The organism is Gymnodinialimonas mytili, assembly GCF_037544085.1.
Classification (GTDB): domain Bacteria; phylum Pseudomonadota; class Alphaproteobacteria; order Rhodobacterales; family Rhodobacteraceae; genus Gymnodinialimonas; species Gymnodinialimonas mytili.
In genome coordinates this window covers 395765-626450 of sequence record NZ_JBBIFW010000001.1, presented here as the reverse complement: position 1 = coordinate 626450, position 230686 = coordinate 395765, and the positions used below count along the sequence as shown (strand labels likewise).

The 230686-nt window shown below is 60.6% G+C and carries 210 protein-coding genes and 2 tRNA genes (2 of these 212 cut by a window edge); 118 read left to right on the top strand and 94 right to left on the bottom strand.

What is annotated here, in order from left to right; all coding sequences use genetic code 11:
- Nucleotides 1-479: the 3' portion of a LysR family transcriptional regulator gene (locus V8J82_RS03030; RefSeq protein ID WP_339972021.1), read on the top strand. 376 nt of this gene lie to the left of the window's left edge; the window shows 479 of its 855 coding nt (coding positions 377-855); the start codon falls outside the window, past its left edge; the stop codon is at nucleotides 477-479.
- Between the two features lie 13 nt (nucleotides 480-492).
- Here V8J82_RS03030 and V8J82_RS03025 read toward each other — a convergent pair whose 3' ends face one another.
- Nucleotides 493-1455: an NADPH:quinone oxidoreductase family protein gene (locus tag V8J82_RS03025; RefSeq protein ID WP_339972019.1), complete on the bottom strand. Its 963-nt coding sequence runs from the start codon at nucleotides 1453-1455 to the stop codon at nucleotides 493-495.
- A 207-nt stretch (nucleotides 1456-1662) separates the two neighbouring features.
- On the opposite strand from V8J82_RS03025, the gene V8J82_RS03020 reads away from it, so the two are divergent.
- The 4 genes from V8J82_RS03020 (at nucleotide 1663) to V8J82_RS03005 (ending at nucleotide 4910) form a co-directional block, all read left to right on the top strand.
- Complete coding sequence (locus tag V8J82_RS03020; RefSeq protein WP_339972016.1) at nucleotides 1663-2040, top strand: helix-turn-helix domain-containing protein; 378 nt, start codon at nucleotides 1663-1665, stop codon at nucleotides 2038-2040.
- A gap of 69 nt (nucleotides 2041-2109) precedes the next feature.
- A complete protein-coding gene (gene hisN, locus V8J82_RS03015; RefSeq protein ID WP_339974498.1) occupies nucleotides 2110-2916 on the top strand; it encodes a histidinol-phosphatase in 807 nt (268 codons plus the stop codon).
- A complete protein-coding gene (locus V8J82_RS03010) occupies nucleotides 2909-4243 on the top strand; it encodes an 8-oxoguanine deaminase (RefSeq protein ID WP_339972014.1) in 1335 nt (444 codons plus the stop codon). The genes hisN and V8J82_RS03010 overlap by 8 nt, the downstream gene beginning before the upstream one ends.
- 196 nt (nucleotides 4244-4439) lie before the next feature.
- Complete coding sequence (locus tag V8J82_RS03005) at nucleotides 4440-4910, top strand: CAP domain-containing protein (protein WP_339972012.1); 471 nt, start codon at nucleotides 4440-4442, stop codon at nucleotides 4908-4910.
- Here the strand turns inward: V8J82_RS03005 and V8J82_RS03000 are convergent.
- Together V8J82_RS03000 and V8J82_RS02995 are read right to left on the bottom strand one after the other, a co-directional pair.
- On the bottom strand, nucleotides 4877-5857 hold the full coding sequence (locus tag V8J82_RS03000; protein WP_339972010.1) for a DMT family transporter: 981 nt from the start codon (nucleotides 5855-5857) through the stop codon (nucleotides 4877-4879). The two genes, V8J82_RS03005 and V8J82_RS03000, sit on opposite strands and share 34 nt — an antisense overlap.
- The gene (locus V8J82_RS02995; RefSeq protein WP_339972008.1) at nucleotides 5812-6417 is read right to left on the bottom strand and encodes a GNAT family N-acetyltransferase; all 606 of its coding nucleotides are present in this window, start codon (nucleotides 6415-6417) and stop codon (nucleotides 5812-5814) included. Before V8J82_RS02995 ends, V8J82_RS03000 begins: the two co-directional genes overlap by 46 nt.
- 128 nt (nucleotides 6418-6545) lie before the next feature.
- Between V8J82_RS02995 and V8J82_RS02990 the strand changes: the two genes are divergently transcribed.
- A complete protein-coding gene (locus V8J82_RS02990) occupies nucleotides 6546-6746 on the top strand; it encodes a hypothetical protein (RefSeq protein WP_339972006.1) in 201 nt (66 codons plus the stop codon).
- 56 nt (nucleotides 6747-6802) lie between these two features.
- Here V8J82_RS02990 and ilvC read toward each other — a convergent pair whose 3' ends face one another.
- Nucleotides 6803-7825 carry a ketol-acid reductoisomerase gene (ilvC, locus tag V8J82_RS02985; RefSeq protein ID WP_339972004.1) on the bottom strand — a complete coding sequence of 341 codons (1023 nt, stop codon included), beginning with the start codon at nucleotides 7823-7825 and terminating at the stop codon, nucleotides 6803-6805.
- Nucleotides 7792-7962: a hypothetical protein gene (locus tag V8J82_RS02980; RefSeq protein ID WP_339972002.1), complete on the bottom strand. Its 171-nt coding sequence runs from the start codon at nucleotides 7960-7962 to the stop codon at nucleotides 7792-7794. The genes ilvC and V8J82_RS02980 overlap by 34 nt, the downstream gene beginning before the upstream one ends.
- On the opposite strand from V8J82_RS02980, the gene V8J82_RS02975 reads away from it, so the two are divergent.
- The 3 genes from V8J82_RS02975 to V8J82_RS02965 all read left to right on the top strand — a co-directional run bounded on the left by V8J82_RS02975 (nucleotide 7961) and on the right by V8J82_RS02965 (nucleotide 10126).
- Nucleotides 7961-8416, top strand: a complete 456-nt coding sequence (locus V8J82_RS02975; protein ID WP_339972000.1) for an Lrp/AsnC family transcriptional regulator — start codon at nucleotides 7961-7963, stop codon at nucleotides 8414-8416. The genes V8J82_RS02980 and V8J82_RS02975 overlap by 2 nt on opposite strands.
- Nucleotides 8413-8871, top strand: coding sequence for an Lrp/AsnC family transcriptional regulator (locus V8J82_RS02970; protein ID WP_339971998.1), 459 nt, complete (start codon nucleotides 8413-8415; stop codon nucleotides 8869-8871). The genes V8J82_RS02975 and V8J82_RS02970 overlap by 4 nt, the downstream gene beginning before the upstream one ends.
- Before the next feature lie 121 nt (nucleotides 8872-8992).
- Complete coding sequence (locus V8J82_RS02965) at nucleotides 8993-10126, top strand: aminotransferase class V-fold PLP-dependent enzyme (RefSeq protein ID WP_339971995.1); 1134 nt, start codon at nucleotides 8993-8995, stop codon at nucleotides 10124-10126.
- Nucleotides 10127-10214: 88 nt separating this feature from the next.
- On the opposite strand, the gene V8J82_RS02960 is transcribed toward V8J82_RS02965, so the two are convergent.
- Both V8J82_RS02960 and V8J82_RS02955 read right to left on the bottom strand, forming a co-directional pair.
- Nucleotides 10215-11420 carry a UbiH/UbiF family hydroxylase gene (locus tag V8J82_RS02960; RefSeq protein ID WP_339971993.1) on the bottom strand — a complete coding sequence of 402 codons (1206 nt, stop codon included), beginning with the start codon at nucleotides 11418-11420 and terminating at the stop codon, nucleotides 10215-10217.
- A 116-nt stretch (nucleotides 11421-11536) separates the two neighbouring features.
- Entirely contained in the window at nucleotides 11537-12178 is a 642-nt protein-coding gene (locus V8J82_RS02955; protein WP_339971991.1) for a pyrimidine 5'-nucleotidase, read from the bottom strand.
- A 98-nt stretch (nucleotides 12179-12276) separates the two neighbouring features.
- On the opposite strand from V8J82_RS02955, the gene V8J82_RS02950 reads away from it, so the two are divergent.
- A complete protein-coding gene (locus tag V8J82_RS02950; protein WP_339971989.1) occupies nucleotides 12277-12915 on the top strand; it encodes a GntR family transcriptional regulator in 639 nt (212 codons plus the stop codon).
- Here the strand turns inward: V8J82_RS02950 and V8J82_RS02945 are convergent.
- Both V8J82_RS02945 and carA read right to left on the bottom strand, forming a co-directional pair.
- Nucleotides 12876-14867: a glycosyltransferase family 2 protein gene (locus tag V8J82_RS02945; protein WP_339971986.1), complete on the bottom strand. Its 1992-nt coding sequence runs from the start codon at nucleotides 14865-14867 to the stop codon at nucleotides 12876-12878. The genes V8J82_RS02950 and V8J82_RS02945 overlap by 40 nt on opposite strands.
- 126 nt (nucleotides 14868-14993) lie before the next feature.
- Nucleotides 14994-16148, bottom strand: a complete 1155-nt coding sequence (gene carA / locus V8J82_RS02940; protein ID WP_339971984.1) for a glutamine-hydrolyzing carbamoyl-phosphate synthase small subunit — start codon at nucleotides 16146-16148, stop codon at nucleotides 14994-14996.
- A gap of 154 nt (nucleotides 16149-16302) precedes the next feature.
- Between carA and V8J82_RS02935 the strand changes: the two genes are divergently transcribed.
- On the top strand, nucleotides 16303-16761 hold the full coding sequence (locus V8J82_RS02935; RefSeq protein WP_339971982.1) for a GatB/YqeY domain-containing protein: 459 nt from the start codon (nucleotides 16303-16305) through the stop codon (nucleotides 16759-16761).
- An 89-nt stretch (nucleotides 16762-16850) separates the two neighbouring features.
- Here the strand turns inward: V8J82_RS02935 and V8J82_RS02930 are convergent, their stop codons facing one another.
- From V8J82_RS02930 to V8J82_RS02895, 8 genes are all read right to left on the bottom strand, one after another.
- Nucleotides 16851-17012, bottom strand: a complete 162-nt coding sequence (locus V8J82_RS02930) for a hypothetical protein (protein WP_339971980.1) — start codon at nucleotides 17010-17012, stop codon at nucleotides 16851-16853.
- Nucleotides 17013-17092: 80 nt separating this feature from the next.
- Nucleotides 17093-18163, bottom strand: coding sequence for a helix-turn-helix domain-containing protein (locus V8J82_RS02925; RefSeq protein WP_339971978.1), 1071 nt, complete (start codon nucleotides 18161-18163; stop codon nucleotides 17093-17095).
- Nucleotides 18164-18276: 113 nt separating this feature from the next.
- On the bottom strand, nucleotides 18277-18780 hold the full coding sequence (locus V8J82_RS02920) for a DUF2244 domain-containing protein (RefSeq protein WP_339971976.1): 504 nt from the start codon (nucleotides 18778-18780) through the stop codon (nucleotides 18277-18279).
- A 6-nt stretch (nucleotides 18781-18786) separates the two neighbouring features.
- Nucleotides 18787-19248, bottom strand: coding sequence for a heme-copper oxidase family protein (locus V8J82_RS02915; RefSeq protein WP_339971974.1), 462 nt, complete (start codon nucleotides 19246-19248; stop codon nucleotides 18787-18789).
- A 455-nt stretch (nucleotides 19249-19703) separates the two neighbouring features.
- Nucleotides 19704-21590, bottom strand: a complete 1887-nt coding sequence (locus V8J82_RS02910; RefSeq protein WP_339971972.1) for a cytochrome c oxidase subunit I — start codon at nucleotides 21588-21590, stop codon at nucleotides 19704-19706.
- A 227-nt stretch (nucleotides 21591-21817) separates the two neighbouring features.
- Nucleotides 21818-22441 (bottom strand): exopolysaccharide biosynthesis protein, encoded by a 624-nt coding sequence (locus V8J82_RS02905; protein WP_339971970.1) that lies wholly within the window; start codon nucleotides 22439-22441, stop codon nucleotides 21818-21820.
- The gene (lipB, locus tag V8J82_RS02900; RefSeq protein WP_339974497.1) at nucleotides 22441-23112 is read right to left on the bottom strand and encodes a lipoyl(octanoyl) transferase LipB; all 672 of its coding nucleotides are present in this window, start codon (nucleotides 23110-23112) and stop codon (nucleotides 22441-22443) included. The genes V8J82_RS02905 and lipB overlap by 1 nt, the downstream gene beginning before the upstream one ends.
- Before the next feature lie 54 nt (nucleotides 23113-23166).
- Nucleotides 23167-23916, bottom strand: coding sequence for a LytTR family DNA-binding domain-containing protein (locus tag V8J82_RS02895; protein WP_339971968.1), 750 nt, complete (start codon nucleotides 23914-23916; stop codon nucleotides 23167-23169).
- Nucleotides 23917-24029: 113 nt separating this feature from the next.
- Between V8J82_RS02895 and V8J82_RS02890 the strand changes: the two genes are divergently transcribed.
- From V8J82_RS02890 to V8J82_RS02850, 9 genes are all read left to right on the top strand, one after another.
- Entirely contained in the window at nucleotides 24030-24530 is a 501-nt protein-coding gene (locus V8J82_RS02890) for a DUF2306 domain-containing protein (RefSeq protein WP_339971966.1), read from the top strand.
- A gap of 87 nt (nucleotides 24531-24617) precedes the next feature.
- Nucleotides 24618-26240, top strand: coding sequence for a peptidoglycan-binding domain-containing protein (locus V8J82_RS02885; protein ID WP_339971964.1), 1623 nt, complete (start codon nucleotides 24618-24620; stop codon nucleotides 26238-26240).
- Nucleotides 26241-26401: 161 nt separating this feature from the next.
- Nucleotides 26402-26488 (top strand) — tRNA-Leu (locus V8J82_RS02880).
- A gap of 339 nt (nucleotides 26489-26827) precedes the next feature.
- On the top strand, nucleotides 26828-29689 hold the full coding sequence (locus V8J82_RS02875) for a monovalent cation/H+ antiporter subunit A (protein ID WP_339971962.1): 2862 nt from the start codon (nucleotides 26828-26830) through the stop codon (nucleotides 29687-29689).
- A gap of 1 nt (nucleotide 29690) precedes the next feature.
- Nucleotides 29691-30050 carry a Na+/H+ antiporter subunit C gene (locus tag V8J82_RS02870; RefSeq protein ID WP_339971960.1) on the top strand — a complete coding sequence of 120 codons (360 nt, stop codon included), beginning with the start codon at nucleotides 29691-29693 and terminating at the stop codon, nucleotides 30048-30050.
- Nucleotides 30047-31594, top strand: a complete 1548-nt coding sequence (locus tag V8J82_RS02865; protein ID WP_339971957.1) for a monovalent cation/H+ antiporter subunit D — start codon at nucleotides 30047-30049, stop codon at nucleotides 31592-31594. The genes V8J82_RS02870 and V8J82_RS02865 overlap by 4 nt, the downstream gene beginning before the upstream one ends.
- A 3-nt stretch (nucleotides 31595-31597) precedes the next feature.
- On the top strand, nucleotides 31598-32089 hold the full coding sequence (locus tag V8J82_RS02860; protein ID WP_339971955.1) for a Na+/H+ antiporter subunit E: 492 nt from the start codon (nucleotides 31598-31600) through the stop codon (nucleotides 32087-32089).
- Nucleotides 32086-32355, top strand: a complete 270-nt coding sequence (locus V8J82_RS02855) for a K+/H+ antiporter subunit F (protein WP_339971953.1) — start codon at nucleotides 32086-32088, stop codon at nucleotides 32353-32355. Before V8J82_RS02860 ends, V8J82_RS02855 begins: the two co-directional genes overlap by 4 nt.
- A gap of 8 nt (nucleotides 32356-32363) precedes the next feature.
- Nucleotides 32364-32741, top strand: a complete 378-nt coding sequence (locus tag V8J82_RS02850) for a Na+/H+ antiporter subunit G (RefSeq protein ID WP_339971951.1) — start codon at nucleotides 32364-32366, stop codon at nucleotides 32739-32741.
- A gap of 28 nt (nucleotides 32742-32769) precedes the next feature.
- Here V8J82_RS02850 and V8J82_RS02845 read toward each other — a convergent pair whose 3' ends face one another.
- Nucleotides 32770-33633 carry a LysR family transcriptional regulator gene (locus tag V8J82_RS02845; RefSeq protein ID WP_339971949.1) on the bottom strand — a complete coding sequence of 288 codons (864 nt, stop codon included), beginning with the start codon at nucleotides 33631-33633 and terminating at the stop codon, nucleotides 32770-32772.
- A gap of 114 nt (nucleotides 33634-33747) precedes the next feature.
- On the opposite strand from V8J82_RS02845, the gene acdA reads away from it, so the two are divergent.
- Complete coding sequence (gene acdA, locus V8J82_RS02840; RefSeq protein WP_339971947.1) at nucleotides 33748-34968, top strand: 3-sulfinopropanoyl-CoA desulfinase; 1221 nt, start codon at nucleotides 33748-33750, stop codon at nucleotides 34966-34968.
- A gap of 91 nt (nucleotides 34969-35059) precedes the next feature.
- Complete coding sequence (locus V8J82_RS02835) at nucleotides 35060-36088, top strand: AI-2E family transporter (protein ID WP_339971944.1); 1029 nt, start codon at nucleotides 35060-35062, stop codon at nucleotides 36086-36088.
- A gap of 53 nt (nucleotides 36089-36141) precedes the next feature.
- On the opposite strand, the gene V8J82_RS02830 is transcribed toward V8J82_RS02835, so the two are convergent.
- From V8J82_RS02830 to V8J82_RS02820, 3 genes are read right to left on the bottom strand one after another with little or no spacing between them, the layout of a single operon-like run.
- Complete coding sequence (locus tag V8J82_RS02830; protein WP_339971942.1) at nucleotides 36142-37074, bottom strand: hypothetical protein; 933 nt, start codon at nucleotides 37072-37074, stop codon at nucleotides 36142-36144.
- The gene (locus V8J82_RS02825; RefSeq protein ID WP_339971940.1) at nucleotides 37067-37459 is read right to left on the bottom strand and encodes a phage holin family protein; all 393 of its coding nucleotides are present in this window, start codon (nucleotides 37457-37459) and stop codon (nucleotides 37067-37069) included. Before V8J82_RS02825 ends, V8J82_RS02830 begins: the two co-directional genes overlap by 8 nt.
- On the bottom strand, nucleotides 37459-37890 hold the full coding sequence (locus V8J82_RS02820) for a hypothetical protein (RefSeq protein ID WP_339971937.1): 432 nt from the start codon (nucleotides 37888-37890) through the stop codon (nucleotides 37459-37461). Before V8J82_RS02820 ends, V8J82_RS02825 begins: the two co-directional genes overlap by 1 nt.
- 378 nt (nucleotides 37891-38268) lie before the next feature.
- Between V8J82_RS02820 and V8J82_RS02815 the strand changes: the two genes are divergently transcribed.
- Together V8J82_RS02815 and V8J82_RS02810 are read left to right on the top strand one after the other, a co-directional pair.
- Nucleotides 38269-39348: an amidoligase family protein gene (locus V8J82_RS02815; RefSeq protein ID WP_339971935.1), complete on the top strand. Its 1080-nt coding sequence runs from the start codon at nucleotides 38269-38271 to the stop codon at nucleotides 39346-39348.
- Nucleotides 39345-40094 (top strand): gamma-glutamyl-gamma-aminobutyrate hydrolase family protein, encoded by a 750-nt coding sequence (locus tag V8J82_RS02810; protein ID WP_339971933.1) that lies wholly within the window; start codon nucleotides 39345-39347, stop codon nucleotides 40092-40094. Before V8J82_RS02815 ends, V8J82_RS02810 begins: the two co-directional genes overlap by 4 nt.
- A 195-nt stretch (nucleotides 40095-40289) precedes the next feature.
- Here V8J82_RS02810 and V8J82_RS02805 read toward each other — a convergent pair whose 3' ends face one another.
- Genes V8J82_RS02805 through V8J82_RS02780 form a run of 6 tightly spaced genes read right to left on the bottom strand, consistent with a single transcriptional unit; the run spans nucleotide 40290 to nucleotide 45145 of the window.
- Entirely contained in the window at nucleotides 40290-41210 is a 921-nt protein-coding gene (locus tag V8J82_RS02805) for a TonB family protein (RefSeq protein ID WP_339971931.1), read from the bottom strand.
- Nucleotides 41207-41581, bottom strand: coding sequence for an ExbD/TolR family protein (locus V8J82_RS02800; RefSeq protein ID WP_339971929.1), 375 nt, complete (start codon nucleotides 41579-41581; stop codon nucleotides 41207-41209). The genes V8J82_RS02805 and V8J82_RS02800 overlap by 4 nt, the downstream gene beginning before the upstream one ends.
- A gap of 4 nt (nucleotides 41582-41585) precedes the next feature.
- On the bottom strand, nucleotides 41586-41930 hold the full coding sequence (locus V8J82_RS02795) for a biopolymer transporter ExbD (RefSeq protein ID WP_339971927.1): 345 nt from the start codon (nucleotides 41928-41930) through the stop codon (nucleotides 41586-41588).
- Nucleotides 41931-41955: 25 nt separating this feature from the next.
- Nucleotides 41956-42639: a MotA/TolQ/ExbB proton channel family protein gene (locus V8J82_RS02790; RefSeq protein WP_339971925.1), complete on the bottom strand. Its 684-nt coding sequence runs from the start codon at nucleotides 42637-42639 to the stop codon at nucleotides 41956-41958.
- Nucleotides 42636-43055 carry a hypothetical protein gene (locus tag V8J82_RS02785; RefSeq protein WP_339971923.1) on the bottom strand — a complete coding sequence of 140 codons (420 nt, stop codon included), beginning with the start codon at nucleotides 43053-43055 and terminating at the stop codon, nucleotides 42636-42638. The genes V8J82_RS02790 and V8J82_RS02785 overlap by 4 nt, the downstream gene beginning before the upstream one ends.
- Before the next feature lie 11 nt (nucleotides 43056-43066).
- Entirely contained in the window at nucleotides 43067-45145 is a 2079-nt protein-coding gene (locus V8J82_RS02780; protein ID WP_339971921.1) for a TonB-dependent receptor domain-containing protein, read from the bottom strand.
- Nucleotides 45146-45392: 247 nt separating this feature from the next.
- Between V8J82_RS02780 and V8J82_RS02775 the strand changes: the two genes are divergently transcribed.
- The 5 genes from V8J82_RS02775 to hmuQ are packed head-to-tail and all read left to right on the top strand — an operon-like array spanning nucleotide 45393 to nucleotide 49556.
- Complete coding sequence (locus tag V8J82_RS02775) at nucleotides 45393-46448, top strand: hemin-degrading factor (protein WP_339971919.1); 1056 nt, start codon at nucleotides 45393-45395, stop codon at nucleotides 46446-46448.
- Nucleotides 46445-47341: a heme/hemin ABC transporter substrate-binding protein gene (locus tag V8J82_RS02770; protein WP_339971917.1), complete on the top strand. Its 897-nt coding sequence runs from the start codon at nucleotides 46445-46447 to the stop codon at nucleotides 47339-47341. Before V8J82_RS02775 ends, V8J82_RS02770 begins: the two co-directional genes overlap by 4 nt.
- 4 nt (nucleotides 47342-47345) lie before the next feature.
- The gene (locus tag V8J82_RS02765) at nucleotides 47346-48425 is read left to right on the top strand and encodes a FecCD family ABC transporter permease (protein WP_339971914.1); all 1080 of its coding nucleotides are present in this window, start codon (nucleotides 47346-47348) and stop codon (nucleotides 48423-48425) included.
- 3 nt (nucleotides 48426-48428) lie between these two features.
- The gene (locus V8J82_RS02760; RefSeq protein WP_339971912.1) at nucleotides 48429-49214 is read left to right on the top strand and encodes a heme ABC transporter ATP-binding protein; all 786 of its coding nucleotides are present in this window, start codon (nucleotides 48429-48431) and stop codon (nucleotides 49212-49214) included.
- Between the two features lie 21 nt (nucleotides 49215-49235).
- Nucleotides 49236-49556: a heme-degrading protein HmuQ gene (gene hmuQ / locus V8J82_RS02755; protein WP_339971910.1), complete on the top strand. Its 321-nt coding sequence runs from the start codon at nucleotides 49236-49238 to the stop codon at nucleotides 49554-49556.
- On the opposite strand, the gene V8J82_RS02750 is transcribed toward hmuQ, so the two are convergent.
- The 3 genes from V8J82_RS02750 to V8J82_RS02740 form a co-directional block, all read right to left on the bottom strand.
- Nucleotides 49553-50008 (bottom strand): hypothetical protein, encoded by a 456-nt coding sequence (locus V8J82_RS02750; RefSeq protein WP_339971908.1) that lies wholly within the window; start codon nucleotides 50006-50008, stop codon nucleotides 49553-49555. The two genes, hmuQ and V8J82_RS02750, sit on opposite strands and share 4 nt — an antisense overlap.
- Nucleotides 50009-50225: 217 nt before the next feature.
- On the bottom strand, nucleotides 50226-50735 hold the full coding sequence (locus tag V8J82_RS02745; protein ID WP_339971906.1) for a hypothetical protein: 510 nt from the start codon (nucleotides 50733-50735) through the stop codon (nucleotides 50226-50228).
- A gap of 215 nt (nucleotides 50736-50950) precedes the next feature.
- Nucleotides 50951-51697 (bottom strand): IclR family transcriptional regulator domain-containing protein, encoded by a 747-nt coding sequence (locus V8J82_RS02740; RefSeq protein ID WP_339971904.1) that lies wholly within the window; start codon nucleotides 51695-51697, stop codon nucleotides 50951-50953.
- Nucleotides 51698-51782: 85 nt separating this feature from the next.
- Here V8J82_RS02740 and V8J82_RS02735 point away from each other — a divergent pair, with 85 nt between their 5' ends.
- The 9 genes from V8J82_RS02735 to V8J82_RS02695 all read left to right on the top strand — a co-directional run bounded on the left by V8J82_RS02735 (nucleotide 51783) and on the right by V8J82_RS02695 (nucleotide 60777).
- On the top strand, nucleotides 51783-52184 hold the full coding sequence (locus V8J82_RS02735) for a Rieske 2Fe-2S domain-containing protein (protein ID WP_339971902.1): 402 nt from the start codon (nucleotides 51783-51785) through the stop codon (nucleotides 52182-52184).
- Complete coding sequence (locus tag V8J82_RS02730) at nucleotides 52181-53401, top strand: Rieske 2Fe-2S domain-containing protein (RefSeq protein WP_339971900.1); 1221 nt, start codon at nucleotides 52181-52183, stop codon at nucleotides 53399-53401. The genes V8J82_RS02735 and V8J82_RS02730 overlap by 4 nt, the downstream gene beginning before the upstream one ends.
- A gap of 6 nt (nucleotides 53402-53407) precedes the next feature.
- Nucleotides 53408-54820 carry a glutamine synthetase family protein gene (locus tag V8J82_RS02725; protein ID WP_339971898.1) on the top strand — a complete coding sequence of 471 codons (1413 nt, stop codon included), beginning with the start codon at nucleotides 53408-53410 and terminating at the stop codon, nucleotides 54818-54820.
- Nucleotides 54821-54822: 2 nt separating this feature from the next.
- Nucleotides 54823-55254 carry a hypothetical protein gene (locus tag V8J82_RS02720; RefSeq protein ID WP_339971895.1) on the top strand — a complete coding sequence of 144 codons (432 nt, stop codon included), beginning with the start codon at nucleotides 54823-54825 and terminating at the stop codon, nucleotides 55252-55254.
- Between the two features lie 114 nt (nucleotides 55255-55368).
- Nucleotides 55369-56442 carry a bifunctional transcriptional activator/DNA repair enzyme AdaA gene (locus V8J82_RS02715; RefSeq protein ID WP_339971893.1) on the top strand — a complete coding sequence of 358 codons (1074 nt, stop codon included), beginning with the start codon at nucleotides 55369-55371 and terminating at the stop codon, nucleotides 56440-56442.
- Nucleotides 56439-57200: an isocitrate lyase/PEP mutase family protein gene (locus V8J82_RS02710; RefSeq protein ID WP_339971891.1), complete on the top strand. Its 762-nt coding sequence runs from the start codon at nucleotides 56439-56441 to the stop codon at nucleotides 57198-57200. Before V8J82_RS02715 ends, V8J82_RS02710 begins: the two co-directional genes overlap by 4 nt.
- A gap of 223 nt (nucleotides 57201-57423) precedes the next feature.
- Nucleotides 57424-58269: a LodA/GoxA family CTQ-dependent oxidase gene (locus V8J82_RS02705; RefSeq protein WP_339971889.1), complete on the top strand. Its 846-nt coding sequence runs from the start codon at nucleotides 57424-57426 to the stop codon at nucleotides 58267-58269.
- Nucleotides 58270-58440: 171 nt separating this feature from the next.
- Nucleotides 58441-59472, top strand: coding sequence for a LodA/GoxA family CTQ-dependent oxidase (locus V8J82_RS02700; protein ID WP_339971887.1), 1032 nt, complete (start codon nucleotides 58441-58443; stop codon nucleotides 59470-59472).
- Between the two features lie 6 nt (nucleotides 59473-59478).
- A complete protein-coding gene (locus V8J82_RS02695; protein ID WP_339971885.1) occupies nucleotides 59479-60777 on the top strand; it encodes a tryptophan 7-halogenase in 1299 nt (432 codons plus the stop codon).
- Here the strand turns inward: V8J82_RS02695 and V8J82_RS02690 are convergent.
- On the bottom strand, nucleotides 60772-61593 hold the full coding sequence (locus V8J82_RS02690; protein ID WP_339971883.1) for a DeoR/GlpR family DNA-binding transcription regulator: 822 nt from the start codon (nucleotides 61591-61593) through the stop codon (nucleotides 60772-60774). The genes V8J82_RS02695 and V8J82_RS02690 overlap by 6 nt on opposite strands.
- A gap of 295 nt (nucleotides 61594-61888) precedes the next feature.
- On the opposite strand from V8J82_RS02690, the gene glpD reads away from it, so the two are divergent.
- The 7 genes from glpD (at nucleotide 61889) to V8J82_RS02655 (ending at nucleotide 69506) form a co-directional block, all read left to right on the top strand.
- On the top strand, nucleotides 61889-63499 hold the full coding sequence (gene glpD, locus V8J82_RS02685; RefSeq protein WP_339971881.1) for a glycerol-3-phosphate dehydrogenase: 1611 nt from the start codon (nucleotides 61889-61891) through the stop codon (nucleotides 63497-63499).
- Nucleotides 63496-64596: an ABC transporter ATP-binding protein gene (locus V8J82_RS02680; protein ID WP_339971879.1), complete on the top strand. Its 1101-nt coding sequence runs from the start codon at nucleotides 63496-63498 to the stop codon at nucleotides 64594-64596. Before glpD ends, V8J82_RS02680 begins: the two co-directional genes overlap by 4 nt.
- A gap of 10 nt (nucleotides 64597-64606) precedes the next feature.
- Nucleotides 64607-65695, top strand: a complete 1089-nt coding sequence (locus V8J82_RS02675; RefSeq protein ID WP_339971877.1) for an ABC transporter ATP-binding protein — start codon at nucleotides 64607-64609, stop codon at nucleotides 65693-65695.
- Entirely contained in the window at nucleotides 65692-66564 is an 873-nt protein-coding gene (locus tag V8J82_RS02670) for a carbohydrate ABC transporter permease (protein WP_339971875.1), read from the top strand. The genes V8J82_RS02675 and V8J82_RS02670 overlap by 4 nt, the downstream gene beginning before the upstream one ends.
- 71 nt (nucleotides 66565-66635) lie before the next feature.
- The gene (locus tag V8J82_RS02665; protein WP_439650044.1) at nucleotides 66636-67412 is read left to right on the top strand and encodes a carbohydrate ABC transporter permease; all 777 of its coding nucleotides are present in this window, start codon (nucleotides 66636-66638) and stop codon (nucleotides 67410-67412) included.
- 26 nt (nucleotides 67413-67438) lie between these two features.
- A complete protein-coding gene (locus tag V8J82_RS02660) occupies nucleotides 67439-67711 on the top strand; it encodes a DUF2160 domain-containing protein (RefSeq protein WP_339974495.1) in 273 nt (90 codons plus the stop codon).
- A gap of 85 nt (nucleotides 67712-67796) precedes the next feature.
- Nucleotides 67797-69506, top strand: coding sequence for an ABC transporter substrate-binding protein (locus tag V8J82_RS02655; RefSeq protein ID WP_339971871.1), 1710 nt, complete (start codon nucleotides 67797-67799; stop codon nucleotides 69504-69506).
- 132 nt (nucleotides 69507-69638) lie between these two features.
- Here the strand turns inward: V8J82_RS02655 and V8J82_RS02650 are convergent, their stop codons facing one another.
- The 4 genes from V8J82_RS02650 to V8J82_RS02635 are packed head-to-tail and all read right to left on the bottom strand — an operon-like array spanning nucleotide 69639 to nucleotide 73638.
- The gene (locus V8J82_RS02650) at nucleotides 69639-71132 is read right to left on the bottom strand and encodes a phospholipase D family protein (protein WP_339971869.1); all 1494 of its coding nucleotides are present in this window, start codon (nucleotides 71130-71132) and stop codon (nucleotides 69639-69641) included.
- Between the two features lie 13 nt (nucleotides 71133-71145).
- On the bottom strand, nucleotides 71146-72927 hold the full coding sequence (locus V8J82_RS02645) for a sensor histidine kinase (RefSeq protein ID WP_339971867.1): 1782 nt from the start codon (nucleotides 72925-72927) through the stop codon (nucleotides 71146-71148).
- Nucleotides 72927-73475 (bottom strand): RNA polymerase sigma factor, encoded by a 549-nt coding sequence (locus V8J82_RS02640; protein ID WP_339971865.1) that lies wholly within the window; start codon nucleotides 73473-73475, stop codon nucleotides 72927-72929. The genes V8J82_RS02645 and V8J82_RS02640 overlap by 1 nt, the downstream gene beginning before the upstream one ends.
- The gene (locus tag V8J82_RS02635; protein WP_339971863.1) at nucleotides 73465-73638 is read right to left on the bottom strand and encodes a NepR family anti-sigma factor; all 174 of its coding nucleotides are present in this window, start codon (nucleotides 73636-73638) and stop codon (nucleotides 73465-73467) included. The genes V8J82_RS02640 and V8J82_RS02635 overlap by 11 nt, the downstream gene beginning before the upstream one ends.
- Before the next feature lie 90 nt (nucleotides 73639-73728).
- On the opposite strand from V8J82_RS02635, the gene V8J82_RS02630 reads away from it, so the two are divergent.
- The 3 genes from V8J82_RS02630 to V8J82_RS02620 all read left to right on the top strand — a co-directional run bounded on the left by V8J82_RS02630 (nucleotide 73729) and on the right by V8J82_RS02620 (nucleotide 75187).
- Nucleotides 73729-74556 carry a response regulator gene (locus V8J82_RS02630; protein ID WP_339971861.1) on the top strand — a complete coding sequence of 276 codons (828 nt, stop codon included), beginning with the start codon at nucleotides 73729-73731 and terminating at the stop codon, nucleotides 74554-74556.
- 242 nt (nucleotides 74557-74798) lie between these two features.
- On the top strand, nucleotides 74799-74975 hold the full coding sequence (locus V8J82_RS02625; protein ID WP_339971859.1) for a hypothetical protein: 177 nt from the start codon (nucleotides 74799-74801) through the stop codon (nucleotides 74973-74975).
- The gene (locus V8J82_RS02620) at nucleotides 74975-75187 is read left to right on the top strand and encodes a hypervirulence associated TUDOR domain-containing protein (protein WP_339971855.1); all 213 of its coding nucleotides are present in this window, start codon (nucleotides 74975-74977) and stop codon (nucleotides 75185-75187) included. The genes V8J82_RS02625 and V8J82_RS02620 overlap by 1 nt, the downstream gene beginning before the upstream one ends.
- A 42-nt stretch (nucleotides 75188-75229) precedes the next feature.
- On the opposite strand, the gene V8J82_RS02615 is transcribed toward V8J82_RS02620, so the two are convergent.
- Nucleotides 75230-75958, bottom strand: a complete 729-nt coding sequence (locus V8J82_RS02615) for a Crp/Fnr family transcriptional regulator (protein ID WP_339971853.1) — start codon at nucleotides 75956-75958, stop codon at nucleotides 75230-75232.
- A gap of 113 nt (nucleotides 75959-76071) precedes the next feature.
- Between V8J82_RS02615 and V8J82_RS02610 the strand changes: the two genes are divergently transcribed.
- On the top strand, nucleotides 76072-76425 hold the full coding sequence (locus V8J82_RS02610; RefSeq protein WP_339971850.1) for a hypothetical protein: 354 nt from the start codon (nucleotides 76072-76074) through the stop codon (nucleotides 76423-76425).
- A gap of 63 nt (nucleotides 76426-76488) precedes the next feature.
- Complete coding sequence (locus tag V8J82_RS02605; RefSeq protein WP_339971848.1) at nucleotides 76489-76662, top strand: DUF1328 domain-containing protein; 174 nt, start codon at nucleotides 76489-76491, stop codon at nucleotides 76660-76662.
- A gap of 488 nt (nucleotides 76663-77150) precedes the next feature.
- Here the strand turns inward: V8J82_RS02605 and V8J82_RS02600 are convergent, their stop codons facing one another.
- From V8J82_RS02600 to V8J82_RS02590, 3 genes are read right to left on the bottom strand one after another with little or no spacing between them, the layout of a single operon-like run.
- The gene (locus tag V8J82_RS02600) at nucleotides 77151-78479 is read right to left on the bottom strand and encodes an HlyD family type I secretion periplasmic adaptor subunit (RefSeq protein WP_339971846.1); all 1329 of its coding nucleotides are present in this window, start codon (nucleotides 78477-78479) and stop codon (nucleotides 77151-77153) included.
- Between the two features lies 1 nt (nucleotide 78480).
- Entirely contained in the window at nucleotides 78481-80571 is a 2091-nt protein-coding gene (locus V8J82_RS02595) for a peptidase domain-containing ABC transporter (protein ID WP_339971844.1), read from the bottom strand.
- Complete coding sequence (locus V8J82_RS02590; RefSeq protein ID WP_339971842.1) at nucleotides 80568-82277, bottom strand: ABC transporter transmembrane domain-containing protein; 1710 nt, start codon at nucleotides 82275-82277, stop codon at nucleotides 80568-80570. The genes V8J82_RS02595 and V8J82_RS02590 overlap by 4 nt, the downstream gene beginning before the upstream one ends.
- A gap of 179 nt (nucleotides 82278-82456) precedes the next feature.
- Here V8J82_RS02590 and V8J82_RS02585 point away from each other — a divergent pair, with 179 nt between their 5' ends.
- Together V8J82_RS02585 and V8J82_RS02580 are read left to right on the top strand one after the other, a co-directional pair.
- A complete protein-coding gene (locus V8J82_RS02585; protein WP_339971840.1) occupies nucleotides 82457-85288 on the top strand; it encodes a PA14 domain-containing protein in 2832 nt (943 codons plus the stop codon).
- 145 nt (nucleotides 85289-85433) lie between these two features.
- Nucleotides 85434-86462: an ABC transporter ATP-binding protein gene (locus tag V8J82_RS02580; protein ID WP_339971838.1), complete on the top strand. Its 1029-nt coding sequence runs from the start codon at nucleotides 85434-85436 to the stop codon at nucleotides 86460-86462.
- Here the strand turns inward: V8J82_RS02580 and V8J82_RS02575 are convergent.
- The 3 genes from V8J82_RS02575 to V8J82_RS02565 all read right to left on the bottom strand — a co-directional run bounded on the left by V8J82_RS02575 (nucleotide 86459) and on the right by V8J82_RS02565 (nucleotide 89926).
- Nucleotides 86459-88219 (bottom strand): ABC transporter permease, encoded by a 1761-nt coding sequence (locus V8J82_RS02575; protein WP_339971836.1) that lies wholly within the window; start codon nucleotides 88217-88219, stop codon nucleotides 86459-86461. The two genes, V8J82_RS02580 and V8J82_RS02575, sit on opposite strands and share 4 nt — an antisense overlap.
- Nucleotides 88173-89159, bottom strand: coding sequence for an ABC transporter substrate-binding protein (locus V8J82_RS02570; protein ID WP_439650027.1), 987 nt, complete (start codon nucleotides 89157-89159; stop codon nucleotides 88173-88175). Before V8J82_RS02570 ends, V8J82_RS02575 begins: the two co-directional genes overlap by 47 nt.
- A gap of 383 nt (nucleotides 89160-89542) precedes the next feature.
- Entirely contained in the window at nucleotides 89543-89926 is a 384-nt protein-coding gene (locus V8J82_RS02565) for a COG4315 family predicted lipoprotein (RefSeq protein WP_339971834.1), read from the bottom strand.
- 289 nt (nucleotides 89927-90215) lie between these two features.
- On the opposite strand from V8J82_RS02565, the gene V8J82_RS02560 reads away from it, so the two are divergent.
- Complete coding sequence (locus V8J82_RS02560) at nucleotides 90216-90725, top strand: RNA polymerase sigma factor (RefSeq protein WP_339971832.1); 510 nt, start codon at nucleotides 90216-90218, stop codon at nucleotides 90723-90725.
- On the top strand, nucleotides 90715-91506 hold the full coding sequence (locus tag V8J82_RS02555; RefSeq protein WP_339971830.1) for an anti-sigma factor family protein: 792 nt from the start codon (nucleotides 90715-90717) through the stop codon (nucleotides 91504-91506). Before V8J82_RS02560 ends, V8J82_RS02555 begins: the two co-directional genes overlap by 11 nt.
- Here V8J82_RS02555 and V8J82_RS02550 read toward each other — a convergent pair.
- The 3 genes from V8J82_RS02550 to V8J82_RS02540 form a co-directional block, all read right to left on the bottom strand.
- Nucleotides 91503-92468, bottom strand: coding sequence for an ABC transporter permease (locus tag V8J82_RS02550; RefSeq protein WP_339971828.1), 966 nt, complete (start codon nucleotides 92466-92468; stop codon nucleotides 91503-91505). The two genes, V8J82_RS02555 and V8J82_RS02550, sit on opposite strands and share 4 nt — an antisense overlap.
- A gap of 6 nt (nucleotides 92469-92474) precedes the next feature.
- The gene (locus V8J82_RS02545; RefSeq protein WP_339971826.1) at nucleotides 92475-93380 is read right to left on the bottom strand and encodes a substrate-binding domain-containing protein; all 906 of its coding nucleotides are present in this window, start codon (nucleotides 93378-93380) and stop codon (nucleotides 92475-92477) included.
- Between the two features lie 75 nt (nucleotides 93381-93455).
- On the bottom strand, nucleotides 93456-94901 hold the full coding sequence (locus V8J82_RS02540; protein WP_339971824.1) for a xylulokinase: 1446 nt from the start codon (nucleotides 94899-94901) through the stop codon (nucleotides 93456-93458).
- 170 nt (nucleotides 94902-95071) lie between these two features.
- Between V8J82_RS02540 and xylB the strand changes: the two genes are divergently transcribed.
- From xylB to V8J82_RS02525, 3 genes are read left to right on the top strand one after another with little or no spacing between them, the layout of a single operon-like run.
- Nucleotides 95072-96523 (top strand): xylulokinase, encoded by a 1452-nt coding sequence (gene xylB / locus V8J82_RS02535; RefSeq protein ID WP_339971822.1) that lies wholly within the window; start codon nucleotides 95072-95074, stop codon nucleotides 96521-96523.
- The gene (xylA, locus tag V8J82_RS02530) at nucleotides 96520-97833 is read left to right on the top strand and encodes a xylose isomerase (RefSeq protein ID WP_339971820.1); all 1314 of its coding nucleotides are present in this window, start codon (nucleotides 96520-96522) and stop codon (nucleotides 97831-97833) included. The genes xylB and xylA overlap by 4 nt, the downstream gene beginning before the upstream one ends.
- A gap of 15 nt (nucleotides 97834-97848) precedes the next feature.
- Nucleotides 97849-99141, top strand: a complete 1293-nt coding sequence (locus tag V8J82_RS02525; RefSeq protein ID WP_339971818.1) for a cytochrome-c peroxidase — start codon at nucleotides 97849-97851, stop codon at nucleotides 99139-99141.
- Here the strand turns inward: V8J82_RS02525 and V8J82_RS02520 are convergent.
- Both V8J82_RS02520 and V8J82_RS02515 read right to left on the bottom strand, forming a co-directional pair.
- The gene (locus tag V8J82_RS02520) at nucleotides 99138-100643 is read right to left on the bottom strand and encodes a CRTAC1 family protein (RefSeq protein WP_339971816.1); all 1506 of its coding nucleotides are present in this window, start codon (nucleotides 100641-100643) and stop codon (nucleotides 99138-99140) included. The two genes, V8J82_RS02525 and V8J82_RS02520, sit on opposite strands and share 4 nt — an antisense overlap.
- Nucleotides 100633-101874: an ROK family protein gene (locus tag V8J82_RS02515; RefSeq protein WP_339971814.1), complete on the bottom strand. Its 1242-nt coding sequence runs from the start codon at nucleotides 101872-101874 to the stop codon at nucleotides 100633-100635. The genes V8J82_RS02520 and V8J82_RS02515 overlap by 11 nt, the downstream gene beginning before the upstream one ends.
- A 160-nt stretch (nucleotides 101875-102034) precedes the next feature.
- Between V8J82_RS02515 and xylF the strand changes: the two genes are divergently transcribed.
- From xylF to V8J82_RS02500, 3 genes are all read left to right on the top strand, one after another.
- The gene (gene xylF / locus V8J82_RS02510; RefSeq protein ID WP_339971812.1) at nucleotides 102035-103063 is read left to right on the top strand and encodes a D-xylose ABC transporter substrate-binding protein; all 1029 of its coding nucleotides are present in this window, start codon (nucleotides 102035-102037) and stop codon (nucleotides 103061-103063) included.
- A gap of 149 nt (nucleotides 103064-103212) precedes the next feature.
- Nucleotides 103213-104508 (top strand): sugar ABC transporter permease, encoded by a 1296-nt coding sequence (locus V8J82_RS02505; RefSeq protein ID WP_339971810.1) that lies wholly within the window; start codon nucleotides 103213-103215, stop codon nucleotides 104506-104508.
- A gap of 1 nt (nucleotide 104509) precedes the next feature.
- Nucleotides 104510-105265 (top strand): ATP-binding cassette domain-containing protein, encoded by a 756-nt coding sequence (locus V8J82_RS02500; RefSeq protein WP_339971807.1) that lies wholly within the window; start codon nucleotides 104510-104512, stop codon nucleotides 105263-105265.
- Here the strand turns inward: V8J82_RS02500 and V8J82_RS02495 are convergent.
- The 5 genes from V8J82_RS02495 to V8J82_RS02475 form a co-directional block, all read right to left on the bottom strand.
- Nucleotides 105262-106221, bottom strand: coding sequence for a hypothetical protein (locus V8J82_RS02495; protein WP_339971805.1), 960 nt, complete (start codon nucleotides 106219-106221; stop codon nucleotides 105262-105264). The two genes, V8J82_RS02500 and V8J82_RS02495, sit on opposite strands and share 4 nt — an antisense overlap.
- Complete coding sequence (locus V8J82_RS02490) at nucleotides 106218-107528, bottom strand: TRAP transporter large permease (RefSeq protein ID WP_339971803.1); 1311 nt, start codon at nucleotides 107526-107528, stop codon at nucleotides 106218-106220. Before V8J82_RS02490 ends, V8J82_RS02495 begins: the two co-directional genes overlap by 4 nt.
- 6 nt (nucleotides 107529-107534) lie before the next feature.
- On the bottom strand, nucleotides 107535-108059 hold the full coding sequence (locus tag V8J82_RS02485; RefSeq protein ID WP_339971800.1) for a TRAP transporter small permease: 525 nt from the start codon (nucleotides 108057-108059) through the stop codon (nucleotides 107535-107537).
- Between the two features lie 67 nt (nucleotides 108060-108126).
- Nucleotides 108127-109110, bottom strand: coding sequence for a TRAP transporter substrate-binding protein (locus tag V8J82_RS02480; RefSeq protein ID WP_339971798.1), 984 nt, complete (start codon nucleotides 109108-109110; stop codon nucleotides 108127-108129).
- A 38-nt stretch (nucleotides 109111-109148) separates the two neighbouring features.
- Nucleotides 109149-110405 carry an NAD(P)/FAD-dependent oxidoreductase gene (locus V8J82_RS02475; protein ID WP_339971796.1) on the bottom strand — a complete coding sequence of 419 codons (1257 nt, stop codon included), beginning with the start codon at nucleotides 110403-110405 and terminating at the stop codon, nucleotides 109149-109151.
- A gap of 121 nt (nucleotides 110406-110526) precedes the next feature.
- On the opposite strand from V8J82_RS02475, the gene V8J82_RS02470 reads away from it, so the two are divergent.
- The 9 genes from V8J82_RS02470 (at nucleotide 110527) to V8J82_RS02430 (ending at nucleotide 119646) form a co-directional block, all read left to right on the top strand.
- Nucleotides 110527-111042 (top strand): winged helix DNA-binding protein, encoded by a 516-nt coding sequence (locus tag V8J82_RS02470; protein WP_339971794.1) that lies wholly within the window; start codon nucleotides 110527-110529, stop codon nucleotides 111040-111042.
- 10 nt (nucleotides 111043-111052) lie between these two features.
- Entirely contained in the window at nucleotides 111053-111769 is a 717-nt protein-coding gene (locus V8J82_RS02465; RefSeq protein WP_339971792.1) for an aspartate/glutamate racemase family protein, read from the top strand.
- 169 nt (nucleotides 111770-111938) lie between these two features.
- Nucleotides 111939-112859, top strand: a complete 921-nt coding sequence (locus V8J82_RS02460) for an ABC transporter substrate-binding protein (RefSeq protein ID WP_339971790.1) — start codon at nucleotides 111939-111941, stop codon at nucleotides 112857-112859.
- 58 nt (nucleotides 112860-112917) lie between these two features.
- Complete coding sequence (locus tag V8J82_RS02455) at nucleotides 112918-113991, top strand: quaternary amine ABC transporter ATP-binding protein (RefSeq protein WP_339971788.1); 1074 nt, start codon at nucleotides 112918-112920, stop codon at nucleotides 113989-113991.
- Entirely contained in the window at nucleotides 113988-116048 is a 2061-nt protein-coding gene (locus V8J82_RS02450; RefSeq protein ID WP_339971786.1) for an ABC transporter permease, read from the top strand. Before V8J82_RS02455 ends, V8J82_RS02450 begins: the two co-directional genes overlap by 4 nt.
- A 69-nt stretch (nucleotides 116049-116117) precedes the next feature.
- On the top strand, nucleotides 116118-117752 hold the full coding sequence (gene betA / locus V8J82_RS02445; protein WP_339971784.1) for a choline dehydrogenase: 1635 nt from the start codon (nucleotides 116118-116120) through the stop codon (nucleotides 117750-117752).
- A 52-nt stretch (nucleotides 117753-117804) separates the two neighbouring features.
- Nucleotides 117805-118707: a DMT family transporter gene (locus V8J82_RS02440; protein ID WP_339971782.1), complete on the top strand. Its 903-nt coding sequence runs from the start codon at nucleotides 117805-117807 to the stop codon at nucleotides 118705-118707.
- Complete coding sequence (locus tag V8J82_RS02435; protein WP_339971780.1) at nucleotides 118707-119405, top strand: alpha/beta fold hydrolase; 699 nt, start codon at nucleotides 118707-118709, stop codon at nucleotides 119403-119405. The genes V8J82_RS02440 and V8J82_RS02435 overlap by 1 nt, the downstream gene beginning before the upstream one ends.
- A gap of 43 nt (nucleotides 119406-119448) precedes the next feature.
- Nucleotides 119449-119646 carry a hypothetical protein gene (locus V8J82_RS02430; protein WP_339971778.1) on the top strand — a complete coding sequence of 66 codons (198 nt, stop codon included), beginning with the start codon at nucleotides 119449-119451 and terminating at the stop codon, nucleotides 119644-119646.
- Here V8J82_RS02430 and iolG read toward each other — a convergent pair.
- Genes iolG through iolD form a run of 5 tightly spaced genes read right to left on the bottom strand, consistent with a single transcriptional unit; the run spans nucleotide 119643 to nucleotide 125164 of the window.
- Nucleotides 119643-120635: an inositol 2-dehydrogenase gene (gene iolG / locus V8J82_RS02425; RefSeq protein WP_339971775.1), complete on the bottom strand. Its 993-nt coding sequence runs from the start codon at nucleotides 120633-120635 to the stop codon at nucleotides 119643-119645. The two genes, V8J82_RS02430 and iolG, sit on opposite strands and share 4 nt — an antisense overlap.
- Nucleotides 120636-120639: 4 nt before the next feature.
- Complete coding sequence (locus tag V8J82_RS02420) at nucleotides 120640-121479, bottom strand: class II fructose-bisphosphate aldolase (RefSeq protein WP_339971773.1); 840 nt, start codon at nucleotides 121477-121479, stop codon at nucleotides 120640-120642.
- Nucleotides 121476-122315: a 5-deoxy-glucuronate isomerase gene (locus V8J82_RS02415; protein WP_339971771.1), complete on the bottom strand. Its 840-nt coding sequence runs from the start codon at nucleotides 122313-122315 to the stop codon at nucleotides 121476-121478. The genes V8J82_RS02420 and V8J82_RS02415 overlap by 4 nt, the downstream gene beginning before the upstream one ends.
- A gap of 9 nt (nucleotides 122316-122324) precedes the next feature.
- Entirely contained in the window at nucleotides 122325-123293 is a 969-nt protein-coding gene (iolC, locus tag V8J82_RS02410) for a 5-dehydro-2-deoxygluconokinase (RefSeq protein WP_339971770.1), read from the bottom strand.
- On the bottom strand, nucleotides 123293-125164 hold the full coding sequence (gene iolD, locus V8J82_RS02405) for a 3D-(3,5/4)-trihydroxycyclohexane-1,2-dione acylhydrolase (decyclizing) (RefSeq protein WP_339971769.1): 1872 nt from the start codon (nucleotides 125162-125164) through the stop codon (nucleotides 123293-123295). Before iolD ends, iolC begins: the two co-directional genes overlap by 1 nt.
- A 120-nt stretch (nucleotides 125165-125284) precedes the next feature.
- Between iolD and V8J82_RS02400 the strand changes: the two genes are divergently transcribed.
- From V8J82_RS02400 to V8J82_RS02390, 3 genes are read left to right on the top strand one after another with little or no spacing between them, the layout of a single operon-like run.
- Entirely contained in the window at nucleotides 125285-126388 is a 1104-nt protein-coding gene (locus V8J82_RS02400) for a Gfo/Idh/MocA family protein (RefSeq protein WP_339971767.1), read from the top strand.
- A gap of 12 nt (nucleotides 126389-126400) precedes the next feature.
- On the top strand, nucleotides 126401-127291 hold the full coding sequence (locus tag V8J82_RS02395) for a sugar phosphate isomerase/epimerase family protein (protein WP_339971765.1): 891 nt from the start codon (nucleotides 126401-126403) through the stop codon (nucleotides 127289-127291).
- Between the two features lie 14 nt (nucleotides 127292-127305).
- Nucleotides 127306-128448 carry a Gfo/Idh/MocA family protein gene (locus V8J82_RS02390; protein ID WP_339971763.1) on the top strand — a complete coding sequence of 381 codons (1143 nt, stop codon included), beginning with the start codon at nucleotides 127306-127308 and terminating at the stop codon, nucleotides 128446-128448.
- Nucleotides 128449-128502: 54 nt separating this feature from the next.
- Here the strand turns inward: V8J82_RS02390 and V8J82_RS02385 are convergent, their stop codons facing one another.
- Nucleotides 128503-129522: a LacI family DNA-binding transcriptional regulator gene (locus V8J82_RS02385; RefSeq protein WP_339971761.1), complete on the bottom strand. Its 1020-nt coding sequence runs from the start codon at nucleotides 129520-129522 to the stop codon at nucleotides 128503-128505.
- A 173-nt stretch (nucleotides 129523-129695) separates the two neighbouring features.
- Between V8J82_RS02385 and V8J82_RS02380 the strand changes: the two genes are divergently transcribed.
- The 5 genes from V8J82_RS02380 (at nucleotide 129696) to iolB (ending at nucleotide 134606) form a co-directional block, all read left to right on the top strand.
- Nucleotides 129696-130643 (top strand): sugar ABC transporter substrate-binding protein, encoded by a 948-nt coding sequence (locus V8J82_RS02380; RefSeq protein WP_339971759.1) that lies wholly within the window; start codon nucleotides 129696-129698, stop codon nucleotides 130641-130643.
- A gap of 90 nt (nucleotides 130644-130733) precedes the next feature.
- Nucleotides 130734-131867 (top strand): ABC transporter permease, encoded by a 1134-nt coding sequence (locus V8J82_RS02375; protein WP_339971757.1) that lies wholly within the window; start codon nucleotides 130734-130736, stop codon nucleotides 131865-131867.
- A gap of 1 nt (nucleotide 131868) precedes the next feature.
- Nucleotides 131869-132672, top strand: a complete 804-nt coding sequence (locus V8J82_RS02370; RefSeq protein WP_339971755.1) for an ATP-binding cassette domain-containing protein — start codon at nucleotides 131869-131871, stop codon at nucleotides 132670-132672.
- 15 nt (nucleotides 132673-132687) lie between these two features.
- A complete protein-coding gene (locus V8J82_RS02365; RefSeq protein WP_339971753.1) occupies nucleotides 132688-133830 on the top strand; it encodes a phytanoyl-CoA dioxygenase family protein in 1143 nt (380 codons plus the stop codon).
- Nucleotides 133830-134606 (top strand): 5-deoxy-glucuronate isomerase, encoded by a 777-nt coding sequence (gene iolB / locus V8J82_RS02360; RefSeq protein ID WP_339971751.1) that lies wholly within the window; start codon nucleotides 133830-133832, stop codon nucleotides 134604-134606. The genes V8J82_RS02365 and iolB overlap by 1 nt, the downstream gene beginning before the upstream one ends.
- Nucleotides 134607-134675: 69 nt before the next feature.
- Here iolB and V8J82_RS02355 read toward each other — a convergent pair whose 3' ends face one another.
- A complete protein-coding gene (locus V8J82_RS02355; protein WP_339974492.1) occupies nucleotides 134676-135428 on the bottom strand; it encodes an SDR family oxidoreductase in 753 nt (250 codons plus the stop codon).
- Nucleotides 135429-135660: 232 nt separating this feature from the next.
- On the opposite strand from V8J82_RS02355, the gene V8J82_RS02350 reads away from it, so the two are divergent.
- A complete protein-coding gene (locus tag V8J82_RS02350; RefSeq protein ID WP_339971748.1) occupies nucleotides 135661-135999 on the top strand; it encodes a VOC family protein in 339 nt (112 codons plus the stop codon).
- Between the two features lie 49 nt (nucleotides 136000-136048).
- Here V8J82_RS02350 and V8J82_RS02345 read toward each other — a convergent pair whose 3' ends face one another.
- From V8J82_RS02345 to V8J82_RS02315, 7 genes are all read right to left on the bottom strand, one after another.
- On the bottom strand, nucleotides 136049-136513 hold the full coding sequence (locus V8J82_RS02345) for a DUF2059 domain-containing protein (protein ID WP_339971746.1): 465 nt from the start codon (nucleotides 136511-136513) through the stop codon (nucleotides 136049-136051).
- Between the two features lie 135 nt (nucleotides 136514-136648).
- Nucleotides 136649-136786, bottom strand: a complete 138-nt coding sequence (locus V8J82_RS02340; protein WP_339971744.1) for a hypothetical protein — start codon at nucleotides 136784-136786, stop codon at nucleotides 136649-136651.
- Nucleotides 136787-136789: 3 nt separating this feature from the next.
- Nucleotides 136790-136915 (bottom strand): hypothetical protein, encoded by a 126-nt coding sequence (locus V8J82_RS02335; RefSeq protein WP_339971742.1) that lies wholly within the window; start codon nucleotides 136913-136915, stop codon nucleotides 136790-136792.
- A 114-nt stretch (nucleotides 136916-137029) separates the two neighbouring features.
- A complete protein-coding gene (locus V8J82_RS02330) occupies nucleotides 137030-137902 on the bottom strand; it encodes a dimethyl sulfoxide reductase anchor subunit family protein (RefSeq protein ID WP_339971740.1) in 873 nt (290 codons plus the stop codon).
- Entirely contained in the window at nucleotides 137902-138666 is a 765-nt protein-coding gene (locus tag V8J82_RS02325; RefSeq protein WP_339971738.1) for a 4Fe-4S dicluster domain-containing protein, read from the bottom strand. Before V8J82_RS02325 ends, V8J82_RS02330 begins: the two co-directional genes overlap by 1 nt.
- A gap of 108 nt (nucleotides 138667-138774) precedes the next feature.
- A complete protein-coding gene (locus V8J82_RS02320; RefSeq protein WP_439650026.1) occupies nucleotides 138775-141579 on the bottom strand; it encodes a molybdopterin oxidoreductase family protein in 2805 nt (934 codons plus the stop codon).
- Between the two features lie 167 nt (nucleotides 141580-141746).
- On the bottom strand, nucleotides 141747-142592 hold the full coding sequence (locus tag V8J82_RS02315; RefSeq protein WP_339971734.1) for an alpha/beta hydrolase family protein: 846 nt from the start codon (nucleotides 142590-142592) through the stop codon (nucleotides 141747-141749).
- A gap of 72 nt (nucleotides 142593-142664) precedes the next feature.
- Between V8J82_RS02315 and uxuA the strand changes: the two genes are divergently transcribed.
- The 8 genes from uxuA to V8J82_RS02275 all read left to right on the top strand — a co-directional run bounded on the left by uxuA (nucleotide 142665) and on the right by V8J82_RS02275 (nucleotide 150686).
- Nucleotides 142665-143858 (top strand): mannonate dehydratase, encoded by a 1194-nt coding sequence (gene uxuA, locus V8J82_RS02310; RefSeq protein ID WP_339971732.1) that lies wholly within the window; start codon nucleotides 142665-142667, stop codon nucleotides 143856-143858.
- Nucleotides 143855-144880 carry a Gfo/Idh/MocA family protein gene (locus V8J82_RS02305; protein ID WP_339971730.1) on the top strand — a complete coding sequence of 342 codons (1026 nt, stop codon included), beginning with the start codon at nucleotides 143855-143857 and terminating at the stop codon, nucleotides 144878-144880. Before uxuA ends, V8J82_RS02305 begins: the two co-directional genes overlap by 4 nt.
- A 4-nt stretch (nucleotides 144881-144884) precedes the next feature.
- On the top strand, nucleotides 144885-145898 hold the full coding sequence (locus V8J82_RS02300; RefSeq protein ID WP_339971728.1) for a Gfo/Idh/MocA family protein: 1014 nt from the start codon (nucleotides 144885-144887) through the stop codon (nucleotides 145896-145898).
- A complete protein-coding gene (locus V8J82_RS02295) occupies nucleotides 145895-146947 on the top strand; it encodes a Gfo/Idh/MocA family protein (protein ID WP_339971726.1) in 1053 nt (350 codons plus the stop codon). Before V8J82_RS02300 ends, V8J82_RS02295 begins: the two co-directional genes overlap by 4 nt.
- Nucleotides 146948-147040: 93 nt before the next feature.
- Nucleotides 147041-147589: a 3-hydroxyanthranilate 3,4-dioxygenase gene (locus tag V8J82_RS02290; protein ID WP_339971724.1), complete on the top strand. Its 549-nt coding sequence runs from the start codon at nucleotides 147041-147043 to the stop codon at nucleotides 147587-147589.
- Nucleotides 147590-147732: 143 nt separating this feature from the next.
- Nucleotides 147733-148716, top strand: coding sequence for a TRAP transporter substrate-binding protein (locus tag V8J82_RS02285; protein WP_339971722.1), 984 nt, complete (start codon nucleotides 147733-147735; stop codon nucleotides 148714-148716).
- Nucleotides 148717-148851: 135 nt separating this feature from the next.
- Nucleotides 148852-149427 (top strand): TRAP transporter small permease, encoded by a 576-nt coding sequence (locus tag V8J82_RS02280; protein WP_339971720.1) that lies wholly within the window; start codon nucleotides 148852-148854, stop codon nucleotides 149425-149427.
- Nucleotides 149424-150686, top strand: coding sequence for a TRAP transporter large permease (locus V8J82_RS02275; RefSeq protein ID WP_339971718.1), 1263 nt, complete (start codon nucleotides 149424-149426; stop codon nucleotides 150684-150686). The genes V8J82_RS02280 and V8J82_RS02275 overlap by 4 nt, the downstream gene beginning before the upstream one ends.
- On the opposite strand, the gene V8J82_RS02270 is transcribed toward V8J82_RS02275, so the two are convergent.
- Both V8J82_RS02270 and V8J82_RS02265 read right to left on the bottom strand, forming a co-directional pair.
- On the bottom strand, nucleotides 150683-151633 hold the full coding sequence (locus V8J82_RS02270; protein ID WP_339971716.1) for a LysR substrate-binding domain-containing protein: 951 nt from the start codon (nucleotides 151631-151633) through the stop codon (nucleotides 150683-150685). The two genes, V8J82_RS02275 and V8J82_RS02270, sit on opposite strands and share 4 nt — an antisense overlap.
- Entirely contained in the window at nucleotides 151634-152395 is a 762-nt protein-coding gene (locus tag V8J82_RS02265) for an aspartate dehydrogenase (RefSeq protein ID WP_339971714.1), read from the bottom strand.
- 125 nt (nucleotides 152396-152520) lie between these two features.
- Between V8J82_RS02265 and V8J82_RS02260 the strand changes: the two genes are divergently transcribed.
- A complete protein-coding gene (locus tag V8J82_RS02260; protein ID WP_339971712.1) occupies nucleotides 152521-154632 on the top strand; it encodes a xanthine dehydrogenase family protein molybdopterin-binding subunit in 2112 nt (703 codons plus the stop codon).
- The gene (locus V8J82_RS02255; protein ID WP_339971710.1) at nucleotides 154629-155582 is read left to right on the top strand and encodes a dihydrodipicolinate synthase family protein; all 954 of its coding nucleotides are present in this window, start codon (nucleotides 154629-154631) and stop codon (nucleotides 155580-155582) included. The genes V8J82_RS02260 and V8J82_RS02255 overlap by 4 nt, the downstream gene beginning before the upstream one ends.
- Before the next feature lie 178 nt (nucleotides 155583-155760).
- Here V8J82_RS02255 and V8J82_RS02250 read toward each other — a convergent pair whose 3' ends face one another.
- Nucleotides 155761-156150, bottom strand: a complete 390-nt coding sequence (locus V8J82_RS02250) for a RidA family protein (protein WP_339971708.1) — start codon at nucleotides 156148-156150, stop codon at nucleotides 155761-155763.
- 215 nt (nucleotides 156151-156365) lie between these two features.
- Between V8J82_RS02250 and V8J82_RS02245 the strand changes: the two genes are divergently transcribed.
- From V8J82_RS02245 to V8J82_RS02210, 8 genes are all read left to right on the top strand, one after another.
- Complete coding sequence (locus tag V8J82_RS02245; protein ID WP_339971706.1) at nucleotides 156366-157373, top strand: ABC transporter substrate-binding protein; 1008 nt, start codon at nucleotides 156366-156368, stop codon at nucleotides 157371-157373.
- Nucleotides 157374-157439: 66 nt separating this feature from the next.
- Nucleotides 157440-158234, top strand: a complete 795-nt coding sequence (locus V8J82_RS02240) for an ABC transporter ATP-binding protein (protein ID WP_339971704.1) — start codon at nucleotides 157440-157442, stop codon at nucleotides 158232-158234.
- 1 nt (nucleotide 158235) lies between these two features.
- The gene (locus tag V8J82_RS02235; protein WP_339971701.1) at nucleotides 158236-159111 is read left to right on the top strand and encodes an ABC transporter permease; all 876 of its coding nucleotides are present in this window, start codon (nucleotides 158236-158238) and stop codon (nucleotides 159109-159111) included.
- 3 nt (nucleotides 159112-159114) lie between these two features.
- The gene (locus tag V8J82_RS02230) at nucleotides 159115-160383 is read left to right on the top strand and encodes a cytosine deaminase (protein ID WP_339971699.1); all 1269 of its coding nucleotides are present in this window, start codon (nucleotides 159115-159117) and stop codon (nucleotides 160381-160383) included.
- On the top strand, nucleotides 160380-161783 hold the full coding sequence (locus V8J82_RS02225) for an FAD-binding oxidoreductase (protein ID WP_339971697.1): 1404 nt from the start codon (nucleotides 160380-160382) through the stop codon (nucleotides 161781-161783). Before V8J82_RS02230 ends, V8J82_RS02225 begins: the two co-directional genes overlap by 4 nt.
- The gene (locus V8J82_RS02220; protein ID WP_339971695.1) at nucleotides 161784-162365 is read left to right on the top strand and encodes an NAD(P)H-dependent oxidoreductase; all 582 of its coding nucleotides are present in this window, start codon (nucleotides 161784-161786) and stop codon (nucleotides 162363-162365) included.
- A 1-nt stretch (nucleotide 162366) separates the two neighbouring features.
- The gene (locus V8J82_RS02215; RefSeq protein ID WP_339971693.1) at nucleotides 162367-163005 is read left to right on the top strand and encodes an NAD(P)H-dependent oxidoreductase; all 639 of its coding nucleotides are present in this window, start codon (nucleotides 162367-162369) and stop codon (nucleotides 163003-163005) included.
- Complete coding sequence (locus tag V8J82_RS02210; RefSeq protein ID WP_339971691.1) at nucleotides 163002-163796, top strand: creatininase family protein; 795 nt, start codon at nucleotides 163002-163004, stop codon at nucleotides 163794-163796. Before V8J82_RS02215 ends, V8J82_RS02210 begins: the two co-directional genes overlap by 4 nt.
- Nucleotides 163797-163829: 33 nt before the next feature.
- On the opposite strand, the gene V8J82_RS02205 is transcribed toward V8J82_RS02210, so the two are convergent.
- The 7 genes from V8J82_RS02205 to V8J82_RS02175 all read right to left on the bottom strand — a co-directional run bounded on the left by V8J82_RS02205 (nucleotide 163830) and on the right by V8J82_RS02175 (nucleotide 173230).
- Complete coding sequence (locus tag V8J82_RS02205; protein ID WP_339971689.1) at nucleotides 163830-164492, bottom strand: TetR/AcrR family transcriptional regulator; 663 nt, start codon at nucleotides 164490-164492, stop codon at nucleotides 163830-163832.
- Between the two features lie 3 nt (nucleotides 164493-164495).
- Nucleotides 164496-166016: a trimethylamine methyltransferase family protein gene (locus V8J82_RS02200; protein ID WP_339971687.1), complete on the bottom strand. Its 1521-nt coding sequence runs from the start codon at nucleotides 166014-166016 to the stop codon at nucleotides 164496-164498.
- Nucleotides 166013-168418 carry a GcvT family protein gene (locus tag V8J82_RS02195; protein ID WP_339971685.1) on the bottom strand — a complete coding sequence of 802 codons (2406 nt, stop codon included), beginning with the start codon at nucleotides 168416-168418 and terminating at the stop codon, nucleotides 166013-166015. Before V8J82_RS02195 ends, V8J82_RS02200 begins: the two co-directional genes overlap by 4 nt.
- 169 nt (nucleotides 168419-168587) lie before the next feature.
- On the bottom strand, nucleotides 168588-170219 hold the full coding sequence (locus tag V8J82_RS02190) for an ArnT family glycosyltransferase (RefSeq protein ID WP_339971683.1): 1632 nt from the start codon (nucleotides 170217-170219) through the stop codon (nucleotides 168588-168590).
- Nucleotides 170216-170560 carry a lipid-A-disaccharide synthase N-terminal domain-containing protein gene (locus tag V8J82_RS02185; RefSeq protein ID WP_339971681.1) on the bottom strand — a complete coding sequence of 115 codons (345 nt, stop codon included), beginning with the start codon at nucleotides 170558-170560 and terminating at the stop codon, nucleotides 170216-170218. The genes V8J82_RS02190 and V8J82_RS02185 overlap by 4 nt, the downstream gene beginning before the upstream one ends.
- Nucleotides 170560-171324 (bottom strand): glycosyltransferase family 2 protein, encoded by a 765-nt coding sequence (locus tag V8J82_RS02180; protein ID WP_339971679.1) that lies wholly within the window; start codon nucleotides 171322-171324, stop codon nucleotides 170560-170562. Before V8J82_RS02180 ends, V8J82_RS02185 begins: the two co-directional genes overlap by 1 nt.
- 526 nt (nucleotides 171325-171850) lie before the next feature.
- Nucleotides 171851-173230, bottom strand: a complete 1380-nt coding sequence (locus tag V8J82_RS02175) for a phosphohexomutase domain-containing protein (RefSeq protein ID WP_339971677.1) — start codon at nucleotides 173228-173230, stop codon at nucleotides 171851-171853.
- Between the two features lie 138 nt (nucleotides 173231-173368).
- On the opposite strand from V8J82_RS02175, the gene V8J82_RS02170 reads away from it, so the two are divergent.
- From V8J82_RS02170 to V8J82_RS02160, 3 genes are read left to right on the top strand one after another with little or no spacing between them, the layout of a single operon-like run.
- Nucleotides 173369-174070: a hypothetical protein gene (locus tag V8J82_RS02170; protein ID WP_339971675.1), complete on the top strand. Its 702-nt coding sequence runs from the start codon at nucleotides 173369-173371 to the stop codon at nucleotides 174068-174070.
- Nucleotides 174060-175154: an AAA family ATPase gene (locus tag V8J82_RS02165; protein ID WP_339971673.1), complete on the top strand. Its 1095-nt coding sequence runs from the start codon at nucleotides 174060-174062 to the stop codon at nucleotides 175152-175154. The genes V8J82_RS02170 and V8J82_RS02165 overlap by 11 nt, the downstream gene beginning before the upstream one ends.
- Nucleotides 175151-176356 carry a vWA domain-containing protein gene (locus V8J82_RS02160; RefSeq protein ID WP_339971671.1) on the top strand — a complete coding sequence of 402 codons (1206 nt, stop codon included), beginning with the start codon at nucleotides 175151-175153 and terminating at the stop codon, nucleotides 176354-176356. The genes V8J82_RS02165 and V8J82_RS02160 overlap by 4 nt, the downstream gene beginning before the upstream one ends.
- Here the strand turns inward: V8J82_RS02160 and betB are convergent.
- The 4 genes from betB to V8J82_RS02140 all read right to left on the bottom strand — a co-directional run bounded on the left by betB (nucleotide 176353) and on the right by V8J82_RS02140 (nucleotide 180540).
- Nucleotides 176353-177798, bottom strand: coding sequence for a betaine-aldehyde dehydrogenase (gene betB / locus V8J82_RS02155; RefSeq protein WP_339971670.1), 1446 nt, complete (start codon nucleotides 177796-177798; stop codon nucleotides 176353-176355). The two genes, V8J82_RS02160 and betB, sit on opposite strands and share 4 nt — an antisense overlap.
- A gap of 94 nt (nucleotides 177799-177892) precedes the next feature.
- Nucleotides 177893-178963 carry an acyl-CoA dehydrogenase family protein gene (locus V8J82_RS02150; protein ID WP_339971669.1) on the bottom strand — a complete coding sequence of 357 codons (1071 nt, stop codon included), beginning with the start codon at nucleotides 178961-178963 and terminating at the stop codon, nucleotides 177893-177895.
- On the bottom strand, nucleotides 178960-180144 hold the full coding sequence (locus tag V8J82_RS02145) for an acyl-CoA dehydrogenase family protein (RefSeq protein ID WP_339971668.1): 1185 nt from the start codon (nucleotides 180142-180144) through the stop codon (nucleotides 178960-178962). Before V8J82_RS02145 ends, V8J82_RS02150 begins: the two co-directional genes overlap by 4 nt.
- Before the next feature lie 66 nt (nucleotides 180145-180210).
- Nucleotides 180211-180540 (bottom strand): HesB/IscA family protein, encoded by a 330-nt coding sequence (locus V8J82_RS02140; RefSeq protein ID WP_339971667.1) that lies wholly within the window; start codon nucleotides 180538-180540, stop codon nucleotides 180211-180213.
- Between the two features lie 105 nt (nucleotides 180541-180645).
- Here V8J82_RS02140 and V8J82_RS02135 point away from each other — a divergent pair, with 105 nt between their 5' ends.
- The 8 genes from V8J82_RS02135 (at nucleotide 180646) to V8J82_RS02100 (ending at nucleotide 188274) form a co-directional block, all read left to right on the top strand.
- A complete protein-coding gene (locus tag V8J82_RS02135; RefSeq protein WP_339971666.1) occupies nucleotides 180646-181818 on the top strand; it encodes a deoxyguanosinetriphosphate triphosphohydrolase in 1173 nt (390 codons plus the stop codon).
- A gap of 428 nt (nucleotides 181819-182246) precedes the next feature.
- Nucleotides 182247-182594 (top strand): hypothetical protein, encoded by a 348-nt coding sequence (locus V8J82_RS02130; protein WP_339971665.1) that lies wholly within the window; start codon nucleotides 182247-182249, stop codon nucleotides 182592-182594.
- A gap of 68 nt (nucleotides 182595-182662) precedes the next feature.
- Nucleotides 182663-184390, top strand: a complete 1728-nt coding sequence (gene argS, locus V8J82_RS02125; protein WP_339971662.1) for an arginine--tRNA ligase — start codon at nucleotides 182663-182665, stop codon at nucleotides 184388-184390.
- Nucleotides 184391-184479: 89 nt separating this feature from the next.
- On the top strand, nucleotides 184480-185430 hold the full coding sequence (locus V8J82_RS02120) for an SPOR domain-containing protein (RefSeq protein WP_339971660.1): 951 nt from the start codon (nucleotides 184480-184482) through the stop codon (nucleotides 185428-185430).
- Nucleotides 185431-186444: a glycoside hydrolase family 3 N-terminal domain-containing protein gene (locus V8J82_RS02115; RefSeq protein ID WP_339971658.1), complete on the top strand. Its 1014-nt coding sequence runs from the start codon at nucleotides 185431-185433 to the stop codon at nucleotides 186442-186444.
- Entirely contained in the window at nucleotides 186437-187243 is an 807-nt protein-coding gene (locus V8J82_RS02110) for a segregation and condensation protein A (protein WP_339971656.1), read from the top strand. Before V8J82_RS02115 ends, V8J82_RS02110 begins: the two co-directional genes overlap by 8 nt.
- The gene (scpB, locus tag V8J82_RS02105) at nucleotides 187240-187938 is read left to right on the top strand and encodes an SMC-Scp complex subunit ScpB (protein WP_339971654.1); all 699 of its coding nucleotides are present in this window, start codon (nucleotides 187240-187242) and stop codon (nucleotides 187936-187938) included. The genes V8J82_RS02110 and scpB overlap by 4 nt, the downstream gene beginning before the upstream one ends.
- 141 nt (nucleotides 187939-188079) lie before the next feature.
- The gene (locus V8J82_RS02100) at nucleotides 188080-188274 is read left to right on the top strand and encodes a hypothetical protein (protein ID WP_339971652.1); all 195 of its coding nucleotides are present in this window, start codon (nucleotides 188080-188082) and stop codon (nucleotides 188272-188274) included.
- A gap of 190 nt (nucleotides 188275-188464) precedes the next feature.
- On the opposite strand, the gene glnA is transcribed toward V8J82_RS02100, so the two are convergent.
- Nucleotides 188465-189871 carry a type I glutamate--ammonia ligase gene (gene glnA, locus V8J82_RS02095; protein ID WP_339971650.1) on the bottom strand — a complete coding sequence of 469 codons (1407 nt, stop codon included), beginning with the start codon at nucleotides 189869-189871 and terminating at the stop codon, nucleotides 188465-188467.
- 61 nt (nucleotides 189872-189932) lie between these two features.
- On the bottom strand, nucleotides 189933-190271 hold the full coding sequence (locus V8J82_RS02090) for a P-II family nitrogen regulator (RefSeq protein ID WP_339971648.1): 339 nt from the start codon (nucleotides 190269-190271) through the stop codon (nucleotides 189933-189935).
- Between the two features lie 160 nt (nucleotides 190272-190431).
- On the opposite strand from V8J82_RS02090, the gene V8J82_RS02085 reads away from it, so the two are divergent.
- Nucleotides 190432-192006: an NAD(P)H-hydrate dehydratase gene (locus tag V8J82_RS02085; protein ID WP_339971645.1), complete on the top strand. Its 1575-nt coding sequence runs from the start codon at nucleotides 190432-190434 to the stop codon at nucleotides 192004-192006.
- A gap of 234 nt (nucleotides 192007-192240) precedes the next feature.
- Here V8J82_RS02085 and V8J82_RS02080 read toward each other — a convergent pair.
- The 8 genes from V8J82_RS02080 to V8J82_RS02045 form a co-directional block, all read right to left on the bottom strand.
- Nucleotides 192241-192325 (bottom strand) — tRNA-Leu (locus tag V8J82_RS02080).
- A gap of 1382 nt (nucleotides 192326-193707) precedes the next feature.
- Nucleotides 193708-194493, bottom strand: a complete 786-nt coding sequence (locus tag V8J82_RS02075) for an inositol monophosphatase family protein (RefSeq protein ID WP_339971643.1) — start codon at nucleotides 194491-194493, stop codon at nucleotides 193708-193710.
- Complete coding sequence (locus V8J82_RS02070; RefSeq protein WP_339971641.1) at nucleotides 194483-195502, bottom strand: LacI family DNA-binding transcriptional regulator; 1020 nt, start codon at nucleotides 195500-195502, stop codon at nucleotides 194483-194485. Before V8J82_RS02070 ends, V8J82_RS02075 begins: the two co-directional genes overlap by 11 nt.
- Nucleotides 195499-196905, bottom strand: coding sequence for a glycerophosphodiester phosphodiesterase (locus V8J82_RS02065; RefSeq protein ID WP_339971639.1), 1407 nt, complete (start codon nucleotides 196903-196905; stop codon nucleotides 195499-195501). The genes V8J82_RS02070 and V8J82_RS02065 overlap by 4 nt, the downstream gene beginning before the upstream one ends.
- Nucleotides 196906-196910: 5 nt before the next feature.
- Complete coding sequence (locus V8J82_RS02060; protein WP_339971637.1) at nucleotides 196911-197921, bottom strand: ABC transporter ATP-binding protein; 1011 nt, start codon at nucleotides 197919-197921, stop codon at nucleotides 196911-196913.
- On the bottom strand, nucleotides 197921-198748 hold the full coding sequence (locus tag V8J82_RS02055) for a carbohydrate ABC transporter permease (protein ID WP_339971634.1): 828 nt from the start codon (nucleotides 198746-198748) through the stop codon (nucleotides 197921-197923). Before V8J82_RS02055 ends, V8J82_RS02060 begins: the two co-directional genes overlap by 1 nt.
- Nucleotides 198745-200043, bottom strand: a complete 1299-nt coding sequence (locus tag V8J82_RS02050; RefSeq protein WP_339971632.1) for a carbohydrate ABC transporter permease — start codon at nucleotides 200041-200043, stop codon at nucleotides 198745-198747. Before V8J82_RS02050 ends, V8J82_RS02055 begins: the two co-directional genes overlap by 4 nt.
- Nucleotides 200044-200107: 64 nt before the next feature.
- Nucleotides 200108-201454: an ABC transporter substrate-binding protein gene (locus V8J82_RS02045; RefSeq protein WP_339971629.1), complete on the bottom strand. Its 1347-nt coding sequence runs from the start codon at nucleotides 201452-201454 to the stop codon at nucleotides 200108-200110.
- A gap of 381 nt (nucleotides 201455-201835) precedes the next feature.
- On the opposite strand from V8J82_RS02045, the gene V8J82_RS02040 reads away from it, so the two are divergent.
- The 10 genes from V8J82_RS02040 to V8J82_RS01995 all read left to right on the top strand — a co-directional run bounded on the left by V8J82_RS02040 (nucleotide 201836) and on the right by V8J82_RS01995 (nucleotide 225086).
- Entirely contained in the window at nucleotides 201836-202408 is a 573-nt protein-coding gene (locus V8J82_RS02040) for a TetR/AcrR family transcriptional regulator (RefSeq protein ID WP_339971627.1), read from the top strand.
- A 3-nt stretch (nucleotides 202409-202411) separates the two neighbouring features.
- The gene (locus V8J82_RS02035; RefSeq protein WP_339971625.1) at nucleotides 202412-202741 is read left to right on the top strand and encodes a DMT family transporter; all 330 of its coding nucleotides are present in this window, start codon (nucleotides 202412-202414) and stop codon (nucleotides 202739-202741) included.
- Nucleotides 202742-202759: 18 nt separating this feature from the next.
- Nucleotides 202760-203101 carry a ClpX C4-type zinc finger protein gene (locus V8J82_RS02030; protein WP_339971623.1) on the top strand — a complete coding sequence of 114 codons (342 nt, stop codon included), beginning with the start codon at nucleotides 202760-202762 and terminating at the stop codon, nucleotides 203099-203101.
- Nucleotides 203098-204342, top strand: a complete 1245-nt coding sequence (locus tag V8J82_RS02025; RefSeq protein WP_339971621.1) for a M28 family peptidase — start codon at nucleotides 203098-203100, stop codon at nucleotides 204340-204342. The genes V8J82_RS02030 and V8J82_RS02025 overlap by 4 nt, the downstream gene beginning before the upstream one ends.
- A gap of 846 nt (nucleotides 204343-205188) precedes the next feature.
- Nucleotides 205189-206337, top strand: a complete 1149-nt coding sequence (locus V8J82_RS02020) for an efflux RND transporter periplasmic adaptor subunit (RefSeq protein WP_339971619.1) — start codon at nucleotides 205189-205191, stop codon at nucleotides 206335-206337.
- A gap of 5 nt (nucleotides 206338-206342) precedes the next feature.
- A complete protein-coding gene (locus tag V8J82_RS02015; protein WP_339971617.1) occupies nucleotides 206343-208478 on the top strand; it encodes an HlyD family efflux transporter periplasmic adaptor subunit in 2136 nt (711 codons plus the stop codon).
- Nucleotides 208479-208675: 197 nt separating this feature from the next.
- Nucleotides 208676-210178, top strand: a complete 1503-nt coding sequence (locus tag V8J82_RS02010; protein ID WP_339971616.1) for a TolC family protein — start codon at nucleotides 208676-208678, stop codon at nucleotides 210176-210178.
- Entirely contained in the window at nucleotides 210142-210921 is a 780-nt protein-coding gene (locus V8J82_RS02005; RefSeq protein WP_339971614.1) for an efflux RND transporter periplasmic adaptor subunit, read from the top strand. The genes V8J82_RS02010 and V8J82_RS02005 overlap by 37 nt, the downstream gene beginning before the upstream one ends.
- A 271-nt stretch (nucleotides 210922-211192) precedes the next feature.
- Nucleotides 211193-224053 carry an Ig-like domain-containing protein gene (locus tag V8J82_RS02000; RefSeq protein ID WP_339971612.1) on the top strand — a complete coding sequence of 4287 codons (12861 nt, stop codon included), beginning with the start codon at nucleotides 211193-211195 and terminating at the stop codon, nucleotides 224051-224053.
- Between the two features lie 259 nt (nucleotides 224054-224312).
- A complete protein-coding gene (locus tag V8J82_RS01995) occupies nucleotides 224313-225086 on the top strand; it encodes an ATP-grasp domain-containing protein (RefSeq protein WP_339971610.1) in 774 nt (257 codons plus the stop codon).
- Here V8J82_RS01995 and V8J82_RS01990 read toward each other — a convergent pair.
- The 4 genes from V8J82_RS01990 to V8J82_RS01975 form a co-directional block, all read right to left on the bottom strand.
- Complete coding sequence (locus V8J82_RS01990) at nucleotides 225056-226969, bottom strand: phosphotransferase (protein ID WP_339971608.1); 1914 nt, start codon at nucleotides 226967-226969, stop codon at nucleotides 225056-225058. The two genes, V8J82_RS01995 and V8J82_RS01990, sit on opposite strands and share 31 nt — an antisense overlap.
- A 181-nt stretch (nucleotides 226970-227150) precedes the next feature.
- A complete protein-coding gene (locus V8J82_RS01985; protein WP_339971606.1) occupies nucleotides 227151-228971 on the bottom strand; it encodes an ABC transporter ATP-binding protein in 1821 nt (606 codons plus the stop codon).
- Nucleotides 228968-230113, bottom strand: coding sequence for a glycosyltransferase family 4 protein (locus V8J82_RS01980; RefSeq protein ID WP_339971604.1), 1146 nt, complete (start codon nucleotides 230111-230113; stop codon nucleotides 228968-228970). The genes V8J82_RS01985 and V8J82_RS01980 overlap by 4 nt, the downstream gene beginning before the upstream one ends.
- Nucleotides 230113-230686, bottom strand: the final stretch of a protein-coding gene (locus V8J82_RS01975; protein WP_339971602.1) for a glycosyltransferase. Its footprint extends 668 nt past the window's final position; the window shows 574 of its 1242 coding nt (coding positions 669-1242); the start codon falls outside the window, past its right edge; it ends in the stop codon at nucleotides 230113-230115. The genes V8J82_RS01980 and V8J82_RS01975 overlap by 1 nt, the downstream gene beginning before the upstream one ends.

Sequence of the window (230686 nt, the reverse complement as noted above, 5' to 3'; positions counted from 1 at the left end):
TACTCTCGATGGGCACGATCAACCTGAAAGCCGCCTTTGCCCGTGGCGAGGTGAATGTGATCCTGACCACCGAAGAGGATGTCGACCGCGGCGGCGAGACGCTGTTGGAGCGACCCATGGTCTGGGTCGGTGCCAAGGATGGCCATATGTGGAAACAGCGCCCACTGCGGCTCGCCTTGGAAGATGCGTGTATTTTCCGGGGACCGGCGCTGGCCGCGTTGGATACGGCGGGCATTTCCTGGGAGATCGCGGTGGAAGCGGATTCGATCCGCACCGTCGAGGCCTCGGTCAGCGCCGATTTGGCCGTCCATGCGGTAATCGAAGGCACGGAATCACCCTATACCGAAGTGGTGGCCCATCAGGGCGCGTTGCCGGCCCTGCCGCGTATCTGTATCAACATGTACCGATCCGACCTGTCGCGGAACGAGCCGCTGGAGGCGTTGACCGACCTGTTGCGCCAAGCCTACCGCGCGATGTAGCGGCCGTCGCAGGTCACATCGTGACCACGACCTTTCCCGACACTTTCCGTTCACGCAGAAGATCCATCGCCTCTGCGGCTTGATCCAAGGGACGCGTGGCGCCGATATGGGGCGAGAGCTTTCCCCCGGCATACATCTGCATCAGATCGGCGAGGCTGGTTGCCAACCGCTCCGGCGCCCATCGCAGATAGCCGCCCCAGTAAAAGCCAATCGCATCGATATTCTTCACCAGCAGATGATTGGCCGGGATCTGCGGGACATCACCGCTGGCGAACCCGATGACCAGAATGCGCCCGCCCGGATTTGTGGCGCGCATCGCCGCCTTGAACCCGTCGCCGCCGACCGCGTCATAGACCACATCTGCACCGCCAAGCGCTTTGACCTCAGCCCGCAGATCGGCGGTGTCACTGTCCAGGCAATGGGCGGCCCCCGCAGCCTTGGCCACGGCGAGCTTTTCGACCCCGCGCGCAACGGCGATCACCTCTGCCCCCATCGCGGCGCCCAATTCTACCGCTGTCAGCCCGACACCACCGGCGGCGCCCAGGACCAACAGGCGTTCGCCCTTGGCCAGCCGCGCGCGGTCCGTCAGCGCCAGATGCGACGTGCCATAGGCCACGATGAACCCGGCGGCGTGATCAAATGGCATCGTGTCGGGGATCGGCACACATCTGTCGGCGCTGAACACGCCTGCCTCGGCCAAGCCACCGGAGCCTTCGAACACCGCCACACGCGTTCCGATCGCGGGGCTATCGACACCGTCGCCCAGGGCATCGACCACACCGGCGATCTCCATACCCAGGGTAAAGGGCGCCTCGGGCGTGTCCTGATAGGTGCCTTTGGCCATCAGAAGGTCCGCGAAATTCAAGCCGCACGCCGCGATCTTGATGCGCACCTGGCCGGGGCCGGGCTTTGGCATCGGCAGGTCGGTCTTCAAAACGGGCGCGGCCCCAAAGTCTTCGACAACAAAAGCGCGCATCGGGTTCTCCGGACAATTGGACTGGAGGCGGGGTAGCGCCATCGCGCAGTCCGCACCAGTCCCTAGCCAAAGAAAAGTGCGGCACGGTCATTGATCCGCCGCTCGCAAGCGCTAGCTCCTAGATATCGCGGGAGTTGAGCGGCACTCGCCGTTAAGGACATGTTGCCTCGGCGTTGCACGCTCCGAGCTGGTTAAGGGGAGACTTGCGTGAAACATCGTGTAGACGTCCATGTGGGCAAGCGCGTCCGGCATCGCCGTTGGATGGTGGGCATGACCCAGCAGCAGCTGGCCGAAAAGGTCGGCATCAAGTTCCAGCAGATCCAGAAGTACGAAACCGGGATGAACCGCGTCTCTGCCTCGCGGCTTTGGGATATCGCCGATGCCCTGACCGTGCCCGTCAGCTACTTCTTCGAGGGGATGGACGGCGACACCCTGCGCGACACCCCCGATGAGGCCGTGGCGCTGCCCGGTGATCTTCTGGCCGACAAGGAAGCGCTGGAGCTTGTTCGGTCCTATTATGCGATCCCTGAGAACCAACGCCGCCGCCTGTTTGAACTGGCGCGGGTTTTGTCGGACGCCGCCTGATCTTATTGACGTGATTGGCCCGCCGTGGCACGCCCTGCCTTTATCGCAGGACAGTGGAAGGCGGCGGCGATGCGCGATTTCGAGCTACAGGTATCCCTGATCGAGACGGCCCATGCCATGGCCGACGCTGCCAGGTCAGTGATCCTGCCGCATTTTCGTGGACGTGCTTTGGGCACGGTATCCAAAGACAGCGATGAATTTGACCCCGTCACCGTTGCTGACCGCGCGGCTGAGGCCGCGATGCGCCAGGTTCTGGCCGAGCGCCGCCCGGAGGACGCGATCTTGGGTGAGGAAGAGGGCGCGCGACCTGGGACATCGGGTCTGACCTGGGTGCTCGATCCCATCGATGGCACGCGCGGTTTCATCTCGGGCACGCCAACCTGGGGGGTATTAATTGCATTGAACAACGCCGATGGGCCGCTTTATGGCGTCATCGACCAGCCCTATATCGGCGAACGGTTTGAGGGCGGCTTTGGCCGTGCGCGCCTTGTTGGCCCGATGGGAGAGACGCAATTGGCCGTTGCGCCGGCCGCCAGTCTGGCTGAAGCCACATTGTTCACCACTTTTCCTGAAGTTGGCACGGCCGAAGACAGGGCGGGGTTCGACGCCGTCCGCGACGCCGTCAGGCTGACGCGCTATGGCTGCGATTGCTATGCCTACGCGCTGCTGGCGGCGGGGCAGATCGATCTGGTGATCGAGGCCGGATTGCAGGCCTACGATATTGCTGCGCCCGTGGCCGTCATTCAGGCGGCGGGGGGCGTGATCACCGATTGGTCCGGTGGCCCGGTCCATGAGGGCGGGCGGGCCATCGCCGCGTCCAGCCCCGAGTTGCATGCCGCCGCTTTGGCGCGGATTCAAGGGGCACTTCTTGTCTGAGATCCTGCTGCGCAACATCGATCTGTGCCTGACGATGGATGATGCGGACACTGAGGTGTCCCATACCGATATCTTGCTACAGCATGGCCAGATCGCACAGATTGGCAGCGGCCTGCACGCCGATGAGACATTGGATTGCAGCGGTTGCCTAGTGACGCCGGGCCTGGTGAACACCCATCACCATCTGTTCCAGACCCTGACCCGCGCGGTGCCGGGGGCGCAGGATGCGGCCTTGTTCGGCTGGTTGCAGAGGCTCTATCCGATCTGGGCGCGATTCACCCCCGATCATATGCATGTGTCGGCGCAGATCGGGTTGGCCGAACTGGCGCTGTCGGGGTGTACCACGTCGTCCGACCATCTCTATCTGTTCCCGAACGGATCACGGTTGGATGACACGATCCACGCTGCCGCCGAGATTGGTCTGCGGTTTCATCCAACCCGCGGGGCGATGTCCATCGGAGTTTCGGATGGCGGCTTGCCACCGGACAATCTGGTGGAAGACGAGGCGGTGATCCTGGCGGAGTGTCAGCGCGTGATCGAAGCGTTCCACGATCCGGCACCCGGATCAATGTGCCGGGTCGGCGTGGCGCCCTGTTCGCCTTTCTCCGTCAGCCGCGAATTGATGCGCGATGCGGCGCTGTTGGCGCGGGATATGGGTGTGATGCTTCACACGCATCTGGCCGAAAACGATGAGGATATCGCTTATTCGCTTGCAACTTTTGGCTGTCGCCCCGGTCAATATGCCGAAGATCTGGGCTGGACCGGCGACGATGTCTGGCACGCCCATTGTGTGAAGCTGGACGGCGCCGAGATTGATTTGTTTGCCCGAACCGGCACCGGTGTGGCGCATTGCCCCTGTTCGAATTGCAGGCTCGCCTCCGGCATCGCGCCGGTCCGGGCGATGCGCGATGCCGGGGTGAAGGTGGGCCTGGGCGTAGACGGTTCAGCCTCGAACGATGCGGGCAGCCTGGTGGAGGAGGCGCGCCAGGCCATGCTACTTCAACGCGTTGCGTCCGGCCCCAGTGCAATGTCCGCCCGTGAAGCATTGCGGATGGCCACACGTGGCGGGGCCGAGGTGCTGGGGCGCGGCGCCGAGATCGGGCAGATCGCCCCCGGCTTTCGCGCCGATCTGGCGATCTGGGATCTCAGCACGATCGAAACGGCAGGATCATGGGACAAGGCAGCGCTGTTGCTGGCAGGGCCCCGTCGCGTGCGGGATCTGTTTGTGGAGGGTCGCCAGGTTGTCGCGGATGGGCAGATCACGACACTTGATTTACCCGTTGTGATTGAGCGCCAAACCGCTCTTGCGCGGCAGCTTGCCGAGTAGACCCTATCCATTATCAGACATACTGGCTCTCTCACGGGCGTTCAGTGTCGATTTTATTTCAAAATCCCGATGCTTCGCTGAGCGACCCACAGAAAGCGAGTGATCTGCCATTGAGTTGCCGTTCTTGTGACTTGTTCCAGCCAAGTCCAGGCGGCAGGCTTTGGTGCACTCGATATACGCCGGAGGGACAGACCCGATGTACCATCATATCCGCGCCATCGCCCTTGCTGCGATCTTGGCGGTCGCTGCGCCTTTCACCGCAAGTGCAGAGACGCTGCGGCTGGACTTTGCGCAAAGCGTGAATGTCGGAAATGCCTCCGCTCAATTGTCGTCGATCCGCGGCCAGAATGGGCTTCAAGGTCTCGCACATTCGGCGCGGCTCCAGGCTGCGGCGCAGGCCCATGCCGATGACATGGCGCGTAGCGGGCAGTTTTCCCATCGTGGCGCGAATGGTTCAACCCTGCGCACACGCGTGCGCGCGGCGGGCTATAATGCCTGCTTCATGGCCGAGAATATCGCCTTTGGACAAAACTCCATCTCACGCGTGATGACGGATTGGATGAACAGTGCAGGTCACCGCCGCAACATGCTGGATCGCCGGGTCACCCAATATGGCCTGGCACGGACGGGCACCTATTGGGTCTTGGTCTTGGGCCGCAATTGCTGAGCGATCGCGGTGGCGATGGCGCGCGATTGACTGATGCCGATGCCCGCCAGGATGAGCAAAAGCGCCACGTAAAGCTGTGATGGCAGGTCTTCCTGCATCAACGTCGCGCCAAAGATCACAGCCCAGACCGGCACCATATAGCTGGTCATCGACATGAACATCGACCCGGCGGTGGTGATCACCCGCACCCGCAGAATGGCCGCCAGCCCGGTTGGAAACAGCGCCGCATAGGCCAGGGCCCAGGCGGCGCTTGCGCTTTCGATCCTCGGCGGGCCTTCAAGAATCCATGCGACCGGGATCAACACCAGCGATCCCATGACCAGCGTGGCGGTGGCGAAGGCGACGGGCGGAACTTTGGGCGCGCGCCGGGTCAGGATCGAGCCAATCGCATAGCCCGCCGCGGCGCCGATACAGCCAAGGCGCCCCCAAAACGTCCCACCATCGAGCGCGCCCTGGCCGACCAGCAGGACCAACCCCCCAAACCCCAGCAGCACGCCGATGATCCGACGCGGCCCAATGCCTTCTTCGGGCGAGAAGATTGCCACCAAGGGCAAAACGATCAACGGCACGGCCCCCATCGCGACGCCTGCAAAGGCTGAGGGCACCTGGGTCAGGCTCCAGCTCAACAAAACAATCGGACCGGCCAGAGTGATCGTTCCCACCAGGCCTGTGAACACCCAGGCGCGTGCCGGGCGGACATGCGTGATGCCCTGGCCCATGAGGGACCCGAGGATCAGCAAGATCACAGCCGCAAGTCCAAGCCGACCCGCCGCCACCCACCACGGCCCGATCCCGTCCAGCGCCAGCGACGTGCTCATGAACGCGGTGCCCCAAATGACCCCAAGACTGATGACAAGGATCCAGTTCAACAGGCCAGGTGCGGTGGGAGAGGCGCCGCCGCTCATCGGCCCGACACCGCGATGGCGGCAAAAGCTGCGGCCAGGCATGCAAGGATCAGCCATTTCCACCGGGCATTCGACATGCCTTCGGCCGCTTGCGTTTCGACGGGGCGGGCCGAGCGGTCGGGCCCATGGCGGTAGGTGGTCGATTGCGCTGTAAAGCCGGCCTCGGCAAACAGTTTCTTCGAGGGCGCGCCCTGCCACACGGTGGCGGTCAGATTGTCCCAATCGGCCTCGTCGGCGCGGGCCTTTGCGAAATCGACCAAGGCGGCGCCAACACCTTTGCCGCGCCAATCGGGATCGACCCAGATATCGATGATCGTGCCGTCCGGATAGTCCGACGCGTCTGCGCGCAAATGCCAGCTCAGCAGAATGTACCCCAGGACATGTCCGCCGCCATCGGCCACGAAGAGATTGCCGCTTTCCTCAACCGGGCGGCCTTTGGGATCGCGGAACGCGATGACGTGTTCCCGCGCCAGAAAGACATCCCAGCCGTTTTCGGCGAAGGCGTGGGGCTGTCTGGCGCGATGCTCGGCCCAAGTCGCTTCGCTGGCCGCGATGATCGCTGCGCGGTCCTGGTCCAGGGCGGGGCGGATGGTCACCTGCATCTGCGAGACATGACCTGCGCGCGCTGAGCCGTCAACGCATCCGATACATTTTGATTGGGGCAGGGATGGGGAACCGAGCCGCGTTTGGATCGTTGCCCTGACAAGACACCGACAATTTGGAGGATATGATGGAAACCTGGATGTTTCTCGCAGGCCTGTTCCTGTTCACCATGATTGCATGGTTGGTATGGGCCACATGGTCTAAGCGCCAGACCGAGGCCAAGCTGGATGATCCCAGCGCGCCGAAATCGTCGCTGGCCAAGGACGGGCCCGGCCCGAACCCCGTGACCGCCCCGCGCTTGGGCGATCCCGAATGGAACCGCAACTGACACAACAAAACGGGGCCCGATGAGGCCCCGTTTTTCGATGTCCAACGCATGGGCGCCTAGTTCTTGGCTTTGTCGACCATCTTCCCGGCCGAAATCCAAGGCATCATGCCACGCAATTGCTCACCGACTTCTTCGATCTGGTGGGCATCGTTCATCCGACGCGTGCCTTTGAAGAAGGGCTGACCCACGGCGTTTTCCTGCATGAAGTCGCGCACGAATTTGCCGGTTTGGATGTCGGTCAGGATCGCTTTCATCCGCGCCTTGGTCTCGTCATAAGGCAGGACGCGTGGGCCCGAGACATATTCGCCATACTCGGCGGTGTTCGAGATCGAGTAGTTCATGTTCGCGATGCCGCCTTCGTAGATCAGGTCCACGATCAGCTTCACCTCGTGCAGGCATTCGAAATAGGCCATTTCGGGCGCGTAGCCCGCTTCGACCAGCGTCTCGAACCCGGCGCGGATCAGCTCGACCAAACCGCCGCAGAGAACCGCCTGCTCGCCGAAGAGGTCGGTCTCGCATTCTTCTTTGAAGTTGGTCTCGATGATGCCCGAGCGCCCGCCGCCGATGGCCGAGCAATAGGACAGGCCGATTTCCAGCGCGCGGCCCGAGGCGTCATTGTCGACCGCCACCAGGCAGGGCACGCCGCCGCCTTTGGTGTATTCGCCGCGCACCGTGTGGCCGGGGCCCTTGGGCGCCATCATGATGACATCCACACCGGGCTTGGGCTCGATCAGGCCGAAATGCACATTCAGGCCGTGGGCGAAGGCAATCGCGGCGCCCTCTTTGAGGTTGTCGTGGACGTATTTTTTATAGGTCTCGGCCTGCAATTCATCGGGCATGGTGAACATGATCAGATCGGCCCAGGCGGCGGCCTCGGCAATCCCCATCACTTGCAGACCCTCGTCCTCGGCCTTGGTGCGGCTGGCGGATCCCTCGCGCAGGGCGACGACAACGTTCTTGGCGCCGCTGTCGCGTAGGTTAAGCGCATGGGCGTGGCCCTGGCTGCCATAGCCCAGGATCGCCACATTCATCTCTTTGATCAGGTTCACATCGCAATCGCGGTCATAATAAACGCGCATGTCTCTCTCTCCCGTCCGGTGGTTGATCTGCGCCATGTATGCCTGCGCGAGAGGCGAAAATCCGCGTTTGCTTTCGCAGAATATTCCAGATAGATGAGAAAAGCATAATCACCAATTTGCAAAATCAGAAAATTCATGCTTGACGACATCGACCGCCGTGTGCTGCGGCAATTGCAAGCCGATCCCAGCCAACCGATCGGCGATTTGGCCGAGGCCGCGCGCCTGCCCTTGGCGACCACCTATAAGCGGCTTGATAAATTGCAGGCCGCCGGGGTACTGCGCGGTCAGCATATGGTGATCGACTGGCGCGCGCTGGGCTATAGTGTCGATGTCAGCCTGCGCATCACGCTCGACAAGACCAATCCACGCGCCTTTGATGAATTTATCGCCGCCGCGCGGGACATCCCCAATGTGCTGGAGATCCAAACCTTCCTGGGGCGCGTCGACATTCGGCTGCACGTGATCGCGAAGGGGATGTCCGATTATCAGCGCATCTACCGCGACTTGATCCTGACGCTGCCTCATATCGCCGATATCGAGGCGCTGATGCAGGTGGCTACGATCAAGAAGGCGCAGGAATTGCCGCTATGACTGATATGGATGCGACCGATCAAGCAATCCTGCGGATCTTGACCGCGGATGCGACGTTGAAAGCGTCTGAGGTGGGGCGCCGCATTGGCCTGAGCCAGCCTGCCGCGTGGCGCCGGATCGACCGGCTGACCCAAGCCGGGATCTTTCAAGGGCGCCGGTTGGATCTGGATGCGGAAAAGCTGGGCTTTGGCGTGACGGTGTTTCTGGGGGTGAAACTCGCCGCCAAGGGGCGCACCAGCCTGGAGGATTTCGAACGCGCCGTGTCCGCCATCCCCGAGGTGCAGACGGTCGAGCATGTGCTGGGCCTCTATGATTATCGCCTGCGGGTCGTTGCGCGCGATCTGGCGGATTTTGAACGTGTGTTGAGGCGCCGGATCATGACGTTGCCCTCGGTCGGAAATGTCGAATCGAATGTGCTTCTGTCCGAGGAACGGCGCCCCGGCCCGCTCGGCTGACGCCTATCGGAAACTTACCGGGGCCGCTGGCGCGGAAAACATCGACCTGTATGCCAAGATAGACCGTGACGCCCCCGGCGCGCGCGGCTACCAACATGGCCAATCGGATGTGGAGGCTCCCATGAATGCATTGCTCGACACCGTCGATCCCGACGGCCTATTGGAATATTCGGTGGTCTTCACCGACCGGTCGCTGAACCACATGTCGACGGCCTTTCAAGGCGTGATGACCGACATCTCGTCGATGCTGAAACAGGTCTACAATGCCGATGCGGTGGCCTTGGTGCCCGGCGGTGGCACGTTTGGGATGGAGGCCGTCGCCCGCCAATTCGCGCAAGACACGGATGTGCTGGTGGTGCGCAACGGCTGGTTCAGTTTCCGCTGGTCGCAGATCCTGGATGCGGGCGGATTTGCCCGCGATGTGACCGTGATGAAGGCCCGGCCAACGGGCAATGCGCCGCAATCGCCCTATGCGCCCGCACCCATCGAAGAGGTCACGGCAAAGATCGCCGAGGTCAAACCGGGCATTGTCTTCGCGCCCCATGTGGAGACCTCTGCCGGTGTGATCTTGCCCGATGTTTACATCCGTAAACTCGCCGAGGCGGCCCATGATGTCGGGGCGCTGATGGTGCTGGATTGCATCGCATCGGGCTGCGCCTGGGTCGATATGAAGGCGACGGGCGTCGATGTTTTGATCTCAGCGCCGCAAAAGGGCTGGTCGGCGCAACCCTGCGCCGGTCTGGTGATGATGTCGGAGCGCGCCGTGGCGCGGATGGAGGAGACCTCGTCAAACAGCTTCGCAGGCGATCTGAAGGGATGGCACAAGATCATGGCCACCTATGAGGCGGGTGGTCACGCCTATCACGCCACGATGCCCACCGACGCCTTGCGCGTGTTCCGAGACACCATGATCGAGACCCGCGATTTCGGCTTCGACAAGCTAAAACAGGCGCAATGGGCGCTCGGCGATGGTGTGCGCGCGATGCTGGCGGAAAAGGGCGTCGTGTCCGTCGCGGCCGATGGCTTCGGGGCGCCCGGTGTCGTGGTCAGCTATACCGATGACCCGGCGATCAAATCCGGCGCCGCCTTTGCCGCCCACGGGATGCAGATCGCCGCCGGGGTGCCGTTGCAGGTGGACGAGCCAGAGGGTTTCATGACCTTCCGCCTGGGGCTCTTTGGCTTGGATAAGCTCTATGATGTCGACGCCGCGCTCGCGCGCTTGAAAACCGTCATCGACAAGGTCTTTCCAAATTGAGCGACGGGACGGCCCGCGCTATTGCCGTCTTCCATTGGCCCTAAATACCCAAATTCCAAGGCCAGATACCGGGCGCGCCGGATAGGTTTTATCCGGTCGCCCCGAGGCCAGCGCGCATCAGGCTCCTGCGTATCGGCGTGATGCCATGCAGCGCACTGAGCGCCCGCATCCGTAGATCCCGCAAGGTCTGGGCATTGGCCATCGAGGCGCGGTTCAACGCGCCGACGCCCGCCACGCGCGCAGTGACCTCCGGGTGACGCGCGCGGTGATAACGGTCCAGTCCCGCCGCAGCGCCGGGATCCTCGCGGTTCGCTTCGGCTATGTCCAAAAGGCAGGCAATATCGCCAAGGCTCATGTTCAACCCCTGGGCGCCAATAGGCGGGACGACATGGGCAGCCTCGGCCACAAGGGCCACCCGTTCCGCGGACATGCGCGCGGCGTTTTGCGAGATGATCGGCCACATGGTCCGACGACTGGCCACACGCAGGGGGCCATAGATGCCGCCAGAGCGCGCGGTCATCTCGATATTAAACTCCGGCTCAGGAAGCGCAGCCAGGCGCGCGGCCTCGGCACCGCGTTCCATCCATACGACGGCCGAGCAGGCCTGCCCCTCATGGTCGGGCAGGGGCACCAGGGTGAAGGGCCCACCGGTGCGGTGGATTTCGGTCGAGACATTGCCATGTGGCGCGTCGTGGGTCACCGCGAAGGCGAGGGCTTTCTGGCCATAGCGCGTGGTGGCAACGTCGATCCCGGCGGCTTCGCGCACGGGCGAGTCACGGCCATCGGCGGCAATCACCAGTTTCGCGCGCAGGCGTGTGCCATCGGTCAAGGTCACGCGCGCCTCCGACATCCGTGTCAGAAGATGGGCGGTGCCTGTGCCTGACCGGAACTCGGCATCCGGCAACGTGTCGAGATGGGCGACCATCTCGCGCCGCAAAAGCCAGTTTGGCAGGTTCCAGCCAAAGGGCTGATCCGAAATGTCGGCCGCGTCGAAATCGTGCGTGGCGCGGGCTGTGGCATCGGGCCCGCCCGCATCGACGATGCGCATCACTTGCAGCGGCGTGGCATGGGGCGCAAAGCGCGGCCAGAGGCCGATCTGGTCGAGGAAGGTCCGCGATGGTTGTAGAAACGCGGTGGTGCGCAGGTCTGCGCCATCGCTGTCGCGGTCGGTGATGGGTGGCGCCGGATCAGCGCAAAGCGTGCGAAACCCGGCCTGCGCAAATGCGATGGTGGCAGCCAGCCCGGCCACCCCGCCGCCCGACACGAAGACGTCGATATCGATCAAATCTGTCATGGGCCTTAGATAGACCTGTGGCCGAGCCGGGACCAGTGACCAATGGTCCTAGGGGGGCATCGTGGCGCCCCCAATCAAATTGCGCGCCTGCGGCGCAAGCGATGTTTCGTTTGGCGCTAGGTTGGAAGGTTTTGCAAAAAGACCGACAGGTCGCCCGTGTGGTGATGAATATGCGGCACGGGGTGTGGATCCGGCGCGACATGGATGGTCGTCAGGCCCATTGCGTGCGGCACGGAGAGGTTGCGCGGCTCATCCTCGAACATCGCGGCGCGGCTGTGCGTGAGCCCATCGGCGGTAAAAATCGTCTCGAAGGCCTGCGCGTCGGGTTTGGGGTGATAGCCCGCATGTTCGACCCCGTAGATCGCATCGAACAGATCGCTGAGCCCGCGGGCATGGGTCACCGCCTCGGCATAGGGGGCGGTGCCGTTTGTGTAGATGATCTTGCGGCCGGGCAGGGCGGCGATGGCCCGGGCCAGATCCGGATCGGGGCGGAGCACCGAGAAATCGATGTCATGGACGGCGATCAGATAGGGCTCCGGGTCGACATCGTGGTGGCGCATCAGGCCCGCCAGCGTTGTGCCGTGATCTTCGTAATAACGATGGCGTAGACCGTCGGCCTCGTCGCGGGCCACGCCAAGCGCGGTCATCACGTACTCGGTCATCCGCGCGTTGACTTGCGGAAACAGCGCCATCTGCGGCGGGTAGAGCGTGTTGTCCAGGTCAAAGACCCAGGTTTCGATATCGGTCAGCTGTGCCATAAGGCGCCCTAACGCGTCGGGCGGGGCGGGCGCAACCCACTGGACAGCCCAAAGCGCCGCGCGTAGCGTCCGGGGGCTTGACCTACGGAGATGCGCCAATGAGCGATGCCGCCCAAAAAGACGCCTATGCGATGATCCTCGACGCGATCGATGGCGGCGTCTATCGGCCCGGGGCAAGGCTGGTCGAAAGCGAGTTGGCGGAGCGGTTTGGGGTCAGCCGGACCCCGATCCGCGAGGCGTTGCAGCGGCTGGAGACGCAATCGCTGCTGACGCGCGACGGGCGGTCGCTGATCGTGGCGTCGCTGGATCACGCCCAGATGGCGGAGCTTTATACCGTGCGCCAAGAGTTGGAGGGGCTGGCGGCGCGTCTGGCGGCGCAACATGCGGCTAGCGAGGAGATCGCGGTACTGCGCGACATGGTGGAGCAGGATCGCGGATTGCTGGACGATCCCCAAGCTTTGGCGCGGGCCAACAAGCGGTTTCACCATCAGATCCACCTGGCATCGCACAACCGCTATCTGGTGCAGCAACTGGATCTGGTCTACCGGTCCATGGCGTTGATGGCGCGGACCTCGCTGGCGGCGGCGGGGCGCGGAGAAGATGCGCTGGCCGAACATGCCACGATTGTGGAGGCGATTGCGGCGCGGGATGGGGACCGGGCCGCCGAGGCCCTGAAGGCGCATTTGTCGAAGGCGTTTCAGGTGCGGTTGCGCGAAGAGGCTGCGGCGGGCGCCTGATCGTCAAGCGCAGGCGCGGTTTCCGCGCCGCCGAATTTCCCATGCTCGGTTTTGGCCCAGAAGAAGGGCCGGACAATCATCTCAAATGCGCCGAGCCAGGCGGCGAATGTGCCGAAGAGGTAATACGGCTCCACAAGGGGTGTCATCGGCCTGAGATGACGCAGATGCGGCGCGCGGGTCGCATAGATGGAGATCGTGATAGAGCCCAGCAGCCCCGCGACCATCAGCGTGGCCAAGATGCCGTAGGCGAAAGGCGACAGGACCGCATCCAGCGGATGCCAAAACCCAAAGGGCTTGACCATGAGGCTCCAGAGCAGCGGTGCCAGTAAGAAACCGGCAACCGCCCCGAGGAATTGCACTTGCACCCATGCAAACCGCCAGGCGCCCAGTTCTGCCAGCAGGGCGCGGGGGCGGCGCATCGCGGCCCCCCAGGTCATCAGATAGCCTTTCAACCAGCGAGAGCGCTGCCGGATCCAGGGCAAGGCGGCGGCGTTGGCCTCTTCATAAGTGGTGGTGTCCACAAGCTGCGTGACATAGCCCGCGCGGGCGAGACGGAGGCCAAGCTCCGCATCTTCGGTCACGTTATGGGCATCCCAGGCGCCGACCTCTTCCAGGATCTTGCGCCGCATGAATAGGGTGGTGCCGCCCAAAGGTACGACCAGGCCCATCTTCTCGACCCCGGGCAGCAAGACGCGGAACCAGGCGGCATATTCCACTGTGAACAGGCCAGCCATCCAATTGTGCCGGGCGTTGTAATAGTCGAGCCGCCCTTGCAAACAGGCGACATCGGCGGGCGCATCGGCAAAGCCTTGAACAATCTTGTGGATCTGATCGGGATCGGGGCGATCCTCGGCGTCATAGATGCCGACGATTTCGCCACGGGCGAAGTTGAGCGCATAATTCAGCGCGCGTGGTTTGGTCTGAGGGTGCCCGTGCGGCACGATGATGGCGCGCATCCAAGGGGGAAGGGTGCCTTTGCGCAACGCGTTTAGCGTGGTGGGATCGCTTTCTTCGACGGCCAGGATCACATCTAGCCTTTCGCGCGGATAGTCGATCTTGCGCAAGCGGTCGACCAGGGCGCCCGCCACCTCGGGCTCTTGGAACAGGGGCACCAGGATGGTCACAGTGGGCAAGCGCAGGGGCGTGGCGACGGGGGGGGGCGCGTCGTTGGTATTGGCGCGCAGAGTTGTCGCGAAGGCACCGAATTTGAGGGCCGCATTGGCGATATAGATCAAGATCGCCGCACCAAATATCACGGCTGCCAGAATGGACGGTGCGAGTGCCAACAGCGTGACCAGGCCCAGAGAAACGGCCAAAACGATATGGCCCATGGTCTCATTCTGCCAGCCGCGGCAGGAATGCATCGACGGGGCGCGGCCCTCCGCCTCGCGGGCCAGCGCTATGCCGTAGAGTGCGTTCTGGGCGGCGAGGATTTGATCGCGCGGGGCGAGGACAAAAATCACGCGCGTCTTTTCGGGTAACGCGGCGCGCAGCACCTCCGCCTGATCCGGCCTGGATGTGGCGACGACCAATGCGCGCCCGGCGCGCCGCCAGATCACAGCCTCGGCGGACAGGGCCCTACCAACAGGGAGCAGGCGTGCAACCTCCGCGTCGGGTGCTGCGGCGGTCAGATCGGCGGTGCCGTAGCCGTAGAATTCGGACAGCGCCGATAACAGATCGCGCTCCGCCAGCATCCCGCGGGCCTGGGCGATTTGCCCAAAAGACAGCGATTGCCCACGCAGCGCCGCCATGATTTCTGTGATCTGAGATTGGGACAGGATGCCTTGATCCAGCAACATTGCGGCAAGCCACTGCGCCTCGGCCTCGATCGGGTTGGAATGGGTTGGTGCAACGGAGGGTGTCGCCCGCGCGGGCCGAGCCACGCGCGCCAGATTTCCGGTTGCGGCCTGGGCGCCGAACTGGATCGGTCGTTGGGGGCGATCCCCGTCCAAATCACTAAATCCCGCTGAAACCAACAAAGAAGCTTGCAAACCCCTTGGTCACGCGAGATCGGTTAAGAAACCGTTAAAAACTGGTTAACGGAGCTGGAAAAGTTTTCTGAGAAATCTGTGTGTCGATCAGGCGGGAGCTTTGGTTCGATTATGGATCGCCTCGGCAAACCGTTCGAACAAGTAAAAGCTGTCCTGTGGGCCTGGGCTCGCTTCGGGGTGATATTGCACAGAGAAGACGGGGCGCCCGTCCAGCTTGATCCCGCAATTCGACCCGTCGAAGAGGCTGACATGGGTCTCGGATACGCCTGCGGGCAGGGTCTGACTATCGACCGTAAAGCCATGGTTCATCGAGGTGATCTCGACCTTGCCGGTCTGAAGATCCTTAACGGGGTGGTTGGCGCCGTGGTGGCCGTGGTTCATCTTGACCGTCTTGGCGCCAAGCGCGAGGGCGAGCATTTGGTGGCCCAGGCAAATCCCGAAGGTCGGCAGCCCCGCATCGAGGACGCCCTTGATCATCGGGACCGCATAGGCGCCGGTCGCGGCGGGGTCGCCTGGGCCGTTGGACAGGAACACGCCATCGGGCGATTGCGCCAGAACCTCTTCTGCCGTTGCGGTGGCGGGCATCACCGTGACGTCGAGCCCGGCAGAGGCCAAGCAGCGTAGGATGTTGCGCTTGGCGCCGTAATCCAGGGCCACAACCTTGGGCGCCGGGCCCTCGCGCCGCGTGTAGCCGTCCGGCCAGGCCCACCGCATCTCGTCCCAGCGGTAGCTTTGGGCGCAGGTGACCTCTTTGGCCAGATCCAGACCCTCCAGCCCGGAAAAGCCGCGCGCCGCAGCGACCAGCGCCTCCAGATCGAACTTGCCGTCGGGATCATGGGCCAAGGCGACATGGGGCGCGCCCTGCTGACGGATCGCGCGGGTCAGCCGCCGTGTATCCACGCCACCGATGCCGATCCGGTCCGTGCGCGCCAGCCACTCGACCAGATGCCCCTGAGCGCGCCAGTTCGACGGCTCGGTCGGGTCCCATTTTACCACCATCGCCTCGGCCACCGGATCGGCGGTTTCGTCATCCTCCGATGTGGTGCCGGTATTGCCGATATGGGGGAAGGTGAAGGTCACGATCTGCCCAGCATAGGAGGGATCGGTCATGATCTCCTGATAGCCGGTCATCGCCGTGTTGAAGCACAGCTCGGCCACGCGGATGCCCGTTGCCCCAAATCCACGACCGTAAAAGATGGTCCCATCGGCGAGAACGAGGCAGGCGGTGGGGTGATCGGCCATTGTGAGATCTCCGGGCTGAGTGGCGGGCGGGCAAATTGCTGGGGGTGTAGGGGGACAGTCCGGGCGCGTCAAGGCGCAGTGCAAGCGCTTGTTGCCCGTTTTGTCATCGCCTATGTAGAGCGCTTGTCGGATTTCAAATCACGGGGCAATGGCCATGGGACTGCGCCAGAAAATCAATACCGGCCTGAAAGAGGCGATGCGCGAGAAAGACACGATCCGCCTGTCGACTTTGCGGCTGATCAACGCGGCTGTGAAAGACCAGGACATCGCGGCGCGGGCCAAGGGAAATGCCGACGGCGTCGATGACGGTGAGGTTCTGGCGATCCTGGCCAAAATGGTCAAACAGCGTCAGGAAAGCGTGCGCGCCTATGAAGAGGGCGGTCGTCTGGAATTGGCGGAGCAGGAGCAGGCCGAGATCGCGGTGATCGAAGATTACCTGCCACGCCAATTGACCGAAGAGGAGGTGGCCGAAGCGGTGGATGCGGCGATCACCTCGACCGGTGCCGCCTCAATCCGCGATATGGGCCGGGTGATGGGGGTGCTGAAAGGCAAATATGCAGGCCGCATGGATTTCGGCAAAGTCGGTCCCATGGTGAAAACCCGTCTGGGATAACCCCATCTGGGATTTCGGTGCGCCGTTGGGCGCAAATTTCCGCGCCAGAATATGGGGCACACCGGAGGGACCGGGGCGCCCCCTGAGCCTCATCCGCCGCGGGTGACGTCGGGGCCGCAGAGTTTGAACGGCCCGCAGAACACACCGGGTTCGGGAAAGTCGCCCGGCGGCATGGCAATACTCTGTGCCAGGGCGGGGCCAGCCAACAGGCAGGTGGCAAGAACAAGGACGATCAGGTTGCGGCGCGGCATCGCGTCATCTCCTTCCGAATGCAAGTTGATGACGTCGAACCTGGTGATTTCGACCGCTCGGATCGCTTCGATCTTCGAAATCAGTGCAGGTTTGCCGGGATCGGCGTGGATTGTCCGGAATCGGCGCGTGGAATTTGCGGCGCTGCCCGGCGAAATTCGGTTGGGCTTTGTCCGGTTTCTGCACGGAAGGCGCGGTTGAACGGCCCCAGCGACGCGAACCCCACCGCGTAGGCGATTTCAAGCACTGTTGTCCCTGTCGCGTCAGGATCGCTGAGCATGGCCTTGGCCTCGGTGATGCGGTGGGCATTGATGAAGCTGGAAAAATTCCGATACCCGAGGCCGCCATTGATGGCGCGCCGCAACCGGTGCTCGGGCACGCCCAGTTGATTGGCAAGGCCGCCGATGGTCAGCCCCTCTTCCCGCCAGGCCCCGGCGGCCATGGCGGTCGAGATGCGCTGGATCATGGCGCGATCCGGTCCTGGATCCGGGGCGGGGCGTGGGGCGGAAGGTGTTTCCGCCTGACCCGGCCAAAGGTCCATATTCGGCGTCAGGATCCAGATCGCGAAGCCGAGCGTTACTGCGAATGTGCCGCCCGATTGCGTCAGTGCCAGGGGCATGGATCCGGGCTGTGCCACACCGAGGACCTGCAGCATGGTCAGCACAAGACCAAGCCCCGCAATCGCCGCCGCAAATCCTGGACGCGCCCGGCAGCGCCGTTCGACCAAATCATCGCGCGAGGTCCAGAGCGCCAAGCCAAACAATGCCCCGTAAAGCAGCATTGCACAGGCCGCGCAGATTGCGCCAAGGGCCAGCTGCGGAAAGCTCAGATCGAGATAGAGAATGGCCGATACGATACTTGAGGCCACAAGCCATGGCCATCGTCGCCCCGGCGCGTCGAGAAAGATGGTCACGATCAACCAGGTGATTGCATTGGGAACGAGGCTGGCAAACAGGATCAGATTCGCGGAAATCGCAGGCGGAAGATCGAATGCTGCCGGTGCGTGGATCACCAGAAACGCGCTTTTGGCCAGTGCCACGGCGACAATCGAAATCCGCCCCTCCCATCCGATCGGGGCACGCCACAGCAATCCGGCCAGCAGGAACAGCATACCGATCGCAGCGCCTCGGATCGCGATATCGACAAACAGCATCGGGGGATCTCCGTCATTGTTTGCCGCCACCTTAGCGTCGAATACGCGATTGAACGCGCCGATTTGTGAATACCGGCCCGTCGATTATTGCAAAGCTCGAGGTTTTGGCGGGATCAGGCCGCGCGCATCTCTCGATCGAGAAGCGATTTCAGCTCCGAGCGCTCGCTGGGCGTCAGAAACGATCCCAGCTCCACCTCACGCGGGCCGCCTTGCAGGGTAAGGTAGTTTGGCACCGGGCCGCCTTTATGGTGCAAGGTCATGCGGACCCAATAAGGGTTCGCTTCCCAATCCTGCGCAGGGCGGCGCCGCTCATGCCGTTCGATGCGGATCAGATCGTCCCAAAGCAGAACGTCCTCATAGAGCTCCATGTCGCGCCAGGAGCGTTGCAGCGCCGCCCAGATCCCCCAGATCGCAGCGATTAGAAACGGCAGCAGGGCCCAGAAGACCGATGTTCCGATAATGCTCAGCAGCGGCATCGAAATCAGGCCCGCGGTGATCCCGATGAACCACACGAACCCTTCGGGCGTCAGAGATTTGTGGGGCGTCAGGATCAAACGCAAGCGCGGGGCGCCGCGGGCGGGGGTGGGATCATCTGGTGTCGCGGGTCGGATCGGCATCTTCGGTCAGGTTGCTTTAAGGCGATGAACGCATTCGAACACCGTCAGGGTGAGACTTGCGGCACTGGCGGTAAGAAGCAGAGCCATGCCCGTGAAGCTAGCAAGGGCCAGGCGATTGGCAAATGCAAGATAATCGATATACCGTCGCGGCATCGCCAGACCGGGGATGACGTGCGGAAATGCCCAAAGCCAAGCGCCAAGCAGACCCGCAAAAAGGCAGATATACCCGGCGGCAGAGACCCAACGCCGCGATGCGCGGCGCAGCATTAGATAGTGCAAGGCGACGGGCAACAAGGCGGCGATTATGACACCGACGGCCATGTGGAGATTGGCGACGACATAGTAGGTGTCTTCAGTCGAGGCCAAGCCGATCACCGTGACGCCGGTGTTGGAGATGACTTGCCAGAACAAAGCGGCATAGCCAGCGACCAGCAATGCGTCGAAGAGGTTGAAGGCCCGCGGTGTCATGGGTCAGCTCGCTTTGGTTCGGTGGTGAAATGCGCGATCATGGTGGCCAGTCGGGCCTTTTATGCTGAAGACCCTCGCAGAGAATACCCATGCGCCAAGATATCACAAAAATCGCGCTGCGCAGAACGGTGGCGCCTTCGGTGCGGGCGCGTATGGGCACCGATTTGGGGGGGAGCCATGGACCAAAGGAAAGGCTCTGCCCAACACCCCGCATAGGCAAGTAGGGCGTCCAAGTCGAAAGACGCGCCTTTGGGATTAGTGCCGCAATCGGGAGTGCAGAACGGCAGCCAGACCTACAACACGCGCAAGATCTGCACCGAGCATTGCCGTGTGCAGCAGAGCGCTCTCATGGCCTTGAGGAGGCGATAAACGCAACACAGGCGCCCTTGTGTCGGGCGCCTGTGGCAAAGATTTGGAAAACGCCGGCGGGTGTCATCCGACGCTTTTGGTCTGTGCTAGTGATGCGGTTGCTTGTCCCACATCTCGCGCGTCGGAAGCTCTTCGAATGTGTGCTCCGGCGGCGGGTTGGGCAGGGTCCATTCCAGTGTATCCGCGTGCTCACCCCAATAGGCGGGCTCGGTCACGCGTTTCCCGGCGAAGAGTGCGTAGAACACGATGCCGATGAACAGAATGAACGATGCAAACGAGATGAAGGCCCCGATCGACGACCACCAATTCCACAGCGCAAATGCCTCGTTATAGTCGATATAGCGACGTGGCATACCCTGGCGGCCCAGGAAGTGCTGCGGGAAGAAGGTCAGGTTGGCGCCGATGAAGAACGTCCAGAAATGCACCTTGCCGAGGAACTCGTTGTACATCCGGCCCGACATCTTGGTGAACCAGTAATAGACCGCGGCGAAGATCCCGAAGACGGCCCCGAGGCTCATCACATAATGGAAGTGCGCCACGACATAGTAGGTGTCGTGATAGGCACGGTCCACGCCAGCCTGTGACAGGATGATCCCGGTCACACCGCCGAAGGTGAAGAGGATGATGAAGCCGATGGCAAACAACATGGGCGTCTTGAACTGGATCGAGCCCATCCACATGGTCGCGATCCACGAGAAGATTTTCACTCCCGTGGGGACCGCGATGACCATGGTCGCCACCATGAAGTAGGCCTGCTGGGTCAGCGTCATGCCGGACGTGTACATGTGGTGCGCCCACACGACGAAGCCCAGACCACCGATCGCCACCAAAGCATAGACCATCGGCAGATAGCCGAAGATCGGCTTCTTCGAGAAAGTCGCGATCACATGGCTGATCACGCCGAAGGCTGGCAGGATCACGATGTATACTTCGGGGTGACCGAAGAACCAGAAGATGTGCTGGAACAGGATCGGATCCCCGCCACCGGCCGGATCGAAGAAGGTCGTGCCGAAATTCCGGTCGGTCAGCAGCATGGTGATCGCACCGGCCAGAACTGGCAGCGACAGCAGCAGCAACCAGGCTGTCACAAACACCGACCAGGCAAAGAGCGGCACTTTGTGCAGCGTCATGCCGGGTGCGCGCATGTTCAGGAAGGTGGTGATGAAGTTGATCGAGCCCAGGATCGAAGACGCACCCGAAACGTGGATCGCGAAGATGGCGAAATCCACGGCGCGGCTTGTTTCAACGCCTTGTGACGAGAGCGGCGGGTAGAAGGTCCAGCCCGGACCAGCACCGCCATCGATGAAGACCGCACAGAAGGCCAGCGCCGTCCCGGCGACATACATCCAGTAAGACAGGTTGTTTAGGCGCGGGAACGCCATATCCGGCGCGCCGATCATCAGCGGCATGAAGTAGTTGCCGAAGCCGCCGAACAGGGCGGGAATGACGACGAAGAACATCATCAAAACGCCGTGGCCGGTGATGTAGACGTTCCAGGTATGACCGTCCGGGTTCCCGTCCAACTGATCCATCGTCCCCAGCAAAGCTTGGGCCTCAGCCGGATTTGCAGTGGCAAGCATTGCCTCGAACGAGGCAACGACGTCGGCCCGCAAGCCGCCCGTGATCGAGATATTCTCACCGCCAGCGGCAAGGATTTGCGATTGTACCGTGCTGAGCTGATCGGCGAAGGCGTTTGTGCCACCTCCGGCGGCGGCCAATGCCTCACCCAGCCGTGTGAAGATCGCTTGGATCCCGTCGGCGGAGGATTCGAACGGGATGTACATGAATTGTACGCCCGGCTCCATCAGCTCCATCCGCATGTAGACGGTGAATGCCACCGAGACCAGACCGACGAGGCCCGCGGTGAAGAGGTACAGAATACCGATATCTTTATGGTTTGTGGACATGAACCAGCGGGTGAAGAACCCCGGGCGGTCGTGGCCGTCTTGCCCTGTGAGGGTGGCGTCTGCCATGTGCATCTCCTGTTCGCGTCTGATGCGCGTTGGTCACCTGCGCGGTTGCAGGCACAGCTATCTATCACGCTTCGGTGTAGTGCGGTGCGCGGCCCTGATCAACGCGACATCCCGCGCATGTTTGCATGGAAGGTGGGTAATTTTGGCGCAGGGCGAGGCGGAGAGGCCGGTTTGAGCGGCGTGGCGCAATATTATGCATCGAAATGCGGCACTTGCGCGGTCGCGTGTCAGGTAAACCAGACCGTATAGACGATCCAGGCCGCCAGGAAGGGCGGCAGCAACGCCACGCTCAGCAACAGTCCGTCGCGCAGCATCAGCCCCAAGCCGATCAGGGTGACGCTTAGCGCCAGAAGCGAGGATGACATCGGGACCAGTTCCAGAAATGGCATGCAGAGGCCACAGGCGGCCGATAACAGCAGATACAGCGTGGAAAAGGGTTGTGCGCTGAGCATGGGGAGCCGCCGCGTGGCGTTGCGCTCCAACCAGCGGGCCAGGCGGCGCACGCGTCGCATCGCACCAGCGATCCGGCGCGGGGAGACCTGACGCCGACGCAGCAAGCCCGGAAGCCACAAATTGCCGCGACCCAACGCACTTTGCAGGGCGCAAAAGGCGATGATGGTGCCGCAGACCGAGGACACGAACGGCACACCCGACAGCGGCGAGACGATCAGGAGCGCGGTGAAGGTCATCACCGGCAGCAATCCCTGCCGCCCCGCCGTGCGGATCAGCGTATCGACATCGCCGTGCCCGTCTTCGGCCTGTTCGGTCACCGCATCCACGATATCGGTCAGAACATGGTCATCCGGATCGCGATCCCCGGATGGGTCGGCGTCTTGATCAGGGCTGGCCATCAATGCCCGCCAAACACATCGAAGAAGCTGCGTTTCAGCGCCACATCCAGGTCGTTCATTGTCACCGGCAAACCCAAATCCACCAAGCTGGTTACGCCGTGCCCCTCGATCCCACAGGGCACGATCCCGTCGAAATGGCTCAGATCCGGTTCGACATTGATCGAGATGCCGTGGAAGCTGACCCAACGGCGCATGCGGACACCGATGGCGGCGATCTTGTCTTCGCGTGGCGAGCCGTCGGGCAGGGCAGGCTTTTCCGGGCGGCTGACCCAGACTCCAACGCGGCCCTGCCGAACTTCACCGGTGACGTTAAATTCGGCCAAAGCGGCAATCACCCAGGCCTCCAGCCGTTCGACATAAGCGCGCACGTCGCGACCGCGTTGGCTGAGGTCCAGCATCACATAGGCCACGCGCTGGCCGGGGCCGTGATAGGTGTATTGTCCACCACGACGGGTCTTGAAGACGGGAAACCGGTCGGGATCTTTCAGATCGGCAATATCGGCAGAGGTGCCCGCCGTATAAAGCGGCGGATGTTCCAAAAGCCAGACCGCCTCGGTCGCGGTGCCCGCGGCGATCGCGTTTGCGCGCGCCTCCATCTCGGCCACTGCGTCGAGATAGGGCACCGGACTGTCCGAGGTGATCCAATCGACCATCTGAGTTCCTTTTGGCAGGCGTGTCTTGCGGGCCTTATCCGATAGCGGTTTGCCCGCGTCCAGACATGCGCCCTAGCGCGGCAGCAGCCCGGCATCGCGGATAGCAGGCATATGGGCGCGGCTGACCGGAATGTCATCGCCATGTGTGACGCTCAGCAAGGCGCCGTCGCCGCGACGACGCGCTTTGGTGACCTGGTCCAGCGCCACCCAATGCGAGCGATGCACCTTCAATCCTTTGGCGCCTTCGGTTTCCCGGATTGCGTCGCCGAGCCGCATCAACACCATCTCTTCGCCTTGGGTGGTGCGCACGCGGACATAGTGATCTTCGACCGACAGCGCCACAAGCGCGCCGCGTTTGTCGATCGGCAAACGGTCCAGGATCGCAGGCGGCGCCTCCTGGGCAGAGGACGCGCTGTCAGGCAGCAGCATCATCAGCAAGGTCACCATGATGGCGATGCCCAAGATCAACGCCACATCGGACCAATCCGGCGACGCCCCAAAGGCCAGTCGATTGATCGTCACGATGACTGGCGCAATGACCATACCGGTGACCAAGCCCGCGATGCCCCGCGCGCCCAGCCGCGGCAGACCAGCCAGAGACGGCAAAACCAATGCGTGGCACAGATAGCCCAGGCCGTAAGTCAGCACCGGGACTGAGATCCAATAGCCCATGCGCACGCCCCAGGTCAGGCTGCGATCTGTCCCAAACGGACCCAACAACCCAAGGATCACCCCGATCCCCAGCAGCGCAAAGATCACGCGCCTGTTGGAAAAATGCGCCCGCATTTCACGAAGCGCGGATGGCAGAGTCGCGTCATTCACGAACGGCCTCGGGTCCTTTGCGTAGGGCGGCTTGCCCCGGATTGGCAGCAACGTGCCAGAGGGAGGACATCGCTTCAACCCGAGCGGTTGGCCCATCTCAAACGGAGACCAGAATGACTCTAGACCCTATCCTGCACACCGATCCGGCGATCCAAATCCATCTTGGCGCAGCCAGCCTTGCGATCGCCATCGGGCCGGTGGCGCTGTACCGAAAGCGGCGCGACGTGTGGCACCGAAGTTTGGGGCGTGTCTGGGTGGGCGCGATGGCTCTTTTGGCCATTTCGGGTTTTTTCATCCCGGCGAGACTTCTGCCGGTCCTTGGGCCATTTGGGCCGATTCACCTGTTTTCCATCTGGGCTCTCTACGCGCTGACAACAGGGATGTTGGCGATCCTGCGACGGGATGTTGCGACCCATCAGGCGATCATGCGCACGCTCTATTGGCAGGCTTTGGGGGTTGCAGGCCTTCTGACGCTTTTACCTGGGCGCCGATTGAACGCAGTGGTGTTTGGCGATGCGCAGGAACTGGGGATTTGGGTGATCGGGACCATCGGTTTGGCTGTGTTGGCCCTACGGATCTGGCGCCGCAAACAGGCCGCGACTCCCGGTATTTGACCCAGTAAGGGATTCCAGTATCGGGATTTTGTCGGTTTCGTGTATGGTGACACCCGGAAACGGAATTTGTCTGCGGAGAGCCTTTTTATGTTTGCTAAATATTTGACGACATCCTCTTTGATTGCCGCCATGGCCCTGACCCCGATGTTTGCCGCCCCCGCGGCAGCGCAGGACGCCCGCGATGTGATCGGCGGTTTGCTGATCGGTGGCGCGATCGGCGCGGCGATTGGTGCCGCCTCGCAACAGACCACGACACGCCGCGTGATCCCGGTACATCCGACGCCGCAGCCCGGCGCACGCCCGGCCCCGCCCCGCACCCAGCCTTACACACCGCCGCCCCAGCGCATCGTTCGCCCATCGATCCCTGCGACAGAGGCCGGGCGTCAGGTGCAAACAGCCCTGAATTATTTCGGTTTTAACGCAGGTTACGTGGATGGCCAGGTTGGCCCGGCCACCCGCGCCGCGGTTGAACGGTATCAGGCGGCGCTGGGCTATCCGGTGAATGGCCGCAGCTTTCCAGAGGAGCAGGCGCAGTACTTGATTGGTGCCTATCTGTGGGCAAGCAATGGCGGTCAGGGTCAAACTGGCCTGAACGGCACGCCCCTATTGGTCGCTTATCGGGGTACGTTGACGCCGACCGCGCCAGCGCCAAGCTATGCCGGTCAACCCGGCGGCGGCACGACGGTGATCGTACAGCCCGGCACGACCACGGTTGTACCTGCGCCAGGGGCTGCGCCCGTGACGACTGCCGCCACCAGCGGGTCCGGTGGGGTTCCGAATCTGTTTGCAGGCGCGACCGGCAATCCTGTCCTGTCGGCCCATTGTGATGGTGTCGCGCTGCAAGGTCAGGCCAATGGCGGAATGATGACCCTCGGCAATCTGTCGAACCCGGCCTTTGCCCTGTCCGAACAATTCTGCACCGCGCGTGCCAGCGCGGTGAACCAGGGCCACGAGTTGACCCAGGCGATCAACGGCCTGACCTACGCGCAGATCACAGCGCAATGCGAGGCGTTTTCGACCTCGGTTGCGGGCCAGACGGCACTGATCGGTGGGGTCGCGCCGACCCAGGCGGCGGGCTCCGCCCAGGGCTTTGCCTATACAAGCGGCATTCCGGCGCCCGAATTGGCTGCAACGGCCCGCGTGTGCCTGGGTGTGGGATATGGCGCCGACAATATGGATATGGCGATGGGCTCGGCTTTGATCTTGGTCGCAACCGGAGAGCCCGCTTATGCCGAATTGCTGGGCCATCATCTGCGCGAAGGCTTCGGCGTTGGTGCCGATGCGCACCGTGCCCATGAATGGTACGATGTGGCGATCAACGCGCTGCAGGGCGGGGCGACGGCCGTCTTCAGCCCAACCGATGCAGGGCGTTTGCCGCTGATCCGTCAGGCCGTGGCCTTGACCGTAGGCGGTGGCATCCCGACGCCGGTTCCAACGGGCGCACCGGCGCCCGGCTTCACACCGCTGCCGGTGCCCACGGCGGCACCCGGCGCCGCACCGATCTTTGCGCCGCAAAATGTGCAACCTCGACCCGTCGCCGTGCAGCCACAGGCCGTGACGCCGCGCCCGCAGCCCAACGTGTCGCCCGCATCGCCCGTGGCGTCTGTCACGCCGCAGCCCGTGCCGGTCGAGCCGCAGATTCTGCTTGAGGCGCCGCGTCCAGTGGAACCGAATATCGGTGTGACCAGCATCGCGCCTGCCACCAACTGAGCCGATACGACACATGGGAAAAGCGGCCCCGGCCTGGGGCCGCTTTTTCGTTTCAGCCTCATCCGAATGCAGGCACAGGCGAAATTTTCATCTCAGCCCGCACCAACCCCCTTCACAAGATCAGACCAAGCCGCTAGAGAGCGCCGACTACCTGATCACGTGCGCTCGTGGCGGAATTGGTAGACGCGCAGCGTTGAGGTCGCTGTGGGGTAACTCCCGTGCGAGTTCGAGTCTCGCCGAGCGCACCATTCTTTTCTTGGACGACGGTACTTTGCGTTCCTTGAGGCCGAGCTGGTGGTTGGGTTCCTCCCCCCCTCTCGACATGTTGCTCTCGCTCCAGAACCTTTGACGCTCCTGAGACCGAAATGCACGGCTTAGGGCAATCTGTCCTAAGCTGTTTACTTGGCGAGGCATCGACCTGTGTCCTGATCGATCTCGGTGAAGTGTGTCGGGTCAGGCACACACTCGGCCCGTTTTTGGCGGGCTATTGCATCGAACGGCCGCACATGGAGGTCAAAGCATTGTTTTACAGTCATCATTGCCGTCGTTATCCAAGGGGCGGACAAAGACTCGTGTAAGGGCAGAGAATGAGCGACGGCGGCACCCTTCTTTTTCTCATCGCATTGCTTCCATTCATCGGAGCGCTCCTTCCGGGGGTGATGATCCGGGCAGGACGCAACGCCTGTGCGTCCTTCACCGCCGTGCCGACCGCCTTGGCGCTTGTTATGTTGCTGACACTCGCGCCTGCAGTGCTGCGCGGCGAGGTGATACAGGCAGAGATCGATTGGTTGCCGCAATTGGGTTTGTCGGCATCGTTCTTTCTGGATGGGCTGGGGCTGCTGTTTGCCTGCATGATCTTGGGCGTTGGCCTGCTGATCACGCTGTATGCGCGGTTTTACCTGTCGGGCGAGGATCCGATGGGGCAGTTCTACACCTATCTGCTGTTGTTCCAAGGTGCGATGCTGGGGATCGTGATCTCCGACAACATTCTGCTTTTGCTGGTGTTTTGGGAGCTGACATCGCTCTCGTCGTTCCTGCTGATCGGCTATTGGAAACACCTGCCAGAAGGCCGTCAGGGCGCGCGGATGGCGCTGGCCGTAACCGGCGCGGGGGGTCTTGCGATGATCGGCGGGATGCTGATCCTGGGCAATATCGTGGGCAGCTACAACCTGACCGATATTTTGCAAGCGGGCGACCTGATCCGCGCCTCGGATTGGTATCTGCCCGCTCTGATCCTGATTCTTCTGGGTGCCTTCACCAAGTCGGCACAGTTCCCGTTCCACTTCTGGCTGCCCCACGCGATGGCGGCGCCCACTCCGGTCTCGGCCTATCTGCACTCGGCCACGATGGTGAAGGCGGGTGTGTTTCTGATGGCGCGTATGTGGCCGGTTCTGTCGGGCACCGATGCGTGGTTCTACATCGTCGCCACCACGGGCCTGGTGACCATGGTGATCGGCGCTTTGATCGCGCTGTTCAAAGATGACCTGAAGGCGCTGCTAGCCTTTTCAACGGTCAGCCATCTGGGCCTTCTGACGATGCTTTTGGGGTTTGGCACCACCGCCGCGGCGGTCGCGGCGGTCTTTCACATCATCAACCACCTGACCTTCAAGGCTGCGCTTTTCATGACCGCCGGGATCGTGGATCACGAGACCCATACCCGTGACATCAAGCGCCTTGGCGGGCTCAGGCATCTGATGCCGATCACTTTCCTGATCGGCACGGTCGCCGCATTGTCGATGGCGGGCATTCCGCTGTTCAACGGCTTCCTGTCGAAAGAAATGATGCTGGAGGAGGCCTCGCATACCGATTGGTTCGGCAGCCACTACGCGGTGCCGATTGCGGCGACCATCGGCGCGCTTCTGTCTGTGGCCTATTCCTTCCGCTTCATCGTTCATGTCTTCTTTGGGCCCAAACGCGAGGACTACCCGGCCAAGCCCCATGACCCACCCTTTGGCATGTGGGCCGCGCCTGCGCTTTTGGTTGTGCTGGTGATCCTGATCGGGGTGGCGCCCTTCTTGGCCGAGGGGATCGTGACCGCCGCTGCCAACGCCGTGACCGGTGCCGATCTGCACCCTCATCTGAAAATCTGGCACGGTGTGACGCCCGCGCTGTGGATGTCGATCATCGCGGTGCTCGGCGGGGCCATCCTGTTGGCGTTGCATCGTCCGCTCGACCGCGCCTGGATCGCGGCCCCGCGCCCCGAAGCGAAGGCGATCTTTGACCGATTGGTCGCCGCGTTGGTGTCGCTTACGCGTGGGATCACCGACATCGCCCATAACGGTGCGATCAGCCGCTACCTTGCGATCTTTACCGTTTCGTCGGTCATCTTGGGCTGGATTGCCTATTCCGGCAGTGGATTATCGGCGCCGACACGGGACCATCTGCCGATCCCCCCCGTCATAGCAGTGGTTTGGCTGATGCTGATCGTGGCGACGGTATCGGTCGTTGTGATGCACCACCACCGGTTCCGGGCGCTGGTGCTGATCGGGATCATCGGCCTGTCAATCTCGGCGGGTTTCGCCTACCTGTCTGCGCCCGATCTGGCGCTGACCCAGATCTCGGTCGAAACCGTCACAATCATGCTGCTGCTGCTGGCTTTGCATTTCATGCCCAAGGTCACCCCGAAGGAAAGCCCGATGGGCCTGAAGCTGCGCGATGGTCTGATCGCGATCACCGCGGGTGGCGGCGTTGGCGCTTTGGCCTATGCGTTCTTGATGCGCGATATCGATACGATCTCGAGCTATCATGTCGAGAACAGTTATGAAGGCGGAGGCGGCACCAATGTGGTCAACGTGATCCTCGTCGACTTCCGCGGCTACGATACCTACGGCGAGATCATCGTGCTGGGGATCGCGGGCCTGGTGATTTACGCGCTGATGCACGCGCTGCTGGACGGGCCGGCGGCGCGGCGGCTGAAGAACATGGACTATTCGCAGGATCGGTCGCGTGACCGCCATCCGTTGATGATGGTGGTGGTGACCCGCGTATTGATGCCCATCGCTGTTGTTGTCGGTATCTACATCTTCTTGCGGGGCCATAACGAGCCGGGTGGCGGTTTTGTTGCAGGGCTGGTGATCGCCATCGCGTTGCTGATGCAATACATGGCGTCGGGCTTTGCCTGGACGCAGGAACGCAAGAAGATCGAATATCACACGATGATCGGTCTGGGCGCAGTGATTGCCGGGCTGACCGGCGCGGGCGCCTGGCTGGCTGGCCAACCCTTCCTGACCAGCGCTTATACCTATGTGCATTTGCCCCCGATCGAAGAGTTTGAACTGGCCACCGCCATGCTCTTTGACCTGGGTGTCTTTCTGACGGTTCTGGGGGCGGTGATGCTGATGCTCTACAGCCTGTCCCGGATCGCGCGCTTTGCCGGTAGCACGGTCAATGTGGAGCCCATGGATTACGACCCCGGCGATAAAGTCGCCGATGGCAAGGCGGAGACCTGAGATGGAAATCATTGTCGCAAGCACAATTGCCGTTTTGACAGCGGGTGGGGTCTACCTGCTGTTGCGGCTCAGAACTTTTCCGGTGATCCTGGGACTTGCCCTGCTGTCCTATGCGGTGAACGTCTTCCTGTTCGCGAGCGGGCGCCTGGCCATCGACCAATCGCCGATCCTGTCGCGCTACGGCGAGGCGACCTATACCGACCCATTGCCGCAAGCCCTGGTTCTGACTGCCATCGTGATCTCGTTCGGCATGACGGCAGTGTTGGTGATGATTGGCCTTGGTGCATATCTTGAAGCCGAAAGCGACAAGATCGATATCGCGCCCGACGCAGAAGATACCGAAAAGGACGCGCAGGCATGATGCACTGGATCATTTTACCGGTGTTCCTGCCGGCTATCCTGGCCCCCTTGATTGCCTTTGTGATGCGCTATGACATCGTCTTGGCACGCTCCGCATCCGTGGCCGGAACCGTGATGCTGCTGGCCATCGCGCTGGGATTGACCGGTGTGGCGGCCGACGGCACCACCCATGTCTACCGGCTGGGCGATTGGCCCGCCCCATTTGGCATCGTCCTGGTTCTGGATCGCTTATCGGCTCTGATGGTCCTGCTGACGGCGGCGCTTGCGCTGATTGTCCTGATCCATGCCATCGCGACCGGATGGGACGCGCGGGGGCGACATTTCCATGCGCTCTTCCAGTTTCAATTGATGGGGATCTGCGGCGCCTTCCTGACGGGTGACATCTTCAATCTGTTTGTCTTCTTCGAAGTGCTGCTGATCGCGTCCTACGGGTTGATGATCCATTCCGGTGGGCGCGAGCGGATGCGTGCAGGCCTGCAATATGTGGTCATGAACCTGGCCGGGTCGACCTTGTTCCTGTTCGCATTGGGGACGCTTTACGCGTCGACCGGCACGCTGAACATCGCGGATCTGGCGGCGCGCATCCCAGAGATCCCAGCGGAAGAAGCCGCGTTGGTGCGGGTCGCGGCAATCCTGTTGATGATCGTCTTTGCGGTGAAGGCGGCGCTCTTCCCGGTACAGTTCTGGTTGCCCGCGACATATGCGAATGCGCCAGCGCCCGTTGCGGCCCTGTTCGCGATCATGACGAAGGTGGGGGCCTATGCGATCCTGCGGGTCCACACGACAGCGTTTGGTCCCGGCAGCCCAGGCACCGAGGATCTGGCCAGCACCTGGCTCTTCCCGGCGGCCATTGTCACCATCGCGGTAGGGGCCTTTGGCGTGTTGGGAGCAAAACGGCTTATGCCCCTGATCGCGTTTTCGGTGGTTGGATCGATGGGCACGCTTTTGGTCGCGGTTGCGGCCTTCTCGCCCAATGCGACATCGGCGGCCCTCTATTACATGGTGCATTCTACATTCGCCGCGGCCTGCCTGTTTCTGATCGCAGATCTGGTGATCACGCGTCGCAGCGCCGACACGCTGATCCCAATGCCGTCAACTGTGCAAAACGGCCTTTTCGCGGCGCTGTTCTTTGCCGCCGCGATTGCCATGGCGGGGATGCCGCCGCTCAGCGGGTTCTTGGGCAAGCTGCTGGTTTTGGATGCGCTGCGGGCGCCAGGTTCGATGGGCTGGGCGTGGTCGGCAATCCTTGTGGGGTCGCTTCTGACGATTGTGGGCTTTGCAAGGGCAGGTAGTGTCGTGTTCTGGAAATCCACATCCGTGCCCGGCCCGCTTCCGGTTCCGGACCGGATCACGGTGGAGGAGGAGGAACAGCCGATGACGGCCAACGCCCTTCAGGTTGCGCCCACGATGATGGTCATCGCGATCCTGGCGGTGCTTGCCGTGTTCGCGGGACCGGTTTCGGCCTATCTGGAACAGACCTCCGCCCAGCTGTTTGACCGTGCGGGGTACATCGCTGCGGTGCTCGATACCGATGAGGAGGGCTGACCCATGCTCACACGCCTTATTCCCCACCCATTGCTCAGCTTGACGCTGGTCTTGGTTTGGATCGGCTTGGTCAATACGTTCACCTTGGGCAATTTGATCCTAGGCTCGGCTTTCGGTTTGATCATCCCGATGGTCACGGCGCCCTATTGGCCGGATCGCCCAAAGCTGGCGCGGCCTTTTAAGATCGTGGAATATGTTCTTGTGGTGCTGTGGGACATCATCGTGGCCAATGCCCAAGTCGCGATGATCATCCTGTTCAAGCGCGAACCCACGATCCGCTCGCACTGGATCCCGATCCCGTTGGAATTGACCTCGGCCGAAGCGATTACCGTTCTGGCGGGCACCATCACAATGACGCCGGGCACGGTCTCGGCCACTCTGGCGGCCGATTGTAGGTCAATCCTGGTTCATTGCCTGCACACCGACGACCCCGATAGCGTGCGTGATGAGATCAAGTCGCGTTACGAACGGCGATTGAAGGAGATCTTCCCATGATCGAATACGCTTTGCTTTTCGCCGCCGGTTGCTATGGCGTGGCGCTTTTGCTGGATCTTTGGCGAATTGTGGTTGGCCCCGATGCCGCGGATCGGATCCTGGCGCTTGATACGATGGTGATTAACGTGATCGCGTTGCTGGTGCTTTACGGTGTCTGGCGCGGGACCGGGATCTATTTCGAAGCGGCGATGCTGATCGCCATGGTCGGCTTCGTGTCCACTGTTGCCTATTGCCGCTTTCTGCTGCGCGGCGACATTATCGAGTGAGGGAAACCATGGGCTTTATTGCGGAACTTCTGATCTCTATCTCGCTCATTGTCAGTGGCATCTTCGGCTTTGTTGGATCTTACGGGCTGATCAAATTGAAAGATTCATTGCAACGTCTTCACGCACCGACCAAGGCCACCACGCTTGGGGTTGGGGGCGTGCTGATCGCGTCCATGATCTTTTTCTATGCCGATACCGGGCATGTCTCGATGCATGAATTGCTGATCTCGCTGTTCTTGTTCCTGACGGCGCCGATTACGGCCAATTTCATCGCGAAGGCCTATATCGCGCGGAATATGCGTCGGGGTCAGTTGCCCAAAAGCGCAGGGGAATATGGATGGTCCGTCTATGACGATCCGCCAGAAGGCATGCCCGATCGCCGCTGACCCGCGCTGCGCTCCGCATTGCGATAGGTCAATCCGCCTCGAACAACGCCGCCAACGCGTATTCACGCTTGGCCAGCGCGCTGTCCCGCAATACGGCCAATACCAGCTTTCGCTGAATGGATATGGGCGCTGGTAGCTTTATGATCTGAGGGGTGAGGTAACGGTCGACATCCGGTATCGGAAGAAGCGTAAATCCAAGACCGGCTGCCACACACTCCATGATCGCCTCAAGGTTATCCAACACGATGGTCTTGGCACCTCGCGGGCGCGCCTGATTGACCATCGCGCTGGCAATCAGTTTGCCGATCCCCGTATCCGGCATGAAATGGAAGAACGTGTGCTGCGCCAGCAACCCGTCGAGCCCGTCGGTCAGCAGCGCATGGTGGGCGGCAAACACGAAGCTTTCCTGTCTGAGAAGCCGCGCCGACAATCGCGGTGGCAGGCCGTCGGCATCGGTGAGGATGGCGGCATCGATCTGACCGGTCAGAACCTTGTCCTGCAGCACCGCCGACAGCCCGGTTTCGACATCGAAACTGGCCCGAGGAGCGGTGCGGCGCGCATTTTCCAGAAATTTTGGAAGCAGCCGAACCGCCGCCGTCGTCACAAAGCCCAGTTTGAACTGTCCGACCAACGCATCGCTTGGGCGAGACAAGCTCAAAAGACTGTCTTCGCGTTCCAACAAAGCGATGGCCTCACCGACTATGCCACGCCCCATCGGGGTCAGTCGCGGGGGTCTGACACTGCGATCAAAGAGCGACAGGCCAAGCTCGGCCTCCAGTGCCTTCATTTGCATCGAGAGTGCCGAAAGGGTCATTCCAAGCTGTTTGGCGGCCTCCACAAAGGATCCAACCTGCGAGATCTTGACCAAGGTTCTGAGGGCGCGCGTTTGCATAACTTCAGGAATACTGGATTTGAGATCAATATTTATTCGATGGAAATGAAGTATAGCCTCTGTAAGGGTGCGTCTATCACCTTTTTGTGAGCGTCCCGTGTAAAGGCCATGCCCATGACCCACCCGCTTGTTGAGACCGCGAAAGACCTAGCTGTGCAGTTCGAACCGCGTGCTGCCCATTGGGATAGATCGCGCAGCTATTGCTGGAGCAACGTTCAGGATCTGGCGGATGCGGGCATCATGGGCATGTCGCTTCCGAAGGAATTGGGCGGGCAGGGTGCAAGCTTTCTGGATGTCGTGATGGTCGTCGAAGAGATCGCGAAGGTCTGCACCTTGACCGCGCGCGTAGTGGTCGAGGCCAATATGGGCGGCATCAGTGCCGTGATGGCCTATGGTACCGATGAGCAAAAGGCCTTTTGCGCCCCATATGTTCTGGCTGGGGATAAACCCGCGATTTGCATCACCGAGCCCGAGGCCGGCAGTGCGGCAACCGAGATGGCCACGACGGCGCGGAAATGCGGTGACAGCTATATCCTGAACGGATGCAAGCATTGGATCACCGGTGGCGGCGTGTCCAAACTGCACCTGGTTTTTGCACGCGTGTTGGATGAGGCGGGGGTCGAGCAGGGCATCGGAGGTTTCATCGTCTTTGCCGATCCGATGAATGGTGAATTGCCCGATGGGTTTCACATCGACGGCCGCGAGCACACGCTGGGTCTGTGCGGTATGCCTGAGGCAAAGCTGCGTTTCGACAGTCTGACGGTGCATGAAAAGTGGTTGCTGACACCCCCCTCTGGCCTGAAGCGGGGCTTTGCGGATTTGATGAATGCTTACAATTCGCAGCGGGTCGGGGCAGGGACCATCGCCATGGGCGTTGCTGCGGGTGCCTCGGATCATGCGAAACGCTATTTGTCTGAGCGCCAGCAATTTGGTCGCCCATTGGCGGAATTCCAAGGTTTGCAATGGATGGTGGCCGATATGGACACGCAGGTGCATGCCGCCCGTCTTCTTCTGCAAGATGCCGCCCGGTCCCGTGGACCGGATGGCAGCGCATTTCCTGACATGACGATGGCGGCACGCGCAAAGCTGTTCGCGTCCGAGATGGGTATCAAGGTGGTGAACGACGCGCTTCAGATGTTCGGCGCGCGTGGTTACAGCGACCGAGAACCGCTGGAACGGATGTATCGCGATGTGCGGATGTTCACCATCGGGGGTGGCACCGCTCAGATCCTGCGGACACAGATTGCGGGCTCTGTTCTGGGGATCAAAACGCCCCAGACACGCGATGGATATGCCCCGTCGGATCTGGGCGGTCATCGGATCGCGGCTGAGTAGACGATTTGGGGGCGGTTCAGCGGATTTGGTTTCAACCTCAAATCGTTAAAATGATGGGGAACCCCCAAAGCCAGTCGTGCGTTCGTGGTCCATGGACCAAACATCGCAACGCCCCGTAAAAGTCGCCCTTGTCATTCTATGCGGGTTGGCGGTGATCACCGCCCTTGAATTCGCGCAATCCATCCTGGCGCCAATCGTCAGCGCCGTTGTGATCGGGGTCGTGCTGTCGCCGCTGACCGATTGGTTGGTCAAGCGTGGTTTCCACCCGGCAGCAGCGGCACTTACAGTTCTATTTCTGTTTCTGAGCGCGGCGGCTGCGCTGGTGCTGGCATTGGAGCCCACCTTGTCATCGGCGATTGCACAAGCACCGATCATTTGGTCAGAGTTTCAGGGCGTGGTCGATCTCGCCCGCGGGGCGATCTCAGGCATCCAAGATATTCAAGACACGATGTCCGATGTCCTTGTCGATGAGGCAAACGCCGCAACCGACGAGGGCGCGCCCGCCGAGGCCAATCTACCGATCCCCAGCGTGTTTGATGCCTTGTCCTACGGTCCAGCATTGTTGGGCGGCATGCTGGTCTTTGTTGGCACGCTCTATTTCTTCCTGGCCAGCCGGTCGAACCTCTATGGTCAAATCGCCAGGGCGTTTTCGTCGGTTCGCGTCAGCACGCTTCACGATGCCGAGCGTCAGGTCTCGCGATACTTTTTGACGATTACGTGTATCAACGCGGGCTTCGGCACACTCGTGACTTTGGCAATGATGCTGCTCGGCGTACCGCAGCCTGTGTTGTGGGGTATTGCGACGTTTCTGCTGAATTATCTTCTGTATCTTGGGCCTGCCATGGTCGCCGTCTCTTTGCTTATTGTCGGTGTGGTGACGTTCGACGGAGCGCTCAGCTTTGCGCCCGTGGCCATCTTCATCGGCTTCAATATGATCGAGGCGCAGTTTGCGACACCAACCTTGGTCGGGCAGCATATGTCGCTTAATCCGCTGCTGGTGTTTCTGTCGCTGGTCGGCTGGTTGTGGCTTTGGGGACCAATTGGCGGCCTGGTTGCGATCCCACTGCTCGTTTGGATTTTGTTCATGCTGGACAAAGATCAGACATTGTCCTCTGCATAGAAAAAGGCGCCCAACGCGGTAGCGCTGGGGGCCAATTCTACATCATACAATTACTAGTTTGGCATCGCGCTGGTCTTTGTGGGGGTCGATTTGGTCGACTTCATCTGTTCGGCGGCTTGGCTAACATTGTCTGCTGTCGCCTCGATTGTTTCTTTGACCTGCTCTTGGCCGCGGGCGACGGCCTCTTTCGCGACGGTTTTCGCTTTTTCCACCTCTTCGCGGAAGATCCGATCCGCCTCGTCAAAGAGACGATCGCGATGTGCACCGATTGCCCGGTTCTCAACCGAGCTGCGTGGCAAGGCGGCGGCCAGGGCTGCGCCCGCGACGAATGCCAGAGCGCCGATCAGCAATGGGTTGTCATGCGCTGTCTGTCGCGCAGCGGCGGCGGTGCGACGCGCGTGATACTCGGCCTGAGAATGCGCGTTGATTGCAGCCTCGCGCGCGCCGCGGATACGCACTCTCGCCGCGTCGGGCAAATTGTCCAACCCATCTTCGATCCCGTGGCGCAGGGCGTCTGCCGAGGCGTAGGCGCGCTCGCGCAGGGTGGGGGTATGTGCGTCAGAATATGTCATTTCGGTTTCTCCTTGGTAGGTTTCAGTTCCAAATCGACCGGGGGTCGCGGCATCGGCCTGGCGAATGCGAGTATCGAATTCCGCCATGTCCGGTCCGTCGGGTTCAGGCGTGCGAAACCCAGTTGCTGTGGGGTGCGATGCAGTATCGTACGCCACCTTCGGCGGCGCCGCGCTTGACCTTGTGGCCAGCTTTGCAGCCAGCCAACTCAGGCCCAGCCCGGTCACCGCAAGCGGCATCGTCGAGCTTTTCAGAATAGGTCCGAGGGCACCGACGGTACCGCTTTGCGTGATCTGCGCAGTCGCTGTTTCGACCAGACGATTGGGGCGCAGTTGCCCGCCAAGCGCATGGATTTGGCTGCGAAGGGCATCGCGATCACGGGCGACGTCCTGTTCGATTTCCGTCAGATCAGGCATTCATCGCCTCCTTCACCATCTCCATATCGCGCTGAATGTTTGACAATGTGCGATTGGGGATCAGACGCTTGGATTGAAGGTTGCGAAGACCGAATCCAAGCAGGATGGCGGTGACAAATGCTAGAGAGCCGCCCACAATCAGTGCGGCCAACCAAATCGCAAAACCCGCCGCGACGAGACCGGCGACACCAGCGCCAGCCAGAACAATTGCAGCGACCAGCGCCAGGATGAAGGCTGCAGCCAAAAGGCCAAGGCCGATCCCGGCTCGTCCCAGATTTTCCGATATTTCCGCTTTGGCGAGCCGCCATTCACGGCCAGCCAGGCGTGCCGCTGTCTCAAGCAGCTGTGCCGCTTGAGACAATGCGGTGTGTGAGCCTTGAGACATTACACATAGCCCCAGCGATTGCTCGCAGGATGCGCATGATTGGGCTCCGGGATATCTTGCGCAGGTGGCTCGGCGCGTTCCGAGGCTTTCATGGCCCGGCCTGCGACAAAGCCCAACGCCGCGGCGCCGCCGAAAAACAGCAATGGATTACGGCGAGCGAACTCGGTCACATCGCGCTGGATCGAGCCCAGATCGGCCTCTCGGAGAGACGCTGCCACATGCGATAGGCTGTCTGAAATTTGCTCGGCCGCCTGACGTGCATAAGGGCTGTCATCAAACGCTGCGCCAGCCTCGCGGATATTCGCCGCCTGCTCGGCGGTTCGGTCGGCCACCGTGTCCTTGATGCTCTCGGCAGCCGACGCGGCATCAGCCTTGGCCTTGGCAGTGATATCTGCAGCGGCCTCTTTGGGATGTGATTGTTGCGTGCTCATGGGATCCTCCTTGATGATAGGTCAGTTTGAAAGTGCGGTTCAGCTGTGGAGCGTGTCGACTTGCGCCAGCGGGCCATCATGCCGTGTCATCAGCAGCGCGATGGATTTGCGATTATCAGCGGCCGTTTAGGCGGCGTTGGCCTATGTGTCGCTGATCTGCTTTTTTCTCGTCGGCAGTCACGCCGATCGCCGATGCGCGGAAGCTTTAAAGCCCGTCATGGCATCGTCCGATTGCCGCAGGCATCATTGGAAGCGTAAAGCTAGCCGATATTGGGCATGTCATCCTCCGTTGCTATCGGGGGAGAAACAGCCACAGCGCGGCATAGTTCCATTTTTTTCTCATTTGAGATTGGCGGAGAATGGCATGGTGGAGATAGCGTGTCGTCGGATTTCGCGGCGGGCGAGTGCCAACATATCGACGGAGCTTCCAGCGAAGAAGGTCCCGGTAACCTTCTGCACAATACACTGATCGGATTGGGAACCGATCTGCGCAGGCCGCATTATGTCGATATGAGACATGACCTTGAAACAACGCCCCGTCACCCCAACCGCCAAGTTGGCGTGGAACTCGAATTTGCCGGGCTTTCAGAAGCCAGAGCGGCAGAGTTAACTGCCCTGGCAGCAAAGGGAACGGTAACGGCCGGTAATCGAGGTTGGCAGGTGCAGACCCCCTACTTTGGGGAATGCGAGGTATACCTCGACAGTCAATTTGCCGAACCGGCGCGTAACATGGCTGGCAAAGCCGCCGTTGATCTTCTGAGCCGCGTTGTTCCCGTCGAACTCGTCACACAGCCCTTCGCGCTGGACGATCTGCCACGTTTCGATATCGTCATTGACGCGCTCCGTCGCGGTGGCGCGTCGGGCACGCGCGGCCATTTTGTTTTCGGGTTTGGTGTTCACCTGAATGTCGAGATTGCTGAGCGTACCGCTGGATACCTTGCGCGACATATCCTGGCCTATGGTCTGATCGAGGAGTTTCTGCGCGCACAGGACCCGATTGATGTGTCGCGCCGTATTCTTCCCTTCGTAAATCCGTATCCGGACGCATTTGTAGATGCTCTGGCAGCCGACCTTCCCGGCGATGTCGATGCGCTGATCAAGTTGTACCTGACCCATTGTCCAAGCCGAGACCACGGCTTGGACATGTTGCCGATCTTGGCGACATTCGATGAGGACCGGATCATGGAGAATGTCCAAGGAATAACCGCGACGAAACCGCGCCCCGCATTTCATTTTCGCCTGCCTGATTGCCGGATCGATGAGCCCGATTGGTCGATCCTTGAAGCCTGGAACATGTGGCGCTGTGTGGAAGAGCTTGCCGCTGATCCGAACCGTTTGCGCGATCTGCGCGATGCGCGGCTCGATTGGGCGGAGAAGTCCCGTCTCAGCCGCGCCCCGTGGTTCAGGGTCGTTGCCGACCACATGCCCAACAGCCGGACAGACGGGGTTTTCGCATGACCCGCGCAAAACCCGTGATCGGCGTGACGGTGTCGCGACGTTCGGCCTGGCGCGTCTTCCCGTTATTTGCGCTGAACATCTGGCTCGCCGGTGGGCGGGCGGTGCAGTGGCGCAGTGCGGCTGACGTGGATGTGGATGGCGTTGATGGCATCGTGATCGGTGGCGGCGATGATATCGCGCCGACGCTCTATGGTGGAGAATTGCGCGTGGAAGCCCGATTGGATCATGCGCGCGATGCGTTGGAGCGGTGGATTTTGGAAGCTGCCTTTGATCGCGAGATGCCGATCCTGGGCGTGTGTCGCGGTGCGCAGATGCTCAACATCGTGCTGGGGGGCACGTTGGAGCAAGACGCCTACGGCCGCTATGGCTCGCGCAGATATCGGACCATCCTGCCGCGCCGTTCTGTTCAGATCGAAGAAGAAAGCCGCCTGAGGTCTATTGTTGGCGCCGCGCCGATGCGTGTGAATGCGTTGCACAAACAAGCGGTCGACACGCTCGGCAACGGTCTGCGGATTGCCGCACGCGACGAGAAGGGAATGGTCCAGGCGATCGAACGCACACGCGATCCTTTCGCAATCGGCGTTCAATGGCATCCAGAGCATATCTTCTATGCCAGGCGCCATCTTGCCCTGTTCCGTGCTTTGATTGCGGCGGCGCGTGCATTTAAGGGGCGTCGCAGCCAAACTCGTGCTGCGGAAAAAATCAGCGAAGACGACCCAATTTTCGGGGAACTTAAAGCTGAGTGATGAGTTTCATTTCCAAGAGAGGTTTTGTCCCTCGTCCTCTCTTACGTTTCGCCCGGCGACTGGACTGTCCTGTCCCCAAACCCAGCGCAGTCGCCGGGCTATTCCATAAGATTTTAGTTAAATGCCGTTGAGCGTTTGACACTGCGGCGGGAAAAGCCTGCGCCGCGGGATCATTTATCAAATGCCTTTTGCATTCTAGCGTCCGCCAAAAGCCACCGAAAAGCTGGTTTGCGCCCCCAGCGGCGGCGGCGGAAAGGGCGCCGCGCGCTGGATGATGGACAATCCCGTCTGGTCGAGTTCTGCGTTGCCGGAGGACCGGCTCACGCTTGCACCAACCAACGCGCCGTTAGACCCGATCTGAAACGCAACGACGGCGTCGGGCCCGGTATGTCGCAAGCGTGGACGTCCCTGCCGCGAGATCTGACGCATGACTTGCCCCGGATACGCGGCCACGGCAGCGGCATCCCCGGCTTGGGGTGCAGGTTGCGGGTTGGGTGAGGTCACCGTCGCCCCCGCATCTTCTGATCCGGTGGCTGAGCCGCGGATCGTATCCGTCGCGGCATTCCCACTGGCGGCGCTTTGGGTGGGCGTGGGCGGCTCAGGCTGCGGCTCAGGCGCCAGATCGTCGGGGCGGCGCGCGGGTCGTGGGCTCACCAACGGAGCCAACAGCTCGTCGCCATTTGCTGCCGCAACCTCTGTTGCAGGTGCTGGTATCGCCTGTTCGGCTGCGGGGCGCTCGGCGCGTGGCGTCGCGGCGATCACGCTGGGAGTGGCGGCGATTGGCGCCTCATTGGTGGTGGGCTGGGCAAGGGTAGCGGCTGCCTCGGTTTGCGAGGGATCGACCTCCGCCGTTTCATTGGGCATGGCCTGATCGGGTTGAACGGGTTCTGTCATTGTTCTGTCGGCTTCCGTCGGCTCCACAAGATCCGGCCTGCTGGTGCCCGGCATGCCGGCGACCATATCGGCAAAGGCGGTGCCCAGTCGGGCCGGAGCGGGCTCGCCGCCACCATCTAGTAAAGGCGGAGGCTCGGCGGCAAACCACGCCGATCCGACCAGATGCGCCCCACCTGACAGAAATACCGCGGCCAGCGCACCCGCAACACGCGCGGCCCTCATTGCAGGCCTCGCTCGGTCACAACCCAGATTTCCTCGGCGCCTGCCTCGCGCAATTCGCGGCTCAATGCGACCAGGCGCTGGGCGGGTAAGGTGCGGTCAGGTACCAATCGAATGTCGGAACCAAGTTCGAGCAATTCGGTTACGGAGATGGTCTCACCACCGAGGGTGAGTGTCCCGTCCGGCAGGACGACAGCCGCGTCCGGCGGCGCGCGCCTGTCCAAATCGACGGTTTCCACAAGGGTCACCCGAGGGTCCAATGGCTGTGCGACGGCGCCAGCGATCAGAAAAAAGATCAACATCAGAAAAACGACGTTGATCAGCGCGATAGTGGGCTCATGGGTTTTGCGAGGCGATGCGCGGCGCAGTGACATGAAGCTATTCCAAAACCGTGACGGTCAGATCGGGATCAGACCCGATTGCGACCAACAGATCGACCAAACGCTGTGATGTGACCTCCGTCGTTGTGCTGATCAGAACATCGGTCGGACCTTCGGCCCGCGCGCTCAGCACATCTTGGATCTCGGCCAGATCAACGCTCTCGGCGTTGACTGTGATGCGTTCCATATCGAGCCGCAGAAAAATCGGCGGTGTGTCCGTCGGTGCCGCGGCGCCAGCGCCCGCCGCCGCCAATTGGATCTCGGAAAACCGCGTGAAGGTTGAGGTCAGCATGAAAAATAACAGCAACAGAAAAATCACGTCGATCAGCGATGTCAGCGACAAGACCCGCCGCCGGAACCGAACCGCTCTAACCGGCATTGGGAAGCGGCGCCGCGACAAATGCCTGATCCGCGTTGGTCGTGCTTTCGACGGGGCAGAACGCGCGGCGGATCAAGCCATCGGCCATGGCACGCTCGGCCTCGGTACGGGATTCGAACCAGGTCAGGACAAGAGATGTCGGCATCGCAACGGCTAATCCCGCGGCGGTGGTCATCAGCGCGACCCAGATCCCGCCTGCCAAGATCGAGGGATCGACACTATCGCCCGCGCTTTGCAGCGCTTGGAACGCGTCGATCATGCCCAAAACCGTACCGAACAGCCCCAGCAATGGGGCGATTTGCGCGATGGAATCGAGCAATCGAAACCCCCGTTCCAGTGCGTCCAAGCGTTCGGCGGCCTCAACCTCGACCCGCGCCTGATAGGTCTCGGGATCGGCGGCATTCATCCGGTCAAGCATATGATCGAAGAGGGGTGCCAGATGGCTGCGGCTTTGCGCGGTCAGGCGCCGCGCCTCGGCCCGGTCACCCCGATCCAAGGCGACGCTCGCTGCGCGCAGGCGTGTGTGTCGCCCCACGCCCGCCTTCAAAAATTGGCCGATCTTATAGAGGATAACTGCAAGTGAAATCAGCGACATTGCCAGCAGAAGGGCAACGACGGGCCCGCCGAGATCGACGAGCCCACCGAGATTGGAGAGCGCACCTTCCAGCGTCATCCGATCACCTCCACCCCGTCAACACGAGAGACGGGAGAGAGGGCCCCTTCACAGGTTGCGGCATCCAGATCATCCCCTGCGCAGGCATCCACACCATTGATCAGCACCTGACCAAGGCCGTCGCAGGCCAGACCCGGCATATCAAACTCGCGCACCCGCGGGCGGGCGGCAGGCAAGTTGCCCATATCGAAAAGGGTCAGCCGATCTACCGCGCCTTCGGTTGTAAAAAGCACCGTTTCAAACACGATCTGTTCAATGTCCTGATCCATGTTGTTTTGGGCCAGAAAGGTGAGGCGGCATGCGCCCTCAATCGCGACGGCGCGATTCAGTTCGATGATGATATTGCCTGTGGGCCCCTGCGCTGCGGCTCCGGTGGGGAGGCTTGCGAGCAATATGGCTTTCAAAAGATGGCGCATGTCCATGATCCTTAGAAATTCCAGACACGGGCGATTGTGAAGCGGCCCGTTAGGCCACGACCATCTTCCTGGTCCAATGCGTTGCGATAATCGCGGTCGAAGATGTTGTCGGCGCCGACGCGGAATTCGAGCCCTTCCAGCGCGCCCGATTGTGGTGCGTAGCTGGCGAAGACGTCGTGGGTTGCGTATCCGCCGAAGTCGTTCTGTGCCCGCGATCCCTGTGCGCCCTCATAGTCAAGATCCGCATAGGCATTCACCGTCCAGCCGACGCCAAACCCGGTCACATCGTTGCGATGCCCAATTGTTAGATGGAGATTGTCTTGGGGCAGTTGTGTCCAAATCTCATCTTCGGTCAGGTTTCGGCCTTCGATGATCGACACGGCAAGGTTCGCGTAGAACTGCTCGCCCACATAGGCGGCTTCAAGTTCCAAACCGTAAATCTCGGCCTCGTCGACATTCACATGTTCGAAGCCTCCCGGTGGGCCGGTTTGGATCAGATCCTCGACATAGGAATAGTAGGCCGTCACGCGCGCATCGAACGCGTCATTGTCGTTCAGCAGGCCGCCGCGCGAATAGGTAAAGCCAAGCTCCGCGCTGTAGGCTGTTTCAGGGTCGAGATCACCCGCCGCTTGCCGCCCCCCCGGCACCCCTCGGTTAGGGGCGGGCAGAGAGAAGGAATAGAGTTCGTCCAGATTCGGCGCCCGTTGCGTTTGCGCAATCGACCCGAAGACACCCCATTCGTCGGATATGTCGTAGGTGAAGGCGAGTTTCGGCGAGAATGACACGATTTCGGTGCTGCTATTCCCGTCATCCAGGGGCGAAGCGGGATTGTCGGGGGCAGGGTCGTTTAAGGCCAACTCGACCCGCATACCCGGGATCAAGGTGAATCCGTTGCCGAAATCCAATTCGGTCTGACCGAACAATGCAAGCCGTGTCGACGTACCCTCCGGATGGAAGGAAACCGGTCCGGTGACATCGGTCTCGGCCGTGCGCACCTGTTGTGAGATCGTGGCGCCATAGATCGTGGTGGTGGCGATGTTGCCCAAACTGCCATCGGTCGTCACCCGCGCATCCAATGACAGCGTGCGGTATCCATAGTCGGAATCTTCAAACAGGATCGAGCCGGTGCCCGTGGCATTTTCCTGACGTATCTCGGTGTCCGAATAGGCCAGCGTCATTTCCAGGTCGCCAAAGCTCTCGGCGGAATTGTAGATTGCGCTGACGGTCTGATCGTGGGTGCGCCGATCAACTTCGCCGAAGAACCCGCCCGATCCAGTCTGCTCGTACTCGGTATCGTCCAGATCGCTGCTCCAGCTTTCATAGATCAGCCGAAGGGACCGGGTGCTGGAGAAATGATAGGTCGTGCTAATGACGCCTGAGATCGCGTCGAAAGCGGACCCGGAGATTTCATCGCCGTCGCCGTCCACGTAGTCATCGGCGCGCCGATAGTTCAGGTTTGCAAAGACATCCACATTCTCCGAGAGCCGCGTGGCATAACGCAGCGAGACATTTCCGCCCGCGCCGTTGGTCTCGCCCCCCAAAGAGAACCGGAATTGGCTGGTCTGACCATCCGCCAAGACGTCGTCGACATCGCAGGTCTCAAACCGGATCACGCCGCCAATGGCCGCCGAGCCGTAGAGCGTGGCGGAGGCGGGCCCGCGCAACACTTCGATGTTGCAGAACAAGTTGGGGTCCGAGAAAAACGACCCAATGCGATATTGTTCGTAATATTGTGTTGCCCCGTCTTGCAGCACGACAACGCGGCCCTCATCGCCTGCGGGCACCTCTCCCCAGCCGCGGATGTTGAATGTCCCGCCTAGCACGCGTTCTGATCCGATGCCCTGCACGCTAGGTACGCCATCGAAAAACTCACCAACCGTGGTGGCTTGCTGCTGTTCGATTTCTTCCTGGTCGATCACCGTCACGGCTTGTGGCGTGTCCAAGGCCACCTGATCTGTTCCCCAGCCAAAGACGATCCGCCCCAGCGGTGTCGTCGTCTCTTGCGCATGCACAGGATTGGCCATCGCAGCCAGCACGGCAGCCGTTGCTGTCGTGGTCCCAAAGCATACGCGCCCCGTATGATTACGCATCATACCCCCTCACGCATTACTAAATTGTTCTGAATTGCTTGCCGGTCGTTTGGCTGGCGATTGTGTGGGTGGCGCGTCGTCGTCTTCGGCACATACCTGCAATACTTGCACTCGTTACTATATCTTACTAAAACCGTCAACAATGACGCTCAGATGGTGTATCATCTGTGTAACTGCGCCAGCATGATCCCGAAGGGGGTCGAGCAAGCCTCTGATTTCAAGAGAAACTCAAAGAAGGTGCGCGGACATGGCGTCTGAAGCTAGCATGACGAAGGATACGATTCTCGCAGCGATCGCCGAGAACCCAAAAGCGCGCCCGCGCGATCTGGCGGATAAACTGGATCTGCCCGAGGCGGCGTTGGTGAACGCACAGCTTGGCGCTGGCGCGATGCGGTTGGAGGCCGCACTAACCCGCCTGGTGCCCGCAATCTGCACGCTGGGCGAGGTGATGGCCCTGACCCGCAACGAGAGCGCCGTCCACGAAAAGATCGGTGTCTACGATAACTTCCATCCCGGTGACCACGCTTCGATGGTCCTGACCCAAGACATTGATCTGAGGATCTTTCCGCGTCACTGGGCCCACGCCTTTGCGGTCGAAAAAGAGGTCGATGGGGCAATCCGGCGCTCGATCCAAGTTTTCGATGCGGCGGGCGATGCGGTGCACAAGGTGATCCTGCGCGACCGCTCGAACCTGGCTGCGTGGAACCTGATCTTGCGTGATCTCAAGGGCCCCGAAGTCGACCCGATCTTCGCGCCGCGCGATCCGGTGGAGGGCGCCAAAGGAGATGTCGGCAAGGCGGATATCCTGCGCCGCGAATGGGATCGCATGACCGACACCCACCAATTCCTGCGCTTGACCGCGAAGCTCAAGATGAACCGACTGGGCGCCTACCGCATGGTCGGTGGGCCCCACGCGATGGCTTTGGCGCCAGACGCATTGAACGCAGCGCTCGTTGCTATGTCTGAGACCACAACGCCTGTGATGATTTTCGTCGGCAATCGCGGCTGCATCCAGATCCACTCCGGCCCGATCAATAAACTGGTCCCGATGGGGCCGTGGCAGAACGTGATGGATCCAGGGTTCAATCTGCATTTGCGGGCCGATCACGTGGCAGAGGTCTGGTTGGTCGATAAGCCCACCAAACGCGGTCCTGCGGTCTCGATCGAAGCGTTCGACGCGCGCGGCATGCTGATCCTTCAATGTTTCGCCCTGCGCAAAGAGGGCGGAGAAGATCAATCCGCGCAATTCCGAGCTCTGACCGACGCATTGCCGCGCCACAATCCTGAGGAGGCTTTGGCATGATCTTCCGTCGCCGCCCGTCAGCCAGGCGTGTCACTCCGGCCAGCCTGGCCTTGATCGTAGCGTTCGGCTTGGCGTTGGCCATTTTCGCGGGGCCAACCCGCGCACAGGCTCAAGAGGATCCGCCACGCGTCGTCGCGGTGGGCGGATCCATCACCGAGATTGTCTACGCATTGGGCATGGAACACCTTTTGGTGGCGCGGGACACAACCTCAAGCTGGCCTGCCGAAGTCGCGCAATTGCCGGATGTCGGCTACATGCGCTCTCTCAGCCCTGAAGGTGTGCTTTCGGTTCGCCCTGACATGATCATCGCCGAAGAGGGCTCAGGGCCGCCTGAAACGATCGAGGTGCTGGACGAGGCCGCGATTGACTTCATCACCGTGCCCGAGAGCTACGATGCCGAAGGGGTCCGCGCGAAAATCCTCGCGGTGGCCGATGCCCTTGGCGTACCAGAAGAGGGAGCGGCGCTGGCTGATCGGATCGAAGCGGAGCTGGCCGAGGCTATCTCCGCGATCAATGGGGAGGCACCTCGGGTGATGTTCATCCTGTCGATGCAAGGCGGGCGCGTGATGGCGTCGGGCACCGATACCGCCGCGGCCGGGATCATCGAGATGTCGGGCGGTGTGAACGCGGTCAGCGATTTCGAAGGCTACCGGCCCTTGACCGATGAAGCGGTGCTGGCCGCAGCCCCGGACGTGATCTTGATGATGGCACGGTCCGGTGATCATTCCGCAGAGAATTCCGAACTGTTCGGGCATCCCGCTTTGGGCCTGACCCCGGCGGCCGAGACCGACAGCGTCGTGCGCATTAACGGGCTGCTCCTTCTTGGGTTCGGTCCGCGCACGCCCGAGGCCGTCGCGCGACTGTCAGAGGCACTTGGAACGGTCGGAGGCTGAGGGCTTGGCAGCGACAACAGACGCGCAGATCCCCACCGCGCCAATTGCAGGGGATCGAGAGGCGCGGGCCCGCCGGTGCTTTGCGCTGTTATTGATCCTGTTGCTCGTCGTTAGCCTCGGCAGTCTGACAACCGGCGCGTCCGGTATCTCGCTGATGGATGTGGCCCGGATCTGGGCCGCGGGCGAAGCATTGGACAATGTGACCGCCACCATATTGATGGATATCCGGTTGCCGCGGCTGTTCATGGGCATTCTGGTCGGCGCCGCTTTGGCGGTATCGGGCGCTGTGATGCAGGGTCTCTTTCGCAATCCGCTGGCCGATCCGGGCCTTGTGGGGGTCGGGGCGGGGGCGGGTCTGGGCGCCATCACCGCGATCGTTCTGGGCGGGCTGCTGCCCGTCGCGCTACAAGACCTTGTGGGCTACTATCTTGTGCCGTTTGCAGCGTTTTTCGGCGGTTGGGCGACAACGATCCTGCTGTATTTCGTCTCCACCAATCGCGGGCGCACATCCGTCGCTGTCATGCTGCTGGCCGGGATCGCCCTGGGCGCGTTGACCGGGGCGCTGTCAGGTATCCTGGTCTACATGGCCGACGACCAGCAGTTGCGTGACCTGACCTTCTGGGGCCTCGGGTCGCTAGCTGGCGCCACATGGTGGAAGCTGGTTGTCGCGGCCCCGTTGATCATTATGGCGCTGATCGCCGCCCCCTTCCTAGCGCGCAGCTTGAACGGTCTTGCCCTAGGGGAGGCCGCTGCGGCGCATCTAGGGATCCCTGTGCAGCGCATGAAATCGGTGGCGATTTTGACGGTCGCCGCCGCTGTCGGCGCCGCGGTCGCGGTGTCGGGCGGGATCGGCTTTATCGGCATTGTTGTGCCGCATCTGCTGCGCATCGCGGTGGGGCCCGATCACCGGTTCCTCCTGCCAAATGCGGCATTGCTCGGGGCATCTTTGCTGATCGGTGCAGATATGATTTCCAGAACGATCATCGCCCCGGCGGAATTGCCGATCGGTATTGTCACCGCGGTGATCGGGGGGCCGTTCTTCCTTTGGATTTTGCTGCGCAACCGCTCGTTGCTGGACTTGTAGCCGATGTTTTCTGTCGAACAAATCAAGGTGAAGCTGGGCTCTGCGATGGTTTTGCATGGGATCGATATGGTCGCACGGGCGGGCCAGTTGACGGCGATTGTCGGCCACAATGGATCGGGCAAGACCACGTTGTTGCGCGCCATGACACAAGAGGTTGGCTATGACGGTGTCGTTCGCCTGGACGGGCGTGACATCAGCGATATGAGAGGGTGGGAGCTTGCCGCGCGGCGCGCGGTTCTTCCCCAAGCCTCGCGCATCGCCTTTCCGTTTACGGTGCTAGAGATTGTCCGACTGGGCCTGATGGCAGGGCGGGACGCCGCGCAGCAAGATCTGCCGTCGCGCGCTTTGGCCCGTGTGGGGCTCGCCGGGTTTGAGGGGCGCTACTACCAGGAATTGTCCGGCGGTGAGCAGCAACGGGCGCAGCTTGCCCGGGTCCTGTGCCAGGTATGGGAGCCCGTAGCCGATGGTCAGCCGCGCTGGCTGCTGCTGGATGAGCCGGTGTCGAGCTTGGATATCGGTCATCAGCTCGACGTGATGGAGATCGCGCGGGATTATGCCCGCGCCGGTGGGGGTGTGATTGCCGTGATGCACGATCTGAACCTGACCGCGATGTTCGCCGACCATGTCGTCCTTCTGGCGGGCGGGCGGCGTCTCGCGGCAGGCGCCCCAACCGAGGTCATGACCGATACGACACTCAGCCGGGCCTATGGTTGCGATCTACGGGTCAACACTGCACCTGAGGGATCGGCGACATATCTATTGCCCCATAGCGCGCGTCGCGCGGGATAACTGATCAAAGGAGACACAACAATGTATATCGCCATGAACCGCTTTACCGTGCGTCCCGAAAACGCCGAGGCATTTGAGGCGCTCTGGCTGGGCCGGGATAGCCATCTCAAGGACATGGATGGGTTCGTGGAATTTCATATGCTGAAGGGATCAGAGGCCGAGGATGGCACGATCCTGTATTCATCGCACACCACGTGGGACAGTTTTGAGACCTTCAAGGCCTGGACCACATCAGAGGCGTTTCGTGCCGCCCATAAAGATGCGGGTCAGACCGCAAAGCTGCATGAGGGTAGTCCCAAATTCGAAGGGTTCACCACGATCCAGCACATCGCGAAGGCCTAGATAACCACCTCAAGCGCCGGGCGGTCGCGATCGGGTGTCATCGGCAGCATCGGGTCGAGTTTTGCGGCCAGTTCCAACCCGGTGCGGATCACTGCGGCCTCGATACGGCCCTGGGTCAGAAGGGCGATTTCGTCACGGGCGGCAGGCGCTTCATCGGCCTGCATCGCGCGCAACAGGCGCAGGACGGCTTGCTCGTCGGGGCCAAGCGGCTTGATCGAGGCCGCTGGATCCGCAAGCCGCAAGGGCACCGGACGACTGGTCATCAACGCGGCCAGGAAATCCTGGACGGCGTGGGCAATGGCAAGCCCGCGGGACGGACCCCAAGTCATTGCGGCAAGCGCATAGGCATCACGCCAACCAAAGCGTTCGGGCCGTAAGAAGGCGTCGTTGAACCGGCGCATCACCGGCAGCAGGGCTTGCTCCGTTGGGCTGGGCATGTCGATATCGCACATGGCTAAGCGCGCCTTCTAGCTGCATCTGGTCTTACGTCTGACAAGCACACGACCTTATCGGTTTCAGTGACGCGCGAGATCTGCATTGATGACGGACCCGAGGACTTAGCCGGAAAGCGCAATTCGACCTCCAATGCCTGCCGCAAGGCCGGGTTCAGTGCGACACCATACTGCTCAGCTTGGCCTGCACCGGCCAGCATGGTCGCGAAAAGCGGCATCATAGGCCCGTCTCGGCGGGCAGGGGGTCAGGCATTGCATCCGACAGGGCCATAAAGGCCGAGATCGCGCCGGATACATCGTTACCCTCACACAGCATCATCAGTTCGAGCTGTGCGGGCGCGACGCGGCCCCGTCGGATAGAGGCCAGAGCCGACATCAGGCGCCGTTCATGCTCGCTGAGGATCGCGGCACAGCCGGGGCAGGACGGGCTGTTGAACATAAAGGTCGATGTGCGTGTCGTGCGCACCGCCCTCATGGCATCCAACACCTTATGGGCGACGCTGGCGCCATGTTCGCCACATGCACTTCGCGCAACCTCCAACGCATGTACCCAGCCTTGGCTTTGCGGACAGGCGAAAGCCTGAAAAAAGTATCGAAAGATCTGCAACGTGATGTCTTCGAAGCGATCTAACCCGGCAGCCTCGACTGCAATCTCTTTGGCGTCGGGTTGCCGCCCGCAACAGCTAGAATTCTCGTGTCGAAGACCCGGGTTCCGTCGTGCCGTCATATCAGAGCCATCCTTCCTATTTCAGTCGGGCCTGGCTTGACGGGGCGGTCTCACTTGGGTGCCTAATTCCTGATTGTTTTTGTCGGAAAATGCAAGATGCCAATTCCTTGCAGTAACAAAGGATGGTGATATGTGCCGCGTTCCGCATGTTGGGTTCTGTGGCTTTGGGCGGGGTGAGAGAGACGTCTGTCGAAAGCTGATTGGGCAAAGCGCCGCTAGTCGCGCAATCGCATCGCCGCCCGCCGCAGAACGTCCAAAACGTGGTCCATCTGATCGGGGCGCGCCAGGGAATTGGCCGAAGCGCTGGTTGCCAGAACAGTCTCTGCCCCTGAGATGGGCGCAATCGGCACTGCGACACCGGCGGCGCCCATCTCAAATTCATTGATGACGTAGGAAAAGCCCTGCGTTGCGGCGTCCTCGATCTTGGTGCGGATCGAAGCCCTATCCATGTCAGTCGCCGCTGTGAAGCGGGTCCATTCGCAGGTGTTCAGGATTTGGTCGCGATCTTTCGGGGTACAGCTGGCCAATAACATGCGTCCGATCGCAGTTGGCAAAAGGGGTAGAGTGCTGCCCACCGAGAACCCCAAGGACAACCGCGCCGAAGCAACCGCGGACCGCGCGATATAGATCGCGCGTGCGCCGTCCCGAACCGCCAGGGCGATCTCGCCATTCAATTCCTCGGCGAACTGGTTCAGCGTGGGCTGAATGAGGCGACCAATATGCTGCGCGGTCAGATAACCGCCACCGACGGCGAGGATTTTGGGCGTCAGCCGCAGCATCTTGCCGTGGCGATACAAATAACCGCTACTTTCCAGGGTCAGGCACAGCCGACGTGCGGTCGCGCGGTCCAGACCTGTCAGCCGTGCGATATCGGCCATGGTCAGATCACCCCGACCCGTCTCGAAACAGGCAAGAACATCCAGGCCCTTGGCAAAGGTCAATGCGGTGTCACGGTTGGTCATGTTGACCGGTGCCCTTCAGGCCAGTACGCTCAGATAATAGTAGTAGCGTGCGATTATCGCACATATTTGAGTCGATCAACCGGCGATGGCAGTATCTGAGCGCAAAAACCTCACCCTACGTCAAACCGGCGGGCAATGGGTCGTTGTAGCGCATAGCGCCGAACTAGATGTTCCCAGACCTGTTGTGCCGGTTTCACTGAACGGTCAGCGCTACGTGTTGTTCCGGGATGAGGAAGGTGCGTTGGGCCTGATCGGCCGCAACTGCCCCCACCGCGGCGCAGATCTGTGCTTTGGCAGGCTTGAAGATAACGGATTGCGCTGCCCGTTCCATGGTTGGCATTTTGATCGTACCGGCCAATGTGTCGAACAACCGGCAGAGCCCGAAGGGTCACGCATGTACACGCAGATCAAGGTGCCGATGGTGCCCGTCAAGGAAGAGAACGGCGTGATTTCAGCCTGGAGCCAGATAGCGGAGCAATCGCCATGATCAGCCAGACGCTCAACGATCAGATCACTCGGATTGGCCCCGAGACCGAGGCTGGCAACGTGCTGCGGCGATATTGGCAACCGGCGGCCTTGGTCGATGAGTTGAGCGGAGATGCCCCTGTTCCCGTAAATCTGCTGGGGGAACGTCTCGCGCTTATCCGGGATACCGACGGCACCCTGCAGCTATACACACGCATTGCCGCCGCGGACGAGCCGCCCGCGCATTATCCGGCAAGCGGCCAGATCCGGATCGACCCCAAGGGCGCGATTTATCCGGTTGTCGAGACCAAGGGCATCGTCTTCGCCTATCTGGGCCCGGGGAAACCGCCCTCTCTCCCGAATTTCGACTGTTTCCGCGCGCCTGACAGCCATGTCTTTGCTTTCAAGGGCCTTTGGGAATGCAATTGGTTACAAGCACTTGAGATCGGCATCGATCCTGCCCATGCCTCATTCCTGCACCGGTTCCTTCAGGATGAAGATCCCAAGGACAGCTATGGCAAGCAGTTCCGCGACAAGGCCGCCCATACCGATATGCCGATGACCCAGGTCCTGCGGGATTATCCGCGCCCTGACATCCATGTGGATGAAACCGAGTATGGTCTGCGCATCACCGCCTTGCGCCATATGGAGAACGAACTGACCCATGTGCGCGTAACCAACCAGATTTTTCCCGATGCGATCTGCATTCCAATGTCGCGCGAGATGACGATCACCCAATGGCATGTGCCGATCGATGACGAGACCTGCTACTGGTACACGATCTTCACCAGCTTCAAGAACCCGGTCGATAAAGACCTGATGCGGGCTCAACGCCTTCAGGAACATCGCTTGCCCGACTATGCGCCGTTAAAAAACCGGGGCAACAATTACCACTATGATCCTGCCGAGCAGGCGACGCTGACCTATACGGGCATGGGGATGGATATCAACGTACATGACCAATGGGCGGTTGAGGGGATGGGCGCCATCCAAGACCGCACCCAGGAGCATTTGGGCCGCAGCGACGTTGCGATTATCCGCTACCGCCGAATGTTGCGAAAGGCGATAGCGGATTTGGCAGCGGAGCGAGCCGATGCTTTGCCAATGCAAGGAGATGTCGCTGCGATCCTTGGACCGCTGTCGAACGACGCCATCGCCTCAACGCGGGATTGGCAGGCCGCCAGCCATGCTGCGGATATGGCGCGGCGGTCAGAGTGCCCGTGGGATGCCTCGGTCTAGCGACATATGAAGGATGACCGTGCAACAGGCGATCAGGTCGCAGCCGTTTTGGCCCAGGTGCAAAGCGCTGGCATTGAAACGGTGCGCCTGTGCTTTGTCGACCAACACGGGATCTTGCGCGGCAAAACCATTGTCGCCGCAGCGCTGCCCTCGGCCTTTGAAACCGGGATCGGCGTGCCCTCCACATTGCTGCTGAAAGACACGTCGCACCGAACCGTGTTTCCGGTCTGGACCGACGGGTTGGATATTGCCGATTTGCCCTTGGGCGGTGCCGGCGATGTGGTCTTGCGCCCGGACCCGGCGCGTTTCTTCCCACTGCCATGGTCGCCCCATTCCGCAATTTTGCTCTGCGATGTCAGGGATCGGATGGGCGCCGAGATACCGTTTTCCTCGAATGCGATCTTGGCGCGTGCCGTGGCCGCGCTGAACGCGGTGGGTTACCGCGCTGTTGTCGGGCTGGAGGTCGAATTCCAGGTGTTCCAACGGACAGATTCGGCCTTGGCGCATGGGCAGGCGACAATACCCCCGGCGCCGATTCAAACCGCTAATCTCACGCAAGGCCACCAATACCTGACCGAAAGCCGCTATGCCGAGGTCGAGGATCTGCTGGATCATCTGCGCCGCATGGCTGACGGTCTAGGGCTTGAGCCGCGCAGCATGGAAATCGAGATGGGGCCGAGCCAGTTCGAATTTACCTTCGCGCCCTCTGATCCGCAGACCCAAGCTGACCGGTTCGTCCTGTTCCGCACGATGGTGAAAGAGGTCTGCCAAATGCGTGGGCTACATGCCACTTTCATGCCCAAGCCTAATCTGCCCAATGCCGCGGCCAATGGCTGGCACATCCATCAATCGTTGATCCGCCATGGCGATGGGCGGAACGCATTTACGCCGCAACCGGATGGTGCCTTATCGACTGAGGCCAATGGATGGATCGCGGGGTTGCTGAAACATGCCCGCGCCACCTGCCTTATGACCAATCCGACCGTGAACAGTTACAAACGCTTTACGCCGTTTCAACTGGCGCCGAACCGAGTCCAATGGGGTCGCGACAATCGCGGTGCGATGATCCGGGCATTGATGTATCCCGGCGACGCGGCCTCGCGGATCGAAAACCGCGTCGCCGATACCGGCGCCAACCCCCATTTCGCCTTTGCTGCACAAATCTTTGCGGGGTTGGATGGCCTGTCACAAGGCCTGACCGCGCCCGCACCGACGGAGACACCCTATGACGAAGCGGCTGAGGCGCTGCCGAACAATCTGCTGGCCGCGATTGAGGCCTTCGAGGGATCGCAATTTACGTATAGCGCGCTTGGCGCGGATGTCGTGGCGTATCTGGTGAAGCTCAAACGCGCGGAATGGGATCGCTATCTGACGACGATTTCGGACTGGGAGCAGCAAGAGTATTTCGGGCTGTTCTAGGCATGGCTTCGACTGCATCTGCGCCGTGTGACGCTCTGGCATTCGATGACATCATCGATGGGTATTTTCCACTTCGGGTCTCGCTTGCCGATATGATGGTGCGGCGGGGCTTGCGGCAGGCACAGCTCACCCTCAGCCACGCACCGATCATGGATGTTCCGGGTCTTGGATGGCAAGAGCCCGTGCCTCTCAATATCCGATCTGGGCGCGCTGGGATGATCGATTGGATGGTTTTGCGCGTGGCTGTCCGAGGCTCTGATTTGGCGATGTCGGGCCAGGCATGTTGGCGCTGGTTTGACGGCGGTGATCCCGGCCCCGCGTTTGATCCGATGACGCGCCTCGCCGAGCCTGCCTATCTGCTAGGCGTCGCAGAGCATAAGGATCCGCCCTGCTTTGAAAACGGAATCTCTTATGTCGACAATTCGGGCCGCTGATCGGCTGATCCGGCGCAATCAGCACGCCTGATCTCAACGTCAGACTTTCCGGCCAAATCGAAATCAACGCCCGATTTTCGGCGGCATGTGATCTGAGGCGTGGTACCAAACGCCATGCTGTTTGCTTTGCCCGACCACGAAACGCTCTACCAAGCCTTGTTGGACCGAAACGCGTCCTTCGATGGGCAGGCTTACGTGGCTGTGGCGACCACGGGCGTGTTCTGTCGGTTGACCTGTCCGGCGCGGAAACCAAAGCTGGAGAATTGCACATTTTATGCCTCGGTCGGCGCGTGTATCGACGCCGGATATCGCGCCTGCAAACGCTGTCATCCGATGGCACCCATGGCGGATGCAGACCCGGCGATTGCCGTCCTGCTCGCCGCTTTGGATCGGGCACCCGAACGCCGCTGGTCTGAGGCGGATATCCGACAGATGGGCTTTGACCCATCCACCATTCGTCGAAGTTTCAAGCGGCAATTCGGGATGACGTTTCTGGATATGGCACGCCAGCGCAGGCTGCGCGAGGGGTTCGTGACAATCTCGAACGGTGGCAAGGTGATTGATGCGCAGTTGGATGCGCGGTTCGAATCCGCCAGCGCCTTTCGTACGGCGTTCGCCAATCTATTAGGGCGGGCACCTGGGCAGTTAGATCCGAATCCGCTTTTACACGCCGATTGGATCGAGACCCCTTTGGGCGACATGATCTCGGTCGCCAGCCAAACGGAGTTACACCTCCTGGAGTTTGTCGAACGAAAGGCCCTGCGTCGCGAGCTTGGCAAGCTGGAAACATCGGTGAAGGGCCGCATTGGTATCGGGAAGACCGAGATTTCCGATCAGATCGCCGAGGAGCTTACGGCGTTTTTTGAGGGTCGCTCCGCCAATTTTCAAACGCCCTTGGCCTATCACGGATCTGACTTCACCCGTGCGGTTTGGCATACGCTTCGCGCGATCCCCGCCGGTGTCACCCGCACCTATTCCCAGATTGCCGAAGAAATCGGACGACCAGATGCGACGCGCGCGGTCGCCCGCGCGAACGGTGCCAACCAATTGGCTCTGATTGTGCCATGTCATCGGGTGATCGGTGCAGATGGGTCCTTGACCGGTTATGGCGGCGGCCTCTGGCGCAAACAGAAGCTGCTTGAAATCGAACGACACTACCGAAACACCCAAGATGGGAACGCGCTATGACCACACAGGCTGAAAGAGCCAAAATATTGAAATCACTCCATAAAAAGGGGTCGCCGCTTGTCTTGTACAACATCTGGGACGCCGGGGGCGCGCAGGCCATCGCCGATGCGGGCGCGCAGGCCGTAGCGACGGGAAGCTGGTCGGTCGCCGCGGCCCATGGCTACCCGGATGGCGAGGCAATCCCGCTTGATCTCTTGCTCCGGATCGTGACGCGCATCGTCGAGACGGTGGATGTCCCAGTCTCGGTAGATTTTGAAGGTGGTTATGCGCGTGATCCGCGAGGCGTAGCAGAGAACGTCACGCAATTGATTCAAGCGGGTGCGATCGGGATCAATTTCGAGGATCGCGTCGTCGCGGGGGAGGGGCTTTACCCAATTTCAGATCAGGTTGCGCGGATCGAAGCCATCGCCGATGTCGCGCGGCGGGAAGAGGTGCCGCTATTTGTAAACGCCCGCACGGATCTGTTCCTAGGCTCCGATCCAAATGCGCATCCCGGTTTGATACCGCAGGCATTGGAGCGAGAGGCGGCGTATGCTCGAGCCGGTGCAGATGGGTTCTTCGTGCCGGGTTTAAGGGATCCCGATCTCATTCGTCAGATCACCGATGCGGCCAGCTTGCCAGTAAACGTCATGCTCACCAAATCCGGTGACGCCGTGGCAGAAATAGCGGCGCTGGATGTCTCGCGTGTCAGCTTTGGTCCGCGTCCTTATCTCGATGCGACGGCACGCCTGGTCGAGAGCTTCAAATCGATCATATGAGCCGCATACTTATTACTGACCTATAGGGTTTTGAAATAGTGGCGGGTGATCATCCATTCGCCGCCACAATGCGCCTGTTTGTTGATCCCGGAATTCTTTATTAGTCGAAAACGTTAACCATTTCACGCTTGAGTTGTGGGGGCGCTTGTGCAAGCTGCCCTCATCAACGGTATCCGTGCCAGTGTGCGCACACCTTATTGCGATAAGACACGGAGATATTACTTTGCCAACCTATTCAATTCACCCGCGCATTGGTGTTGCCCGCCTCGGGAATAGCCTTTCTGAATTCTATCTTGCACCCACGGAGATAGGGGGTCTTCCGGTTTCTTGCGACGAGTGGGGAAATGAAACGCCAACTGACGGCCCCGTGACTGTCTTCAAGGACCGTATCGGAGCAATTAAACGGCAAGCAGCACGTTTCAGAATTTTTGTTTCTGATGATCTTGGTGAACCTCGCGCCATATCATTGGCCGATAGCGATGTGGCGTCCATTGAGTGGATCGCTCACATCGCGAATAAAAAGCCAATCTGGTATACGTTCTCTGAGTTGCAGGGCGATTTGGTATTTGGTGAAAAGAACAGTTACGAGAACACACATATACCGGTGAACAACCCGGATGTCACGGGATCCGAGGATCGGCAGAAACTGATCATCGATCCGGGCCCTCGACAGATTTCCGATCCTGAAAGTAGCGTGGCGTTTTCGCGCTACAATATCCCTGCGGCTTATCCACGTGGCGCTTTTCCCGATCCATCGAATGGCGGTCAACAGATCGATACGCTTGGTGAATTGCGGATGAACAAAGAGGGGAACTTGATCGCGCTTGGCGGCTTTGGCCACGTCACTGGCAGCGCCGAGATCTCAAGCTTTCGCGGTGCTGCGGGCTATTGGGACGATATCGCGGATGGGTATGTCTTTGCCCGCGTGACGTTGTCGGATGGCAGCGTACACGAAACCGCAGCAGCTTGGTTGATCGTTGGAAGCCCGAAATATGCACCTGAAATCGTGAACATCACCACACTGGCCGATACGATGGATGATGTCGCCATTCGCAAAAACGGCGCGTGACCGGAAATCTTTTCCGGAGCCGGTGATTATGATGATTGGCCGCGCGATCCAAGAAACGGATATACACCTTTAATCGGATATAATTCTGACTATATCGTCAATTTTGATCGCGATATAAAGCCCATCATTGATCGTATGGCGCTGTATAAATATGTCGCAAACGTCCCAACGATGGATGACTTCGCAAATCCAAAATTTGATATGCAGGATGTCAGCGAAGAAAATACAGAAAAGAGAATGGCGTATTTCAACCTCTTCCGCATGCCCTTGCTTCCAAAGGACTATACTGAATATTATCCAACGATGTCGAAAGGTCCGGGGCAGCTTTATGCGCTGAAAGATAATGATCCAAACCAATTGTCCGGCCTTCCAATGATGCCGCTGAACTCGGGCGATAACTCCGTCACGAATTCTGGGCCGATCTACAAGTTCGAGACCCTATCACCCACGCAATACTTCTACCTGTATCAATGGGCGCGTGGGCGTTTCACAAATGATCCGCCTGAGCCACTATCTGAGATCGCACAGCTGGATCGTGTCGATGCCGGCAATTGTGTCGGGGCGCCCTTCAGTCCCGGGATCGAGGTGACCTGGAGCGTGCGGAGCGCGGCGCTGTACCAAGGGCCGCTGCACCTGAAGCTCGCCCATGCCGAGGATGGCTATGGCGACATGAGCAAGTATTATGCGACGCATGGTTTGAGCCTTGAGCGAAATGAATGCGAAGGGGGTGGGTGCGAGCCTGGCGACATGACCAAGCGCATGGCGATCCCCTGGATGGCCGATTTCCATGAATGTACGGTTCAAACACCCAATATCACCGATATCAACGTGAACCAGCTTGCCGACGGATCCGGCATCGAAGTGCCGCCTGCTTTCTATGTTTATTGGTGGCCACCGCAGAGCCCGTTTAACGTCACAACAGGCACGAATCTGCCGCAAGACCAGGTCTTGGACGCTTTTGTCAGTGACATTGATGGTCAGACGATCATTCCGCAGGGCCAAAATGTGGAATTTCAACGGGGGATCAATTCGGCTGAAGAGATGATCAACGCGTGGTTCATGCTCGGTTTTCTGATCAATCGCGGCACGGCTGAAGTTCCATATATTGTTGAAACGGAGAGAAATTTTGGACAACTCGCCCAGTCGCGTGTGAGCCAGATTTCGACGGCCGCAGCCAATGCGGCAACCGCCGCAAAAAGCTGATCCTTGGTGACAGATTTCGATGTTGCGATCATCGGTGGCGGGCCCGCAGGTGCCGCCGCCGCACTTACTTTGCGAAAGCGCAAGGATATTCGTGTCGCCCTGATCGAGCGGGGGGATTACAGCACACCTAAAGTGGGCGAGTCCCTCTCACCCGGCACGCGCAGCCTCCTGCAATATCTGGGCCTTTGGGACCGGTTTGAGGCGGAGCAGACGCTTAGCCTGTTGGGAAGCGAAGCCGCTTGGGGCAGCGATACGCTTGGCACGATGGATTTTATTCTGACCCTGCACGGCGCTGGCTGGGCCCTGGATCGCGCGCGGTTCGAACGCATGATGGCCAATGCAGCGGAGGATCTCGGCACAGTGCTGATGACCAACACGAATGTTGCCAAGTGTCGATATGATGGTGCGTGTTGGCGGTTGGATCTGGGCAAGGATGAACTGACCGCACGTTATGTCATCGATGCGGCGGGGCGCGGCTCGTTTTTTTCGACGCGCCAGGGGGGCTATCGTCAGCGAAACGATATGCTCACGGCCATCACTGCGCGATTGCCCGCCGCGGCCAATGTCGCCCAGGTGACGCGGGTCGAGGCGTTTAAGGATGGGTGGTGGTACGCAGCGCCCTTGCCGTCAGGTGAGGTCATCGTATGCCTGTTCTCCGACGCTGCGCGCATTCATCGGCTGCGTTTGTCTGCTCCAGATATCTGGGCGCATCACCTGGCCGAGACCCGGCATATCTCTCCGTTGGTTGCTCCCGAGCCGTGCGCACTGGAAACGCTCCCTGCTTTTTCCAGTCTGCTGCAGGGCGGTGATCCTAACCGCCCAATGATTGCCGCGGGGGATGCGATCGCCGCCCGTGATCCGTTGTCATCCTCCGGCATTCCCAATGCGATGGGCAGTGGGATCCAGGCGGCCCGCGTCGCGGCCGATTGGCTGTTTGGCGCTGGCACGCTCAGATCGGCTTACCTCGATAGTATCGCGCGGGATCATAGCGCTTATCTTAAGACTCATTGGAAAACCTACCGCACCGAGGCGCGGTGGCCCGATGCGCCTTTCTGGCGGTTTCGATCCGCTCAAGTGACCCGCAGGCCCAACACCATGGTGCATCTGAAACGGGGGGCAGAGGGCACGATCTTTGTGCCGGGCCGCGCAGCGCAATGGATCATTGAGGCCGCGCAAAAATCTGTGCGCCAAATCGATCTTGTCACGGGTGCCCGCGACGCCTTTCCCGACCTCCCCGATGAACGGCTTATCCTGGCGGTCGAGGATCTAACCGACATGGCGGAGGCGGGCGAGGTCGTCCTATAGTTTGCCGGCGGTTCGAGCCAGCTTGCCGGGCAGGTCTGAAAGCGGATCACCGGCAATCTCGGCCACGTGCACCTGGGTGCTCCACCTCTGACAGGCGTCTTGCAACTGATCTGGCAGTGCTTGGTCAGTGAACACGGCTTGTATATTGGCCAATGAGCAGATCCGCGCTGGTGCTGTGCGAAGCAATTTGGAATGGTCTGCCACCAGGAGAGGCGCACGCGCCTGCGCTATGATGGCTTGGCTGACGCCGACCTCCTGAATGTCATAGTCCAAAACGTCGCCATCCTCGTCGATGGCAGAGCATCCGATCACCGCATAATCGAACTTGAAGCTGCGGATCGCTTCAACGGTCATGGTGCCGATTAATCCGCCATCGCTGCGCCGGACGCTGCCGCCGGTTACGACAACCTCGCAATCGGGATTGGAGCTGAGCGTATTGGCGACGTTCATGTTGTTGGTGATGACCAGGATGTTCTTGTGTCGCAACAACTCTGTAGCGACAGCTTCGGTGCTGGTGCCGATGTTCAGGAAGACCGAACAATCATCGGGAATCGCCGCAGCGCAGGCGCGCGCAATAGCGGCCTTTTGGTCGGCCAGGTGACTGCGCCGCGCATCATAGGCCAGGTTGGTCGTGCCGGATGCCAGGATCGCGCCGCCATGTACGCGGTTAAGGTGCCCGGCTTCGTCCAATTCCGTCAGATCGCGGCGGATCGTCTGCACGGTCACATCGAAATGCTCAGACAGACCTTCGACCGTCACCTTGCCAACGCGGCGCGCAATTTCCAGAATTTCGGTTTGGCGAAAGCTGTTCTTCATCAAGATCCTCCTACCACACATTATGTTCGCCTATGTTCGATTGTGCGAGTCCTTGCGCGTCTTGCGCCCAGATGGGCCTTTGCGTTCGCATTATTTTTCGCTTTCAAAAGCTGTCGCATCGATGTGTGCTGTAAAAATCCATTTTATAACAGTGCTTTAAATCTATGATTGCACTTCAATCGAAAAAATAGAAAAAAACCACTTTCCTTTTTGCGCGGTTTGTCTCACGGTTTAGGGGTGACAGCGACGTCGGGGCGTCGCATTGGGAGGCAATCTATTGGAACTCGGCCAGACCATGGCTGATCCGCTTGACGTGTTTATCGTCGGGGGCGGGATCAATGGGTGCGGGATCGCACGGGATGCGGCCGGGCGCGGCTACAGCGTGGCCCTGGCCGAAATGAATGACTTCGCCTCCGCAACATCCAGTGGCTCCACGAAGCTGTTTCATGGCGGTCTTCGCTATCTGGAGTTCTTCGAATTTAGGTTGGTGCGCGAGGCGCTGATCGAACGAGAAATCCTGCTGAAGGCAATGCCGCATATCGCATGGCCGATGCGCTTTGTGTTGCCGTATCATCGTGACATGCGCTTCGACAGCGACACGCCGACCTCGCGCTTGCTCAACGTCATCATGCCTTGGATGCGGGGCCGTCGTCCCGCATGGCTGATCCGCCTTGGGCTGTTTCTGTATGATCATATGGGGGGGCGCCAGATCCTCCCCGCGACCGCGTCGCTTGATCTGCGGATGGCGGTCGAGGGGCAGGGGCTCGCCCGCAAATTCGAACGCGCCTTTGAATACTCGGATTGCTGGGTGGAGGATGCGCGCCTTGTTATTCTAAACGCGCGCGATGCGGAGGCGCGTGGGGCGATGATTCTGCCGCGCACCCAGGTTCTCCGCGCCGAGCGGGCCGAGGGGCTCTGGCGCGTGGAAACATTGGAGGCTGCGACGGGTGCAAAACGCACACATTTTGCTCGCGCGCTGGTGAATGCAGCAGGTCCCTGGGTCAGCGATGTCGTGAACCGGGTTGTCGGATCAAATTCCGATGCCAAGGTGCGCTTGGTGCGCGGATCCCATATCGTGACACGCCGTCTGTTTGACCACGACAAATGCTATTTCTTCCAGGGCACCGATGGGCGGATCATCTTCGCGATCCCGTATGAAACGAATTTTACGTTGATCGGCACCACCGATGCTGACCATCCTGACCCAACGCAGTCTCCGACCTGCACCCCGGTGGAGCGAGACTATCTGTTAGACTTCGTCAACCAATATCTGCGCGATCCAATCGATGTGGATGACATCGTCTGGACCTATTCCGGGGTGCGTCCGCTTTACGATGATGGCGCCTCAACCGCGACCGCTGCGACACGTGACTACGTTCTCAAGTTGGATGCGGAGCGCGGCGCGCCGGTATTGAACGTGTTTGGCGGCAAGATCACCACATACCGGAAACTGGCCGAATCCGCCCTGCTCGAACTGGACGGGTATTTCAAAGATAAATCCGGCCCGTGGACTGCTGGTGTCCCGCTGCCGGGCGGTGATTTTGCAGTGTCGGACGTGGACAAACTGACCCTAGACTTGGCGACAGCCTATCCATTTCTCGATCCGGCATGGTGTCTGCGCATGATCCGCGCCTACGGCACCGAGGCGCAGCAGGTTCTCGGCGATGCGCACACGCGGGAAGATTTGGGTCTGGATTTCGGGGCAACACTGACCGAGCGTGAGGTGGGGTGGATGATCGCCCATGAATATGCGCAAACCGCCGAAGACATCATCTGGCGGCGCAGCAAGCTTGGCTTGCATATGACACCCGAGCAGATCGCGGCACTTGAGACATGGATGACACACGCACCCGGTGCTGCGCATACTGAGACTCGCCAGCCGGTGGCTGCAGGAGGATTGCGATGAGCCTGAGATTAGAGGGCGCCTCGAAACTCGTCGGGGCAGAGACCCATATCCATCCGACCCATCTAGAACTTGCGGGCGGCACGATGAACGTGCTGCTGGGGCCCACTTTGTCGGGCAAGACCAGCCTGATGCGGCTGATGGCGGGGCTCGACAAACCCACCAGCGGCAAAGTCTTTTGGAACGGTGAGGACGTGACCGGCATGCGGGTTCAGGACCGCAAGGTTGCGATGGTCTATCAGCAATTCATCAATTACCCGTCGATGAGCGTTTACGACAATATCGCCTCGCCCCTTCGGATCGTCGGCGCCTCTGCGCAAGAGATCGACAAGGCGGTGCGCGACACGGCTGAGATGCTGAAATTGACCCCGATGTTGGATCGCAAGCCGCTGGAATTGTCGGGTGGTCAGCAGCAGCGCTGCGCGCTCGCGCGGGCCCTGGTGAAGAACGCGGGGCTGGTATTGCTGGACGAGCCGCTGGCGAACCTGGACTACAAGTTGCGAGAGGAATTGCGCATCGAAATCCCGCGGATCTTCGAGGAATCCGGCGCGGTCTTCGTCTATGCGACGACCGAACCCGAAGAGGCGCTGCTTCTGGGGGGCAACACCGCGACCTTGTGGGAGGGGCGGGTGACGCAATTCGGGCCGACCTCAACCGTTTATCGCACGCCCGTGGATATGACGACGGCGCGCGTGTTCTCAGATCCGCCAATGAATTTCCTGAAGATTCGCAAATCAGGCGACCGAATTCACTTTGGCGACGGCCAGGCCGCGGCGGCAAATGGCGGCTTCGGCGCGTTGAGCGATGGCGACTATGTTGCCGGATTCCGGCCCAACCACCTGGAATTGGAACGCCATGCTGCCTCGGCAATGGAGTTTCAGGCCCGCCTGATCGTGACCGAATTGACCGGCTCGGAAACATTCGTTCATCTTGATCACCATGGCGAACGCTGGGTGGGCCTTGTCCATGGCATTCGAGATCTGGAGATCGGCACAACGCTGCGCACCTATCTCGATCCCGCCCATGTCTACATTTTTGCGGAAGATGGGCAATTGGTGGCCCCGGCGACCTACGCAACCGCCAATGCGGATGCGGCGTAAGGATAGCACAATGGCACAAATCACCCTCAGTAACCTGGCCCATTCCTACTTGCCCAACCCATCGGGCGAGGAGGACTACGCTCTAAAAGAGCTGAACCACGTCTGGAACGATGGCGAAGCTTACGCCCTTCTGGGGTCCTCGGGATGCGGCAAGTCCACCTTGCTCAACATCATCTCGGGGCTGCTGCATCCGTCTCGCGGGCGGATCCTGTTCGGAGACCGCGATGTGACCGACGCGCCAACCGCCGAGCGCAACATCGCACAGGTGTTCCAGTTCCCGGTTGTCTACGACACGATGAGCGTGCGCGATAATCTCGCCTTTCCGCTGCGCAATCGCGGGGCCGATCCCAGCTATGTCGCGCAGCGGGTGCAGGACATTGCCAAGATGATCGGCATGGAAGATCAGTTGAACCGCCGTGCGCGGGGTCTGACCGCCGATGCGAAACAAAAGATTTCTTTGGGCCGCGGGATGGTGCGCGAAGACGTCAACGCGCTGCTCTTTGATGAGCCGCTGACCGTCATCGACCCCCACATGAAGTGGGAACTGCGCACGCAGTTGAAGGAGTTGCATCACCAATTCGGCCACACGATGATCTATGTGACCCACGACCAGACCGAGGCGCTGACCTTCGCCGATAAGGTCGTCGTCATGTATGATGGCCGTGTGGTGCAGATCGGCACTCCCGAAGAGCTGTTCCAGCGGCCTGAACATACCTTTGTCGGCTATTTTATTGGCTCGCCCGGTATGAACCTGCTCGACGCTTCGGTCGATGGTACCACCGCGCAGGTCGCCGGGCACGAGGTGTTTCTGGGCAAAAGCTATGGCGATCTCAGCGGCAAGATCGAGATCGGCATCCGTCCCGAATATGTCACCCTGTCCGCCGATGGCGCGGGTCTGCCCGCCAAGATCCGCCGCATCGAAGATGTGGGTCGCCACAAGATCGTCCGGCTTGAACTGGAAGGCACCAAGATGGACGCCATCGTGCCCGAGGGCGCTTCGATCCCCGCCGATGGTGTGATGGCGCGGTTCGATCCTGCCGGGATCAATGTCTACGCAGATGATTGGCGCGTGGCGCCCAGGGGGGAGGTCGCGGCATGAACAAGACAGTCAACCAAAAGGCGTGGTTTCTGATCTTGCCTGTGCTGGTACTGGTTGCCTTCTCGGCAATCATCCCGCTGATGACGGTGGTCAATTACTCCGTCCAGGACACGTTCGGAAACAATGTCTTCTTTCCCGTCGGGCTGGAATGGTTTTCCGATGTGCTGAATTCCGACCGGCTTTGGGGCTCGCTCCGTCGGCAGTTGATTTTCTCGGCCATTATCTTGGCCATCCAGATTCCGCTGGGGATCATCATCGCGCTGAACATGCCAAAAAAGGGCGTCTGGGTCTCGGTTTGTCTGGTGTTGATGTCGCTGCCGCTGCTGATCCCGTGGAACGTGGTCGGCACGATCTGGCAGATCTTCGGGCGCGCCGATATCGGCCTGTTGGGCTATACCCTGTCTGAGCTTGGGATCGACTACAATTACACCCAGGATTGGCTAGATGCCTGGATCACGCTGGTGGTGATGGATGTCTGGCATTGGACCTCGCTTGTGGCGCTGCTGGCCTATGCCGGTCTGCAATCGATCCCGGATGCCTACTACCAGGCCGCCAAGATCGACCAAGCGAGCCGTTGGAAAGTGTTCCGCTATATCGAGCTGCCGAAGATGCAGGGTGTGTTGATGATCGCGATCCTGCTGCGTTTCATGGACAGCTTCATGATCTATACCGAGCCCTTCGTGGTCACTGGCGGTGGCCCGGGCAGCGCCACCAATTTCCTTTCGATCGACCTGGTGAATATGGCGATCAACCAGTTCAACCTAGGCCCCGCAGCCGCTTATTCGATCATGTATTACCTTGTCATCCTGTTGATTTGCTACGTGTTCTACACGGTGATGACCAACCTCGAAAAACGGGATGGCATGTGATGTCGACACTGACCACGGACAGCGATTTCACCGCGAAGCGCGGCATTCGGATCAACAAGCGCGCCATCGTGATGGCTCTGTATCTGATCTTCCTGATGCTGCCGATCTACTGGCTCTTGAACATGAGCCTGAAGACCAATGCCGAGATCCTGGGCGGCATTACCCTTTGGCCTCGAAACATCACATTCGAGAATTATCGGACCATCCTGACCGACCCGAGCTGGTACAGCGGCTACATCAACTCGATCATCTATGTGACATTGAACACGGTTATCTCGATCGCAGTGGCGCTGCCCGCCGCCTACGCCTTCAGCCGCTACAGCTTTATGGGCGACAAACACCTATTCTTCTGGTTGCTGACCAATCGCATGTCGCCGCCCGCGGTTTTCGCATTGCCGTTTTTCCAACTCTATTCGTCGGTTGGTCTGTTCGACACGCATATCGCGGTCGCCCTGGCGCATTGCCTGTTCAACGTGCCGCTTGCGGTGTGGATTCTGGAAGGCTTCATGCGCGGTGTCCCGAAGGAAATCGACGAGACCGCTTACATCGACGGCTATAGCTTTGGACGGTTCTTCACCAAGATCTTCATGCCGTTGATCGCCTCTGGCATCGGCGTGGCCGCGTTCTTCTGCTTCATGTTCTCATGGGTGGAATTGTTGTTGTCACGCACCCTGACAGCGACTGAAGCCAAGCCGATTGCGGCCACCATGACCCGCACCGTTGGGGCATCAGGCGTGGATTGGGGATTGTTGGCCGCCGCGGGAGTTCTGACGATCATCCCGGGCGCCTTGGTCATCTATTTTGTACGCAACTACATCGCCAAGGGCTTCGCCCTGGGCCGCGTGTAACAGCCGCCGAAAGGAGAACAGACATGTTGGACTGGATGGCATGGACAACCGGAACGGCGATTTTCTTCGCTGTCATCGCGACCATCTTGGCCGTGATGAGCTTTCTGGCAATCAGATATCCGGAGACGCCGCGCGCTGGCATTCTCCGCATTGAAACGACCCGTGGTGACCGCCTGTTCATCACGCTTCTGGGCTCGGCCTTCATCAACCTGATTTGGTTGGGCCTGGAGGTCGGACCGCAGCCCTACGCGCTGCTCGTATGCCTTGCCTATGGCGCAGCGGTGTTCCGCTGGGTGTGAGCGAGGGGAGGAAAAGCTTGGACGCCCGGCCTGCTGCGCCGGACGGCCATGACGAAAACCTGTTTCGATCCAAAGGGAGGAACCTATGAAACGGACACTCACATCAACCTCGGTGCTGGCGATGGCCCTGTCGCTCGCCTCGGCGCCGGCATTCGCCGACATGGACGCGGCGGTGGCGTTCCTGGATGAGCATATCGAGCATTCCGCGCTGACCCGCGAAGAGCAGGAAGCCGAGATGCAGTGGTTCATCGATGCGGCTGAACCTTTCCAGGGCATGGAAATCCGCGTTGTGTCGGAAACCATCACCACCCACGAATACGAGGCCAACGTTCTGGCCCCGGCCTTCACTGCGATCACCGGGATTGAAATCACCCACGATCTGATCGGCGAAGGCGATGTGGTGGAGCGTCTGCAAACGCAAATGCAGACCGGCGAAAATATCTATGACGCCTACGTCAATGACAGCGATCTGATCGGCACCCACTGGCGTTATCAGCAGGTGCGCAACCTGACAGATTGGATGGCGGGTGAGGGCGCTGAGGTCACGAACCCCAACCTCAACCTCGACGATTTCATCGGCACGCAGTTCACCACTGGCCCCGATGGGCTTTTGTACCAACTGCCCGATCAGCAATTCGCGAACCTGTATTGGTTCCGCTACGATTGGTTCACCGATCCCGACATCATGGCCGCGTTTGAGGAAGAATACGGCTATACTCTGGGTGTCCCGGTGAACTGGTCGGCCTATGAAGATATCGCTGAATTCTTCACAGGACGTGAGATCGATGGCCAAACCGTCTATGGCCACATGGATTATGGTCGTCGCGATCCGTCGCTGGGTTGGCGTTTCACCGATGCGTGGATGTCGATGGCCGGTATGGGTGATGTAGGTGAACCGAACGGCCTGCCGGTCGATGAATGGGGCATCCGCGTTAACGAAAACAGCCAGCCGGTGGGGTCCTGCGTGGCGCGCGGCGGCGCGACCAACAGCCCGGCAGCGGTCTATGCCATCGAAAGCTACACCAATTGGCTGACCAATTTCGCTCCGCCGGAAGCGGCTGGCATGAACTTCTCCGAAGCTGGTCCGATCCCGGCCCAGGGCGCGATCGCGCAGCAGATGTTCTGGTACACCGCCTTCACCGCTGACATGGTTGGTGACGGTGCCTCGGCGGTTCTCAACGACGACGGCACGCCGCGTTGGCGCATGGCGCCCAGCCCCCATGGTGTCTACTGGCGGGAAGGTCAGAAGATTGGCTACCAGGACGCCGGATCTTGGACACTGATGCAATCCACACCTGTGGATCGCGCCCAGGCGGCGTGGCTTTATGCCCAATTCGTGACCTCGATGACGGTGGATGTGCAGCGCTCGCATGAAGGTCTGACCTTCATCCGGGAATCGACCATCAACCATGACAGCTTCACCGAACGGGCGCCCAATCTGGGTGGTTTGATCGAGTTCTACCGCTCGCCAGCCCGCGTTCAATGGTCGCCCACCGGGACCAACGTGCCCGACTACCCGCGTCTGGCACCGCTTTGGTGGCAGAATATCGGCGATGCATCTTCGGGAGCCCTGTCCGCCCAGGAAGCGCTCGACAATCTCTGTGCCCAGCAAGAGGCCGTTCTGGCCCGTCTGGAACGCGCCGGGGTCCAGGGTGAGATCGGCCCGGTTCTGAATGAGGAAATGGATCCCGAATTCTGGCTGTCGCAAGAGGGCTCACCCCAAGCGGCACTGGAAAACGAGGACGAAGAGCCGGTCACGATCAGCTATGATGAGCTGATCCAATCTTGGCAGTAACCTAACCTCCCTGTCAGGGCATATGCGCTGACGCTGGCCGGGGCCTTCGGGTCCCGGCTTTTTTGTGCGGAGTGGCATGTGGGTCGGACATGCGCCCACGCAATGGGACGTCTGCGTTGGGCGGATTGCAGGCTAAACCAATGCGTCAGGCACGCCGGGCAAAGGTGCCGCCAGCTCGATGTCGCGCCCGCGCGGATAGGGGAGCAGGAAATGCGTCCGGTCATGTGGCGCAGTCACCATGTTGCGGGCGATATCCCCGTTTAGCCATTCGATGTAGGCCAATTGATCTTCCAACGGATCGATGGGAATGGACCCGAGCCAATGCTCCAAGGCTCTGTTCCAGAAATCGCGCAGATGCTCGGGCCGCGTCACATGCAGACCCGCCTCGGTATCCCACTTCATGCTGCGACCGTTCAGATTTGCCGAGGAAATCACGCCTTCCGTCAGCCCGAACAATGACAATTTGGAATGCACATAGATGATAGGCGCGCCGTAGAGCTGCGCGTTGTCACTCAACTCGTCGGGCGCCGCGACGGGACGGGCAGGTGCAGCCAGCGCCAGGCGCTGCCCAAATGCCTCCGAGATCGTGTCGATGCAATCCATCTGTAGCTGTGCGCCCAGCTGGGCGTCTTCTTTGTCATTGTCCTCGAAGGCCACATCTTCCGGTGCCGCAGGCAGCACCATCGTGCAGGTTAATCCAGATCGCCTTGTGGCCGCCTCGGCCAGCGCATCTGCTAGGGGCCGGTGCCGGAAGAACTGGGTCTCCAAATAGATCGGCCCTTCACTCGCCTCGATTGCCGCCAGATGAGCCGCTTCGATCTCGGTTATCTCTGGCTTCGGCGATATATGGACCAAGCCCGCTTTGCGTTTTCCCGAAAGCGTCCTGAGAAATCCCGGCGCAGCCTCTGGCGCTGATCGCTCGCCCGCGGTGACCTGCCGGAACGTTTCCAAATGGCGCAGTGCGGCGTGAACCACTGGCCCGGTCGACAGCGTATGAATGTCTTGCCAGGTCTGATCGGCCGGGCGGTCGTGATCTTTCGTGTCGAACCGCCGCTCGTTCAGATCCAGCCCACCCAGATAGAGGATGCGATCATCGATCACCGCCAGTTTCTGGTGGTGTGTGGCGGGGACCAGCGGCAGATCCAGCTGGTCCTTGCGCTCCTCCAGACCCGGGGTCAGGGGGTCCGGCTCCCGATCTGCCAATTCCTTTCGGGCTTTGGCCTGGAATGCCAACCGCGGCAGCAGGCCGACACGGGCGGGATGCATCGCAATCGTCCAATGTATCCGGGCACCATGCGACAGCTCGTCCAGGGCCGCAAATTGGCGCGCACTGGACCAGCTGCGCCTGTGATCGGGCGTCGCCGCGATCGGATCGAAATCGGCAACTGTCAGATCGAATGTGACGCCCCGGTTCAACGCATCAAGGATCAGATCGAACCAGGTTTCCCCTACCTCTTGCGCCGCCGCGCTGTGCAAACGCGTGCGCAGATCAAAGACCCGGAAACACCCGACAAAGCTGCGTGTCGCATTGAGTACCTGCGTTTCGAGGGCAAGAAATGCCTCTTCCGCCGTCAACAGGATTTCGAGGCTTTCGATTGCCTCATCCTTCGTCTCAAGGGGCGTCATATCTGGCTCCGTTTCAGCTGGCACGGGGCAGGGCGACGTTGGTGTCATCGTCATCCTCGTCTTCCAGATCGTCTTGGTTTTCGTCCTCGTCTGCGGTCAGGATCAGATCGGAACACATGACGCGCACGCGATAAAGTGTCTGACCTGAATCGATCTCGATTTCGGCGTTAAGCTGCGAAACGAAGGCTTCGATCAGATGTGCACCCAGCCCGGTTCCATCCAAGGCATGTTGATCCTGGACGGGCGTGCCGATGCTGTTTTCCAGCTGCAAGACAAGGTCGTCATCCACCCGCTTGAACGCGATCCGGATAAACGCTGTACCGTCTTCGTGCCGCCCAACATATTTCACCGCATTGGTGGTCAGTTCACTGGCCAACAGCGTCAGCGGCACGGCCTGATCGGGATCCAGCTCGATTGGATCGAAATCCATGTCCGTCGTCACCTGCATCCCGGCGGGCAACCCGATATTCAGCGTATTCTGCAGAACATCGCGCAAAAGGTTGTCCGCGCGGACCCGCGCCAAAGTGTTTCCCGCATAAAGCGCCTTGTGGATCGAGGACAGGCCCATCACACGGTCTTGCATACGCTTCAGAATGCGGCGGGCATTGCCCTCGGGCACTGAGCGTATCTGGATATTGATCATCGACGCGATCATCTGAAGGTTGTTTTTCACCCGATGGTGAACCTCGCGCAGCAACAGCTCTTTCTCGTCCAACGCCTCGGCCAAATCCGCACGATCACCCAAGATACGGTCGACCATGCGGTTGTAGGTCTCGGCGATCTCTGCGATTTCTGGCGGCGCCTCTTTGAGCATTGCGAAACTGTCATCAGGCTGATCCACGGAAAACCCTGACATCCGATCTCTCAACAGGTTGAGATGACGCAAGACCAGCCGGTCAATTGCAAAGATGCCAACGCCCAGTGCGATCAACCACATCAAAATCGGAAACAAAGGGGCCGTGGTGCCGAACAAATTGACGGCAAAGGCCTGGTTGCCGCCATCCCAAACGCCGACAACGTAAACACGATCTTCGATCAGCGGTACCAAAACGACCTGTGCGAATTGCCCGTCAAGCAGCCTGACATCTCGGGTGTGGCCACCATCGGTGATCGTTAACGCGGATGGCACGAGATCGAGGTGCTCGATTTCCTCAACTTCTGATGACGCGGCAAGCACTCGGCCATCGGCGTCCAGCAACGCCAATCGGATCCCGTCAAACTCCTCGTTGATCAGGGTGCTGATCAACGCGCCGGGCAGCGACGCCGAAGATGCGCCGACCAGAATGCCCGTATCGGGATCGTAAATTGGAACCGAGACGACCAGGACAGCTTGACCAGAGGCCGCGCCATTGGCGTTGTAGTTCACCATCGGGCGCGGATCCGCGATGAAGCTTTCCCATTCGCGCTGACCGGCGAAGTCGACCTCAGCGCGCGCTGACGAGCAGCGCATCACGCCATCGGTATCGATGAACCCGGCAAAAACAATACTATCATTGGCGGCGGTGAAGCTGGCCATGGCATTCTCGCAGGCTGCCGTCCCTGAGCCAACCGACCATGCGGTGGCCCCCAGCGCCTCCGCCGAGCCATAAGCGCGGCGCAGCAAGGCCCGTTCTGCCCCGACGGCTCGCAAAGTGCGCGACAGGATATAACTGCGCTCAAGCCGTTCGGCTTCTGCGACCACTGCTGCGGTCTGCACCACCGCGACCACACCCAATGGAAGCACACCGATGCTCAGCAGCAGTGCCAGCCGCATCCATAAAGGTGTGAGACCCTGCCACGGGCGGCGCCTCTTCATCACGCAGCAGGCCGTCCCGTGACAACGGCGAGTGTCGCTTGATCTGTCATTTCGAGGGGCTCACCTTCGTCCAGATGCATCAAATCAGCCAGGCGTTTGCGTCCACGGTTCGCGCGGCTCTTGACCGTACCGACGGCGCAATCGCACATTTCAGCGGCCTCTTCATACGAGAAGCCGGAGGCACCGACCAGCAGAAGCGCCTCACGCTGCTCAGCAGGTAATTGAGCGAACGCGTCGTTGAAATCCTGCATCACCAGGCGCCCATCATGGGCCGGTTTTTCAGACAATTGCTCTGCCATGACGCCATCCACATCCGCGACCTCGCGGCTGCGTTTGCGCTGAACGGAATAGAATGTGTTACGTAAAATGGTGAACAGCCAGGCCCGCATGTTGGTGCCCGCCTGAAACTTATCGATATTCGACCAAGCCTTCACAACCGTGTCCTGCACCAAGTCATCCGCCGCTGACGCATTCCGCGTCAAGGAGCGGGCGAAGGCCCGCAGCGATGGCAGATGGTCAACGATCTCATCACGCGGATCAGCTGTCATTGGCCGGATCCTTATCGCCGGTTTTCAGCTGTGCCAGCAGATCCTTGAACCGCTCAGGCAGATCTTCCTTGAGGGTTTCGTCATAGACGCGGCGCAAGTTCTCGTCGATCTGACGGTCAACGGCGTCCCTTTGCTCGGTGGATTTTTTTGATGTCTGTTCCATGTACCGTACGAAGTTAAAAAAAGATTGCTGGGTGTGGAACTAACTAGAGCGGGAAAGGTTCCATACAAAACGTCGGACAGGAGACAATAAATGAATCAGCCGGAAAACGCATCGGATTTGAGCGCGATTGTAACCGCTGAGCTGCCATTTCTGAGGCGGTATGCGCGCGCATTGACTGGCGCACAAGACAGCGGTGATCGGTACGCGATGGCGACTTTGGAGGCGATCGTCGCCGACCGTGAACTCATTCAAAACGCGTCGACGCCGAAGGTCGCCCTCTTCCAAACCTTTCACCGGATTTGGTCGAGCGCCGGCGGCGCGATCGAACAGGGGAGCGATCTTGATGATCTGCTCGAATCCCGTGCCCAGTGGCGCTTGCGTCATCTGACCCAAAACTCGCGTGAAGTTTTGCTTCTGCGCAGTGTCGAAAATTTCGGCTTTGATGCGATCGCCCAAATCATCGAATTGCCGCAATCCGAGATCGAAGAGCTTTACCACCGTGCCATGTCCGACATGGGCGATGTCGTCTCCGGTCAGGTGCTCATCATTGAGGACGAAGGCATCATCGCGATGGATCTGCGATCGATCGTGACCGAGATGGGCCACAGCGTGACAGGTGTCGCGCGGACCCGTGACGAGGCGATCGCGAAAGGCACAGCGCAGGCGCCGGATTTGATCCTGGCGGATATTCAATTGGCTGATAAATCCTCCGGGATCGATGCTGTGAATGCGCTGCTCGAGGAACTGGGGGATCGCCCGGTGATCTTCATTACGGCCTTCCCAGAGCGGCTGTTGACAGGTGACCGGCCCGAGCCAGCCTTCCTGATCACCAAACCGTATTCGGAAGATCAGGTGCGGGCCGCAGTGAGCCAGGCCATGTTTTTTGCGACCACCGAACAGATGGACGTGGCGATCTGAACGTAAATTTGTGCATCGGCGTCGTTGGGCGCCGATGCACAACAGCCGCCGCATCGATCTGCGCAAGTATATATGCGTTCGATTGCTCGCCGGTTCGCGGATGCGAGCAAGGTCGTTGATCAAGCGTGCTGCCCCGATGCCCGCACACCCAGATCGCCGGTTCTGATCCTTCTGCCGCTGATCGCAGCGGAACCGGACCCTGAGTCAGGCGTTAATCTTCATATGGAATAAAGGAGTTTGGCATGTCAGCCCCCGATACAAATGTGAAAAAACAAGCCCGCCGCCACAGCCCGTCGCTCTATGGCATCACGCTTGCCCTCGCCGTTGCCGTGATTGCTGTGGTGATCTTTTCGGTGTGGAATGACAGCTTGGCGCCTGCGGACGAGGCCGCGCCTGCCACGGTGGTGGAGGACTCCTGATGGGCTTCCATGTTGGCGACAAGGTGAGTTGGAATTGGGGTTCCGGTACTGGCGAAGGTGAGATCACGGAACGCTTTGAAACCGACGTTGAACGCACTTTGGATGGCACCAAAGTCAAACGCAACGCGAGCCAAGATGAGCCCGCTTTTTTGATCACGCAGGAGGACGGCGCGAAGGTGCTGAAATCCTGTACCGAATTAACTTCAGCTTAACATAACTGAAAAAGCCCGGCTCCCATGGCCGGGCTTTTCGTTTCAGATCAACGGTCTGCGCTGAGGTGGTTCGATATTCAGCGCCGAAAGCTCTTCAAGCGCTGCTGGGTCGTGGATCGACAAGGTGCCGTCCTGCAGCGACAAGATCTGCCGCCCGCGCAATTTCATCAACGTCTTGTTGGTATGGACAAGCGAAAGGCCCAGAATGTCTGCCAGATCCTGCTGTCGGTAAGGGAAGGGGCAGCGTTCGCCGTCGGTGAGGCCCAGGCTTTCACAACGCAGATAAAACCGCATCAGACCCCAGCTCATCCGCTCTATCGCGCTCATTTGACCCAGCGATGCCAATGCCTCGCCGAGGAAATGCTCCTCCATGGCTGCGGCCCATGTGAGGTCAAAAGCGCGCTCAGGCTGCTGCTTATACAGCGACCACAGCGAAGTCCGATCAAAGACGCACAGGGTCATCTGCGTCGTTGCCTCGACGGAATGTTTCATCTCACCCATAAGGCCAGCTTGCAAACCGATGAAGTCACCCGGCAGGACAAAATTCACAACCTGACGGCGGCCATCCGGCAGTGTTTTGTAACGTAGGCCCATCCCGTTCAACGCTGTGAACAATTGCGGGCTGTTCGACCCTTCGCTCAGAACCGGTGTCTGCGCATCGATCTTGAGTTCGCCGTGTTTGAAGCGTTGCATATAAGCAAGCTCGTCTTCGCTGAGTTGCGTGAAAACGTCCAGTTTGCGCAGTGGGCAATTCTTACAATTCGTAACCATCTTTCCCTACGTCAGCTATGTCACAGTTAAATGCGCCCAGCTTGTATCTGTGGCATCCCGGTTCAACGAACGACGCGCTCAACGGTTCCGTTTCGAGCATGTGGGATGTGATGATGGATACACTTACAAGCTGGACACGCGAGCGATCGGTCGTTGTCCACCCCAACCTTTTGGTGGCCGAGGACTTGCGGCAATTGTTGCTGTCCGAAGGCGCCGCAAGTGTGGTCACGGCGGTAGATCTGGATCAAATCGCGGCAGGATCCGATGCCATCGCATTTATCGAGGGCAATGTTGCGCGGCTCATCGAGCTTGAGGCGGTTCAAAACTGGCTTCAATTTGGCACGCCAATCGTCGTCCTGACCGATGGCAGTCCTCAGATCGATCTGCCTCCGGGGATCTACAGCCTCGAACAGCCGTTTCGATCGGAGCAGGTTCAGGCCCTTTTGCAGCAAAAGGTGGTTTTCTAAGACGGTTGGAACCTTCTGCTCCCGTATGTGTTCATTTCTCAGACACAGAATTGGAGATGAATCATGCTTGGTTGGGCACTTACATTTTTGGTCATCGCGTTGATCGCAGCGCTTTTCGGCTTCGGCGGCATCGCAAGTGCGTCTGCTGGGATCGCGCAGATCCTGTTCTTCATCTTTGTCGTCTTGTTCGTTGTCACACTGATTGCCCGTGCGATCCGTGGAACGTCGTCGCGATAGATCTGCGCGATTTGGACGAATATAGACGCTTTGATCGTCGTGCTGAAGCGAGGGTTTGGGTCCGATGTGTCGACAAGACTTTGGGTCCACTCAGTCACTGTGATTTGTAGCTTTCGACAGCGACGAGGGTGATTGGCACTGCCGCGTTTTAGCGGCGGTCAACGAGCTAGGGCGATGGTCCCTTATTCCTTGAACGAAGTATTTGATTTTTCCACGTGAGTTAGATCTTTTGAGCACCGCATTCGGATCCTAGCTTTACCACGGGAAAATGCATTCCAACTCCATTGCTTGCGTTACGCGTTAGCTGAGCAGGCGGGACTGCCTCCAACTGACATCGCGCCAAACGTTGGTGATTTGGTCCGCGTGATGGCTACCTAAGAACGTCGACCTTTGTTATCTGGCAACAGATCGATCGGTGCCAGCTTCGCAAAATAATGAACAGATCGGAGCGCGGAGTTCTGAATGGCCTCAGCGTGAAGTCACCGCGCTTACCGTTCGATGAAAGAGCGCTGTAATGTGGATTGAATGGGTCTCAACAGGTAAGACAGCAATGTTTGCTCACCGGTCTGGATCTCGGCCACCGCGTTCATCCCGGCGATCAAAGGGCGCTCGAAATGTCCTGTCCCGATCATGTTCGTCTGGAGGGCGATCGACGCGCGAAAGAGCGCGGCTCCGGTCTGTTCATCGATGATGGGAACCGGCGAGATGGATGCGATTGTTCCATCCACACGTCCGTATCGACGCGGGTCAAACGTATCGATGCTGATCGAAACTGTATCACCGGCGCCAACATGGCCGATATCCGTATTTGGAATGCGTGCTTCGACGATCAGCGTTTCCTGCAGCGGCAAAAGCTCGAATATCGTTTCGCCGGGTGCAATAACCTCTCCAACGTTCGGGAATGCGACCGCCTGTACGATGCCGCTGGCGGGTGCATCGATCTGCAGGCTCTGCAACCGATCCAAGGCAATGCCTTGGGTCGCCCGCAATTCCGCCTGCATCTGCGTGACGTTGGCCAGTTCCGACAACATCTGCTCGCGCAATGCGAGCGCGGCCTGATGCATTTCCGCAATGGCCAAGGTCAATGCGCTGCGCGCCTGGGTCAATCGAACGGCCGCATCGCTTGCCGCGATGCGAAACGCGTCGGCTTGATCTTCGGCGTCGCGGAGTTCTGGCTGGGTGATAACCCCGCGCGTCAGTAAGCTGCGCAAACCATCCAACCGACCATCGACGCGGACCACACGCTCAAGCGCGAGTGCCTCGGCTTGCTCCAAGATGGCGATCGTGTCCCGTTGCTGTTGTATGGTTGTCAATTGTATCCGCTGAGTGTCGGCAAACACGTCCAAAGCAGCCGCGGCTTGTGATAGTCCAGCCCGCGTGAGGGCATTGATATCGGACGGCTCGATGGTCCCCCCACGCTCGAGAAGGGACAGGATGGCCTGAGCATTGGCACTGCGGGTCGCCAGCGCATCAAGTTGTTCGGTCAGCGTCGCGATTTCGCGGTTGAGGTTGGGGTTTTCGAGGGCAATCAAACTGTCCCCAGCCTCCACAATCGCGCCGTCACGCACGTGGACGCTATCCACGATGCCACCCTCCATGGTTTCGATCTGCGTGTAATTGTCGACCGGCACCAACGTGCCCGTGGCGCGCGTGATCTGGGGAACGATCGTGTGGCTTGCCAAGATGATCAACCCGCCGACCAGCGCCGAAAGGTTCAACGCAAGAAACGCAGCCAGGCGCGGCCCCCGTTTCTTCTGATGCCGTTGGGCTTTCGCAATGGGCCCGCGCAGGGCCCGTTCAGTCAAAGAATGGCTCATCTCAACGCCCTATATTGTTCAACGCGGCTCGCGCCTTTTTCGCACCGGACGGGCCGGTATCACTGACCACCAGACGGCCCTCGGACAGCACCAGAAACCGATCTGCCAAATCCAGGAAGGATCGATCCGCGGTTGCAATGAATAGCGAGCGATCCCCGCGTTCGGCCGCGACCCAATCCTTGAAACGCTGACGCTGCATGTCGCTCAGTCCTTGGGTCGGCTCGGCAAACAAACATATCGCCGATGGCCGTGCGATTGCGCGCGCAAGGGCAACTGCCTTTTTGACGCGATCCGGCATGCGCGCCAGCGCCTGTTCGTTGAAACGGGTTTTCAGCCCGTCCGGCAGCACCGATGTGTCGTCGATCAGATCCATGATTTCGAGGGCCGCATGCATATCCGCCTCTGATGCCGAGGGGGCAGCCAGGCGAAAATTCTGCTCGGCAGTGCCATAAAACAGAACCGGCTTCTGCGTGGAATAGGTAATGGAGCGCCGCAACTCATCGCTTGGGATTTGCCGAATATCGACGCCGTCATGTTCGATCGTGCCGGCGGTTTGGGTCGTAAGACCGTCAATCAAATCTAGCACTGCGCCGCGGCTGGCGACATCTCCGCCAAGGATGGCCACCACCTCGCCCGGTATGCAGTCGAAACTGACTTGGGACAGGAGCGCGGCGTTCTTTGGGTCCGGCCGATATGTGACGGCCGAAAACGACACGCCTCCGTTCAATCTGCGATGGTGGGATTGACCGATCCCCAATCGGCTTTCCTCCGGCAGCTTGAGCAGCCGGTCCGCCAGCGTTCGACTTTTGCGAAAAGCGAGGATCTGCGGAATGTTGGTGTGCAATGCGTGGATGGGGGAGAGGACTTTCGCGACAAGCGCGATCACAGCGATCAGCACGCCGAAGCTGGTCTGACCCATCATTGCAGAATGCGCGCTGATAACGATCGCTCCGACGGTGGCGAGCGCCGTAATGCTTTGCGTGATTGCAAGCATGGTGTTTTGAAACAGGCGCGCCCGACGATGGGCCTGTTCGGCGGTGGCCACAAGCGGCTCGGTCCGGGCCATCCATTGGTTTTGCAGGCCGAGGTTGAATAACGTTTTCTGATGGGCGATGGCGTCATGCAGTGCCGTTCGGCTTTCCGCACTGGCCGTCCCGGCCTCTTGATCCAAGCGTTGCTGTACCGGAATGCTGGCAACGCTGATGATGACGAACACGATTGCGACGAGCATCGTCAGAACACCCACGAGAGGGGACAGATACAGGATCACAGCGAAAAAGATCAGTGCAAATGGCAAGTCGAGCAGAGTGCTCATGACCTGGCCGGTGAAGACCTCGCGCAGTGCTTCGAATTGCCGAAACCGCATGAGTTGCTGATCCACACCTGACTTTGTCAGTTGGGACAACGGAAGCGCCATCAATTTCCGGAACAGCGCAAGCGAGAGATCGCGTTCCCCCTCTCGGCCGATATGGGCCAGGGCGAGCGTCCGGGCGTGGCGGAAGCCGAAATCAGAGATCAGGATCACACCCATGCCGATGGCCAGGGCGGTCAAGAATTCGACGGAGCCGGTTGGAATGACACGATCATATATCGCCATGATCAAGAGCGGTGCCAACAATCCAAGGACGTTGCTGAACAAGGAGGTCAGGACAAGCCATGGCACCATCGGGCGCAGCGCCCCGAAAGCTTCGGCGACGGATGTGGTCTCTGCCGCCGCAGCCATGTGACGAAACCGATCGATCCGAACCAATGTGCAGGTCGACCGAGTCGATGGCCGTATCGACGGTTTTGCCCCATCGCCATTGCTGACCAACATGGATGCGCCGTCGATATCCAATACGATGTAGCAGGGACGATCTTTGGGGAAGACGAGCGCCGGGCATTCCTCAGGCGTGATCACATCTTCACGGCACTCGATTACAGTATGTGGAACCTTGAGGTTCTCCAGCGCGTGTATGATGTCATCTGGCGAAAGCTGATCCGACATATGTGGAAATGCCTCGACAATGGCATCTTTGCGGCCCTGCCATCCGCCTATCTGCAAGAGTTTTTCCAGAAATGTGCTTGCTTGATGGGTGTCGATTGCGGTCATGCCACACCTTTTCGTGGTGATGCATCTGAGTCGGTTTCTTGCGCTTCGTCCTCCGTCCAATCGCGCATCGCAGCGACAACGCTTTGTGGGCGCAGATCAATCGTCATATCCGCAATCTTGCGAAACCTCGGGTCGGGGCTTGCCACCAGGATCGTTGGCCGTTGCGATAGGCCTGTCAGACAGGTGCACAGCGCGTCCCGCTCCGGCGCGTCGAGAACCGCTGTGGGTTCGTTCATCAGCAGGATCCGCGGGCGCAATGTAAGTGCGCGGACCAGCGCGATAAGCTGGCAATTGGCCTCATCCTTTTGGAACAGGGAGGTCGCATCGAGCATCGTGTTGTAACCGTTCGGAAGCCGGTTGATCCGTTTGCCGAGGCCAAGCTTATCGGCGAACGCCTTCGCTCTGGCGACCTGCTCGGCATCGCCGAATGCGCTGAGATTATCCAGCAATGTGCCTTCGAAAATCGAAGGCGTATCTTCAAGGGTGATCAATCCGTTCGCCCCGCGCTTTGAAAGCATCGCCGTTGCGGGATGGCCGTCGATATGAAGGGTCCCGAAATCAGGTGTCGATTGGCCGCTGACATAGCCAAAGAAGGTTGCCGCCGACCAATTGTCGGCGCAGTCGATATGCGCGATGGATCCGGGCGGGACGATACAGGAGACATGGTTGAACGCGATGTCGTGCTGGTTCGGGCGGAAAGCTGCAACCCGCGAGACTTGAATTTCCCCGGTGACGGACCAATCAAGGTCGTCTCGTTGGTGGGATTGCTTGATGGTGTTGATCTCGTTGAGTTTGGCTTTCGATGTGGCGATGGACTCGGATTGCACCCAAAAAGTCATAAGCTTCAAAAGCGGCTGCATCACGCGTCCATTCAGCATCATACAGGCGGCCAGTTCTGCAACGCCGATATAGGAATTGATGACCAGATAAGCGCCAAACAGCCCCAGGGCCGAAACAGACAGCTGTGAAAAGATCGCCCCAAAATTCTGCGTCACACCGGAGAATTTGATGAGCCTGTGGCTTGAAGCGACGGTCTGCTCTTCAAGACGCTCATAGCGTCGCGTCATTTGGTGTTCCATGGCGTTGGCTTTGACCACACCCATGCTGCCAAAGACCTCCGACAAGAAGCCGTAACGTCGTTCGTCGAGCGTTTTGCGCCCTTTGAACAGATCCCGCTGCAAGAGCTTTATCGAGGCGGAAAAGGCCAAGACGGTGATCAAACCGAGGATTGGAACAAGGGCAAGAAGCCCGCCGATCAGTCCGATGAAAAGGATGAAAACTGCGGTAAAGGGCAGATCGATGGCAAGCGTCTGGTTGTTGCCCGAGGCGTGATCGCGCAATGATCCCAGTGCCGCGCTGCGCTCAAGATGCACGGCGACCGGCGTTTTTGCGTATTCGGCCGTATCGGCGGTCAGGGTTTTCGCGAGAAACTGTCTGTGATTGGCAAGCGCCCCATCTTCGGCTGAAGCGCTCAGCAAAACCGACCGGCAAATGCGCAAGGCAAGCTCGAATATGGCAGAGATGACCAGGGCCAGGGTCAGCATCATCAATGTGCTGCCGGATTGGAAAGGGATGACCCGTTCAAACACCTGCAACAACACGATGGGCATTAACAGTCCCAGCGTATTGAGTGTCAGCGAGGCCACGAATACGGGCGTATCAACTGCGGTTGAGGATACCCGACTTATGAACGTATCTTTTGGCATCATGCCTGGCGTCGTTTTGAATTGGCCTCGAAAATGAGCGCAAGGTCTTAACGGGCGATGAGCGAAGGCAAAAAGTCCCGGAACAAATCGTCTAAAATCCGGGCGACTTTATAAGCAAAAATTCAACAAGATGGCTCTATGGCTGATGGGCAAATTGCTTTGCGAAAGATGTAGTCATCATGGCCGAACAGACCTTGCAGCCCGGCACCGCCAGCCCCATCGACGATCGGGAACAGGACGAGAAAGAAGAACTCGCTTCCCAATTCGCGCGCGGCGCTGAGATCGTCCAAGATGACCCAACGCGCAGCACATTGCACACTGGCCATGACTACACGGGCGAAGGGGTTGAGAGGGTCTCCCCCGAGGGTGCCCCAGTCATCTCCGAAGCGGAGCCTGTTCAAAATGCCGAACACGGCGCCGGTCCCGACACAGATCCGCAGGCGGTTCAAGATGCATCGCAGATGATGCCTTCGACTCGATCAGGCGCCGATACGTCTGGGGCGCCATCTGGGCCGCAGCCGCGTGAGGCGGCAGAGATCGAGATGGTGCAGGGCACAAGCGCACAGGCCTCCACCACGACCGCCGCACTGAATCCTCCACAAGCGACGGAAGATGGGTCTGCCCCCCCGGCCAGCGATATCGAGGTCCCCGCGGCGATGGCGCCCGCTGAGAATTCAGCGGAAGACGCGCCAAACCAGGCTCCCGATCAGATAGAACTTTCCAATGCGACGATCGCTGAAAACGCGTCCGGTGCCGTTATCGGCTCACTTCAGGCGGTTGATGCGGATCAGACCGATGGTTTCGAATTCACCGTCTCTGACGACCGGTTTGAGATCGTCAATGGCGATCTGCGCCTCAAACCTGGCATCTCGCTTGACCATGAAGAGGCAAGCACAATCGACTTAGATGTCACGGTGACAGATGCCGCTGGTGCGACGCTGACCCAAGCCTTTACGATCAACGTTGCCGATGTGAACGAAACGCCGATCAGCGTGACGCTCTCAAATGGCGCGGTTGCGGCAAATGCGGACGGGGCTGTCGTCGGAGCCCTTGATGTTGTTGATCCGGACCTGGGTGATCAACATGTCTTTCAGGTCTCCGATGATCGGTTTGACGTGGTCGATGGGACCCTGCGCTTGAAATCGGGCGCGCAGTTAGACCCGGCCGAGGGCGACACGCTTGACGTGCAGGTCACCGCAATCGATACAGGCGGTGAATCCGTGACCGCCGTGTTTTCAATCGATGTGGTGGATGTGCCGCAAGCTGAGGTGTCGACCGGTTTCCACGCGCGTTACTTCGATGTCGACCACACCATTCGGCGCCTGGATGACATCGACTGGTCGCAAGACCCAAGTCACCAAGAACTCACCCAGGATATCAACTACAAAAACGGCCATGGATCTTTTTGGGAGGACGGCGCCATCGACACATTCGGCGCCCAGATCACCGGTCATGTCGAGGTCGAAGAAGGAGGGACATTTAACTTCTTCCTCGGCGGAGATGATGGCGTCATCCTGTTGATCAACGGAGAGGAGGTCGTGGTTGACGATGGTGAACATGGCTACCGGACCCGCAATGGCGAAATCGAACTGGACCCCGGCACGCACCATATTGAACTGCGCTATTTCGAGAATTACGGGCGCGCTGGCCTGAAACTGGAATGGGAAGGGCCGGGTATCGACGGTCGCGAATTGGTGACCGCACCTGAAATGCCCGAGGCGCAGACGGTCAGCGGTATGCCACTATCGCTATCCGCAGCCCTGGATGGTGCGCCCTTGCCCGATGGGTCTAGCCTGACATTGATGAACTTGCCGGCTGGCACATTGGTTTCAGCGGGCGATGACGTCGCCACGATCCCCGATAGCGGCAGCGTTGATGTGACAGGCTGGGATACAAGTTTGCTGAACATCACGCCGCCGGTTGATTTCATCGGAATGGTGTCCGCGGAATTGACCATGACCGTACCGGTCGAGGGCGGAGACGTCGCCGTGTCGACCCTGGCCATTCCGTTTGAAGTGAATGAAGCAACGATCACGCCACCCATGGCGGAATTGTCCGCCGGCTTTCATGCCAGCTATTTCGACGTCGATCACAGCCTGCGTGCATTGGACGATATCGACTGGGATAGCTCGCCAACCCATGAAGAAAGCGTCAAGGAAATCAACTACGAAAACAGCAGCGGTGCCTTCTGGGAGGGCGGTGCCAAAGACACGTTCGGTGCAAAGCTGACGGGTCAATTCTCTGTCGAAGAAGGCGGATCATACACCTTTTTCGCTGGGGCGGATGACGGCGTTTTGGTGCTGATCAATGGAGAGGTGGTCGTCGATAACGATGGCCTGCACGGATATCGTACCCGACAGGGTGAGATCGAGCTTGAGCCCGGCACCTATGATGTCGAGGTGCGCTATTTCGAGAATTACGGACACGCTGGCCTGAAACTGGAATGGGAAGGGCCCGATACCGATGGGCGTGAATTCGTGCGCCCGGATCCGATCAGCGGCATCGAAGAAAACGGCACCCTCAATGTGTTTGTTGATTTCGATGGGACCGACAGCGCACAGCTCCAAATGACCGGGTTGCCGTCCGACACGATTGTGATCAGTGGCGATATGTCCGTTGTCTCGGATGGATCGCCCATCGATCTATCCGAATTCAATCTCAACACACTGGAGATATCGCCACCGCCTGGCTTCGAAGGTCTCATTGAGGGGGAGATCCTCGCCACCGATCAGGCCTTTAACGGGTCCGAGGTCACATCAACCTCGTCGTTTTCGTTTGTCGTCGGCGATGCGGAGAACGCGCAAGACAGCGCCAAAGACGACTATGCCCAGGCCAGCGAGATGGAGCAAAGCGAAGCGTCCGCCCAAAGCGCGGGTTGGGATTCCGATGCAGATCCAGAAGAATCTGACCAAGAGACCGAAGATGATGTGATGTCCGAGCCGGTCTATAAGAGCGGCAGCTGCGACGGGATGGAGGTCTGTGTCGAACACCATGATCGCCCCGATTGGTGATGAAGACAGACAGCTGAGGACCACGCCAACCGCAACCTAAGGCGCACGCTGACGAGGTTGACCGGCTGACATCTGAACCAGGCGCGTCATCTGACCTGACGCGCACCGCCGTCGTTTCGTTACAATTCTCGGGTAACGAGCGCTGATGGGGATTGATTTAAGACGTGTTTCCAAAACCTTCGCTGGACAGAGCGCCGTCGACGGTATCACCTGTCGCATCGAGCCCGGCGAATTCTTCGCCATTGTCGGCGCGTCCGGATGTGGAAAATCCACCCTTTTGAGATTGATTGCAGGGCTTGATCCCGTCAGCGACGGAGAGATCCTGATCTCAGGCGAACAAGTCAGCGGACCTGAGCTGCATCGTCCGCCCGAGGGCCGGAATGTGGGTTTCGTGTTCCAATCCTACGCCTTGTGGCCGCATATGAATGTTCGCGGCAACGTCGCCTTTCCTGCAGAAATGGCGGGGATGGGCCGCTCTGAGGCTGCAGGCCATGCCGACCGACATCTGCAAACCGTCGCGCTTGAAGCTTTCGCCGAACGCAAACCCGCGGATTTGTCCGGTGGCCAGAGGCAACGCGTGGCCCTGGCCCGCTGCCTGGCCCAGGGCGCCCAGACGATCCTCATGGACGAGCCGCTGGCCAACCTGGACCCGCATCTGCGCAACACGATGGAGCAAGAATTGGTGGCGTTCCATCGGGCGTCCGGCGCGACCACTATCTACATCACCCACGATCAACGCGAGGCGATGGCCGTAGCTGACCGCATGGCGGTGATGTCCGCCGGTCGGTTCTTGCAGGTGGCGCCGCCGACCGAGATCTATGCCCGGCCGTCCAGTGCCGAGGTCGCGCGGTTCATCGGGGCCGGGTCGATCCAACCTCTCACCTGGCGCGGATCTCAGGCTTATATGGCCGATATGCCGGTCCCGATTGCGGGCACGCCCGGCGCAAAGCAGGCATTGATCCGACCCGAAGATGTCGCATTGGTGCCAACGGATGGGGCCGATCTGGTCGGCCATGTCACCTCCGCCTTGTATCGCGGCGGCCATTGGGAGGCCGACCTCAGCGTCGCCAGCTTGCCCGCGCCTGTCTCGGTCTCATCGCGCCTGTCGCTTGAGGTCGGCGCGACCATCGGCCTGAAGATCACCGGGGGTTGGGCACTGCCCGGTCCAATCTAAAGCCGCCATGGCACCACACCGGGCGGCAATCTGCGCCCCAACATGTCCAGCGCCACCATCAAAAACACGGTTGCGATCACTGTGACCGCTGACATCGCGGCAGCAAGCGTTGTCGATCCGCCATCTTCGTAATTGTAGATCGTTGTGCCGATGGTCTCGGTGCCGGTCGACCACAGAAGGGCCGAAACCGTGACCTCGTTATAGGCCGTCAGAAATACCAGAATGGCGCCGGAGGCGGCGGCCGGGGCGACCAAGGGCAGGGCGATCCGCCACATCCGTGCGCCGTAACCCGCACCCGCCACCTGCGCCGCCTCGTCCAACGCCGGATCAAGTTGCAGGAATGCCGCCGATATTGGTTTGAGCGCAACGGAAAAGAACGCGCAGAGATAGGCCAACAAGATGATGGCAAGCGTGTTGTAGATCGAGATGTCCAAGATAGGCAGGGGGCGGATGAACGCCAGAATGAACGCCACCGAAATCACCAATCCGGGGATCGCATAGGTCATGTCCGCCAGCGTCGATAGACCCAGCCCGACCCGGCGACCGGCGCCTTGCGGTCCCGCCAATACCTTCGCCAAAAGGATACAAAAGCCTGCGATGATCGCGGCTGCCAGCCCGGCGATGAATGTCGAATTGCGAAACGCGCGTGCGGTCACCGATTGGTCGAATAGGACCTCGCGGAAATTGTCAAATGTGATCGTGTCAGCGTTCAGGGGGAGACCATAGGTCACCACCAAAGCGGTCCCGAACAGTGCCGTGATGGGCAGCAGGAACGTCACGATCACCAGCGCGGCCAATCCGCCTTCGACCAAGGGGCGCGCGCGGCCCAATGCAATGCGCATCGCCTGTTGCGGTGCGCCGATCAGCGCGTTCCGGGTTCGTGACAGCAATGTTGTTTGCAGCAGCACCGCTGTTACCGCGACAAGCGCCAGAACCGCCGAGATCACCGCGACATCGGCCAGCATTGATGGTCCGAAGGCCGATAGACGCTGCCAGATCAGCACCGGCAATGTCACGTAGCGCCCGGGAATTCCCAGCAAGGCCGGAATGCCGAAATTGCCGAGGGCGGCGACGAAGGCCAGCCCGTAAGCTGCGATCAAGGCGGGCGCCAGCAGCGGCAAGATAATCCGCCGCAACATAACCACGCCACCGGCGCCTGCGACGCGCGCGGCGTCCGACAATTCCCGCGGCAGCGCGCGCAATGCCGCCAGAACCACCAAAAACACCAGCGGCATGTTTTGAACCGACAACAACGCGATGACACCGCCCCGCCCGTAGAGCGGATGCGGGCTGCCGGGCGCCGGTGCAATCCCAAGCGTATTCAATATCGGTGACGAGGGGCCCATCGCCTGCACCCACGCAATGGCGGTCACATGGGGCGGGATCATCATCGGGATCAGCAGTAAGAAGGTGAACAAAGCCTTCCCGCGCACATTCGTCAGCCCCACCAACAGCGCCACGCCCGTTCCCGCGATCAACGATAGAAATGCGGAGACCGTGGCGCTTTCCAGTGATCGCCAAAGCGCGCGCGGGACCGAGCCCTGGCCCAGCATTTCCAGTGCCGGGCGCAGCGAAAACCCCGCCCCATCGCTAAGCCCAACGCGGGCCAGAAGACCCAAGGGGAACACGAATAGCGATGCGGCAAACACACATAAAACGGCGAGGGTCACGCCCTCGCCGCTGCGCATGTATCGTAGGAAGTCGCTCAGCTTATTGGCCGAAAATCTCGACAAACCGTAGCCGGTTGGCATCGGCATTGGCCAAAGCCTCGGCAGGGTCGAACCCCATCAGCGTGATCTCCGCGCGTGAAGGAAAGCCTTCGGGGGGTGCGATGTCGGGATGGGCCGGAAGATAGCCCTGATCAGCGGCTAATTGCTGACCCGCGGGGCTGAGCAGGAAATCGACGAATGCCTGTGCTGCTGGTACGTTATTCGCGGTGGACAGGATCGCAACCGGTTCGGTCACGGCGGAAACGCCCTCCTCCGGGAAGACAAACGCGACGGGTGCACCATTGGCGATCTCGCGGATCGGCAGGAAATCGACGACGAAGCCAAACATCTGCTCACCGCCCGCGACGGCGCGATAAGTGCCGCCATTGCCGCCCTGCGGGTTGGCGCCTTGCTCGGCAAGGCCTTCATACAGGTCCCAGCCCAGATCGGGGTGCGACGTCAACGCGGCCATGTGGATCGTCGCGGCCCCCGAGGTCAGCGGCGACGGCATCGCGATCTGGCCCTGTGCCTCATCGCGCAACAAATCCGCATAGGAGGTCGGCACAAAGGGCGCAGCCGTGTTGTAGACGATGCCCGTTGTGATCAGTTTGGTCGAGAAATAGTAGCCCTCGGGATCCATGATCGCCGGATCGTAGGCCGATATATCGGCGTCAGGATAGGCCATCAGACGCCCCGCTTCCTCAAGGCCCTCCATCGTGACCATATCTGCGATCAGCAACACGTCCGGCTGCGGGTTGCCCGCCACGAATTCGGCCTCCAACCGGGCCATCATCGCCGTTGTACCGTCGCGAACCCAATCCACCTCGACATTGGGGTAGGCGGCCATGAAGGCGTCGACGGTTTGCTGGGCATCTTCGTTGGGCTGCGATGTGTACAGAACAAGCGGGCCGGAGACGTCGGTATTTTGGGCAAAGACCGGCGCAGCAAGCATCGCGGCTGACAGCGCCAGGGGCAGAATCCGTGTCATCTATCGTATTCCTCGTCGTCAAATCACGTCCCGTCTGGCGAGACCAATCTATCGTAGCGAGGGTACGTAACACCCAGTCGGCTTGCCCATGACACTTGTGTAACGGTCGCTATGGGCCGCAAAGGCGCCGTCACGTGCCGGGCGCTGGTGCACCCGGCGGACAAGGTCCACCGCACCGGGCAAAAAAACGCGACCGCAGGGACATCCCCACGGCCGCGCTACGCTACTCAAATTACCTACTAAAATCGCTTTGTTCAAAATTCTTTGGGCCACTGCCCCGGCCGATCAGCGTGGGGACACCGCCGCCTTTGCCGATTTGACAAAGGGTCCGGCCAGGGCAGTGGGCTTCAGAAAAACCGAATGGGGAAACGTTCGGCCCTTCCTTAGTTTTGCGCCACGAACCAAACGCCGCCGACACCGTGGCCCGTGACATCGCCGGGGGCCGCATCGCCTTGCCAGAAATACAATGGCTGGCCGTTCAGCGCCCATTGCCGCGCGCCATCGCGGCGCGTGACAATGCCAAGCGCACCCTCGGGCTGTGCCGTGTCCGCGGCCAGAAAGGGTGGCCATGCGCTGGCGCAATTGTCGTAGCAATTCGACTGGTTCGGCGCATCTTGCGTAAAGGTGTACAGCGTCATGTTGCCATCGGCTGCGGCAATGACTTGGCCCAATTGGGTGTCGATGCCCACCACCGGCTCAGCGAATGAGGGTGCCGCCACGGCGGCTGTGGACAAGGCGAGAAAAGCGGCAAACAAGCTGCGGTGCATATGAAAAATCCTTCTGTCAAAGTCATGCTCGGCGACGCTGTGTTGCGTCCCTTGCTGCCTCGACTACGCCTCGGGTCATCGCTTTATTCGCGGGGTGTGCACTTTTTTTGAAATTTTTTTGCCGGGTCGCGCGTAGACCCAATGAAACAAAGTAAGTTCAGGTGCGCCGCGTATGGGTTTGGTTGCAAAAATATCTAAGGATGAGGTGTTGAGTTGCACCCAGCCGCGTCCCGGGTCAAAAAGAGCGGGCTGGTCGGTGTGGCCAGTTACCGCCGGGGGTATCAGCGCTGTGTCCAGCGATCTGAAACGCGATTTGATCGGCCTGTTGCCGCGCTTGCGGCGCTTTGCGCGGTCGCTCACGCGGTCCGCACCGGAGGCGGATGATCTGGTGCAGGAGGCCTGCCTGCGGGCTATCAGCCGTGCCGATCAATGGGATCCCACGCAGCCGCTGGATCGCTGGGTGTTTCGTATCATGCGCAATCTGTGGATCAGCGAGTTACGCAAAAATACCGTGCGCGTGGGACAGGGGCAGGTGCCCGCCGACGAGGCGGATGAACTGCGCTCTGTGGACACCGGCGAGGCCGCCCTGGCCGTGACCGAGGTGCAATCGCACATCGCCCGTCTGCCCGAAGATCTTTCGGCGGTTTTGTTGACCGTGTCGGTTGAAGGCTACAGCTATGCCGAGGCGGCGGAATTGTTCGAGATCCCGATCGGAACGATCATGAGCCGGATCCATCGCGCCCGAAAGCTGCTGGCGCAGGCGATGTCAGATACCGGGGGGGCGTCCCATGGCGTTTGATGAAGAAAAGCTCAGCGCCTTTCTGGATGGTGAATTGTCGCCCGATGAAACCCGCTCGGTCGAAGCCGCGCTGGAGGCCGATCCCGCCCTGCAGCGGCGTTTGGAAGATTTGATGGCCGCCGACACTCTGGCGCAACGCGAATTCGCCGCTGAGTTGGATGAGGCAGTGCCGTTTGCGCTGGCCGCAGCAATTCAGGGCGCGCCCGAGGCGCCATCCAAGCCTGCGAATTCGCCCGAGCCGGTGGTAACCCGCCGCTCGTCCTTCGGGCTTATCGCGGCTTCCCTTGCGGGCGCTTTGGCGATTGGCGGCGGCGCCGGGTTCCTCGCCGGTCAGAACACCACGCCCGAACTGGCCTCGGCGGGGGGTGGCTGGCTGGAGGATATTGCCGATTACCACGCCATCTATGCCGAGCAGGTCCGCCATCTGGTCGAGGTGCCCGCCGAGGAAGCGGCGCATATCGAAACCTGGCTCAGCGCCACCTTGGAGACCGAGGTGCGCATCCCCGATCTCAGTGGAAAAGGCCTGCAATTCGAAGGCGCGCGCCTGTTGGTGGCCGCCGGTCGGCCGGTGGCACAATTGGTCTATACCGATGGCGACCGGGCCGTGGTGGCTCTGTGTCAGATCCAATCCAACGCGCCCAATACCGAATTCGCGAGCCGCACAATCAACGCGTTCGATATGGTCACTTTTGGCAATGATGGGTCGAATTTTGTGGTTGTCGGCGATGCGGGGCGTCCGGATCTGCGCGCGATTGCCGAGGATGCGGCGACGCAGGTCTAGCGCCGCCGCGCCTTGGAATAGGATGCGACGCCCACCGCGGTGATCACGATCAGCCCGACCAGGATCTCGCGCACATAGCTGTCGACGCGCATTTGCGTCAGGCCGTTGTCCAGGATGCCCAGCATCACCACGCCCACCAGCGTATAAAGCACCCTGGGTTCGCCTTGCCGGGTCATGGTCATGCCCAGAAACACCGCCGCGATGGCGTCCAGCATCAGGCCCGCGCCCTGCGTTGGATTGGCCGAGGCGACGCGCGCCGCCAGCATCAGGCCCGCCGTCGCGGCGCCAAGACCGGTCAGCCCGAAAGCCAAGATGCGCAACCACGTGACATTGATGCCCGACAGGCGCGCGGCCTCTCGGTTGCCGCCAATCGCATAGAGCCGTCGCCCGGGTACGGTTTTGTGCAGCAGGAACCAACAGGCAAAGATCACCGCCGCCGCGCAGAGCGTCAGGAAGGGCAGGGCGACCCCCTCCAATCCCAGCCCGTCCAATGGGACACCGCCCCGGGCAAAGCTCGAAAAGCCCGCCGGGATATCGCGCCCGAAAATCGTGCGCCCGTCACTGATCAGAAAGGCTGTCCCGCTGAAGACGGTCAGCGTGCCGAGTGTCGCCACGAAGGGAAGAATGCCGAAAACGGATACCAGCACGCCATTGAACACACCGCCGCAGAACCCCACCAGCAACGCCGCGCCAAGGCCCACCCAAACCGGGTAGCCCGCCACGAACAGCATCGCCGCCACAATGCCCGCCAGGCTTGCCATCGACCCCACGCTCAGGTCGAAATCCCCCATCACCATCACGATGGTCATGGTCGCCGCCACCACCGCCAACATGCTGAGTTGTTGGCTGATATTGATCAGGTTGCGGGGCGTCAGAAACGTGTCGGGCAATTGCCAGGCAAAGAAGGCGATGATGCCTGCAAAGCCCAGCAAGGTGCCCGCTTGGCGCAGGCCATGGCGCATGTCGGCCTACTCAGCGGCGTTGGCGATTGTCACCATCTGCGTCGGCACATAGATCACACGCTCGCGCACCTCCTCGCCGGCCATCAGGCGCCCGGCCACATCTGCAGCGGCCGCCCCGATCCCGATGAAATCCTGGGCAATTGAGGCCTCGAAATTGCCGCCCGCGGCAATCGCGTCCCGCGCCTGTGGGTTGGCGTCGATCCCGGTGATCACAATGCCTTCCCCGCCGCGACCCGCCGCTTCGATGGCCTGCAAGGCGCCGAGGGCGGGTTGATCCCAGGCGGCCCAAACCGCCGCGATCGAACCTGGCTCGGGATTGGCGGCCAGCACCGCCTCCATCTGCGCGCGGCTATCGGCGATCCCCCCATCCGAGACGTCAGGCGTGATCCGGTCCAGCACCTCGATATCGGGGAAATTGCCGAAGACCGCATCGGCGATCACACCGCGGATCTGAACCGGCGGGAAAGCGTCGAAAACGAACATCACCACATTGCCCGCGCCCTCTATCCGGTTGGCGGCGTAGACAGCGGTCTCTGCGGCCATCGCGTACCCGTTCGAGGTCACGTTCACGGCGACCAGCGGGTCACTGCCCGCATCCATGCCGATCACCGGGATGCCCGCATCGGTGGCAGCTTGCAGGCCAACCCCCACCTGGGCCGGGTCCACGTTGATGACGATGGCATCGACATTCTGCAGCACCACGTCTTCGATCCGGCTGATCACGGCGGCCACATCCCCCGCCGTGTCGATCACATCGACCTCCCATCCCCGCTCGGCTGCGGCGGCCTCGAACCCTTCGACATAGGCCTGGGTGCCGGGCTGGGCGAGGTAGGGCGTGATCACCGCAACGCTTTGGGACCAGGCCGCGCTGGCGGATAGGGCGATGGCTGCGGATGCAAACAGGATCTTCATGGACGGGTCTCCTCCCAATACGTTTTGTTTTATGGCGCCCATCCTAACGATTGTGGCGCGGGTCAAAACTGTTTTTCACCGATTGGCCGCAATCAGGCGTTTGCCAAGATCGGCATGGATCTCGATGGCCTCGCGATAAAGCTCATAAAGCGTGTTGTAGCGCGCGTGGGCCTGGTCGTCTGGTGTGTAAACTCGATCGAACCGTGCCAACGCCGCATTAGCCTCGGCATAGCTGTCATGGATCCCCGCCCCAATCGCCGCCATGCTGGCCGCACCCAAGGTCCCTGGTTCTCCGGCGGCCAGCACGTGCAGCTCTTTGCCCAAAATGTCGGCGCGGATCTGTGCCCAAGGGACAGAGCGGAACCCGCCGCCGCCACATCTGATCCGCGCGCCCGTGACATCGGCAGAGATCTCCAGCACCTCCAGCGCCATTCGGGCACTGAACGCGACGCCTTCATAGACGGCGCGGGCCAGGTCCGTGCGATCTGTCTGGCGGCTGAGACCCAGAAACGCGCCCCGCAGATCGGCATCCCAAAGCGGCGCGCGCTCCCCTTCCAATTGCGGCAGGAAAAGCGGCGTGGCGGCGCTGCGGGGGGCGGTGACCTGATCGGCCATATCGCTCAGCGTCAGGCCCTGCGTTCCGGCAAACCAGGCCGCCGCGTCGCCACCCGCTTGGGTGGGGGCCGCGTGCAACCGCACCCCATCGCAATCGGCAAAGACAATGGCGCCGGGGGTCGGTACCACTTTTCTGGACGAGATGCCCAGGATCTCGCTGGTGCCGCTGAGATACATCATCGTGCCGTCCCGCGCCCCGCCGGTGCCGACCAAACCGGCCCAGGCATCCATCGTGCCGCAGATCAACGGGGTGCCCCGGAACGGGCCGCTTTGCACCGCCCCGATCTGCGTGCAGGGTTGGGCCAGTGGCAGGATCCGGTCCGCCGCGCCGGGCACCATGTCCAACGCGCCGGACACATGGGCCAGATCGGGGCCCACCAGACCGATATTCGACAACGGATCGCTGATCGCCGCACCGGTCAGATGAAACAGGCAATAATCCTTGGGCAGCATGACATAGCGCGTTTGGTCCCAGATCTCGGGCCGGTGTCGCGCCATCCAGGCCATCCGCGACAGGACATTGCTGGCATCGATGGGCATCGGCGCCCCCCACCAATCCTGCTTCTGTGCGGGGCTGACCTGCGCATCGAGGCCTGCGGCCTCTTCCGCCGCGCGGCCATCCTGCCACAGGATGGCGGGTGCCAGGGCCGTGCCCGCCGCATCGGTGAACACATGGGTGTTCACCTGGCTCGTCAAACCGATTGCGGTCACGTCATGCCCGGCAAAGGCCGCCAAGGCCGCGTTGACCAGGCGCATCCAATCCCGCGGATCTTGCTCGACATGCCCATCCCGGGGGCGCAGGGTCGCGTAGCCTTCGGAAAACGTATCTAAAACCGTGCCATCCGCATCGATGATCGCGGCCTTGACCGAGGTTGTCCCGACATCAATCCCAATTGTGCGTGCCATATCCCGATCCCTCCGCATGGCAGAGTTCCTCATCCGGGTCCGGTGCGCCAGCCCAATTTCACCGCTACACCAATCGATGCGGAAAGGCTTGACACGTCGCCGATCTCATGAAATTTTTTACTCACTAAAATAATACAACTGCCCCGCGCTTGGCGGTTTTGGGAGGACATATGTATCTGGGATTGGACCTGGGCACGTCAGGCATCCGGGCGGTGCTTGTCGACGCCGATGGGCGCGTGACGGCCGCCGCCGAGGCGAGCTACGGCGTGCAGCATCCCGCCCCGGGATGGAGTGAACAAGACCCCGCCGATTGGATCGCGGGCTGTTCAGAGGCCGTGGCCAAGCTGCGCGAGGCGGAGCCAACCGGCTTTGCCGCGATCCGCGCCATTGGTCTGGCCGGTCACATGCATGGCGCGACCCTGTTGGATGCCGCCGGTGACGTCCTGCGCCCCTGTATCCTCTGGAACGACACCCGCGCCGCGGCGGAGGCCGCGGATCTGGATGCTGCGGTCGATGTGCGCGCGTTGTCCGGCAACATCGTCTTCCCCGGCTTCACCGCGCCCAAATTGCGCTGGGTCGAAACACATGAGCCTGAAATCTTCGACAAGATTGCCAAAGTCCTGCTGCCCAAAGACTACCTGCGGTTCTGGCTGACCGGCGATTATGTCGCCGAGATGTCGGATGCCGCCGGAACCACGTGGTTGGATGTCGGAGCCCGCGCCTGGTCTGATCGGTTGCTGCAAGCGGGCCATATGCGCCGCGATCAGATGCCCGATCTGGTGGAAGGCTCCTCGCCCTCCGATCAATTGCGCGATGCCTTGCGCAGCGAATGGGGCCTGGATCACGCGGTAATCGTGGCGGGCGGCGGTGGCGACAACGCGGCGGCGGCCTGCGGTGTCGGCTGTTTGCAAGAGGGGCAGGGCTTCGTGTCGCTCGGCACGTCCGGTGTGCTCCTGGCCGCGCGTGACAGCTTCGCGCCGGAACCCGCGACCGCCGTGCATACCTTCTGCCACGCGGTGCCGGATCGCTGGTATCAGATGGGCGTCATTCTGGCAGCCACCGATTGCCTGAATTGGCTCGCCCGCACCATGGATGCGCAGGCGGCAGACCTGGCTGCGCGGCTGCCGGATCGGGTCGATGGCCCCTCGGATCTGCTCTTTCTGCCCTACCTTTCGGGGGAGCGGACGCCGCACAACGATGCCGCCATCCGGGGCGCCTTTGTGGGCCTTGATATCGGCGCTGACCGCAATGCGCTGACCGCCGCGGTGATGGAGGGTGTCAGCTTCGCCCTGCGCGACTCGCTTGAGGCGCTGCGGGCCACCGGCGCGGACCTCTCCAGCGTGCTGGCGATTGGCGGCGGCACCCGCTCACGCTTTTGGCTGGAAAGTCTTGCAACGATCCTGGGCCTGCCTCTGCGCCGCCCGGCGGATGGCGAATTTGGCGCGGCGCTTGGCGCGGCGCGGCTTGGCATGGCCGCCGACGGCGCCGCAATTGATCAAATCATGACACCGCCCCCCGTCTCCGAGACCATTGACCCCCGCGATGATCTGCGCCCGGCCTATGACGCCGCCTATGCGCGCTATCGCTCTCTCTACCCGAACATAAAGGCAGCCCTGACATGAGCACTGGTTTCTTTGGCGATATCGACCCGATCCCGTTTGAGGGGCCAGATAGCCGCAATCCTATGGCCTTCCGCCACTACGATCCCGACCAGATGGTGATGGGCAAGCGGATGGAAGACCACCTGCGCTTCGCTGTCTGCTACTGGCACAACTTCGTCTGGCCCGGGACCGACCCGTTCGGCGGCCAAACCTTTGACCGACCCTGGTTTCCCGCCAACAATATGGAACTGAGCCGCCACAAGGCCGATGTCGCGTTCGAGATGTTCAGCCTGCTCCGCGCGCCCTACTTCACGTTCCACGATTTCGACGTGAAGCCCGACCATGACAGCTTCGCCGACAATCACCGCGATCTGATGGAGATGCGCGATATCTTCGCCGCCAAGATGCAAGCGACCGGCGTCAAGCTGCTTTGGGGCACGGCCAACATGTTCAGCAATCGCCGCTTCATGGCCGGTGCGGCGACCAACCCCAACCCCGATGTCTTCGCTTATGCCGGTGCGCTGGTGAAATCCTGCATGGAGGTCACCCACAGTCTGGACGGGGAAAACTATGTGCTCTGGGGCGGGCGCGAGGGGTATGAGACCCTGCTGAACACCGATCTTGCACAAGAAGATGCGCAGATGGGCCGCTTCCTGAACATGGTGGTCGAGCACAAACACAAGATCGGCTTCACAGGCCAGATCCTGATCGAACCCAAGCCCCAGGAACCCACGAAGCACCAATATGATTTCGACGTCGCGACGGTCTACGGCTTCCTCAAGCGCCACGGGCTTGAGAATGAGGTAACCGTGAATATCGAACAGGGTCATGCGATCCTGGCGGGTCATACGTTCGAACACGAAATCGCCACCGCCGCGGCTTTGGGCATTTTTGGTTCCATCGACATCAACCGCAACGACTATCAGTCGGGCTGGGATACCGATCAGTTCCCGAATTCTGTCTCCGAGGTGGCACTGACCTACTACTACATCCTGCAAAATGGCGGGTTCGGCGCGGGCGGTACGAATTTCGATGCCAAGTTGCGGCGCCAATCGATTGAGCCGGACGACCTTTTGATGGCCCATATCGGCGGGATGGATATCTGCGCCCAGGCGCTCAAGGCCGCCGCCGCAATGATCGAAGAGGGCACCTTGCCCGATTTCGTCCGCGACCGATATGCCGGTTGGCAATCGGCCGAGGCGCAGGCGATGCTGGCCGGTGAACGCTCGCTGGATGACTTGTCGGCGCGGGTGCTGGCCGAGGATTTGCAGCCTCAACCCGTGTCGGGGCGCCAGGAATACCTCGAAAATATCGTGAACCGGTACATCTGACCCATGGCGCGGGGGATGGTGCATATATTGTTGGGTCTGGCCGCCGTGCCCGCCCTGGCCGAACCCGATTTCCCCCCGGCGGAGTTTCCCGACCTCAACCGTGATGCCGTCGTGTTGGGCCAGCAATTGTTCTACGACTCGATCCTATCGGGCAGTCAGACAGTTGCCTGCGCCACCTGCCATCACCCCCGTTTCGGCACCGGCGACGGCCTGTCGCTGGGGCTGGGCGATGGCGGTGTCGGCTTGGGGCCGGATCGCGTCATCGATGCCGACAATCGTCCCGAACAGCGCATCCCGCGCAATGCGCCGGGCCTGTTCAATCTCGGTGCCAGCGAATTCACCGTGATGTTCCACGATGGCCGGTTAGAGGCCGATGAAAGCCGCCCCAACGGCATCCGCACACCCTTGGGCGATGCGATGGCCGAAGGCTTTGCCTCGATCCTGTCGGCGCAATCGATGTTCCCGGTGCTGTCACCCGATGAGATGGCGGGGCATTATTCGGAAAACGACGTCGCCCAAGCCGTGCGTCTGGGCCATCTGTCATTGCCCGGCGGGGCGTGGGATACGATTGCCGCGCGGGTCGAGGCAGTGCCCGGCTATCGCGCGCAATTCGACGTGCTGATCGGCGCGGACCAGCCCGTGACCTTCACCGCCATTTCCGATGCGCTGGCGGAGTTCATGATTTTCGAATGGCGCGCCGATGACAGCCTGTTTGATCGCTATCTGGCGGGCACCGGAACGCTTGGCGATGCGGAATTACGCGGGATGGAACTGTTTTACGGGGAGGCTGACTGCGCCGCGTGCCATGCGGGCCTGTTCCAGACCGATCACGATTTCCACGCCATCGCCATGCCGCAGCTCGGCCCTGGCAAGGCCGCCCGGTTCGAGGATCACGCTCTGGATGAGGGCCGTATGCGGGTCACCGGGGATCCGGCGGATGCCTATGCATTCCGCACGCCGTCCCTGCGCAATATCACCGAGACCGCACCCTATGGCCATTCCGGCGCCTATGCGACGCTTCAAGCGGTGATCGAACACCACCTCGACCCGGTCGGCGCCCTTTACGCCTATGACCGCGCGCAGGTGGTATTGCCGGATCTGCCGGGGGCGCAGGATTGGCGGATCATGGACGACCCGGACGCTCTGGCGGCGATTGCCGAGGCCAATGAGCTTGCGCCGATGTCGCTGTCGCCCGCCGATATCCAGGATTTGATCACGTTTCTCGGTGCCCTGACCGACGAGAGCTCGATTTCAGGGCGGCTCGGCATTCCCGAAACGGTGCCGAGCGGCTTGCCCGTCGCCGATTAACGCGTCAGCGTCACGGTCTGATCCGCCGCAATCCCCGGCCAATCCGACACCGCACCCTCGGGCCAGATGACGCGGATATCCACCATCTCTGCTGCGCCGATCCCAAAATGCAGTGGCCCGGCAACCCCGCCCGCATGGCCACCACCCACGGTGATCTCTTGCACCCAAAGCGCATCGCCTGCACGCAATTCCACATGGGCGCCGATGGCAAAGCGGTTCGGTCCCTCTTGCAGCGGCAGAACGGCCAGCCAATGGCCGATATCCGGCGTCACGTTCTGGAACAGCTCCATCTCCGCGCCGCGATTGACCACCGCGATGTCAAGCCGCCCGTCGGCGTTTAGATCGACCAGCGCGCCGCCGCGCCCACGATGCAGCGAGGCGATCCCGGCCTCCAACCCCGCTTCGGTGAACACGCCCTCGGCGCCACCCATCAGCAGGTTGTTGGGATCGTCCATCGCGCTGCCCGGCATCTGCTCGACATTGCCCTTGGTCACAAACAGATCCGACCAGCCATCATTATCCACATCGCCGAAGGCCGCGTGCCACCCGGTGGAGGGTCGCCCATCACCGCCGGTATAGGGGCGATGCGCCGTGGCGCCCTGTTCATAGCGCGCATCGACGTAACTTGGCCCATCCCCTTCGCGGATCTGCAACCGCTGATCGCCCATCGAGGTCAGGTAGACCTCCGCCAAACCGTCTCGGTCCAGATCGCGGCTGGCAATGCCCATGCCCCAAAGCTGGTGCGAGGCCCAGCCATCCTCAGGCCCGTAGAGCCTTGGCGTGTCTTCCATCGCCCAAAGCTGCTCTTCTCCGCCGCGCACATAGTAATGACGGTCGTTCGACACACGCAGATCGGGCCGCCCGGTGCGGGCCCAGTCGGTGAACAGCATCGACAGGGCGCAAAATCCAGGCTCCAGCGCCAATGGCGCGGCGTAGGCGTCGCCTTCCGGGCGGTAGAGCCGATTGGCATCGCAGGTGCCGAACGGCCCCTCGGGATCGGCGCGGTCGACGTAATTGCCGATGGCCAGCGTCGGTAGCTCGGCGCCCGCCTCCCAGGTGGCCGAAAACGCGGTGCTCCACGCCTCGCCCGATTGAAACCCGATCTCCATCGGCGCGAAACGGCAATCGCCCGTACCGCGCAGCAACAGGTTGTCACCTACCCGCAGCACCGCCAGATCCAGGACCCCATCGCTGTCGATATCCAACGGATAGGCGCCAATCACGCCTGTGATCTCTAAACCCGAGCTTTCGGTGCGGGCAAAGGTCAGGTCGCCCCCGGGCTCCGATCCATTCAGGAACAATTGTCCCGGATTGCTCCCGCCCGCCGCGTATAGCTCGGGTAACCCATCGCCGGAACAATCGAAGGCCGCCAACCCGCCGCCCACAAAATGCTCCCACCCACCGGTATAGATATGAGAGGGCAGGGGGCGCGGTTCAAAAGCCGGTTGCGCCGTTGCAGGCAAGGCGGCCAGCAGCGCAACCGCGATCGCGCTACGCCGCATGGTTGGCGGCCAATTCGCGGATCTTGCGGGCCGACACGGCCTCCATCGCATAGGCTGCCGCCCCTTTGGCCCACATCAGATCGCCCCATTTATGAACGCGGATTTCCGGCAAAGGCGCGTCAACCTGCACCACAGATCCGCGGACCTTTTCCATGACCGCCTCATCATAGAGGAAGTTGTAGCTCATCTGTTCGCCCGACAAGATGATCAATTCGGGGTCGAAGAAATTGATGATATTCGCCAGACCCATCGCGAACATCCGCCCCGCACGGTCGAAGATGGACTTGGTGGTTGGATCTCCGGCCTTCACACGGGTCATCAATGTCGGCAGATCGGTGATCACCCCGGTTGGGCTGTGGATCGAGGCCTCCCGCAGCAAGGCATAATCGCCGACATAGGCCTCCAGACAGCCGCGCTGCCCGCAGCGGCACAGCGCGCCGTCCAACTGCACCTTGGTATGCCCGAACTCGGCGCCGCAGCCCCGTTCGCCGCGGTAGATCTGATGATCGATCACGATCCCCATCCCGACGCCCTGCTCGATTGTGACGACGATGAAATCCGAGGTCCCCTTCACATCCCCGAAAAGCTGTTCCGCCTTGGCCACCAGATTGGCATCATTGTCGAGGAAGAACGGAAACGGCATCGCCGCATCCAGGATCTCGCCAAGTTCCACATTGCGGCGATCCAAGTTCGGCGACCAATAAACAAAGTTGCGCGTGGCATCGATCAGACCCGCCAGGCCCAAACCCACACCCGCAATGTCCGATAGATCGCGCCCGGCTTTCTGACAGGCGGTCTGCAACACCTCGCGGATGAGGGCGACCATCGCGTCAGGCGCCACCGGAAGCGGCTCAATTGGATGGCTGTGGTCGCAAATCGAGCGTCCTTCGAAATCCACCAGCAGGACCGTCACCTGACGATCAGCCACCTTGATGCCCGCAATCAGATACGCGTCGCCGCGCACCTTCAGCGCGACACGGGGCCGTCCGCGTTTGGCGCCGCTCGGGCTGGGCTCGCCGTCGGGCGCCACCTCCGAGATCAGGCCAGCGCTCAACAGTTCAGAGGTGATGGCCGTCACCGTCGCGGGGCTGACCTGGGTTTCACGGGCAATGTCGATCCGCGCGATTCGTCCAGCCTGCCGGATCGCATCGAAAACCTGCTGCCGACCGCTTTCGCGCTGGTCCTGACCGTGGTGTGATTTCTTCGATTGCGGCACAGCATCCCCCTTCACGCTTATATTATTTCAGCATAAAAAATAATTTTTCAAGCGGGTTGGCGGGCAGCAGACACTTTTCCATCGAATTAATTTGATATCCAAAAAAAAGCTGATAAGCTCCGCATCGCAGCCGCCAAAACAGGGACGCGGCGGCATTGAATTTAGGGAGGAAAGAATGAAAGTTCTTAACGTACTTGCGGCCGGTACGCTGGCGGCAACCATGTCAACGGCAGCGTTGGCACAAGATATCACAGTGGGCGTAAGCTGGTCGAACTTCCAGGAAGAGCGGTGGCAGACCGACGAAGCGGCCATTGTTGCGGCGCTGGAAGCGGCAGGTGCCGGTTACCTGTCGGCCGATGCGCAATCCTCGTCGGCGCGGCAATTGTCGGATGTGGAAAGCCTGATCGCCCAGGGCGTCGATGCGCTGATCATTCTGGCGCAGGATGCCGCCGCGATTGGCCCGGCCGTGCAGCTTGCCGCCGATGAAGGCATCCCGGTCGTGGCCTACGATCGCCTGATCGAAGATGACCGCGCCTTCTACCTGACCTTCGACAATGTCGAGGTGGGCCGGATGCAGGCCCGCGCCGTGTTCGAGGCGCAGCCTGAAGGCAACTACGTCATGATCATGGGCTCGCCCACCGACCCGAACGCGGACTTCCTGCGTGGCGGCCAGGACGAGATCCTGGCAGAGGCCGTTGAAAGCGGCGCGATCACCATTGTGGGCGAGGCCTATACCGATGGTTGGCTGCCCGCCAATGCGCAGCGCAACATGGAACAGATCCTGACCGCCGCCGACAACGAAGTCGACGCTGTCGTGGCCTCCAATGACGGCACGGCCGGTGGCGTTGTCGCCGCGCTGACGGCCCAGGGGATGGACGGCATTCCGGTGTCGGGTCAGGACGGCGACCATGCCGCGCTGAACCGCGTCGCGCTGGGCACACAGACCGTGTCCGTCTGGAAAGACGCTCGCGATCTGGGCACCGCCGCTGCGGAAATCGCCGTGGCTCTGGCCGGTGGCACGGCCATGGCGGATGTCGATGGCGCCCAGGAATGGACGTCTCCGGGTGGCACCACCATGACCTCGATGTTCCTTGAGCCGGTGCCCGTGACCGCCGAGAACCTGTCGGTTGTCGTCGATGCCGGTTGGATCGAGCTGGACGCGCTCTGCCAGGGCGTCACCGACGGCCCCGCACCCTGCAACTGATCTGAAGATGCCACTCCGCTTGGCATAACATCACTCACGATCCGACGCGCCCCGCCACCAACGCGGTTTGCGGGGCGCGTCCCACCCAACACCCCCCTGAAATTCAGAACAGTTTGCTGTATCCTGTTGCCCATTCGCTGGAGCCGGACATGACCGACACCACCACTCAGCCGTTGCCATCACAGCGCAAGACCCTCTTCCAGCAGATGGAATTGGACATGCGCATGTTGGGCATGATCGGCGCCTTCATCTTGCTGTGCATCGGCTTCGATTTCCTGACCGATGGGCGTTTTCTGACGCCGCGCAACATCTTCAATCTGACGATCCAGACCGTCTCGGTCGCCATCATGGCCTGCGGTATGGTGTTTGTGATTGTGAACCGCCATATCGACCTGTCCGTGGGGGCGCTGTTGGCGACCTGTTCGGCAATCATGGCGATGACCCAGACCGAGATCCTGCCCGAATTGCTGGGCCTTGGCCTGAACCATCCCGCGACCGGCCCGATCACCATCGTCGTTGGCCTTGTTGCAGGCATCACCATCGGCGCGTTCCACGGCTGGTTGATCGGTTATCTGACGATCCCGGCCTTTATCGTGACGCTCGGCGGCTTTCTCGTCTGGCGAAACGTGGCCTGGTTCCTGACCAATGGCCAAACGATTGGCCCACTGGATTCCACCTTCCTGACCTTCGGGGGCACCAACGGCACGCTTGGGCCGACTTTGTCCTGGATCGTCGGTATCGTCTTGGCGGCGGCTGCGGTGATGGCGATGTGGAAATCGCGCCAATCCAAGGCCAGCCATGGCTTCACCGTCAAACCCGTCTGGGCCGAGGTAACGCTGTCGCTGATCACGGTGGGCGCGGTGCTGGGTTTCATCGCGGTCCTGAACTCCTACATGATCCCGGAACGCCGCCTGGCGCGGATGTTTGAAGCGCGCGGCGAGGTGATGCCCGAGGGCTTCACACAAGCCTATGGCCTGCCGCTCTCGGTCTTCGTCCTGATTGCCGTCGCCATCGTCCTGACCATCGTGGCCAAGCGCACGCGGCTCGGCCGCTACATCTTCGCCACCGGCGGAAACCCCGATGCGGCGGAATTGTCGGGGATCAACACGCGCCTTCTGACCGTGAAGATCTTTGCCATCATGGGCGCGCTCTGTGCCTTGTCGGCGGTCGTCGCCTCGGCCCGTCTGGCCAACCACACCAACGATATCGGCACGCTGGATGAGCTTCGCGTGATCGCCGCCGCGGTGATCGGCGGCACGGCCTTGTCGGGCGGGGCGGGCACAATCTACGGCGCTATCCTGGGCGCGCTGATCATGCAAAGCCTGCAATCGGGTATGGCCATGGTCGGCATGCCGACGCCCTATCAGAACATCGTCGTTGGCGCGGTGCTGGTTCTGGCCGTTCTGATCGACATCACCTATCGCCGCCGCATTGGGGAGCGCTGAGATGACCGACACACCACTCGTGGAAATGCGCAACATGTCGATCTCCTTCGGTGGGATCCACGCCGTCGACGATGTGTCGGTGGATCTCTATCCCGGCGAGGTCGTGGGTCTGCTGGGCCATAACGGCGCGGGGAAATCCACCCTGATCAAGATGTTGTCGGGGGCCTATGCGCCCGATAGCGGCGAGATCCGGATCAACGGCAAGCCCGTCACCATCACCAATCCCCGCGATGCGCGCGAGCATAATATCGAGACGATCTACCAGACCCTCGCGCTGGCCGATAACCTCGACGCGGCCTCGAACCTGTTTCTGGGGCGCGAATTGGTGACGCCCCTGGGCCTGGTCGATGACAGCGCGATGGAGGCCGAGACCCGCAAGATCATGGGGCGCCTGAATCCGAATTTCCAGAAGTTCAACGCGCCCGTCTCGGCGCTGTCGGGCGGTCAGCGGCAATCGGTGGCGATTGCGCGTGCGGTTTACTTCAATGCCCGCATCCTGATCATGGATGAGCCGACCGCGGCCCTGGGCCCGCATGAGACCCAGATGGTCTCGGAGCTGATCCAGCAGCTCAAGGCCGAGGGGATCGGGATCTTCCTGATCGACCACGATGTGCACCAGGTCATGAACCTGTGTGACCGCGCCAGCGTGATGAAAAACGGCAAGCTGGTCGGCACGGTGAATGTCGATGATGTGACCGATGACGATCTGCTCAGCATGATCATCCTGGGCAAGAACCCCGGCGAGGCCGCGGCCTAGCCCACTCGCGGTGGGTCCGGCGCCTTCGGGCGGTAGAGCCACCGCATAAACAGGGGCGTCAGATACATCGGCAATTGGTAGCAGCCGATGAAGGGCAAAAGCGGGTCCACGATCTCTGGCGGTAGGGCCAGCAGGTACAGCGCCACATTGCGGTTGCCCGAGATCAGGCTGACTGCCGCGTGCCGCTCCGACGGGACGCGGCGCGACAGGGCGGAATAGGCCACGATCTGCAGCCCGAAATTCGCCCCGAAGACCAGCGCCAGCCACCCGAGCAGGGCCAGGGGCGCGCTTTCCATCACCGGTGCGATCCCCGCCATCAGGCCTACCACGATCACCCCCAAGGCGACCACGCCCAGCCCATCCAGCCGCATCACCTGTGCGGGCGTCGGGTTCGGCAGGAACAGCGCCCGCGCCGCACAGCCTAGACCCGTGGCCCCCAGGATCACCGCCGTCAGGCGCAAGCTGGTCCACAGGATCGTGCCGACCTCTCCCAAAGCCGGGCCCAGCAACAGCAAAACGGGCAGGGCGGTCGCTGGGAACAAAGCCGTGCCCAGGACCAGGATTTGCAGCGCCGGGGCGGGCGCATGGCCCAGCAGAACCGCGAAATTCGCACTGCCGCTGATGGCGGGTGCGCAAAGCATCAGCACAATCGCCAATCCGCCAAGTGTGCCCTGCAAGCCCAACAGGCTGATCGCGCCCAGCCCGACCAACGGCAAGGCCAGTTGCAGCGCCAAAACCTCGCCCAGCACACGCGGCCCCGCTGCGATCTGCCCGACCGAGGCGCGATAGCCGATCCGAAACGCGGTAATGCCCAACAGGCAGGCCACCATTTGCGGCAGGTAAGGGCGCATGGCCTGGGCAAGGGTTGGGAAGGCCAGCCCAATGACCAGCCCCACAACCAATCCCCAACGGCCATGCCGGGCGCAGAACTCCAACGCCCGGGCCAGGACCCTCATCGCGGGGCGGCGCGCATGGTCTCGGGCAGCCACATCGCCAGATCCGGCACCCAGATCAGCACAAAGCACATCAGAACCATGATCCCGAACATCGGCAGCGCGGCCTTGGCGATATAGCCCATCTCATGGCCCGTCATGCCTTGCAGCACAAATAGGTTGAACCCGATCGGCGGTGTGATCTGCGCCATCTCGACCGCGACGATCACGAAGATGCCGAACCAGATCAGGTCGATTCCGGCCTCCACCACCATCGGCTCGACCACGGCCATGGTCAGCACCACCGACGAAATCCCATCCAGGAACATGCCCAGGATGATGTAGAAGACCAGCAACATCATCAAAAGCTGGAACCGCGTCAGCTCCATCGCGCCGATCCCATCGGCCAGGGCGCGGGGCAGGCCTGTAAAGCCCATCGACAGTTTCAAGAAGGCCGCGCCCGCCAGGATCAGCATGATCATCGCGCTGGTCCGTGTGGCGCCCATCAGGCTTTCGCGAAACGAGCCCCAATTGAGCGAGCCCTGGGCCGCCGCCAGAACCAAAGCGCCGATCACGCCAATTGCCGCGGCCTCGGTCGCCGTGGCGGTGCCCGTATACATCGACCCGATCACCACCAGGATCAGCAGCATGACCGGGATCAGAAAGACCGAGTTTCGCAGCTTTTCGCCAAAGCCCATCACCCGCTCGACCGTGGGCGCCCACCCTTTCGACAGGATCGAGTAGGCCGCCACATAGCCCATGAACATCATGGCCAAGACCAGGCCGGGAAAGACGCCCGCAAAGAACAACTCGGTGATCGATTGGTTGACCGCGACTCCATAGACGATCAGTGCGAGCGAGGGCGGGATCATCAGGCCAAGCGTCGCCGCGCCTGCCAGCGTGCCGATGACGATATGTTCAGGATATTTGCGTTGCCGCAGTTCCGGGATCGACATCTTGCCCACCGTGGTCAGTGTCGCAGCGCTCGACCCCGAGACCGCCGCGAAGACCGTGCAGCCCACGATGTTGGTATGCACCAATCCACCCGGCAGGCGCGCCAGCCAGGGCGACAGCCCGCGGAACATGTCCTCGGACAGGCGGGTGCGGTACAGGATCTCGCCCATCCAGATGAACAGGGGCAGCGCGGTCAGTGTCCAGCTCGACGATGTGGCCCAGATCGTCGTGACCATCGTATCGCCGACGGGCCGCGTGGTGAACAATTCCATCCCCACATAGGCCACACCCATCAGCGCGATGCCGACCCAAACACCGGTGCCCAGCAGCAGGAACAGAACAAATAGAAACAGGATAATCGCGTAAAGCTCGGTCATGGCTGGCTACTCCCCAAAGCTTTGGTCGACCACGGAACTGCCCATGCGGTGCGTCCCTTTCATCAAGACGGCGGCCAGATTGTCGAGAAAGGCGATCAGCAGAATGCCCGCGCCGATCACCATCACCGCTTGCGGGATCCACAATGGCGTGGCGTCTTGGGCTTGGCTGACCTCGTTGAATTTCCACGACCAGAACACGAACCAATAGGCGTAGTAGACGAAGTAGGCCGCGATGGCGCTAGCCATGGCGAAACACCAGATCTCAAGCACCCATTTGACCCTGTCCGGGACCGCTTTCAGCAGGATCGACACGCGGATATGCGCGCCATTGTTCAGCGCGCTGGCGAAGGCCAGGAACGATGCGGCGGCCATGGCATAGCCCGCATAATTGGGCGCGCCGGGAAAGACCTCTCCGGTCCAGCGCGCCACCATCTGGATCACGATCAGGAACAGGATGGCGATCAGGCACAGCGCGGCGGCAACGCCCGCGGCTTTGTAGAGCCCATCAAGGGCGGATCGGATCACGGGCATCGCGCGGACCTTTTTGGGGGGAAATAGATATGCGACGGGGGCGCCATGATGCGCCCCCGAGGCCGGGCTACTCGGCGGCGGTTTGGGCCGCGCGGAACGCATCGACGATGGCTTGGCCCTCTTCACCGGCCGCTTCCAGCCATTCAGCGGTCATCGTTTCACCGATCCCGCGCAGCTCATCCATCAGGGCGTCGCCCGCGGGTCCGACGGTCATGCCGCCTTCGGCCAGGCCCGCCAGGGTGAAGCCGGTATATTCCCGCGCGCGCCATGTGCCCGCATATTCCGCCATCGCGGCGCAGGCATTGACGACGTTCTGATTGGCCTCGGATGTGGCCTCCCAGACATCGGCATTCACCATGATGTAATTGCGCGGCAGCCAGGCATCGACCGAGTAGAAATGACTCAGGCTTTCCCAAACGCGGCGGTCGTAACCCGTGGCGCCCGACGACACCATGGACGAGGCCACACCGGTTGCGAAGGCTTGGCTGATCTCGGCGGCTTCGATCGTGACGGGCAGCATGCCCGTCAATTCGGCCAGGCGCGCCGTGGCGTTGTTGTACGACCGGAAGCGGATGCCTTCCATATCGGCGACCGAGTTGACCTCCTGGTTGAAGTAAAGGCCCTGGGGCGGCCATGGCACGGAATAGAGCAGGTGCAGGTTCTGGCCCGCGAGCAGTTCGGAAATTGCGGGCTCTGCGGCCTCCCACAGCATGTCGTGTTCATCGAATGACCCCACAAGGAAGGGGATCGAGTCAAAGCCGAACAGCGCGTCCTCATTCTGGTGGCCCGACAGCAGCCGCTCGCCGATCTGAACCTGACCGGTCTGGATCGCGCGCTTGATATCGGCGCCTGCAAAAAGCGATCCGCCCGGATGGGTCACGATCTCGATCTCGCCGCCGGTACCGGTCGTGACGCATTGCGCGAACTCCGCGCCGGTCACCGAATGGAAGTTCGACCCGGAATAGGCCATCGGCATGTCCCAGGTTTCCGCCGCCGCCGGAAACGCCACCAGCGCCGCCGCGACACAGATTGCTGTATCAATTTTTTTCATGATGTTTCTCCTTCATCGATATTTTTGATAATCCGTGTTCACGCATGCCCTCCGGCGAAGCGGCTCGGCGCATAGGGCGTCATGTCGATATTGGGGGTCTGCCCGGTCATGATCTGTGCCAGAAGGCGCCCCGTTTTGGGGCCGCCGGTCAGACCGATGTGATGGTGGCCGAAGCCCACATAAACGCCGGTCCGGCCGACCTGTCCGATCAGGGGCAAACTGTCGGCGGGGGCAGGGCGGTGACCCTGCCATTCGATCTCATCCTCAGCCGCCAATCCGGGAAAGGCGCGCGTCACCTGGCGCCGCAGCATCGCAAAAGGCGCCTTGGACGGCCCGGCCTCCAACCCGCCAAACTCTACCACACCGGCGCAGCGCAACCCCTCGGCCATCGGCGTGGCGACGAATTTCCCCGCCGCCATCATGATCGGCATCGACGGCCCGCCGGTCGCGCCCTTGAAGACGATGTGATAACCGCGCTCGCTTTCCAGCGGCACCCGCAGACCGAGCCGCCGCATCAGCGGCTTGGACCACACCCCGGTCGCCAGAACGACATTGGCGCAGGGGATCGCGCCCTGGTCGGTTTCCACGGCGCTGACCCTGTCGCCGGTAAAGGTGAAATCACGGACCTCCGCCTGTCGCCATAGGCCACCGAGGCGCTGGAATTCCTCGGCCAGTGCCGCCACATAGCCGCCCGGGTCGCGGATGAACCCATGGTCTTTCATCACCGCCAGGCAGGTCACCTCGGGGCCCAAATTCGGCTCATAGTCCTGAACCGCGTCGCCCTCGATTATCTGGGGGTGAAAGCCTGCCGCCGCGCGCAAGGACCAGGTATAGGCGTCGGCGTCAAAAGCGGCGCGGTTGGCATAGGCGAATGTGTAGTCGCTATCGACCACCCAATCGGCACCGCGGGTGCCGTCGGCCAAAGCGTGGTGCTGATCGGCGCCGTCTTCGACAATCGGTGTCAGATCGCGCGCGATCCGGCGTGTGTCGGCATCGTTGGCATGGCGCAGGTATTTCACCAGCCACGGCATGAGTTTCGGCAGATAGGACCAGCGCAGGAACAGCGGAAAGTCGGGGTTGAGCACCATTCCGGGCGCTTTGCGGATCAGGCCCGGCGCGGTCACTGGCACCATCGAGCAATTCGCCAATACCCCGGCATTGCCGTAGGAGGTACCTTGCCCAGGCGCGGCGCGATCTACCAGCATCACCGGCACCCCCGCCCGCCTGAGCCAGATCGCGGTCGAGACCCCGACGATCCCCGCGCCGATTACAAGCGTCGGAGCAGGGGATGTCATCCCTGATTTCCTTGCTGTCGAATCGCCATACCATCGCCCCCTGTTGGGGTATGCTCGTGCTTCAAATCCAATACGTCAACATTTTGTTGACATTTTGTCGGTGAGCGCCAAACATTTGGGCATGGTGGATCTAGATCTTGGATATGTCGTCTCGTCCGCGCATCTGGCCGATAGCGCTTTTCCGGAATTGTCGGAGTTCGAGTTTGGTTTGACGCTCTGCAATCACGCGTTCCATCGCTGGATGGTCCGCGCGATGGCTCTGGCCGGGCACCCGGATATGTCGCCTTTGGAGGTGTTGGTTCTGCATTCGACGCATCACCGCGGGCGGCCCAAAACGCTGGCCGATATCTGTCTGGTGCTGAACATCGAAGACACCCACACGGTGAACTACGCGATCAAGAAATTGGGCAAGGCGGGGCTCGTCTCGGAAGGGCGGCGCGGCAAGGAAAAGACGGTGATCACCACCGAAGAGGGCGCGCGGATCTGCGCGCGCTACCGCGAGATCCGCAATACATTGTTGCTGGATGCGCTTGGCGAATTGGGGATCGAGGCGGACCAGGTCTCTCGCATCAGCCGCCTGTTGCGGATGATGGCGGGGCAATATGGCCAATCGGCGCGCGCCGCCGCGACCTATTAGGGGCAGCGATATGAACGGCGGCGCCTCGGTCGGGATCCTGATGCTGGACACGCAGTTTCCTAGGATTCCGGGCGATATTGGCAATGCGGCGAGCTTTTCATTCCCGGTGCAGTACCGCATTGTGCCCGGTGCGACGCCGGAGGCCATCGTGCGCCGCGATCCGACTTTGCTGGTGCAGGACTTTATCGCCGCCGGGCGCGACTTGGTGGTAATGGGCTGCGACGGGATCGTGACAACCTGCGGGTTCCTGACCTTGCTGCAGGCCGATTTGGCAAAGGCCTTGGGCGTGCCGGTCGCCACCTCGGCGCTGATGCAGACGCCAATGATCGCCGCGACGTTGCCGCCCGGTCGCCATGTGAGCATTCTGACGATCTCAGCGGATGATCTGAGCCCGGCGCATCTGGCCGCTGCGCAGGTGCCAGAGGGCACGCCCGTCATGGGCTCCGATCCGAACGGTGCCTTTGCCCGCACGATCCTCGGCGATCAGCCACAGCTTGATGTCGAGGCCTGTCGCGCCGATCTGATGGCGGCGGCAGAGCGGCTGATCCAAGCGCATCCGCAAACCGGCGCGGTGCTGCTGGAATGCACCAATATGGTGCCTTATGCCGCCGATATCAGCCGCGCCATTGGGCGGCCCGTCTTCTCCGTTCATACTCTGCTGACTTGGTTTCAGGCCGGTTTGAGACCGCAGCGTTTTGCCGAAGATCCGCCCGATCCGCCGGTCTGATCGCCCGCGCAACGCGCCATGGTGCCAGGCGCGCCAGGGACCAAGACTGCGCAGACCTGTCTTAAAGGGTGGCCAAGGGGGGCGGGATACCGGTACACCTTGAGCCATCGCGGGCCGAACAGGCTCTGACCAGACAAAAGAAAAGAATTCCGACGAGGAGATACCGGATATGACCGCCAAAACCTTGCTTGGCGCCGCCGCCGCGCTGACCGCCCTGACCGCGGGCGCCCAGGCCGAGCCGATCCGCATTGCGATCAACGAATGGACGGGGCAGCACATTTCGGCCCATATCGCGGGCGCGCTGTTCGAAGAACTGGGCCACGAGATCGAGTTCGTGACCGCGGGCGCCGTGCCGCAGATTGCGGCCATGATGGAAGGCGGCATCCACTTCCAGCCCGAATTCTGGACCAACAATACCGGCGATTTCTATGACGATGCCGTCGCAAGCGGCGATATCCTGGTGATCGGTGATCTGGGGCTTGAGCCGCAGGAAGGCTGGATTTATCCGCCCTATATGGAAGAGCTCTGCCCCGGCCTGCCATCCTACGAAGCGCTTTATGATTGCGCGCAGGCCTTCGCTGCCGCCGACACCTTCCCCAATGGCCGTCTGATCACCTATCCCGCCGATTGGGGCACGCGGTCGTCCGATCTGGTGGAATTGCTCGACCTGCCGTTCCGCCCGGTGCCCGGTGGATCGGAGGGTGCGATGCTGGCCGAATTGCAGGGCGCCCTGGCCGCCGAACAGCCGCTGTTGATGATGATGTGGCAGCCCCATTGGGTCTTCGCCGAGGTCGAGATGAACTGGGTGGAATGGGACAGCGCCCATGGTGAATGTGACGAGGCCGACCAGACACGCGGTGAGGCCTGCGGGTTCCAGCAGGCCAGCGTTGCCAAGATCGCGTCGGCCAGTTTCCAGAGCGATTTCGCCGATGCTTATGCGCTGGCGGATCTGATGAATTTGACCAACGACGTGCAGAACGCGCTGATCCTGGAAGTCGACCAGAATGGCCGCGACGTCGAAGAGGTTGTCGCAGAATGGATGGAGGCGAATGCCGACACTTGGCAGCCTTGGGTCACTGCGGTTCAATAACGTCTGAATGCGCGGGGCCTTGTTCGGCCCTGCGCGGATCCCCATCGATGGAACGACCATGACCGCTACGCCGCCGGTATCCTCGGCCACGCCGAAACTGTCCGCAAAACATGTCTGGAAGCTGTACGGCCAAGGCGCCGCGGCCCATCTGGAGGATGCCAGCCGCCTGCCGCAGAATGGCGGCGATCTTCACGCGCTGTGCCAGGCGATCCGGGATGACAATGGGATCGTGGCCTCGGCCGATGTCAGTTTCGATGTCATGCCGGGCGAGATCTTTGTGATCATGGGCCTGTCGGGATCGGGCAAATCCACTATCGTGCGGTGCCTGTCGCGGCTGGTGGAGCCCACGGCGGGTGAGATTCTGTTGGACGGGGAGGATCTGCTGAAAGCCTCGCCGAAGGAACTGATCGATATCCGCCGCCATAAGATGGGCATGGTATTTCAGAGCTTCGGCCTGATGCCGCATCTGAATGTGCGCGACAACATCGCGTTTCCGCTGAAGCTACAGGGCCTGTCCCTGCGCGACCGGTTGGAGCGCGCGGATCGCGTGATCGATCTGGTGGGGCTGGAAGGGCGGGAAGACAGCTTTCCCAACCAGCTCTCCGGCGGTCAGCAGCAACGGGTGGGCATCGCGCGGTCGCTGGCCATCGAGCCCGAGGTCTGGTTCCTGGACGAACCGTTCAGCGCGCTCGACCCGTTGATCCGGAGGCAGATGCAGGACGAATTCCTGCGCCTGCAATCGGAATTGCATAAAAGCATCGTCTTCATCACCCACGATTTCCTGGAGGCGCTGCGCGTCGCCGACCGGATGGCGATCATGAAGGACGGCGCCGTTGTGCAGATCGGGCGCCCGGTCGATCTGATCCTGAACCCCGCCGACGATTATGTGCGCGAATTCACCAATGACGTGCCCTGGGAACTGGTGCTGACCGCGGCAGATGTCGCGACCGATCACCGCCCGCCCGAGGATTTGCCGATTGTCGATGGGGGCACCCAGATTGTCGATCTTTTGCCGCAACTGGCGGCCGCTGACCATGGCGTGGCGGTGAAGCTGCCTGCCGGCACGATGGGCCATCTGACCAGCCGGGATGTGATCACGGCCCTGGCCAGCGGCGTCAAGACCGACCCATGAGCGATAGCGACCGCAGAAGCCTGATCCTGTGGGCCGGTGTGGCGCTGTTCACGGCGCTCGCGGTCTCGTTCGACAGCCTGTTGGGCGCCTTGGACGACTATCCCGATGCTCTGGTCCTGCCGGTCACCGGGCCGATGAACGCGGCGATGCAATGGTTCATTGGCGCATTCGGCTGGCTGTTCCGGGGCATTGCCTGGCTGTTCGACTGGCCGATTCTGGCCGCGCGGACGGTTCTGGCGGCCATCCCGTGGCCTGCGATGATCCTTTTGGGGGTTTGGCTTGCGTGGCGCGCCTCGGGCCCTGGCCTGGCGATCTTCACCGGGTTGAGCCTGATCTACATGGCGATGATCGGCTATTGGGCGGAGTCGATGAACTCTTTGGCCTTGGTTCTAATCTCGGTGCCGCTGGCGGTGGGGATCGGCTTTGCCGTCGGGGCCTGGGGGTTCCGATCCGAGCGGGCGCGCCGCGCGATCATGCCGACGCTTGACCTGCTGCAAACGATTCCGGCCTTTGCCTATCTGCTGCCGATCCTTTTGTTGTTCGGCTTCGGCACCACGGTGGGCCTCGTCGCTTCGGTCCTGTTCGCCTTTCCGCCGATGGTGCGCAACACGATCATCGGCCTGCGCGCTGTGCCGCCGGAAGTGGTCGAGGCGGGGCTGATGAGCGGCGCCAGGCCCCGGCAATTGTTCTGGCAGGTGCGCGTGCCCACGGCGCGGCGGCAGCTTTTGCTGGGCGTCAATCAAGCGACGATGGCGTCGCTGTCGATGGTGATCATCGCCGCCATCATCGGCGGCACCAATGATATCGGGTGGGAGGTGCTGTCGACCATGCGCCGGGCCGAGTTCGGCGAAAGCCTGTTGGCGGGTCTGGTCATCGCGCTGATCGCCATGGCGCTGGACCGGATCACGGCGGGGTTCGCGAACCAAACCGGCACCTCTGCCTCTCGCGCGGCCTGGGCCCTGATCCTGGGTGCGATTGTGGCGGCAAGTGCGCTGGCGGCCGTCTTCCCGGTCTTGCACCAGGTGCCCGAGGGCATGCAGATCAACCCGGCGCCTGCGATCAATGCGAGCCTGGATTGGGCCTATACCGAGTTTCGGGTCCAGCTTGAGGCGATCAAGACGGCGGCGTTTTTCTACGTGATGTTGCCGATCAAGATTGGCCTGACCCAGGCGATCAGCCCGTTTTCCTGGGGCTTTGCGCTGACGCCGACGATTACGGCCTGGATGGCGGCAATCCTGCTGGTGGCGGCGACGATCCTGTTCGTGTCGGGGCGCCGGATGGGGGCCTTCGCACTGATCATCGTGGGGCTGCTATTGTATCACGGATTAACGGGCACACCCTGGTTGGCGCTGGCCCTGATCATCGTGGCGCTGGCCTGGCAGGTCGGCGGACGCGGTTTGGCCATCGGCGCCGGGTTGGGCATCGCCTTTCTGCTGGTGACGGGTATCTGGGAGCCGTCGGTCGTATCGCTTTACCTTTGCGGCGTGGCGGTGATCGTGTCCTTCGGGTTCGGCGCCCTGATCGGCATCGCGGCGTCGGAGAACCGAACCGTATCGGCCATCGTGCGCCCGGTCATCGATACGCTGCAGACCATGCCGCTGTTCGTGATCCTGATCCCGTTTGTGATGATCTTCCGGATCGGAGAGTTTACGGCCCTTTTGGCGATTGTGACCTATGCGATCGTGCCTGCCGTGCGCTACACCGAACATGGGTTGCGCAATGTGCCCGAGACGGTGGTGGAGGCCGCAACGGCCATCGGCGCCACGCGGCTGCAACTGCTCTGGCATGTCAAGCTGCCGATGGCGCTGCCCTCGATCCTGCTGGGGTTGAACCAGACCATCATGTTCGCGATTTCCATGCTGGTGATCACGGCCCTGGTCGGCACCGACGATCTGGGTCAACAGATCTATATCGGTTTGAGCGACGGAGATTTCGGCGTCGGCATGATTGCCGGGATCGGCATGGCGATCATCGCCATGATTGCGGATCGGATCACCCAAGGGATCAGCAGGAATATGCAGGCGCGGCTGGGTCTGAAGGGCGCTACAATCCCATAGGTCGCGAAACCGCGTAACAGCGTCGAATTGGGCATGGCCTCTGCCGCAATGTCGGTCTAATCGGGCGTCATGACGGCATTTGACTACGTAATCATTGGCTCCGGGTCCGCCGGATCGGCGCTGGCCTATCGGCTATCGGAAAGCGGCAAGCATTCGGTGCTGGTCCTGGAATATGGCGGGAGCGATATCGGCCCCTTCATCCAGATGCCCGCGGCGTTGAGCTATCCGATGAATATGCGCCGCTACGATTGGGGATTTAAGTCCGAGCCTGAGCCGCATTTAGGCGGACGTGTGCTGGCCTGTCCGCGCGGGAAGGTGATCGGCGGGTCCAGCTCGATCAACGGGATGGTCTATGTGCGCGGCCATGCGATGGATTTCGACCATTGGGCCGAGGCGGGTGCCGAGGGTTGGGCCTATGCCGATGTGCTGCCCTATTTCAAACGGATGGAGCATTGGCATAGCGGTGGGCATGGCGGCGACCCGGAATGGCGCGGCACGGATGGCCCGCTGCATGTGACCCGCGGGCCGCGTGACAACCCGCTGTTTCACGCCTTTGTCGAGGCCGGCGCCCAGGCGGGCTACGGTGTGACCGAAGATTATAACGGTCAGCGGCAGGAAGGCTTCGGCCCGATGGAGCAGACCGTCTGGAGCGGTCGCCGTTGGTCCGCCGCCAATGCCTATCTGCGGCCCGCCCTGAAACGTCCCAATTGCCAGATCCTTCATGGATTGGCACAGCGTGTGGTGATCGAAGAAGGGCGCGCGACGGGTGTCGAATTGCGGCAGGGCGGGCAAACACAGATCATCCGAGCGAACCGCGAGGTGATCGTTGCGGCCTCGGCCATCAACTCGCCCAAGCTATTGATGTTGTCGGGGATCGGCCCTGCGGCGCATCTGGCCGAGCATGGGGTTGACGTGGTCGCCGACCGACCCGGCGTGGGCCAAAACCTGCAAGATCACCTTGAGCTGTATATCCAGCAGGCCTGCACGCGGCCCATCACGCTATATCGCTATTGGAATCTGATCAGCAAAGGTGTCATCGGCGCGCGCTGGCTGTTCACCAAGACCGGCCTTGGGGCGTCGAACCAATTCGAAAGTGCGGCCTTTCTGCGGTCGCGTGAGGATGTCGCCTATCCCGACATTCAGTATCACTTCCTGCCCATGGCGATCCGCTATGACGGCACCACCGCCGCTGAGGGCCATGGGTTCCAAGCCCATGTGGGCCCGATGCGGTCGAAGTCGCGCGGGGCGATCACCTTGAAATCAACCGATCCCGATGAGGCGCCGCGGATCGCGTTCAATTACATGTCCCATGACGAGGATTGGCGCGATTTCCGCCGTTGTATCCGCCTGACCCGCGAGATTTTCGGTCAGGCGGCCTTCGATCCCTATCGTGGCCAGGAAATCCAGCCGGGGGCGGAGGTGCAAAGCGACGATGCGCTGGATGCATTTATCCGCGAACATGCCGAAAGCGCTTATCACCCCTGCGGCACCTGCAGGATGGGGGCCGCCGATGATCCCATGGCTGTGGTCGACCCGGAGGCGCGTGTGATCGGTGTGGATCGGCTGCGGGTGGCTGACAGCTCGATCTTTCCGCGGATCACCAACGGGAATCTGAACGCGCCGTCGATCATGACCGGTGAGAAGACGGCCGACCATATCCTGGGTGCCGGAATGTTGCCGCGATCCAACCTGCAACCGGCGTGACGGCGCAGATCGCACTTGCGCGCCGCGCTTTTCGCGCTGCATAGGGGCGGGTATGGCACGACTTTCCCCCACCTTCCTGGCCAGTGGCGTCATCCTGGCAATCGGCTTTTTCTGGGGCCTCTATTGGGTGCCGATCCGCGCCCTGGAGGATCTGGGCCTGACGGGCGCCTGGGGAACTTTGGCGGTGGTCAGCACTGCGGCGCTGATCCTGGCGCCCTTTGCGATCCTGCGGCGCCACAGCCTTGCGCGGATCGACCCGCTGGCGGCGGCCTCGGTCATCTTGGGGGGCTTTGCCTTTGCGCTGTTCTCTGTTGGCCTGATCTATGGGCGCGTGGCGATTGTCCTGATCCTGTTCTACCTCACCCCGGTCTGGAGCACGCTGATCGCGCGATACGTCCTGGGTTGGACTGTCACCCGCTCGCGTCTCTTGGCCCTCGGGCTTGGGCTGGGCGGCATGGTTCTGGTGCTGGGATCTGGCACGCAATTGCCGGTGCCACGGGGGATGGGCGATTGGCTGGGCCTGATCGCCGGGCTGCTTTTTTCGATTTCGTCCACCGGGATCCGCACGCGGCTGACCATCGGCCCGCAGGAAACCGGGTTTTTGTTCGTGCTGGGCGCGTGCTTGGCTGCGGGCATTTTGGCGCCCCTGCTGGCGCCGCTGCCGCAGGTCGAGGCTTTGGGGCCGATCTGGGATCTGGCTTTATGGACTTTGGCGGCGGGCGGACTTTGGTGGGGCGGTTTGATGAGCCTGTTCATCTGGGCCTCGACGAAATTGGAACCGGCGCGCGTTGGCATCTTGCTGATGATCGAAGTGTTGGTGGGCGCCGCTTCTGCCGCCCTGTTCGCCGGAGAGGCGTTGAGCGCAGCGGAATGGACGGGCGGCCTGTTGGTCCTGGCCGCGGGCGTGGCAGAGGTGTGGCGCCGCAGCCAGGCGCCAGGCGGGGAGCTGGTGTGATGCACGAGCCCTTGGTCTTGTTGCCCGGCATGATGTGCGATGCGCGGCTGTTTGAGCCGCAGATCACCGCGTTTTCCGCGGAGCGTGCTGTCATGGTCGCCCCGTTATCGGGGGCGGAGCGTGTTCAGGACCTGGCGGCGCAGATCTTGTCGGATGCGCCTGCGCGGTTTGCGCTGGCCGGCTTGTCAATGGGCGGTATCGTGGCGATGGAGATCCTGGCCCAGGCGCCCGAGCGGGTGACCCGGCTGGCCCTGCTGGACACCAACCCGTTGCCCGACACGCCCGAACGCGCGGCAGATCGCGATCGGCAAATCGCAGAGGTTCAGGCCGGTGGTCTGCGCGCGATGATGCGTGACGAGATGAAGCCGAATTACCTGGCCGATGGCCCCACGACAGGTGCGATCCTGGATCTGTGCATGGCGATGGCCGAAGCGCTGGGCCCCGATGTGTTCATCCGCCAATCCCGTGCCCTGCAGATGCGGCCCGACCAGACAGAGACCTTGCGCAGCCTGTCGGTGCCCGTCCTCGTGTTATGTGGGGCTGAGGATACGCTGTGTCCGGTCAGCCGCCATGAGATGATGCGTGATCTGATCCCCGGCGCAGAGCTACAGGTGATCGCGGGGGCAGGGCATCTGCCGACCCTGGAACAACCCGCAGCGACGCATGCCGCGCTTGCCCATTGGCTGACCGGGCCATGAAAGACGAATTGCGCACAAGCGATGGATTTGGCACTGGATGGCTATGAAACTGCTTGATCCCAGCCATCCGTTTTTTCGCCCACTCTGGCGCCGCGCCGCTGTGACAGCGGCGCCGTTCCTATGGGCGTTTGTCGAGTTATCGCAAGACAATGCGATTTGGGCATACCTCTTTGCGGGAATTGGTGGTTTTCTCGCTTGGCATCTGCTGATCACCTGGCGTGATCCGGGTGAGGAGGATTAGGGCGCGATCTCGACGGCTCGGCCAGTTTCAAGGGAATGCGCTGCGGCATCCGCCAGCATCTGGGCGCGCAGGCCGTCTTCGATATCTGGGCTTATACGGCCTTTGTTCTGAAGCGCATCGATAAAGGCAACCATTTCAGCGCGATAGGCGGCCTCATAGCGTTCCAGGAAGAAGTGCATCGTTGGCGCCTTTTGGAACCCCTGGGCGGTGGCGCGTTCCACCGAGGTCTCCAGAATGTTCTCTGCCCGCAGCATCCCGTCGGCGCCGTGCACCTCGATCCGTTGGTCGTAGCCATAGGCCGCGCGGCGCGAATTTGTGATGGTGCAGATTTTCCCGGCGGCAGTCGTGAGGGTGACCGAAGCGGTATCGATGTCGCCCGCCGCGCCGATATCCGGATCAACCAGACACGACCCTACCGCGGACAATCGCACAAATTCCTCACCGACCAAGAACCGTGCCATGTCGAAATCATGGATCATCATATCGCGGAACAGACCGCCTGAGGATTTGATATAGCCGATCGGCGGTGGAGAGGGGTCGCGGGAGGTGATCTGAACCAATTCCACAGCACCGATGGTCCCGGCCTGGATCTGTGCCTGAAGGTCTGCAAAATTCGGATCGAAGCGCCGGTTGAAAGCTGTGAAGAACGGGACATTTGCCCTTCTGACGCCTTCCATCAGTTTCCGAATGTTCTCCACCGACATATCCACAGGTTTTTCACAGAAGATCGCTTTGGAAGCTTCTGTGGCGGCGTGAATTTGTTCGAAATGTGTATTTGTGGGCGTGCCAATTACAACCGCATCGATATCGCTGCCGGATAGGATTGCGTCGGTGTCTCTGACCTCTGCACCGATCTGATTTGCCAAGCTCAAGGCAGCTTCCGGCATGGCATCCGCCACCGCAACGACATGCGCACTCTCCAGGCCTTTGATCGTGCGCGCATGGACTTGGCCGATCCGACCACATCCGAGAAGTCCGATACGGATCATATGGCTATCCTTTGCCAGAGGCGCCGACGCCGCGGATCACCTGGCGGGCGGCTTGGAAAACAGGGTCATGGGTCTCGCGCAGAATCTGCACGCGATCGAAGCGATCGGGATCATTGTTAACTGCCGCGCGCAGGGCTGTGCCAAAGGCCATGCGCAATTCCGTCCCGATATTGTATTTGCAGATGCCGGTTTGGGCCGCCAGCGTGCCGCGTTGGGCGACGGGCACGCCCGACCCGCCATGGATCACAAGGGGAACGTCCGTGACGGCATCAATCGCCGCGATCCGCGCTTCATCCAGCCCGCCTTCCTTATTTTGCTGAAGATGAACGTTACCGACGGAGATTGCCATAGCATCGATCCCGGTCTCCCGAGCGAAGATTGCGGCGTCCTCGGGATCGGTCCCGGCGGAGGCTTCGCCGCCGGAATAACCGACAAACCCGATCTCACCTTCGCAAGAGATCCCGGCCCCATGGGCCAGTTCCGCGACGGCCCGTGTTTCGGCGATGTTTTCCGCCAAAGGCTTGCGGGAGCCGTCAAACATCAACGAGGTAAAACCCGCCTCCAGCGCAGCTTCGCATTCCGCCATTGTATAGCCGTGATCGAGATGGACGACGACCGGAACCGCCACGCTGTCGGCAAGTGATCGCATCATCGCGCCCAGGACGGGCAGGGGCGTGTGATCGCGGCATGACGGGCCCGCCTGCAAAATGACAGGCGCTTTTTCAGCCTCGGCTGCCATCGCAAAGGCCCGCATATCCTCCCAACCCAAGCACACAAGGCCCGGCACGGCATATCCGCCGCGCATCGCGGGGTGTAGAACGTCAGACAAGGTGGCGAGCGTCATTTGAACTTCGCCACCATGTCCATGATCCCGGGGATCGTATGGAGCTGTTCTGCATGAGTGGGCTGAAAATACTGCTTCAAACTGCGCTGGCTGAGCCCGCCGAGAATGGTGAAATAGTACATTTCATAACCGGGTAACGCACAACAGGGGTGATACCCTTTGTCGATCAACACCGTTGATCCGTCCATGATGTGGTAGGCATCACCCGGCTCATTATCGACACGTTGCAGCATCTGAAGCCCGGAGCCGTAATTCGGCTTGAACCGAAAATTATAGCATTCGTCATGCCGCGATTCCTCGGGCAAGCGATCGGTATCGTGTTTGTGGCTGGGAAAGCCCGACCAGCCGCCAGCGCCCACCGTAAAAAGCTCCGATACCAACAATCGGCCCACGCGTTCATGATGTCCGGCGCCCAATATATGCTTGATTTTACGGTGTGTTTTCGTGTCGTCGGATCCATATTGGACGAGGTCCAACTCGTGAGAGCGCACAGCAAATGGCGTTAGCGTTTCGGCGAATTTCGCACCTGCAATGAAGGTCTCGGTGTCTGTCCGCGCCGTGATACGGGCACCTGTATGTGTCGGCACATAGACACCTTCCGGGTCACCGTCCCACACATCCGCACCGCGATTGCCGATCTCGGCGAATATCTCACCATCAACTTCGACATCGACTGTGCCGGTCGCGGGAACGATACAGGTTTCGTAATTGGATAACCGGTAATCAAACGTTTCTCCGGCTTTCAACTTCACAATATTAAAGTATGTCAACGGCACATGCGCATCATCGACGTCGACGATCGCTTTGTTTTGATTGTCAAAAGGGGGGATATGCATTGGGTCCTCCTAGGCCGGGCTGGGGCCGGGGTGGCCATTGATAAAATCGTCTAGCTCAATGCGTGTCGGCATTGCCGGTGCACATCCGACACGTGCCACGACCATGGCGGCTGCGGCTGAGCCCTGCAGAACAGCGTCTTTGACCGCGAGACCGTCGGCCAAACCTGATACGAAGCCACCCATGAAGCTGTCGCCAGCGCCAGTGGGCTTCAGCGCCTCTGTCCGGTAGATCCCGGTCCGCACCTCGCCATCGGCGGTGATGGTAATCGCGCCCTGTTCACCCATCTTGTAGACGGCGATCTTGGCGCCTTGTCGGACCAAGTCCCGGGCTTTGTCCAAGCCCTTTTCATAGCTGCCGGCCATGAATCCAAACTCCAGGTCGTTGCCAACGATCACGTCACACATCGCGCCGGCCCGCGAATACACCTCAGCGGCCATTTCGGCGGAGGGCCAGGAATAGGGCCGGTAATCGATGTCGAAAATCAGGGGCAGACCGGCATCTTTGGCGCGTTGGAACGCAGCAAAGGCCGCACTGCGTGACGGTTCAGCGGCAAAAACGGTACCCGTTGTAATCAGCGCGTCGTAGGATACGTAATCAACGGCCGAGACGTCATCCACGGTCATTTCGAAATCCGCAGCGCCGTTGCGGTAGATCACCGATTGATGATCCTCGATCCGCGACTCGACGACTGCAAGAGAGTTGCGCGCCTCCCCCCCGACGGGCGCGACATGTTTGTGATCTATCCCGTAATGCGCCAATTGATTGATCGCGAACCGCCCAATCGCATCGTCCGAAACGCGTGTCACAAGCGCCGCTTGCCCGCCCAACTTGCAGATCGCCACACCGATATTGGCCGATGAGCCGCCCAAGCAGGCGAAAAACTGTGTCGCCTCTTCGGTTTTGGTGCCCGGCGGATCCGGATAGAAATCCATGCCGGCGCGACCGATGATGACAAAGGATTTGCCTGTCAGTTGCATCAGACGCCCTGCCGTTGCTTCACGCGCTCGGATTCCCATTCCAGGTGTTTTTCGCGCACATTCGGATTGTCCGAGACCTGGGCCGTGCCGACCTCCCACCAGGTATGCCCTTCTGTCGTCCAACCGTCATAGGGGTCAACTTTCATGACAATAACTGAAGTCTTGTCTGCACCTTTGGCGCGCTTGAAGGCTTCAGCGAGTTCGGCCGGATTTGCGACCGTTTCAGCATGGGCGCCCATCGATCGCGCATGCGCTTCGAAATCGACCGTGAATGGATCCGGGATCGTCGGGCAATCGGCGATCAGGTTGTTGAAGCTCTCATTTCCGGTGTTGTTTTGCAGCTTGTTGATGACTGCGAAGCCGCCATTGTCCAAGATCAATACGATCAGCTTCTTTTCGGAGAGGACACTTGAGTAGATATCGGAATTCATCAAGAGATAGCTGCCATCTCCCGTAAAAACAATGGTATCTTTTGTGGGCTCATGCTGGGATTGTGCAATTCGTGCCCCCCACCCACCGGCAATTTCATAGCCCATACATGAGAAGCCGAACTCAACATCGACGGTTCCAGGCAGAAGTGTGCGCCAATTTGCGGTCACTTCGGCGGGTAGGCCGCCTGCCGCGGCAACAATTCGGTCTTCTGGCGCGCAGAGATCATTTACGATGCCGATGGCCTGGGCGTAGGAGTTTGGTCCATTCCCGGCGCGCGTATTCTCTGCAACATAGCTGTCCCATGTCTTGCGCTCTGCACGGCAGGCATTCAACCAATCGAGGGGTGCGGTATGCGTGCCCAACGCATCTGAGATCGCCTGCATCCCTTCGCGGGCATCGCCGACAACCGGAAGGCTAAAGTGTTTGGCCGCATCGTGACGCCCGGCATTCAGCCCGATGATTTGCGCGTCCTTCGCGAATGCAGTCCAGGATCCTGTGGTGAAATCCTGCAAACGTGTGCCGATAGCCAAAATGACATCGGCATGTGCGGCGGCCCAATTCGCACTGTCCGAGCCCGTAACCCCCAGCGGACCCATATTCATCGGGTCGTCTGCGGTCAGATTGGCGCGTCCTGCGATCGTTTCAACGACGGGTATCTGATGCGATGCCGCAAACGCACCGAGGGCATCAACGGCTTTGGAATATTGCACGCCGCCGCCTGCGATGATCAATGGCCGTTTGGCTGCTTTCAGCGCGTCAACAGCTGCGGAAACCTCAAGAGCATCAGGTGCTTGCCGCCGAATATGGTGAACTCGACGTTTGAAGAACTCTACCGGATAATCATAAGCCCAACCTTGGACATCTTGCGGTAAGCCCAAGAAGGCCGGGCCGCAATCGGCAGGGTCGAGCATCGTTGCCAGCGCCGCCGGGAGTGTGTGAATAATCTGGGCCGGATGTGTGATCCGATCCCAGTACCGCGTCACTGCCTTGAAAGCGTCATTCACGCCGAGCGTTGGATTTCCAAAATGCTCCAGCTGCTGCAAAACGGGATCCGGTAGGCGCGTGATGAACGTGTCGCCACATAACATCAGCATAGGCAGCCGATTTGCGTGGGCAAGCGCCGAAGCGGTCAGCAGATTCGCGGTGCCGGGCCCAGCCGAGGCTGTGCAAAACATAAACCGTTGACGCAAATGGTACTTTGCGTAAGCCGCCGCGGCAAACCCCATGCTCTGTTCGTTTTGCCCGCGGTAAAGGGGCATCTCATTCTGAACTGGATACAGAGCCTCACCCAGACAAGGCACGTTTCCATGGCCAAAGATACCGAAGCCACCGCCGCAAATGTGAGTTTCAACACCGTCAATCTCGATATACTGGTTTAAGAGATATCGTACGATGGCTTGCGCCACCGTAAGGCGGATTGTGTCACCGCTGTCAGGCATGGTCTCTCCCCCAAAATCCGGGTCGCATCGGGCGCGGTCAATTGCGTCTTGCGAAGTTTCAAGACTCAGGATACCCGTTTTGCAACCGGTTGCAACAGGCAACCTCAGGGAGGCGTACCAATGGGTGAAATCGGCATTGGCTTGATAGGCGGGGGCTATATGGGTAAGGCCCATGCGGTCGCGATGGCGGCGGTCGGTGCGGTCTTTGACACACCGTTGCGCCCAAAGCTCGCGGTCATCGCCGCATCGTCGATGGAATCGGCCGAGCGCTATCGAATGGCCTATGGCTTTGATCGCGCAGCAGAATCGTGGCGCGATGTGGTGTCTGATCCGTCGGTCGGCGCAATTGTAATTGCCTCTCCTCAGGAAACGCACCGGCAAATCGCCGAAACCGCCTTTGCCGCGGGAAAGCCGGTTTTTTGCGAGAAACCCCTTGGCGCATCGGTTGAAGATGCGCGGGCGATGGTTGCGGCGGCCGAGGCGAGCGGAGTGCCGAACATGATCGGCTTCAACTACGTCCGCACCCCGGCGACGCAATTCGTCCGACGCCTGCTGTCGGACGGCGTGATTGGCGATGTCACCTGGTTTCGCGGCGAACATACCGAGGATTTCTTGGCCGATCCTGCGCTGTCCGCGACGTGGCGGACAACCGGACGCGCGAACGGGACTATGGGCGATCTTGCGCCACATATGGTGAATTGTGCTTTGGCGCTGATGGGGCCGATCGCCGAGGTTTCCGCACAGATCGATACGGTACATGCGATCCGCGGCGGTGACAAAGTCGACAATGATGACCAAGCCCAGATGATGGTGCGGTTTGAAAGCGGCGTCATGGGTCACCTGTTTTTCAGCCGGATCGCCACGGGGCGGAAGATGGGCTATGCCTATGAAATCCAAGGTACAAAAGGCGCGATCCGCTTCGATCAAGAGGATCAGAATGCGGTCCATCTCTACCGGGCCGAAGGGCCTGAGGCGACGCGTGGATTCACGAAAATCCTCACCGGGCCGGAGCATCCGGATTACCTGCCGTTTTGTCAGGGGCCGGGTCACGGCACCGGATATCAGGATCAAATCATCATCGAAGCGCGCGATTTCCTGAAGGCCATCGACACCGGGGAGCCGGTTTGGCCGACTTTCCGCGATGGCTTGAAAGTCAGTCGCATAATCGACGCTGCTTTTGTGGCGTCAGATACTGGAACTTGGCAGCCTATCCCTCTGGACTGAAAGGGAAATCAAATGAGTATCCGCATCGGAAATGCACCCTGTTCGTGGGGTGTGGAATTCGCGGGCGATCCGCGCAATCCGGCATGGCGCACGGTATTGGCTGAATGCGCCGGTGCTGGCTACACGGGGATTGAGCTTGGGCCGGTTGGGTTCATGCCGGAAGATCCGGTCGAATTGGGGGACGCGCTGAGCGAGCACGATCTTGAACTAATCGGTGGCGTTGTCTTTCGGCCATTTCACGATCCCGATGCCTGGGATGATGTGTTGGATGGGGCCGTGCGGACCTGCAAGGCGCTGACGGCCCATGGTGCGCAACATCTTGTTTTGATTGACTCGATCTCTCCGCGGCGGGCGCCGACAGCAGGTCGAGCCGAAGCCGCCGAGCAGATGGGCCAGGCCGAATGGGCGGCCTATCGCGACCGGATCGCCCATGTGGCCAAGCTTGGGGCGGAGGAGTACGGGTTGACCGTTGGCATTCATGCCCATGCCGCGGGGTTCATGGATTTCGAGCCGGAACTTGAGCGCCTATTGGACGAAGTGCCGGAAACGATCCTGAAGATTTGCTTCGATACCGGCCACCATTCCTATGCCGGGTTCGATCCCATCGCCTTTATGAAGCGGCATATGGACCGTATTTCTTATATGCATTTCAAAGATATAGATCCTGTTATTAAAGCAGATGTTATTGCCAAAAGCACAGGGTTCTACGACGCGTGTGGGCAAAAGATCTTCTGCAATCTCGGACAAGGCGACGTGGATTTTCCCGCGGTGCGTCAAACTCTGTTGGATGCGGGGTTCCAGGGCTGGTGCACTGTCGAGCAGGATTGCGACCCGACCCTTGACGTGCGTCCGATGGATGATGCGCGCGCCAATCGAGAATACCTGCAAAGTATCGGGTTTTGAAGGAGTTACATGCCATGGCTAAACTGAATTGGGGCATGATTGGCGGCGGGGAAGGCAGCCAGATCGGGCCCGCACACCGGCTCGGCGCGCAAGCCGATGGCAATTTCACCCTTGCCGCGGGGGCCTTGGATCATGATGCCGCCCGCGGACGAGATTATGCCGAACGTCTGGGGGTCGCCCCTGATCGCGCTTATGGCGATTGGCGAGAGATGTTGGCAGGCGAAACCGCGCGGGATGACCGTATCGACCTGGTGACAATTGCAACGCCGAACGCGACCCATTTCGAGATCACCAAGGCCTTTTTGGAAAGCGGTTTCAACGTCTTATGCGAAAAGCCGATGACGATGAGTGTCGAAGAAGGCGAAGAGATCGTGAGGATTGCCGAAGCCTCCGGCAAGATCTGCGCGGTGAACTATTGCTATTCGGCCTATCCGATGGTGCGGGAGATGAAACACCTCGTAAGTCGCGGATTTATCGGCAAAATCCGCCTGGTTGTGACCGCGTTCTCGCATGGGCATCACGGCGACGCCACGGATGCCGACAATCCGCGGGTCCGGTGGCGCTATGACCCTGACATGGCTGGCGTTTCCGGGCAGTTTGCCGATTGCGGGATCCATGCGATGCATATGGTGAGTTTCATCTGCGGGGATGAGGTGCGCGAGCTGTCCGCGGATTTCGCCAGCACCATCGAGAGCCGCGTGCTGGAAGACGATGCGATGGTGAATTTCCGCATGGAAGGCGGCACTGTCGGGCGGCTTTGGACCAGTTCCGTCGCCATCGGTCGACAGCACGGGTTTGACATCCAAGTCTTTGGAGAGACTGGAGGATTCCGGTGGGCGAGTGAGCAGCCCAATCAGGTGTTTTACACGCCTGTCGGGGGCAGAACCCAGATCATGGAGAAAGGCGAAGCGGGTCTCAGCAGCGAGGCTGACCGTTTGAGCCGTGTGGCCATCGCCCATCCCGAAGGCTTCCCATTGGCGGTTGCCAATATCTATCTCGACCTGGCTGCAGCGATCCGCGGCGAGGCGCATGGAAGCTATCCCACGGCGGTGGACGGTGTGCGGTCCATGGCAGCGGTTTACGGGGCTGTGGCCTCGGCCAAAGAGCGCGGGGCGTGGGTTGATGCGCGACCGCCGATGTTCCGTCAGGCGATGTAAAGACCCCGTCGTGACTCTGTAGTTATTCTGTAACTACACTATTTTCGCACGGATTCACCGAGCGTTGCGCCTGTCTGTGAGCGGGCGCAGGGTTCCGCGTTCGACGACGCGGCACGGAAACAGACGCGTTTCGGGGTGGCGTTTCGGATCGGCGACAGTGTCGATCACCAGATCGATGGACGCGCCGATGATCTCAGCCACCGGCTGACGAATGGTGGTCAGATTGATATTCTGCCACCCGGCCATCTGCATGTCGTTGAGCCCGATAATCCCGATATCGCCCGGGCAGCTTAGCCCGGCCTCTTGCACCGCGGATAACGCGCCCACGGACAAGACATCATCTCCGCAGAAATAGGCTTGGGCCGGATCCTGCATCAGCAGCTTGGTCATCTCGACCCGGCCCGCATCGAAGGAATAGGCCGAGGCATAGCTGACGGACACCTCGATCTCTGGCCGTTCGCGCAGGGCGGCCAGAAACCCAAGGGCACGGTCCTGGGTGGAGGTCGCCTGTTCCGGCCCGCCGAGAAAGGCGACACGTCGATAGCCGCGCGCGATCAAAGTCTCGCCCGCCATCCGCCCGCAGGCGACATTGTCGATCCCCACAACATGGACCTGGGGTGCGGTGGAGAACCGTCCGAACGAATGCACGACGGGAATGCCCGCGGCGCGATAGGCCTCGGCGAAGGAGGGCGGCAGGGTCGACGAGGCCACAATCGCCCCGTCCACCGAATATTGCCGCAGCATCCGTGCCGACGTGGCGGGATCGGTTTCATCTTTGGGAAGATTGACCAGCAAAGGCCGCAGCCCGCGATCCTGCAAGCCACGCGTGAACCGGTCGAAAACCTCCAGAAACAACGGGTTGGTGAAGTTGTTTGACACCAGCCCGATCAGCTTGGTGCGCCCGGTTGTCAGCGATGAGGCCAGCGCATTGGGCGAATATCCCAATTCATCCGCGGCCTTTTCCACCTTGGCGCGGGTCAGTGGTGAGACGGACGCGCCTTCGGTAAAGGTGCGCGACACGGCAGAGCGCGACACACCTGCCTTGGCGGCCACATCTTTAAGTGTCACGGGCATGGTTCGATCCGGTCGATAAGAAAGCGTGATCGCGAATACAGCATCGGGACGATGATGCAAAACGGAACGTCGTTTTGCAACCGGTTGCAAAGAATCCGAATCGCAGCTACGGTTTCGCCCAAGGTGGGCCGCTGAGGAGCCTGACCCACCAACAGACCTATTGGGAGGACTTCATGAAGACATTTTTCAAAACCCTCGCCGTGACGGCCGTGGCCGCCACCGCGCTGATGGGGGCCACAGCGGTTCACGCGGAAGGGGAGCGGTATATCCTGGTCAGCCATGCGCCCGATAGCGACAGCTGGTGGAACACGATCCGCAATGCGCTGAGCCTTGCCGGTGAGCAGATGAATGTGGAGGTTGAATATCGCAACCCGCCCACCGGTGACATCGCCGACATGGCGCGCATCATCGAACAGGCGGCGGCGAGCGGCCCCGATGGCATCATCACCACCCTGGCCGACCCGACCGTTCTGAACGATTCGATCCAGGCCGCGGTGGATGCGGGCATCGATGTGATCATCATGAATTCGGGCACACCCGAACAGGCGCGCGAAGTGGGCGCCCTGATGTATGTGGGTCAGCCGGAATATGATGCGGGCTTTGCGGCCGGTCAGCGCGCGGCGGATGACGGGGTGACCAGCTTCCTGTGTGTGAACCACGTGATCTCCAACCCCGTCGTGGCCGAGCGCTGCCAGGGCTTCGCGGACGGTCTGGGTGTGGAACTGGGCGAAAGCATGATCGATGCCGGGCAGGATCCACAGGAAATCCAGAACCGGGTCATGGCCTATCTGAACGCCAATCCCGACACGGACGGTATCCTGACCCTTGGGCCGACCAGCGCCGATCCGACGATCCTGGCCCTGGAAGAGCTGGGCCTGGCCGGTGACATCTATTTCGGCACATTCGATTTGGGCGAAAACATCGTCAACGGCATCCGGGACGGGGTGATCCAGTGGGGCATCGACCAGCAGCCCTTCCTGCAGGCCTATCTGCCGGTTGTGGTTCTGACCAATTACCACCGCTATGGCGTTCTGCCGGGCAACAACATCAATTCGGGCCCGGGGTTCATCACCGCCGATGGTCTGGAGCTTGTCGAGGCCCTGGCCGGCGAATTCCGCTAAACGCCTGACGCTTGGACGGGGCAGGCGGCGGTGACGTTGCCTGCCCTTTTTCGTGAGACTTTGCACGCAAAATAAGGGGGACATGCGATCATGTCGGATGACAGCGCAATACCGGCGGCCGGAGGGCCGGATGACGAACGCATCAAGGAGATCGGAGGCCTCCGCGCCTGGTTGATCCGCCCAGAGCTGGGCGGGATCATCGGAACCGTCGCGGTGTTCGTGTTCTTCGGCATTCTGGCGGGCGACAGTGGCATGTTCAACGCGCAGGGCATCATGAACTGGTCGGTCATCTCGGCCCAGTTCATGATCATAGCGGTGGGAGCCTGCATGTTGATGGTGGCGGGCGAGTTCGATCTGTCCGTGGGCTCGATGATCGGGTTCGCCGGGATCATGATCGCGATGTTCGGCGTGGTTCTGGCCTGGCCGATGTGGCTGGCCATCCTGATCACCTTCGCGATCTGCATCGGGATCGGGGCGATCAACGGCCTCATCGTCGTGCGCACCGGTCTGCCGAGTTTCATCGTGACGCTGGCCTTCCTGTTCATTCTGCGTGGCTTCACGATCTTCATTCCCCAGACCGTGGAAAACCGCACCATCATCGGCGGCATTGAAGAGGCGGCCGAGGGCGATTGGCTGGCCTCGATCTTCAGCGCCGATATCATGTCTTGGGTGTTTGTCTGGCTCGCCGATATCGGGTTGGTCGGCACGTTCTCTCGCGGGACGCGCGAGGGGCAGCCGGTGATCGATGGCATTCCGATGCTGATCGTCTGGGCCATTGCGCTGGTGATCATCGGCCATCTGGTTCTGACGCGCACGCGGTTCGGCAACTGGATTTTTGCCGCCGGTGGCGATGCCCAGGCCGCGCGCTATGTCGGCGTGCCGGTGGATCGGGTGAAGATCACCATGTTCATGACAACCGCCTTCTGCTCGACCGTTTTTGCCCTGTGTCAGGTGTTCGAGTTCGGCTCGGCCGCCGCGGACCGGGGCATCCTGAAGGAGTTTGAGGCGATCATTGCGGTGGTCATCGGGGGCGCCTTGCTGACCGGCGGCTATGGCTCGGTCGTGGGGGCCGCGTTGGGGGCGCTGATCTTCGGCGTGGTGCAGCAGGGCCTGTTCTTCGCGGATGTGGAATCGAGCCTGTTCCGGGTGTTCCTGGGTGTGATCCTGTTGTTCGCGGTGATCCTGAACACCTATATCCGCCGCATCATCACCGGGGAGCGTTGAGATGAGTGAGACCGCTTTTCACCATGACGCGCCGATCGGCGACAAACCCATCGTCGAGATGAAGAATATCGAAAAGCATTTCGGTCCGGTCATCGCGCTGAACGGGGTGAGTTTCGATGTGAAGCCCGGCGAATGCCATTGCCTTCTGGGCGATAACGGCGCCGGAAAGTCGACCTTCATCAAGACCATGTCGGGGGTGCACAAACCCACCGCCGGGGAGATCCTGTTCGAGGGCAGGCAGATGAATTTCGCCAGCCCCCGCGACGCGATGGAGGCGGGGATTGCCACGGTATATCAGGATCTTGCGATGATCCCGCTGATGAGCGTGACGCGCAATTTCTGGATGGGGCGCGAGCCGAAGAAGGGTCTCTTCATCGATTTCGACAAGGCCAATTCGACGACCATGGCCGAGATGAAGAAGATGGGGATCAACCTGCGCTCGCCCGATCAGGCGGTGGGCACGTTGTCCGGCGGCGAACGGCAGACCGTTGCCATCGCGCGCGCGGTCTATTTCGGGGCCAAGGTCCTGATCCTGGACGAGCCGACCTCAGCCCTTGGGGTACGCCAGACCTCGAACGTGCTCGCGACGGTGGACAAGGTCCGCAAGAACGGGATCGGCGTGGTCTTCATCACCCACAATGTGCGGCACGCCATGGCGGTGGGCGACCGGTTCACGGTGCTGAACCGCGGCAAGACCTTGGGCACGGCGACGCGCGGCGACATCACGCCCGAAGAGCTGCAGGATCTGATGGCTGGCGGTCAGGAAATGGCGCAGCTGGAAGGCTCGCTTGGTGGAACCGTCTGAACAGGGAACAGACAGATGAAGCACACGGGATACTTTTCCTCCGACAGCGGCACGCTGGTGGAGTTTGCCGAGCTGACTGCACGCACGCTTGAAGCGTCGGAACTGACCTTCACGGACCGGGTCGAGAAGAACGTGCCGATCTACGACATAGCGGCATTGGCGGACGTGCTGGCGGGGCCGAGGCGGTCCGAATTGCTGGCCGAATGGGCCTGGGTCCTGGGCAAGTCGGCGGGCGCGGTCGTCCTGAAACAGACGCAGCCGGATCACGGGGCGATTGATGCAGCGAGTGCTGTCTTCGAGCGGATCATAGCGGATGAGGCCGGGCAGGGCGGCGGGGCGGATCACTTCGCCGCCGCCGGGGCCAATTCGCGGATCTGGAACGCTCTGGAAAAGCACTGCAAACGGGATCCGGCGGGATTTGCCGCCTATTATGGCGCGCCTGCGGTGGCGGCGGTGGCCGAAGCGTGGTTGGGCCCGGATTTCCAGATGACGGCGCAGGTCAATGTCGTGCGGCCCGGCGGGCAGGCGCAGACGGCGCATCGCGATTACCATCTGGGGTTCCAGACGGCGGAGGTGGCGGCCAAGTTCCCCGCCCATGTGCATGACCTGAGCCAGGTGATGACGTTACAGGGCGCGCTGGCCCATTGCGATATGCCCCTGACAAGCGGCCCCACGAAACTTCTGCCGTTCAGCCAGATGTTCGCGGCGGGATACATGGCCTATCGGCGGCCCGAATTCGCGGAGCATTTCGAGGCGCATTGCATTCAACTGCCGTTGGAAAAGGGGGATGGGTTGTTTTTCAATCCGGCGCTTTTCCACGCGGCGGGGGCGAATGTGTCCGAGGATATTCACCGGATGGCGAACCTGTTGCAGGTCTCGTCCGCCTTTGGGCGCGCGATGGAGAGCGTCGACCGGGTGGGGATGTCGAAGCTGATTTTCGACGTGATGGGCGACCTGTCCGAGAACCGGCGTCAGGCGACAATTGCCTGCACGGCAGAGGGCTATGCGTTTCCCACGAACCTCGACACCGACCCGCCGGTGGGCGGGCTGGCCCCGGAAAGCATGGCGGCTTTGCTCCGACGCGGCTTGGCCGAGGGCATGAGTGCGGAGGCGTTCAGCGCCGCGCTGGATGCGCAGATCACGCGGCGGGGTATCTGATGGCGGAGCTTCTGGTCAAACCGAACGGCACCACGGGTCGCGTACACCGGATCACGCCGGAAAGCGCCGGGTGGGGCTATGTCGGGTTTGACCTCTGGCATCTGGCGCCGGGGGAGATTGCGACGGGCGGCGAGACCGGGCGCGAAGTGGTGCTTGTTCTGGTCGAGGGCCGCGCGGTTGTGGACGGGTTGGGCGAGATGGGCACGCGGATGTCCGTTTGGGAAAAGACACCGCCCGCCTGTGCCTACCAGCCGGGGGATTGGCGTGTGGAGGCGGTCAGCGCCTGCGTGCTGGCCGTCTGCTCCGCCCCCGGAACGGGAGACCGCCCCGCGCAAGTCTTGGGGCCGGACGGGATCGAGATGGTGGTGCGGGGCGAGGGCACGAACCTGCGCCACATCCACAATATCGCGATGGAGGATCGCGACGTGGCCGACAGCCTGCTGGTGACCGAGGTGTTCACGCCCGCGGGCCATTGGTCGAGCTACGCGCCGCACCGCCATGACGAAGACGATTTCCCGCGTATCACCTATCTGGAAGAGACCTATTATCACCGCCTGAACCCTGGCACCGGGTTCGGCGTGCAGCGCGTCTTCACCGAGGATGGGTCATTGGATGAGACGATGGCCGTCAGCGATGGCGATGTGGTGTTGGTGCCCAAAGGCCACCACCCCTGCGGCACGCCCCATGGGGTCGAGATGTACTACCTGAACGTCATGGCCGGACCGCTGAGAAAATGGCGCTTCGCAGCCCACCCGGACTTCGCGCATCTGATGTAGACCGGTGGTCTGTTGGGCGGGGCGAAGCGGACCCTAGCAGTCGATTGACCAGCGTCCGCTTCTTACATGTCAGAGTTTGTTGATCGAGTTTCCGCCATCCGCGATCATTGCGCTCCCTGTCACGAAAGACGCATGATCGGAGAGGAGGAAAAGCGCCGCCTGAGCGATCTCCGACGGCTCCGCCATCCGCTTGAGTGCGTGAAAGCCGCGAACGACCTCATGAAAACCGGCATCCTCTCCGGCCATTGGTGTCATGGTGCCTCCCGGCAGAAGCGCGTTGACACGGATATTCTCAGCGCCGTGTTCCGCCGCCAAGACCTGGGTCATGCCGATCAGGCCCGCCTTGGCCGCGGCGTAGGCCCCCATGCCCGGAAGACCTACCGTGTGCCCGACGAAGGAGGATGTGAAGACGATCGAGCCACCGCCGCGTTTGCGCATCGCTGGTATCTGATGCTTTGCCGCGTAGAATCCGCTGTTGAGATTCACCGCCATCACCTTGTGCCAGTTGTTTTCATTCATGTCGGGGATCGGGCCCATGTCGCCCGTTACGCCAGCATTGTTGAACGCGCCATCAAGGCCACCGAAGCGCGTGTCTGCGCGTTGCACCAGCTTTTCAGCGTATCCAGCCTCCGCGACGTCCCCAGCCAGAAAGTCCACTTCGCCACCATCGGCTGAAATCTCGTTGGCGATTTCCTCAAGCAATTCAGCACGACGCGCTCCTAGGACCAGTTTTGCGCCCTCCGCCGCAAAGATCTTCGCGGCGGCAGCCCCGATGCCGCTGCTTGCGCCGGTGATGATGATTGTCTTTCCGTTCAGCAGCATTCCCGTCTCCATTCGATGATGTGTTGGGAGATGCCTAGTCAAACCCGGCTGGGCGACCGACCCGCTTCTTGCGCAAACACCCTCAATCCAAGCGCGCGAGCGTTTATTCGGTAAAGATGCGGCATCCGTTGGTTTGGGCGCATGGCCTCTTTTGGCCTGGCTTTGCGGCGTGAAATCGTACGTGGCTGGCGGTGCGGCTGGTTGGATGTTAGCTTTCCATATGCCCGTTGAGATGTCGCAACCCACCCCCACCCTGCCTGTTCGCTCGGTGCCCGAGGCGCAGGATTGGTATCGGGCGCATCTGGGGTTTGAGATCAAGTGGCATCATGAGGGCGGGCGCATCGGTGGGGTGGCACGGGGCGAATGTGCGGTGTTTCACCGCGAGGTGGAGGGCCCCATCGCGCCGGTTGTGCTTTGGATCTTCTGTGAGGATGTCGATGGGGTCGAGGCGGATCTTCGTGCGCGCGGGGCGCCGATCACCGGGCCCTTGGGTGACACCGATTATGGCCTCAGGCAATTCACGGTGACCGATCCGGCCGGTCACCTGCTGCATTTTTTCTGCGATCTCTGAGCGGATCGACCGGGGCAGAATGGACCGCCCCTGCGCCAGAGGGTGGCGGCTACTGGCCGGTGATGATCGCCATGATATCGGCCTGCCGACCCATCATCCGCTGCTGCATTTCAGGCCCAAGCTGCGTCATGATATTGGTAAACATCGGTTGGGTCTGGATCAGGATCGACGCGCCGATCTCGGTCGAATAGAAATCGATCATCGCCTGGATCTCTTCCTCGGTGAAGGTTTCGGCCATGGCCTCCACCATCAAGGTCTCAAGACGGGGCTGAAAATCGATCAATTCTTCGGAGATGATCACACCGATCTCGCTCATCTGTTCGTCGGTCAAGGTCATGCCGGGCGGCAGGGTCGCGGCCAATTGCTGGGCCGAGGCCTCGGGCGAGAACATTGCCGACATCATCTCTTGCACGGCGGGCAGGTCGGCATATTCCTGAGCCAATTCTGCGGTGGATTGCGCCTGGGCGCCGAGGGGCGCAAGGGCAAGGGTCAGGGCAAGGCAAAGCGCGCGCATGGGAAATTCCTTTCTGGTGGTGCAAAGCGATATTTACGGGCGAACTTGCAACAGGCGCGGAGCAAAGCCAATCCCGCGGCACGCCTGCTCGGCGGAACCCCGCGGGCGGCTGCGTTGGGCTGGACTGTGGGGCGCCTAGCTGTCATCTTCAATCCGAGGCGGTGCAGAGCGGTGGTTGGTTCCCGCGCGCTGGGCAATCCACAGGATCACAAAGGGCGCGACGCTTGTCGCCGCGATCACAATGGCCACGATACTCCAGGCGGTGAGGGTCACGCGTTAATCATTCCTATCATGGGTGTCATCTGCACCGCGCTTGCGCCGTTTCTGCAGATAGCGCAGGGCGATAAACAGGCCCACCATGACCACGATCCAGAACATCAGGTCGAGAAACGCGTCACTCATCGGGGCCTCGTCATTGAATGCTTCGACGTAGATAGGCAGTTTTGCTGACGAAACAAAGGGAAAGGCGCTGCAACGGGTGAGCGCCCTTCATCATTCGACACGGGAGACGGCCCCTTAGCGCTTGCCGTAATAAAGACCCACCACGTGTTCGGCCTCGGCAAAAAACAACCAACGCGCGGTCAGAACGCCCGCCAGATGGCTGGCAATGGCCAACACGGCGATCGCGTGGCTGAACGGCAGCAGCAGCAGCAGGATCGGCAGAGCAAAGGCCAGGACACCGGAGATGATGCGCAGCTTTTGACTGTGTTTGCGGCCCACCACATGGACGAATTCACGCAGCAGATAATTGGTGCCGGTATGGGGCGGCTCGAAGGCTTTGACCTGTCCAATCGCGCCCAGGCCGGTGGCGGTCTGCATATCGGTGCCGGATTTGGCGAATTGTCCGTCGCCGATGATCCAGGTCGCCAGGGTGATCGCGCCCGCCAGGATCAGCAGGACGATGGCCAGCGTGACTTGCCCCGCCAGAAGCGCGCCGCCGGCCAGCGACAGGGTCAGGAACTTTGCCGGTGTCCAGGGCATGTGCCAGCGCGGCACGGTCTTCATCTGGGCATAGATCATCGACGTCGTGAACACGGTGCCGAGCGACAGCAATGCGCCGAGCCAGCCCAGGACCGCCCATTGGCTCTGGAAGAACACCAGGCCCGCGCCGTACAGCGCCATGACGATCAGGGCGGCAACGGCGCAGATGCCTTCTCGGCTGAGCCAGGAGGTTTTCCACTGGCTGAATGCTTTCCACGCCCGTTCGGGATGGCCCAGATGGAAGGTGGAGGACAACAAGCCGCCCACGGCCAGCACGTAGCCGATCAGGAAGAACCAGAAGGCCGTCCAACCGGTCACAGAGGGCATTCCCAGCCCCAAGAAGACGAGCAGGCCGAATCCAAGGCCGGACAGAGTGGTGAAGATGATGACGGAGGGGGCGGGATGCATCAGATTTTCTCCAGCGCTTTGTCGAGCCATCCGATGAAGCCGCCGGGATTTTCGGCCACCGGCTCCAGGTAGGGGGCGAGGACGTCGAATTCGGGCAGATCGTCCTTCGGCCGGGGCGGCAGGTATTTGTTGACCGGCTTTGTGCCCTGTTCGGGCATGAGGTCCATGCCGTCGCGCTCGGCCACCAGTTTCGACACATCGCTGTCCGGGTCGCCCAGATCACCGAAATGTCGCGCGCCCGCCGGACAGGTGCGCACGCAGGACGGCACGCGATCTATTTCGGGGATGTTCTCGTTGTAGATCCGGTCGACGCAGAGGGTGCATTTCTTCATCACACCTTCGTCCTGGTCCAACTCGCGCGCGCCATAGGGGCAGGCCCAGGCGCAGAGGCCACAGCCGATGCAATCGGCTTCGTTGACCAGAACGATGCCGTCTTCGGCGCGCTTGTAGCTGGCGCCGGTGGGGCAGACGGTGACGCAGGGCGCGTCTTCGCAATGCAGGCAGGATTTCGGGAAATGGATGGTCTGGGCCGCCGGATGCGGCTTGGCCGAGCTGGCCAGCGGCGTCACTTCGTAGGAATGCACCCGGTTGAGGAACGTGCCCGTGGGGTTTTCGCCATAGGCATCCTGATCGCTGAGCGGCGCGCCATAATTCTCGGTGTTCCAGCCTTTGCACGAGATCACACAGGCATGGCAGCCGACGCAGGTATCGAGATCGATGACGAGGCCGAGTTTCTTATCGGTTTTGGTCGGAAGCTGGGTCATGGGATACCTTGCTTTTACATGTGTTTCGCCCGCTGACGCGGTCGACCCGCTGGGGGCGCTGCCCCCAGACCCCCGGGGTATTTGGGGCCACTGAAAGTTGGGTGTGGGTCATGTGCCGACCTTCCAGGCGAGGTCTTTGGGGCCTTTGCCCACGGGGGATTTGATCGGCGGATAGGCGGGCTGAGATTCTGCGGGGGCAGCGGCTTTTTCGATGCGGACCTTAAGGTCGAACCAGGCGGCCTGCCCGGTGATCGGATCGGAATTGGTCCAGCGGTGGCCGTCGCCTTTCGGCGGCAGAAGCTCGTGGATCAGGTGATTCAGAAGGAAGCCTTTGGTGGCCTCTGGTGCGTTTTCATCCAGCGCCCAGGCGCCCTTGCGCTTGCCGATGGCGTTCCAGGTCCAGACGGTGTTTTCGTTGAGGGCGGCCATCTCCATCACCGGGACGGTGATCGTGCCGTGGGGGGAGGTGACCTTGGCCCAATCGCCGTCCTTGAGGCCGTTTTCGCGCATCAGCTTGGTGGGCATGTAGAGCGGGTTATGGCCGTGAAGCTGGCGCAGCCAGGCGTTTTGGGTGCCCCAGGAATGGTACATCGCCATGGGCCGTTGGGTCAGCGCAGTGATCGGATACTCGTCAACCAGATTGGCGGGGGCGGGGTCCGACCAGAAGGGCAGCGGGTCCATGTTCTCGCGCACCTGTTCGCGCAGATGCTCGGGCGGTTGGATGTCCCCATGGCCTTCGGCGGCGCGGCGGAATTTCTGCATCGGCTCGACATAGAGCGAGAAGAGGTAGGGCTGCGGCGTGTCGTAGAGACCGGTTTCGACCGCCCAATCCTGGTAGCCACTGTTCCAGGGCTTCATGTAGGACGCGCCTTCGGGCACGTGTTTGACGAAGAAACCGCCATTTTCGATATAGCGGTTGAGTTGGTCCGGATTCACATCGCCGCGCCCATGCTGATCGCCATTCTCGCCACGCCACCCGGCCAGCGGGCCGATGCCGGGCTTGCGGATGTGGTTGACGATGTAATCGCCGTAATCGGCGTATTTCTGGGAGCCGTCCTCGTTGGTGAAGCCGGGCAGGCCGAGCCGTGCACCGAGGTCGCAGAGCGCGCTTTGGAAGCCTTTCACGTTGCGGTCGGGCTCGATCACGGGCCAGCGGATCGCATCGGCGGCGCCGTCGGCCTCACAGATCGGGCGGTCGAGGAGCGAGATGCAATCGTGGCGTTCCAGATAGGTCGTGTCGGGCAGGATCAGGTCGGCATAGGCGACCATTTCTGACGAATAGGCATCGGAATAGATGATGTGCGGGATGACGTAATCGCCGTTTTCGTCCGTGTCGGTCAGCATCTGCATGACGCCGCCCGAGTTCATCGACGAGTTCCACGACATGTTCGCCATATACATAAACAGCGTGTCGATCTTGTAGGGATCACCGGCATAGGCGTTGGAGATGACCATATGCATGAGGCCATGGGCGCTCATGGGGTTTTCCCAGGTATAGGCCTTGTCGATGCGCGCCGGGGTGCCGTCTTCCTTCAGCGCGAGATCCTCGGGGCCGTGCACGAAACCCAGATGCGGGCCGTCGAGGGGCTGGCCGGGCGTGACCTTGCAATGGGGTTTGGGGTGGATCTTGGAGGGCTTGGGGTAGGGGGGCTTAAAGCGGAAGCCGCCGGGGGCCTCGACGGAGCCGAGGATGATCTGGAGGACGTGGAGCGCGCGGCAGGTCTGGAAGCCGTTGGCATGGGCCGAGATGCCGCGCATGGAATGCATGGCGACGGGGCGCGCTGTCATCGATGTATGGGTTTCGCCGCGGAAATCGGTCCAGGTGATCGGCAACTCGAAGCTTTCCTCGAACGCCACACGGGCGAGTTCGGCGGCAATGGCGCGGATCTTGTCGGCGGGGATGCCGGTGCGCTCGGCCACGTTTTCCGGCGCGTATTCATCGGCCATGTAACGCTCGGCCATGTGGTGGAGCACGGGCTTATGGCCGTCATGGGTGGCCGAGAGGTCGGGCTGGACACCGGGCGTGTCGAAGGCGGTCGGTTTGCCGGTCTTGCGATCGATGACCAGTTCCTTGCCGTCTTTATCGCGGAGCAGCAGGCCGGTCTCTTTGTCGACCAGCACCGGTGCGTTGGTCCAGCGGGCGAGGTAATCGAGATCGATCTTCCCCGCCTTCATCAGGCAATGGACCATGGCGAGGATGAAGAGGCCATCGGTGCCGGGCGTGATGCCCACCCACTCGTCGGCCACGGCGTTGTAGCCGGAGCGGATCGGGTTCACGCCGATGACCTTGGCGCCGCGTGCCTTGATCTTGCCCAGGCCCATCTTGATCGGGTTGCTGTCGTGATCTTCGGCCACGCCGAACAGCATAAACAGCTTGGTGTGATCCCAATCGGGCTGGCCGAATTCCCAGAACGCGCCGCCCATCGTGTAGATGCCAGCGGCGGCCATGTTGACGGAACAGAAACCGCCATGGGCCGCATAATTCGGGGTGCCGAAATTCTGCGCCCAGAAGCTGGTGAAGCTTTGCGATTGGTCGCGACCGGTGAAAAAGGCGAGCTTCGACGGGTCGGTTTCGCGGATCGGGCGCAGCCAGCCTTCGGCGATCGTGTAGGCTTCGTCCCAGCTGATCTCTTCGAATTCACCGGACCCGCGCGGGCCCACGCGTTTCAGGGGCGCGCGCAGGCGGGAGGGGGCGTTGACCTGCATGATGCCCGCGCTGCCCTTGGCGCAGAGCACGCCCTGATTCACCGGGTGATCGCGGTTGCCCTCGATATAGGCGACCTTCTTTTCGCCGTCGGGGCCTTCCTTCATATGCACGTTGATCCCGCAGCGGCAGGCGCACATGTAGCAGGTGGTCTGACGGATCTCGTCTGATACCTTCGGAGACAACTCCAAATCGGGTTGTTTTCCCATCACTCCATCCTCCCCTTTGCGCGCCGCGGAATGTTTTTGTCGCAGCACCGCGCGCGTCCCTATGGCCACATCGACACTGTCGTAAGACCATCCCACAAGTTTTTGAGACTTTTGGTCTCAAATAGCAAGAGGTTTGGACAGGCGCGACGCCGTGGCGCGGTTCAAGATCACAGATGCGCGTCGAAAAAGCTCAGCACTGCGGTGCGCATGGCACGGGTTTCGACATGGCCGACCTCTGGGTCGATCAATGTGGTCAGGCCGGGTTTGCCGGAATACGCCTCGTGCAGCGCCTGCAAAAGTGGCTCCAACGTCGCTTCGGGCGTCAACGGATCTTGCAGCCCCGCCGCCACGAATTGCGGGCGCGGTGCGAGGCTCGCGGCGATTTGCGGCAGGTCGAGTGTGGGTAGCAGGCCGGGCACTGTCAGGTAGGGCGCATGCAGGTCGTGGTTCCCGGTCTCGATCAAGGCGCTGAGCGACGTGACCCCGCAAAGATGCGCGCAAGCGGCGATATCGGGGCGCATCGCGGCCACCCACAGCGACAGGAACGACCCCATCGAAAACCCGACCGAGCCGATGGGGCCGGGCAGGCCCAAGGCGGGCAATATGTCCACCACAGCACAAAGATCGCGCATCATATGCCCGAACAGAGTTTCGCCGCGCCAATGGGCAGCCTTGCTCAGCGCGCTTTCGTGGCCTTCGTGTTGGCGTCGTCCATGGCCGGGCATATCGGGGGCGATCACGGCAAAGCCCATCTCATAGAGCGCGCGGCCCAGGGGCGGGTCCTGCAGCGATCCGCGACCATCGATCGCTTCGCGCCCGCCAATATCGAAGCGCAGCCCATGGGCGTGGCAATACAGGATGGTGCTCCGCAGCGTCTTGGGGATCAGCGCGGTGCAGGGGATCCTGCTCACTTCGGTTTCAATGACGACGCCTGGAGCGCTTTGACCCAAACGCCCCCCGGTGGGCTGCACCCCCAGGATCCGCCAAAGTCGGTCCGGTGTGATCTGATCCATGCGCCCCCCTTGCAACTCCGCCACCGCTCGCCAAGTATCCCCCGCGAAACGGGAGAGGGAAAGGGGCGCGCGATGCGGCAGACCTGGCGATGGTTTGGCCCGGCGGATCCGGTCAGCTTGGCGGATGTGCGTCAGGCGGGGGCCGAGGGCGTTGTGACCGCGTTGCACGGCTTTGCGGCAGGCGCCGAATGGCCCCGCAATGCGATTGCCGAGCGTCGCAAGCTGATCGAGGAGGCTGGCCTGACCTGGGATGTGGTGGAAAGCCTGCCCGTGTCGGAAAACATCAAGACCCAAAGCGGTGATTGGCGAGGGGACATGCAGCGCTACCGGGCCTCGCTCAAGGCTCTGGCTGCTGAGGGCATCCAGACGATCTGCTATAATTTTATGCCTGTTCTGGATTGGACCCGGACCGAGTTGCATCACCGCAGGCCCCATGGCGGTACTGCGATGCGGTTCGACCTTCCGACCTTTGCGATGTTCGATATCTACATCTTAGCCCGGCCAGGGGCCGCGCAGGATTACAGCGCCAAGACCTGTTCTGACGCCGAAAACCTGTTCTCCGAAACCGATAAAGCCCAGGCGCAGGCGCTGACTGAGACCATCACTTGCGGCCTGCCAGGGGCGGTCGAACGTTGGTCGCTGGACGACTTGAAGGCGGGTTTGGCACGCTATGATGCGGTCTCGGCAGAGCAATTACGGCAGCATCATATCGACTTCCTGTCGGAGCTTGCGCCGATGGCCGAGGATCTGGGCCTGCGGCTATGCTGCCACCCAGATGATCCGCCTTGGACCTTGCTGGGTCTGCCGCGCATCGCCTCGACCCTCGATGATTACGCGCATTTGCTGAACGCGGTCGACAGCCCCGCCGTGGGCATGACCTTTTGCACCGGTTCGCTCGGCGCGAGGCCCGACAATGATTGCGCCCAAATCGTGCGCGCGCTTGCGCCGAAAATCCATTTCGTGCATCTGCGCAACGTCACCCGTGAGACACCGGGCCATCCCTGCAGCTTCTTCGAGGATGAGCATCTGGACGGCGGCACCGATATGGTCGCCGTGCTGCGTGCGCTGCTGGATGAAGAGGCGCGGCGCCGTGCGGAGGGGCGCGCCGAGGCCGAGATCCCGTTTCGCCCCGATCACGGCCAGGCGATCCTGTCGGATCTGGCGGTAGATGGTCAGCCGGGCTATCCAGCGGTTGGGCGGCTCAAAGGGCTTGCCGAACTGCGCGGCATCATCGCCGCCCTCACCCATCCGGAGGTCCACGCATGACCCCGTTCGGCCTTGCCGTCATCGGCTGCGGCATGGGCGCAAAACCCCATGCGGGCGCCTTGAAGGAACTTGCGCCTGACGTGGTCGTGCGCGGTGTCTTTGCCCGCGATCCGGCCCGCCGCGCGGCCTTCTGCGCCGAACACGGCTTCCCCGAAGCCGAGAGCCTCACGGCTTTAGCGCAAGACCCCGATATACAGGCCGCGCTGATCCTGACGCCGCCCAATGCCCGCGCGGAGCTGGTCGATCTCTTCGTCAGCGCGGGCAAGCCGATCCTGATGGAAAAACCGGTGGAGCGGGATTTTCCGCGCGCCGCGGCGCTGGTGGCGCGGTGCCGTGAGGCGGGCGTTCCCCTGGGCATCGTGTTTCAACACCGCTTCCGCGCCGCCTCCGAGGCGTTGACCGAGCGCCTCGCGCGCGGGGAATTCGGCCGCATCTTGGTGGCGGCTGCCGAAGTGCCGTGGTGGCGCGATCAGGCCTATTACGACGAGCCTGGACGCGGCAGTTACGCGCGCGACGGCGGCGGTGTGTTGATCAGCCAGGCCATTCATACGCTCGACCTGATGCTGTCGCTGACCGGCCCGGTGGCGCAGATTCAGGCGATGACCGGCACGCTGGCCCATGACATGGAGGCCGAGGATTGGGCCGCCGCCGCCTTGCATTTCGCCAGCGGCGCGATGGGCCATATCGTGGCGTCCACCGCGGCCTATCCCGGCGCTGCGGAATCGATCCGGCTGGATTGCGAACGCGCCTCGGTACGGCTCGCCTCCGGTGTTCTGGACATCCACTGGCGCGACGGGCGCCATGAACAGATCGGTGAAAGTGCCACAACCGGTGGCGGCGCCGACCCGATGGCCTTTCCCTGCGATTGGCACCGCGACCTGATCGCGGATTTCGTTGACGCTGTGCGCCACAATCGGGTGCCGAGGGTCACAGGGGCCGAGGCGCTGCATGTCCACCGGTTGATCGGTGCCATCGAACGCTCGGCCAAAACCGGTACGGCCCAAACCCTCGACGCGGAGTAAGCGCTTGTTAAAGATCGGAATTCTCGGGATCGATCATCGCCACATCTATGGCATGTATGGCCAAATGCAGGCGTTGGGCTGTGTGGCCAAGGGCTGGTGGACCCCGGGGCAGCCCGGCACCTTGCCCGGCTTTGTGGAACGGTTTCCGGACGTGCCCCGGGTCGATGATGCGGATGCGTTGCTGGAGGATCCTGAGATCGATCTGATCCTTTTGTCCGGCATCCCCGCCGACCGCGCTGCGCTGGCCATCCGCGCAATGGAGGCGGGCAAGGATGTGATGAGCGACAAGCCCGGCTGCACCACATTGGATCAACTCGACGCCCTGCGCATGACGCAACAGGCCACGGGCCGGATCTGGTCCATCGATTTCTCCGAACGGTTCGAGGTGCCCGCCGTGACCCGCGCTGCCGAATTGGTGGCTGAGGGCGCGATCGGGCAGGTGATCCAGACCGTTGGGCTGGGCCCGCATCGGTTGAACCGCCCCACACGTCCCGATTGGTTCTTCGATGCCGCGCGCTATGGCGGGATCCTGACCGATATCGCGTCGCACCAGATTGACCAGTTTTTGTATTTTACCGGCGCAAAAGATGCGGACATCATCACCAGCGCCATCGGCAATTTCGCCAATCCCGACGATGCCGGCCTGCAGGATTATGGCGAGGTCCTGCTGCGCGCCGCAAATGGCGCCAGCGGCTATATCCGCGTCGATTGGTACACGCCCGATGCGCTCCCCACTTGGGGCGATGGGCGGCTGACAATTCTGGGCACCGAGGGCTATATCGAGCTGCGGAAATATGTCGATGTCGGGCGCGACGGCACCGATCATCTGATCCTGGCCAATGGCACACGTTGCGCGCACATCGATGCATCAGATGCCGGGCTGCCCTATTTCCAACGCCTCGCGAGTGACATCCGCAACCGGACCGACACGGCAATGTCCCAGGCCCATACGTTTAAGGTGATGGAGCTGGCCCTGAAGGCCCAGGCCCAGGCGACCAAATTGGGGGCCTTGGCATGAAAAACATCGCGATCCTGGGCGCGGGCGGTATCGGCGCGCAGCACGCGGCGGCGTTACTGAACCTGCCCGAGGATTGGCGGCTCAGCCATGTCTGCGACATCTACGCCGAAAATGCGCGCAGCCTTGGTCAGAAAACCGGCGCAGACACCGCCTCGCTCGACGCCGTGCTGGAAAACCCTGACATCGATGTGGTCGATATTTGCCTGCCGCCCGCGCTGCATGTGCGGATTGCGCTGCGGGCGCTGGCCGCGGGTAAGCATGTGGTGTGCGAAAAGCCCATTGCCGGAAGCATCGCCGATGTGGATCGGCTGCGGCAAGCTGAACGTGACTCCGGTAAACGCGTATTTCCGGTTTTTCAGTATCGCTATGGGCCTGCCTTTCGCCGCCTTCGTGATCTGGCAGAAGCGGGGCATCTGGGGACCCCGCGGGTCGCCACGTTGGAAACCCATTGGTCACGCGATGCGGGCTATTACGCCGTGCCCTGGCGCGGCACCTGGTCCCACGAAATGGGCGGCGCCATCCTGTCCCATGCGATCCATATCCACGATCTGGCCGCGCAGCTTTGCGGCAAGATCACCTCCGTCGCAGCGCTCACCGATACGATGATCAACCCCATCGAGACAGAGGATTGCGCGGCAATTGCCATGCGGACCGACCGTGGCGCCCTGGTGACCTCGTCGATCACCTTGGGCGCGGCCACCGATGAAAGCCGCCTGCGGGTGGTGTTCGAAAAGGCAACCGTCGAATCCGCGCGCAACCCCTACACGCCGGGCGAGGCCGACTGGACCGTGACGGCCCGTGACCCGGCCTTGCAAGAGGTGCTGGACAACGCCGTGGCGCGCCCCGGCTCGGATGGGTTCAAAGGCTATTTTGCCGATGTCGCCGCCGCGCTGGCCGGCGCCGACAACCGCGCGGTCACGCTAGAGGATGGCGCGGCCTCCATCGAATTGGTCACCGCGATCTACCATTCTGCCCGCACCGGCGCGCAGGTCGCGCTGCCTTTGCCGCAGATCCATCCGATGTATCACGGCTGGGCGCCGAATGCGTGATATGCAGAAAACGAATATCCAATTCGAAAATACCCCCTTGCCGGTATACCAGGGATGGGCGCAGGCTTACGGCGACCTGACCGGAGAGCCGCCATGCCACGCCTCAGCGCATTCAATTTCAAAACTTGGATCGACGACCATCGCCATCTGCTGAGACCGCCTGTTGGCAACAAGATGGTGTTTGAAGAGACCGATATGATGGTCACCGTCGTGGGCGGACCCAATAAACGCACGGATTATCACGATGATCCCGTTGAGGAATTCTTCTATCAGCTCGAAGGTGATATGGTTCTCAAGCTCTATGATCAGGGCGAGTTCTACGACGTGCCGATCCGTGAGGGCGAGGTATTTATGCTGCCGCCCCATGTGCGCCACTCCCCGCAACGCCCGATGGAAGGCTCTGTTGGGTTGGTGATTGAGCCCAAACGTCCCGAGGGCGCCGTCGATGCGATCGAATGGTATTGTTTCAACTGCGGCAACCTCGTGCACCGGTCCGAGATGCATCTCAAAAGCATCGTCGAGGATTTGCCACCCGTTTATCAGGCCTTCTACGCGTCGGAAGAGGCCCGGACCTGCGGCAGCTGTGGCGCGGTGCATCCGGGCAAGGAACCCCCAGAGGGCTGGGTGACGCTGCCATCGTAGAAGGTATTTCATGCTTAAAATAAGTTGCGGGACGCCGTGAAATGCGGCACCGTGCGCATAACGGAACGGTGCCGTCCATCGGGCGTGCCCGCCGAATTCAAGCCTGAACCGTCAGAGTATCGGGCCGTAACAGGGAGAAGAAGATGAAGACGTGCAATGCCTTGATGGCCGGAGCTGCCATGATTGTATCGGGCCTTTCGGCGAGCGGTGTCGTCGCCGAAGAGTTTCGCCTGGGTCTGATCACGCCGCCGCCCCACGTTTGGACGTTGGCCGCTGAAGAGTTCGGTGCGGCCCTGAACGAAGCTTCGGGCGGCGAACACAGCGTGACCGTCTTCCCGGCGCGGCAATTGGGCAATGAGGCCGAGATGCTGCAACAGCTCCAGACCGGGGCGCTGGACATGTCGTTCATGACGATTGCCGAAGTGTCGAACCGCGCGCCGGAATTCGGCGCTTTCTACGCGCCCTACATGGCCAATGATATTGAACACGCCGCGGCGATCCTGCGCTCGGACGCGGCGCGGGAGCTGCTGGAGCAATTGCCCGGCACGGTTGGTGTGGTCGGCGTGGGCTATGGCAGCGCGGGGATGCGGCAGATCCTGACGAATGGCGGCGCGGACAGCGCGGCGGATTTGACGGGCCAGAAGATCCGCATCACACCGTTTGAGCCGATCCTGGATTTCTACAATGCGTTCGGCGTGGCGCCCACACCGATGCCGCTGCCCTCGGTCTTCGACGCGCTGGCCAATGGCCAGGTGGACGGCATCGATATGGATGCGGAGCTGATCCTGGGGCTCAGCTATTACGAACATGCCGATACGATGATCCAGACCAACCACATGATGTTCCCGATGGTCGGTCTGGTCTCGGCCCGTGTCTGGGCGGGGTTGAGCGAGGAAGACCGGGCCATGATCGGTGAGTTGATGGCCGCTGCCGTCGACAGCACGCTCGATACCTATGTGGCGCGTGAACAGGAATGGCTCGACGGCATCCGCGCCACGGGCATCAGCTATCAAGAGGCCGGGCCGGAATTCTTCGGTGATGCCATTGACACCTGGGAAGCGATCTGGACCGAGCGGGCCGGTGATGCGCTCAGCAGCCTGCGCGCCGCGGCGGCAGAGCTGGAATAACTGCGAACCGATTGGAAAGGTGCCGCCCCGTCGCTGACCGGGGCGGCATTTGCATGTGAATGACGCGATAAGGTCTTGGACGTGGTCGCTTTTACAATTGAGGGCAGCCCGGCCCGTGTCCCGGGCATGGCATAGATGGCAGAGGTGGATCCAAAACCGTCGGGGCCGGTATCTCGTCTCTCGGCCCTTTGGGCACGGGTTGAACTGACGCTCGCAGCTGTCCTGGCTGTGGGCGTCACTGCGTTGATCCTGTTGAACGTCATCACCCGGTCCATGAACAATGCGCTGTTCTGGGTCGACGAGGCCGCGATCTACGCGATGGTTTGGATGACCTTTCTGGGCGCCTCGGCCGCTGTGCATCACCGCCAGCAAGTGGCGATCACACTCCTGACCGATGCGCTGCCCGCCAAGGCCCAACGGGCAGCGGCGAAACTGGTGGATGCGCTGGTCTTTGTCTTCGCTTGCGGCATGGTCTGGTTCTGCTGGCGCTGGTTCATGCCGTTGCAGATCCTGCAGACTGGCTTTGACGCGGCGGCCTTCCAGGGCGCGACCTTCAACTTCATCTATGCCGAACCGACCAGCACAATCGGTATCCGGAAATGGATCATCTGGCTGGTCATGCCGATCTTCTCGGCTGGCCTGCTGCTGCATTCCCTGGCGCAATTGCTGGATCTGCGCCCGCCCGCGCCCCGCTCGGAGGCGGCGACATGACCCCGACGCTGTTCTTCGCCAAGCTGCTTCTGGCGGTTCCGGTTGCCATCGTCCTGGCGCTGTCGGCGATGTGGTATATCTGGGAAAGCGACAACACGATCCTGTTCGACAGCTTCGCGCAGCGGATGTTTTCGGGGATCGAGTCCTACGGCCTTCTGGCGATCCCGCTGTTCATGCTGACCGGAGAGTTGATGAATGAAGGCGGCATGACGCGCCGCCTGATCAACGCGGCGCGGGTCTTTGTGGGCGGGTTCCGCGGCGGGCTCGCCTATATCAACCTGCTGGCCAATATGTTCATGGCGGCCATCATCGGCTCGGCCACGGCGCAGATCGCGGTGATGGCGCGCGCCATGGTCCCCACGATGGAAGAGGAGGGTTATGACAGGGGCTTTGCGGCGGCCACCACCGCAGCGGGCGGCCTTCTGGCGCCGGTTATCCCGCCCTCGATGCTGTTCGTCATCTATGGTGTGTTGGCGCAGATCCCCATCGGCGACATGTTCCTGGCCGGCATCATTCCCGGCCTGATCCTGGCCACCTGCTTCGCGGCGGTGATCACGTTGATCGGGCTGAAACAGCAATTTCCGAAATCCCGCTGGCTGACCCTGCCTGAGGCGGGCCGGGCCATCTTGTCGGCCTTGCCCGCCATGCTGATCCCGGCGGCGATCATTGGCGGGATCATCGGCGGCATTGCCACACCCACGGAATCCGCCGCCGTCGCCTCGGTCGTGGCGTTTGTGATCGGCTGGCTGCTCTATCGAGAGCTCGACCCCAGCAAGCTGTTCGACATGTTCCGCCGCACCGCCATGAATGCGGCGCTGATCATCTTTATGATCGCTGCCGCGAACGTGTTCGGCTGGGTCATCATCTACGAGGCCGTGCCGCAGCGCTTGGCGAGTTTCATCACGACGATCACGCAAAACCCGTTCCTGTTTCTGCTGATCGTTAATGTCGTCTTGCTGTTCGTTGGGATGGTGATCGACGGGATCGCCGCGATCATTCTGGTCACGCCGATCCTGCTGCCCATTGCCATCGAAAGCTATGGGATCAGCCCGTATCAGTTTGGCGTTGTAATCTCGTTGAACCTGGTTTTGGGCCTGCTGACCCCGCCGGTGGGTGTCGGGCTCTATATCGCCAGCGCGATGGGGGAAACGCCGACGGGCCGCATCCTGAAAGCGCTGTGGCCCTTCCTGATCGCGGTCGCCTGTGTGTTGGTGTTGCTCAGCTATTTCCCGATCTTGTCGACCGCGCTGATCGACTAGTTGCCCGCCAGGATATCCGCCTCGGCCCTGAGCGCCTCCAGCAGAACTTGCGCGGCAGGTGACAGATGCGCCGTGCCGCGATGGGTGACGCCCGTGGGGCCAGAGCCGAAGGGCAGGATGTATTCCAGCCGAACCAGCGCGCCGTGACGCCGGTCGGGATCTACCGCATGGCGCGGGGCGATGCCAATCATCTGGCTGTTTTGCAGTAGCGTGCGATTGGTCAGATAGCTGACGCTTTCCACGACCATCGGCGGTTGATATTGGCCCTGATCCACAAATACCTCTTCGATCTGCCGCCGCAGCGTGGTTTCGGGCGGCGGAAGGATCCAGCCAAAGGGTTTCAGGTCGTCGAAGCTGAGGCCGCGCTGATCGGCCAGCGGATGATCCCGGCCCGCGATCAGATAGACGCTGTCGACGCTCAGCCGTTCCTGGTGCAGGTCGCGCCGGTGACGGTGGGTCGGCAAACGGCCCAGCACCATATCGATCTCGCCCGAGCGGAGGCGCGGCATCAGCACTTCATTGGTGCCTTCGATCACTTTGAAGGTGATATTGGGCCGGTCGTTCAGCACGCGGGCGATCGCCATCGGCAATAGCTGCGCAGCCCCCGCGACCAGCGTGCCAATCACCACCCGACCCGCGGCGCCATCGGTCAGATCACCCATCTCCTGCGCGGCATGGCCGAGTTGCGTGAAGATCACCTGCGCATGGTGGATCAGCACCGCGCCCTGGGCCGTGGGCAGGGCGCCGCGATTGGTGCGCTGGAACAGATCCGCGCCCAGATCGGCCTCCATATCCTTGATCATCCGCGTCGCGGCGGGTTGTGAGATATGCAGCGCCTGGGCGGCAGAGCGGATGTTTTCATGCTGGCCCACAGCGATCAAAAGCTGCAATTGCTTGAGGCGAAGGCGCCCCAAGGCGCGTTCGGCGGATGCGGCGCTGCGGCTCATTTACAAAAACCCCCAAGGACGGGCGGCTTGGCGTAAGGCTGCCACCGCGGACATGGCCGCCAGGGCCGATGATTTTGGATTGTCGGGCAGGCTGGTGCCAGTCAGCGTGAAATGGCAGGTGCCGAATGCGCCCTCCGCTCGGATCTCATGGCTGTTTCCGATGGCCTCAGGGTCAGCGATCAACTGCGTCTGCGTGGCGTCGAACCCCGTACCGGCCAGGGCAACGGCCGCCGCGACATTGGCATTTTTGGGATAGCGGAGCGCCGCTTCGCGGGCCGTGCCGTCGAAATGGAGGGCGGCGGTGGTCAAATGGTCCAGGTCCAGGCTGTGCTCGGCAGGGGATCCGCGCCATCCGGCGGGTGGTTTGCGACCGGTATAGGTGACGTGGGTCAGCCCGCCGACTTGTGCGGCGCGCAACACGTCCAGCGCACCGATGGCGCCGCTTGCCAGATGCAACTTGGCGCCGCCTCGCTCTGCCGCTTTGGTCAGTGTGTTGAACAAGGCGTCATCGGCCAAGGCCCCGAGCGATAGGGTCACCACATCGATGCCGGCCGTCAAAGCCTCGGGTCCGTGGGCCGATAGGCCTGGATGACCGGCACAATCCACAAGCAGATCGACTTCACCCAGATCCGCCAAACGCGTCACGCCGCCGGGCCGATCTGTTCGCGTGACAAAACCTGTCAGCTTTGCCACCGGATCCTGGGCGACCTGATCGGCAACGTATGTTGCGATTGCGCCCGATCCGATGATGCCGATTTTCATCCACGATTTCCCTTGGTCTGAGTTCCGCTTTTCTTATCACGGGATCGGTTAGGTATCCAGATTTCTGATATCTGTGGCCTGAATAAGAGTTTTGCGCCCCGCCGCTGTCATGGTTTTTTGCGGATATGATACGCCGCCCCACGGATCTGATCGGTGCCGCTCTTCCCGATGCGGAAGCGCCTCTGCGTTTGCGTGGAGAGGCATGTTATGTCGCCGATATTCCGTTGGTCGATCCGCTGCATCTGGCCTTTCTGCGGAGCCCGATCGCCTGTGGATATCTTGTGGATATCAGGGCGGAGGCGGCCTTGGCGTTGCCGGGCGTTGCGGCAGTCCATACCGGTGTCGATGTGGCCCATCTGGGGGATCTGTCGATCAACGAGGTGCTGCCGCTGTCGTGTAACCCGCCTTACGACATTCTTGCAAAAGACTCCGTCTTTGGGGTCGGGCAACCCATCGCGGCCGTCTTGGCCACAACCGCCCATGCCGCCGCAGACGGGGTCGAGGCGCTGGAGGTCGAGATCACCGAAGCGTCGATGCCGGAGGCACGGCGGGTCGCCGCTCAGCGATGGCAAAGCGGAAATGTCGAACAGGCCTTTTCGGATGCGGCCTATATCGTTGACGCACAGATCCACCATGCCCGCGTCGCACCATCGCCGCTTGAGGGGCGTGCAATTGCAGTGATGCCTGAAGAAGATCAGGTAACAATTTGGTATTCCACACAAACTCCGCATCGAACACGTTCGGAATTGGCGCGGATCCTGGGTGTGGATGCGGACAGGTTGCGTGTGATCGCACCCGATGTCGGTGGCGCGTTTGGCATGAAAGGATCGCTCTATCCGGAAGAAGTGTTCGCCGTCTGGGCCGCCATTCGGCACCACCGTCCGGTGCGATGGATTGCTTCGCGTAGTGAAGATTTTGCATCCGCAACGCATGGGCGCGGGCTGACATGTCACGGGCGTTTGGCCATGAATGGCGATGGCAGATTCCTTGCTGTTCAGGCTCGGATATCCGCGCCCGTGGGGGCGTGGATCCCCAATTCCGGCCTGGTTCCGGCATGGAATGCGGCGCGCATTCTGCCAGGCCCCTACGATGTGCCGCGCTTGGACCTGGAAACAGAGGCCGTCCAAGTCCCACTGGCGCCTGTGGGTATCTATCGCGGAGCCGGTCGACCGGAAGCCGCCTGTTTGATGGAACGCCTGGTGGACAAGGCGGCGCGGGTCAGCGGGATGGATCCGCTGGATATTCGCCGTCGCAACCTTGTTCCGAAAAATGCTCTGCCTATGCGGACACCCACCGGAAACCTTCTGGATTCCGGCGATTACACCGGCGCTTTGGACAAGGTGACAAACTCTGCTTCATATGTCGACTTTGTCAAACGACGAGATGCACATCGTTCCAACGGCCAGATCGCTGGCATTGGCTTGGCGGTCTATCTGGAACCCTCCGGGGAGGGCTTCGAGACCGCCTGCGTGACGTGGAACGGCGATGGCTCCGTGCGGATCGCCAGTGGATCGTCCAGCCAAGGCCATGGTCGTGCCACCGCCTATGCGCAAATTGCGGCGGAGATCCTAGAGGTGCCTTTTGAAAAAATTGAGGTTTTCTATGGAGATACCGCCACTTGCCCAGCCGGTATCGGGGCCGTCGCGTCTCGGGCCACATCAATTGGCGGCAGTGCCGTGTATCGTGCGTGCGAACAATTGCGGGCGCGTCATCTGGAGGGAGAACACCTCCCCCTGACAGAGGATGTCAATTATGTCACCGAGGGTCAGGCTTGGGGCTATGGTGTGTATCTGCTTTCGATTCATATCGACTCCGATACCGGTGAAATCGACGTGTCCGACGTTGTTGCGCTGGACGATGCCGGGCGCCTGGTGAACCCGTCTTTTGCCGAAGGTCAGGTGCGTGGCGGGTTCGCGCAGGGCGTTGGGGCGGCCCTCATGGAACAGGTGCGCTACGATGACGACGGACAATTGCTGACCGGATCCTTGATGGACTATGCGCTGCCCAGGGCCTCGGATATCCCCGCTTTACTTCTCCACACGACAGAAAACCCAAGCCCCTTCAATGTGTTGGGAGCAAAAGGTATTGGCGAAGCGGGCACGATCGGGGCACCAGCAGCGATTTTAAACGGTGTTCTGGATGCTCTGGCTCCGTTTGGGATTGATGAGATCGATATGCCCTTGACGCCGTGCCGGATTTGGACGGCGCTGCAACGCGCAAAGGAAAAAACACAATGAAATACAGCCGCTTAGATGCGAAAGACCACGCGCGGGAGCATATGCGCGGGATTTGGGCAGCCTGCCTGAACCCGTTCACACCCGATGACGCGCTGAATGAGACGGGATTGCGCGCCAATATCCGGCATTGGGTGGACGATCTGAACATCCAGGGTCTGTTCATTGCGGGCAAACAAGGCGAGTTCTTTTCGATGTCGCTTGATGAGCGCAAACGCAATTTCGAGATCGCCGTGGATGAATGTAACGGGGCGGCGGGAACGATCATGTCGGCCTCTGACCAGAACTTTGACACCGTTGTCGAGCTGGCCCGCCATGCCCAGAATTGCGGAGCCGACTACGTTGTCGTCCATGCGCCGGTTCTTCATTTCGTCACGCACCAAGATGATATTTTGTTTAATTATTATAAGGCGTTGTGCGAGAGAGTTGAGATAGGAATTGCGATGTGGAGCCACCCGGATTCCGGCTACCTGATGTCGCCGCAGCTTTGTGTGCGCATCGCGGAGCTGCCGAATATTGTGGCGATCAAATACTCGGTCCCCCGTGCGATGTACGCCGAATTGACCCGGCTGGCGGGCGACAAGATCCATGTCTCAACCGCCTCAGAGGTGGATTGGTTGGACAATATCGAAGAGCTTGGGTGGCAGCTATACCTCTGTTCATCACCGCCTTATCAACTGCAATCCAAGGTCGATCAGCGCATGAACGACTATACGCGCTTGGCATTTGACGGTCAGTTTGAACAAGCACGCAAAATCCGTGACAGTTTGGACCCGGTGCGCGACGCGTTCCGGCGCACAAAACCGGCCGATAAGCCGCAGGCCCATGGGAAGTACTGGCAAGATTTGCTGGGCCAGGTTGGCGGGCCGGTGCGTGCGCCGATGTTGAATCTGACGGAGGCGGAAAAAGACGCCACCCGCGCCGCGTTCGAGGCGTGTGGTTTGCAGGTGTAAACACTGTGGAGGGATTGCGACCAGAACGTCAGTATTCGACTGACATAGCTGACAGAACTTGCGTCGCATGTTCACCGCATGGTGCGGCGCAAGAGGGGCAACTTTGATCGACGAAAAGCGACCAAAACATGTAATTTCAATGCATTGAAGCCGTTCCGTACCGGGGTTCCCTATGACCTTATGGCGCGGCGGCGGTCACCTCGACCTCGACGAAGAACTCCGGACGGGTAAAGCCCGAAACGATGACAAGTGTTGACGCTGGCAACCGGCGGATGTCGGACAACCAGGCGTCCCGCGCCGCCATATATCCGGCCATATGCTCCCGCCCCGTCACAAAGGCATTGATCCGGATGACATCGGCTGCGCCCATTTGCGCCTGGGCCAAAATGGCCGCGCAATTCTCGAAGCACAAAGCGGCTTGCGCTTCGGCCCCCTCCGGGATCGTGCCATCTGCGGCAAGCGGCAGTTGGCCTGATGTTACCACCAACCTGTAGCCCGCCGGGATTTCGACGCCATGGGCATATCGAGCGAAAGGCGGGGCGATGTCAGTGGGCTCTAGAACACGCATAACCTCTTCAGACAGCCTGCGCTCGCTGAGATCAAGCAATGTCTTTACAAAATCCTAACGCTTGGGTCTCGCGCTGTGCTAATCCATTAAGCAAATTGCACAAAAAGCGCCCAAGAACTGGGCGCCAGCTTTGACAAATTGGGCCTGGAGGGGAGCGATGCATGGCGAGCCTGTCTGCCCTGCGCACAATGCTAGCGAAAATAGAGGGGGAATCTATGAACAACCGCATTGCAACGACCGCTGGCCTTTTGGCGGCAACCGCGCTGGCAGGCGCACCGGCTTTGGCCGATGGCCATCTGACAGCGGTGTCTTTCGGCACGAATTGGGTCGCACAGGCCGAACATGGCGGCTTTTACCAATCGGTCGTCGACGGCACCTACGCGGAATGCGGGTTGGACGTGACCATCGTGCCAGGCGGTCCGCAGGTGAATAACACCGCTTTGATGCTGGCGGGGCGTATCGACTTCTATATGGGCGGCCATTTGGATGCCTATTTTGCAGCGGCCGAAGGGCTGCCAATCGTGAATGTGATGGCCTCGTTCCAAAAGGATCCGCAGGTGATCCTGACCCATCCCGACCGCGTTGCGTCATTTGAAGAGATGGCGAGCGACGACTTCACCATGATCGTGCAGGACAGCGCGGTTTATTATGAATGGATGAAAGCGGCCTACGGGTTCACCGATGAACAACGGCAAAGCTACACATTCAATTCCGCGCCGTTCATCGTGAACACGGATGCGGGGCAGCAGGGCTATCTGTCGTCCGAACCTTTCGCCGTTGAGCGCGAAACCGGCTGGGCGCCCGATGTCTGGCTGATCGCGGATGCCGGATACGGCGCCTATTCCACCACGATCCAGACCCTTCGCCCGACCTTGGAAGAGCGCCCGGAGGTCGTGGAATGCTTCGTGACCGGGTCGATCCTGGGTTGGTACAATTACCTTTACGGGGACAATGCCGCCGCGAACGAGCTGATCATGACGGACAATCCCGACATGACCCAAGAGGCGATCGACTTCGCCATTGCGGCGATGCTGGAAAACGGCATCGTCGACAGTGGTGATACGCTGGAGCTTGGCATCGGCGCGATGACCGAAGAGCGGATGGCCGATTTCTATGAACAAATGGTCAGCGCTGGCGTGCTGGAAGACGGCTTGGACTACAGCGTGTCCTACGATCTGAGCTACATCAATCAAGGCCTCGGCCTGGATCTGCGCCCCGAATAACACGCCATACGTCAAGATTTCCCCGCGCGGTATTCCCTGCGCGGGGCAGACCAAAACGGACCCGCCATGCCCGTCGTTGCCGACGCCAGGCCCATAGCCCAAACGATCTTGCGGATGCAGGAGGTCGACAAGACCTTCGCTGGCAACGTCGTCGCGTTGCGGCGGATGTCGATGGATGTACGCCAGGGTGATTTCATCTCATTGCTGGGGCCGTCGGGTTGCGGAAAATCCACGGCCTTGCGGCTGATCGCGGGGCTGATGCGCCCGACCTTGGGGCGGATCGATTGGCAGACCGAGGGCGGGGGCGACGATCTGGGCGTGGTGTTCCAAGAGCCCACCTTGATGCCCTGGGCAACGGTCGAAAAGAATGTCTGGCTGCCGTTTCGGTTGCGGGGCAAGTCGTTGTCGGCCTGCCGGGATCAAATCCACGAGGCGCTGGAACTGGTTGGATTAAAGGGCTTCGAGCGGCGCTATCCGCGCGAATTGTCAGGCGGCATGAAAATGCGTGTCTCGATTGCGCGCGCCCTGGTGACGAACCCCCGTTTGATCCTGATGGACGAGCCCTTTGCCGCCCTCGATGAGATCACACGTCAAAAGCTGAACGACGATCTTTTGGCGCTGAAGGCGAAGACCAATGCGACGGTGATTTTCGTCACTCATTCCGTGTTTGAGTCGGTCTTTTTGAGTGACCGCATCCTGGTGATGGCCGCCCGCCCCGGACGGGTTGTCGCCGAAATCGACGTGCCCGAGCCCTATCCGCGTGGGGCGGCATGGCGCAATTCGCACGCCTATGTGGAGACGGCGCAGCGGACATCCGAGGCGCTGCAGCGGACATTGCATCCTGAAACGGAGGCTCTCTGACATGGCCAGTTTTGAAGAGCCGCGCGTTCAGATCAATGCGCCCCCCAAAGGCCCTCTATTCGATGCGGAAGAAGAGCGTCTCGCGCGCCGCAAGCGGACGGAGGCGATTGCCCGTTGGGTCGTGCCCATCGTTGTGATGGTGATCGCAATCGTCTGGTGGGATCGCCTTGTCGTGTGGAACGAGATCCCCCACTACGTTCTGCCGGGCCCCGGTCTGGTGGTTGAGACACTTTGGACAGATCGCGCCATTTTGTTCTCTGCGCTATTGGTGACCCTGAAGATTACCGCGCTTGCACTGCTTGTGGCGGTGATCGGCGGGGTCGGGCTGGCGATCCTGTTTGCGCAGTCGAAATTTGCCGAGATGTCGTTTTCGCCTTTTGCGGTGATTTTGCAGGTGACGCCCATTGTCTCCATCGCGCCACTGATCTTCATCTACATCGAAAACCGGCTGATCGGTTTGTTGCTTTGCGCCTGGATCGTGGCGTTTTTTCCGGTGCTGGCGAATACGACGCTGGGCCTGAAGTCGGCCGATCACAATTTGCAGGATCTTTTTTCGATCTACCGCGCCAATCGCTGGCAGCGGCTGATCCATCTGCAATTACCATCGGCGCTGCCTTACTTCCTAGGCGGCTTGAAGATCGCGGGCGGTCTGGCGCTGATCGGGGCCGTGGTTGCAGAATATGTGGCGGGGTCGGGTGGTTTGGCCTCTGGCCTGGCCTTCCGCATTCTGGAAGCGGGCTATCGCCTGAACATCCCGCGTATGTTTGCCGCCCTGATCCTGATCGCGAGCACCGGCGTTATGATCTATGCCGCGACATCTTTAATCAGCCACCTCGCCTTGCGCAAATGGCACGAATCCGCGCTGAAACGGGAGTAATATTTGGACTTTAAGGCTCTGCCCACTGGCGATGTGCGACTGCAGAATGTGACGATCCCCGGATGTCTGATCGGCCGAAGCGGGCTGATCCGAACCGATCTGAGCGTAGTGAATGGAACCCTGGCCGAGGCAGGTGGCACGCCCGTCGATATGGGCGGTGCGATGGTGTTTCCATGCTTTATTGATATGCATACTCATCTTGATAAGGGGCATATCTGGCCGCGGTCTCCCAATCCCGATGGGACGTTTATGGGCGCGTTGGAAACCGTGCGCGCCGACAAGCCCGGCAAATGGGATCATCGCGATCTACCGCCGCGGATGGAGTTTAGCCTGACCTGCGCCTATGCCCACGGCACCCGCGCGATCCGCACGCATTTGGACTATTTCGGTGACACCGAAGAGGCGCGTGTGTCTTGGGAGGTCTTTGCAAAGATCCGGGACGCATGGGCCGGGCGGATTGATCTGCAAGCTGCGGTTCTGACGGGCATCGATATGGCCCAGGATCAGGGCGCGCTGGACCGCTGCGCCGATCTGGTCGCCGATCATGGCGGCATCTTGGGCGCCGTGACCTATCCCGAAGACGGGCTTGAGACCTGGCTGCGCGCCTATATCGAGGCGGCGGCGGATCGTGGCTTTGCTCTGGATTTCCACGTGGACGAAACCATGGATCCGCAGGTGAACACCCTTGAGGCCGTCGCTCGTTTGACACTTGAGACGGGCTTTGTCGCACCTGTCACTGTGGGCCATCTCTGTTCGCTGAGCACAATGCCAGAGGCCGAGGCGCTTCACACGCTCGACCTGGTGGCGAAGGCCGGGTTGCATGTGGTCAGCCTGCCGATGTGCAACCTCTATCTGCAAGATCGTCATGGCGGGCGGACGCCGCGCAATCGCGGTATCACGCTGGTCCATGAGATGAAGGCGCGCGGCATCAATGTCAGTTTTGCGTCGGACAACACGCGCGATCCGTTTTACGCCTATGGCGACATGGATATGATCGAAGTGATGCGCGAGGCGACGCGGATCGGACATTTGGACCATTCCGACGAGGATTGGACCCGCGCTTTTTTGGACAATCCGGCGACGGCGTGCGGCTTTGCGGCGCCGTCAATTGCGCCAGGCGCGCCAGCCGATCTGGTGATCTGTCGCGCCAGAACCTGGACCGAGCTGTTCGCGCGCCCGCAATCCGACCGCATCGTCATGCGCAAGGGGTGGGCGATTGACCGCACGCTTCCCGATTATGCTGATCTTGATTACCTGATGGAGGCCCCATGAACATCCAAGCAGCCATCGACGCCCTGACCGAAAAGGGCATAGATATCGACCTGAACCCGGCCTCGGTCAAATCCAAATCACGCGATTTCTTCTGGTATTCTCCGGTTTTGAAGGATCGGATTGACCATGTGGTGGCCGACTTTGTGGCGACGCCGACGTCAGAGGCGCAAGTGATCGAAGTTTTGGCGACATGTTATGCCCACGACGTGCCGGTCACCACGCGCGGAACTGGGACCGGTAATTACGGGCAGGCGATGCCTCTGGCGGGGGGCTGTGTGTTGCATCTGCATAAGATGAATGCGGTCAAAGATATTCAGCCGGGTCGCGTGGTGGTCGAGCCGGGATGTCTGCTGAAGGATCTGGACGCCGCCTGCAACGAAACAGGCCAGGAAATCCGCATGTATTCAAGCACATGGGCCACCGCGACGATCGGGGGGTTCATTGCTGGTGGGTCGGGCGGTGTTGGCTCTGTCCGGTGGGGCAGTTTGCGGGATCCGGGCAATATCATCCGTTTGCGCGTGGTGACGATGGAGGAAACGCCGCGTGTGTTGGAGATCACCGGCGATGATCTTCACCGCGTCAGCCACGCCTATGGGACCAACGGGATCATCACAGAAATCGAGATCCCTTTGGCCGCGGCCTATGATTGGGTCGGGATTTTCGTGGCGTTCGACAGCTATGAGGCGGCGCTGGACTATTCCTACGATCTGGCCTCGTGCGACGGGCTATTGCTGAAGCTTGTGACCGTGTTTGAGGCCCCGATTGCCAAGGATTATTTCCAGCGCGTCGCGCCCCATGTGGAGGCATCAGACGCGCTTGTCGCCCTGATGGTGGCGCCGCATTCCATGCCGGGGTGGGAGACCTTTACCGAGGCGACCGAGGGGCGTGTGATTTATCGCTCTGACGACAATGATTGGGCGAAGACGCCTGGCCATGTCTTCGAATATGGCTGGAACCACACCACCTTGCGCGCGCTGAAGGTTGATCCGTCGATCACCTATCTGCAGATCGCCTATGGCACCGAGGATCCCGTGGCGCTGGCCAAGAAAATGCGAGACCTGTTGAGCCCCGAGATCCTGCAACACAATGAAATTACGCGTCAAAACGGTAAGGTCGCGGTGGGCGGGCTCACCCTTGTCAAGTTCACCAGTGAGGAGCGGCTGGATGAAATCATCGCGCTTCATGAGGCGAATGGGGCGATGAATTTCAACCCGCATCGCTATACGTTGGAAGAGGGGGGGCGCCAATCCGTCGATCAGCGCCAGCTCGATTTCAAACGCGAGGCGGACCCCAAGGGTCTGCTCAATCCCGGCAAGATGATTGCTTGGGACGACCCGAATTGGTCCTATGACCGGATGTATGCCTGGCCTGGATTGCAACCCAAGACCGCCGCCGAGTAGATGCGCCGCGCCCATGTCATATTTGCCCATCCGGTGCCCGAAAGCCTGAACGCGGCTGCCCATGACGTGGTGGTGCAGACGTTGATCGCGCAGGGCTGGGATGTGGATGATTGCGATCTGAATGCCGAGGGGTTCGATCCGGTCATGACCGTCGAGGAACGGCGCAACTACCACAACCTTGCGATCAACACGGCGCCGGTCCAGAGCTACGTGGATCGTTTGCGCGCCGCCGATGCCGTTATTTTCTGTTTTCCGGTTTGGAATTTCGGCTATCCGGCCATCCTCAAAGGCTGGTTTGACCGTGTGATGCTGCCGGGCGTGTCTTTCACGATGGCCGATGGGCACCTGACGCCCTGTCTGGAAAATGTGAAGAAGATCGCGGCTGTCACCACCTATGGCTCCACGCCGTGGCGGGCGTTTCTGGCGGGGGACCCACCCAAAAAACTGCTGACCCGGGTCGTTTGGGGTACGGTGCGACCGGAGAAAATCCGATATATTGCCCAATATGGCATGAACACGATCACACGACACGGGTGTGAAGCGTTCTTGTCCCGAGTGAAATCCGAAATGGAGGCTTTTTAGAATGCGCGCGCTTGTCGTTTATTGTCATCCCAAAGAGGGTTCGTTTGCCTCTGCTGTCCGCGACACGATACTGGACAGGCTGCGCGCTGCGGGGGCCGAAACGCGCTTGCGCGATCTCTATGCCGAGGGGTTCCAGCCGGTGCTGACCCGCGACGATCTGGACTGCTATCTGGATTGCGAGAAGAATCGTGAGCCGGTCAAGGACCACGTGGCCGATCTGCAATGGTGTGACACGCTGATCTTCGTCTATCCCACCTGGTGGTACGGCCTGCCGGCGATGCTGAAAGGGTGGCTCGACAGGGTTCTGTTGCCCGATGTGGCGTTTCTGATGCCGAAGACCGAGGGGGAAACGATCCGGCCGGGCCTGCATCATATCGAACGGTTGGGCGTGTTCACGACATGTGGCGCATCATGGTGGCTGACCCGTCTGGTTGGGGCACCGGGCAAGCGCACATTGATGCGCGGGGTTGGCTTTTTGATGAAACGTCGTGCATCCAAGGTCTTCGCGGCGACGTTTTTGATGGACAGTGCAACGCCAGCGCAGTTGCAGAAACACCTGACCACGGTTGCGGCCAAGATGGATCGTTTGATGGGCGCCAAAGCCGCGGCGCCGGTCATGTCGCGGGCGCCCGCCGAATGACCCGCAGCCGTTACTGGATCGACTATCCGGCAACGGATCTGAGAATCGATCCGGACCGCACGATTGCTATTTTGCCCACCGCCGCCGTGGAACAGCACGGGCCGCACCTGCCGGTTGGTGTGGATACGATGATCAATCAGGGGCTCTGTGACCTACTGGTGGAGCGCTGCCCCGAGGACTTGGATATCCGTCTTCTGCCGATCCAGGCGGTGGGCAAATCGAACGAGCATATCTGGGCGCCGGGCACGCTGACACTCTCTGTCGAAACCGCCATCAAGGCCTGGACCGAGATTGGTCTATCGGTAGCGCGCGCTGGCGTGCGCAAGATGCTGATCGTGAATTCCCATGGCGGGAATATGGATATGAACTCGATCATCGCGCGCGAATTGCGGGTGCGGGCGGGCATGTTCTGCGTGCGGATGGGCTGGGGCGCCGGTGGTATGCCGGAAGGCGTCTATTCCGCGCAAGAGGCCGCGCAGGGGATCCATGGCGGCGATAACGAGACCTCTCTGATGCTACATTTTCGGCCAGATACGGTGGATATGTCCAAGGCGCAGGATTTCCGCTGGACCCATGATCAGGGGCAGATCCCGCCTATCGGCCCGATTGCCCATGGCTGGATCGCATCGGATGTGCATCCAGACGGCGTGGCGGGCGAGGCGCATCTGGCCAGTGCCGAGAAGGGACGTGTGACCGCCGAGCATTATGTGGCGGGTGCCATCGAGGTCTTGCAGAAGATCGCTGCGCAGCCGTTGGATCGGTTCGGCGCCGTCGATCTGCGCTACGAATGACCCGCACATAGCCTTACACCCGACGGCTTACCGCTAGGGTGCCGCCAAAGCATGGGCGGTAAAGTCTGCGATCTCCTCAGGCGATGCCTTTTGGCCGGTGAAGTGCTCCAAGAAACCGGCGAGGCGCGACATGCGCAAAGCGATGTCTTCATGAAGCTCAAGGGCATGGTAGCCGATTTGCATGAAATAGAGGATACGCGCGCGGATATCGGCCTCGTCATTCGGATAGCCATGGGCGCCGTACATCGCGCGCACCGCGTTCAAACGTGCGCTGTCGGCGGCGTCGATCCGCGCCCGTACCGTGCTGTCGCGACGGGACCATTCGCGCACCGCAAAATCCAGATGTGGATCAAACAGACGATCATCGACAAAACATCGGAAGAAATTGCACAAGGCCGCGGTGATACTGGGGGCGGGCAGGGCGCATTGGCGCAAAATGGGTGCGGTGTTCCGGGCCTGCCAATCATCCAGTAGCGCCGCCAAAAGATCGGCGCGGGACCCAAAATACCAATAGAAGGACGAGCGTGAAACGCCGAGCCGATTGGCAAGCGTCAGGATCTTCACATCGGCCGCGCCGGAGGCGATCAGAACCTCGCGCGCAGTGTTGATCCAATCCTCCCGCGTGACTTTGACATGACCGGTCAGCGGCGCTTTTCCGGGGTCATCGCGGTGTAAGATCGGATCAGGACGGGCCATGGATCAGCTTTCTGGCAAGGCGCCACCTTCGGCGGTGCGTCGGGCAATATGGGCGCGTAAGGCACCAACACGATCTGGATCAAGCGCCGGTTGCGGCGGATCTGCAAGGATTTCCTGCCAAACATCGCGCGCCCGGGTCGAGGCATCGCGCGCACCGCGTTCCGTCCACGTGCCGAAATTGGCGTAGTCATGCACGATGGGTTCGTAAAACTCGGTCGGATAGCGTGCCATGGTCTGGCCTGTGGCAAAGAAATGTCCGCCAGGGGCGACTTCGGCCAAGGCGTCAAGGCCAATCTCGGCGTCGCCTGCCTGGGCGCCCGCACAAAGCTCGGCCACCATATTCAGCACCTCGACATCGGTGATGAGCTTTTCGTAGGAGACCGTCAGGCCGCCTTCCAGCCATCCTGCGGAGTGAATGATCACCGTCGCCCCGGCCATCAGACAGCCCCAAAGCCCAAACTGGTTTTCATTGGCCGCCTGAACATCATTTGAGTTCGCGGCAGACCCCGCTGCCGAGCGCCACGGCAGCCCAAGGAACCGCGCCAACTGACCTGCCGCAAGCGAGGCCTGGAAATGGGCGGGCGTGCCGAAGGCCGGAGCGCCTGACCGCATATCCACATTGGAACTGAAGGTGCCATAGCAGACCGGTGCGCCTGGTTTGACAAGCTGGGTCAGGGTAAGCGCGGCCAGCGCCTCGACATGGCTCAGCGTGATCGCCCCGGCCACCGTGATCGGAGCCATGGCACCCATCAGTGTGAAAGGCGTGATGATCGAAATCTGTCCGGCGCGCGCAAAATCGATCAGGCCCTGTGCCATCGGAACATCTAGGGTGCGCGGTGAGTTGGTGTTGATGATCGTGTAGCAATGGGGATGCGCGGCAAAGTCCGCATCGCTGACCCCGCGGAAATCGCGCAGCATCTCAAAACTGTCCATCACCTGCGGCGTGCCACGGGAGAAGATGAAAGGGAACTTGTCACTTTCGGTGAGCTGACAATCGAGGGTGAAGTAGTGGCGCAGATGGGTCGGGACGTTTTGTGGTTCGACCAGCGGTGGCAGCATTTGAAAGACATCGAAGGCCTGGGTCAGCTGGATCAACTCGCGAAAGTCGCTGTCGCGGCCCGGCCGACGGCCTCGGATCTCATCATGGGCGTGAGGGGCACCTGCGCCGGGTTGAAAAACCAGGCTGCCTAGTTCCAGCGTGATGTCGCGATCCCGCGCACCGGCCCGGCCGTCGATCTTTCGGGGCGCGGTGGCGAGGGCCGCCTCGACGATCTCACGCCCGATATGGACCATGTCCCCGTCGACGCGAGCGCCCGACGCGGCAAAGATCTGCCGCGCCTGGGGCAACAGGAGCTTGATCCCCAACCGCTCCAACACATCCAGCGCGGCCTCGTGGATCGCTTCGATCCGGTCGCTGGAAAAGACCTGCATCGGTGGAAACGGGTTCTTGAGATGTCGGTAATTCGGCGCGCGTTCGCTGGGGCGGTGGCCTGTGCGCGCCCCGCTGCGGCGTCGGTTGCTCATCGGCGCATCGCCGTACCGGCGGGATCGTAGGGGGATGCGGGGACCACCGTCGCCCCGCGCTCGACACCGACGATATGGGTGCTGAGCGCCGTGCCCACGGCTGCGACATCGGCATCGACCAACGCCATGGCGAGAGACTTCTGCACGCTGTGCCCATACCCGCCCGAGGTGATGAAGCCCACCTTGTGGTCATTGTTCCAAATCGGTTCATATCCCGTGGCGTCGGCGTCACCATCGGCGATCTCCAACGTCACCAGGCGGCGCTGCGGCCCATTGCCATCCCGTTCGGCGAGAGCCTTTTCGCTGCCGATGAACTCTTTCTCCCAATCGATCCAGCGATCCATGCCGGTCATACCTGCGGTGTAGCCTTGGGTGAATTCGGCCGACCAGATCCCGAAGCTTTTCTCAAGGCGCAGCGACAGAAGCGCGTTGAAGCCAATCTCGCGGATGCCCTCATCGGCGCCTGCCTCCAGCAGCATCTGGCGCAGGGTGATGTGATCGCCATAGCGGCAGTTGATCTCATAGCCGCGCTCGCCGGTCACAGACAGACGGGCCACGCGGGCCCGGATCAAACCGACATCGAATGTCGCGCAGCCCATGAACGGCATTGGGCTGAGATCGTTGGTGACCAGCTTCTGTAGGACAGTGGCGGATTTCGGACCTGAGAGGGAAAAACCGCAATATTCCTCGCCCAGATCACGGATCTGAACACCCTCTGTCAGGTGGTCGTTGAACCAGCGCATGTGCCAGGCACGCAGGTAGTAAGATCCCATGATCCACCACGTCCCGTCGCCCCAATTGAACAACGTCAGGTCCCCCATAAGACGCCCGCTGGGCGCCAGCATGGGGGCCAGTTTTGCGTGGCCCGGTTTGGGCAGGCTGGAGGCCATCATTCTGTCAAGCCACGCCTTAGCATTCGATCCGCTCACCTCGTAGCGGCTGAAGCCCGTTATATCGAGCAGCCCCACATTTTCACGGACCGCTTTGCATTCCTCGGCTACGATGTCGTGGGCGTTGGAGCGTTTGAGGGTCAGGGTTTCTTCGAAATCCGGGTCAGGTGCGAAGTAGAGCGGCACTTCCAGATCCCAGCTTTGGCCCCAACGGCACCCGGCGGCATCCATATCCGAATAAGCGGGTGCGCGTTTCAAGGGCCGTCCGGCAGGGAGTTGCTCGTTCGGGTAGGACATCACGAAGCGGCGCGAGTAAAACTGGCCGGTCGTCTGGCGAATGTATTCGCGGTTCTCGGCGAATGTGCCGTATCGCGCGACATCCATGGCGTAGGTGTCGGCTTCGGGCTCTCCATAGATCATCCATTCTGCAAGGCTTTTGCCGACGCCACCGCCTTGCAGAAAGCCCGCCATCACGGCGCAGGCGCACCAATAACCCCGCTTGCCGGGTACGGGGCCGACCAGCGGATTGCCATCGGGGCTGAAGGTGAAGGCGCCGTTCACCCAGGTTTTCACGCCGACCTGTTGCAGCGCCGGGTAGCGTTCAAAACCGAGGATCAGCTCGTGTTCGATCCGTTCGGTCTGTTCCTGGAACAGCTCCATCCCGTAGTCCCAGGGCGCGCCATCCATCGCCCAATGCTCGTGATTGATCTCGTAAATGCCGAGGAGTACGCCCTTTTGATCCTGGCGCAGATAGGTGAATCCTTCGAGATCTACAGTCATCGGCATCTCGTGATCGAGCTGTTCAAGCTGCGGGATCGTGTCAGAGATCAGATAATGGTGTTTGAGCGGTGAGACCGGCAACTCGATCCCAGCCATACGGCCAAGCTGTTTCGCCCAGAGCCCGGCCGCATTGACCACATGCTCGCAGGTGATTGTGCCCTTGTCGGTGACGACCTTCCAACCATCGGACGTTTGGATCAGCTCTTCGACCTTGGTATGTTCGTAATATTCCGCGCCGCGCTTCCTGGCAGCGATGGCATAGGCGTGGACGGTGCCGGTCGTATCGACATAGCCCTCGCGATCGGCCCAAAGTGCCCCTAGGATACCGTCGGTGGACATGATGGGGCAGGCAGCTTTCGCCTCTTCGGGTGTCATCAGGTGGCAATCCTCGATGCCAATGGACTGAAAGACACGGTAGGCCGATTGAAGCCATTCCCAGCGTTCCGGCGTGCCCGCCAGGGTCAGTCCGCCGGTCATGTGTAAGCCGATATTCTGGCCGCTTTCGGCCTCGACCTCGGACAACAGGTCAATCGTGTAGGCTTGTAGCTGGGCCATGTTCGGGTCGGCGTTGAGCGCGTGGATGCCGCCTGCTGCGTGCCAGGAGGATCCGGCGGTGAGGACAGAGCGTTCCAACATCACCACATCTGTCCAGCCAAACTTTGCCAGATGATACAGCACAGACGATCCGACAACGCCGCCTCCGATCACGACAACTCTGTAGTGGGATTTCATCTGGCCCCTCCCGGACTTTCGCAGTTTGGGCCAGCTTAGAGGCGTCTGGACAGATGTGTCCAGGCTTGCTGGCGACTTCATCTGGACCGGTTTGCGACATGCGTCTTGGGGGCATGTGGATAATCGAGCCGAGCTTCTGACAAAAACGACTAACGATGTCAGAGTGACATCACGAGCTACAGGGCTCCGCAGGCGCGGGCACCCCCGGCGATACGAAGAGGCGCATGGTCACCTCACGGAAATTGGCGAAGTTCAGCCCGTCGATCTCGGTGATCTCTGGCACGCCTGGCGGTGGGGCATCGTCTAACCGGCGGGCATCGATCCAGACGCTACGACCGGTCTCGGCGGCCAGGTAGTCAAAGGCCGTTTCGGTGTCCAGGAACACGACTTCACCCCCCATATAGAAAGCGGCTGAGGGTTCCGAAAAGCCTGCAAGGGCCACGGGTGGAGCGAAACACGTATGCTGTGCCATCGCAGTTGCGATCCGCTTGGCCAAACGCAGATCTGTGGAGGCAGGTAGCGAAACCGCGGACAGCGTCCAACCGACGATGATACCGGCAAGTGCCAGGCATGTGACGGATTGTGTAAGCTCAGCCCGCCAAAGGCTGATCAACGCGCCGAAGCCAGCCAGCAACGTGATGGCGGCGCCGAACCATGCCAGCCAGGGCACGGCGTCGCCGTAGATCCATGGTGCGGCGATGAGCGCGGCGGTGAAGGCGCCCAAACCCAGCAGAAAGCCAAACCCGCCCAAGGCCGCGATCCAACGACGGAAGCGCATCTCGCCCTCGGCCAATTGCCAGAGCGCAACGGCGCCCAGCAACATCAGCGGAGGGTAAAGCGGCAAAGTGTAGTGCAACAGCTTGACCGGCACGGCTTCAAAAACCAGCCAGGCGGGCACAAGCCAGCCGAGCAGGAACGCAATGTCAGGACGTTTGCGCCCCCGCCACCCCACAATTGCCGCCATTGGCAAGATGACACTCCATGGCCAGAATGTCAGCCAGATCGTCAGCAGATAGAGGCCCGGAGGACTGCCGCTATGCTCGCCTTCGGTCGTGATCTTGTCGGTCAAGTCCGTGCCGAGCGAGGCCGACCAAAATGCACCATCAGTCACAATCGTGATTGCGATGAACCAAGGGGTGGTGAGCGCCAGCATCCACACCATGCCGGGCAGGGGACGCAAGGCGGCGAGCCATCGGAGATCACGTGCGAAGGCGCTGCACCACAAAATTGCGCCCAACACCGGCAGCGCGACCATCGGGCCTTTCAGCAAGAAGCCCGCGGCCATGGCTGTCCAGAAGATTGCCGGTGTCAGCACCGATCGTGCTTTGCCCATCCAGATGTGACCCAGCGCACCCATGGCCAGGATCACCGACAATAGCAATGCAGCATCGGTTTTCGCGGTGCGTGCTTCGGCATGGAGCATGTACACGGTTGCGCACATGATCCCGGCCAGGATCGCAGCGCGTCGACCGACAAGGGGAGTGCCGGCCCAGATCAGGGCGAAGGCGCTGAACACTCCGGCCAGATAGGAAGGCAGCCGATGCACCCAGATCGGCGTCGTGCCCTCTGCCCCGGTAAGCCAAATCGCGGCACTTTGCGCCCAGTAGATGAGGGCCGGTTTATTGTGGCGCGGTTGGTCCAATAGCCGGATATCGATGAGATCGCCGGTTTCGGCCATCTGCCGGGCGGCTTGGGCGAAACGTGCCTCGTCGCGATCCTGAACCGGCAGTTCTGCCAACCCGATGCCAAAGCTTAGCAAAGCCAGCAGCAACACCGCCCATGGCGCAAAGCGAGATGTCATTTGGTCGTATGAACGGCGTCGACGGCTTCCGTGGTTTGTTCGTCCCGGCGCGTGCGATGGATCAGCATCAAGTTGCGCGCATAGACGATGACCCCGGTGGATTGACCCAAGATAAACACCGGATCCTGCCGATAGATCGCGTAGGATAACATCAGAAGGCCGCCGCTGATCGACAGATACCAGAACGCGACGGGGACATAGGATCGCCCGGCTCGCTCAGAGGCGATCCATTGCACGATGAATCGCGATGCGAAGATAGCCTGTGCCAGGAAGCCAAGCGCCACCCACCAGAACTCTAGCCAATTGTCGATCTTGAGGAATTCAAACAGCCAGTCTTGCATCAGACACGATCCTCCGGCCTGGAAATCAAAGTTTCAGATGGCAGGACGCTGCGTTTGCGCCGGATCAGCCAAGCCACGCCGACAAGGTCACTGAGACCCACGATGGCTCTCCCTAGATTGGTGTATTTGGAGGCCCCTGCAACGCGCGGCTTGTGCGACACGTCGACATGGCCGACCTGCCAGCCGTCACGCTGAAACAGCGCGGGAAGGTACCGGTGCATGTGGTTGAAATAGGGAAGGGCAAGGTAGGCCTCGCGGCGGAACGCTTTCAAACCGCAGCCCGTGTCGCGAGTGCCATCTTTCAGCAAGGTCTTGCGCAAAGCATTGGCGGCTTTCGATGCGAGGCGTTTGTGCAAGGGGTCGTCGCGTTTGACACGTTGCCCTGCGATCAGGGCAAGGTGATCTGGACCATTCAGCAAAGGTCCGACCACCTTCGGCAGGTCTTCGGGTGGGTTTTGGCCGTCGCCATCCAGGGTCGCGATAATCGGCGCCTCGGCTGCGCGCACCGCTGCGTGGACCGCGGCAGATTGGCCAGCAGGCCGCGGATGTGTGATGATTTTCAGCAGGATATCCGGATTTGCCGCGCCGAATGTCTTAAGCGCGCTTGCAGTGCCATCGGTCGAGCCGTCATCGGTGACGCAGATCTCGAATGTACCGAGGGGACGAGCCGCCGCCACGCAGCCGCCGAGCAATACCGGGACCGTCTCTGCTTCGTTCAACATGGGTATGGCGATCGCAAATTGAGGCGCGTGTGCCGCGGTCATTGCGCCCTCCTTCAAGGTGGTTTCTCGGGGTGTATGCCGAAATCGGGATATCCGAAAGGGGGCCAAGCCGTCTGGCGATCTATCGGCGTCTCATCATCTTGGATGTCGGTCGGGTCGAGGGATGGTCAGCATCACACGGACGATTGTGTCCCGGTTTGAAGGCGTTCCAATCGTCAAAGTGCCTTTGTTTGCTCTATTGTTATTACTTTTCAATTGTTTGCGGGTTTTATCTGAGGCTGTGCGTCAAGATTCATTAATTCTTCGTTGCGATTGGCCCGGTGCCATGCGCGTCGGTTTTCAGTCGAGGTGCAGCGCAGCGTCCCTCCGGGCTTCATTTTTTCGCACAGTGCCAAAACCCACAGACTTTCCACAGAGTTTTCCTGTGGATAACCATTTGAATTTTCTGTGGACATAGGAGCCTGTGGATAAATTCATAGTATCCTGACTATCACTTATCCGGCTTTTATCTGCATTCTTGAGCCTTGATAGCTCGGAATGCAGATTTTTTCCGACATTCGTCTCGCGATCACTGCTGAATCATATTGCGCAGCTCATCAAGCTTTTCCGCAACGAGTTCTGGATTTCCTTTGGCCTCAATATTCAGTCTCAGCAGCGGCTCTGTATTTGAGGAGCGGAGATTGAAGCGCCAGCTATCGAAGGACAGGCTAAGCCCATCGATGTCATCGCGGCTGCTGGCCTGCGGGGCATAGGTGCTTTCGATCCGTGAAATCACAGGGCCGGTATCATCCACGCGGAAATTGACTTCACCGGAGGATGGAAACGTTGTGCGGCGTTCCTCCATCAAGGCTTTGAGGGTCGTGTTCTTGCGGTTCAACAATTCACCGATCAACAACCACGGGATCATCCCAGAGTCGCAATAGAAGAAATCTCTGAAATAGTGGTGTGCCGACATCTCGCCGCCATAGACGGCATCCTGATCTCGTAAGATTTGTTTGATGTTTGAGTGACCACATTGCGACATGATGGCTTGCCCGCCAGCTTCGGACACCACATGTTGTGTGCTCCAAATGATCCGGGGATCGTGCACGATCTTCGCGCCCGGTGTCTTTGTCAGAAACACCTCGGCGAGCAGGCCCACGACATATTCCCCAGGAATGAAGCCCCCTTCATGATCAAAGAAGAAGCAGCGGTCAAAATCGCCGTCCCATGCGACCGCAAAATCGGCGCCTTCACGGACCACTGCTTCGGACGTCACAGGCTGGTTTTCAGGGAGAAGCGGGTTGGGAATACCGTTCGGGAAGGACCCGTCGGGGGTGTGGTGCATCCTCACAAACTCCCACGGGGCGCCAGCTTTTGCCAAACCGTCGGCGATTGCGTCGAAACTTGGTCCGGCCGCGCCATTGCCAGCATTCACGAGTATTTTCAATGGTTTCAACGCAGACGTTGAGACAAATCCGAGCAGGCATTCGACATATGAGACGCGTGTATCGGAGACATCTTTAATCGTGCCCCCCGGTACTTCCTCGCGAAAGGCGCCGCTTTCCGCGAGCGCCTTGATCTCCGCCATCCCGCTCTCAGATCCGATCGGCGCAGAATTCGCACGGACCATCTTCATGCCGTTGTAATCCATCGGATTGTGCGAGGCCGTGACGCAAATGCCGCCATCCGCGTTCAGATGCGACACCGCAAAATAAGTCTCCTCAGTGCCCGAAAGCCCCAGGTCCAAGACTTCGACGCCGGCAGCCATGAGGCCATCAGCCAACGCGCCGGCCAAACCCTCCGAGGACGGACGCACGTCGCGCCCGATGACAACCCGTTTCGCGTCCAACACATCGGCAAAGGCCCGTCCGATGCGATATGCGTTCGCCTCGGTCAGGTCTTCGTCCAATCGGCCGCGGATATCATAAGCTTTGAAACAGGATAGCGGCTGGTCAAGCGGGGTCATATGTCGGTCTCCAAAGTCAAAGGACATCCCCCTATAGGGCGTTCACAGGTTGTTCGGCTAGACGTGCCATTTGGCAGCGGCGACTTTGGCCCTATCCTGAGGCAGAATTACGCTCACGCCGCACTTTTGAGGGGCAAAATGTTCATCGTGTCGCACAAAACACTTCTGAATCCGGGCGTTCTGGAAACGCGTTCACTGCCCAAGAAGTTCTTTGGGCGTGTCCAGTTGCTGCCCCGCAAGGGACGGCTTGGCCTTTGGCTGCGTTTGATATTCGAGATGCAGATGGTGCGCTACATGGGGGCGTTGCTGCCGTTTCTGGTCTTGCCTTTGATGTCACGTGATCTTGCCCAACCGGTGACCCAGGCACCGCTGGCGATGCTGATCGTTATCGCCTTCGTTGAACTGAAGGTTCTGCGCTTGTCTGAAGGCGCGCGCGAGAGGCTGATGTCAAAACCCGAGGCAGAGCGCATTGTCGATGCCTTTGCGTTTCGTGCAAAGACCGCACTACGCCGTCTTGCCGCGCGGCGAGAATTGGAGGTGGGGCAGCTCGTGCTCGTGGCAGAGCAATCAGAGCTTGCACGGGTCGCGCCACTGACGTTGATCTCAATCCAAACCGATACGCCCAGACCCCAGGTGATGGATCTGTCAGAGGGCGATCAAGCGTATCTAAGTGATGTGTTCGATGAAACACTAACGGAGAAAGACCTACAAAATGCCAATTTGAGGTTAGGTATATCCGTGCAGGAAGTCAGTATTGAGACGAAGGCAATCTCTGCCCATGCGCGCCTGACCGCGTGGATGGATCGGTTTGCAGCGGAGGCACCAGCAAGTGGCAATTAATGCACATCGCGTCTCTGCGGGTGAGGCGTTGCGCGTTCTAAAGGCTGGTTGGGCCCAGCAGAAGCGTGGTCACCTTACAACAAGTTGGATGTTGCATGGGCGTCCAGGTGTCGGGAAAACGGAATTGGTTCAGGAGCTTGCGTCGGATATCGGCGCTGAGCTTTATGATCTTCGCCTGACAACCATTGAACCACAGGATTTGCGTGGTCTCCCCTTCTACGACCACGACAATAAGAAAACAGTGTGGTTTCCCCCGGAGGATTTACCTGACACATCAGAGCCCGCCATTCTGTTTCTGGACGAATTGACGGCAGCGTCGCAACAACTGCAACCAACTGTTTATGGGTTATTACAAGAACGCCGAGTCGGCCGGCGCACATTGCCCGCATCTGTCTTCATTGTCGCTGCGGGAAACTCCGTTGAAGATGGTGCGGTTGCCTATGAAATGGGAACCGCCTTGTCTGATCGTATGGTGCATATGATCGTGCAGGCCGACCCGGAGGATTGGCTGAAAAACTACGCGCCGCGCGCAAGCATTCATCCGACCGTGGCCGCATTTTTGCGTAGCCGACCAGATTTGTTGGATACGACCGAGACATCGCTCAGACGCGGCGACGCCATTGCGTGCACCCCGCGATCCTGGACCCGGGTCAGCGCGATCCTTGCATCTGAGGCTGACAGGGACGCGCGCAACGTCATGATTGCAGGGACAATCGGTGCTGCGGCCGCCGCAGAATTTGCACTCGTCGTAGATGATATCGCGTCCAGCGTTCAGGTGCATGCGATGTTGACGACAATGCGCGCCAAACGGGCTGAACTTTACCCTGAAAACCTGCATGGATTGACAGCTTTGGTGTTTGCGCTGGCCAGCGCCACGACGCAGGATACGCTCCCAGCAGCAATCGAAATCCTGGCGGATCTTCCTATGCTCGACCGGCCCGGCTTACCGGTGAGTGAATTGGCAGCCTTCGGGTTTGAGCTGTTGATCTCTCGCGCCATGGAGGAAGGCTGGCATCAGGTATTTGCGACCTCTGCTGCCTATGCCGAATACTCGGAAAGTCGTGTTCAGGCAGGCTTGGTATGACGCATTCAAAGCGCGCGGATCGAGCACTCGCGCAACTGGCGGAAATTGACCCGGCCTTATCTATTCTGGCGCTGTGGTGTCTGCATCGCGATGGGGATGCCGTGACCAGAACCGTAGGTGATACAATTGCTTACGGGCCAGAGTTCACGTCGTTTGGATTGGCGGAGCAAACCGCCATTGTGGCGCATCATGTCTTACATGTCGCGTTTCGGCACTCAGATCGCGCCCTGGTGATGTCGGAGCGTCTTGGCGCAGAATTCGACGCCGATTTGTTTGGAATAGCGGCGGACGGGCTGGTGAACCAAACACTTGCGCTGGCTGACCACGCGTTACCTCGCCCTGCCGTGTTGGCGTCCGAATTGTTGGCGGATATTGGCGAGAGCGCGCCGTCACCGGTGGCCATTTTGCAGGATTGGGATGTGGAGCGATTGGCCATTTTCCTGCACGCCGACAAAACACGCGCAGACAGGGCGCGCGCTTACGGACAAAAGCAAGGTTTCAAGCAGGACGTTGCGGTCGGGCAGACTGGCGAAACCGACCAACGCAAATCCGATCTTGATTGGCAAAACCATGTGACCCGCGCCCTGAATGCGGGCCGCAGAGCTGGCAGCGGTATCGGGAAGTATGGGGCAATCATCGGCGGTCTGAGCCCCGCAACCACGCCGTGGGAGGTTCGGCTGCGTGGTTTGATGGCGCGCGCGATATCTCACGATCCCGTTCCGTCGTTCCGGCGGCCGTCCTCGCGTTGGATCGCAATGGTGGCCAATGGCGGTGCGGAGCCCGCGTTCCAGCCTGGTCGGGCGCGTGACGCAATGCGCCCTCGGATCGTGGTCGCAATCGACACGTCCAGTTCGATTGATCCCCTGTCGATGCAGCTTTTTGCGAACGAAACACAAGGGGTTAGCCGACGGACAGGCGCCGAAACTCATGTGCTTGCATTCGACGAAAAGGTTTATGCCACCTTAGCCCTAAGCGATTTTGGGGGTGCGACCGCGTCTTCCATGGATCTTCGAAGTGGGGGCGGGACGGATTTTCGGCCCGTTATTCAAGCCGCTGCGCGGTATTGGCCATCAATCCTGGTGGTCTTAACCGATTTGGATGCACCTTTTGGACCGAAGCCGGATTTCCCAGTCCTCTGGGCGGTCAACGGGGACTCGACTGTGATCCCGCCATTTGGTGACGTGCTGCAGCTGGAGCACTAGAATGCGGCGTCGACAGGGGACATCCCGACATAGATCGTTTTGATCTCAGAATAGGATTCAATCGCGGCTTTCGAGTTTTCGCGACCGATGCCTGAGGCTTTCGATCCTCCGAAGGGCATCTCCACCGGCGTCAGATTGTACTGGTTTATCCAGCAGGTCCCGGCCTCAATCGCTGCGACGATGCGGTGGGCGCGGGTCAGATCGGCAGTGAACACAGCGCCAGACAGCCCCAAATCCGTTGCATTGGCCCGTTTGATAACCTCTTCCTCGGTCTCAAAGTCAAACAGCGATAGAACCGGTCCGAAAATCTCTTCCCGCGCGATGCTCATGTCATCTGTCACGTCGCTGAAAATCGCAGGCTCGATGAAGTGGCCATCTGCGCCCAGGCGCTGTCCGCCATAGGCCAGAGTTGCGCCTTCGGCTTTGCCTTTTTCGATGTAGGAACAAGTGATTGAGAGCTGTTCCTCACTTATCATCGGACCGAAGTTCGTGGCGGGATCGCGCGGATCGCCGATCACGGCTTTGGATGTCCGAGCGATCAAACGGTCGAGGAAAGCATCTTTGATCCCGCTTTGCACAAAAACGCGGGTCCCGTTGGAGCAGATTTGACCCGATGAATAGAAATTCGCGTTGATCGCTGCCGAAACGGCGCTGTCCACATCCGCATCATCGAAGATGATCAGCGGTGATTTGCCACCAAGTTCCATGGTGACGTGCTTCATTTGCGATGCGGCCGCGGCGTAGACCTTTTTGCCCGTCGGGGCCGAGCCTGTCAGCGACACTTTGGCGATACGCCGATCCTCCACCAATGCTTTGCCCACCGAACCAGCGCCTTGGATCACGTTGAATACACCGGGCGGCGCGCCTGCTTCGATCAGAATTTCCGCGAGTTTCAAAGCACATAGAGGCGTTTGTTCAGATGGTTTGAACACCATTGTGTTGCCGCATGCCAGGGCCGGGGCCGCTTTCCATGCCGCGATTTGTGTGGGGTAGTTCCATGCGCCGATCCCGACACAGACCCCGAGCGGAATCCGCATCGTATATGCCCAATCGCCACCAAGCGGAATGTGGTCGCCCGTCAGTGTCGCTGCCAGGCCACCGAAATACTCCAGCGCATCAGCGGCCGAGGTTGCATCTGCGACCAGTGTTTCCTGGATCGGTTTGCCGGTATCCAATGTCTCTAATTCGCTGAGCTCTTGATTTCTTGCGCGTATCAGATCAGCCGCGCGTCTGAGAACGCGTCCGCGTTCTACGGGCATCAAGGCGGCCCAGGCTGATTGTGCCGCTTTTGCCGAGGCGATGGCGGCATCGACAATGGCAGGCGTTGCCTCGTGGACGCGCGCGATCTCTTCGCCTGTTCCGGGGAAGGTCACGGGGATCAACGGCCCGTTTTTATCCTCGACATAGGCTCCGTTCACGAAATGGCTGGCTGTCGGTTGCATTGCGATCCCTGGGAAAACTGCGGCATGGCGCCCGTTTCGGGCGCCCAGACATGATCACGACTGACCGGCGCAAGCAATCCCGAAACCGCCTGCGTCAACCGTCGATAATTTCGCCCATCAGCCGTTCCAGATGGTGATCTGTATCGCCCAATTGGTGATCAATCATCACCAGGCGTTTGGCGTAATGCGCCAGCGGGTATTCCCAGGTTATGCCGATCCCGCCATGCATTTGTATCGTCTCTTCAGAGACTTGCCGGGCGATGATCCCAACAAGGTGCTTCGCCTGGCTGATGCGATACGACTGCTTGTCCTCACCCAAGGCATCGGCTGCTAGGATGACCGAAGATCTTGCCTGTTCGATTTCGATCATCAATGTCACTGCTCGGTGCTGGAGCGCTTGGAAAGCGCCGAGCTTTTGGCCAAACTGCTGACGCGTCTTCAAATAGTCGGTCAACATATCTGTTGCGGTTTGCATCGCGCCGAGCGCCTCGGCCGATAGTGCAAGCACTCCGGCATCCAACGCGGTGCGCGCCGCCGCTTTTGCATCTGGCAACAGCATCTCAGCCGGCGCGTCGTCCAGGAAGATTTCCGCCGCAGGTCCGCCATCGATCATCCCGTAGGGGGTGATGTCGGCAACATCTGCGTCGACCTCGAACAACGCAAGCGCGCCCTCAGCCCGCGCCAGAACAAGGATCCGCTCGGCAACGCCACCGCCGTAAACCACAGATTTTCTGCCGGATAGCGTCCAGCTATCGCCGTTCAGACGCGCCGATGTGGCAATTGTCTCCAGATCGTAAGGCGCGTCCAATTCGCCAATCCCGACCGCGTATCTTAAGCCGGAAAGAAGGGGCTCTAGAGTTCTGTCGGCGGCGGCCAGCAACTGTGCTGCCATCAGCGCGGGGAGCATTGGCTCGGGGCACAACGCACGTCCAAGCGCTTCAAAGACAACGGCAATATCGAAACCCGTACCGCCCATGCCGCCACGCGCTTCGGGTACCAACGCATAGAGCGCCCCGAGTTCGACCAGGCCGTCCCAGGCTTGCTTGGAATGAAAGGGCGACTCATAGGCCAGGGTGGCGCGCGCTTCGATCGGGCACGCATCGTTCAGAAACCGGCTCAGGCTTTCGGCCAGCATCCGGCGGTCATCCGTCATTTCGAAATTCATCCGCGCATCATCCCTTTTGCCAGGATGTTGCGTTGAATTTCGTTGGACCCTCCGTAGATCGAAATCTTGCGATTGTTGAAATACCCTGCCGCGTTTTGGGCGTGGCCGGGCGGCGCGATCGCCAGATTGTCGAGATCCTCAGACGGGAAAGGGGCTGCGGCAGGGCCCAATGCGCGCCGCGCCAAATCATTCAGCGTTTGGCGGATCTCGGTCCCCTTAATCTTCAACATCGAAGGTTCAAAGGTCAGTTGTCCGCCGTCTGCGGCAAGCGACAACATCCGCAGATTGGTCAACCGCATGGCATCCAATTCGGCTTCGACCCGTGCCAGCCGCGCGGCGAAAAGAGGGTTTTGGATCAACGGCTTGCCCCCACGGAGCACCTTGCGCGCCAGGGCCTTCACCTCAGCCAAAGCCTGAACGCTGAACCCCGTCCCGGCTATGTTCGTCCGCTCATGACCCAGAAGATACTTCGCGATGGTCCAACCCATGTTTTCGTCGCCAACCAGATTGGCAACCGGTACGCGCACATCGGTGAAGAACACCTCGTTCACCTCATATCCACCCTCGATCAGACGGATTGGGCGCATCTCAATCCCTGGCAAATCGAGATCAACGAGCAGAAATGAGATCCCTTCCTGCGGTTTGCCGTCGAATTTGGTGCGCACCAGGCAAAAGATTCGATTGGCATATTGGCCAAGCGTGGTCCACGTCTTCTGGCCAGTCACGACGTAATGGTCGCCCTCACGCTCTGCCCGCGTCTTGAGCGAGGCAAGATCGCTGCCCGCGCCGGGCTCCGAATACCCCTGGCACCACCAATCGCGGCCATCCAAAATTCGTGGCAGATATTCCGCCTGCTGTGATTTGGTGCCAAATTTCATCAGAACCGGGCCCAGCATCTTCAGTCCGAACGGCACGATACGGGGCGCGTTGGCCAAGGCACATTCCTCTTCGAAGATGTGCAATTCGATTGGCCCCCAGCCTTGTCCGCCAAATTCGGTCGGCCACGGTCCCGCGAGCCAGTTTTTATCGTTCAGGATTCTGTGCCAGGCCTCCATATCGTCTCGCGTCGGCCCATCGCCGCGCGCGACCCGGGCCGCGATGTCGCTGGGCAATGCCTCCGCCAGAAACGCGCGTACCTCGGATTGAAACGCGTGTTCCGCCGGTGAATAGCTCAAATCCATCGAAAGCCCTCCCTGTCGAGATATTAACCTATCACCGAAGGGCAAAACCGCCAGGAAAACGCGGCATTACATCGAGAACGAGGTGCCGCACCCACAGGAAGAAGATGCATTCGGGTTGTCGATAATAAAGCGCGCGCCGATCAACTCTTCGCTGAAGTCGATTGTCGCATCCGCCAAAAACGGGAGGGAGACCGCATCGACGACCACCTTTTGCCCGGCGCTTTCCAAGACCAGATCATCGTCAGCGGGCGTGTCGAGCTTGATTTCGTATTGAAACCCGGAACATCCACCGCCTTCGACCGCCACGCGCAGGGCCTGGGGCGCAGACGCGCCGTCATTGATCTCAGCCAGACGGGCGAAGGCCCGATTGGTCACCTTTGGGGGAACAGTCAACATCGGCTTTCACCTGTCGCTTTGCATTTGTTTTGAATATATGGGCGGCGAGGGGATGGGACAAGACGGACCAGTGGCGGCTTGGATAAGGCCGCAGAGGAGAACATCATGCGCGCGGCTTTTGCCTGCGATCCCCTGGCGACACGCGGTCGGCGCGTGTGGGAGTGTGAAAGCGCCCATCGATCCGCTTTTCAACGGGATCGCGATCGGATCATCCATTCCTCGGCCTTTCGGCGATTAAAACATAAAACTCAGGTGTTTGTGGAGCATGAGGGTGACTACTTTCGCACCCGTTTGACCCATTCGCTTGAAGTAGCGCAAGTCGCGCGCACCATGGCCCGGGCCCTTGGCTTGGACGAGGATCTGACAGAAACGGTGGCGCTGGCCCATGATCTGGGACATCCGCCCTTTGGGCATACCGGCGAGGATGCGCTTCAGGTGCTCATGGCGCCCCATGGCGGCTTCGATCACAACGCCCAGGCCATTCGGATCGTGACCCATCTTGAGCGGCACTATGCCGAGTTCGACGGCTGCAACCTCACATGGGAGACATTGGAAGGCATCGCCAAGCACAACGGCCCCGTCTCTGATCCGTTGCCATGGGCGCTGGCTGCCTGTGGCATGGAGGTCGATCTGGAACTGGCGACCCATGCATCAGCTGAGGCGCAGGTCGCCGCACTGGCCGATGATGTCGCCTACAATCACCATGACATCCAGGACGGATTGCGTGCCGAACTGTTTTCGGCGGATGAATTGGCTGAACTGCCGATCCTAAGCGATTGTTTTGCCGAAGTTGATGCCCGCTATCCGGATCTCGCAACGGACCGCCGCCGCCATGAGGCGTTGCGACGGTTTTTTGGGTGCCTGGTCGAGGACGTGCTGGCAAACGCCAGGGCAACCCTCGCGCGGGTCAACCCCCAATCGCCCTTCGATATCCGGCAAGCGGGCATTCCAATTGTCCAATTTTCCAACGGCTTGTTCGCTGATTTGAAAGTCATCCGTCAATTTTTATTCAAAAAAATGTATCGCGCGCCATCGGTAGTCGAGATGCGCGCCGACGTCACGCAGGTGGTCGAGGATTTGTTTCCGTATTTTTGCGAAACGCCGACGGAGTTGCCTGCGGAATGGCAAACCGACGTGGCTGAAGCCAGCGGAGATACCACGGCGCTGGCGCGTCTTGTGTCGGACTACATTTCCGGGATGACGGATCGCTTCGCGTTGCAATGCCACCAAAGGTTGATCGGCGGAACAGATCGCGGCACACTCAAACGGCCCCTATAAGCTCAATTTCGGAGCCTACCGATGCCCCTATTGTTTCGTATATCCGCCGCACTTGCGGTCGGGTGTGTCATTGCCACGTCAGCTAGCGCATTTCCACAGGATGGTCTTTTTTATCAAGGGTTTAGCTGCCCCTCCGACGGATTTAGCCCCGGGGGAGAGCGAAGCGCAACCCTAGCCTTCCCCACGCTTTGTCTGACTGAGCAATGTTGTGACCTGTCCAACCCGATCAATGTGCGGGATATGGATCAGACGTTTCTCTATGATGGCGACTGTACGGCGGAGGGAATAGACTTCAACGCCAGGTTGTTGGTAGGGGAAGCCTCCATTGATGGGATGATCGTTGTGTTGAATGGTGCAGCCTATACCTACGCACGGTGCGAACCCTGACGAACGCTGCCGTGCCGCATATTTAACGCACGGAGTTGACCATGACCCTTCGTATTGCTGTTGCTGTGGGCGTGACCTTGGCGCTGGCCGGTCATGCGGCCACGGCTCAGGTGGCCAACGGCCGCTATCAACTCGGCGCTTGCACGACACATCCAGAGGAAACGGTGGTGCGCGTCAATTACAACGTTCTGACTTTTTACGAGTCGGTCTGCACATTGTCTGATCCGACCCCGATCCAGGGCACGAATGGGTATTCCTATATCGGGAATTGCGCGGGTGAAGGACAAGAATGGCAGGCAAATATGCTGCTGATCCCCTTGCAGGATGGCGAGATTATGCGTCTGATCCGCGACGGCGTCCCGTTGGATTACACGCGTTGCACGCCGTGATGGTGACGCACAATTGACGCGACCCCTTGGCGTGATACACCGCGCGGGACCTGAGAAGGACCCAAGCTATGACCCTATTCGCCGAGATCCGCGACACTGTCTTAGAGGCGATCGCCGCGCTCACCTCTGAAGGTGTCTTGCCCGAGGGGCTTGAAACGCGTGCCATTACCGTCGAGCCGCCGCGCGATCCCGCCCACGGTGATATGGCAACCAATGCCGCAATGGTGCTTGCCAAACCTGCATCAAAAAAGCCCCGCGATATCGCAGAGGCGCTGGCAGAAAAGCTTGCAAGCGACGAGCGTATTGTCTCCGCCGATGTGGCCGGGCCAGGCTTCTTGAACCTGCGCCTATCGGCCAAGGTTTGGCGCGATACCCTAAAGTCTGTGTTGCGCCATGGACCTGCCTATGGACAGTCTGCAACAGGTGAAGGCCGCCATGTAAATGTCGAATATGTCAGCGCAAACCCAACCGGGCCGTTGCATGTAGGCCACACTCGTGGCGCAGTGTTCGGCGATGCTTTGGCGAGCCTTCTGGATGCCGCAGGCTATGAAGTGACGCGGGAGTATTACATCAACGATGGGGGCGCCCAGGTCGATGTGCTCGCGCGGTCGGTATACCTTCGATATCTCGAAGCGCATGGCCAACAGGTGGCATTCGAAGATGGTACATATCCTGGCGATTACCTGATCGAAGTGGGCGAGGCGCTGAAGGCCAAGGTCGGCGACGCTTTCATCGACAAAGGCGAACAATATTGGCTGGCCGAGATCCGCGAATTTGCCACCGATAAGATGATGGATTTGATCCGCGAGGATCTCGCGCTTCTCGGCGTCGAGATGGATGTCTTTTTCAGTGAAAAGGCGTTGTACGGCACCGGGCGCATCGAAGCTGCACTGGCCGATTTGCGCGACAAGGGGCTGATCTATGAAGGCGTGCTTGAGCCTCCGAAAGGCAAAAAACCAGAGGATTGGGAGCCGCGCGAACAAACCTTGTTCAAATCGACCGACCATGGCGACGATGTTGATCGTCCCGTTATGAAATCCGACGGCGCTTGGACGTATTTCGCGCCGGATATCGCATATCATTTTGATAAGATTTCCAGGGGGTTCGACGAGCTTATTGATGTATTTGGCGCGGATCATGGTGGCTATGTGAAGCGCATGAAGGCCGCCGTCAGCGCGTTGTCGGCGGGCAAAGTTCCTCTGGATGTCAAGCTGACGCAATTGGTCAAGCTGCGTCGCGGCGATGAAGAGTTGAAGATGTCCAAGCGTGCGGGCACGTTTGTGACGCTTCGGGATGTCGTGGAAATGGTCGGCCCCGATGTGACGCGGTTTCATATGCTGACGCGCAAAAACGACGCGCCGCTCGATTTTGACGTCGATAAGGTGCGGGAACAGTCGAAAGACAACCCCGTTTACTATGTGCAATACGCCCATGCCCGGATCCAATCCGTGCTGCGCAAGGCAGATGCCGCAGAGATCAGCCCAGATTTGGATCAGTTGGATGCTGTCTCAGATCCCGCGGAATTGGCACTTGTCGCCAAGATCGCCGAATATCCGCGGATGATCGAAATCGCGGCACAAAGTCACGAGCCACACCGGATCGCCTTCTACCTCTTTGATTTGGCGAGTGAATTCCACGCGCTGTACTATAAGGGAAATGCCGAGCCGCATCTGCGCTTTTTCCAGGAGGATGATCCAGCAGCAACATCGGGGAAACTTTGCCTGATTCGCGCCGTGGCGATTGTTATTTCCAACGGTCTTGGTATCTTGGGTGTGAAACCAGCTGACACGATGTGAGGCGCAGATCTCACCACGGCTGGGGCAAACAGGCAAGTATCCCGGCCGATTGGCGCTATGCTGAACCGGCCTAGGGCAGTGAGGCGAGCATGGCAGATGTGCAGTTTGGCGGGGATACGTACCCGCAATATACCCATTATTTCAATGAGGTAGAACCGGATGATGGCATGGAGCCCGCATCCGCGTTTTCTGTTGGGCGGATCGTCAACTTGGCTGCCGCCCTGGTATCGGTGGCGTTGGTGGTGGGCATGGCGGTCTGGTCATGGCATTTGCTAGTGCGCGATGTCACCGACGTGCCCGTTGTCCGCGCAGCGGAAGGTCCGATGCGTGTCGCCCCCGAAGATCCCGGCGGATCCGTGGCTGAGAACCAAGGTCTTTCGGTCAATCGCTTGGCCGAGGGTGAAGAGGCGGCTCCCGTCCCGGATCAACTGGTTTTGGCACCGCCACCTGTTGAATTGGCGCCGCTGCAGGCCACCCCGCAGGAGCCCGCGGAACAAGCATTCGAAAACGCCTCGGTCGGAGCCGATGCGTCACCAACACCTGGGGCAGATGAAACATCGATGTTGATCGATCGGCTTCTCGCCGAGGCGCAACCGCTTGGCGCAATTGATGAAACCATCCCAGCGGTTGAGGCGGAAAGCGTCGAAACGATCCCGACATCTATCCCGGGCGTGCGGCGTTCGCCCCGCCCATTGCTGAGACCGGCAAGTCTTGTGATCACTGCGCCCGAAAGCCGTCCGGCAGCGGCAGAGCAAGCCAACCTTGAGCTTGCGCCAAATGCTCTGGAGGCGGGGACCCGCCTGGTTCAACTTGGCGCCTATGACAGTGCTGATGAAGCGCGGGCGGATTGGGATCGCCTGGCGGGCCAGTTCCCCGATTACTTTACTGCGCGGGGTCGTGTGATCGAACAGGCCACATCGGGCGGGCAGACCTTTTATCGATTGCGCGCCCATGGTTTTGCAGATTTGTCCGCGTCGCGCCGGTTTTGCACAGCGCTGATCGCCCGCGGGACGGCTTGTATCCCGGTGACGGTGCGTTGAATGAGCGCCGCGTCGGCGACCATTCTTGGCTGCCATGGGGTCCGGTTGACGCCGGACGAACAGACCTTCTTCGCTGACGCGCGCCCTTGGGGCTTTATCCTGTTCGCACGGAACGTGAGCGATGCCGCGCAACTCTCTGCTTTGACGGCAGAATTGCGCGATGCCGTTGGCTATGACGCCCCCATTCTCATTGATCAGGAAGGTGGGCGCGTCCAACGGATGCGCGGCCCGATTTGGCGTGAGTGGCTGCCAGCACTGGACCACATGGCACAGGCTGGCCCGGCCAATGGTCCGCGCTCTATGTATCTGCGCTATCGGCTGATCGCACACGAATTGCGCGCCGTGGGCATCGACGTCAATTGTGCCCCGTTGGCCGATGTTGCGCGGCAAAACACGCATCCGGTTTTGCTCAACCGCCTCTATGGAGATGATCCCGACCGCGTCGCCGAGGTGGCCCTTGCGGTGGCAAAAGGTCACCTCGATGGGGGGGTGTTGCCGGTTGTGAAGCACTTGCCAGGCTATGGGCTTGGCACCGTCGACAGCCACCATGATTTGCCGCGGGTGTCGGAGGCGAGGGACGCGCTGCAGCGAGTTGATTTCAAGGCATTTATCCCGCTTGGAGACCTACCGTTGGGGATGACCGCACATATTGTCTACGACGCCTATGATCATGAGCTGCCAGCCACGATGGACCCGTCCATGATCCGCGTGATCCGGGAAGAGATTGGGTTTAAGGGCGCACTCATCACCGATGATCTCTCGATGGGCGCGCTGCCGGGTGAGATCGGCAAGCGTGCGGAACGCGCCCGTCGCGCCGGATGTGATCTGATCCTGCACTGCAACGGCGATCTGCCGGAGATGCAGCGTGTCGTCGCTTGCTCGGGCGCTCTGGATGGCCCTGCGAAGTCACGAAGTGATGCTGCTCTGGCGGCGCGTCGTGCACCCGATCCGCTTGACATAGACGCTGTCGAAGCGGACCTTGCCGATCTTCTGAGCGGAGAGGTCTATGTCTGACGTCACGGGGTCCGATCAAGGGCCCGCAAATTCAGATGATTGGGACTGGGTCATCGCCCGGCGCGAGGCCGAGGCACTGATCATTGACGTTGACGGGTTTGAAGGTCCACTGGACCTGTTGCTCACACTCAGCCGAACGCAAAAGGTGGATCTGCGCAAGATCTCCATCTTGGCCCTGACCGAACAATATCTGGTGTTCATCGAACAGGCGCGGCAATTGCGGATTGAACTTGCCGCAGATTATCTGGTGATGGCGGCTTGGTTGGCCTTCCTGAAATCGCGCCTGCTTTTGCCACCGGAACCGGGAGAAGAGGGGCCAAGCGGTGAAGACATGGCCGCGCATTTGGCGTTTCAATTGGAGCGCCTAGCCGCGATGCGCGATTGTGCGGCGAAACTGATGGCGCGGGACCGCTTGGGTCGGGATCGGTTCGTGCGCGGACAGCCGCAGACGATGACCACCTCTCGCAAAATCACCTACACGGCGGGATTGCTGGACCTGATGCAGGCCTATGCTCGGATCCGCACGAAAGACGATTTTCGCCCCTTTGTGATGGATCGCGATGCGGTTTTCACGATGGAAGAGGCGCTGGATCGTCTGCGCGGCTTGATCGGGTATATGGGGGAGTGGGCGGATCTGATGACGTATCTTCCAGATGGATGGGCATCGGATCCCAAACGCCGTCGATCCGCGGCAGCGGCAAACTTCGCGGCGGCACTGGAACTGGCAAAATCGGGTCGTGTCGAGTTGCGCCAGAGTGAGACTTTTTCGCCCATTCAACTACGCCGGAAAGATACATGAGCGACGCTCCGGAACCCGCTGAAAGTGCACCTGAAAGTCTGTTTCGTGCCCCACCTTTGGCGGAGCAGGAGCGTATGGTCGAGGCGCTGCTGTTCGCCGCAGCGGAGCCCGTCACTTTGGGGGAGATGGCCGCGCGGATGCCGCACGGCTCCGATCCGGCCGAGGCACTGTCGCTGCTGCGCCGACGGTATGAAGGCCGCGGTGTGCAAGTCACCCGCGTGGGCGATGCCTATGCGATGCGGACCGCCGCGGATCTTGGATTTCTGATGGCACGTGAGCAGGTTGAGCAACGCAAGCTTAGCCGCGCGGCGATCGAAACCCTGGCGATTGTTGCGTACCATCAGCCGGTCACCCGCGCAGAAATCGAAGAGATCCGGGGCGTATCGGTTAGCCGAGGCACCGTAGATCAATTGATCGAACTGGACTGGATCAAATTCGGACGTCGTCGCATGACCCCGGGCCGTCCTGTCACATATGTCGTAACGCAGGACTTTTTGGACCATTTCGGACTGGAATCCGCGCGTGACTTGCCTGGCCTGAAAGAGCTTCGTGAGGCTGGCATGTTGGAAAGCCGCCCGCCTGAAGAAGGCGATCCCGTCGATACGCGGGACCCGGATACCGGCGACATGTTCGAAGATGATGCCGAAGCATCCTTGGATGATAAGGCAGATGACGTTTGGGATGATGAGGACTGACCCCAAATCTGGGTCAATAGGTGGCTTTCGTGCCACATGTCTCAACGACAGACACAATCTGCCCCCTTTCTGCCACATTTTGTTCTAAATCTAACCTGCGCAAAAGACGCGATAAAAAACAAAAACTCTGAGGCAGAGCAAATGACTCGTATCGTTAACCACCTGCTGTCGCTGGTCAGTGGTCGCGTGGGCGACCGGGCGGACGACATGATGATCAATCGGATCGCGCAAGGGTCCAGTCATGACCGTGCGCTGGCCGCGTTCAAGGCGGATCAGGCCAAGGTTGCAAGCCGGCAATGCGGCGCGACTTTTGAAACAAAACGGATTGCGAAGTAAATCGCAGGCTAGACACCTGACATGCATCGGTAAAAGGGCGCTTTAAGGCGCCCTTTTCGTGCTGAATTCGCGTTAGGCTAGACTGTTTGAAAACCCAAAACAGGGTCATCAGCAATCTCTATCAGCGGCCAAAGCTCCACAAAAAAAGGGCGCCTCAACGGGCGCCCTTTCATGTGACTGGCGGCTGGGATCAGCAGCTGTAGTACATCTTGTATTCCATTGGATGAGGCGTGTGCTCGTAGGCGTAGACCTCTTCCCATTTTAGCGCCATGTAACCTTCCAATTGGTCGCGGGTGAACACGTCGCCCTTCAGCAGGAACTCTTGATCTGCTTCCAGCTCGTCCAGAGCTTCGCGCAAGGATGCGCAGACCGTCGGGATATCGGCCAACTCTTCAGGGGGGAGATCATACAGGTCTTTGTCTGACGGCTCGCCCGGGTGGATCTTGTTCTGGATCCCGTCGAGCCCAGCCATCAGCAGAGCGGCAAAGCACAGATAGGGGTTCGCCGCTGGATCGGGGAAGCGAGCCTCGACGCGCTTTGCCTTGGGGCTTTCCGTCCATGGGATCCGAACGCAACCGGAGCGGTTGCGGGCCGAATAGGCGCGCAGGACCGGAGCTTCAAAGCCCGGGATCAGACGCTTGTAGGAGTTGGTCGATGGGTTTGTGAAGGCGTTCAGCGCTTTCGCGTGCTTCAGGATACCGCCGATGAAGTACAGCGCTTCGTCGGACAGATCAGCATATTTATCGCCTGCGAACAGGGGCTTGCCGTCTTTCCAGATCGACATGTTGCAATGCATGCCAGTGCCGTTGTCGCCCGCGATGGGCTTGGGCATGAACGTGGCCGACTTGCCATAGGCATGGGCGACGTTGTGGATCACATATTTGTATTTCTGCAGTTCGTCGGCCTGCTTGGTGAGGCTGTCGAAGATCAGGCCAAGTTCGTGCTGGCACGACGCCACTTCGTGGTGATGCTTGTCGACCTTCATGCCGATGCGCTTCATGGTCGACAGCATTTCCGAGCGCAGGTCCTGACCGGCATCGATCGGATTTACGGGGAAATAGCCGCCCTTCACGCCGGGGCGATGGCCCATATTGCCCATCTCATATTCAGTGTCGCCGTTCCAAGAGGCGTCCTGAGCGTCGACCTCGTAAGAGACCTTGTTGATCTCGATCGACATGCGCACATCGTCGAAGACGAAGAACTCAGCTTCGGGCCCGAAATACGCGGCATCGCCAATGCCAGAGGCTTTCAAGTAAGCCTCGGCCTTCTCCGCGGTCGAACGCGGGTCGCGCTCATAGGCTTCGCCGGTATCCGGCTCGACGATCGAGCAATGCACACACAACGTTTTTTCCGCGTAGAATGGATCGATATACGCGCTTTCGGTGTCGGGCATAAGCTTCATGTCCGACGCTTCGATACCCTTCCACCCGGCGATCGACGATCCGTCGAACATAAAGCCTTCTTCCAGGAAATCTTCGTCCACTTGATCGGACATCACCGTCACATGCTGCAGCTTGCCGCGCGGGTCGGTGAACCGGATGTCAACATATTCGACGTCCTCGTCCTTGATCATCTTCAAAACGCTGTCTTTGCTCATTTGACCTTCCCTTAAGTTCAGTTTGGGCCCCGGTCGGGGGTGTTCTTGATATGGATGAATTTTAGAGAGCGTCTTCGCCCGCCTCGCCGGTCCGAATACGGATCGCCTGGCTGATATCCGACACAAAGATTTTGCCGTCGCCGATCTTGTCGGTTTTCGCCGCACTGATGATCGTCTCGATGGCCGCTTCGGCCTGGTCGTCGCTCAGCACGACCTCGATTTTCACTTTGGGCAGAAAATCCACGACATATTCCGCACCGCGGTACAATTCCGTGTGGCCCTTTTGACGCCCAAAGCCTTTGACTTCGGTGACGCTGAGGCCTTGAATTCCGATCTCCTGGAGGGCCTCTTTGACCTCGTCCAGTTTGAACGGTTTGATGATGGCTTCGATTTTTTTCATGGCCGCCGACTCCCTCCTCGCCTCCGCATTGCAGAGGTGACATCATTTTGGGCAGGGGGCGTCCATGTGGGACAGTGCGACTGGCCCGGCGCGGCTTTGGATTCACAGGGCCGCGATTACGAAATGGGCGAGTAGCACAAAAAATGTGCGAAAATGAATCGTGACAGGGAAAACTTTCATGATGGATGTGGTCACAAGCGCGGAAATGCGCGCGATTGAGGCAAAAGCGATCGCCTCCGGCAGGGTCACCGGGCTTGAGCTGATGGAGCGGGCCGGGCAAGGCGTTGTAGATGCGATCATGGCGAAATGGCCAGATCTGGTACATGCGGGCCACCGCGCGGTGGTCTTGTGCGGACCGGGCAACAATGGCGGCGACGGCTTTGTGATCGCACGTCATTTATCTGCGTTGGGGTGGGCTGTCCGCGTGTTGTCTCTCGGTGATCCCGATAAGCTTCCACCAGACGCGCGCGTGACCTACGAAAAATGGGACGCGTTGGGACCGGTTGAGCCGCTGTCAAAGGGTCTGCCAGCCGGTTTTGACGAATACGATCTTGTCGTGGACGCCCTATTCGGGACGGGGCTCAGGCGTCCGCTGGACGGGTTGGATGAGCTTTTGCGTGCCGTGGTTCGGCTTGCCGACGATTGGGAGCGCGGGGGGCAGGGCGCGCGCGTGGTCGCCGTCGATCTGGCGAGTGGCATCTGCGCCGATAGCGGCTGTGCACTGCGCAGCCCCGGCGCCTATTCGGATGCATCGGTGGAGGCCAATCTGACGGTCACCTTCCATCGTCCCAAAATCGGCCATTATTGCGCCGACGGGTATGCCGTACACCGTGACTTGGTGGTGGTGGACATTGGGCTGGAGGGGAGCGGTGCGGTTGAGCTTGTCACGCGCGATAGGGTGTGGCTGCTGCGCAAATATCATCTCGATCACAAGTTCAGCAATGGTAGCGCGCTGGTCTTAACAGGCGGTTTCGGAAAGACCGGCGCTGCCCGGCTGGCGGCGCGTGCGGCTTTGCGTGTCGGCGCCGGATTGGTGACCCTCGGTGTGTCAGGCGCCGCCCAGATGGAGGTGGCTGCCCAGATCACCGGCCTGATGATGACGCGGGTCGACACGGGCCAGGATCTGACGAAGGTTTTGGCTGACACCCGTCTGAGCGCCCTTTGCCTTGGGCCAGGGCTGGGCCGTGATCGCGCGCTGGACCTTGTGCCAACCGCTCTCGCAGGCAAAGGGCGGCCGGTCGTTCTGGACGCGGACGCCCTGACGGCCTTTGAAGACGATCCCGATCACCTCTTCGCGTTGCTTCACAAGCATTGTGTTCTGACGCCCCATGAGGGCGAGTTTCGGCGCCTTTTTCCGGACCTGGCGGTTCATGAGCCTGCCACGACCGGCCCCGCCTATTCGAGTGTGGATGCCGTGCGACAGGCCGCAAAGCGGTCCGGATGCGTCGTGTTGCTGAAAGGTCCGGCGACGGTCATTGCGGATGAAAAGGGAGAGTGCCGGATCCACTCGGCACAATATGACCGCGAGGCACCGTGGCTGGCGACCGCCGGCTCCGGCGATGTGTTGGCAGGTTTGATCACCGGCCTTCTGGCGCGCAATACACCCGCATTGGAGGCCGCGGCGACGGCAGCGTGGCTGCATGTCGAAGCGGCGCGCACGTTCGGCCCCGGTCTGATCGCCGAAGATATACCTGACATCCTCCCGCACGTCTTGAGCGACTTAGATGCTGAGTGATTGGCAGCCGCCCGGAGGTGAGGTCCGTCGGCCGCTGCAAGCTCAATCCCGTTCGTGAAAGCAACTCGGGCGTGTCGAGGTAGAGCGATAGCATCACCTGCGGCGCGCCATGTTCGAGGCATGTCTGAAAACCATCCACCAAACGTGCTGCAGGTCGCGCGATGGGCGTTCTGCCCAACGCGCTCTTTGACTGCAAATCGCGGATCAGGACATTGGTGAGATTAGATTGAAAAATGGTGCGGGTGGAGGGACTTGAACCCCCACGCCTTGCGGCGCCAGAACCTAAATCTGGTGCGTCTACCAATTCCGCCACACCCGCGATGCGGCGTCTCCTAGCAGGGGATGCGGGGCATGGCGAGACCTAAATCCTTCATACTTTTGCCCATGAGCAAGTTTTTTCGGCCCAGATTGCTCTGCAAAGCGGATGGACCCTGCGTAGGCACGTCAGACTGCCACTGGTCTGCCTGGGGGAGATTGATACTGACCGCTGCGCATCGCCTGTACCAATATCAGATAACAATCCATCATTGGGTGCTGACTCATTCCGCGGCACCAAATGGAACTTCCGCTAGGACGCCCGGGCTGCGTTAAGACCTGCAGGCATTGCACCAAGCTGGCGGTGATTGCGACTACTGTTTCGGTGCGGCTCGGCGCTGGAAATGCTCGATAGCTCAGATGCTCCCCGGGCGCTTGCTATGTAATGCAGTCGATCAACCGATTTCTAACGTAGCTGTCGAGATTAGAACCACATGCGAACGAAAGATGCCGCTTCAATGTTTGTGATAATCGCCTTGGCGTACTCAATCGTGCATATTCTCGTTTTCGCCATCTTTAGCTCTTTGAAAGCAAATTTCGGCGTATGCACCTTCTTCATCAATGTGGATACCTTCTAAACATGCTTAAAGCTAAACATGCTTAAAGCCTTAAAGCTAACCGGAATATCGGAAAGGCGCGTTCTCCGGCTCCATAGGTGGAAATTATGTCACTATGGCGATCAATATTTCACAGCTCATAGGGCGTTTGATGCGGATTTGTGAATCATCAAACTGATTGCGAAGGGTGTGGAGAAAGCATAAGTAATCAAAGGTTACTTGTGTGACATTTGCGGTTTAGCCAACTAACATGGTGATAGCAAGGCGCGGAGATGATATTGAGATGTGATACAAGACGGTAATAGAGAAAGAGCTTCGAAATGACAAAATACAGTTATTGCATAGCGCCTAGTATGCCATCGCGATAGTTCATCTATAATGCCTGAAAGCCGCCCGAAATCCTATATAGCTTAGTAGGTGCAATCTTCCCACAGAATTGAATAATAGGGATATTTTTTTGTGCGTGCGCAGTCATATTTTTTGGCCAGATTGCGGGTCATGTCGATATTTGGAAACCTCTTTGAGGAAATCACACTCTAGCGTTAGATGTTTTAAAGATTCAACCGCTATCATATAAAGCCAATTCAAAGAAATTTCCAACGAAAATCTGTAAGGAATGGTGGCGAAGTGCAAACCGCTGCTGACAGTACAGAAAACTGGTCTGTAAGACCTGTTTGGTCTCTTAAAAAAATAGTTAGATTTTCTCGCGCAGAGCGGTTATCTTTGGCGCCAGAATGCTATTCGCCGCGCGAACGCCCCGTTTGCGTAAGGATCGCGTTGAGCGGCTTGGGTGATATCCTTATGACGCGACCGCAGGCGCGGGGTCTGTCTAGCGCGTCGATGGCGGTCCTTTGAGCAAATCCGATAGGCCGGCGATAGCGCCGTTCTCCGCAAATACTTCCGCGGGTGACCCTACAAAGCTGGGGATCGGGGCGTGGGATATACGGCCGCCCGCCGCGCTCAACAGGACGCTTCCGGCGGCGGTATCCCATAGATTGAGTTGAGGCTCGAAATAGGCGTCAAACCACCCAAGAAGCACTCCAAGAAACCCGATCGTCGCCGCACCGTGCCTGCGATGTTCGATACCTGCAGACATCAAGCGACTGATCCGATCCAAATGCTGTTCAAGCGGCATCTTTGCCGAGTAACCCAGAGCGACCATAGGGGCGGAATGCGGTTGGCAGCGGGTCAAGTCCACCGCTTCGCCATTCACATGGGCCTGCCCCCCAGCGCTGGCACAGGCCAATATACCCAGATCAGGCGCCGCGATCACCCCATGGGTCAGACCACAACCGTCGTAATACGCGACCGAGACCGCCCATTCGCGCATCCCGCGCGAGAAATTCGTTGTGCCGTCGATCGGATCTAGGATCCAATAGGCCTCTGAATTGCCGTCGAAACCTCCCTCCTCGCCAAGGATCCCGTCGCCAGGAAAGGCATCGGCGATGCGTTGTCGCAGAAGCTGTTCGCAGGCCAGGTCGGCTTGGGTCACAAAATCGAGCCGAGCCTTCGTCCGCATCTCCAATCCGCCCGGCGCGCGGCGGAGTCTCTGCGCCAAATCTCCGGCAGCTTCAGCGATCTCCACCGCAAAGTTCAGGCGCGCATCAGTCGACATTTTGCGTTGTCCCCCGGAAAATCGGTTTCAGATCGATGGCAAAGCATTGCGCAGGCGCATCGTTTTGCGCCATCCGAACCTTGAGAAGGCGCAATGCCAACTGCGCCTGAGCCTCCAGGTCTTGTCGAACCGTTGTCAGGGAATATGCGCCCCAACTGGCCTGTTCGATATCGTCAAATCCCACGACCTGGATATCATTGGGCACAGACAGGCCAAGATCGAGACGCAGCGCGTCCACAGCCCCCAATGCCAATAGATCGGTTGCGCAAAACAACCCATCCACAGCGTCAAACGCGGCATGGCCCGCCGTCGCAATAGAACGGCGTGCGGCGTCATAACTCTGGTCGGCGGTCAAAAACCGGCCGCAGCCACCCAGCCTGGCCGTGGCCAAGGCGGCGAAGGCAGCGGCACGGCCGGTCACGGAAAAGGTCTGCGTTTCGGGCTGCAAGACGGCCATGCGACTGGCTCCGCACCGCCTGAGCATATCGAAGGCCAATCTGCCGCTCGCCTCAGGATCTGTAATCACGCGATCCGCCCATGCGCCGGTCTCCGCGCGGTTGATCAGGACAACCGGTACGCCAGCGTCATGGCATTCATCAATGGCGCGCTGTGGCGGCGAGTCGGAAGTGACGATCACACCGGCCACGTTGTACCCGAGCATAGCATCGATCAAACCGCCCACATCGGCTGGTGTCTCGGCGGTTACCAACATGGGGCGAAAGCCATCGCGAATAAGCGGCTGGGTCAGCAACTTGACTTGTTTGGCACGCACCGGCGTGTCGAGGCGGGACGCCAAGATCCCCACAATACCCGAATGCTCACTCTGCAGGCCGCGCGCAATGGAGTTTACTCGGTAGTTCAGCTCGCTTGCGGCGGCGTAGATCTTCTTTCGAGTTTCCTCGGCAACCGCCGCGCCCGGCGTGAAGGCGCGAGACACGGCCGAGCGGTGCACGCCCGCCAGCTTTGCGACGTCAAAGGAGGTCGGTTGGCGTTTTTTATCGGTGCTCATAGACGTGTTTTGGACATCAGATGCGCGCGGAAGTCGAATGGATTGTCGAGATTTACCATATCGGGACGCCGCGCCATGAGCGTGTCAAAGACCTTTGCGGCCCGTCCACGATAAGCGATCATGGATTTGATTGGACTGCCACGCAGCGCCGCAATCTCATTCGGGTCCGCATCCGGCAAGAATTCAATGATATGAGCGTCATAGGTCTCTATGGCGGAATGCAGGTCCGGAAAATCCTGACGCCGCGCCATGATATGGGCCCCTGGGGCGATGGCGCGCAACTCGTGCAGCGCGGTGCTGGAAAAGGACCAAAAGAAGCATTGCTTCTCAAGGCCGTGGGCTGTGACCTGGGACCAAACAGGCGCGGGTGGGGCGGATTTCAATTCAAGATACACTTGGCCATTGTATCGTTTGGAAAGCGCCAGGACCTCTGCCAAGGTCGGCAGGCGCGTCCCGGCGAAATGCGCATCAAACCAAAGACCCGCGTCAAGCAGGCGCAGATCGGCGAGTGTCTTTTCGGTCACCGGACCTGTGCCATTTGTCGTGCGATCCAGCGTTGGGTCGTGCATCACGACAATCTCGCCATCCGCCGTGACATGCAGATCGACCTCGATATGCGAAAAGCCGGCCGCCAGCGCACATTCCAGGGCCGGCAACGTGTTCTCGGGCGCAATCTTATTGGCGCCACGGTGACAAACGACCTCGACCGGCCAGGCGGCAGGCGGGCGAAAAGGGGCCACCAGCTCGGGCATATCCGAACAGATCCCGATCACCGGCTTGCTTCGGATCTCGGCCATGCGCACTGGATCCTCTTCATGCCACAGCGCAATCTGCTGGCCGTTGGCAAAAGCGCGGGAGAAGAGCGCGGGTGTCAGCGCATCTTGCGGACGGTCCATATGCTCCCAACACAAATGCACGATATCTGCATCCGCGGCGTAGACATGCGGATCTTCGCCCAGAGGCACGAGGGCAGCGACGGGATATGGGCAATCGGCGCCGCGAAGGATCTGGACCGCTTCGGTGTTGAACGCTCCTAGAATGGCCAGTGCGATGTCGTGGCGCCTGAGAGCCTCCAGGGTCGGAAGGCAAGCCGTGACATCCTTGATGTCGGCATAAATCCCGGCAGAGTGTTCAACGGCAAGCGACAACACCTCCTCAAGCAACGGGCAATCCGGCAGAGCTACCTCAATCTCGGCCCGTGTCATCGCGTCGACAGATCTGCCATCGGAAAGGGTGGCGTCGTGAAACACGATCACCTGCCCGTCGCAGGTCATGCGAATATCGATTTCCCACATATCGGCGCCAAGCATCGCGGCCTTTCGGAACGCCGCCAAGGTGTTTTCAGGCGCATAGGCGGCGGCACCGCGATGGGCGATCGCATAGGGGCGCGGCGGCAGATCCATCGATATCACAGCCGCGCGCCTTCGGCATTGAACGCTAGGATCCGATCTTCCTGAATCCCCCAATTGATACGGTCACCCAAACGCTGTCCGCCGGTCGCAGGGAGGATCGCACGCAAAGCCACCCCTGAACTCAATCGAATATCGACCAGCTCTTCGCGCCCCTGCGGTTCGACAAAAATCACTTCACCCTCGACCCCGTGGCCAAATTGCGGGCCGAAATGCTCGGGCCGGATCCCCAGGGTGGTCGCCCGTACACCTGAACGCACCGCCGAGACGGCGATCGCGTCGGCGGGGATGAAGGAAATCGGTGGATTGCCCAGGAACCCGGCCACAAACTGGTCGTTGGGGTTGGTATACATTCCCATGGGCGTGTCGATCTGCACGATTTCCCCATCTTTCATCAAAGCAATCCGATCGCACATGGACATCGCTTCGACCTGGTCGTGGGTGACAAGGATTGCGGTGATCCCGGTATCGCGTTGGATGCGCCGGATCTCGGACCGCATTTCAAGGCGCAGCTTCGCATCCAAGTTCGCCAGAGGTTCATCTAGAAGAAGAACATCGGGTCGGCGCACCATGGCGCGGGCCAGGGCCACGCGCTGCTGCTGCCCACCCGAAAGCTGCGCCGGGCGACGATCCAATAGGTTCGAGATCTGCACAAGCTCGGCCATCCGGCCCACTTCCAGTGCGATCTCATCCTTGCTGCGTTTTTGTACCTTCAGCGGAAAGGCAATGTTTTGCGCCACGCTCATATGCGGGTAGAGCGCGTAATTCTGGAACACGACGCCCACCGGGCGCTGCTGCGCAGGTAGGTGTGTGACCTCCGCCTCGCCGAAATGCAGGCTGCCGCCATCCATCTTGTGGATGCCGCAAATGGCAAATAGCGTCGTAGACTTGCCGCAGCCCGACGGGCCCAGCAGCGCAAGCATCTCGCCGCTGCGGACGGTCAGATCCATCTTGTCGATGACGGTCAGATCACCGAAGCGCTTTGTAAAATTCGATAGCCGCAGCTCCATCAGCCCTTCGTGCCTCCGCCGTAGATATTCATCAGTTGCTTTTGGAAGAGCAGATAAATGACGATTACAGGTAGCGAGTAGAACATGCCGATGGCCTTGAAGAGCCCGAAGTCCTGATTGGTGTCGTCATTGATTACCGCATACATGTAGGTAGCCAGCACCTGCACATCGCTGCTGGGTGCCAGCACCAGGGGCAGTACGAATTCCGACCAGGAATCCAGGAACGCGATGATCAGCAGAGCCGCAAGGCCGGGGCGCACCTGGGGCAGCACCAACTCCCACCAGACCCGGAAGCGGCTGGCACCGTCCTGAACGCCGGCCATCTCTATCTCCCACGGGACGGTGTCGTAAAAGCCCTTCATGATCCAAATGCCAAAAGGCAGCAGCAGTGCGGTTTTCGCAAAGATCACACCCACCAGAGAATCGTACAGGCCGACGCTCTGCAGGATGATGAAGATCGCGATGATCAGCGTGATCGTCGGGAAGGAATGCAGCACCAGCAAGCCGCCTAGAAACACTGGCCGCCCAGGCAGGTTCAGCCGCGACAGGGCATAACCCGCCGTCAGGGAGAGGCTACAAATGATCGACGCGGTGATGCAGGAAAACACGAATGTGTTCAGTGTCACCTGCCAGATCGAGGGGCGGCCCTGGTCGATACTGGCCCAAAGGAACCGCCAATTCTCGAAGCTGACCTCACCCGGCAAAAGTGACCCTGGCCGGGGCGCGGTGACGCTGTCGATCAGTTGGTAGAGATACATGATCAGAAGCGGCAGCGACAGCAGCCCGAGGAATGTCGCCAGATGCCAGATTCGCGCATGGCCTGTCATTGCTCAATCCTCGGCTTGGTGACCAATTCTTTGAAGTTGAACAAACGCAGATAGAACAGCGACAGTGCGATACCGATCACCACCAGGACCAGGGCAAAGGCCGAACCGAGCCCGTATCGGAGGTTCCCGCCGTAATTGTTCAGCGCGATGTTGAAGGCGGCCAGGGGCCAGGTCTCGGTCGCGCTGCCGGGCCCCCCATTGGTCGAAAGCAGGATGTATTCGAACGAGGTCAGAAGGCTGAGCGTTTGATAGCAGGTGTAAAACAGGATCGGCCACCGCATCTGCGGCAGCATGATATAGATCACCTGCTGCCAACGATTGGCGCCGTCCACTTCGGAGGCATGGAGCATCGAGGTTGGGATCGCCTTGATCGCCGAGGCGAACAGGATCATTCCCAGCGAAGCGCCCACAAACCCATTGATCAGGATCACAACGGTCCAGGCATGGATGGGTGTTTGCATCATCCAGTTCTGCTGAGGGACGCCGAACCAGCCAGTGATAGTGGCGATGAAGCCAGTGTCCCAGGTGAACCAGTTCCAAATCAGAACGAACATCACTGGCGGCAGGATCCGTGGTAGGAACCAGACGGCACGAAAAAAATGGGCGAGCCGGTCGGGCAGATAGAATGTTGAAATTGCGAGGAATAGCGCAAGGCCGAGGCTGACGGCCAATGTGGCGGCCACGTAAAAGGCGCTGTTGAGTGCGTAGCGCCAAGTTGAGGGCAGCTCCATGAGCAGAGCGAAGTTCTCCGAGGTCCAGCGCCAACCGGTATAGGCCAGCGTAGTCAGGCGGTCGCGGTCTGCCTCGGGGATCTCCATCGTCGCCAGGGCGCCGCGGAAGGCGGCTTCGGAGGCGAAGCGCTCGCCCAGCAAAGAGACGGCGAAGAGATCGGCGGCGGCCTTCCGTTCGCGGGTATTGCGGATCGGTTCACTGGTAAGATCACGCAAAACGCGTTCCAAATCGCGGCGGGCCTCAAAGCTATCCCCTAGATAATCGTCGCGCAGTTCGGTTGCGCGCTCTGCTCCGTAGATCTCAGCGAAGCGCAGCAGACCGTCCTCGGTGATTTGAAACCCCGCAGCGTCCAGGCGCTCGACGGTCTCCGCAGTGATGCCTTGGGCCTCAAGCCCACGCAGATCGGATTGCGAGATCAAATACTCGCCCCCGCCAATCCCGGTGGAGGTGGACATGTTCGTGAATGAAAATCCCACGGTCAGCAGGACAGGGAGCATGAAGAACAGCACCGCAATGAGAATTGCGGGCGCCAGAAATCCGATGCCGAGAAGCTGTTGGCGCATGGGGGGTGCTCCGTAGGGACGGGACCGGGGCGCGGATGGCGCACGCCCCGGTTCCGCGATTGCTTTAGCGAACGATCAACTCGTCGCCCAATGTCGCGCGAAGCTGTGCTTCGACCTCGGCCACAGCCTCTTCCGGGGTCTGTGTGCCGGTCCAAGCGGATTCCAGACCGCTGAACAGGGCTTCAGAGAAGACGCCGTAATTGATGTGATTGGGCTGCGAATTGGCAGAAGTCAGAAGGCGTTCGGTGGCTTCCGCCGCCCAACGATCCCCGGCATAAAGATCAATGCCCTCTTGCACCTGGGTCACCGCCAAATGGTTGGACTGGATCGCGTGCAGGGTGTTCAGGCGCGGCTCGGTTGCGATGGCCACCAATTGCGCGGCCACTTCCTCGGCCCGGTCATCGCCCTGGGCGGTTACCAGATAGACCAGCGGATGGGTGATGGTGTTCGCGCGTCCCGCTTCGTTGCCTGCCGGGATCAGCGAGAACTGGACGGTGTTCCAGAAATCCTCGTTCCCTTCGCTGATATAGCGCCCGTAATGCCAGGTGCCGCCATGCCAGAAGGCGGCGCGGCCATTGGCAACTTCGTTGTACCACTGGCCCCAATCCGTGCCGATATGGTTTTGGCGGGTCACGCCAGCCGCCACGGCATCAACGAAGAACTGATAGAATTCGGTCATCGCAACGGTGTCGAGCACCAGGCGACCGGTTTCAGGATCCACCAATTCACCGCCGAAGCTTTGGTAGAATTGCGCATAATCGGGGCCGTTGGAGACCCGCGGATAGAAACCGTAGCCTTCTTCGACCAGGCCCATTTCAACGGCGCGGGTGGCATCCGCAAGAACGTCTTGCAAGGTGTATTCGCCGCTGGCGACACGGTCCGGCAGCGTGTCGATTTCATCTTCGGAATACCCCAGCGCCTCGAGCGTTTCGATCCAGAAGAAGAAGGGCCGGGATTCGGCATCCTGCGGAACACCCCATTGCATGCCGTCGAAGGCCGCGATCTCCATCAAGTTGGGATAGACGTTGTTGAGCGGCCAGGCGTCGAGATCCACGTAATTCTCGATCGGCACGATGTAGCCCGCTTGACTCCAAGGCGCGATATCGAGATGCGAGGTCACCACGATTGACGGTGCGTCGCCAGCTTCGGCCGCCAGTGTGACGGCTTGCTTAAACTCGCTCCAGCCTGCGAAATCCCAGCGCCCATCAATGGTGATGTTGAGCTCTTCTCCCAAAATCGCGGCTTCGCGTTGCAAGATGTCAGCCGCCATCTCAATGGCTTCAACCCGGTAGCTGTCGCTGTCATTCGAGCCACCGGCCCAAACGGTAATGGTGATATCTTCGGCGAAGGCTGCGCTTGAAACAGCCATCAAGGCCGCGGCCATTGCCGTCGTGCGGGTCAGGGTGGTCATGGGGTCCTCCAGGATTTGGGCAGATATAGGAGCGTTTTGCACACGTGTGCAAAATCTAGGCGATTCCCATCACAATTTTGCGACAGGGCGGCATCTAGACCCCGAGACGCGGACGTCATCAGCCTCCGGTAGGGTGTTTGGGGATCCGGATAAACCACGGCATGTCGACTGGATTCACGCTACCATACGCAACGCCTCACCCACGCTAAGCGCTGAATTCTCATCGCTTTTCGCTGTTGACTATGCCTGGGTCGATCATGAACTTGCTTCGCAAAAATTGGTCATTGACTCTTTTAGGTCACTGACCCATTTTTGCTTATAAATAGCAGATATCGGGTATTCATCTTGGCAATCCAAGTTCCAAAGGGATCAAAAGGAGAGGTGCGGCGGGTCGAAATCCTGTCGGAAGCACGCCGCGTGCTGCTCGTAGATGGATACCACAGCCTCTCCGTTAGGCAGGTCGCGGCGGCTCTGGGCATCTCGGTCGGCAATCTTCAGTACTACTTTCCCAGTAAGGACGATCTGGTTGAGACCGTTCTCACGCGAGAAATCGATACCTCTCTCGACATCATGCAGGCGGCCGGATGGGACCCAGAGGATGTCGAGGCTTCTACAAGACAGGCTGTCCGATCACTTTTGCTGCATCACGCCAGCGATGCGGGACGCTTCTACACGATTGCCGAATCCCTCGCTTTGCATGACCCCAGATTCGCGCAACTAAAAGCGCGTGGTTATGCCCATGTGTTTCACGAGGTTGAACAGCTTGTCGGTGCCCGGGTTCCTGTGCTGGACTCAAATCAGCGGAAGAGGCTGACGCGTGTTCTGGTTGCCCTGATCGATGGGGCGTCGCTGCAAGTTCAATTCGGGATGGTTGACGCACCCGCCGACGTGATCGAGGCATTGGCTGATGATGTCGCGGCGGCCATTTCACATCTTTCAGAGAACTGGAGCTAGGCTGTGCATTGGCTCTACCTCAGCATCGCAATTTCAGCTGAAGTTTGCGGCAGCACAGCTCTCAAAGCATCGGATGGCTTTACACGGCTTTGGCCCTCGGCTCTCGCCGCGCTGGGTTTTGGGGTTGCTCTGTACTTCCTGTCCCTCTCTCTGCGCACGCTGCCCCTGGGGGTTGCCTATGCGATATGGGCCGGTGCGGGCACCGGGCTCATCGCTCTGATCGGTGTCGTGATCTTCCGACAACCCGTTGACCTTGCCGGATACGCGGGCATCGCCCTCATAATTGCCGGAGTTGTTGTGATCAACGCCCTGTCGAATGCAGTGCCTCATTGAAAAGCAAAGGAGACTGAAATGCTGAGCTGTTCTTTTTGTGGGAAACCCGCGGATCAAACAGGCGCGCTGCTGGCCGGGCCAGAGGTGAATATCTGCGACACCTGCATCGCGGTTGGGGTGCGGACGCTCGAAACGCGGGACGCGCTCGAAGAGGCTCCGGTTACGGAGAACGAATTGCATGTGGCCGATGATGAGCTTCTGCTGAGTCAAATGGCGGCAACTTCCGAATTGGTCGAGCGGCAATCCGAGCGATTGCAGGCACAGGTCGGCGAAGGGCGGCGGCGCGGTATTGGGTGGCGGGCGATTGGCGTGTCTCTTGGTGTGTCGCAAGAACTGGCAGAGGCGCGGTTCGGATCATGACCGCAAGCGTCATAGAACACCCATACGGCACCGCCGCGCTCAATCGTACGGCGATGCTCAAAGACATCGATCTGCATTTGCGCCATCTCACAATCGAAATCGCAGATCGCAGCGTGGGTTCAGCAGGCAACCAAGCCGCGACAGATTATGTCGGCGACATGTTTTGGAACCTCGGTTGGACCGTCAGCGCCCAAGAATTTGAGGTAGTGGATTGGGAAGACGGCGACGCGAGTGTCACCGTGGATGGTCAATCACGGTTTAAGTGTTCGGCCAGCCCATACGCGGAGGGCTGCGACGTCAAAGGGTCGCTCGTTGTCGCCTCCAGCCTCGAAGAGATCAGGCGCGCATCCACACAGGGCGCGCTGCTTCTTTTGACCGGCAAAATCACGCAGACACCGCTCATGCCGAAGAACTTTCCGTTCTATTCGGACGATGCGCAGCAAGCGATAATCGCCGCGCTGGAAGCTTCCGGGGCTTTGGCAATCTTATGCGCAACCGCTCACCCGCCGATGATCGAAGATGGTGATTTTGGTTTGCCGACAGTTTGTTTGACCGAGGATGTGGGACATGCCTTGGCAGCGCACGATGGCCGAGAGGCGCGGCTGGTGTCAAAGTGCCGTCGTCTCCCATCCATGGCCAAAAACATCATCGCGCGCATCAATGGCACTGCGTCGAGCAGGATCGTTATCACAGCACATATCGATGCCAAGAAAGATGTCCCTGGCGCCTTGGATAACGGGACGGGTGTCACAATGCTGCTTCTGCTAGCACGTGCTCTGGCTGCCTATGATGGGCCATTTGCGATCGAATTGGTCGCGCTGAACGGCGAGGATCACTATGCTGTTCCGGGGCAATTGGCCTATCTATCGGCAAACCCAGACATCGGTGCCACATGCGCCCTCAATATCAACATCGATGGTATAGGCTATCATGAAGGACAAACGGCTTATTCGTTCTTCGAGTTGCCGCCCGACTTTCAAGAGACCGCCGCAGCACTTCTCACATTACAACCCAATGCGTGCCCTGGTATGGAATGGTTTCAGGGGGATCATGCGATGTTCGTTCAGGCAGGGTGCCCGGCGATCGCCGTGACATCCAACTGGCTGCTGGAGAATATCGCCACCCAGAAGATTACACATTCAAAGGCGGATCACATGGATCTGGTCGATCCCGAGCGCCTTTTCGAAAGCGCACTGGCCCTAAAACACTTTATCGAGGCGATTGGGCAAACCCGGCTTTGAAGGCGTCTGTGCTAGAGCTTGCTTTCGCGAAGGTGTCGCCTGCCGGGGAAAACGCACTGCATTCTGCCAAGATCCATTTTGCGAGGTTTGCCGTGGATGTCAGGACGTTAAACGTCCTGCTCGCCGATCTTGCCCCGCTTGAACAATTGCAAACAGCCATCATAGCGTTGGTGTCTGGAAGGCTCTGAAGTCAACTGCTTAGTCGAGAAATCGCGGTGCGAGCTCGCCGCAAATCCACTTCAGATCCGCTCGCGTGGCATGCGTAGCCTTTCCTTAAAAGCAAAAATGTTCGCGACGCGGAGCATGGATGTATTTGATGGCTTTCCCGGGCCGATGCAGCGTCGGACGCTATATGCCCAGATCACCGAACCGATCCGTTTGATCCAACCTTGATCGTCCAGGCGCTAAGTCGGCTGGTAGGCTATGCGACATCCAAAACGGCGCTTGCTGATTGCGGGATTGGTTCGATCGCCTCGCGCAATCGGCGCTTGGCGTGCAGGTATCTGACGGGCAAGCTCCCGCGATCTTGTCTCGGGTTGACGGGTCGAAAGGTGGAGCAGAAAATGCGACCGGCAGGTGCCTCTCCAGTCTGGTGCCAGCATAAACAGGTCGGCGACCGACCCGTTTGCTGAAAGGGATCGCGTGAAAACCTTCCAGACATCTGCCGGATCACGAAAAGATTCGGATCCCATTTTGCGCCAGGCGTTAAGGCTGTTGCAGCTGGAATCCGACATACGCAGATGTGAGACGGAAACAGAGTTACTGCATCATCTTGTCAATGAAAGCAGAGCGATCCTTGGGTTCCGCCAGGCTTTCGCACTGCGTCGCCGCAGGGGCCTGTTACGGGTGGAGGCGATTTCGTCGGTATCGGTGGTTGAGCCCAACGCGCCAGTTGTGCGGTGGATTGAGGCGCGGGCAAAAGAGGCCTGCTCGCAAAGCCCAGACAGCGTGCAAGACATTGCAACAGATGGCGCAAAGGCGCCATCGGATTACCCATTCGCGTATCTGCTGTGGGTGCCGTTTGTAGCCAAGACCGGACGGGTCTATGGTGGCGTGATCTTGGCGGCTGAGACCCCTTGGGAGGATCGCCGGCGTCAATTGGCCGATCGTTTGCGCCTGACTTACGGCCATGCCTGGCAGGCTTTGACGCGCGGGCGGGTGGCGGTGCGTGGCCCGGCACCGTCGAAGGTGCTGTCGGGGCTGAGCGTACTTACGCTCGCAGCGTTGATCTTTGTGCGGGTTCCGATCACAGCGATTGCTCCGGTTGAGATCGTGGGGCGCAATACCTTGGTTATGAGCGCTCCCTTGGACGGTGTGGTCGAGGAAGTCCTGGTGCGTTCCAATCAGCCGGTTAATGCCGGTGACGTATTGGCGCGCTTCAACGACACAGAGCTGCGCAATGCTGCGGCGATTGCCCGACAGCGGGTCACCGTGGCACAAACCCGTGTAGCAGCGCTGAACAATCGCGCGTTTTCCGATGCCGAGGCACGGCGCGAGATCGCCATCGCCGAAGCGGAGCTTGAACTTGCGCGCGCAGAGCTTGATCTCGCAGACGAGCGGCTAGCCCGCACCGAGTTGCGCGCGCCCGCGGCCGGGATCGCGATCATCACCGACCCGTCGGAATGGCGCGGGCGTCCAGTGGAAACCGGCCAACGCATCGTGGAAATCGCGGATCCGGCAGATATTGAGTACCGCATCGATCTTGCCGTGGATGACCTGATCGTCCTTGATGCGATCCGCCCGATACGTGTGTTTCTGGATGCCGCCCCATTGGCCCCGCGCACCGCCGAGATCACCCAAGCCAGCTACAGGGCCGAACAACAGCCAAGCGGTGTAATGTCTTACGACATCCGCGCCTCGGACATGTCGCCCGACGATAGGAGCGTTCGCATCGGTGCGCGGGGCACAGCACAAGTCATGGGGCAAGACGCCGCCCTATGGTTTGTCGTGTTCCGCCGACCACTATCATGGATGCGCCAGACCTTGGGGATCTAACTGGGATGGACAGGGCCTTTCCCGACAACTTTCCTCTGCCCGCTCTGCGCGAAGATCTGCGGATTGAGCGTGCCGCACCGCTTGCTTCCGGCGCGGCGGCTTGGGTGATCTACGATCCCGCACGGCATCGGTATTTCCAGATCGGCCAGCGCGCGCTCGACATTCTGGCGGCTTGGCGGGCCGACACGCTCGAACACCTGATCGAGCGGCTCAAAACCCAATCCGGTCTGATCGTCGACAAGCCTGAACTCAGCCGCTTGCTGAAATTCCTCTATGCCAATGAATTGACCCAGGCACCTATGTCGGGCCGCTCATCTGACCTGTCGGATCGGGCGCGCATGGCCCGGCGGGCCGGCATTCTGCAGATGATGAAGGCCTACCTGTTCTTCCGTGTCCATCTTGTCCGCCCCGGCCGTTTTTTGGACGCGACCCTTCCCATAGCAGAGCTGTTCTTTTCGCGGCTCTCCGTTATCTGTGCGGTTTTATGCGGCGTTGTCGGGCTGAGCCTGGTGCTTCGGCAGGCCGACCGCTTCATCGCCTATGCCCAGCAATTCTATTCGCCAGAAGGAGCGATTGCGATCGGCCTGACGTTGATCTTCGTGAAGGTGTTGCACGAGCTTGGACACGCGTATCAGGCAAGACGCCGTGGCGTTGCGGTCCCGAGCATGGGTGTAGCTTTTATGGTCATGATGCCGCTTCTCTACACCGAAGTTTCCGATGCCTGGCGGCTGCGAGACCGGCGCGGCAAGCTGATGATCGACGCGGGCGGGGTCTTGGTCGAGCTTTGGCTGGCCGCCATCGCGACCCTCGCCTGGGTCTTTCTTCCCGATGGCACGGCGCGGATCGGGGCGTTTTCAATCGCGACAACCAGTTGGATCATGAGCCTGTTTGTGAACCTCAACCCGTTCATGCGGTTCGATGGCTATTATTTTCTGAACGACGCGCTTGGCACGCAAAACCTCCAACCGCGCGCCTTTGCGATGGCACGGTGGCGCTTGCGCGAGCTTCTGTTCGATCTGCGCGATGACCCGCCCGAGCTTTATTCGACCCGGATGCGGCGCTTTTTGGTGGTCTATGCGTGGTTGACCTGGATCTACCGGTTCTTCCTCTTTCTCGGCATCGCATTGCTGGTCTACCAACTGTTTTTCAAGGCGCTGGGCATCGCCTTGTTTTTGATTGAGATCGTCTTTTTCATCATTTTGCCGGTCTATAAAGAGATAGTTGCCTGGGCGGGCATGCGACAGCGGATCAGCCGACGCCCGCGTGCCTGGTTAACCGCAGGTCTGCTGATGGCGGGGATCGTTCTTTTGTTGGTGCCGTTGCCGGTGAAGGTCCGCGCTCCGGCGATGATGGGCTTTGCCGAAATGGTCGAGATCTACCCGACACGTGCCGGGCAGATCTTGGATCTGCACGCGGAGCAAGGGCGGGCTGTGGAGCGGGGTGAGGTGCTTGCGATCTTGTCTTCGCCTGAGCTTGAAAACGATCGTCAGCAAACGGCGCTGCGCATCACGTTGCTTCAACGGCGCCTGGATCGCACGGTGGCGTCCCGTGGGGATCTGACGGAGCGCCGTATCATTGAGCGCGAGCTTGAAACCGAGCGCGAACGTTTGGCCGGTTTGGTTGCCGAGATTAACGCTCTGGCCATCGTCGCTCCGATAAACGGCGTTGCGGTCGATTTGTCGGGGCCGATCCGCGCCGGTGGGTGGGTGTCGCGCCGGGACCGTATCGCGACGATTGCAACACCAGGCCCGGCGCTGGCCCGCGGCTATGTGGCAGAGGCGGATCTTGATCGCATCGATCTTGGCGCGGAGGGGGTGTTTGTTCCGGACGATCCTGCGATTCCATCGGCTCGGGCGCTTTTGTCGGAGGTTGCCGCCTATTCCTCTGCCCAGATCAGTCAGCTTGAACTGGCCGCCGATGCGGGTGGGCGTATTCCGGTCGAGAGTGCGGAGGAACCCGGCGACGCGCCGCGCCCAAACGGCGCATGGTTCTTCCTGACGGCCGATTTGCCGGGCACCGAATTGCCCTCTGATGCTCAGGCCATACGCGGCGTGGTCGTGTTTGAGGGCCGCGCGGAAAGTCTGGCGCGCCGAATGGTCTTGCAAGTCGCCCGTGTGTTGATCCGAGAGACCAATCTGTAGAAACTTCGATCGTAGCCCGGTGCCAAAATCGGCCCGACACGTGTCTCTGGTGCCACAAACTAATTAATTTTTTCGGGTGTGTTACTCGGTTTAGCGCAAGTTATCGCTCGTCAAGACCACCTCGGAACCACGCCCATTTACAGCGCGATAACGTTTGTGTGTTGCTGAGCTTGGTCAGTCGCGCGAAGGATCTGTAAGTGATCGCAAACACACCGAAACGAGCTGGTCTTGCCGCCGTCACGGCGCTTATTGCCGCCTGTGGAACGATAAACCCGGAACCTTTGACCGATGCCGAGCTGATGTCGCTTGCACAAGGTCGGTTGAACGCGGTGGTCAGTCCCGATCAAGAGCCTGTAACCAACAGCATTGGTCTGTACGAAGCGATGGCTCGCGCGTTGCATTATAATCTCGACCGACAGGTGGAGCTGCGTCAGGAAGCCGTGCGCAACCGCGAACTTCGGCTTGCGGAATACGATATGCTTCCAGATCTCGTGGCAAACCTCGACTATTCGAACCGAAGCAACGATCCCGGCTCACGTAGTGTCACGGTGGCAACCGGCGCAACTTCAGCCCTGGCGACCCGATCGACGGGCCGCGAAAGCTTTGATGGCGATCTGACATTGACGTGGGACGTGTTGGATTTCGGCATGACCTATTATCAGGCGCGCCAGCGGTCCAACGATGTCCTGATCGCGCTTGAACAACGTCGCGCCGCCACCAACCGGATCATTGAAGACACGCGGACCGCCTATTGGCGCGTGGTCTCTGCGCAACGCTTGCTGAACGAGGTACGCTCGTTGCAGGCGCAGGGGCGCCGGGCCTTGGAGCAGAGCAGTGGCATTCTGGCGAATTCCGATGGCGATCCGCGTGAACAGCTCGAATTCCAACGGGACATCCTGCGCAACGATCAAGCGCTTGAGCAATTGGCCCGCGATTTGGATGTCGCCAAGCGACAGCTCGCGGCGCTCATGAACCTTCCCATCGGGCAAGAGTTTCAAGTTGTGATGCCGCAGCGGGGGCGCCATCGATCCGATCTGAACATGTCACGCCATGACATGATCCTAACGGCTATGATCAACCGTCCTGAGCTGCGCGAAGTCACCTATCGCCAGCGAAACAACGAGCTTGAGCGCCCGATCGCGACGCTTGAATCGATCCCCGGCCTCAGCCTGTTCGTCTCCAGAAATTTTGACGACAATGATCTGTTGTTGAACGGCGATTGGGTGACGACCGGATCGCGTGTGTCGTGGAATTTGATGCGCGTGCTCAGGTTGCCTGAACGTCAGAGGACGATTGAGGCGGGCGGTGAACTGTTGGATGCCCGCGCGCTCGCGCTGACCCAGGCAATTGCCACGCAGGTCATCGTGGCGCGCGCGCGATATGCGTCGCTGCATCGGGAATTCCACACAGCCTCGCGGTTTCTGAACGTCCAGCGGCAACTGACAAATCAAATCGCGCGGGAATTCCAATCCGGTACCGCGACCGAGCAGGAGCTATTGAACGAACGCTTCAATCTTCTTGTAGCAGAATTGCGATCCGACATAGCGTTTGCAGATATGCAGAACGCATTCGCCAACCTTTATGCCTCCATGGGGCTCGACAGCTATGACGGCCGTCTGACCGGAGATGAGAGCTTGCAGCAGACCACCCAGATCCTGCAGCAATGGTGGCAGGAGCGGGGCGACCATTCGATCCGATGATGGGCCGCGCCGCCCAAACGATCTTCTGTGGTCTGCTCGCCTTGGCCCCGCCCGCGGCGGCACAAGAGGCGCGCGCGCCCGGTATTGTGGTGTCCGACGCGCAGATCACCTATTCCAGTCAGATCGATGGGCGCATTAATGACATGCCCCTGTCGGTTGGGGCTTTTTTCGAAGAAGGGGCAATCTTGGTTGCCATAGATTGCACCGGCAGGACGGCGTTGCGCGATGCCCAGGCGGCCCGTTTGCGCGCGGCGGAGCGTGAACACGAGATCAACCTCGATTTGCAACGGTCCGGCGCCGTGTCACAGGGCGCCGTGATCCGATCGGCCGCCGAGGCCGAAATCGCCGCGGCGGATCTGCGCGCGATCGAGGCCGAGTTGAGCTTTTGTCAGATCACCGCCCCCTTCGATGGACGGGTCGTGGAGGTCTATGCCGGCCAGTTCGAGAATGCCGTAGTTGGACAGGAACTGATCGAGATTGTCGACAATGGCAGCCTGTCCATTGAGTTAATCGTGCCATCGGTTTGGCTGCGCTGGTTGAGCATTGGCACAGAATTTGAGTTTCGGGTCTTTGAGACGGAAGAGGTGCAGCCTGCCCAGGTCAGCGCCATTGGCGCTGCCGTCGATCCTGTCAGTCAAACGATCCGCCTCGAGGGGGCCTTTCAATCCGGCCCGCAGGCGACCTTGCCAGGGATGAGCGGTGAGGCGCTGTTTCAGGTCGAGGGGCAAGCGTCAGAGCCGTGATCCGAATAGGCGTACTCAAGATGCGCGATGCAGCAATCTCGCGTCGGAAAACTGGCCGCGCACAGCATCAAATCACCGGCTCTTCTAGCCGGATCGTACAAAAAGCGCTCAATTGCCGACCTCGCGGCCCGTCCGCTTGAAAAGACTAAAGAAATGCAGGTCTAATTCTTTTGGAGCTTAGCAACTTCTTAACATCTCGTCGTTGGCGAATCAGATGTGACCGGCGCGACAGACGGCGAAGACCACAACAGTAGTAGATGGGACAGACGACATGAGCACGTCACCAGATACGCGTTTTGAAACTGACGAAACCGACTTTCTAGCGCTTGAGCCGCGCATTGTCTTTGATGGCGCGATGGCGGCAGATCTTCTGGAGACGGCAGAGGTTCATGTCGATGACGCCCCGCCGCCACAACCGCAAGACAACGCCGCCCCGGAACAGGCACTGGAGGTCGCGCTCAGCGCGGCACCGGACGACAGCAATGACGTCGTTTTTCTGGATCCGAGCGTCGAAAACCCAGCGGAGCTTTTGGCCTCTATCCCGGCGGGCGCACAGGTGCATTTGTTGTCGGCGGACCAGGACGGCGTCGATCAGATGGCACAGATCCTGTCGGGGCAAAGCGATATCGATGCGGTACATATCCTGTCCCATGGTGATGCAGGCATGCTTTTCCTCGGCAATACGGCCCTGACGGAAAGCAGCATCCAAACCATCCATGCCGATAGCCTTGCGGTGATTGGCGCAGCGCTGGGCGGCAGCGCTGACATTTTTGTCTATGGATGTGATTTCGGTGCCGATGGCGATGCGATGGCCGCCCTTGCTGACGCGACGGGTGCGGATATCGCCGCATCCGATGACACAACGGGCGCCGCAGATCAGGGCGGAGACTGGGTGCTTGAGGCGTGGATCGGCGACATTGACGGGCAAAGCCTGGAGGCGGTGAATTGGGGCGGTACGCTGGGGCAACCGGTTGCTGAACAGGTGATCTTCGCGACGACCGGGAACAACCGGATCCTGGACGGCACGACCCCGTCCGGCGTCGAAGTCACAAGCACCTTCGCCAACCGAATTTCACCGAACACCGTTTCGCCACAGGCTGAGACCCAGCGCATCGACAACGCGAATTTCACCTTCCTTCAGGCTGGCACGACGGAATTGGCCGATACGAACGTTTTTCAAGATTCCAATGACATCCGGAGAATGCCGGATACGTGGACCCTGGATTTTGAAGGCACAGCTGTCGACACGGTCTACCTGCATGTCAACTCTGTTGATCAATTCGTTCTGAATTACACGCCGCCGCCCGGTATTCTGGTCGAGGTGCTGTCGGGCGCGAACTTCGTCGATGCGGATGCGGGAACCGGCCTTGCGTTTCGCGACAACGACGTCTCAACCTCAGACGGCAGCACCACGGATGAACGTCTTGACGGGGCAGGCGGCGGCTCTGCCGATGGAACCATTCGGTTCGTGTCAACCAACGGTGAACCGATTGAGCGTTTGTCATTTGTGCTGTCAGAACATCCCAACCGAACCAGCAATGCGGCGGATGGCTGGCAGTTTGCTGTTGAAACCCGAACGGCCCTTGATACCGATGATGACGGTGTCGTCGATGCAATCGATATCGATGACGACAATGATGGCCTGCTCGACACAGCGGAGACATTGTCAGTTGCAGATGCGGGCCCACTAAACTCGCCGGGCTTTGCGACGAACACAAATCTGGTGACAGGCGGAAGCACCGGCACGGCGTCGCTGCCAGGCTTGTTTGGCGGCACCCTGAATTTTTCCGCGAGCCTCGATACCGGCGGAAATCCGAGCGATGATCCGCAATGGTCGGGCGGTATCCAGATCCAAAACGATGGCGCAGTGGGTGATTTCATTTTTGCGCAACCGCGCGAAGTCGATGCGTTCCCAGCGGAAGCAGCCGTCTATACCTTTGATTTTCCTGACCCGGTTGAAAACTTCTCGGCGGTTGTCGGGGGGTTGAATTTTTCGGACACCGTTGAATTCACGGCGTTTCTAAACGGTGTCGAGGTCCCTCTATCGGCTGGGAATTTAACGCCGATCGACAATGGTGTTGTGGTGTCTGGAAACGACACGTTGATCGGGAACGCGACCAGTGGCGGCACCAGTGTCGATAGCAACCGTGGCCGGATCGACATACCTGTTCTGATCGACCAACTTGTCGTGCGCTCGGGCAAAAGTGATCCCGCCAACAATGCAACGGCGACGGTTGGCTTCACGTTGATCGAGTATGATGTGATGCAGGATACCGATAGCGATGGCCGCGTCGATTCCCGCGATATCGATGCCGACAATGATGGCATCACCGACAATGTCGAGGCGCAGACCACGCGGGACTACATTGCCCCTTCGGGTCAATCGGGCGCGATGATCGATGCCAATAATGACGGGCTGGACGACAATTATGCCGGTGGCCTTACGGCGGTGGACACCGATGGCGACGGCACCGCGGATTTTCGCGACGCGGATTCCGATGATGATGGCATAGATGATGTGGTTGAACGAGGCGATGGCGGGCCCACCAGTGCGTCGGGTGGGGACACCGATGGCGATGGTCTGCTCGACGTGTTCGAAGATGGCAGCGTCAGTGATGGCTTTGACGTCAACGACAGCAATGTTGCCGGGGACGACGGCGGCACGGACGGTGATTTCACCAGCTTTACCTTCGGCGACACTGATAACGACACCGAAGATGATGGGTCAAATGCGGACCCGATGGTGCAAGATTTTGACTACCGCGATAACTTTGTGGATGTCGACACGGATGGCGACGGCATTGTCGATCGCATCGACATCGACGACGACAATGACGGCATCCTGGATACGGTGGAAGATGCCGCAGCATTCAGCGTGGCGCCGATCGACTTCTCCTCGGTGAATTTCACCGGCCAGTCCGTCACCTTTGGCGCGAATTCTGTATCGGTGGATGGCACGCTGGTGCGAACAAGCAACGGAAGCAATGCTGGCAATGATCGCGGTGATCTGGACTTGCGAGACGGGAGCCCCAGGTCGAACGGAAATGCGCTGAACGGCGCGGAATACAGGTTGGATTTTGACCAGGATTCCATCGTTCAGTTCAGCGGGCACCAGACGATTGGCGGCTTCTTCAACTCCGGAGGTGATCAGGTCATTCTCGATGCGGCGGGCGGCTTTATAGTCGATGATCCCGATGGACAATTGAACATCCAGTCGAACACGGGAGATCGGATCGTGTTTGGCAGCAACAGCTCGGTCGTGTCCGGCCAGGGAACGTGGTCAATCCGAACGACGAATCCGGTCTCGACCGTGACGATGCAGGTGGATGGCGATCCGCGTTCGCCGATCAATATCGCGCTGCTGAGCTTTGACAGCGACGGCGACGGCGTAGACGATTCAAAGGATCTCGACAGTGACAATGACGGGATCACCGATAATGTCGAGGCGCAGACAACACAGGGGTATATCGCCCCCTCGGGTCAATCCGCCGCGATGATCGATGCCAACAATGATGGTCTGGACGACAATTATGGTCCGAACGGGCTGACACCCGTCGATACGGACGGGGATGGGATCGCGGATTATCTGGATCAGGATTCCGATTGGGACGGCATTGCCGATGTCGCCGAGCGCGGCGACACGGGCCCGACGGTGGCCTCTGGCGGGGATGCCGATGGCGATGGCCTGCTCGATGTCTTCGAGGGCGGCAGCCGCAATGACGGCTATGACGTCAATGACAGCAACATCTTGGGTGATACCGGAGGCAGTTCGGGAAGCTTCACCTCCTTCAACCTCGGCGATACCGACAATGATACGGATGCCGACGGGTCGAACGCCGCGCCCGATCTGCAGGATCTCGATTATCGCGACGACCGGGTCGATAGGGATAGCGATGGGGATGGCGTCATAGATCGTATCGATATCGATGACGACAATGATGGTGTGCTCGACACCGATGAAGGGTTCGAGCGCAAAAGTGTCAGCGGCCAACTTCTTTGGACCCACAATGAAAGCGGCGGAAACTCGGAGCAGGCCACATTCCAGGATTTCGGGGGCGGAGAGGTGCCGCTGGCTGACGCGATCGCATCGGCTGGTAATTCCGTTGTCGGGTCGGGCTTGACGCAGCTGACGGGCGACCCAAGCGGAGATGAAACGTCGCAGTTCGAATATGACCTGTCCGGCGCCGATGAGGATACGCTTGCCGGGGCCATCGCGGCAGAAGATTACGTGGATTTCCCGCTCACCACCGGGGACGAAACGGTTATCATCCGAAATCTCTTCCATTCGTTTACCGCGCAGGATGTGGGCGGTTCGAACCGGGGCGACTACAAGGTGGCCTATTTCGTATCGAGCGACAATTTCGCGACAGCGGAGACACTGGTATCGGGTTTCCAGTTCCAATCCGGGACAAGCGGTTCGTTCAATGGTCAGTTCCCCACAATTGATGAGGCCCGCCTGGATCCGAACACCAACTACACCATTCGGATGTATGTCTACGATGCCGAGACAACGCCGGAAGGGCACGTGACCGTCAATGATCAGTTTTTCGAATTCGACGTTGAAACTACAGTAGATTCTGACACTGACGGCGTCGCCGATCACCTTGATATCGATAGCGACAATGACGGCATCACCGACAATGTCGAGGCCCAGACGAGCGCGGGCTACATCGCGCCCTCCGGTACGGGGGCGGCGATGATCGATGCCAATGGCGACGGTCTGGACGACAATTATGCCGGGGGGTTGAATCCCGTCGACAGCGATGGCGATGGGACCGACGATATCATCGATGCGGATTCCGACAATGATGGGATCGACGATGTGGCCGAACGCGGCGATGGTGGCCCGACCAGTGCATCCGGCGGGGATGCCGATGGCGATGGCCTGCTGGATGTCTTCGAAAACGGCACTCCGAATGACGGGTTTGATGTCAATGACAGCAACGTCACCGGGGATACCGGTGGGGCGGGCGGTGCATTTGGCGGGTTCGGGCTTGCAGATAGCGACGATGATGTCGATGCGCGTGCGGACAATTCATCCCCGCTTCTGGCAGATCTGGATTTCCGGGATGCGACGGTATTGTCCGACGATGCCGCGACAACGCCGCAGGGCGTCTCTGTCGATATCGATGTGTTGGACAACGACTCGATACCCCCGAACGTGCGCCCTGGCGGTCCTGGCTCTCCCAATACGCTGACGCTGCTGGATGATATGGGCAACCCGACCGGCTCGATCATTGTGCCGAATGAGGGGCAATACATCCTGACCAATGACGCGGGCGGCAATCAGATCATCCGGTTCATTCCCGAGGCCAACTTTGCCGGCGTCACCACGCCGGTGACCTATGGCGTCCGGGCGCCTAACGGCGCTGTGGACACCGCCCAGATCGTTGTGACCGTCGAGGCGGATATCGAGGCCGTTGACGACACGTTTCTGGGTGACGAAGACACCGATCTTCCGATGGATATTCTGGGCAATGACGATCCGGGCACCGGCGTTGACACCGTGACCTTTACCTCGCTGCCGCCCGCGGGGCAGGGCGCCTTGTTCATTGACGATGGCAGCGGCACGCCCGTCGCAGTCACCGCTGGGGCGGCATTGACCCCTGCGCAGGTCGCGACCTTGTTCTTCCGCCCGGCAACGGACTTTTTCGGTACAGTTGATCCGTTCAACTACACGCTTGAGGCCACCAATGGCGATACCGACCCTGCGACAGTAAATATCACAATCGATGGCGATCCCGAGGCGTCCGATGATGTCTTTACGATCCCGGAAGACACACCGACCCCGATTGACATCACCGCCAATGACGATGGGGGCGAACCGCCGTTCACCTATGCGTTGACGAGTGTGCCGCCGACCAGCCAGGCAACGCTGACCTATACGGCAGATGGCGGCGGGACCGTGACGATCGATCCCAACAATCCCCCATCCGGTCTGAGCGTGACGGAGGCTGCCAGCCTTGTCCTAACGCCTGCTCCGAATTTTGACGGGCCGGTGAATCCGCTTGCCTATACCGTGACCGATAATGACGGCGACACATCGTCGGCCAGCGCCAGCTTCACAATCGATGCGGCACCCGATGCGGGCGACGATAGCTTCACCACCAACGAAGACACCGATATTCCGATCACTATTCTGGCGAATGATGATACGGGCTCGGGCATTGCCGCAGCCACGTTCAATACATTGCCTCCTAGTTCTCAAGGGACGCTGTTCCTTATCGATGGGCGAACAGGCGCAGAGGTAGCAGTTCCGGCGGGCGTCGATCTGCCACCTGGCGCGATTGCCACGTTGTTCTTCCGGCCCGCCGCTGATTTCTCCGGCTCTGTCACAACTTTCGATTACACGCTGACGGACACGGACGGGGATACCGATACCGCCAATGTGGATATCACGGTGGACGCCGTACCGGATGTGGCATCGGATGCGCAGGACGTGCAGGAAGCCATCGAGACGCAGTTGAACCTGTTGGATAACGACAGCGATTTCGGCAACGGCCCCGCGACCTTCACCTTCGATACCGTTCCCGCGCCCGGCGATGGCATGCTGACCTATACTGATGACGCAACCGGGCTGGCGACCAATGTGGTGGCTGGAACACCGTTGAGCGAAGCCGAGATGCGCACGGTCGCCTTCACCTCGCAAACCGGTGTCTTTGGGCCGATCCCAACCTTCAGCTACACCGCCACCGATGCGGATGGCGATACCGATACGGCGAATGTCGATTTAAGTGTGCTGGCCGCCGTGGATGCGATGGATGACAATGTGACCACGCCGGAAGATACGCCCGTGGCGTTGAACCCGCTCTCAAACGATGATCCGGGCGGGCCCAATGCCACCGCGGCCGTCACCTCGATCCCGTCAGCAGCCCAAGGCACGCTGACCTATATCGATGCCGCTGGTGCGACGCAGACGATCACGGGCCCAACGACGCTGACCCGCGCCGAATTCGGCTCGCTGCGCTTTGTGCCGACAACGGGGTTCAACGGCCCGGTTGATCCGATCAATTACACCATCAGTGATCCGGGCGGGAACACGGATTCCGCAGTCATCAACATCACCGTCGATGGCTTGCCGGACCCGGTGAACGATACGCTGAGCGGTGAGGAAGACACGCCACTTCCGGTCGATATCACGGGGAACGATGATGTAGGCGATGGCCCGGCAACCTTCACCATCGATGCCCTGCCGCCCGCTGCGCAAGGGGTGCTGACCTACACCAACAGTTCCGGTTCTGTTGTGCCCGTTCCGCAAGGCACGCCGCTGACACAGGCCGAGGCAAGTTCGATCATCTTTACACCCGCAGCCGGTTTCAACGGCGCGGTCGATCCCGTGACCTACACCGTCACCGACGTGGACGGGGATACGGGTACGGCCAGCCTGAACATCACCATCGATGCTGTGCCGGATGTCGTCGCCGACGTCTATGCCGGGACCGAGGACACCGAATTGGCGCTGCCGATCCTGAGCAACGATGATCTGGGATCTGGGCTGCAATCAGTGACAATTGATACTGTCCCGGCCGCGGCCGAGGGCACCTTGATCTATACCAATGGCAGCGGTGCGCGGGTTCCGATTACCCCCGGCACGACCCTGACACCGGGCGAGGTGGCCACACTGGCATTCCGGCCGGCACCCGATTTTGCCGGCGCCGTTTCGCCCTTTGCCTACACAGTAACAGACAGCGATGGCGATCAGGACAGCACCAGTGTCACCATCACCATTGATGGCATCCCCGAGCCGCAAGACGATGTCTATGTGGTCGAAGAGGATGGCAGCGTCTTGGTGAATGTCGCTGCCAATGACGATCTCGGGGACGGGCCTGCCACCATCACACTGGATTCCGTGCCCACGGCGGCCCAGGGCACGCTGACCTATACCAACAGTTCCGGCATGCAGGTGACCGTCAATCCGGCCTCGCCACCTTCGGGCCTGACCCCGGCAGAGATTTCGACGCTCACCTTCACGCCGACGCCCGATTATCAAGGTCCGGTCAATCCGATCGAATATACGGTGACCGACGCCGATGGCGACACCGCTTCGGCCACGGCAACGATCACAATCGACGCCGCCCCGGATGCCATTGATGATGCCTTTAGCACCGACGAAGACACGCCTCTGCCGCTGACGATCATCGATAACGATACGGGCGGGACGGGAACCACCACCCTGCGGTTCGATACCGTGCCGCCGATAACGCAGGGTACGATCACCTATCGCGATCCGGCGACCGGTGCGACCGTCACCGTGGGCGCCGGTGACGTGATTTCGAACACGCAGGCTTTGTTCCTGACCTTCACGCCAGCCTCCGATTTCAACGGATCGGTTGATCAATTCACCTACACGCTGATCGATGCCGATGGGGATGAAGACAGCGCAAACGTGAATGTCGAGGTCGATGCCGTCCCGGACCCCGAGAATGACGAAATCACCACGCTTGAGGATACGCCCGTCGCGATCGATATCTTTGCCGATAATGGAAACGGGCCGGATGACACTGGCAACGGACCGGCCAGCGTCAGCTTCGACAATCTGCCGCCTGCCGCACAGGGCGCACTGACATATACCAATTCCGTGGGCAATGTGGTTCAGGTCGTCGCGGGCGCCTCTTTGACCCCGGCCGAGGCGGCAACGCTGGTCTTCACGCCCGCCAATGATTTCTTTGGACCGGTCGCACCGGTGCAATACACGCTGACCGACACCAATGGCGACAGCGGCACGGCCAGCATCAACATCACCGTCGACGGTACGCCGGATCTGAACCCAGATGTCTTCACAGCGGAGGCGGACGAGACCATCGGGATCGACGTGCTGCTGAACGACCAGGATTTCGGGAATGCGCCTTCGACCTTCTCGATCACGACACCCGATAGCGCAGAGGGGGTGGTCACCTACGAAGTCACGCCCGGAAACCGGGTTACATTGCCCGCGAATGCAACAACCTCGGGTCTGACCGAGACGCAGATGCGAACGCTGCAGTTCGACCCGGATGCGGGCTTTTTCGGCGATGTTAGCCAGATTACCTATACCGCGACCGATGCGGATGGCGACACCGCAATGACCACCGCCAACATCTTCGTCGCAGCAGGAACCGATGTTGAGAATGACGCGCTGATCGGCAAGGAAGATACACCGATTGAGATCGAGCCAGTCGACAATGACCTGATTGGAGATCCGGATTCCACGATCACATTCGCTGCCGTTCCGCCGAGCTCCCAAGGGGTCTACAGCTACCGCGATGACGCGACCGGTGCGATGACGCCCATCGCCGCTGGCACACCGATCAGCGTTGATGAGTTCGCCACATTGCGCTTCACGCCAGCAACCGGCTTTACGGGCGATGTCGATGATCTGGTCTATACCGCAACTGCGTCACCCGCCGGGGGCGGAACATCGGATACAGCCACGATCCAGCTGACCATCGACCCGGTGCCCGAGGCTGTCGACGACAATTACACCACGGATGAAGACACCAATATCGCGATTCCGGTCAACGCCAACGATGACAACGGCACCGGCCTGCAGAGCATTCAATTTACCTCGCTGCCCGATCCATCGACCGAAGGCGTGGTCTTCAGCACCACGTTGGGACGCGCAATCACCACATCGGACGTTTTGACCAATCCCGCCGATATCGGTTCGCTCGAGTTTCGTCCCGTTGCCAATTTCAGCGGGACCGTCGCCACGTTCCAATACACGCTGATTGATATGGCTGACGGAAACGGGATCCAGGAGACCGATATTGCCGACGTGAATATCACCGTGGATGCCGTTCCGGATGCTGTCCCTGACACGGCGGCCTTGAACGAGGACGGCTTCGCCGATGTCAACGTGCTGGCCAATGACGATGCCGGGGATGGCCCGGCCAGTGTGACCTTCACGAACCTGCCAGATCCCGGCACTATTGGCACACTGAGCTATATCGACAGTACCGGAGCGCGGGTTGCTGTGCCATCTGGCACGCCCCTCACACCCGCCGAGGCCGCGACGGCGCGTTTCACGCCCATCCCGAATTTCGATGGTGTAGTCCCGGTCATTAACTACACCGTTGCCGACACGAATGGCGACAGCGATAGCTCGACGCTGACGCTGACAATCAATCCGACCCCCGATCTGGTGCCGGATGTGTTCTCTGCCAAAGAAGACACATCGATCCCCGTTAATCCGCTCGCCAATGACGTCGATTTTGGTGACGGTGTTCCCAGTTTTGCGATCACCGGCCCGTTGGCGGCTCAGGGTGTTCTCTCCTATGAAACAACGCCAGGGGACCCAGGCAGTCGCATTGATATCGGTGACGGTGCAACGCCGTCCGGGCTGACACAGCAGCAGCTTGAAACGCTGGTCTTTACCCCCGCGGCGAATTTCAACGGTGCGGTCGACCCGATCCCCTATACCGTAACCGATGGCAACGGCGATACACAGACCGTGAATATCAACATCACGGTAGACGCGGTTCCGGACCCTGCCGACGATATCGTTGCGGTCACCGAAGACACGCCGCAAACCTTCTCGATCGTGGGCAATGACGATCTGGGGGACGGCCCTTCGACGGTGACCTTCGGCACGCTGCCTGATCCCACCACGCAAGGGACACTGACCTACCTGTCGGATGCGGGCGTTGTGACGCCCGTGAGCGCGGGTGTGGCGATCAGCACGACCGAGGCCGCCAACCTCACCTTCACACCCGCACCGAATGCCAACGGCTCTTTCGGACCTTTCGCCTATACGGTCACGGATGCGAATGGGGATACCGGAACGGCCAATCTGACATTGAACATCAATCCGACGCCGGATCTGGTGAATGACACGCTGACGGTGCCCGAGGATGGATCGGCCCCGCTGAACCCGCTTGCCAATGACACCGATCTGGGTGACGGCCCATCAACAGTGTCCTTCGCGTTGCCACCCGCGGCGCAAGGCACATTGTTCTATCTGGCCGGTGGCCCCGGAGGCACACGCACCGCGGTTCCGGATGGTGTTCAGTTGAGCGAGGCCGAAGCTGCAACACTCGAATTCGAGGCGGCGCCGAACTACGACGGGCCGGTTTCTCCGATCACCTACACGGTCACCGATGCAACCGGTGACTCCGCGACCGCGCAGATCATCGTCAGCATTGATCCCGCGCCGGATGCCGCGGACGACAGCGTTCAGGTCGAAGAGAATGTCGCGACCCCATTGAGCATTCTCGACAATGACGATGTGGGCGACGGCCTCGCACAGGTAGAGATCCAGACGCTGCCGAATGCGGCGACGCAAGGTCAGCTCAGCTATACCGACGCGCTCGGGAATGTGCAGAACATCACCAGCCCCGGCACCGTCCTGACACCCGCCGAAGTGGCCACGCTCGTCTTCACACCGGTGACCGGCTATACCGGTTCGGTGGATACCGTTACCTACGCGATCACGGACGGGTCGGGCGATACCTCCACCGCAGATGTCACCATCACGATTGACCCCAACCCCAGGCCGCAATCCGACATTAGCGATCCGGCGACGAACGTGTCACCGGTTAGGATCGACGTCGTGGCCAACGACAATGGCGGCGATACCGTGGTGCCGTCCACCGTGCGGATTGTGACGCCGGGTGGTCCGGCCACATCGGTAAGCGTGCCCGGTGAGGGCATATGGACGGTCAATACAGGCGATGGGTCGATTACCTTTGCGCCGGAGGCGGGTTTCTTCGGCGATCCAACCCCGATTACCTACACGATCGAGGATGACGATGGTGTCCGTTCCGGTCCGGTTGCGGTGCTCGCGGATTACGTCCCGGTCTCGACCGATGATCTGGCGTCCAATCAGCCGCCCGGCCCGGTTACTATCGACATTCTGGCCAATGATACGACCGGCGACGAGATCCGCACGGGCACCGTGCAGATCGTTGGCACGGCCAATCCGGGCGATCCGCTTGTGGTGGCGGGGCAGGGCACCTGGAGCATCAACCGCTCCACCGGCGCGATCACCTTCACGCCTGAGCCCGGCTTCACGCTCGATCCAGATCCGATCCAGTATATCGCCGAGGATGCCGAGGGAAATTCGACATTGCTGGCACCGGCGACGGTCGACGTGGATTATGCGCCGATCGCGGCGGACGATTCGATCACGCAAGACGATCTGACCGTTCCGGTGACGCTGAACGTTCTGGCCAATGACACCGCGGGCGACGCCGTGGTGCCTGCCACCTTCCAATTCGTCGGAACGGCCAATCCCGGCGATCCTCTGGTAGTCCCGGGGGAGGGCACCTACACGTTCGATCCCGCAACCGGTGAGGTCACGTTCACCCGTGATCCTGATTTCGTCGATCAGCCAAGCCCGGTTCAATACATCATCCAGGATGATGACGGGAACAGCAGCACGGCGACCATTCAGATCTTGTCATCCGTTCCCAGCCCGGATCCGGACGATGACATCGATTTGCCGGAACGCCCGGAAGATGCGCTGCCCAGATTGTCGGTCGAAGCCTATATCCATTCCGCCGCGACCGACATTTTGTCATTGGATGCGGTCCCGCTTCTCTTTGGCGATGGGCCGATCCTGACGGCAATCAATGGTCTTCTGCCGTTGGGCGGCACGGCCGTTCTGCCAACGGATGATGTGGGGTTTTTCGGTCCGCTATCAGTGCCTTACCCGATCACGATTGCGGTCGAGAATGTCGATCCCGGCGTGATTGTCGGTCGATTTGCCGGGGTGGGTGACCCTGCTTTCCAGGCGATGATCGGGTTTGCGACGCAGAATTCGGGATATTTCTTCCTGCTCGGTGACAATGGCGTGCTTGGCTCGGTTGCCGATATCAATGACGATGTCGCGAATGTCGGTCTGTTTACCGGCGATGGCGACGGATTGATGGCGGCCGATATCCATGTCACCGGCGACGCACCTGATGGTGCGATATCGATCCAGGATGGACATATCCAGATCCGCGATCCGGGCCGGGACTTGGCTCTGCAGGTGAGCTTTGCGGCCATTGATGGGCGGATGATCGATGCGGATCTCTTCGTGTCATTCGATACCAGGATCGTAGATCTGCAGATCACCGGTCATCATCCATATACTGGCTTCTCTGGGCAAATTGCAGCGATTAGCCATGCCGAACAAATTGGTATCGACAGCATCGCGCGCGCACTGATCTAGCGGGAGACATGCAAAGTCGCCTATTCCTCCGAGGGGCATATCGCTGGTACTGGATTTTCGCTATCGGAACAAGGTTGGATTGATCGCCTGACCTTCACCACGGCACAGCGCGGTAAGGTGCCGCGAAAGTCTTAGTCTGCGCGTTTGCCGTGCCTCTCGGATCATTTCATTTAGGGGAGTATGCTGCAGATCAGATGACGCGTGCTATCGGGATGGGCGAATGAGTTCGACGCGTCAGCCGAGGTAGAGGAGACCGCCTTTGATCGACATCTTGATCCTGGCCGGGAAACGTCCGCGTCCGGGAACCATCCTTGAAACGGTGGCAAGGATTCTCGTCGAAGATGGCGCGACCTTGCACACCGAATGGCGCGACCCGCTTGGCGCTGTTGCCAGTTGGCCATCGAGATTTCTGGTACATCGTGGTCTGGGGGCCGATGTGTTGCAGCCGCTCGCCGCGCTCGCTCCGGCAAGGGTTGTCAATGATCCCGGCGCCTGCTTGCGCGTCGGCGATAGAGGGCTGACGATGGCTGCGCTGCGCCGGTCGGGATTGCCCGTTCCAAGTGCTGAAACCTTCACCGACTGGTACCAGGTCTGTCAGCGCGCCGCCGCCGGTTCGGTCTTTCTCAAGGCGCGGTCCGGGTTGCAGGGGCGCGGGGCTGGCGTTCTTGCACTGGAAACAGGCGCGCCGGAAAAACCACCATTTCCCGGGCCCTGGCATGTTGAAGAGATGCTGCCCGGTGACGGAACCGACCGAAAGCTTTATGTTGCGGGACCTCGGGTATTTGGCCTTTTGAAGGCCTGGCCGCGCGATGACACTGCGCCAAGCCTTCCGTTTGCCCCGCCAAGCGAGATGGTGGATCTTGCGCTGAGCGTCGGATCTGCCCTGGGGCTGGAGATCTACGGAGTTGATTTGATTGGGCAGGATAGCGCGTTCCGCGTGGTCGATGTAAACCCGTTCCCCGGATTCCGCGGCGTTGACGGTGCAGCGCAGGCCGTCGCCGATCACATCGCGGCGCGCGCAGACGGCGGCTGAGCGCCAAGCTGCGCCCGGCAGAGGGTCGCGATGGCCGGGATTGTGTGGCGCCGATCTTCGAACCGCGTGGCAATGCGGACATGGCGCGTAAGCGATACCCAGGTCAATGTCTCGATCCGCTCGCGTTCTGGAGGCGTCTGCACCGTTTCGTAGCCATCGAGGAATGCGTGTCTGAGCGGATCAAACTGCATTGGATCGCCGGTGTTCCGAAGCCCCAGCTCGATCAGATGGGCGCAGAAATTCCCAATATCGATTGCTGGATCGCCGATAGCATACAGATCCAAGTCGACCAACCAGATCGCACAGGCATCCACGATCACCTGATCGAAGTAGAAATCCCGGTGAAGCCCTTGTGGTTCGGTCGCAGGCAGAGCGGCCAATGCGCGTTTGGCGCTGTCCAGCAAATCGGCATAGGGCCCGCCATCGACCGCGCGTCGCACCACATCCAGCTCATCCTGCAGGCTCCAGCTACGCTCGGTTTGCGGTGCGGTGGCGTGAAGCGTGGCAAGCGCCCGACCGGTCCGTTTCACGGCCGATGCCGCATCGGAGTCGTGCAGGAGCGCGCCCAAAGGCTCGCCGGGCACCTCTTCCTGTATCCATATGCCGGGATCGCTGAGCGTGCCGACGACCTCCGGTACACCGACGCCCTTGCGGCCATCGAGGCCAGCGGCCCGAAGGCGTGCTTGAATCCGTGGTGCCGATTGATCCGGGCCTTTGGCACTCATCTTGCCGAGGAGCGCCCGGCCACGGCCGGAATAGCGCACAAGCGCCCGGCGACCGGGTTTTATGCGCACCAGCTCGGCCGAAAGCTCGGGGACGGCTTGTCCTGAGGCGGCCTCGATCCGGGGGCGCATGATGCGCTCGGAAAGCGCGGTGGGCAGGCCCGGGATGATATGCCTTGGCGACGCCCACAGTAATCTGCGAGTTTTATCGAGCACGTGCTGGGCTTCTGTCGCCCAGCCAGGGCGCCGGGCGCGAAACCCATCCTGGGCGAGCGCGAACAGAGCATGGACCCGATGCGCCGCGATGGCGTCGTCGTCAACGCCGGCGGCGGCGCCAGCCGCGTCATAACCTGCGCGCAGAGCCTCGCTGGCCGCCTCAGTCGGGGTGCCGCGGATCTGCGCCAGGTCCAGAGCGGCCAGGAAACTGCCCAGATCGCGGGCCGGGTCGCCCCAGGCAGCGCGATCCCAATCGACGAGCCGCGCCTGCGACCGGGTGATCGCCACCTGATCCGGGCTGAAATCGCCATGCACAGGGGCGGCGCGATTATCTGGCAGTGGGGGCAACAGGTCGGCAGCCAGCCGTGTTGCGGTTGCGGCAAGATCCGGCAGCAGCTCGCCCAGGGACGCGGCAAATTCCATCGGATCCTGCGGCGTCCAATCGGCCAGCATTGTGGTCGCGGGCGTCGCATGGGCGGCAGCGAGCGCGCGCCCCGCATGTGCGAAGCCCGAAGGGCCATCGCGCGGCGATAGCACTGCGCCGGTCAGCCACCCGACTGCAACCGCGCCATGGGCCTTGGACAGGCCCAGCAAAGGGGCACCGCCCATCGCAGCGCTGTGCGCGGCACCGTCCGCGGCAGCCTCAAACGCATCGCGGTCGGCATGCAATTTGACCGCGGCGCGGGGCCCGTCGGGCCCGTCTGCGCGCAGAACGATCCGGCGCCCGGGTTTATAGCGCAGGATGCGAAGCGCGCAGCCCGTCAGACCAAGCGCGTCCAGCAAAGCCCCACGCTTTTCCGAATGCGCCAACACGCGCCCGCCCCGCAGCCGACGCTCAAGCCGGAGTGGTACCAGAACGGTCTGGATATCGTCGAAACAGATCGCGCCATCGGCCCAGGAGGGCCGCAATCGGACTTCGGCATAACGATCCGCTGGATAGGTCATCACGCTCCAGGCCGTGTCACCCTTTTCGGAGATCAAACCCGCAACGCAGCTCGTCCCTGGCTTATATCGCAAATACGATTGCCGCGTCGGTGGAAGGCCAGCACACTGTGCCAGGTCTGTGGCATCCAATACCGACGCCAGCCCCGGCAGCACCGGGTCGCGGGCGCACAACGCCGTGTCTTCAGCCCGCAACGGCACGCGGACGCTCCCCATTCTGGGCGTCATGGGCACTTGCGAACCAGCCACCAACCGTCATCAGCACCTCAGGGGCGCCATCCTGCATCACGCCGTTCTCGCCCAGAACGATCACGCGATCACATGTCGCGGCGAGCGCAAGGTCATGGGTGATCATCAGGGTGGTCCGCCCGCGTGCCGCAGCATCGATCGCTGCGGCGACCGTGGCCTCACTGCGGCCATCCAGAGCCGTTGTCGGTTCGTCCAGCACCAGGATCGGCGCCTTTCGCAACAAGGCTCGCGCCAGGCTCAGCCGTTGACGCTGCCCACCCGACAGCGACGCGCCCCGTTCAGCGATATCAGCTTGCAGCCCGCCCGCCATCTGGTCGACGAAGCCATTGCCCCCGACAACGCGCAAGGCGTGTTGCGCATCATCGTCGGTCAGTGTTTGGGACAGCCCGAGCGCGAGATTGTCGATCACGCTTCCCGAGATCAGCAGAGGCTCCTGTGGAACCAGCGCGATCTGGCGGCGCAAGGAGTGCAGTGTGACGTCGCGCAGATCGATCCCATCGATGCTCACACGTCCCTCATCGGGATCATGGAGGCGTAGCAGAAGCGAGATGAGCGTCGACTTGCCTGATCCCGATGGACCCACGATGGCAACGCGTTGCCGAGCGGGGATCGTCAGATCAAGCCGCTCGAACACCGCCCTGCCGTCTGCATGGGCGAAGCGCACGTTCTCAAAGTGCAATGTGCCGTTGAACTCCGGGGCGGGTCGGGCGTCTGCGCGGTCGCGCACGGCGTCATCCTCATCCAAGAGGGCAACGACACGCTCCCCCGCAGCAAGGGCTTTGGCAAGGCGCGCTGCATATTTCGCGTAGCCCCGCACCGGGCGGAACGTGTGTTTGAGATAGCTGACGAAGATCAGCAGATCACCCGGCGTGATCCGACCCGACAGAACCTGCAGCGTTCCGAACCACAGGATGAGCGCCAGGCCGATCCCGGCCAGAAGATCGACCGACCGCTCTAAGCCGGCGGTCATGCGTGCGGCTTTGATGCCTGCCGCCATGTCCTTTTCATTGGCGCCGCCGAACAGCTTGGCATTGCTGTCCTCCAGGCCCAGGGCCTGGACTGAACGAATGCCCGTCAACGTCTCGGTCGAAGTGGCGGCAAGTTGGCCCTGCCGTTCGCGTTGTGTGCGGCTGATCTTGCGGATGCGGCTCGTCAGGACCCGTGACAGCAGAAACAGGATCGGCAAGGGCGCCAGCGCCACAAGGGCCAATTGCCAGTCGAGCCAAACCATGACGCTGACCATCCCGGCAAAGATCAGGATATTGGCGACCAGGGGCATTGCCGCCGTCACCAGTGTTTCCTTCAGCATCCCGACATCGCCGATAAGGCGCATGGTGAGGTCACCCGCGCGGGAGCGGGCATGAAAACCAACGGATAAGGACTGAAGATGCGCAAAAAGATCGGCGCGGACCTTGGTCAGCACCCGGTTGCCCACAAGCGCAAAGCCCATCGTCGCAAGAAATTGAAAGGCCGCGCGCGCCAGCACCGCCGCCAGCAAACCGCCGGCGCAAAGCGCAAGGAGAAGCATGGGGTCGATACCCGCACTGGCCGGTGTCTCGCCAGCGACAGTGGGCACAACCGCGTCTATGACGAATTTCAGGGGCCAGGGTTCGGCCAAGCGCGCGGCAGTGGCCAGAAGCAGCGCCACGATCGACGCGATGAGCATCCGCCAATGGCCCCGCAAATACGGAGAAAGCCGACCCACAATAAGGCCCAGCCCGGGCAAGGTGTCTGTGATATGGGCAGCGCGGCTCATGCAGCCCTGCGCTTTTCACGGATATGGTCCAGGATACGGGCGGCGGTTCCAGCCCAGGTATTGTGCGCCAGAACCTCCGCCCTCCCGGCAGCGCCAAGGCGGCGACCAAGGGAGAGATCCCCGGCCAGGCGCAGCAATTCCGTGGCCAGGGCGCCTGCATCATCCGGCGGCACGATCAGGCCGGTGGCGTCATGGGTCACGATCTTACGCAGATGACCTGCATCGCTTGCGACAACCGGCAAGCCTGCGGCCATGTATTCGTAGATCTTGAGCGGTGAGAAATAAAAGTCAGGCGCCGCACCATAGGGGGCGGTGCCGACATCCAGCCGCGCCAAGGCGGCGGGCACCGCGGAGGCGGGCAAAAGCCCCGTGAACTCCGCCGCTTCATCTGCGCCTACACGCGTGAGCGCCTCCTGAATGGCGCCCCGCTCGGGCCCATCGCCGATCACCAGCAGGCGGGCATCGGGCCGATGGGTGCGAAGCTGCGCAAAGGCGTCGACCAGCGTCGGCAGACCATGCCAGGGCTTGAGCGAGCCCAAGAAACCAACGGTAAACGGCTGCGCGGCAAGGGGGGCTGCCGTCGGGAAGCGGTCAGGGTCGACAGCATTTGGTATCACGACGACATCCGTCGCGCCCATCGCGCGGGCATGGACGGCAACAGGTTCCGTGACCGCGGTGGTCAGGCTGGCCGCCCGCATGGCGCGGCGCACACCCATCTCGGCATCATCTGGAAGGGCAAGGGTGCGATGCGTGGCCTGCTCGCTCAGGAGCGGCGCGTTTACTTCCAGCACCGAGGGGATCCCGGCCTCGATTGCCCATTCCATCGCCGCGAAGGCGTAGAGCGCGTGGCGCTCGTAGATCAGATCCGGCACAAGATCATCAAGCAGGCTGCGCATTGCATCATTCGCCGACAAAAGCATTCGGGCGCGCGCCTCTGGCGCCCCTTTCGGCGCCGTTGGCAGGGCTAGAACCTCGACATCCTCCAGATCTTTCGGCGGCGTGCCTTCGGCGCGAGGTGTCAGAACCGTCAGATCATGTCCGGCTCGCGTGAGCGCGCGCAACATTTCTTGCACATGGATTGACGCGCCTTTGGAACCCCAGACAGGAATGCCGGGATCGGCGCTGACATAGGCGATACGCATCATGCGGCACTCCGCGGAGCGTCGCCATGATGTGCTGCGGCTTCAGCCCAAAGGCTGCGCAGCGTCGAAGCAGAGACCACGACGTCATATTCGGTTTCGATCAATGCCCGCGCCTGTTCTGAAAGGGTTACGCGCAACGCGGCATCGTTCGTAACCCGTCCGAGCGCGTCTGCCAGCGCCTGGGGGTCGGCGTCGGGCACCAAAAGGCCAGTCTCGCCCGCGCGCACCAATTCGGGAATCCCGACCACATCTGTCGAGACCACCGGCAAGCCAAGCGCCATCGCCTCGACCAGCACCGTAGGCAGGCCGTCGCGATTGCCATCCGATCCGACCACGCAGGGACAGGCAAGAACCGCAGCACGGCGCATCGCCTGCATCACTTCGGATTGGGGGCGGGGCCCCTCGAGGCGAATATAGGCACCCATGCCGTTATCGGCGATTTGCGCGGCCAGGTCGTCCCGCTCCTCACCAGAGCCGATGATGGTGCAGGACGGCGTTTGACCCGCTTCGACCATCAGCCGAACGGCCTCGATCAGAATGTGGAATCCCTTCTTTTCGACCAACCGCCCGACG

Bases quoted from the DNA above. Each gene is read 5' to 3' on its own strand.
- V8J82_RS03025 (WP_339972019.1), bottom strand. From the start codon at position 1,455: ATGCGCGCTTTTGTTGTCGAAGACTTTGGGGCCGCGCCCGTTTTGAAG.
- hisN (WP_339974498.1), top strand. From the start codon at position 2,110: ATGCGCGATTTCGAGCTACAGGTATCCCTGATCGAGACGGCCCATGCC.
- V8J82_RS03005 (WP_339972012.1), top strand. From the start codon at position 4,440: ATGTACCATCATATCCGCGCCATCGCCCTTGCTGCGATCTTGGCGGTC.
- V8J82_RS03000 (WP_339972010.1), bottom strand. From the start codon at position 5,857: ATGCCTGGCCGCAGCTTTTGCCGCCATCGCGGTGTCGGGCCGATGAGC.
- V8J82_RS02995 (WP_339972008.1), bottom strand. From the start codon at position 6,417: ATGCAGGTGACCATCCGCCCCGCCCTGGACCAGGACCGCGCAGCGATC.
- V8J82_RS02990 (WP_339972006.1), top strand. From the start codon at position 6,546: ATGGAAACCTGGATGTTTCTCGCAGGCCTGTTCCTGTTCACCATGATT.
- ilvC (WP_339972004.1), bottom strand. From the start codon at position 7,825: ATGCGCGTTTATTATGACCGCGATTGCGATGTGAACCTGATCAAAGAG.
- V8J82_RS02975 (WP_339972000.1), top strand. From the start codon at position 7,961: ATGCTTGACGACATCGACCGCCGTGTGCTGCGGCAATTGCAAGCCGAT.
- V8J82_RS02980 (WP_339972002.1), bottom strand. From the start codon at position 7,962: ATGAATTTTCTGATTTTGCAAATTGGTGATTATGCTTTTCTCATCTAT.
- V8J82_RS02970 (WP_339971998.1), top strand. From the start codon at position 8,413: ATGACTGATATGGATGCGACCGATCAAGCAATCCTGCGGATCTTGACC.
- V8J82_RS02965 (WP_339971995.1), top strand. From the start codon at position 8,993: ATGAATGCATTGCTCGACACCGTCGATCCCGACGGCCTATTGGAATAT.
- V8J82_RS02960 (WP_339971993.1), bottom strand. From the start codon at position 11,420: ATGACAGATTTGATCGATATCGACGTCTTCGTGTCGGGCGGCGGGGTG.
- V8J82_RS02955 (WP_339971991.1), bottom strand. From the start codon at position 12,178: ATGGCACAGCTGACCGATATCGAAACCTGGGTCTTTGACCTGGACAAC.
- V8J82_RS02950 (WP_339971989.1), top strand. From the start codon at position 12,277: ATGAGCGATGCCGCCCAAAAAGACGCCTATGCGATGATCCTCGACGCG.
- carA (WP_339971984.1), bottom strand. From the start codon at position 16,148: ATGGCCGATCACCCCACCGCCTGCCTCGTTCTCGCCGATGGGACCATC.
- V8J82_RS02935 (WP_339971982.1), top strand. From the start codon at position 16,303: ATGGGACTGCGCCAGAAAATCAATACCGGCCTGAAAGAGGCGATGCGC.
- V8J82_RS02930 (WP_339971980.1), bottom strand. From the start codon at position 17,012: ATGCCGCGCCGCAACCTGATCGTCCTTGTTCTTGCCACCTGCCTGTTG.
- V8J82_RS02925 (WP_339971978.1), bottom strand. From the start codon at position 18,163: ATGCTGTTTGTCGATATCGCGATCCGAGGCGCTGCGATCGGTATGCTG.
- V8J82_RS02920 (WP_339971976.1), bottom strand. From the start codon at position 18,780: ATGCCGATCCGACCCGCGACACCAGATGATCCCACCCCCGCCCGCGGC.
- V8J82_RS02915 (WP_339971974.1), bottom strand. From the start codon at position 19,248: ATGACACCGCGGGCCTTCAACCTCTTCGACGCATTGCTGGTCGCTGGC.
- V8J82_RS02910 (WP_339971972.1), bottom strand. From the start codon at position 21,590: ATGGCAGACGCCACCCTCACAGGGCAAGACGGCCACGACCGCCCGGGG.
- V8J82_RS02905 (WP_339971970.1), bottom strand. From the start codon at position 22,441: ATGGCCAGCCCTGATCAAGACGCCGACCCATCCGGGGATCGCGATCCG.
- V8J82_RS02890 (WP_339971966.1), top strand. From the start codon at position 24,030: ATGACTCTAGACCCTATCCTGCACACCGATCCGGCGATCCAAATCCAT.
- V8J82_RS02885 (WP_339971964.1), top strand. From the start codon at position 24,618: ATGTTTGCTAAATATTTGACGACATCCTCTTTGATTGCCGCCATGGCC.
- V8J82_RS02875 (WP_339971962.1), top strand. From the start codon at position 26,828: ATGAGCGACGGCGGCACCCTTCTTTTTCTCATCGCATTGCTTCCATTC.
- V8J82_RS02870 (WP_339971960.1), top strand. From the start codon at position 29,691: ATGGAAATCATTGTCGCAAGCACAATTGCCGTTTTGACAGCGGGTGGG.
- V8J82_RS02865 (WP_339971957.1), top strand. From the start codon at position 30,047: ATGATGCACTGGATCATTTTACCGGTGTTCCTGCCGGCTATCCTGGCC.
- V8J82_RS02860 (WP_339971955.1), top strand. From the start codon at position 31,598: ATGCTCACACGCCTTATTCCCCACCCATTGCTCAGCTTGACGCTGGTC.
- V8J82_RS02855 (WP_339971953.1), top strand. From the start codon at position 32,086: ATGATCGAATACGCTTTGCTTTTCGCCGCCGGTTGCTATGGCGTGGCG.
- V8J82_RS02850 (WP_339971951.1), top strand. From the start codon at position 32,364: ATGGGCTTTATTGCGGAACTTCTGATCTCTATCTCGCTCATTGTCAGT.
- V8J82_RS02845 (WP_339971949.1), bottom strand. From the start codon at position 33,633: ATGCAAACGCGCGCCCTCAGAACCTTGGTCAAGATCTCGCAGGTTGGA.
- acdA (WP_339971947.1), top strand. From the start codon at position 33,748: ATGACCCACCCGCTTGTTGAGACCGCGAAAGACCTAGCTGTGCAGTTC.
- V8J82_RS02835 (WP_339971944.1), top strand. From the start codon at position 35,060: ATGGACCAAACATCGCAACGCCCCGTAAAAGTCGCCCTTGTCATTCTA.
- V8J82_RS02830 (WP_339971942.1), bottom strand. From the start codon at position 37,074: ATGCCTGATCTGACGGAAATCGAACAGGACGTCGCCCGTGATCGCGAT.
- V8J82_RS02825 (WP_339971940.1), bottom strand. From the start codon at position 37,459: ATGTCTCAAGGCTCACACACCGCATTGTCTCAAGCGGCACAGCTGCTT.
- V8J82_RS02820 (WP_339971937.1), bottom strand. From the start codon at position 37,890: ATGAGCACGCAACAATCACATCCCAAAGAGGCCGCTGCAGATATCACT.
- V8J82_RS02810 (WP_339971933.1), top strand. From the start codon at position 39,345: ATGACCCGCGCAAAACCCGTGATCGGCGTGACGGTGTCGCGACGTTCG.
- V8J82_RS02805 (WP_339971931.1), bottom strand. From the start codon at position 41,210: ATGAGGGCCGCGCGTGTTGCGGGTGCGCTGGCCGCGGTATTTCTGTCA.
- V8J82_RS02800 (WP_339971929.1), bottom strand. From the start codon at position 41,581: ATGTCACTGCGCCGCGCATCGCCTCGCAAAACCCATGAGCCCACTATC.
- V8J82_RS02790 (WP_339971925.1), bottom strand. From the start codon at position 42,639: ATGACGCTGGAAGGTGCGCTCTCCAATCTCGGTGGGCTCGTCGATCTC.
- V8J82_RS02785 (WP_339971923.1), bottom strand. From the start codon at position 43,055: ATGCGCCATCTTTTGAAAGCCATATTGCTCGCAAGCCTCCCCACCGGA.
- V8J82_RS02780 (WP_339971921.1), bottom strand. From the start codon at position 45,145: ATGCGTAATCATACGGGGCGCGTATGCTTTGGGACCACGACAGCAACG.
- V8J82_RS02775 (WP_339971919.1), top strand. From the start codon at position 45,393: ATGGCGTCTGAAGCTAGCATGACGAAGGATACGATTCTCGCAGCGATC.
- V8J82_RS02770 (WP_339971917.1), top strand. From the start codon at position 46,445: ATGATCTTCCGTCGCCGCCCGTCAGCCAGGCGTGTCACTCCGGCCAGC.
- V8J82_RS02760 (WP_339971912.1), top strand. From the start codon at position 48,429: ATGTTTTCTGTCGAACAAATCAAGGTGAAGCTGGGCTCTGCGATGGTT.
- hmuQ (WP_339971910.1), top strand. From the start codon at position 49,236: ATGTATATCGCCATGAACCGCTTTACCGTGCGTCCCGAAAACGCCGAG.
- V8J82_RS02750 (WP_339971908.1), bottom strand. From the start codon at position 50,008: ATGTGCGATATCGACATGCCCAGCCCAACGGAGCAAGCCCTGCTGCCG.
- V8J82_RS02745 (WP_339971906.1), bottom strand. From the start codon at position 50,735: ATGACGGCACGACGGAACCCGGGTCTTCGACACGAGAATTCTAGCTGT.
- V8J82_RS02740 (WP_339971904.1), bottom strand. From the start codon at position 51,697: ATGACCAACCGTGACACCGCATTGACCTTTGCCAAGGGCCTGGATGTT.
- V8J82_RS02735 (WP_339971902.1), top strand. From the start codon at position 51,783: ATGGCAGTATCTGAGCGCAAAAACCTCACCCTACGTCAAACCGGCGGG.
- V8J82_RS02730 (WP_339971900.1), top strand. From the start codon at position 52,181: ATGATCAGCCAGACGCTCAACGATCAGATCACTCGGATTGGCCCCGAG.
- V8J82_RS02725 (WP_339971898.1), top strand. From the start codon at position 53,408: ATGAAGGATGACCGTGCAACAGGCGATCAGGTCGCAGCCGTTTTGGCC.
- V8J82_RS02720 (WP_339971895.1), top strand. From the start codon at position 54,823: ATGGCTTCGACTGCATCTGCGCCGTGTGACGCTCTGGCATTCGATGAC.
- V8J82_RS02715 (WP_339971893.1), top strand. From the start codon at position 55,369: ATGCTGTTTGCTTTGCCCGACCACGAAACGCTCTACCAAGCCTTGTTG.
- V8J82_RS02710 (WP_339971891.1), top strand. From the start codon at position 56,439: ATGACCACACAGGCTGAAAGAGCCAAAATATTGAAATCACTCCATAAA.
- V8J82_RS02700 (WP_339971887.1), top strand. From the start codon at position 58,441: ATGGATGACTTCGCAAATCCAAAATTTGATATGCAGGATGTCAGCGAA.
- V8J82_RS02690 (WP_339971883.1), bottom strand. From the start codon at position 61,593: ATGAAGAACAGCTTTCGCCAAACCGAAATTCTGGAAATTGCGCGCCGC.
- glpD (WP_339971881.1), top strand. From the start codon at position 61,889: ATGGCTGATCCGCTTGACGTGTTTATCGTCGGGGGCGGGATCAATGGG.
- V8J82_RS02680 (WP_339971879.1), top strand. From the start codon at position 63,496: ATGAGCCTGAGATTAGAGGGCGCCTCGAAACTCGTCGGGGCAGAGACC.
- V8J82_RS02675 (WP_339971877.1), top strand. From the start codon at position 64,607: ATGGCACAAATCACCCTCAGTAACCTGGCCCATTCCTACTTGCCCAAC.
- V8J82_RS02670 (WP_339971875.1), top strand. From the start codon at position 65,692: ATGAACAAGACAGTCAACCAAAAGGCGTGGTTTCTGATCTTGCCTGTG.
- V8J82_RS02665 (WP_439650044.1), top strand. From the start codon at position 66,636: ATGGCTCTGTATCTGATCTTCCTGATGCTGCCGATCTACTGGCTCTTG.
- V8J82_RS02655 (WP_339971871.1), top strand. From the start codon at position 67,797: ATGAAACGGACACTCACATCAACCTCGGTGCTGGCGATGGCCCTGTCG.
- V8J82_RS02650 (WP_339971869.1), bottom strand. From the start codon at position 71,132: ATGACGCCCCTTGAGACGAAGGATGAGGCAATCGAAAGCCTCGAAATC.
- V8J82_RS02645 (WP_339971867.1), bottom strand. From the start codon at position 72,927: ATGAAGAGGCGCCGCCCGTGGCAGGGTCTCACACCTTTATGGATGCGG.
- V8J82_RS02640 (WP_339971865.1), bottom strand. From the start codon at position 73,475: ATGACAGCTGATCCGCGTGATGAGATCGTTGACCATCTGCCATCGCTG.
- V8J82_RS02635 (WP_339971863.1), bottom strand. From the start codon at position 73,638: ATGGAACAGACATCAAAAAAATCCACCGAGCAAAGGGACGCCGTTGAC.
- V8J82_RS02630 (WP_339971861.1), top strand. From the start codon at position 73,729: ATGAATCAGCCGGAAAACGCATCGGATTTGAGCGCGATTGTAACCGCT.
- V8J82_RS02625 (WP_339971859.1), top strand. From the start codon at position 74,799: ATGTCAGCCCCCGATACAAATGTGAAAAAACAAGCCCGCCGCCACAGC.
- V8J82_RS02620 (WP_339971855.1), top strand. From the start codon at position 74,975: ATGGGCTTCCATGTTGGCGACAAGGTGAGTTGGAATTGGGGTTCCGGT.
- V8J82_RS02615 (WP_339971853.1), bottom strand. From the start codon at position 75,958: ATGGTTACGAATTGTAAGAATTGCCCACTGCGCAAACTGGACGTTTTC.
- V8J82_RS02610 (WP_339971850.1), top strand. From the start codon at position 76,072: ATGGATACACTTACAAGCTGGACACGCGAGCGATCGGTCGTTGTCCAC.
- V8J82_RS02605 (WP_339971848.1), top strand. From the start codon at position 76,489: ATGCTTGGTTGGGCACTTACATTTTTGGTCATCGCGTTGATCGCAGCG.
- V8J82_RS02600 (WP_339971846.1), bottom strand. From the start codon at position 78,479: ATGAGCCATTCTTTGACTGAACGGGCCCTGCGCGGGCCCATTGCGAAA.
- V8J82_RS02595 (WP_339971844.1), bottom strand. From the start codon at position 80,571: ATGACCGCAATCGACACCCATCAAGCAAGCACATTTCTGGAAAAACTC.
- V8J82_RS02590 (WP_339971842.1), bottom strand. From the start codon at position 82,277: ATGCCAAAAGATACGTTCATAAGTCGGGTATCCTCAACCGCAGTTGAT.
- V8J82_RS02585 (WP_339971840.1), top strand. From the start codon at position 82,457: ATGGCCGAACAGACCTTGCAGCCCGGCACCGCCAGCCCCATCGACGAT.
- V8J82_RS02580 (WP_339971838.1), top strand. From the start codon at position 85,434: ATGGGGATTGATTTAAGACGTGTTTCCAAAACCTTCGCTGGACAGAGC.
- V8J82_RS02575 (WP_339971836.1), bottom strand. From the start codon at position 88,219: ATGCCGATGCCAACCGGCTACGGTTTGTCGAGATTTTCGGCCAATAAG.
- V8J82_RS02570 (WP_439650027.1), bottom strand. From the start codon at position 89,159: ATGACACGGATTCTGCCCCTGGCGCTGTCAGCCGCGATGCTTGCTGCG.
- V8J82_RS02565 (WP_339971834.1), bottom strand. From the start codon at position 89,926: ATGCACCGCAGCTTGTTTGCCGCTTTTCTCGCCTTGTCCACAGCCGCC.
- V8J82_RS02555 (WP_339971830.1), top strand. From the start codon at position 90,715: ATGGCGTTTGATGAAGAAAAGCTCAGCGCCTTTCTGGATGGTGAATTG.
- V8J82_RS02550 (WP_339971828.1), bottom strand. From the start codon at position 92,468: ATGCGCCATGGCCTGCGCCAAGCGGGCACCTTGCTGGGCTTTGCAGGC.
- V8J82_RS02545 (WP_339971826.1), bottom strand. From the start codon at position 93,380: ATGAAGATCCTGTTTGCATCCGCAGCCATCGCCCTATCCGCCAGCGCG.
- V8J82_RS02540 (WP_339971824.1), bottom strand. From the start codon at position 94,901: ATGGCACGCACAATTGGGATTGATGTCGGGACAACCTCGGTCAAGGCC.
- xylB (WP_339971822.1), top strand. From the start codon at position 95,072: ATGTATCTGGGATTGGACCTGGGCACGTCAGGCATCCGGGCGGTGCTT.
- xylA (WP_339971820.1), top strand. From the start codon at position 96,520: ATGAGCACTGGTTTCTTTGGCGATATCGACCCGATCCCGTTTGAGGGG.
- V8J82_RS02525 (WP_339971818.1), top strand. From the start codon at position 97,849: ATGGTGCATATATTGTTGGGTCTGGCCGCCGTGCCCGCCCTGGCCGAA.
- V8J82_RS02520 (WP_339971816.1), bottom strand. From the start codon at position 100,643: ATGCGGCGTAGCGCGATCGCGGTTGCGCTGCTGGCCGCCTTGCCTGCA.
- xylF (WP_339971812.1), top strand. From the start codon at position 102,035: ATGAAAGTTCTTAACGTACTTGCGGCCGGTACGCTGGCGGCAACCATG.
- V8J82_RS02505 (WP_339971810.1), top strand. From the start codon at position 103,213: ATGACCGACACCACCACTCAGCCGTTGCCATCACAGCGCAAGACCCTC.
- V8J82_RS02500 (WP_339971807.1), top strand. From the start codon at position 104,510: ATGACCGACACACCACTCGTGGAAATGCGCAACATGTCGATCTCCTTC.
- V8J82_RS02495 (WP_339971805.1), bottom strand. From the start codon at position 106,221: ATGAGGGTCCTGGCCCGGGCGTTGGAGTTCTGCGCCCGGCATGGCCGT.
- V8J82_RS02490 (WP_339971803.1), bottom strand. From the start codon at position 107,528: ATGACCGAGCTTTACGCGATTATCCTGTTTCTATTTGTTCTGTTCCTG.
- V8J82_RS02485 (WP_339971800.1), bottom strand. From the start codon at position 108,059: ATGCCCGTGATCCGATCCGCCCTTGATGGGCTCTACAAAGCCGCGGGC.
- V8J82_RS02480 (WP_339971798.1), bottom strand. From the start codon at position 109,110: ATGAAAAAAATTGATACAGCAATCTGTGTCGCGGCGGCGCTGGTGGCG.
- V8J82_RS02475 (WP_339971796.1), bottom strand. From the start codon at position 110,405: ATGACATCCCCTGCTCCGACGCTTGTAATCGGCGCGGGGATCGTCGGG.
- V8J82_RS02470 (WP_339971794.1), top strand. From the start codon at position 110,527: ATGGTGGATCTAGATCTTGGATATGTCGTCTCGTCCGCGCATCTGGCC.
- V8J82_RS02465 (WP_339971792.1), top strand. From the start codon at position 111,053: ATGAACGGCGGCGCCTCGGTCGGGATCCTGATGCTGGACACGCAGTTT.
- V8J82_RS02460 (WP_339971790.1), top strand. From the start codon at position 111,939: ATGACCGCCAAAACCTTGCTTGGCGCCGCCGCCGCGCTGACCGCCCTG.
- V8J82_RS02455 (WP_339971788.1), top strand. From the start codon at position 112,918: ATGACCGCTACGCCGCCGGTATCCTCGGCCACGCCGAAACTGTCCGCA.
- V8J82_RS02450 (WP_339971786.1), top strand. From the start codon at position 113,988: ATGAGCGATAGCGACCGCAGAAGCCTGATCCTGTGGGCCGGTGTGGCG.
- betA (WP_339971784.1), top strand. From the start codon at position 116,118: ATGACGGCATTTGACTACGTAATCATTGGCTCCGGGTCCGCCGGATCG.
- V8J82_RS02440 (WP_339971782.1), top strand. From the start codon at position 117,805: ATGGCACGACTTTCCCCCACCTTCCTGGCCAGTGGCGTCATCCTGGCA.
- V8J82_RS02435 (WP_339971780.1), top strand. From the start codon at position 118,707: ATGCACGAGCCCTTGGTCTTGTTGCCCGGCATGATGTGCGATGCGCGG.
- V8J82_RS02430 (WP_339971778.1), top strand. From the start codon at position 119,449: ATGAAACTGCTTGATCCCAGCCATCCGTTTTTTCGCCCACTCTGGCGC.
- iolG (WP_339971775.1), bottom strand. From the start codon at position 120,635: ATGATCCGTATCGGACTTCTCGGATGTGGTCGGATCGGCCAAGTCCAT.
- V8J82_RS02420 (WP_339971773.1), bottom strand. From the start codon at position 121,479: ATGACGCTCGCCACCTTGTCTGACGTTCTACACCCCGCGATGCGCGGC.
- V8J82_RS02415 (WP_339971771.1), bottom strand. From the start codon at position 122,315: ATGCATATCCCCCCTTTTGACAATCAAAACAAAGCGATCGTCGACGTC.
- iolC (WP_339971770.1), bottom strand. From the start codon at position 123,293: ATGCAACTGACAGGCAAATCCTTTGTCATCATCGGTCGCGCCGGCATG.
- iolD (WP_339971769.1), bottom strand. From the start codon at position 125,164: ATGCCTGACAGCGGTGACACAATCCGCCTTACGGTGGCGCAAGCCATC.
- V8J82_RS02400 (WP_339971767.1), top strand. From the start codon at position 125,285: ATGGGTGAAATCGGCATTGGCTTGATAGGCGGGGGCTATATGGGTAAG.
- V8J82_RS02395 (WP_339971765.1), top strand. From the start codon at position 126,401: ATGAGTATCCGCATCGGAAATGCACCCTGTTCGTGGGGTGTGGAATTC.
- V8J82_RS02390 (WP_339971763.1), top strand. From the start codon at position 127,306: ATGGCTAAACTGAATTGGGGCATGATTGGCGGCGGGGAAGGCAGCCAG.
- V8J82_RS02385 (WP_339971761.1), bottom strand. From the start codon at position 129,522: ATGCCCGTGACACTTAAAGATGTGGCCGCCAAGGCAGGTGTGTCGCGC.
- V8J82_RS02380 (WP_339971759.1), top strand. From the start codon at position 129,696: ATGAAGACATTTTTCAAAACCCTCGCCGTGACGGCCGTGGCCGCCACC.
- V8J82_RS02375 (WP_339971757.1), top strand. From the start codon at position 130,734: ATGTCGGATGACAGCGCAATACCGGCGGCCGGAGGGCCGGATGACGAA.
- V8J82_RS02370 (WP_339971755.1), top strand. From the start codon at position 131,869: ATGAGTGAGACCGCTTTTCACCATGACGCGCCGATCGGCGACAAACCC.
- V8J82_RS02365 (WP_339971753.1), top strand. From the start codon at position 132,688: ATGAAGCACACGGGATACTTTTCCTCCGACAGCGGCACGCTGGTGGAG.
- iolB (WP_339971751.1), top strand. From the start codon at position 133,830: ATGGCGGAGCTTCTGGTCAAACCGAACGGCACCACGGGTCGCGTACAC.
- V8J82_RS02355 (WP_339974492.1), bottom strand. From the start codon at position 135,428: ATGCTGCTGAACGGAAAGACAATCATCATCACCGGCGCAAGCAGCGGC.
- V8J82_RS02350 (WP_339971748.1), top strand. From the start codon at position 135,661: ATGTCGCAACCCACCCCCACCCTGCCTGTTCGCTCGGTGCCCGAGGCG.
- V8J82_RS02345 (WP_339971746.1), bottom strand. From the start codon at position 136,513: ATGCGCGCGCTTTGCCTTGCCCTGACCCTTGCCCTTGCGCCCCTCGGC.
- V8J82_RS02335 (WP_339971742.1), bottom strand. From the start codon at position 136,915: ATGAGTGACGCGTTTCTCGACCTGATGTTCTGGATCGTGGTCATGGTG.
- V8J82_RS02330 (WP_339971740.1), bottom strand. From the start codon at position 137,902: ATGCATCCCGCCCCCTCCGTCATCATCTTCACCACTCTGTCCGGCCTT.
- V8J82_RS02325 (WP_339971738.1), bottom strand. From the start codon at position 138,666: ATGACCCAGCTTCCGACCAAAACCGATAAGAAACTCGGCCTCGTCATC.
- V8J82_RS02320 (WP_439650026.1), bottom strand. From the start codon at position 141,579: ATGGGAAAACAACCCGATTTGGAGTTGTCTCCGAAGGTATCAGACGAG.
- V8J82_RS02315 (WP_339971734.1), bottom strand. From the start codon at position 142,592: ATGGATCAGATCACACCGGACCGACTTTGGCGGATCCTGGGGGTGCAG.
- uxuA (WP_339971732.1), top strand. From the start codon at position 142,665: ATGCGGCAGACCTGGCGATGGTTTGGCCCGGCGGATCCGGTCAGCTTG.
- V8J82_RS02305 (WP_339971730.1), top strand. From the start codon at position 143,855: ATGACCCCGTTCGGCCTTGCCGTCATCGGCTGCGGCATGGGCGCAAAA.
- V8J82_RS02295 (WP_339971726.1), top strand. From the start codon at position 145,895: ATGAAAAACATCGCGATCCTGGGCGCGGGCGGTATCGGCGCGCAGCAC.
- V8J82_RS02290 (WP_339971724.1), top strand. From the start codon at position 147,041: ATGCCACGCCTCAGCGCATTCAATTTCAAAACTTGGATCGACGACCAT.
- V8J82_RS02285 (WP_339971722.1), top strand. From the start codon at position 147,733: ATGAAGACGTGCAATGCCTTGATGGCCGGAGCTGCCATGATTGTATCG.
- V8J82_RS02280 (WP_339971720.1), top strand. From the start codon at position 148,852: ATGGCAGAGGTGGATCCAAAACCGTCGGGGCCGGTATCTCGTCTCTCG.
- V8J82_RS02275 (WP_339971718.1), top strand. From the start codon at position 149,424: ATGACCCCGACGCTGTTCTTCGCCAAGCTGCTTCTGGCGGTTCCGGTT.
- V8J82_RS02270 (WP_339971716.1), bottom strand. From the start codon at position 151,633: ATGAGCCGCAGCGCCGCATCCGCCGAACGCGCCTTGGGGCGCCTTCGC.
- V8J82_RS02265 (WP_339971714.1), bottom strand. From the start codon at position 152,395: ATGAAAATCGGCATCATCGGATCGGGCGCAATCGCAACATACGTTGCC.
- V8J82_RS02260 (WP_339971712.1), top strand. From the start codon at position 152,521: ATGATACGCCGCCCCACGGATCTGATCGGTGCCGCTCTTCCCGATGCG.
- V8J82_RS02255 (WP_339971710.1), top strand. From the start codon at position 154,629: ATGAAATACAGCCGCTTAGATGCGAAAGACCACGCGCGGGAGCATATG.
- V8J82_RS02250 (WP_339971708.1), bottom strand. From the start codon at position 156,150: ATGCGTGTTCTAGAGCCCACTGACATCGCCCCGCCTTTCGCTCGATAT.
- V8J82_RS02245 (WP_339971706.1), top strand. From the start codon at position 156,366: ATGAACAACCGCATTGCAACGACCGCTGGCCTTTTGGCGGCAACCGCG.
- V8J82_RS02240 (WP_339971704.1), top strand. From the start codon at position 157,440: ATGCCCGTCGTTGCCGACGCCAGGCCCATAGCCCAAACGATCTTGCGG.
- V8J82_RS02235 (WP_339971701.1), top strand. From the start codon at position 158,236: ATGGCCAGTTTTGAAGAGCCGCGCGTTCAGATCAATGCGCCCCCCAAA.
- V8J82_RS02225 (WP_339971697.1), top strand. From the start codon at position 160,380: ATGAACATCCAAGCAGCCATCGACGCCCTGACCGAAAAGGGCATAGAT.
- V8J82_RS02220 (WP_339971695.1), top strand. From the start codon at position 161,784: ATGCGCCGCGCCCATGTCATATTTGCCCATCCGGTGCCCGAAAGCCTG.
- V8J82_RS02215 (WP_339971693.1), top strand. From the start codon at position 162,367: ATGCGCGCGCTTGTCGTTTATTGTCATCCCAAAGAGGGTTCGTTTGCC.
- V8J82_RS02210 (WP_339971691.1), top strand. From the start codon at position 163,002: ATGACCCGCAGCCGTTACTGGATCGACTATCCGGCAACGGATCTGAGA.
- V8J82_RS02205 (WP_339971689.1), bottom strand. From the start codon at position 164,492: ATGGCCCGTCCTGATCCGATCTTACACCGCGATGACCCCGGAAAAGCG.
- V8J82_RS02200 (WP_339971687.1), bottom strand. From the start codon at position 166,016: ATGAGCAACCGACGCCGCAGCGGGGCGCGCACAGGCCACCGCCCCAGC.
- V8J82_RS02195 (WP_339971685.1), bottom strand. From the start codon at position 168,418: ATGAAATCCCACTACAGAGTTGTCGTGATCGGAGGCGGCGTTGTCGGA.
- V8J82_RS02190 (WP_339971683.1), bottom strand. From the start codon at position 170,219: ATGACATCTCGCTTTGCGCCATGGGCGGTGTTGCTGCTGGCTTTGCTA.
- V8J82_RS02185 (WP_339971681.1), bottom strand. From the start codon at position 170,560: ATGCAAGACTGGCTGTTTGAATTCCTCAAGATCGACAATTGGCTAGAG.
- V8J82_RS02180 (WP_339971679.1), bottom strand. From the start codon at position 171,324: ATGACCGCGGCACACGCGCCTCAATTTGCGATCGCCATACCCATGTTG.
- V8J82_RS02175 (WP_339971677.1), bottom strand. From the start codon at position 173,230: ATGACCCCGCTTGACCAGCCGCTATCCTGTTTCAAAGCTTATGATATC.
- V8J82_RS02170 (WP_339971675.1), top strand. From the start codon at position 173,369: ATGTTCATCGTGTCGCACAAAACACTTCTGAATCCGGGCGTTCTGGAA.
- V8J82_RS02160 (WP_339971671.1), top strand. From the start codon at position 175,151: ATGACGCATTCAAAGCGCGCGGATCGAGCACTCGCGCAACTGGCGGAA.
- betB (WP_339971670.1), bottom strand. From the start codon at position 177,798: ATGCAACCGACAGCCAGCCATTTCGTGAACGGAGCCTATGTCGAGGAT.
- V8J82_RS02150 (WP_339971669.1), bottom strand. From the start codon at position 178,963: ATGAATTTCGAAATGACGGATGACCGCCGGATGCTGGCCGAAAGCCTG.
- V8J82_RS02145 (WP_339971668.1), bottom strand. From the start codon at position 180,144: ATGGATTTGAGCTATTCACCGGCGGAACACGCGTTTCAATCCGAGGTA.
- V8J82_RS02140 (WP_339971667.1), bottom strand. From the start codon at position 180,540: ATGTTGACTGTTCCCCCAAAGGTGACCAATCGGGCCTTCGCCCGTCTG.
- V8J82_RS02135 (WP_339971666.1), top strand. From the start codon at position 180,646: ATGCGCGCGGCTTTTGCCTGCGATCCCCTGGCGACACGCGGTCGGCGC.
- V8J82_RS02130 (WP_339971665.1), top strand. From the start codon at position 182,247: ATGACCCTTCGTATTGCTGTTGCTGTGGGCGTGACCTTGGCGCTGGCC.
- argS (WP_339971662.1), top strand. From the start codon at position 182,663: ATGACCCTATTCGCCGAGATCCGCGACACTGTCTTAGAGGCGATCGCC.
- V8J82_RS02120 (WP_339971660.1), top strand. From the start codon at position 184,480: ATGGCAGATGTGCAGTTTGGCGGGGATACGTACCCGCAATATACCCAT.
- V8J82_RS02115 (WP_339971658.1), top strand. From the start codon at position 185,431: ATGAGCGCCGCGTCGGCGACCATTCTTGGCTGCCATGGGGTCCGGTTG.
- V8J82_RS02110 (WP_339971656.1), top strand. From the start codon at position 186,437: ATGTCTGACGTCACGGGGTCCGATCAAGGGCCCGCAAATTCAGATGAT.
- scpB (WP_339971654.1), top strand. From the start codon at position 187,240: ATGAGCGACGCTCCGGAACCCGCTGAAAGTGCACCTGAAAGTCTGTTT.
- V8J82_RS02100 (WP_339971652.1), top strand. From the start codon at position 188,080: ATGACTCGTATCGTTAACCACCTGCTGTCGCTGGTCAGTGGTCGCGTG.
- glnA (WP_339971650.1), bottom strand. From the start codon at position 189,871: ATGAGCAAAGACAGCGTTTTGAAGATGATCAAGGACGAGGACGTCGAA.
- V8J82_RS02090 (WP_339971648.1), bottom strand. From the start codon at position 190,271: ATGAAAAAAATCGAAGCCATCATCAAACCGTTCAAACTGGACGAGGTC.
- V8J82_RS02075 (WP_339971643.1), bottom strand. From the start codon at position 194,493: ATGTCGACTGATGCGCGCCTGAACTTTGCGGTGGAGATCGCTGAAGCT.
- V8J82_RS02070 (WP_339971641.1), bottom strand. From the start codon at position 195,502: ATGAGCACCGATAAAAAACGCCAACCGACCTCCTTTGACGTCGCAAAG.
- V8J82_RS02065 (WP_339971639.1), bottom strand. From the start codon at position 196,905: ATGGATCTGCCGCCGCGCCCCTATGCGATCGCCCATCGCGGTGCCGCC.
- V8J82_RS02060 (WP_339971637.1), bottom strand. From the start codon at position 197,921: ATGGAGCTGCGGCTATCGAATTTTACAAAGCGCTTCGGTGATCTGACC.
- V8J82_RS02055 (WP_339971634.1), bottom strand. From the start codon at position 198,748: ATGACAGGCCATGCGCGAATCTGGCATCTGGCGACATTCCTCGGGCTG.
- V8J82_RS02050 (WP_339971632.1), bottom strand. From the start codon at position 200,043: ATGCGCCAACAGCTTCTCGGCATCGGATTTCTGGCGCCCGCAATTCTC.
- V8J82_RS02045 (WP_339971629.1), bottom strand. From the start codon at position 201,454: ATGACCACCCTGACCCGCACGACGGCAATGGCCGCGGCCTTGATGGCT.
- V8J82_RS02030 (WP_339971623.1), top strand. From the start codon at position 202,760: ATGCTGAGCTGTTCTTTTTGTGGGAAACCCGCGGATCAAACAGGCGCG.
- V8J82_RS02025 (WP_339971621.1), top strand. From the start codon at position 203,098: ATGACCGCAAGCGTCATAGAACACCCATACGGCACCGCCGCGCTCAAT.
- V8J82_RS02015 (WP_339971617.1), top strand. From the start codon at position 206,343: ATGGACAGGGCCTTTCCCGACAACTTTCCTCTGCCCGCTCTGCGCGAA.
- V8J82_RS02005 (WP_339971614.1), top strand. From the start codon at position 210,142: ATGGTGGCAGGAGCGGGGCGACCATTCGATCCGATGATGGGCCGCGCC.
- V8J82_RS02000 (WP_339971612.1), top strand. From the start codon at position 211,193: ATGAGCACGTCACCAGATACGCGTTTTGAAACTGACGAAACCGACTTT.
- V8J82_RS01990 (WP_339971608.1), bottom strand. From the start codon at position 226,969: ATGACCTATCCAGCGGATCGTTATGCCGAAGTCCGATTGCGGCCCTCC.
- V8J82_RS01985 (WP_339971606.1), bottom strand. From the start codon at position 228,971: ATGAGCCGCGCTGCCCATATCACAGACACCTTGCCCGGGCTGGGCCTT.
- V8J82_RS01980 (WP_339971604.1), bottom strand. From the start codon at position 230,113: ATGCGTATCGCCTATGTCAGCGCCGATCCCGGCATTCCTGTCTGGGGT.